Here is a 230,686-nt window from a genome sequence, read left to right on the forward strand (position 1 = left end):
GAGAGGGACCACCCACCTGCAGTTGGCAACCCAACCACGTTCACTTTGCCTTCCCGGTCGGGGACAACATAGAAGCCAAATTCAAAATTCGGATCCGCTTCGGCGATTTGTGTGAACATCCATGGTCCGGAATATAACTGAGCCGCTTTTCCGGTTACCAGGAAGGAAGCCGTTTGATTATCGCCGGTGCTCAGCCAGCCCTTATCGACATAGTTTTGGAACAATTCTTTGTAATCAGTTACAGCCTGAACCACATTAGGATCGGTGAAGCTCACTTCTTTTGCCGTGCGCTTGGAGTTCCAATCCGGGTCCTTCACGTAAACCTGATCGATGAGGAACTTGTTGACCCAGAAACCCATATGAAAAATATCTTTGCCTCCGACTACGAGCGGCGAAATTCCGTTGCCTTTCAACTTTTCCTGAATTCCGATAAATTCGTCCCAGCTTTTAGGAAGCTCGGCAACTCCTGCCTCTTCGTATGCTTTTTTGCTATAAATAATTCCCCAAGGAGAAGTCATCGTGAGGGGCGCGTTATAGACCTTGCCATCCACTTCGGGAAGCGTGCTAAACAAGTCCTGCAAATCGGTTGGCAGTTCTACGATTTTTCCCGCATTGGCAAATAATTCAGTATCCCGCATTTCTACCAGATCCGGAAATTCGCCTACCGCATCCTTTGTTTTCAACCAATCCAGGTACGCGGAAGAAGTCGTTTCGCTCAAATCCTTGATTTTTATATTCGGATTTTCTTCCATAAATTTCGTAATGACGTCGGAAATTGCTTTTTTTCCGGCAGGGTCGCCCGAGGCGTAGCCGATCGAAAAGCTGACCTCTTTTTTCGTTTCCTCTTGAACCGCACCACCGTTTTTGCCCGATCCCGATTTATCCGCAGTATTTCCGCCGGAATTGCCTCCGCCACAAGCGGTAAGCGTTATAGACACCGCCAATGCCAGTACAGATAGTTTCATCCATGTTTTTCTAATCATCTTTCAGGTAACCTCCCTTTTTCATTTCAAACTGGAAACAAATAAACGATGTGCGCATCATCGACTGAAAGCGTTTCCTGGTTTCAAGCATAGCATTTGGATCATTCGAACTGAATGAACTTTTTTAAGTTCCACATGAGACAGATTTAAGTAAAAAATAGCCGCGACAAGCGAATTAAAAAAACGAACGGAAAGTCATACTTCCGTTCGTTCCGGTGCAGACTCCTCCAAAATAGGAAAGGTGAGAACAATCGACGTGCCGATATGCTCGCGACTGTTAATCACAATACCGTATGGCTCACCAAATATTGACTTGATCCGTTCATGCACGTTTTTGAGCCCGACGTTTTTGCCGGGGGCTTCTGCATCATTCAGCACGAGATTCAAACGCGCAAGCGTGTCGGCGCTCATTCCGACGCCATCGTCATAAACCGTAACTACAAGATCAAGGCCGCGTTTTTCAACGGTAATTCCGACCGTGCCTCTACCTTTTCGCTTTAATCCATGCTGGATAGCATTCTCGACGATAGGTTGTAGCGATAGCTTTAATATTTGCCAGTTCATATCTACTTCCGGAGCAATATCAGAGACGTATTCGAAGCGCTGGTCATAACGAACCGATATGATGTAAAAGTAATCTTTGACATTGTCAAGTTCTCTGCCAATGCCTACTTTTTCCTCGCCGTAATCGATGACGTATTTGAGCTGGTTCGACAAAGAAAGAATCATATCAGCAACCTCATGATCGTCTTTATCTACGGCGTTCATCCGAATTACCTCAAGGGTGTTGTACAAAAAATGGGGGCGAATCTGACTTTTCAAAGCGTTCAATTCCGTCTGCTTCTGTTTAATTTGCGCAATGTATGCCTCGTCGATGTACTCTTTCAAGCGGTCGATCATCCGATTGAAGCTGTGGCTAAGTCTGCCAAGCTCGTCGTTGCTGCGTACCTCCACCTGCGTATCAAGGTTTCCTGATTCGACCTTGGCCATTTGCTTCATCAGCTTTAGGATCGGAGCGGACAAGCGCCTCGAGAACCATGTGCCCATTATGATGAGCGCAATGGAAGATAGACCTATAGCGATCAAAATAGTTACCCGGACCGAGAACAATTGCTGAAAAAGCGAGGCGCGATGAATCCGTGCCGTTAGCATACCATCCAAAAACGGAATCGGCTCCGAAATCATCATCATTCCTTTTTCAGATTGCCCCGCAATTTTCTCTTTATCCTGATCGGACAACTCCCTGCTGCTGAAATAAAACTGGCCCTCTCCATCCAGCAGATAGAGCTCGTCTTTATCCCCTAAATTCAGCTCCTTGAAGAACTTATTGAACAAAGAAACATCTACATCAATAAATAAAGTGCCTACGACTTTCGGATTGACAGTCACCTTACCGGAAATATCAATCAGATTGCGCCCGACGGTAAAAACGTTCCCCTTGTAGTCCCCGTAATAATCGGTAGGATGGGTGGGGAAAATGGCGACCTTGGAGGGATTAACGTTCATTTGCCTGCGCCAATCCCGATACGGCAGCAAGCTCGAATCCAACCCACGATTCCCCTTATCCTGGAAATATATCTTATCGTCGCTTTCCCGCACAAAAAAAACGCTACTGATATATGGATCGCTGTACAGCACGGTTTTCAGAAACGAGTCGATCGGAATGTTGTTGATTTGCTCCAGCTCATTGACATTGTAAGTCTGATTCAGGCTGGAACTCTCCACAAAACCCTCGTATCTGCCAGTATACATAATTTTGGACATTTCGTTATATTGGTCGAAAGCCGAATTCAGATTGTAGCTCATATACAGAACCATTTGCTGCAAATTGGCTGTCGTATACCGCTCCACGTATCCGGTAAAAGCATTGATCGAAAATAGGCTGAGGGCAAATAGGGGTATGAGCCCCACCAAAATGAATGAAGCCGCAAACTTGACGAATATGCTCGTAAATTTTTTTCCCCTGAGGTGTATCATTAGTTTAAACCTCCTATTCCACACCCGATTGCCGATACTCCTGGGGTAGCTTACCGTATATTTTTTTAAACATGTCGCTGAAATGCCGGGCGTTGTTGTACCCGACACGTTCCGCGATTTCATAAATCATCAGGTCAGTTTCCAACAGCAAACGGAGAGCATGCTTCATCCGTTCCTCCGTCAAATACTGTTTAAAATTTTTCCCGGTATGCTTTTTGAAAAAACTACTTAAATAATATGGATTCATGTAAATCATGGCAGCCATGGACTCCAGCGTGATGTTCTCGGCATAATGCTCCTCCATGTACACTTTGATCTGGCGCAGTTGGGTGATCTCTTTGTTCGCCAGCTTATGTGCAATCAGATCAAAAGCTTGATGTACGATAGACGTGAACTCGTCCACCAGACTCGCAAAGGTAGCATGGCTCGACAATCTTTCCAGCAGGGAACCTTGACCATCGCGAAAAAAACCGATATGCACTCCGATATTTTCCATTTCCTGCTCCAGTAGCAAAATCGTATTGTACAGGTTTGTAATGGCCAAATACCTGCTGCTCCCAGCTGTTTGCTTTATGACCTCCAGTAGTTGACCGGTCGTTTGTATAAGCTGCTCCTTGTTTTGAGAAGAAAGTGCCTTAACAATCTCTCCCTGTAGTTCCGAAATGCTATAAATTTCACGAACAGAGGATGCATCTTCTATACCAGCTTGAACAATCCGGTTCAATCCGGTAAAATATTTCGTTTTAAGCGCTTCCAAAGCCGAACGGTAAGATTCATCGGTCGCTTCGATGCCGGATACAGCTACGCCGATGCCTACAGATACCTTCAGCTTAAGAAACATGTTTATTTTTCCATAAAGATCTTGAGCCAGCTTTAGCGGTTCGCCAGACTGCTCATACTGAATCAGAATTCCGAATCTTCCGTCTTTATGAAACATCAGGCAATTATCCCGGTTGTCTAGCGTTTCTTTCATAACATTGTTCAGAGCAAAGTGAACCAGTTTTCGTTCCCGCTCCTCCCATCGTGAATCTCCGCCTATCTCTTCGTCCGTTTCCAGCAAAATAACGCCAGTATATGTGCTTAGCGCAATGGCCCCCATGTCAATCAGTTGGCCGGCTGCCCGTTTGTCCCCGTCCATCAGTCCGTCCAGCAGTTCCTCGATCGTAACGGTCCTGTTTTTACGTTCGTAGTGGGTTAGCATTTCCTTTACCCTTTCCCCTTCGTTCTCCTGACGGATTAACGAAGCGGCCTTGCTCACCACATCCTCCAAATGCTTTTTGCTCACCGGTTTGACCAGATAATCAAGGGCTCCGTATTGAATAGCTTGACGAGCATAGGCGAATTCCTGATAAGCGCTGATGAACACAACCTTAATCTGGCGGCCTTGTTCATGAAGCTCTCTGATTACATCGAGTCCGCTGCAGCCAGGCATACTGATATCACTAATAATCAGATCCGGGCGGCAATCATGTATAAACTGTCTCAGCTCGTTTCCATCATTAGCCTCTCCTACGATGCTAAATCCGAGCGCCTCCCAAGAAATCAACTTTTTTAAACCTCGTAATATCACCGGTTCGTCATCCGCCAACAATACTCTTATTTGCATGTTTCTCTCCCCCTAACTTACGGCCACAACCACGAGTTATACAGAATTTTTACGAGGTACTCTCATTATACTGCTCAGCCGACTTTACTGGAACATTGACCTCCACAGGTTAACGCAAGTTTTTTAAGACAAGTGTGTACTTTTTTAATTTTGGATTCCGACAGAGTAAATACACCTGGATAAAGTAGTAGGCTGCCCGTAGTCAAGCTTGACGTAAGCGGGCAGCCTTATTTCTACTTATATTACAGTAATCCCGCAGATGACAAATTACCCGAGCGCCTCCCAAGACGAGATCGTGTATTTACTCCCAGCAAAATTACCCCTCCGCGTGGCAAGGCCTTCTCCGTCTGTTCTGCTGCTGAGGCAAATCCAATTGTAATTCCCTTGCCGATGCTGTAAGCTGAAACCGTCATCTTCATAGAGCTGGAAATCCGCAGGGGAACTGCCGTATACCCTGACTGTCAGTTCAAACTCAGCGTCATCGGCAATATATTGCAATGGCTTCGCCAGGGGAAGAAGAGTATTGTCCTTGACAAAAACGGGAAGATGCTTGAGGTCTGGTGAAAACGTGTATGCACGCCCTCCCTTATACCGTTCATGCGTCCAGAAATCGCGCCAATCCCCGTGTGGAAGGTAAACCTCGCGCTCCCGTGTTCCTGTTACTAACGGCGCGACAAGTATGGAATCCCCCATCATATAAGCATCATCAATGTTATAAGTATGCTCGTCATCCGGATAATCCATCACCAGTGCCCGAAACGGAGGAACGCCTTCTTTCATATAACGTGCAAAAGCCGTATATAAGTAAGGTACGAGACTCATTCGCAGTTCGAACAACTCCCGGCATGTTTCTTGTACCCACTTATAATCCTCCATGAACTCCCCGGCCTTGTTCTTCTCACCTTCGACTTGAAGCCACGGCGGATTTGGAATCTGCCAGCAGTTAAGTAAGGCCATTGGAGAGAATACAACAGTCTGAATGCGCCGGATCAAATCCTCAATCGAACTGGCCTGCCTTACCTCAGGCGTCCACAGCAATCCTGAAAAACCGGCATTAACAACACCGCGGATAAAGTCCTTATGATCGTACAAATCGCTATAAAGCACAAATGGGTACGGACTGGCCAGCGCCCCGGAGGACCGAACCTGGGAATAGGTTCTTCTGCCCGACGCCTCGAAAGGATCAAGCAAAGTCGACTGATACAGCGTGCCGAGTTGGTTGTGCATCTGCTCTCCGTCCATGCCAGATGGAAAGACAGCCGCATCAGGAAATGACCAATTGGAATGCACATAGTCCGAGCTGTCGCACTCGTCGAGCTTAAAGCCGGATATCCCCCGGCTCACGAACGTATCCAGATGATGCTCCGCGAAAACTTTTCTTGCCTTCTCAATGGACAAATCCGGCACTAATCCCTCCCATACCTCGTAATCGCCGGAGAAATCCAAAAGTTGCTCGTACATCGGCGAGGTCGGGTGGACAAATAAATGTTCCCACAAGTTCACGCGGTAATTCATTCCGTACAATTGCTCAAGCATTGCCTGATTATTTGGGAAACGCTCCTCGTCCCATAGAAAAGAGCAACTGTACGCCCGGGTTTGCCAACCCGGCTCGAAGCCGAACACGTCTACGGGCATCCGATCCTTGCGAAAACCGTCGGCAAGACGCATGACATCCTCCTTCTGCGCTGCGCTATATGCCCTGTACCACATGCCTAGCCCCCACATCGGCGGGAGACATCCGCCGCCTGAGAACAGCACATAGCGCTGTACTGCCGAAAGAAGTTCTGGCCCCTCAAACAGATACATATCAATTCCTGCAGCGCTCGGCACATCGACGAGCACAGTCCGATTTCCCTCCGCCGTTTGGTATCCATACAGTTCAATCTCGGAGGTGCCCACGGTCTTTCGTTCATTTTTTTTGGATGCGGAATCCCCTTTCCGCAAATTTGTGCCGCAGTAGAAGGTTGCATAACGGGACGTATCCACAAATACTCCGTAACCCGAAGTAGTGACATAAAAAGGCGTCGGCGCATGGCTATCCCCCGTATCTGCAACCGGGTCGCTGTTGACGCGTATCATCTTCTTTCGTCCCGTGTGATTTACCCGGTGCAGTTGCAGGCCAAAGCCGTAAACCTGTTCACCCTCTTGTAGCGGCAGCTCAATCTGCAAGCCCCTTTTCGTTGTGGTTATGTTGATATCGTTTGGGTCGATGGGTGATTCTCCTTTACATGGCAAAAGCTCCAACGCTTCATGCAAAATATCGAATTCACGGAGCGCCGTCGGTGTATGCTTCTCCGGTTCTCCCCATCTTAATTTCCATATGCCGTTTGCTACCCTCTCCATGTTTTTACCCCATTCCTATGATAAAATTCATTATCCCAACTGTTCTGTTACAAAACCGGCAGCAACTATACTACTCCTTATATGCCGCCGTTTCTTTGTCGATCAGCGAAAAGTCGCGCTGCTAAAACACATAATGATCAAAAGCTATGATATCCCCGTTTGCTCTGGCTTCGCCCGGATTGCCAGGTTTTTTAACACTTAAGGTTAACAATTCCTTTTCTAAAAAAGAGGTATATTCCATACGATGGTCGTCGTCCACAAAAAATCGAGACTTACAGGCTGACATCTTATGCACAAAATCTTCTAGTGTGGACATTCCACGCTGTTTTGCATCCAAAGAGCCGATCGCTTCCACAACGACGCCAGTACGGTGTCCCTTGCACTCCACCAGATAATATCCGCTTCGCTGCCGAATCTCGTAAGGACTTGTCAAATAAACGGCAAAGTAAGTCTCTTCCACCCTGCCGAAAATAGCATGGTCCGAAAGAGTCCATTCCCCCTCCGGAAGCACGCCAATCACTTCATCCGATGCATCATCCGGAAGCGGATACAACGCCATGATCACATTTTTTCGATACAGTACGGCCGTCCATTCACTTTGATGCCGCGGATCGCTTCCAGTTGCATTATAGCCCTCGCCGGGATGGAAAAAGTACAGTTGATTCCCTTTACCGCCGAGACGAACCGGCAGGCTGAACAACCATCGAAGCTGCTCGTTATCAAACTCCTTTACCCTTTCCCATAAACCACCTGCGGCAAACCGATTGTTTACATAAACATAGGAATGCAGCTTCCGATTTACACCATCAACTTCCTTCATGAACGCCCTGCTGATTTCGGCCGGATGAACATGCTCCATCGCCAAGCGGCGAGCGGACTTTGGAGCTTCATAGAACAGAAAGCCGGCGTACTCTATGCGGGGCATATCTTCCGGCAACCCAAAATCACCAAACTGAACATAATCATGTAGCACATTTCCATCCTTGGGTGCATCGTGCGACCATCCCCGGGAATGTGCTCCAATCCAGGCTCCCTTCAAATAATACAGCGCCCTGACATTCCACAAATGATCCAGCATTTCGGAAAGCTCGGACTTCACAGCCGGCTCCTCCAAAAGCGTCCATGCACAGGTAAATGCCTGAATCCAATGCCAAAACCAAGGCAAGCTTCCATACTCGGCCATCCCCTCGCGACGGATATGCTCCAAGGTTTGCCTCAGACAGCTCCTTCCTTCAGCCAACAATTCATCGTCTCGAAAGCGTTGCCCGAAGATCAGCTTTGCAGCGGTAAATTTTGCTTCGTGATGCCCGTAGTGCCTCAGCGGCTGCTTATAAAACCCGCCCTGGTAAACATTTTCAAGCGCTCCGTCAAAAAGTTCCGCAAGCTCTTTACTCATATGCTGTTCATAGGTTTGAAGGAAAAAAACCATTAGACTACCCATCAGCTCCACAGGCAGCACATGAGGTTGCGCCGACTCTGTCTCTAGGCTAAGCGGCCAATGACCATACGTTATGCTGTCTATCCGGGTATCCTGAAGCCGCAGCACTCGAAACAGGATCTGCTCAGCCAATTTCTTACCTTCCTGTCTGTCAAACGTCGGATCTTCCGCGGGATCAACGGAGGCTGCGAACAAATACGAAGCATAATAAAAGTTATCGCGAATATCCCCGTGAAACCATAAGCCGCTGGACAGAACAGGCTGTTCCCAAGCCTTCCGCGCCACAATCCTTACGATCTCGTGCATTCTGTTTCGATAAGTACTCATAAAAAATTCTCCTTTCTGTTCCAAAGTTTGTTCCGGCCCAACGTTCCACTCGGAGTGGCTTTTTTAATGAACCATTGTTATGCCTCTTATCCAAATGAAGGCAAGTATTTCGACACACAGCGGGGTAAGCGCTCGGAATTATTCGTTATCCGGGATACGGCCTTGGACAAACAAAGCCTATTTTGACAAAGACGCCGTGGCGTTATTGTAACGGGAAAAACCTGATGAAAAAGTATAGTAATACATTGATCCATACTCGGCGGTACGAGATAATTATGGGGGCTGTTGAAGAACAAGGAAGCGACGGAGCAGAATTAAGCGAAAATTTACGGGTGACTAGAAAAATGATCCGGGAGGATCTCGTCCTCTTGAAAAAGCAAGGGCTGCGAGTCCGTGTGCATAGCGGAGCGGCACTGGCTAAAGGTGACCAGTTCGAAAACCCCCATTCAGATAGCCTTCGACCGAACACTACCGCTCCACATATCCTTTCCCCGCCAGTAATCGTTCGATTTCTGCCGCAACGGGAAGACCTTCCCAATCGCCAACCGATTGAATAACCTGAGAGCCGATCAGGTTGCCTAAACGAACTGATTCCTCCATACTATAGCCTCGGATCACGCCAGCCAGAAAACCAGCACAAAAACCATCTCCCGCTCCTACGGAATCAATCACTTGCTCTACTTTGAAATAGGGAATAGATGTCAGCTTACCGTTTTCCAAAATATAAGTACAGTTGTCTCCGCCCTTTATGATGCTCACGGCATCAAGTTCCAGGAGTTTTCCCTTAATAGTCTCCATCGAATCAGTTTCATACAACAGATTCAATTCATCAAGCCCTGGCAGAAAATAATTCGCTTTCATTGCTAAGGGCAAAAGTACCTTACGCGCTTCTTCCACACTCCATAGCTTTAAACGCAAATTAGGATCAAAACTGACCTTTACACCGTTTCGTTTGGCTATGTCTACCGCAGCAGTAGCAGTATCGATGCAGGATGGGCTAAGTGCCGGAGTAATGCCGGTTATATGTAATATCTTGGCTCCAGCAATATAAGCTTCATCCAGATGCTCAGGACACATGAAACTGGCTGCGGACAGCTTACGATAATAATGAACCGAACTTCTTCCGGCAACATTTTCACGAATCATTAAACCGGTAGGTGCTTCATCCGTAAGTCGGGTACGTGATGTGTCTACGCCTTCTCCTCTTATTGCTTTCAAGATGCGATGACCAAAAGGATCATCTCCAAGCCTCCCGCACCATCCGGAAGCATGCCCCAAACGGGCAAGTCCGATCGCTACATTGGACTCCGCTCCACCAAATGAGGGAGACAAATTGGAGGCATACTCTAAACCTCTCCCGCCATCGGCGATAAGCAGAGCCATGCTTTCACCAAACGTGACAATCTCTGGCGATGCCTGTAGGTTCCTAGCTGAAACACTCATTAATCATTTCTCCACCTTTTCTTAATAACTTTGCAATTTCTATTGCAATTACAAACTATCTTTAATATCTCATGTTTTACCAAAAGAAGTTTTATATTTTATAGCTAAAATTTAATAACTACACGTCAATGCTGCGTTTGTAATTGCTATTAAATCGGCTGTTACTTTTTCTACCTAAAAGGGATAATACCAACTTCTGTGATCTTAATAGTATATAGATCCATAAATCAGCGATACCGATGACAATGGAAGGATTTTTGCCTTTCGTCCGTAGTCTTACGGTCCTTGCAATGTAATCGACCTTGTCGATAGAGAACAGAGCGACGTCCAGATTTTATTTCTGGATCGTATAGGAAGCGGTTAAGCCCTACAAAAGAAAAAGCTCCTGAATCTCCGCAAAAGGAAACTCAAGAGCTCGTTCATTGTTAAATTGATGCGGTCGAGAGGACTCGAACCTCCACGGGGGGTTAGCCCACACGGACCTGAACCGTGCGCGTCTGCCAATTCCGCCACGACCGCTTGGCGTCTTCTTGCGGAAAGTTTTTCCGAAGCGACAAGATATAAAATATCACGCCGAGCAAAGAGAGTCAACCTTTTTTAAACCTAAGGCACATCCTGCATGAGATCGGATTAGACATCCGCGCATAATGTCCGAAGATGCTGCTCTACGATGACTTCAACCCTTTCCGGCGCCAGCCGGTCACGCTGCAATATCCCGTGCACAGCCAATCCGTCGATTAGCGCATACAATTTCTCCGTCTCCAGCTCCACGTCCAGACCGGGCTTGGCCAGCTTGCTCGCAGCAAGCTCGTCCAGCACGAACCGCGACGCTTTATGCAATCCGTCTTGCACGCTGGCGCTAAGCTTCCTTAATTCCGGATAGACCAGGGTCTTAGCGCTAAACGAAAACCAAACCTCCATTTCCAGTGTTCTCTCTTGATCCACGGGTAAAAACTGCAGCAGCAATTCCTTCAAATCATGCAAAAGAGGCCCTTCGCATTGAAAATTTTCCAGTCTCTCCTCAACCCGTTCCACGAACAGACTCATGCAAAACGAGAACAGTTCCTCCTGCGTAGAAAAATAATGACGCATAGAGCCGACGGACAGCCCCGCTTCCTCAGCAATCCTGCGGACAGTAGCCCGCTCCAACCCCGATTGCCGGATTACTCTCAAAGCCGCTTCGGCAACGATACGCCTTTGTTTGTCATGATCAACGATTTTTGGCATGTCTTTATTATACTTGCTTTTATTTTTTAATACAACGTGCTAAAATAATTTTTATAGTACATTGTACTAAAATAATGTGCTAAAATAAAAAAATGAATTTCAGAGAGGAACCAGACGAATGGACACGGTGAAAGTAAAACACAAAAAAACATCACATTGGAAAAAGCTGAAACGGGGGGTGCTGTTAATGGCCGCCCTTCTCCTCCTGGCGATCGGGTCCGGATTCGCCTATGAAGCCATCGCCTCGAAACAATCTCACCGGGATTATCCCCCTCCGGGCAAATTGGTGGATGCAGGCGGCTATAGTCTTCATCTTGTCAAAGCCGGCACCGGCTCCCCTACCATCTTGCTCGAAGCGGGAAGCGGCGAAACCAGCCTATCCTGGCGTCAAATTCCTGATGAGCTGGCCGAATTCGCAACGGTCGTGAGTTACGACCGCGCTGGATATGCATGGAGCGAATCGGCTAATTCGGAACGCACCGGCGAGAATATCGTTCACGAGCTTCATGCCGCGCTGGAGAAAGAAGGAATTCGCGGTCCCTATCTTTTGGTCGGCCACTCTTTGGGGGGCATGTATGCCCGGCTCTTTGCCGAAACCTACCGGGATGAAGTTGTCGGGTTGGTTCTTATTGATGCGAGACCCGAGGATGATGCGCGTGATACCGCGGAAATTTTAAAGCAAGAGAAATTTGCGGGTAACCCCTCGGCCTCAACCCTGAAGCTGATCAAGCATTCGGGGCTTTTGCGCCTTTTTAAAGACGAACTGTTGAAGGGGCAAGTAGCTGAAGAGGACCGGGAGCGGTTTGTCAATGTGATTGCCAAAGACAGCTTTTTTGAGGCAAAAGAAGAAGAAGGAAATTTGGCGGAGACGACGGAAGACGCCATCCGCGGGCAGCGCTTGGGGTCCTTGCCCGTGCGTGTTATCGCCCGGGGTATGGCGCAGGATTACGCTCAAGCCGGTATTTCGGAGGAGGGGGGCCGGAAGCTGGAGTCCATCTGGCAGGCCGGCCAGCGAAAGATGCTGGAGATTTCCACGGACAGCCGCCTTATTGTTGCGGAGAAAAGCGGCCATATGGTGATTCATGATCAGCCGGAGTTAGTGGTGGAAACGATACGCAGTTTGTTGAAATAAATCGAGGAGCAGCTTATTGGCGTTATTGGCTGTCTGCATAAAATAGCTCTTAAGAAGCGAAAGTTCGCATCTTAAGAGCTTAATCCGTTTCCATTGTGTACGACGCCGCTGAGTAGGGATAGGCAGAACTTACGGAATGAAATGAAAGAAGTGCCAATTGGCCAGCAGCAGTGTAAAGCCGGAGAACAGCACTGCCACCCCGATCCGGGTCCTTTTTATCCGTTTGAACTCGGTCTGATGTTTACCTTTAACAAAAGAGAGCACCATCAGCGTACCGGCGAGTATAGTCAGTACCCAGTTCAACGTGACGCCAAAGTTCATCTGGCCTACCGTCACGTTTTCGTTGATCAAGGCGTTTATCAGTAAATACAGGATATTGATTGTCAGAAGGGTCCCGCACACGATAGTGGCCGTCAGCAACCGATGGGTTGCAAGCGTGGGGGGACTTCCTTTTCTTTTCCGTAACAGCCATCGAATCAAGATCACAAGCGGGGCAAGCATAAAAAATATAACAGCGATTGCGGCCAATACCAGATAACACATCAGTGCCGGGATCGAGCGACTTCCCTTGACCGGCAATATGTCCGTTGCAATCCCTTTGCTTAAGCGTACGACTTGGCCATCCGAAATTTCCGCGTACAGGATCGGTGCCAATCTTTCAAATCTTGGATCATCGGACTTGTCGAATTTATAAACATTCGGACTTATCTGTTTCAAATCTCCCGATAAGCCCATCACGCTCAGAGTGAGATCGTGCTCGCCCTTGGCCTCCACCTTAATTAACCCCAGATAATTGATGAGTTCGTGGTAAGTGGTGTAGGTACCGCCCGATTGTACATAATAGCCGGCTAATCGGCCGGATGGCGACAAATCGGCCGCAGGGACCTTAATTTCAGGCGCCTTCGTCTTGTCCTGGACCAGCAGATCGATGATCCCGGAGGTAAGTTTCTGCTCGATCTCCATGTTCGTCAAAACAACAATGCCAAGCCGTTCATCGGGGACGACGGCAAAATTGCCGGAAAACCCCTTCACATTCCCGCTGTGTCCCACGACATGAGGCTCGGCCCGGTATTCCCAGAATCCGTGTGCATTGGACAGAATCTCCCCGTTCGGCGTATAGCTCCGGGAAAGCATACTCCGCAGGGTTTCCGGCCGGGTGAACAACGGACTGTCCGGGTCGTTCAGCGCCATCACGAATCGGGCCAGATCTTCCGCCGTTCCTTCCATCGCTCCCGCAGGATGCAACGGAACATAATAGCGTGCTCTCTCTTCAAAGCCGCCTTCCTGCTTCACTGCGTAACCTGTTGCCTCCGCTTCCCGCAAATCCGGGTGATCACCCAGCGTAGGGTGGCCGGAACTGCGGTTCATTCCCAGCGGACGCAGAATATGGTTCATCTCATAGTCGGCGAATGATTCCCCGCTGACCTTCTCGACCGCCAGACCGGCCAAGGCGGTGGCATAATTGGAATAAGCGATGACTTTGCCCGGTTCATAAATTTGTTCCGGCTGGGAAGACGACAACGTCTCTTCCAACGAAGTCAGGCTCTCCGCCGACGGAACAAATGTACTGAGCGGATGCTGCTCATAGCCGGCGGTATGGCTCATAATATCCAACATCGTAATCGACTTATCATAACGCAGCTTCTTCGCAAACTCCTCAGGAAAAAAAGCTCTGATATCCTGATCAAGCTCCATCTTACCCGCTTCCACCAACTGCATCACGGACGTCCAGACGAACGCTTTATTGATAGAGCCATAGGCGAACACGGTACTGGCGGGATCGACGGCCGTTTTTTTCTCGATATTGGCGTACCCGTAGCCTTTGGAGAAAATAACCTTGTCACCTTTCGTTACCACAATCGCTGCACCAGGGGTTGATTTCCCTATATGGGAGTTTACATAGCCGTCAATCTCCTGCTCCAGCCGATCGTACGGAATCCCCGAAGGTGTTTTCCCGATATTCGTTGTATCCGCCGCATAAGCGGGAACCGAAAAGACGATGAAGAGCATTATACTTATCAGAAACGCAAAGATAGGGTTTCTTATTCTTGTATTCATATTGTTCTCCTTCTTGTTTTCAGTGCAATAATTACACGAACACGAACATTCCTTGTCGACAAGCTGCATAGTTAGTATCCGGTACACTTCTACCTTAATGAATAAATCTTAATTTTTTCTTTAGCTAATCCTTAATCCTTCCTTAAGTCTGCATATAAAAAGCTCTTAAGAAGCGAGAGTTCGCATCTTAAGAGCTTTGGTCTGTTTCTTTGTTCAACTTCGGAGAATACGGATGCCGAATTATCTACTGTTTGAATTTACACACAGCTTTTCATTTTTGGCCTTCGCTATGGCTGAGTCCCGATCGCTCACTTGCAGTTTCAAATAAATCGACGAAATATAATTACGGATAGTGCCCTCGGATAAATGCAGTTTTTCGGAAATTGCTTTGTTTCTTTGTCCCTCCGTCAAACACTGAAGGATATCAAGTTCTCTTTCGGTTAATCCGTATAAATTAATCGCGCTTTCCTCGGTTTGTTGAAAAAGCTGCTGTGCGACATGCGGTGAAATCATCGTACCCCCGCTATAGACCAGCCTTATCGTAGCCGCAAGTTCCTTCGGATGAATCGATTTCAACAGGTAACCCTCCGCTCCCAGGCGCAGCGACTCGGCGGCATAATCCACTTCATCCAGCGTAGTCATCATGATTACCCGAACATTCGGCCAGGCTTCCTTCACTTTCTTCGTAGCTTTGAGGCCGTCCATTTCAGCCATATGGATATCCATAAGAATGAGATCCGGCAACTCCCGCTCGCAGGATTCCACCGCCTGCTTCCCGTCTCCGGCAACGGTCACCCGCATATCCTTTTCTTCGCCAAGCAGCAATCTCAGGCTTTCACGAACCAGCAACTGATCATCTACGATAAGAACCCTGATTTGCTCGGTCCCCTCGTTACTCCGATTGGGAATCGTGCAGGTTACGAGCGTACCCTGTTCCTCGTGCGAATGAACGTAAAGACTTCCTTGCAACGCGGACAGTCGGTCACTCATCGCAGTCAGGCCGAAACCAAATTGAATTTGCGAACTTCCAGAACCGTTATCTTGAATCTGCAGCATTAAATACGAAGCATCGTATTGAAGCGTTACCTCGATCCGGCTCGCTTGACCGTGACGACTGGCATTGGTCATGGATTCCTGAAGGCAACGATATAGGACAAGCTTCGCCTGCTTCATCACGGGATAAGGGGTTCCCATCGTCCGGAAATACCCCTGAACCCCCGTACTTGTTTTGAATTCTTCAAGCATATGCATCAAGGCTTGATCCAACGGTTGCGAATCCTCCAGCGGATCCATCCGGTGCACTTGACGACGAATATCGTCCAGTCCGCTTCTGGCCAAGCTTAACAGCCCCGCAAGCTTTTCTTCCCCCTCCCGGGAAGAAATATGGGAATGCAACGTCTCCATGCCCAAAATCATTGAAGTATAACTGTGCCCTATCGTGTCATGCAATTCCCTGGCCAAACGAAAGCGTTCTTCCAGCAGCGTCATTCTCTCGATTTGGGAAGAATACTGCTCCAAAATCGCGTATTGTTCTTTCACAATGAGAAGTTTGTTGCTGATGCGGTTAATGGCACCCGCTCCTTTTTGCAGGGCATAACCGATTCCATAAAGCACCAGCGCGTCCGCGACGCTTTGTCCCCAGAAAGGACGCTCTAACGGGAGCGGGCTGCCGGGAGCCATGGCGCTCAGCACAAAAACGCCCACGGCAAGAGGTATGACTGCTGCATGTGCTTTTCCCCGGCTGTAAAATCCCAGCAAAAGCAGAACAGGCAGGAACAAGCGAAGTAAGCCAAACTGATAGGCTAACGCAATCGAAACTCCCCCAGCTACTGCAAGTTCGGCCGCCAAATAATACGGGTACCTGAAATGCACCAAGGCAAACGGCAGCAAATGGCTTGCCAACAGTACGGGCAATATGAAGCCCAGCGGAAAGTCAGGCTGATCTTGATACATAAATAACAAAACCGCAGTAACCCACAATCCGTGAATGCACAGCATAGTCCAATCTTGCCAGGACCATTTTTTATTCAATTGAAAACTTCCAAACATATATCTATTCCCCTGTCATGGTCGAATAACCCTATCATCACGGTCCCGGAACTCCGCAGGTTGATGTCATAGCAAGTGGTGACGGTTTGTAACTGGTCAATATGACAGTCCGATCAGTAGGATATACCCATGTAATGTGCGATTAACAATCAATTATAGCCGATTACATTCTGGAAAACAAAGGGAGTGTGTCAGAGTGCCAGTATTACAAATCGATCATCTTACCAAAAAAATCGGTAAAAAAACTATTGTTGACGATGTCAGTCTGAACCTGAACAAAGGGGAAATTCTCGGCTTGCTGGGTCCGAACGGGGCCGGAAAAACAACGACCATCCGCATGATCGTCGGTCTGATGAGCAAGACGGCTGGAACAATCGTCATTAATGGAGTAGATCCGCAAAAGGATTATGAAAAAGCGATGAGCAACATCGGCGTCATTGTCGAGAATCCCGATTTATACAAGTACTTATCGGGATACGACAACCTGATTCATTTTTCAAGAATGAGCAAAGGAATCTCGGAACAACGAATCAAAGACATTATCGCTTTGGTCGGTCTGGAGCACAGCATTCACGAGAAGGTAAGTACTTACTCGCTGGGCATGCGTCAGCGCTTGGGCTTGGCTGTTGCCCTTGTGCACAGCCCCTCCCTGCTCCTGCTGGATGAACCTACAAACGGTCTTGATCCGGCAGGGATTCGCGAGCTGAGAGCGCATTTGATTCACCTGGCCCGTCATGAAGAAGTAGGCATTATGATATCCAGTCATCTCATGTCGGAAATGGAGCTTATGTGCGACAGGGTGGCCGTTCTGCAACAGGGTAAATTAATCGGCATCCGCGATTTGGCGGGAGCGAAGCAAGTAAGCGATCTTCAAGTGCAATTTGAAGTTGACCGGCCTGAGCTGGCTGTTCAAATTCTTCAAACTTTAACAGTGGGTCAAGAAATCGGGAGAGACAACAACCACGTCCTTCTGCGAATAGCTAAATCCAAGATACCGGAATTCACTCAAAAACTGATGGAGGCAGGTATTCAAGTCTATGGCGTCAATACGCTCAAACCAACTTTGGAGGATACATTTTTGGAAATGACAGAGGGGGACAACAAAAATGATTCATTTAATTCGTAATGAAAATATGAAAATATACAAACGAACGCGCACCTGGATACTAATCGGCGTCGTCATGCTGTTCGTCGTTATTCAAATCATTAATTTGAAATCGTCAGGAAGTGCCATTGTGGAGGAAGACTGGCGCAGTCAATTGGAACAGGAGATAGCTTTTCTTAAACTTGATGCTTCCGAACCCGACGCATTACCCATTGAAATCAAACAGGCAGAGAAACGCATCCTCCTGAACCAGTATCATCTGGATACGAACTCTCCGCCTTCAACAAACACCTGGAGCTTTGCCGTAGATCAGGCGGGGAATCTGATCGTCGCCATCTCCTTCATTGCCGTAATCATCGCCGGAGAGATCGTGTCCGCGGAATTCATCGGCGGTACCATCAAGTTACTGCTGACCCGATCGGCGAGCAGGACCAAAATTTACATTTCCAAATATATCGCCTCCATCCTTTTTGGACTGGCACTGTTGTTGATCGGGGCGATCATCTCCGTTATTTTCGGAGGCGTCGTGCTCGGTTTTCAAGGCTTGGGCAGTTCGTACTTCTTTGTGCAAAACGGCACCGTTGAACAAACGACAATTATTCTGGCCTTATTTCAATCTTACTTGCTGCATATCCCGTTTTTACTGCTGACCGTTACTTTAGCCTTTATGATATCCGCAGCCTTCAAAAGCTCAACTTTCTCCATCGTAATATCTTTGCTCGTCACGGTAGCGGGGTTTGTCATTGCCACCGCGATGAACGGCTGGGGATGGACGAAATACTTCGTATTTTCACATACGAATCTCTCGCAATATGTTCTTGGCGATCCCTCCGTCCCGGGCATCACGTTCGGCTTTTCGGTTGTGTTTATTTTGCTCCATCTTATTGTCATGCATTTGATCTCTTACCCTGCTTTTGTCAAGCGGGATGTAGTTTAGGTACAACCCGGTCAAAAATAATCCATCCATCTGGAGGTTGTTATGAAGTATATTAAATATTCCTTGGCTTTGATCACCGCCTTCTTGTTGCTCTCCGCGTGTCAATCTTCGACAGGGGAAGCGAAGATCGAAAGTAAAGAACTGAATTTGAACACGGCCGCGCTGGAATCGCTGATCGTCGACCATCGCAATGGCGATATTGAAATTATCGGGGATACAAATAGTGAAACAATTAAGGTCTCGGCCGAGATCAGCCATTCCGGAAATATCGACCCGGACCATCTTCAACTGCAACTGGAAGAACGTGATGGCGAAGCATATTTGAAGGCACTTTTCCAAGGACAGTTTTTAGCCAGCGGAAAAGGTACGGTGAACTTAAAAGTAGTTATGCCTGCTGCTCTCTCGGTTCAAATCCGCTCACATCGGGACGGGGCGATCGTTATTTCCGACCTTTCATCTGCCCTGAATATAGAAAATGTTAACGGCAATATCGAGGTTAAAAATATTGGCAGCGACGTCCATATTAGTAATCGTGACGGGAACATAAATATTCTCAATGCAGCAGCCGACCTGTATATCAATAATGTGAACGGAACAATCATCGCGGAACGGATCGGCGGTTCAGCGATCATTGACGTGAGCGACGGCAAACTCGAATTAGACGGTGTAGATGGCGACGTAACCATCAAACGATCCAACCCTGCCGATATCAAGGTTAGTAATATAAAAGGAAGCGTCAATCAAAAGAAATAGTTCTACGGATTTATCCCCCTGTTCACATGTGCTTAACGGCTCTGAACAGGGGGGGTTGTTATGCCAGGTGCTGCTTTATCCTCGCCGCGTATCTGCTCTCTGAAGATACGCGCCCCCGGTCAAGCGCGCATCATTTCCTCGTCCCGCCATTGTCCCCACCATTCCAGCAGTTCCTGCGGATTCACATTCCGTTTTTGTTCCCGGGCCAGACGGTGTACCCTGCGCAGCAGCTTTTCGGAGGTATGGACATCGACGACGATCCCTTCTCTCGCCAGCACATGCCGGATGGCGCTTCTGCCAGAATGAGTTCCCAGGACAATCACGTGCTCCCGTCCCAGCTCAAGCGGATCAAAGCTTTGATAACTTTCCCTGCACTTGGCCAAGCCATCGACATGGATACCCGATTCATGAGAATATACCATCGATCCCAGAATCGGCTTAGCCTCCGGCAGCCGGCGACCGGCAGCCTGAGCCACGGTGTCGCCCAGCGCTTGAAGGCCTACAGGCTTCACGTCGCACTCCCCGCCGTAGAGGTGGCGCCACGCCATCACGACTTCCTCCAGCGGGGCGTTTCCGGCGCGCTCGCCCAGTCCCGTCACTGTCGTGCTTGCCCACACCGCGCCCGCGGCAATGCCGCATAAGGTATTCGCCGTAGCCAGGCCGAAATCATTATGGCAATGAACTTCCAGCTCGATATCTTGCGGAATTGCTCCTATCAGCGATGAGATTCCGTCGCTCATGCTTGCCGGATGATGCAAGGAGACCGTGTCCGCGTACCGGAACCGGACAATCCCGAATTCCTTGTGGAGCCGGTTTATCAGCTTTACCATAAAAACCGGATCCCCCCGGGAAGCATCCTCCATCCCGACCGACATCGTCATGTTCCGGTTCATGCCGTATTCGGCAGCTTGCAGCACCCGCAGCAAGGCCTGTTCCTTGGACCAGCCCAGCTTGGACTGCAGCAGGATGGCGGAAACCGGAATGGAAATATGGCACCAGGAAACCCCGGTTTCCCGCGCCATATCGATGTCTCCGGGCAGGGCGCGGTTCCAGGTCATCAGTTGTATGGGATGCCCGGAATCCGCGATGGCGGAGATATGCCGCTGCTCCTCTATTCCCATGGCGGGAATGCCCACCTCGGCCTGATGCACACCGCATTTCGCCAATTGCGAGAGGATGCTCAATTTTTCCTGAAGCGTAAATGACACGCCGGCGGATTGTTCGCCATCGCGCAGCGTCGTATCGCAAATCGCCAGCTTTTTCACGTCTCCCTCTCCTTTCCGCAGCAAGCGCACCCGGGTCTTCGTTTCAAATTGAATCGAAAGCTCTGCATATTCAGCGTATTCATCCGGTGCATCACACCGAGGCTCGGCTTATCGATGCCGGTAATCCATTTTATCGCTTCCATGGCGGCCAGGCAGCCGGCAATTCCGGAAGTGGCCCCTAGCACGGGAAAACCGAATGGCTCCCATTCCGGGGAACCATTCGGATAAATGCAAGCCAGGCACGGCGTTTCCCCGGGCACGATCGTAGTCAGCGACAATTCAAATCCGTACATCGCCGCCTCTACCATCGGCTTGCCGCAGTCGACGCATAATCGGTTCAGTTCGTAACGCTCCGGAAAGTCATACCGGGCATCGATCACGATATCCGCCGCCTCCACCCACGGTTTGGCTGCGCCGTATTCGATCTTCATAGGATAACCTTCAATCACCACATGCGGATTGATCCGCCTAAGCTGCTCCATTGCCGTATCCATCCGCGGTTCGCCGATCCGGGCACTATCCATCAGAATTTGCCGGTTCAGATCGGGGAGCTGGATGATGCCTTCATGCGCCAAAATCAATCTCCCGACGCCGGCCGCGGCCAAGTAAACGGCTGACGTCCCTCCGAGTCCGCCGATCCCGGCGATCATTACCGTCGCCTGCCCGAGTTTGCGCTGGCCGTCTTCCCCCAATAGTCCAAGTTGCCGGGCAAACCGGTCTTTTTCGGCATGTTTTATTGTCTCTCCGATCATGACAATGCTACCCTCCTTCGGCGCTTTTTTCTTTTTAGAGGTTGTTTCAAAAAATGCCGGCTTTTTTGAACATGCCTTTTCAAGAAAAGGGAGTCCGTTGCATAAATCTTTCCCGGTTTTGCAATCCTTCGCGAATGCAGGAAACTCCGTATACCAACACCTTCTCAACTTCTGCGAACGGAAAAGGAACTCCGCCACGAAAGCTGTCGGCTACCAAAACCGTTCGCCCGGAATACACCAGTGCACGGCCGAACCCTTCTTCATTCACTTCGATCATGCTCTGGATGAGGTTGCCGCTCAACTGTTCAAGGGCAGCGGCGACGGCCTGAAAAAATAATGGAACCTGCGTTTTCACGACCGGCGACACGCGGCAATCACCGGCAATCTCTCTTTTCTGTTCCGGCGAGCAGAGATACAGTTGCTTCATTCTTTGTTCCGGGGTGCAATTCTCATACTTTCCCCATGGATCCAATAATTGAAGACAGCGGTCCAGGCTCGAGATGAAGATTTCCCCTAAGCGTTCCTCATCCCATTTTCCCGAACCGGCGTGCCCATTCCCCGCTGTATTTAAATCTTGCTCCACCGAAGCTTGCTCCAAGTTACAGGCTTGTTCCGCCATCTTGGTCCCCTCCTTGATCGCTGATTTCCTCTTCGCTCAAAATTTTGGCCAGCCATAACGGCGGCTTTCCCCGCAGCATCTCCTGCATGCGCTTAAGCTGCCCCTCAATACTGCTGCCCATTGGCACCTTGACGGGCATGATTTTTTTCCGGGTGACCCGGGCTGCCGCCGAAGCACCGATCTGCATCAGAAACACCAGCGCGCAATCTTCAACCGCTGCGATCCGGGCTTCGACCCTCCCATGCTCATCTCCTCCGGGATCGCCGGGCACCCGGCGTGTTTCCAGCAGCTCGGCCCCGCCTTCTTTACTAATCTTGTAGATCGCAAACTGCAAACTTTGACCGAAATGGGCATTCACCGTCAAGCCGTCATCACTGGCAAAGGCGATCTTCATGCCGCGCTTCCTCCCTTCGAATCAGCATATTGCCTACCCGGTTAACCAGGTCCATCGCCCCCCTGTATCCAACGCTAACGTTCACATATGACCCCAATTCGTCGCTGACAGGAAACCCGGCGGCCAGGAAAGAAGCACGAATCCGCGCCGCCCCTTTCCTTCCGTGACAGTTGCTGATCCACAGATCAGCTCCTTTGCCCAGGGTTTCGGCATCATCCAGATCGCCGATCCACACTTCCTGTTCCGCTTCCTTCAGCAGTTGAGTCTCACAGGGGGCGACCAGCCCCTTGATCATTACGCCCATCTCCTTGAGCCAGGCGGCCATGGACAGAACGTGGTCCGGTTCTAACGCCGCGACCGCTGAAGACCCCGCATAATGAAAATGAGCGTCAAGCATGCTATCGAGCAGGTTTTCACGCTGCCATCTGTACCGCAAGGGTACGGAAACCCCGCTTAATTGCTGCAAGAAAGCAAGTAGTTCATCGGTGGCGCAGAGCCCATGAATGCCGGAAAACACTTGATAAGGAATACAAGCCGCGTTCTGCAGCCTTCTTGCCGGACGCTCCATGCTCGCCCCTATGGCAATCGTATACCGGGAGCGAAGCATTTGCTTCAAATCATCCAGCGGAGCACCGCCCCGGGTCAACGGGGAAAATCCGGTCAGTAAATGTCCGGATAGCGAGGTGGACAAATCGGGAATCGTAATGACTTCAAACCCGAAGTCGCTGATGATCTCCTTCAGTTCCATCACATCCCCCGGGGTAAGGCAAGATCCCGGGAGCAGGTTGATCTGCCCCGCAGCCGGTTTGCCGGGGGCCCGGCCACCTTGACCCTGGATGACCGCATCGACAATTCCCTCCACCACCGCGCTGTATCCTAACTCTAGCGAACCGTTAAAATCGGGCAGAATGACCGGAATGATCAGGCAACCCCTGGAAGCTTGTTCGCGGGTATACTTTCTTATGAATGCCGAATAGTCCGTCCCGGATACATCCGTTAGCTCCGTGCCTATGACGACGATCAGATCGGGACGGTGCTTAGCGATGACGAGATTCAGGGCTTCTTCCAAATTGCGGTCAGCGTCAAAAATAACATCCATCTCCTGCAGCGCCGACGTCTGCACGGCGATCGTATCGCGGAAATGGCGCGTAAGCAGCGATTTCGAAAAGGCTGCGCAGCCCTGCGCCCCATGCAGTAGAGCGATCGCCCGGTAACAACCTTGCACGGCCAGCACGCCTCCCAGCGACGGACCGACGGTCAACGGGTTTACCGAGACCGGTTTAACAAATCGTTTAACGGTCATGTGTTTTGCCAGCCTCCTCCCACGGTGCCGGGCGTTCAGCCAGCTCCCAAACCGGATGCTGCAGGGTGTAGCGGATTTGCTCGGCCAGCCTTAGCAGGCCATCGTAACCCGCATAGGCCGTATGCCGCTCCTGGTTAATATCGATGAACGGAATCCGCTCTTTCATCGCAACATACATGTTCCGGCCACCCGCGATCATCAGATCCGCTTTCCGCTCCTTGACGGCTTTCAAAATTCGCTTTGCACCGCCTTCGGGGATATACTCGGCATCCTCCCCGATCCGGTCCACGATCCGGCTCACATCTTCAGCCGTGCTTTTATTCGTTCCGACGCCGACGACCCGGATGCCAAGCTCGTTTAATGCGGAAATAACGGACCAGCTTTTTACGCCGCCCGTATACAAAATTGCTCTCTTCCCTTTAAAAAGCTTGCGGTACGGCTTCAATGCCTCCGCTACTCTCGCTTCCTCCCGTTCAATCAGGCGGTCTACCTTGAACTCCGTGTCCCGGTCGTTCAGCAAGTACGCCATTTGGCGCAAGGAATAACTGGTTTCCTTTGCCCCATAGAAAGAGCCTTCAAAGTATGGAATCCGATAGGTGTGTTCCATCCGTTTCGCGAGTCCGAGCAGAGCCCGGCTGCAGACGACCATATTGACCTTGGCCCGGTGCGCCCAGCCGATTTCCCTGAACCTGCCGTCCCCGGTAATTCGTGAACTGACCGAAATTCCTGCCCGATTCATCAATCTTTCGATCTCCCACATCTCCCCGGCGATGTTATACTCGCCGAGCAGATTCACGCTTGTGCCCCTCACGGCGTCGTCCGGCTCGCTGCGGCCGATCACGTACTGCATCAACGCCTCGCCCGCAAGCCGGTTGCCGAGGTTTTTACTGCCGAGAAATCCCGGACTGGTCACGGGTATGACCGGCAATCCAAGCCGGGTCGACGCCTCCCCGCAAACGGCGTCGAGATCTTCGCCGATCAGGGCGGTAACGCACGTCGCATAAACAAAAATGGCGGGCGGAGCAAACCGCACGGCGATATAATCGATGCTGGCTTTCAGCTTTTTTTCCGCGCCGAATATAATGTCCCGCTCCCCGAGCGCCGTCCCGAAACCGTACTCCGACAGCCGGGGTCCGCTGGACAAGCTTCCCCGGCTCTCCCAGCTGTTCCCGATGCAGGCCGCCGGCCCATGGACCAAATGCGCGGCATCGGCAATCGGGAGCAAGGTGATTTGCGCTCCGTCGAACGCGCAGCCCCCGGCGGCTTCCCCCGGTTTCGGACGCGGACAAGCTTTGGATTTCGGCTCCAGGTTCAAACAATCCGTATCATGCACAGGTACTTTTGAGGTCGCCTCCATCCTTCCCACTCCCCTGTTTCCAAGTTGGCGTAGCTTGCCTAAAGGATTTATCTTACCAGATCAAAGCCGTATTCCGGCGCTTGATCATCCAATTGCTGAAGCACCGTATTTACGATCAGACTCAATACGTTAAGCGTGCCTTGATAGCCGATAATCGGGTAGCGGTGCATATGATGCCGGTCAAAGATCGGAAAACCAAGACGCACGAGCGGAATGTTCGCGTCCTTGGCCGCATATTTCAAATGCGAGCTTCCGATCGCCAGATCCACCGGATCGCTGATCAGCAGGGATCTCATATGCCATAAATCGCGGCCGATATGAACCTGCCCCTCCTCCCCGTACGGACTGGATGACAGCAAACCCTCCGCTTCCTGCTGGAATTCCTTGTCGCCGTTCGTACAGACGATGTGCACCGGCTCCATGCCCGTCTCCAGACAGAACCCGATGAGTCCGAGCAGCAGATCGGGATCTCCGGCCAGGGCCACTCGTTTTCCGTGCAGATAATTGTGCGAATCCGTCAAAGCATCGACGATCCTGCCCCGTTCCTCCGTCAGTTCCTTCGGCACATCAAGGCCGGTGATTTCGGAAATCGCCGCTAGCAACCGGTCCGTAGCGCGGATTCCGATCGGGGTCGGCATCGAGACGACCTGCTGGCTCCAGCCGCTTTGGATATATTCCAGCGTTTTCTTCACCGCATATTTTTGCAGCGATATCGTACCCAGGGCACTTGCCGCTTTCGGCACATCGGACAGTTTCGTCCCGCCATAATAGTAACTATATTCCCCCGCCGCCGGGGAATCGAAATTGCCGCTTTGATCACCAAGGAACGTATACCCGCTTCCAAAGATGCTCAGGATTCGCTTTAGCTCTGCAAAATTACCCGTATACGGCTCGAAGCCAAGGATCAGATTCAGTTTGGCGAAATCGGCTTTGGAGCTCGCCGCTACGTCTTCGCTCCGCTCGTACAAATAGCTTAGAATCGATTTGAGCATTGCATCATAACCGGTAATATGCGAGCCCACGAAACTTGGCGTATTCGCATAGGGGATGGGGACGTCTTTGCCGACCGCGCCTTCCTGCCTCGCCGTCTCAATAAAAGCGTTCAAGTCGTCGCCGATGACTTCGGCCATACAAGTCGTGGAGACGGCGACCATCTCTGGTTTATACAAGGCCACGCTGTTCTCCAGGCCTTCGATCAGATTTCTCATGCCGCCGAACACCGCGCCGTCCTCCGTCATGGAAGAGGAGACCGCCGGCACCGGCTCTTTGAAATGCCGGGATAAATGGCTGCGGAAGTAGGCTGTGCAGCCTTGGGATCCGTGCAGGAAAGGCAATGTTTTCTCAAATCCGAGCGCGGCCATCACGGAACCGAGCGGTTGGCACGCCTTGGCGGGATTCACGACCAGCGAGTTTCTGGCGAAGTTCTTCTCCTTGTACGCCTCGGATTTGGAATAAGCGCTGGCTTCTTCCACCTCCGCCGCCGTGCAAGGCGCTTCGAAGGCTTTTTTGCGTTCGAGCAGTTCCTTGTATTCATCGCTGAGGAACAGATCATTGAAATCGGCAATCTCCGGTTTTGCGCTCATACGCTCACCGCCTTTCTTTGCGGGTCTTTCAGCAGATCCCACACCGGACTGTTTACGGTCATATCCATGTCTCTCGCAAAAACTTTGAATCCGTCAAACCCGTGATACGGTCCGCTATAATCCCAGGAATGCATCTGGCGGAACGGAATCCCCATTTTGTGATAAACGTATTTCTCTTTGACCCCGGCCCCCATCAGATCGATGTCCAGCTTCTGCGCCAGCTCCTCCAATTCATAAGCGGAAGGATCATCATAAATGATCGTGCCTTCCTTCAGATCGGGAAAAGTACGCGTATAATCGTCCTTGTGGCCGAATTCATAACCTGCAGCCACGATCTCCATGCCAAGATCCTCGTAGGCGCCAATCGTATGGCGAGGGCGGAGTCCTCCGATCAGCAGCATCACTTTCTTGCCTTCCAGACGCGGACGGTATTTGCCGATGATGGCGTCCATCTGAATCCGGTATTTCTCGATCATTTTCTCGCAATTGTCCCGGATATGATCGTCGAAACGGTCCGCAATCGCCCGTAAACTCTCGATCGTTTTGGTCGGTCCGAAGAAATTGTATTCCATCCAAGGAACCCCGTACTCCCGCTCCATCGTCGTGCACATGTAGTTCATCGACCGGAAGCAGTGAATCAGATTCAGCTTGGATTTATGGGCGATCGCCAGCTCGTTGATCGAGCCGTCGCCGGACCATTGGGCAATGACCCGCAGCCCCATCTCCTCCAGCAAAATCCGGGACGCCCAGGCGTCCCCGCCGATATTGTAATCGCCGATGATGCTGACATCGTAAGGCCCGCATTCCTCAAGCTCCCGGCGGCCCATCAGGAAATCGCGGATCGCATCGTTGGCGATATGATGGCCGAGCGACTGGCTCACCCCGCGGAAGCCTTCGCAGCGGACGGGAATGATCGGAATGCCGATTTCCGCGGTCATTTTTTTGGCTACCGCTTCGATATCGTCGCCGATCAGCCCGACCGGGCATTCCGACTGGATGGAGATCCCTTTGGCCAGCGGGAACATCTCCTTGATTTCCCGGCAGATTTCCTCCAGCTTCTTATCTCCGCCGAAGACGATGTCCTTCTCCTGAAAATCGCTCGTAATCTGCATTGCCGTAAAATTGTCGACTCCAAGCGTCCCGGTGGCGTAATTCCGGCGGGTGCCCCAGCTGTATTGCCCGCAGCCGACGGGTCCATGGCTGATATGAACCATGTCTTTGATCGGCCCCCACACGACCCCTTTGGAACCTGCATAAGCGCAGCCACGGACCGTCATGACCCCCGGACGGGATTTCATGTTGGATTTAATGGAACATTTCCCGCAGTTGATCAGATTCTCATCATTGATTTCATAATGCTTGCTTCGGTCCTTCCTGGCCTTATCGGGATACACTTCCAGCATTTCGTCGATCAGGTTTTGTTTGCTGCCGAGGTCCGTACTCATGGTTTCCCCTCCTCCTTGCGATCACTATTGGTTTCGAACCAGCCCGTTGACTTTCCCCGTCAGACCGCCTTTTGCTGGCCTTGAATCGCTTTGATATGCGCCTCTTCATCCTCGATCACGCCGAAGTTAATGAGCAAATCCTCCAGTTCCTCCATGGAGATCGGCGTCGGGATCGTCAGCATATCATTATGCAAAATTTTGTTTGCCAACAGTTCGTATTCTTTTGCTTGCGCATGTTCCGGCGAGTACTGGGCCACCGTCATTCTGCGCAGCTCGGCATGCTGTACAACATTATTGCGCGGCAAGAAATGAATCATTTGCGTGTTCAGCCGCCGGGCAAGCTCGGTAATCAATTCATCCTCCCGGTCGGTGTTCCGGCTGTTGCAAATCAGGCCGCCCAACCGCACCCCGCCGCTGTTCGCATATTTCAAGATCCCGCGGGCAATGTTGTTCGCAGCATACATAGCCATCATTTCTCCGGAGCAAACAATGTAAATTTCCTGGGCCTTGTTCTCGCGGATCGGCATCGCAAACCCGCCGCAGACGACGTCGCCGAGCACGTCATAGGAAACGAAATCCAACCCGTCATACGCTCCTTGCCCTTCCAGGAAATTAATTGCCGTGATAATGCCTCTTCCCGCGCAGCCAACGCCCGGTTCCGGACCGCCGCATTCCACGCATGAAATATCTCCGAACCCTTGTTGGACAACGTCTTCCAGTTCCAAATCTTCCACGGTTCCACGTTCTGCCGCAAGATGAAGCACTGTTTGCTGAGCTTTCGTGTTCAGGATCAACCGGGTCGAATCCGCCTTCGGGTCGCACCCGACAATCATCGTCTTCTGACCGAACTTCGTGGCAAGCTGGGCTAACGTGTTTTGCGAAGTCGTCGATTTTCCGATTCCGCCCTTTCCGTAAAAAGCGATTTGTCTCATGTTACATCATCCTTTCGAATTAAAATGATTTTGAAAATAATGGCTATATCTGGAACTCTCAAGAATGAGATTTTCCGCGTCTCCTTTGCGAACAATCGGCACAATCCCGGCTCTTTGCAGTTGTTTGCGCGGGTGGTCGCCGATCCCGGAACAGAGCAAAATCTGGCAGTCCCCCAGAATGGAGCATATTTCGCGCAGTGTGGCTTCTTTATCGCCGTTACACTCCGCACGGCCGTGGCAGTAGGATTGGATTTTTCGAACTCCGAGCAACTTCACTGTAAAACCGTCACTTTCATAAATCATGAACTCCTGGGCATGACCGAAATGCAGATTCACTTTCCCCGAGCCTCTGGTCGCAACTGCTACCCTCGTTATAAACCGAGCAGCTTCGGAAGAGTCCGAGGCGATGATTTCCGGATCCGGACCCCTTCGCCTTTGCTGACGCTGCCTGATTTTTTCATCCAGGCTGGCTTGCAGCTGTTCCCTGGCTTCCAAATTCAAGGGCGGCGCCTGCTCAATACTCTCCCAGGTAAAATCAGCACTGCGGTCCTGGCCAAGGAGCCCGATGGCGTCGGCGCGACATTGACGGCAATGCCGCATGATCTTCATGCCTTCCTGGCCGCAGATTTCCTGCAAAGCATGAAGCTCCTTCGGCCGGGGCGCCCGTTGTCCCTCTTGCTCGTATGGACTGCCCGGCGCGACGATGAGCGGCGTTACATTGTGAAGGGCCGCTCCAAGCGACTTCACGGTTTTGGATACCTCCGGCAGATGAACATCGTTGACTCCCGGAATCAGTACGGAATTGACTTTGCATAATACCCCCCGCTCGCTTAAGGCTTTCAGGCCGGCCAATTGGCGCGAAATGAGCAGTTCGGCAGCCTCTTTACCTTCATACCGGACGCCGTTATCATACACCCAGGCGTAAATTCGGCTGCCGATCTCGGGATCAATCGCATTGATCGTAATCGTCACGTGCCGGATTCCCAGTTCCTCGATGACGTCCAAATGCTCCAGTAGCGTCAGTCCATTGGTGCTAAGGCAGAGGTTCACGTCAGGTACCCCGGACCTGACCTTCCGGAAGGTTTCAAAAGTCCGGTCCGGATTGGCGAGCGGATCGCCGGGTCCGGCAATCCCCACGACGGACAACTGCATGAGTTGGGCCGCGACCCCCCTCACCTTCTTGTCGGCTTGATCCGGTGTGAGCACTTCGCTAACAACCCCGGGACGGCTTTCATTGACGCAATCGAATTTGCGATTGCAGTACCGGCATTGAATGTTGCAAGCCGGGGCTACGGGAAGATGCATCCGGGCGAAATATCGGTGGGCTTCTTCGTTGTAGCAAGGGTGGCGGTTGATCTCTTCCAATAAGGCAGGACCGCTGCATCTTCCAGACTCCATTCTCCGTTTCCTCCCCTCTCCAGTTCCAGTTCCTTTCACTTTTAATGTCAGGTTTGATTTGCTGCATTCTCGATAAATTACTTTTATTTACATTCATCATATTTACATTAGAGTATTGCGTCAATTAACTTAACATTAAATTCGCCTGATTTCAGGTCAAGTTTGCTATTTCGTCAATTTACATGTTATATATGTTTACATTTATATAACATGTAAACGATTACCAATATTCTCACATCATTTTTTTGTCTTTCATAGCCCGATACTTATTTACAAAATCACATAAAAAGAGCCCGGCAACCTTGCCGGACTCCAGACATAAATACCGCTATTTAATTATGCTTACCGCGTGCAGTTCAATTCTGCCGCTAAGCACTTTAACCGTAATGATCGTCTCCTTTGCAGGGGCAAGCGAAGCTTGAATTGCCTCCGATGGTTCTTCATTCCGTGATAATGTAGTTCGCGTCATCTCCACCCCGTCCTGGATTAGACTCACAACCGCCTCCTCCCGGCAAACCAAATCCAGCGCCACCGAATTTCCTTGTTCGACCGAGCTAAAAGTGTAGCCGGCAAACTCCTCCCCGGCCAATTCCAGCGCCAGCCAGTTCCAGCCGCTGTCAAAGCCGAATCTTCTATTCTGCGGCTCACCGGTAATCGGGACAATGCTCATTCCGGTCTTGGCCCGGTACTTGTAAATATTCCCCTCCGTGCGAAGGCCGCTGAACGAACTCCCTTTTCCAGGCAGCTCGTCAAAATCGGTTCCCCGGACCCGGCACCCCGGCTGACGGAAGGCGGATGCCGTAACAAGGGGATGTGGAGTACAGTTTTCCACTTTGATATTGTCCAAATACTGGTCCAGAATCTCCTGTATCACTTCATAACCAGGTCGAGGGCCACCTTCGAGATACGCCAGCAATTCGTCCCAGCCCTCCGGCTTGTTCACGGCGAATGGGGAATTCGGCCGCTCCATCTTTTTCCACGGCCACAGGTTATAACCGATCCCGAGCGATACGGCCAGCGGATACATCGCAGCAAACCATTCCAGATCGTTCTCACCGGTTTCGCCCAGCCATAACGGCTGATCCAACCGATCGGATAGTTCCAAATATTCTTCATAGGCCTCTTTGCCGGGCATGCAGGCATAACGGTGGAAATGAATCACCATATTGGAATCGTATCTTTTGTAAAATACCGCCGTGTTCGTGGACCAGTGATGTCCCTCCACGGACAGCATGTGCCGGGAATCGATCTCGCGGATCGCGGAAATGACCTCGTCATAAAACGCCGTCAGCCGCTGCACGAGAAAAAACTCATGCTTCCCTTCCATTAAGCCCGGGCGCAGCGGCTCGTTCAGCAAATCGTAGCCGCCGACGATCCAACGGTCGCGGTAGCGGCGGGCAAGTTCCTTCCACAGTTCGATCCCCTTATTCCAGCTGTCTTCATCGGTAAACAGACGGGGAAAATCATCCACCGAATCGTCGATGTTGGCTCCCGTTTGTCCCCCGGGTGCGCCGTGCAAATCGAGAAAGGCATAAAGCCCGAACTCCTCGCACCAGTCCAGACAGCGGTCGATCAGCGCAAAGCCATCCTCTTTCCAAATTATTTTCGGCTCATCCTCCATGAGTACCCGCCAGCCGATTGGGATACGAAGAGAGTTATATCCTTGTTCGGCCATCAGGCGAATGTCTTCCCGGGTGATATAATTGGTGCGGAACCGCTTCCAAAAAGAATCGGCATAACTGCTCCCGGCCAGTTCCCGGATCACCGCCTCAATCCTCCGTGGACGATCGAACCGGGTGTTATGGGATAGCCACATATATCCTTCGCATAACAACCAGTTGCCGAGTCCCCAGCCTGTGAGGATGATTTCCTCGCCGTCTTCGTTTACGACCTTGTTTCCCTCCGCACGCAAAAAGCCTTTGACGCGCGAACGACTCGTTTTTTCAAACATTTTGCTTCCCTCCTGCTCCTGCTGCTGTCGAATTTATCGCCATCATTATAGCATCCGCCCGTGAAAGGTAGGGACGCCCCCGATATTTTGGCCCCGAATCCGAAAAAGCGGGACATTTTCGCTACGCTGATGGGAGCCGTTTTCTTTACTCTGTAGCTCTTTGCGAGCCAATTCGGTAATCGACTTGATGAATCGTTGACGATTTCCTTTTTCTGCCTTACTATATATCTAAAAGATATATCTTTTAGATCGGAGATCCCGCCATGGCTGCAAATAAAAATAAGACCTCCTATGTCATCCTGGGCCTTCTTAATGAAGAGAACTTGTCGGGCTATGAAATCAAGAAAATCGTGGATTTAAGGTTATCGTTTTTCTGGAACGAGAGCTTCGGCCAAATTTATCCGGAGATAAAGCGGCTTGCTTCCGAGGGATTGATCGCTGTTTTGGAGGAACCGAAGAACGGGAGCGGCAAGCAGAGCAAGAAATACGAAATTACGGAGCAGGGCAAGGCGGAATTGCAGGAATGGCTTAAAGCCCCGGTAGAAAAAGAACTCATCCGCTTTGAAATATTGCTGAAGCTTTATTTTTCCAACGCCTCCTCTTCCAGAATCATGTTGGAGCATATCAAACAATTTCAGCTCAATCACCAGCGGCAGCAACTGCTGTTTGATCAATTTGAAGCCCAGCTTAAGCAGGATATCGATGTGCACAGCAATCACAGGCAAATCCTCATGGTCTTGTCTTTCGGACAAAAATTGTGGAAATCGTATGCCGAGTGGTGCGAAGAAAGCATCAAGCTGCTGGAAAATGCCGTCGCCGGACAGGGGGATGACGTTCATGAATAAAGTGGTGGATTTTTACTACTTTTCGGGTACGGGAAATACGGAGGCGATCGTTAAACATGCCGTCAACATCCTGGAGCAGCACGGTCATCAAGTTTCGTTAAAGCAATTTCACAATAGAACGGAGATTTTCCATGGGACTGCATTTAAAGGGAATTCTGATTCCCCTGTTAGTGATGCTTCCGAATATTCTTTTTGTGTTCCTCGGACCTCAACACATGCCCAAGAACCTGTCTTCCACGCACATGATCTTTACCGTATTGGAACGAATCGGCCAAGCGGCTTGTTTTGCGATGCCCATCCTGTTCGGTAAAAAGATTGCGGAACAACAGGGTAATTTCATTCCGATCCTGATGGCGATATGCCTGCTTGTTTACTACCTGTGCTGGATTCGCTATTTTGCGGGTGGCCGGGAGTTTGCGTTGTTGTTTAAACCCTTAGGGTATATAGCCATTCCTATGGCTTTGTTCCCCATCCTTTTTTTCCTGCTTCTCGGCCTTTGGTTGAAATCCTATCTTTTCATAATGCCTGCGATTCTGTTTGCCGTCGGCCATTTCGTCAACAGTTGGAACGTGTATGCACAGATAAAATGAGGCTTGGAGGATGCGGTCGGTCGAGAGCACTCGAACCTCCACGGGGGGTTAGCCCACACGGACCTGAATCGCGTATGTGATTCGGAATCAAGCGGAATATAAGTCAAAGGAACGGAATTAAAAAACCGTCAAAAGCCTTGTGAAATCAGGGTTTTTGACGGTTTTTTTGTTCAAATTCAAGCGCCGCAAGGGTTCCCGGCAATTCCAGAAAATGCGGCCGATTTTGGACGTTTGAGAGAACTCGGAGAGAACAACGACCAAACCACGCAGCAACAAGACCCCAACCAACATCAATGAAAGCATTCTCGTGAATCTTTTCATTTTTGCCCCCCCAATGATGATTTTTCTTTACTGAAATTAGTATAGAACAGTATTTATTCAGATTAATAATGCTCCTGATTATGGCTTGAACAATAAATAGAAAAGTACACTTTTTACGGATTAATCCTTAAAAATTCGGGTCCAAATAGTTGAACGGCTTCGTGGTAAAGCTTGAGATGATAAAATGCCATGTTGAAATAACTAGTTATTGGTACTGAGGCAATCAAATTATGAAACTCAACAAGTGGAGCATGAAAGACAACAGCCACTCAGCTATTGCTTTACGTGTCCCAACCAAGTTCATCATAACTTTTTCCATTTAGGTAATTATTTATAGCAGTTTTAACTAAAGGCATTGTATTCGTGGGTAATTCATTTATTTCAACCCACTTGTAATATGAATGCTTCTCTGGCTCCTTATTCGTAAGTGAACCAAGCCATGACTGGGAAGCAAAGAAAAGGTCAATAAATTCACAATGTATGAGTTTTCGATGAATTGTCCCAACTAATTTGAGTTCCTCTGGATTAAGTTGAATATTTACCTCCTCCTGGGCTTCTCGAATGATTGTCTCTCTTGCAGTTTCATTTCCATCCATATGTCCCCCAACAACGCCAAAAGTGCCATCTTCAAAGCCTGTATTATTTCGAAATAATAAAAGTACCTTTTCATTGTCTAAAAGTATTAAATTAACTCCACATCTTAGCATAAACCGTTCTGTATTCAAAAAGTCACATCCCCTGATTTAGGTCATTGTTTTTACGAATCCTTGTCCTTGTTCTGACAAGTGCTTGTATCATCATTGCCAGCGCAACTAAAATTAAATTGTAGTAAAAAGGAGCATCATTATTAAACTTTTGAATTAATACTCCAGCAATCAACGGCGATACGATAGAACCCAGTTCTGAAAGTGAAACTAAATTTCCCATGAATGTACTGCGGTTCTCTATCGGTATCACATCACCAATATGTGAATAGAAAGAATCCAGATAACATGCCCCCCCAATCCCACCAATCAGCATACCTGAGTATATAATCCACTTATCAGTGAAGAAAAGAAATGAGCAAATCTCAACCATGATAAAAAACAAACCAGCGATACACAGTAATAAACGATCTCTAAGAATATCCGAAAGCTTGCCAACGAAAGGAGCTGACACAAAAGTGGATACCCCGACAACAGTAAACGCAAGGCTTATCTCCAGTGCATCCCAACCCAGCTTATATTTAGCGTAAACTGAAAAATACGTTAAAAAGATGGCATATGCACTCATCTCCAGAAAATGGACTGTGGAATACAAAAACAATTGCTTCTTTAATTTATTTTTTTTGAAACCTCCTTCTTCAAATAACTCTGTATTTTCAGAATTTACGACTATGCCGGGAAACCTCATTCTAGTGACGGCTATTAAAGATATGAAAGCAATAAATCCTACAAAGTAAAAAGGCATCGATAATGAAAAATAAGTAACAATAAGCCCACTAATGACTGGCCCCAAAATCATTCCTGCTCCTTCACTACTGCTGACATAGCCATTAAGTATTCCTCGATTTTCATTTGTACTAATATTATTTACTGTAATCCTTACAAAAACGCTTAATCCAATGGCAACAATTCCTTGAAGGATTCTAAGCATTGCTAAAATAATAAAAGCATTTGCGAAGGGAAAACTGATCATGCATACAATTTCGGCAACTAATAATATTACTCCTAACCGCTTTGCACCAATTTTGTTATAAACTCTTCCAGTTATACTCCCCCCACAAAATCTCCCTACGTAAAATAGGGAAAACAATATGCTCATTCCAAAAGCGGAGATGCCAAACTTCTCAACATAAAGAGCAAAGAGCGGAAGTATCATACTCCCACTCATGTTAGTTATCAGGCTGATAATAATCAAACAAATAATATTTCCATTTAAGAATAGTCTTGATTTCATAATTATCGAATCCTCTCCTTACTCCCAGTTCCAGAAAACTCTACGCCTTTCATAAAAGAACCAATCCAGAGCGGAATAAACTCTTTTAGTTTCTTTGGTTCACGGATTAAAGGCTTTAAATCAATCCTTAAATCGGAACGAAGTAAGCATGGTTGAGCAAAGCCTTCTGGATCAACTCGAATAGACCAAAAGCCTTCGACACAAGAAGATTTTACTGGACACATCTGACAGGTTCCCACATATGAACTTCCTAAAGAATTATCCATTAATCTAACAGAACAGTTTTCAAAATCAATCATTTTTAAGTTCACGCCAATTCCAGACTTGTTAATATATTCCCGCCCCCCTTGATGAATTAAATCCTTTGCCAAATCATACGTACTAATTCTTTTTTCAGTGTATGTTGGGCGATTATAATCGGTCCACACCAATTCCAATATTTCAATATCGATTTGCAAATCTCGAACAAACTGAATAATGTCCATATTTTCATGTTGATTTTCAGGCATAAGCAATGTATTGATTTCAATTTCAGGAAAGATTTGTTTTGCTTGAACTATGCTTGCTTTCACTTCATCTACGGAACTTATTTTTTCAATATTCCACATAGATTCATCACTGAAAGCATGAAGAGAAATTTTCAGTTTATCAATGTGCTTGGACTTTAAAGAATCTAACTTCTTTTTCAACAAAACTCCATTGGTCGCTAATATAACCTTAAACTGATCTTTACCATGTAAGGGTATGGAATCAAGTATCGGCTCCAGTTTTGGAGAAATGAGTGGCTCTCCTCCAGTAAAGTAAAGCCTGCTAATTCCTAAATCTATCAGTGTTTCCACAAGAGTAATATATTCTTCGGTTGAACAAGTATGCATTTTATGTCGCAAACCATTTTTCCCGTCAATCTGTACGGGAGGAACTGAACCTTCGTTATGGCAAAACCAACACCGAGCATTACAGGTAGTAGTAAGAGAAATTCTGAATCTTCCCTCACTAATCCTAAAGAGATCAAATTCTTTCATCAGCTCTTCTTCATGCAAAGTAATCACTCCAATTCAAAATGTAATATTGGATTAATCAATGCAAAATCATGATGAATATGGATTTTATATCCAATTAATTGATTATTATGGTTTTTATTTATACTATTCTCCATGAGGTTTCGCACAATCCATCTTTCTGTATAGTAAATGTTTAGATATATACTTATACTTTGGGTGAATACGATATGATATTTACACATCCACTTTGTATAAGACATATCATTTAGATTAGCCATTAAGAAAAAAAACAGCCGTCTCCGGCTGATTCTACCGATTGATTCGCATATCCCTCAATAGGCCTTTAATAAATCTAAACGGGAGAAGCTGTTTCCAAAATGAAATCAAACGTTTTGGTGAATCTTAAAAGAACTATGGAGAATTAAAGACTCGTTTGCTTGTCGCAGTCCTCCCTTTTTATACATACATCGCTATCAGTCACATCTGTACGAAAAAGGAGGATGAACATGAATAGCGTTTCTACTCTGATCCATTTAGCACAACAAGGTGACAAAGAAGCTGAAGCCAAGTTGATTACCCGTTATGAGCCGGCTATTAATAAATACGCCAAACGAAATGGAACCATTGATGAAGATTGCAAACAACAGTTGACAATTGCTTTTATCCTGGCAGTTCGTCGCTTTGATCTTGATCGTTACAAATAATCACGGGAAAGACCATGTGGAATTTTCTTCACATGGCCTTTCCCGTGATTTCACACACTTTCATTTTGCTATATTAAGATCAATTCCTGAAGCAAATTTGTTCGATCGTGAAAGGAGATCCAGTGGAGTGGAGAAAGACCGGGCCAAAAACAAATCAAGTTACCGTACTTTACCACTCGTTCTGAGAAAGCATAATTTACGGCGGATCCGATTTCATGATCTTCGGCACAGTTGCGCCTGCTTACTACTTGCTAACGGTATCAGCTTAAAGGAAATTCAGGCGTGGTTGGAGCATAGCCATTATTCCACGACCGCCAACATTTATGTTCATCTTGATTACAGCTCGAAGATCTCTTCGGCTCAAGTGATTAGCAACATTTTGCAAATCCCAATCATGCAAAAAGCTCCTGAATTTCCTCGGGAGGAACCTCAAGAGCTCGTTCATTGTTAGGTTGATGCGGTCGAGAGGACTCGAACCTCTACGGGGGGTTAGCCCACACGGACCTGAACCGTGCGCGTCTGCCAATTCCTTCACGACCGCGTTTTTTCGTTGTGCGATGTTTTGCAGCAACGAAAAATGTGATATCATGCATCGCCAAGTGAGTCAACAAGCAAATTAAAAAGTCAATTACACTTCAAAACTCACCGATTTGAAATTGCTATAGAATCTCCCCAACGTACCGGTAAACTTCAACACGCAGTAATCCGGGTCGGTCACTCCCAGCGGATAATATAAGGTATCCCCTTCCCGCCAGATTAATTCTTTGGATGCTTTATCTTCAAGAACCTCCATGCTGCCGCGGAACATTACGCCAAGAAAGCGGCCTTGATCGCAAAAATATAGATTGGCCTTGGGATTTTCCCGGAATTGTCGGACCCTCATCGAAGACGTGTTGGTCGTGAAGTAAAAGCATTTCATTCCCTCACGAACACGAGGGGCGAGTACCGCTTTAATCTGGGGAAATCCTTCTTCGTCTATGGAACCGAGAAATGCGGTACTTTGGCCCTCAATTAATGCGTTCACCTGGTTTAAAATCTGCTGCATTCAATCACCACTCCTTTAGACAACTCCACTATAGTAAGTGCAGTATACTTCCACCGGAAGTGATTGAACAGTACCCACTTTTTTGTAAGCATCACTGTATCGTCTGGTTAAGAAATAAGGCCTTGTTCCCTCAAAAAATATTCCATCCCGCTCTCCAACATAAGCTCAACACCGATACCTTGCATAATTACAACCACCTCAAGCAGCTTTTTGCCTCGTTCCGTCAAATTATAAATCACTTTACGAGGGTAGCCTTCGAAGGACTTCTTATCGACAATACCGTAATCCTGGAGATCTTTCAAATGCTCAAGGAGCATCTTTTGGTTGATCCCTTGAATTTCCCGTTCCAGTTCCGCCAACGAGGTGCCGGACTTGCCAAGCTGCCATAATATAATCGGCTTCCATTTGCCCCGGATAATGTCATGCGTCATTTCCAGTGGACAAGTATAGGTTTCTCTCAGCTTCATTGCTGCTCCCTCCTATGAAATGCGTCCCTTTACCCGCATTCAGTTTCCCAGATCATATCGGTAATTCGCCGCCGCTTCCACCTGACTAAACCCCTCCTGAAGATAGAGGCCCTTGGCCCGTTCATTCTCGGCGTTTACACAAAGGATCGCTTGAGCGTAACCCTGCTCGACCGCAAATGACAAAGCCGCTCTCAGCAGCATCCGTCCCAGTCCCCTCCCTTGATACTCAGGGATAAGAGCAAGCGGTCCGATATTCATAATCGGCGCTCCTTCGTATTTATCGCGCGTACCCCGCACAATTCCTACGGGCCGTCCCCCATGATACAAAACCAGCATCCCGCCTTCCAAAGCATCGTCTCTCGCAGCCATTTTCGCCACCATTTCCGGCGTTACCGGCGTTTCATTCCCTCTCAGTGTGGCGAAGCCCGCGTTGCGGACTTCCGCCCATGCCTCCTCATCTACTCCCAACCGAAAAGCCTCGAGCGTATATCCGTCAGGCACGGAGTAAGCCGGTTTTTCCAGTTGCTTATGAACCAGGATGAAAGCATACCGCTCCAGCTTAAAATCCAATTTCCCCAGCATCTCCATCATTCTCTCTTGCATGGTCGGAACAAAAACAAAGAGCTGATCCAGCCCTTCCCCATGCTGTACAATCGACCTCAATAAATGACCGTATAGTGCAAAATCGTCCACCTCGGAATAAAAAATCCGGAACCGTCCTCGACGCCCCTTGCGATGGTAAGCATCCTTAATGAGTGAGGCTGCGGCTACCATGTCCCCTGCGGGATCCAAGGCGATATAGGTCGGGTTATCTTCGCCAATCGCAAAGTCACGTAAATCCTCTTCGTACAAAAATGATTCGTCCACTTCTTGGCGATGCTTCCTGCAATAAGCAAAAAACTTCTCCAGTTTTTCCGCGCTCAACTCTTCCATTTTATATTTCGTCATTTCTCCCCATGCTTTATCAATAATAGAACGTATAAAGTCGGCTTTTCCTTGGGTATAGGCTACTCGATCATTTCGGAATTTGGCGGCCAACTCTTCCTTTAGACTCTGGTATTGTCTCAATGCCTCCGGATGCCGCTTTAGATAATCCCGGAACAGGATCTTTTCCCGCCACTCCGTACTGTTGTGCCCATATACATGCAGATGGTGGGTCCCTGCTCTCCATTCCCCCCTTCTGAAAAACCGCCGCCTGGGAAACTCCGCTTTAGGTACATACTCATACCCCAGTCGAGCCAGCGGCTCTATCCACAATTCGGCGTCATGGAGATTGGCAATCCCAATCATCATATCAATCACCGGTTTTGCTTTCAGCCCCGGCACCGCTGTGCTCCCGATGTGTTCGATGCAGATCGCTTTATCTCCAATAGCCGCCATGATCTTGCCGGCTTCCTGTTGAAACTCCAAAGCCCATTCATCGCTGTTTAGCGAAATCGCTATCGTCGGATCCATCTCGTCCCCCCATAACTCATTCATAACCAGTCAATTACCACTACCCGGGGTTTTTTATCCATAATTAAAACCCCTATCTATGATATTGAACCAGAGTTACCGTTTTTTAACAAGGAGACAATAATTTTTTCGAAATTCGGCCAACGATTTTCCTGAAAATAGCCCGATTGTTTGTTTACTTAGCGAAAATTCAGGTAATCATGTAATTGATAAAAAAGCTTCCAGCTCCACTCAAACTGTGGTTTGGAATCAATCAGATTGTAGTGGATATCCATAATGGAAATCATTTTTCTTCTATGGATGAACACGGTGTTGTTAGCCAATTGAGCAATTGAATACAAAAAGAAGACGCAAAGCAAGCCAAGATATTTTTTGACAACAAATAGACTCTAATCAGATCAAAGCTTTCTTCAGCTCAAGTAATGAGCAATACCTTGCAAATTCCCAGTATGCAAAAAGCTCCTGAATTTCCTCGGGAGGAAACTCAGGAGTTTTACAATGCCGTAGTATTGTTAGCTGTTTGCAGACATGAAGCCCTTCACTCTTCCCCTGAAACAAGAAGTTATTCAGATATTGTTATATTGGAGAATGCAGCCTCGCCGTGCTCGACAAACAATCCGAAGCTGCCGGGCTCGTAATTGTATGCCCGTGTCGCAAGCGCCGTGTTGTTCACATAGATGAGTATGATATTTCCGCTGGCGACGATTTTTATGTCGGCCCCGGAGATGCCGTCCAGTGGAAGATAGCGCTCCTCCACGAACAAATGATGGCCGTCAAATTTGTTGGAGCGGTCGAATACAAGTCTGTTGCGCTGTGGCTCCAATCGAACCTGACACCATTTCTCCAGCCCGGCTCCGCTCGTATGCAGCATAATTCCGCAGGCTTGCGTATCGTTTGACCACTGAACCGAAGTTTCAATCAGACAGTCGCCAGCCATGCGGCCGAGCTCGATCCAGCCGAATCCGTAAGGCTCCTTCCCGGTAATCGCTGCTGTGTCCGAATCCCACACGCCCAGATGGGCGGCAGGGGCTTGCGGCAGTTCCTGCCCGAAGCTGTCCTGAATCGCGGGGATCAGCTTCACGCCAAGCGTTCCATCGGGATGCTGGACCAACTCATGCACCAGTGTGCTTCCGCCCCATTGATACGGACTCATGTCATCCATATTCGATCGAATGGCTTGCCAGCCTACAAGATACCGGCTAGTCCCATTGGAAACGGTCTTGGCCGCATAGTAGCCTCTGCCGTCGAACATATCATCATATGGGGGTATGAACCATGGGCCTTCCGGTCTTTTCGCCATACGGTAACGGGTTTCCCACCAGCGCGTATAATTGGAGAACACCATATACCACCAGTTGCCCATTTGAAAAATATCGTGGCATTCATGTGTGGCATAAGAGCGCGGCGCATAGATCATCTCCCCGTGCTCCCACTGCTCCAGATCGGCAGACCTCATAATATGCGTGCAGCCGCTGCGGTTCATAGGGCCGCTCTTCTCCGTTGTGGTGACGGCCATCCAATATTCACCCGCTTGATCATTCCAGAATACTTGCGGATCTCTCCAGTGCAGATCACCGTAATGCTCCGTATAGGGCGAGATGAAGAAGGAGGGGTCCTTCCGCCATTGGATCAGATCATCGCTGATTGCGCGCATAAGCACTTGCTCATGCTTGCCTTCCGTATCCCGGTTGCTCTCATTGAACCCCGTATAGTAGAAGTGGAACACACCGTCCCGCTCTACGACGCTGCCTGTGCCGATATGCCAATCCTGCTCCTCCGGACTGCCGCAGGCGATAGCAAGGCGAGGCTCCCCGTAGCTGACAAAGTCCTTTGTTGTTACTTCATAGATACAGTATTTATGCAAATAGTACAGATGATGCACACCGTCATGATAGAACGGCATGAAATCTCCGCACGTATCCATTCCCGGCATGTTCTTGCGCTCTTCTTCATGCATATAGAATCGTTGTCTGCTGCCTTGTTTCATAGCGTTTCTCCTCTCCCGCCTTTAATTTTCAAAGGTGCTGTTATACCATTCATTCACTTCTTCCGTAATCTGATCGCCGCCGAGCTTCTTCCAGCTTGCAACAAAAGTATCATAATCGGATACCGGCGCGCTTCCCGTCAAAATTTTAATAAAAGTTTCTTCCTGCAACTTATCCAACGTGGCGCCTTTCTGGCTCATCGTCTTGGTCGGAAGCCCAAACCAGGCCGAGCGCTCAAAAAGGTTGTTCTCACGGTAATGACTAATTATTTTCCATGAGCTTTCCGGGCCGAGAAACTTGTAATAGTTCCAGCCGAGCGGATCGGCTCCCTTATCCATGCCCTTGTCTATATAATTTTTGATCGTATTGTAATAACGAACCGCCTCAGGATGAATATTGTCCAGCTGCTCTTTTCCTTCCAGCACATCATTGATTTGCTTGTAGTACATATTCGGCTTATCCTCGGACGGGTCCAGCCCTCCGAAGGCGTAGGCGGCAAAGTTGATGCCGCTTGCGGGATCAACGCCAAACTTGTTCAGCATATCCATCGTTGTCTTGGGATTGTTGATTCTGTCCTGGAACAGATTAATAATTTTAATTAGCGCCTCGGGATATTGGACGTCAGCCCGAACGGCAAAATAGCGCTCCATCGTTACATTAGTTGCAGGTTTAGCAGGTTTGCCGTCGGAAGATACGATAGGAACCGATATCCATTCCGCCTTCGGATTGTTGACGATCGCATCCTTGGCGCTCATCCATGGCAATCCTTCTCTTCCATAGAAAAGGCCGATTTTTCCCGCCGCGATATCTTCACCGACCTTCTTCCAGTCCTTAACTCCGAACTCGACGTCGATCAAGTCTTCTGCAAACATCTCCCTCAGCTTGGCCAGAGCGTCCTTCATTCCCGGTTTAATCGCTCCGTAAGTTATTTTTCCATCTTCTCCTCGAATCCAGGCTTTCCCGTAGGCGTGGTAAGCAGCGAAAAATCCTTCAAAGCTGCCGGTTGAGCTGGTCAGATCCTTTTGGAAACCGATGCCGAATGTATCCTTGACGCCGTTCTTGTCTGGATCGCCGTTTCTGAACGCTCTGGCTATTTCAATCACATCGTCCAATGTTTCCGGCACAGACAGGTTCAGGTTTTCCAGCCAGTCCTGACGAATCCAGATCATATCCGCAGTGGCGTCCGAGCCTCCGGTCTGAGGAATCCCGTATAATTTGCCGTCTACATAAGCGGTTTTCATCTGTTTGCCGCCGTCCGCATTTAATGTCGATTTCAGCGTATCCGAAGCATATTTGTCAAAATACGGAGTCAGGTCGGCCAATTTGCCGGCCTTGGCCAATGTAAAATAATCTTTGGCGGGAAGTGTCATTATATCCGGCAAATCATTGGAGGCGATAGACATCGTCACCTTCTGCTGGAAACCTTCCCCCGCAACGGCCCATTTGTAATTGACCTTGATGCCCAGCTCTTCCTCATAGGCGCGGGTCCACACGTTATTGTTTAGATCATCTCCCGGCAAATAACGCTCGTCGCCGTACAGGTTTTTCATAGCTGTAAGCTCAATCGCCGGTTCGTATTTAGCCAAAGGTCCGTCGTTTTCCGGCCTTACAGTCGCCGTGCTGTCATTGCCTGACGGCGGCTCCTTCCCGTTCGTGTCATTCCCGCAGGCAGCAATCGTTATCATCATCAGGACAAGCGACAGAATTAGAGCTGTTTGTTTACCTTTCCGTTGTACCATGCAAATTCCCCCCTCATCATTATCCATACAAAGCTGATTATGCATTATCCTTTGACGCTGCCGAGAAGCATGCCCTTGACGAAAAATCTTTGCAGAAACGGGTATGCCAGTAGAATCGGAAGTGTACAGGACAGAATCATCGCAGATCTGAGGGATCGCCCCGTTATTTCCAGCATCGACGGATTGTTGGCCAATGCCGTGGAAGAGAGCTGCGACAAATCCAGATTCAACACCATCGTCTGCAAATAAGTCATCAATGGATATTGATCCGGCAAATTCATGTAGATTAAGCCGTCAAACCATGAATTCCAATGTCTTACCAAAATAAATAAGGTGATCGTCGCCAGCGAAGGCAGACTCAAAGGCAGATAGACCCTCGTAAGCGTTACAAACCAGCCGGCACCGTCTATTAATGCGGCTTCCTCCAGTTCATTAGGAATCGCCCGGAAAAAGTTCAGCAACAGCAGTACGTTAAACATGACGATTGCTTCCGGTAGAATCAATGCCCATATGGAATTGACCAATTGAAGCTCATTGACGACCAGATAGGTAGGAATAAGTCCCCCATGAAACACCATCGTCACCATAAAAAACCAGACGTACATGCCTCTGAGCCGAAAGATTCTGTTAGTTTTGGATAGTGGATAGGCAACGAGAATCGTTAAGCTTAGCTCGACGATCAAGCCGAGAAACGTTCTCTGAACCGTAATCCACAACGATTTAAAAAATTGCGAATTGCTGAAAATGTACTCATAGGAGCTTATATTAAATCCTTTAGGCCAGAGGCCGACCTGATTCGCTTCAACGACCGAACGCGAGCTGAAGGATACCGCAACCAGATTCAAAATCGGCAGCAGACAAAGGAATGCCATGAAAGTGAGTACAGTAATGTTAAAGATCTGAAAAATCTTCCTCGAAGGATTCGTTGTTTCCATTGTTGCAACCCCTTTCATAAAAGGCGGCTAAAAGACCCGGTACCCGGCCCATCGGTGAGCCAGCCTATAACCTGTAACGATTAATAAAAAGGAAACGACCGATTTGAAAAATCCGACTGCCGCTGCAGGGCCGAACTGCACATCCACTACACCGATCCGGTAAACAAGCGTATCAATGATGTCGCCGGTGCTGTATACTTGCGGACTGTACAAATTGTAGACCTGGTCAAAACCGGCCTGAAGCACATTGCCGATTCCAAGCACGGTGAGCAGGATAATGACCGGAGCCAGCGCAGGCAGCGTCACATGCATTGTCTGTTTCCATTTACCCGCCCCATCGATGATCGCCGCCTCGTACTGCGTCGGATCGATCGTCGTGATGGCCGCCAGATAAATAATCGTCCCCCAGCCGAACTCCTTCCAAACATCTGTAATGACAAGAGTGTAAGGAAATATATCCGGGTTACCGAGGAAGAAGATCGGGTCTACTCCGAAAAAAATGAGCACATTGTTCAATATTCCCGAAGATGGCGATAGAATATCGACCAGAACGCCGGCAAGCGCAACCCAGGATAAGAAATGCGGCAAATAGAGCAGCGTTTGCACCGATTGCTTGTACCGTCTGTGCCGAACCTCATTCAGCAGCAGCGCAAACGCAACGGGCACAATCAAATTGCCGATAATCTTCATGACAGCAATGAAGAAAGTATTCCACAACACGCTATAAAACCCGGGAAGGTTAAAAATGTAGGTAAAATTGTCCCACCCTACCCATTCCTGTTCGAAAAAACTGAAAACTGTCTGATAATCCATAAAAGCAACGGACAACCCGCCTATCGGCACATAGCGGAAAATAATCGTTATAATTACGGCAGGCAACAGCATGGCATGAAACGGAAGTTCCTTGATAAACCATTTTTTCTTTGCTCTACCGGAAGCAATGATGTCGATCCCCTCCTTGATTAAAGCGTTTTCATTTGCGATCGCATCTTAATTATTGAATTTTTCCGCTTCCATTGGAATGCTAACATTTATACTTTTACTTTCATTTCTTTACTTGTTGGCCACAGCAGAGGGTTAGTCCTGGTTACGGTATTCCTGCGGCGTTTGTCCGACCAGTAGCTTGAACGTCCGGATAAAATAATTGGAGTTGTCATATCCGCTTTTTTGGGCAATTTCGTAAATCTTCATATTCGTGTTCATCAAGAGTGATTTGGCAAGATTGATTCGGCAATCGGTAATATAATCATGCAGCCCGATGCCCTCGTCCCGTTTGAACATGCGGGAGAGATAAGAGGGATTGAAGCCCGTTGCTTTGCCCAGCGCAGTCAGCGAAAGATCGGACGACAAATGATGATTAATATAATCCTTTATCCGGGCAATTGTCGATTCGGTATTGTATTTACGCACCATCTCTGCTGCATCGCATAATGCTGCCGCTGTTTTGGAGAGAAAATGGGCCCTTTCAGCCCAAGCGGTCATTGAATCAGGGTTGTACAGCAGCGACAAATCGAGCTCGGGCGATAATTTGCCGCTTAACTGATTCTCGTTAATATAGGTCAGGAGAACTCTGCAAACGGACAGATATAGCTCCATGGCATGCAAGGAACGACGGCTGAAAATGCCGGACAGCACTTGACAAAATTCGTTCATCAACTTTAGAAATGACTCCTGATGGCCGTTTTGCAAATGCGCCTCCAATATTCCAACCCGTGGCAGCATACGGACAAGATTCGAATATTCCCTTTCTTCCTCCATCGCCGCTTTGTCCTGATAGAATGCGCCCTCTACAACGATACCTTCCTGGCGGTGCAGATTGAACTGGACCATGATCCTTCTAAGCGCTTGATATTTCCGGCCAACTTCAAGCCAAGACACCTCTTCGCTTGCTACCGCGAAGGATAGCGGGCAGCCTGCCTGATTGTTCAGAATCGATTGCGTGTCCTCCAGAAGCGAGACAAGCATCGATGGCATAACCATTTGCTCCTGACCGATAATGAACCAGACAATATCCTCCGAGTAGGGAACGCTCACAATTCGGAACGTTTCGGACAACAGTTGGGCTTGCAAAATTTGCTCTACCGTTAATTGAACGATGCCCCTGGTCGCCAGCGGCAACCGGTCTGCACCGAAACGGCCCAAAATAAGGACTACTTTCCGGCCGGGCCGAAACATCTCATCGATTTCAACCATTGAAGGCGCCATTTCCGGCAAGTCGGACATTTGCTCCGCAAGTAAGGCAACGAGCAAGTTTTGCCTGAAGACGGGAAACATGCTGGAGAGCTGGATTTGGGCATGGCGAAATTCCATCTGGAGCTTCTGTTCATATTCAAGCCGGTCGAGAGCGGTCGTGACGGCGGCGATGACTTTATCGTCGCCTTCCGTTTTGAGCACATAATCGAAGGCGTCCTGCTTGATCGCTTTATAGGCATAATCGAATTGGTCATAGCCGGTGAGGAATATAATTTTGACCTCCGGATGGAAACTTTTCATCCGGCCGGCCAGCTCCAATCCGGATATTCCCGGCATTTGAATGTCGAGCAGAACGACATCCGGCCGCACCCTTTCGAATAATTCGATAGCTTCCATAGACGAACAGGTCGCCGATACATCCAGCTTTAATTGTCTCTGCTCTTCGAAGAGCATTTGGAGACCATCGGCAATAATCGGCTCATCGTCAACAATTAACAGCTTGCGGTCATTTGGATTCATTCGGCTTGCACCGTCCTTTGTCCCGGGATATGAATTTCAACGCGAAAACCGCCAAGGTCGGACTTGTCAATTGCAAGACCGGATTCAGGGCCGAAAAATATTTGCAGCCGTTTATGAATATTGGACAAAGCCGTCACTTGGCCGTCCCGGTTTCCTCTCAGAATAAGATTGCTTATTTCCCGAATGGTATGCTCATCTTCATTCCCGCTATTCTCAACACAAATGATCAGTCCTTTATCATCCTGATGAAAAGAGATGCGAAGAATATTGCCGCCGCTGGAGGATACCTTCTCAAAGACATAGTGGAATGCGTTCTCGAGCAGCGGCTGAATAATTAACCGGGGGATCGGCTCATATGCCCAGCTCTCCGGCAAATCGCCGAATTCAACACGGACCCGGTGCCCGAACCGGTAGCTTTGAATGGCAGCATAGACGCGGGCATGCTCCACTTCTTCGCGAAGCATTTTCTCATCCTCTCCGTCCCGCGTAATATATTCATAAAACTTGCCAAGATGCTCGCATAATAAAACGCTATTCTCGTAATCCCTCATCTTGATCATGCGGTAAAGAAGATAGTAGCTATTGTACATAAAATGGGGATTGATCTGGGCTTGAAGATGTTTGAGCTGGGCATGGCTGATGAGCAACTGCTGCTTCAAATCCTTCTCAATCAGGTTGTCTATACGGCTAACCATTTCATTGAAGCTGCTGTACAAAGGAGCCAGATGCGACTTCTCGTATTTTGTAATTCTATATTTGAAATTGCCCGCCCTGACCTGCTGGAAGGCATCTTCCAGCAAGATCTTCAAAGGATTGTACACACGGCGATAGGAATCGAGAAATCCGGACAAAATAATGAGCCCGATGATGACGATAAAAATGAGCAAAATCGTCAGACTAATGCCTACTACAACTTGATTTGTATTATCGACATAGAGCCAGAACAGCCTGGTTTCCAAAAAACTTGATTCGCTTTGGATCACATCATATTTCTGCCCGTTCAGCTTTATTTGCTTTTGCAATACCGGGGTATCATTAAGCAGGGAGTAACCGTCAACTGTGCTGGACACGATAATATTATGATGCCGGTCCACTAAAGCGATAATATCCTGATCCGTTAATTGAGCGTATTTCAACTGCTCCTCAATCGCCCTCTTATTCAGGTCGACGATAATGACGCAGTCGGGGAGCCCACTTCCGGGCGATTCTGTAAGCGCTTCCCAAATTATAAGCCGATCATGATATTTCTGGACGGGGGAGGAGTCTGTAAATAAATCACGCTCGAAATCGTTCCATACTGCGGGATCCAGATCATTGATTTCGCCGCTGCCAACTACTTTGTTGACAGATTTAAAGTAAATTTTGGCATCGGCGACAAGCCTGCTACTGTTCTTCAAAGCTTCCATTTGACCCATCATAGCTTCCATCATTTCATATCGCTCAAAAAACGTGCTGGATTCATAGAAATACCGGATGCTTTCAATACTGTCATCCATCATCACATTGTACTGAACCCGTTTAACAATTTCGATTTCATTCTCAATGCTTCTATTGACGAAACCTAATCGTTCTACTTGCTTGTTATAAATAACGTCCGAGTAATAGCCCTGACTGCGGAAGAAAAGCATCACTCCAAGCACGATGCTTATCGTCAGAATCGCGGCGATGATAAGAAGAAACCGTTTATAAATCATTCTGAACACCAGATTGCTGTCGTTAGGCTTCGCTTTTATCATGTTGTCTGCCCCCTGTGCTACCCTCTTCGATTTTTGCATTTTGAAGTTTCGGTCGACCTTATTAGGAATATAATCTATTCTATTGATCGCATCCTTCACTTTCTGCGTGTTTCCGGCTTAATGGCGCCCGAATGATTAATGAAGCGGACACCGTTGATACGGCCACGCCTGCCAATCCTGCCACACTTTTATGCTTGTCATCCAAATACCGTATTGTTATGCTATCAAGTTGATCATAGCACTAAATTGGAAGCGTTTAAATAATAACAAACCACTGACCAAAAAATCCAGCCTCCAGCGCCGGAGCCGGAGTCCTGGCCCGAACAGCAACATCAATATAGCAATTGAAGGCAGTCACATGTAAATGAAAAATTAAAGATCTCGACTAAAACCCGGAGATTTCTTCAGCTAAAATGATGAGCAATCCCTGAAAGCTGTGGCTCACGAATATGAATGATCTCCAGCAAACGCTCAATGCGCCCGCGTAGAGCCTGACAAATCGCATTAGAGCGAGCTTCGTCCACAAAGAGCGAACCACGGAATATATTCCGCACCTCATCTTCAATCCCGTCCAGCGCGGACAAGTCCAGCCAATCGAAGGAGGTGCTGTGGTGAATATAAATGTTAAATGGATTATCTTTAAAAAAGGAAACTCCCTAACATGGAGTGATTTTGAACAATACAACAATACAGTCATAGGAAGTGGTCTGTATAATTTACGGTATGATATAAACAGTGATTTTTATTTACTTATAAGGTGGTGGTGGCAAAGAAGAGCTTGGCTCCAACCATAATGGATAAATCTGTAGATAAAGGGCAGGAAAATCTGAATTTAATCTTAAGATTAATGAGAAAGAAAAGCAGCAAACCTGTCCGCTATTAATACGAACCGGTTTGCTGCTTGTGTCGATGATGTTGACCCATGTTTAATAGAATTTATTGCGCTCTTCTTACTTCCAATTCCGCAATAATTTCATGATGCGGTTTTTCCCACTTATATAGAAAAACCAGGATGAGAATCGACAATACGCTTAAAATAATGGGCAGCCAAATGAAGCTGATTTCTATCATTTGAAGTGCGGATGAGGTTTGAGTTTGATTAGCAACATAACCTCCTGCTGCAAGCAACCAGGCCGGGATAGCTCCGCCAAGACCAGATCCTAGTTTGATTGCAATACCGGAAGCGGTCGAAGCAAGCAATCCCTGCGCCCGGACCCCTGATTTCCATTCACCATAGTCAACGGTATCCGCAATTAATGCAAATAGCAAGCCTACTGGCAATCCAAAGCCGATTGCACCTATGACTGTACCTGTAAGCACCAATGCTGTACTTTGTCCACTAAAATGAATAATTAATTGCCCCACAATATTGATGACCATTCCTGAAATAATCAGTGTCTTTTTACTATACTTCTTGGATAGAAACGGTACAAAAATGATTCCTATCAGGGTTAACGAACCAAGCGTGTTTACTGTTGTTACAAGATCGGGCTTATCAAGATTGTAGGTAATATAATAGATGCCAGATGACAATTTAATCACGTACATGATAAAAAAAACTACCCCCAGCAAAACTCCTGCAATCCATGGCATATTGCCTTTAATTGATTTGACACTCTCTTTTAGTGGCAACGATTTGCCTCCGGATCTATCCTGAACACGTTCTTTCGTGTTAAAAAACGTAATCAAGAACATGACCATTCCCACTGCGCCAAAAAGAATCATAGTATGGAAGAAGCCTTTTTGCTAATCGCCGTTACCAAAAAATGCAACAAGCGGCAGCAAGGTCAAGTTAACAAGTAACCCACCAAATTGTCCGCCAAACATCCGAAACGTATTTGCAACCGTTCTTTCTTGAACATCACTGGACAAGCTTGGAAGCAGCGTAGTTAATGGATTATTAACTGCTGTATACAATACATTGGAAGCGATATAGAAAATGTAGGCATATACCAGCTTCCCGGAAGCACTTAACTCAGGCCCCATAAACAATAAAATGGTAACGATAGTAAATGGAAAGCATGACCACAATATCCACGGTCTCGATTTCCCCCATCTTGTATTCGTTTTATCAATCAATATTCCGAAGATGGGACTATCGAGCATATCAACAAGTCTTGCAACTAACAGCAGCGTACCGACAGCAGCAGCACCGATACCATATACATCTGTAAAGTAAAAAGTTAAATAAGTCGTAACCACCGCATAAATCAAGTTTGAGCCAGTATCTCCTAAACCGTAGCTTACCTTTTCCAATAATGACAGCTTTTGATTCGACTCTTCTTTCAGTGCCATAGTGTACCCTCCAGATGAAAACGTGTTCAATTTTCAAAAAGCAATCGGTATCATTCTTTGACTCTTACAAGCTAATAATTCCCATAATTAAATCTTTTTCTGCACTGCTGTTTCCGATAAAGACATCATAAGCTATCTCTTCGAGCTCCCAATCATTTGAAACAGGATTGAACCATTTGATTTTTTCGATCGGACAGGCGATTTCAACCTTCTCCTTTTGACCTTGCTTCAGTGTAATCCGTTTGAATCCACGTAAAGCTTTTACAGGTCTATCTATCTTGGAGTGACTAAAACCGACATACATTTGAATGACTTCATCACCTGTTGTGTCCCCGGTATTTTCAATTTCACAAGACCCGATGATTTGATCGTTCATTACTTTAAAGGCTGCATTAAAAATCGAAAAGCTTGTGTAAGATAAACCAAACCCATAAGGTAGCGAAGGCTCTATACCTTCCTTTTCCAGCTTGGCATATCCATGGTAGTAGTCATATTTTATTTCGTCTGCATCCCAATCTACTTTTGGAAGATGGCTTTCGCTTGTTGGTACAATAAATGGCAGCTTACCGCCAGGGTTGACATCACCGAATAGTGTTTTAGCTATTGCGGTACCGCCTTCCATTCCAGGGTAATACGCCATCAGGATAGAGGAGACAGCTTGCTTCCATTCTTCAATCATGATCATATTACCGCCAATTAGAACAGCAGCACAGTTTTGGTTAACTGGCCCAACCGCTTTGATCAGCTCCATGTCCCAAGTGTGCAGACCGAGACTGTTTTTACGATCTCCGCCCTCTTTAAAATCGGCATCCTCGTTTGTGACGGATTCACCTTCATCATCATGGTCATACCCTACAACAAAGACAACGGCATCAACCGATTTTGCCAGGTCCTTGGCTTTTTCAACGTCTGCTCCATTATCAAAAATAACCTCAGCATTTGGAAGCAAGCGCTTGATTCCTTCTAACGGTGTAACAACGTATGGCGGAAACACTCTGCTGGAGCCATAATCGCCAATATTCCCTTTATTGCCAAGCTCTCCAATAACCGCTATACGTTTTGTATCTGTTTTGGAAAACGGTAGAACATCATGATTATTTTTCATCAAAGTCATTGACTTTTCTGCAGCTTCCAGCGCTAAGGCAATATGTTCCTTGCACGCGATAACTTCCTTGCTGTATGTTTCATTGTCAGCCTCTGAAAATGCGAGCAATGTACGTACAATTCTTACTGCTGCCTCATCAATCTTTTCCTCGCTTACTTGACCGTTTCTTACTGCTTCAACCAGCTTATCGCCAAAAAATTTAGTATGGCACATTTCAATATCCATGCCACCATTTGCAGCTTCAACCGTATCTTTTATTCCCCATGCAAAGTCGCTTATGACAAAACCATCAAAATCCCACTCATCCTTCAAAACCTGATTTAATAAATAATCATGATGTCCGCAATGGGCCCCATGGTATAAATTGTAGGCACTCATGATACTGGCTGCGCCTGCATCAACACACTCCTTAAAGTGCGGCAAGTAAACCTCACGCTCCGTACGTTTATCAGCGATGACACTTACCTTAAAACGGGCGCATTCCATACTGTTAAAAGCATAATGCTTTACGCAGGCGATCACGTTTTCATCTTGAACCCCTTTTACTAAGGATGACCCCATGGCTCCCAAATGAAATGAGTCCTCACCGTACACCTCCTGGCTTCTTCCCCAACCCGGGTTGTATGGGAGATTGATGCAAACTCCGCCAAAAAAATTGCCGCCCTGTGCGCGAACCTCTTTGCCGATTGCATGTCCAATGCGTTGTTCAAGATCCTGATCAAAGGTAGCCCCTCTGGACATAGAAACCGGAAAACATGTGCTGTTGCCGGATACAACACCGCGAGGACCGTCAACAAATTTTAATTCCGGTACTCCCGATCGATCATTGCCACCAGCAGGATAAGGTATCCAGTTGTAGTGTCTTTCCTTGAAGTCACTTAACATCTGCTCCATGGATACTTTTCCGCTCATTAAATATATTTTCTCTTCCAAATTCATTTGACCTACGATTTCTTTGGCCTTCGAGCTGTAAGATAAGCGATACTGTTTATTCACCTTCATAATCTGTTCCTCCAATCTATTTTTCAAATATCATTAAACCGCTTTCACTTTTGAGAAGAGATTTAATAAATATTTATAGCATAAATATTAATTGAGATCGGATATTGATTCCTTCCTGTTTCTTAGATGAATGATGGGAAGATAAAAATAAATGTATAGCCTATCTTCAAGAAAACATAAAAAAACCAAAGAATCACCCCTATTTTTAATGGGGATTCCTTAGTTTAATTGTAAAACTTATTTAATATGATACATTCAACACCGTGAACCGGAACATGCAAAGTAAGATAAAAATCACCTTGTAATGTGAGCTGCTTCAATTTCAATGAAGGTCTGGCTATGTTCTTTAGATAATCCGTTTCTTCATGGTTCAGATCGACGTATTCGCCCATCCTAACCCATTCGTCATGCGCAGATCCGTTATTACGGTTGAGGCTGTATCGTTTACATTTAAAGGTTCCGTAAATATTTTTCAGGTGGATATTTAGTAATAAATCATTAGACTCCTCAAAGATATCATAAGAATTTTTATCCGTTTGCCCACCCCTCATGAACAATTGATCAGGATAAGTATGGTTGTAAACCAAAATTTGAATATTCTCTCCTTGCCTTGTCATGATATAATTTTTACCCTTGGCAAATACTGTGCTTCCTAACTTGGATAAAAATACGAACGCATAATATGCTGATTTCTTTATCCCTTCTGTATTGACCAATCCGGTTCCCCCAAAAAACGGAGTATTTTTTATATCCCACTCATAGAGAATATCGGAAGCTGATAAATAACCCATAGCATTTGCAAGTGCTGCCGACTTATCAAGCATATTATCAATAATAAAAGTAGCCATAAAAGCTGTATCATGAAGGAAATTCGTAACGTCCCAGCTAAAATTCCAGCGTGTTACGATGAATTCAATATCCTTCTTATAATGAGCTTTGAGCATGCGGTGCATTTTTTCCAGCAAATTCTTTGTATGATTTTTTTCTTCATATTGAAATGGAATTAATTTTATATCAACAGGGTTTGTTATAGACCGATCCAGCCACTCCTTAAATTTGACCCGATTATGGTAAATATTGCAGCTGTAGAAATCAATGGGTATGTCATTCTTTTCGCAATATTCAAGAAGCTTCTCGGAAATATGTTCTTCAGTATGGAAATTCTCTGCTGCAGGCCCGACTTTTAGTGATGGAGATATTCCTTTAATGAGAAACGCAGTTTGCTTGTATAATTCTAAATACTGTTCAAGCGTGCCGCTCCAATGAATATCATAGGCTGGAAACTCGGTCCAAATTTGAAAGTACCATTCAGATACGATATCACGACCGTAGCGATTGATACAATTCATCATAAAGGATTGAACAAGGGAGAGCCATTGACTCATTTCCTTTGGTGGAGAAGTATTCCCTTGATAATTAAAGAAGCTGGTGCTTTTGCTTGCAAATAAAGGCGGCATATAACTCAAACAAATAAAAGGCTTGATTTCAATATCCCTTAGATAATCAAGAATATTGTTAATAAACTTCCAATTGAATTTTAAACCGTCCCTGTCTTTTTGTACTACGTCCATTGCCTGGTTAAAAACACCTTCAAAGCGTAAATAATCAATCTGGATTTCTTCTTGCATTTCTTTTATTTGGTCACGGATATTTTGGTTTAATAAAGTATTTGCAGATCCAATATTAATGATTTTGTTCCAGACCTGCTTCAATTCATATCGGTCTGTTTGAATATCCTTGACAATAGTTGTTTGAATCGTATTTTCTTCTATCGTTTTTGGTTGGATAGGAATAGTTGCATATTCATTAATTAATTCTGCATTCAAATGGTTAGTTAAAAATCTCCCCTCATCATCCCGCTCCTGATATTTTTTACGTAATTGTAAGGGAGTTAACGAAAATTTGTTTTTTATCGCTTTTTTCATCACTAAAGCCCGAAGCTAAAGCTATATTTGAAATGGACGCTTCCTGGTGTTGCAGCAAAAATAAGGAGTACCTGATCCGGATTTCTTCCAAATATGCCTTAAAGGTAACTCCTACATTTTTTCTGAATTGGTCTGACAAATAAGATGGATTGTAATGCTGCTCCAGCGCTATTTCATTTAGCGTAAGCTTCCCTTTGAAATCCTGTTCAACTCGATTTAGCATTTGCTGGACAATGTTCGAGTCTTTATTCGAGACAGGATTTTCCGGTTCGGTCAAAGAGAGCCTCTTGCTAAAGCGGGAGGTTAAGTATCCTAATAGCCGAAGAACATCGCTATGAATTTCCGTATTATGCTTGTATTTTCGGGTAATTAATTGACTAAATAAAATGCGAATGACATCATACGGATTTTGATTGTCTTCACTATTCTTGAAGGATTTTAAATCGTATAACAAGCTATAAAAGTCATGATTGTATTTATATATAAAAAGACTATCTATATGCAGTTGAATAAAATGAGCATCCAATACCTGTGGAACTACTTGATGGGATTCAAAATGGTTAATTAATAGGAGATCGTTTTCATGTAAATAATAATCATTTTGACCGACCATTACCTTCAGTTTGCCCTGAAGTAGCCAAATGATTTCCAGACCTAAGTGTTGTTGGAACTCCTCGGAATTATAATCATTAATCATGAAATGTATCGGACATCCCGGTAAATATGGAATATGAATCAATGAATGCTTCAAATCAGTACCTCCAATGATTAATGATTGATATCCTGTCTCCAACTGATCTGAAAAATGCAGTTGATACAAAATATATAATCAAAAATTAATGTCGATATCAAGGGCATTGTTTCCTTTATAGACATTTTAGATTAAATTGTAGTTAATCCTTTTATCCACACATCATAACCACCCGTCAAACGGGTAGTTTGCTTTAAGGCTATAAGCCTTTGTTACCGCGTCTAAAGGCGCTAGCTTTCCCTACGTTCAAATTACTCAAGATTTTCCGCTCGTCCTGAAAAAGCAAGCAACTATGCAAAAACTCCTGAATCTCCACAAGGGGAAATTCAAGAGCTCGTTCATTCTTAATATGATGCGGTCGAGAGGACTCGAACCTCCACGGGGGTTAGCCCACACGGACCTGAACCGTGCGCGTCTGCCAATTCCGCCACGACCGCGTTTTCGTCGCCCAATATTCTGCAGCAACGAAATATAAGATATCATATCTTCACAAGAGAGTCAACCTAAAAAACTAACCTGCACCATGTGAACGTCAACGACAATAATTTTTCTCGCGCCCAAGGCCCCTGATTATGGGGTTCGGGGCTGTATATGATAATGTCACTTCACTTTGACCGTCATTTCCAGCTCGTTCACATATTGTTTGACGATCTCGCCCTTTTCGTCCAATTTAAAGAGTCCCCTTGTTTGCCCCCGGTTCCGCATATTCGGGTTTGAAGGCCTTCAATGTAATGGACTTTGCGTTTTTCCCCAACGGACTGAGTACGAAGTTCTTGTACAGGTCACCGGTCCTTTTTTCATCGGTAAGCCCTCCAGATTTTTTATTTTGAAACTTCATATAATTTTTCCAAAGCCTCCGGAACAGCCGGATAAACGCCTCACGATCTCCCCGCTGCGCTCGCTTGACCTCCAGTTCCATATCTTGCTGCACGAATTTCAGCTCCTTTTGAGGGCCCTCTATAGGATTAGATGGACCCGTACATCAAAATATTATAATTACGAAAAAAAATTTGTCATCTTGGAGACATTTGCTCTTTCCCCACTTCGCCCTCGTAAAAAATGTGATTGAAATCACCTGACCAACTTACCTCTGGCGGTATGCTTCTGGATGTCAAGTATTGATTCTACTATATTTTTCCATAGGAGGTTGTTTTAAGATGCCCACAACCGCATCATATGTTGGCACTCGGCAGCCATCCATGTTTTGTTATCAGTGCCAGGAGGCGGCCGGCGGAACCGGCTGCACGATTAAAGGTGTTTGCGGGAAACCGCATGATGTCGCCAATCTGCAAGATCTGCTGATTTATGTTTTGAAGGGCATTTCGTTTCTTTCCATCGGGACACGTCTCCCCGAAGCGTTCGAGCGGCAGGTGTCCGTATTTATCATGGACTCGTTGTTTGCCACGATCACGAACGCCAATTTTGACCGGGAAGTATTCATCGCCAAAATCCGGGAAGCGCTCGCTCTGCGGACCAATGTGAGGAGCCATTGGGAAGAGCAGCATGCCGAAACCGCCGCGGCGCTTCCCGATGCCGCCGTATGGCAAACTGACGACGAATCCTTGTTCGACGCCAAAGCCAATCAGGTCAGCGTGCTTGCCACGGCCGATCCGGACATCCGCTCTTTGCGCGAACTGTTGACATACGGACTTAAGGGCATGGCTGCTTATATGTATCATGCTTTTCACCTGAATCATACGGACGCGGCCGTCGATTTATTTATGCGCCAAGCCCTCGCCGCCACCTTAGACGATTCCTTAACCGCGGACGATCTTGTCGCTTTAGTCATGGAGGCGGGCAAGTTCGGCGTGGAGGCCATGTCTTTGCTCGATCGGGCTAATACCGGAACCTATGGGCATCCCGAAGTAACCCGGGTCAATATCGGCGTCCGTAACCGGCCGGGTATCCTGATACAGCGGGCATGATCTGAAAGACTTGGAGGAACTGCTGCGGCAGACTGAAGGTACCGGGGTCGATGTGTACACGCATAGCGAGATGCTGCCGGCCCATTACTACCCGGCCTTCAAGAAATACGAGCATTTCGTCGGCAATTATGGGAATGCCTGGTGGCAGCAAGCGACGGAATTCGCCGCGTTCAACGGGCCGATTCTGATGACCACTAACTGTATTGTCCCGCCGAAATCTAGCTATTTGGACCGGATCTATACGACCGGCAACACCGGATTTCCCGATGTACGGCATATTCCGGAAGGCCCGGAGGGGCAGCCTAAGGACTTCTCGGAAATCATTGCCCACGCCAAATGCTGTAACCCGCCAACCGAGTTGGAGAGCGGCGAAATCGTCGGCGGCTTTGCCCATCATACCGTGACCGGGATCGCCGATCAGGTCGTAGATGCCGTGAAGGCCGGGGCGATTAAGCGATTTTTCGTCATGGCCGGCTGCGACGGACGGATGAAATCGCGCAATTACTACACGGAGTTCGCCCGGGAGCTTCCCCGCGGTACGGTCATTTTGACCGCGGGATGCGCCAAGTACAAATACAACAAGCTCGATTTGGGCGAGATCGGCGGCATTCCCCGCGTCCTGGACGCCGGACAATGCAACGATTCCTATTCGCTCGCCGTAATCGCGCTGAAACTGAAGGAGATATTGGGCCTCGAGGATATCAACGAACTGCCGATCTCATACAATATCGCCTGGTATGAGCAAAAAGCGGTGATCGTGCTGCTTGCCCTGCTCTACCTCGGCGTCAAAAACATCCATCTGGGGCCGACGCTCCCCGCGTTCCTTTCGCCGAACGTGGCCAACATCCTAGTTGAGAAATTCGGCATCGCCGGGATTACGAACGTTGAGGACGATATGAAGCTGTTCCTGGGCGCGTAACGGGCAGATCATTCTAGTATGCAGGAAGCACGAAGAAAAGGCTGCCGAGAAATTCTTGACAGCCTTTTCTTCGTGCCGAACGCTAGTTAGATTTACTTTCCCTGTTCAGATGCTGCCACTGACGTTCAATATAAACTATTTCATCTGTATCATCAGGATAATGCAGGTCGTAGGGTCGAATTTTAACGAAGTTCACGATTCTTCGTATCGGTTGATAAAGACGAGTTGATGAAATCCACGACAGGACGATCGCGATCATCAATCCAAATACACCGATACCCATCATAAATAGAGACATGATTTTTACCTGTTTGGTCATGTTATCCAAAGAGGTTGCCGTGACATAATTCCAATTTAGTATACAAGAAGTACAACCCTCATTTTCTGAGTGATTGTACTTCTTGCATCAAAGGGGCTTTTTCAGCCTAATGTTCTTTCCACACGACGTTCTCTCCATATTTCACATGATGCTAAAAGTAGCCTAGAGCTATAGCAAGCATCCTATCAGAAAATTGTTCCTAGCGTTCCACATGACCCCGCCCTGCCAAAGAAGCTTCAACTTCCTCTCTGGCAGGCAACCCTTCCCAATCTCCCGGTGCTTGAATGACTTTCGAGCCGACCAGATTACCCAGCCTGATCGCTTCCTCATTAGAATGTCCCTCAATCAGCCCGGCCAGAAACCCCGCACAAAAACCGTCGCCCGCGCCAACGGAATCGACCACGTTTTTCACTTGGAAGTAAGGTACCTCCGTAAGCTTTCCTTGCTCCAGTAGATAGGTCACATTCGGTCCGCCTTTGATAATTTTCACGGCGGATAATTTGTTCAGCTCAGGGAAGAGTTCATCCAAGCTCTCTGATTGATAGAGCAGCCGCAGCTCATCCAGACCCGGGAGATAATAATCGGCCTGCTCCGCCAGGGCCAGCAAAACCGGCCTGGCTTCTTCCGCGCTCCACAGCTTCATACGAAGATTAGGGTCAAAGCTCACTTTGGTCCCATGCTTCTTGGCCAATTTCACCGCTCTGAACACGGTATCCCTGCATGTATTGCTTAAAGCGGCGGTAATACCGGTAATATGCAAAATTTCAGCGTTCGCGATATAGGCTTCGTTCAGATGTTCCGGACGCATGGCACTGGCGGCGGAGTACTTGCGGTAGTAATAGACCGAACTCCTGTCGCCAACCTTTTCCCGCATCATTAACCCTGTGGGGGCATCATCAGCAAACAGCACGCTGGACATGTCCACTCCCTCGCCCCGGATTGCTTTGAAAATACGGCGCCCTACGGGATCGTTGCCCAGCCTGCCGAACCAGCCTGCCGAAATCCCCAATCTGGCCAGGCCGATGGCAACATTGCTCTCGGCTCCGCCGAATGACATTTCCAGCCCCGGACTGTACTCCAACCCTTTTAAACCCGACGACATCAATAATCCCATACTTTCCCCGAACGTTATAACCTTGGGCACGCCCGATAAAGCGGCCTCCTCCGGTATATTACGAAACAATACGCAACAACTCCTCACGACCCAAAATCATCGGATTCCTGCGGAACCCCGCAACCGAACCCATGATATTTATCAACGAATTCCGGGTCTTCTCATTCCGAATCCCTGTCTCCCCGTTTCCAGAAATCACTGCCGGAAAAAATATTGTCCTTACGGAAGTCCGCTTCCCCTTCCCCCGCTTCAAAACAATCTCCCCAAGGCACCCGTTGCAAACGTAACGCGGCTGCATCGAAGACCCCAAATTCCTGATAACAAACGCTGTCTTCGTTCGCGGGGTCACCCCAATTGTCCCAGCCCAGAGGATGAATGTGTGCGCCCATTTTGCAGTCCACGAACGCGGTCTTGGCATACTCGCGCCACGGCCGTCCCAGAAATACCGAGGACACTCCGGGCTCCGCAGTCAGATAGCAGTTCTTGAACACATAACCGTACTCTTGTCCATAAGGAGTAGAAGCCGCCGTAATATAGCTTTCTCTGTTTCCGCTATGAAGCAGGCTGCGTATTTCACAATGCTCGAACAAGGCCGTCGCCCCGCCGAAAATAAAATCGACCGTACCCTCAATGCGGCAATTCCGATAGTACTGCCGATAATGCGGGCGATGATCACGCAAGGGTATTCCGCCAAAACTCGGTCTTTCTTTAGGCACGGGCGGCAACGGTCCCGTAAACAACGTGTCCTGATGGCCTTTAAAAGTACAGTTCCTAAATACAGTCTGATCACAATGGGCATATACGGCGACCGCCTGTCCAATGTTCTCGCCTTGTCCGGCCACATTCGCTATCACGAGATTGTCCAAGACGAGGTGGCTGCCGCCCAGAAATAAGGTCGGCGTCGCAAATGTCCCGATTTCCTCCCCGCTTTCATCAAATTCCTTGGCGTACCGGTTCATCTTAATTTCCACGTGCCCAATCCCGATCAGGTGAAGATGCGAACGATAGATTCGTACCGTTTCTTCATATACCCCGGATAAAATATGCAAGGTAGCCGGTTCCATGGATGACGACTTCTCCAAGACATCAACCGCTGCTTGAATACTATGAAAATCGCAGAACGATTGTTTTCCCACCAACATGATTTGCTCGTTCCTTTCGCTTTTTCTACATTACAGACTACGCTTGATTACGTTGCGTTCCCGGCTCTCCAGTTCAGGCTCAGGCACCCGTTCGATACCGTTCAAATTCAGCAAGAGGGACTCCAGACTGTACCCGTCCAGTTCCTCCTGTCTTAGCGTCTTCACCGAAATCGGCTTATCTTCCGGGAGATCGCCCAGCAATTGTTGCAATGAATCGCGATCCATCCTTTGCTTCCTCCTCTTGCAACCCGCCAAGTTTCTTTCCGGCGATCCCCGTCGCCTTTCACCCGCTTCATTCCGACGGGACCACGGTTACCTGCTCCACCAATTTTTCGGTCTTGGCCGTGTTCTTCGAACGGCAATTCATGACTTCCACATCTTCCCCGTTTTCGATGTAAAAGGCCGGGCCCTCATGGTTTTCGATCGTCACCTGCCTAAACTGCACGTCCCGCACATTTCCCAAAAAGAAGCCGCGGTTATGCATGTCTTCGATCCCCGCCATCATCGCAGGACGGCCGGGAATCGCATTTTTCGCCATCGAAATCTCAATGCCGTCGAACGTGATCTCCGATATATACTGTTCCGCGAGCCCGTAAATGAACCCGGCTGCGGCGTGCACATTGCGAGCGGTAATATTCGTGAAATGAATGCGCCGGAAATTCGGCGTCTCTCCGGTAACCGGATACGGATTTTTATCCCATACGTACTTTTCCTTGCCGCGGGGGCCGCAGAAATAATAGAGGTTCATAATAAACGGACAGATCACGTCCTCCATTACCACGTTGCTGATGCGAATGTCTTCGACGATCCCTCCCCGGCCCCGCCGGGATTTCAGGCGAATGCCGCGATCCGTCTGTTTGAAGATGCAGTTGCTGATCGTGACATTGCGAATATTACCGCTCATTTCGCTGCCCAGCACGACGCCGCCGTGCCCATGAACCATCGTACAATTCGTGATCGTAATATTTTCGCATGGAACCCGCTCTGCCGTATCTTCGGTTCCCGCCTTGATCGCGATGCAATCGTCGCCCACATCGATATTACAGTTGCTGATCCTTACATTCGTGCAGGATTCCGGATTAATGCCGTCCGTATTCGGCGAATCCGCCGGGTTATAAATGGAAAGATTGTCGATGGTTACGTCGTAGCAAAGAATCGGATTGACGGTCCAGCTCGGGGAATTTTTCAGCGTTACATCTTTCAGCGTTACCCGCCGGCAGCGGTCAAAGCTGATCAGCTTCGGCCTTGGATATTCAAGTTGTTCCGGCGTGTTCCGGTGCTTCTCCCACCAAGGCTGCCCGTTTCCGTCCAGACAGCCATCTCCGGTTACCGAAACATGTTCCAACTCGCTTCCGTAAATACAGGAAGCGTGGACCGGACGCTTCACCCCCTCCCATCTGGATTCCACCACCGGATAATCTTCCGGATTACTGCTGAACGACAGGACGGCGCCGGGGCTTAACCGGAGTTCGACATGGCTTTTCATCATAATCGCACCCGTCAAGTAAGTCCCTGCCGGTACATAAACCGTCCCGCCCCCCGCCTGGCTCGCCGCTTTAATCGCAGCCGCGATCGCTTCCGTCGCGGGCACTCCGCTGTTCTTTAGCGCACCGAAATCGGCAATGTTAAACAGTTGCATAGCCATGTTCTCCTATCTATTCAATAAAGTTTGCATTTCAACACATGCCATGACAAAGGCCCCGACCCCGTGCAAATCGTTTTTTACCTTCGGCCGGGTGACGTAGTTCTCGTAATCGCCTGCCGAGGTGCCGATGCAGATGTCCGGAAGCACAAACCGGCCCGCTTCATCCCATTCGACGACCGCGGTTAATCCCTCGAACCCTTTTCGGGCGGCGGCCAGAGCATCTTCCCCAGCCACTCCGTGTTTCACGGCTTTGGCGATCGTGTACACGAACAGGCAGGACCCGGAAGTTTCCAGCCAATTCTCCGGCCGGTCCCCCTTGTCGACCACTTGATACCAAAGCCCGCTCTCTTGGTCCTGATAACGGATGAGCGCATATACGAAATCATGCAACTCTTTAGCCAGGCCATCCCGCCCCTGCGAATGAGCCGGCAGCAAATCGAGAAACTGGGATAAGGCAAGGCCGTACCAGCCCAGTGATCTGCTCCAGAATTCCGGGGAGCACCCCGTCTGCGGGTCTGACCACGGCATCCGGCGGCTTTCGTCCCAAGCGTGATACAACAGGCCGGTATCTTCATCCTTCATGTTTTTCCGCATAAGCCTTTCCTGGTGCAGGACCGTCTCCCGTAACCCCTCGTCGCCGTAAACATTGGCATATTTCAAGGAAAATACCCCCGCCATATACAGCCCATCCAGCCACATCTGATTCGGGTACTTATCCTTGTGCCAATATCCGCCCTCGGACGTTTTATTCAAGGTTAGCAGCAGATTTCGCAGTTTTTCCGCAGCGATCCTGTACTTGGATCGGCCGCTCCGTTCATGCAGCCTGAAGAGGAGAAGTCCCGCCTGCACAGCATCCAGTTCATCCCTGGCAAAATAGAAATTTCCGTATTCATCTACCAGATCATCCACATAGGCCTGGATGTAATCCATATAACGGTCATCTTGAACGGCTTCCCAAAATAGCTCCATCCCGCATAGAAAGACCCCTTGATGATAGTGCCAGCGGTGCGCGGGAGGAAGTCCGCCCGCCGTGTAAGTGTTCATTAAAGAATCGCAAGCCTTCTGGGCCCATTTCATCGGTGTGTCCGGCCGACTAACTGTCATCTCAAAGCTCCTTCCAAATATGAGTACTCTCTCCGGTCGCTTTCATGCTTACTCTTTCGTGCTTACTCCTTCATGCCTACCCTTTCATCGATCCTAACATGGCGCCTTTGGCGAAATGCTTCTGCAAATATGGATACACCATAAGAATAGGAAGCGTAGCCACAACGATAACCGCCATCTTGATCGTCTGATCCGGCGGCGGAACGGTGCCGTCGAGCGTGCTGCTGTGATCCATTCCGCTGGCAAGGACTACGATTTGTCTCAGCAATACCTGGATCGGCCACTTGGCGCTGTCATCCAGATAAAGAATGGCGCTCATATAGGTGTTCCAATAAGTTACTGCGTAGAACAAGGAAATCGTGGCAATCGCCGGCATCGATAACGGCAGCACAATTTTGAACAAAATGCCGAAGTCGCTGCAGCCGTCGATTTTTGCCGATTCTTCCAGTCCCTCGGGAATGTTTTGAAAAAAGTTTTTGAGAATGATCATATTGAACGCACTGATCGCTGACGGAAGAATAAGCGCCGCATACGAATCGATCAGCCCTAATTCTTTCACGATCAGAAAAGTCGGAATCATCCCGCCATTAAACAACATAGTGAATACGACCAGAAAGTTGAAAATATTGCGTCCATCCAAATCTTTTCTGGAAAGGCCGTACGCCATTAATGCAGTAATAAACATACTGAACAACGTACCTATAACCGTGACGCCAATGGACACGCCCATCGCTTTAAAAATCGTGTTCGTCGAAAAAATAAACTTGTATGCATCCAGGCTCCATACCTTAGGGATCAGCACGAATTTGTTCGCCGCCAGTTCCGCGCTTGTCGTGAAAGAGCCCGCAACGACATGGACAAAAGGAAGCACCGTAATCAAAGCTATGATTGCCAGCAGCGTAAAGTTAATAGCCGCATAAATTTTGCCGCTGATAGATCTGTCTTCTACCATTCCAATTCCTCCCGCGTATCAATAAACGCCTTCTTCTCCCATTTTCTTGGATATCCGGTTTACGAGCATGACCATGATCAAGCCGATGATCGATTTAAAGAATCCGATCGCCGTACTGTAACTGAACTGGCCTTGCCTTAAACCTGCCGTAAAGACATACGTATCGATAATTTCCGCTACTTCCCGGTTCATGGAGTTAAGCAGCAGATAGACATGTTCAAAGCCCAGATCCAGCACGTGACCGATTTTCAAGATGAACAAGGTAACGATAACGCCCCGAATCGCCGGCAGCGTAATATGCCACACTTGCCGCAACCTTCCGGCTCCGTCCATTCGCGCCGCCTCATAAAGTCCCGGGTCGATTGCCGCAATGGAGGCCAGGTAAATGATCGTACCCCAGCCCGCTTCTCTCCAGATGACCTGAAAAATATACATCGGCCTGAACCAGCCGGGACTAAGGAGAAAATTGATTTTATTAAAGCCGAAATAAACAAGCAGTTCGTTGATGATGCCTCCGTCCATCGTGACCATAACGAAGGAAATGGAGACGATAATGACCCAGGACATAAAATGGGGCAAATAAACCATGGTCTGGAATATCCTCTTGAAGAAGTTACCTCGGAGTTCATTTAGCATCAGCGCCAGAATGATCGGTACCGGAAAATAAATAAACAGATTCAGCGCGAATAGGATTAGCGTATTTTTTAAAATCGTAAAAAATTCCGGCTCGGTGAACAGCCTTTTGAAATGCTCCAGCCCGACCCACTCGCTGCCGGTTATTCCCTGATAAGGCTTGTAGTCTTGAAATGAAATAATCAGTCCGTACATCGGAGCGTATTTAAAAATAAGAAAATAGAGCACTCCCGGCAATAACATGACATAGATCCATTTGTTTCTCCACAGCCGTTTTTTGAGGTCCCCGGTCTTCTTTCCCCTCTTTGGCCGGAATTTGGGAGCTGCGCTGGACGGAGCGGTGACTTCCTGCATGAGTCTCTTCCTCTCTGCTTCATAATTACAACGCACTTCAGCTAAAACCACTGTAATGGGTTGGAAAAGGCTATTGAACATTTCAATAGCCTTTTCGGTTTTAAAGTTCCGTTATCTCATTATTTTGCCGCAGCGTTGTACTCTTCGATGATTTTCGAACCGCCCCGGCTCTTCCAATCCTCTACCGCTTTATCGAAGCCAGCCTTATCGATCTGTCCGTAAATGTATTTATAAGTTGCATCCGTAATGATTTGTTGGAGTTCCACCCCTTTTTCGGTATAGGTCGCCGAATCGAGAGCCGCCGTCGGATCCGCTACGCCCACTTTAACGTTTTCCAGGATCAGCTCTTCGGCATGAATCCGGCCCGGCAACGTATTGTAAGGTTCGTACATCCCGTTCGTTTCGGATTCTCCGATTACGCTGTCCTTGTAGCCCTTCACTTCACGTTCGTTCAATTCTTTGTCATCGCCCGCTTTGGCTTTCCCTTCTACGACCGTGTAGTGCGTACCTTCAATGCCCCAGTACATCAGATTGGCAACTTCAGGGGTCATCATTTTGTCAAAGAACGCAAGAATCTTCTTAAGTTCCGCCTCGTCCTTTACGGCTGATTTCGGGAACAAAACGACGTTGTTGTAGCCCGGAATCATCCATTGCGCAAACTTGCCGTCAGGTCCGGCAACCATACTGTGGGTATCCAGCACCGCATCCGGGACATTTTTGATTAAATCCTTGTTCAAATTATCGATGTCCTGCATCGATCCTCCGATGTACAGGCCTGCCTTGCCGCTGGTAAACATATTTACGGCATCCGTTTTACTGGTTGCTGCGAAATCCTGGTTCATGTAGCCGCCGTCGCGCAGCTTTTTAAAGAAATCCATCGTGTCGTAATATTGCTGGAACGTAAATTCCGGCTGCAATTGACCGTCCTTGGTTCCCCAGGTGTTCGGGGTTCCGAACCACGAAGAGACGGTTTTGAATGCCCCGTATACCAGTTCATTCCGGTCGGCGATCCCTGTCGTATCTTTAATGCCGTTCCCATCCGGATCCTTTTCCGTAAACGCCTTCGCCATGGCGAACAGTTCATCCACGTTAGCCGGGGCGCCGAGACCCAATTTGTCAGCCCAGTCCTTGCGGTAAATGATTCCCTGGCGCGCAAGTGGTCTGCCGATATACAGCGTGTAAAGCTTGCCGTCCACCTTGGTATTGTCGAGGATTTCAGGTTTCATTTTGCTCAGATTCGGGAATTCGTTCAATAAAGGACCGACTTCCCAAAACTGTCCGTCCTTGATCGCTTCTTTCATTTGAACAAAGGTGCTCTGGTTCTTTAAATAAGTGACCTGAGGTAAAGAACCGGTTGCAAAAGACGTATTCAATTTCTCTTCATAGGAATCGGCCGGGAAAAATTGATATTTCAATTTCGTGTTCGTCAATTTCTCGACTTCATTCTTGATCGTATCCGGTGGCGCCTCCGTTGTGTTCAAAGGCAGCATGATCGTAATTTCTGTCGGTGCCTCCTTAGTCTCTGCGTTCTTCTCAGCGTTTGCATTCGCGGAAGGAGCTGGAGCAGGATCCGTCGATGATGTTTTACTGTTATTGCTTCCCGAGCAAGCGGACAACATGAAACTGAGCGTTAGCAGTGCAGTCAACAACATGGTGAAAGATTTTTTCATACCATTTTGACCTCCATTTAACTTGAATTGGTTACATGCTCACAGTACACGCTCCGATAAATTACGAATACAATCATTTACTCATATCAAGGCCGTGCCGAGAGTCATCTGGATAAATGATTATCGTGATAACGGATACCCGCCGATTCTATTCCGGTACATAAAAAGGGCCGCCCTTAGTAGAAATAACGCTTCTACATCAGGGCAGCCCGGATTTCATTTATTCATTTGCTTTTGCGCAATATCTTCGTTATATTCCTCGATAATCAACTCTCCGCCGTTTCGGCTCCATCGCTCAATCTCCTGCTTGAATCCTTCTGCGTCCAATGTTCCGAGGATGAATCTGTATGTCGCATCGGCAATGATCGCGGAGAGTTCCACGTTCTTCTCGTCGAAGGTAGGGGAGCTAAGCTGAACCGTCGGATCATCCACCAAAAACTGTTCATTGTCCTTGCTCAATTGATCCGCCAGGTCGGTTAGCTGCTCTTTTTTAGCCACATCCAGAATGTTGTTGTTGCCGATATCGGCGATCATCAGGGAATATAGCGGATTGACCTCATTCACGCGCAGCTGGGAGGTTTCTTCCGGAAGAATGACCTTTCCGTTTTCGGTCCTGTAATGCCGCCCTTCGAACCCGTACATCATCAGATTCGCCACATCTTTATCCATAGTCCGGTCAAAAAAGCCCAGCACCTGCTTTAGCTCGCTCTCCGTCGGGATCGTTTTCTTTGAGAAGAGAAACAAGCCGTTGTAATTGGGGATGGACCATACCTTATATCCGTCCGGTCCTTCGATGCGATTCACCAGCGTGAAATCGACTTTCGGATTTAAGGCACGGGCCTCGATGTATAAGCGCTGCACATCCGTCATACTTCCGATAAACACGCCGGCTTCCCCCTGAATGAACTTGTCGCGTTGAATTTCCTTGCTGGTAAGCGCGAAATCCGGATTAATCATTTTTTCATCATATAACTTCTTCATGAAATTCATCGTATTCATATACTCATCCGTCATGAAATCGGGAACCACGCGGCCGTTTTCAATTTTCCAATTGTTAGGCGTTCCAAAGTAAGAACTCAGTGTTTTGAAAACCCCATAAACGAGATCATTCCGATCAACCACGCCGATGGTATCCTGTTTTCCGTTCCCGTCAGGGTCGTTATAAGTAAATTGCTTCATGACTTCATACAGTTCATCCAACGTTCTTGGCTTACTTAGATGAAGATGATTCAGCCAATCGTTGCGAATGATGACGCCCTGCCTGGAAGAAGGGCGCTCGGTATATAGACCGTAGATTTTGCCATCCACGGCAGCCTGATTGAGAATGGAAGCATCGAGACCTTTTAAATTGTCGTATTCCTGAAGGTAAGGCCCTATTTCCCAAAAGGCTTCCGACCGGATCGCGTTCTTCACCAGATTATAGTCCGAAAATTTGACGAAGGTCACTTTTGCCAGAGAATTGGTGGTCAATCCCGTAATCATTTTATCGGTATAGACGCCCTCGGGAACCCATCTGATATCAAGCTGCACCCCGGTTAATGTTTCAATCTCCGTCATGATTTCCTTAGAGGGCTGCTGCGGGAAATGAAGCGGTGCCAGGATCGAGATAAACGGTCGGGGTTCGCCGGAGCCGGACTGAAGTGGTACTTGATTGCTGCACGCGCTAAATAAAGAGAAACAAAGTACAAATATAAAAGTGATATTTCGGCGTTCCTTGTTCCCTTTCGATTCTCCGGACATTCCTGTTTCCTCCCAAAAACTATTGTAGGCTATACGACGTATGGCCTCATTCTCATACACCTATATCATACATGTAGTTTCTTGAAGAATTAACCATTTGAAGCTATGATTTGATGAAATGATTATCGCATTACGAGATGATTATTGTTATGATCTTCCATATTGCATACACTAATATTGGATGACCACTTCTACATAGGTAAGGTGCTGAGTTCATTGAAACCATTAAGTTTTTTGAGCAAACTAACGATATTTACCTTTGCCATTAGCACGCTCCCCGTGATTTTTATCGGTTCCTTTTCCTATTTAACGTCATCAAGGGAAATTCAAAAAAACGTAAACCAAAGTAAAATGGAGCTTATTTCACAAATCAATTCCAATGTAGAGCGCAAGCTGACGACCGTCAACCAGACCTTGAACCAGGTGGTTAATTCCAGCGTACTAAAAAAAGCTCTTGATAGCCCGTTAAATGAAAACGATTTCATTTTATACAACGATCTAAGAAACGAAATCCGCAATATGCAATCCTATGATACGAAACTGGAAGATGTCATCCTGCTCAATAAACAGCAGAACTGGATGATCAAAAATTCCGGACTTTACCGTTTGGATGAATACAAAGACCATAAGCAGCTCTCAAATCTGTTGAATACTTCCGACAACACTTCGTGGGTATTAAATCCGTCTGCATGGTTTTATAGCGAGGAGAGCGTCAACGCCGCCAAGTGCAATTACAGTATTAGCCTGATCAAAAAGCTCCCGACCTCCAAGCTTCATAAATATGGGCTTGCGCTAGCCAATATTCCCGCCTGCAGTCTGCAGGACGTGATCAATTCGGATACGCAGCCCCTGGACAATATCATTGTCATCGATGAAAATAACCGGATCCTGTTGCATCCCGACCTAGCTTTGATCGGCATGCCCGTTGAAGCGAGCGGCTTTAGTGAAGTTTCCCTGATTTCGGACGACGCCAAACCCTCGGGACAGTTTAAGACGCAAATAAACAAAAAAGAAAATTCTATCACTTACCTACGTTCCCAATTAAACGGCTGGGTGTATTTGTCCGCGACCTCCATGGAAAGTTTAACGAAGGAATCCAACAAAATCGGTTTTTATACGGTGATGATCTGTATGCTTATGCTGCTGTTTTCTATTTTGTTGGCATGGGCCGGCTCCCGCCGCATGTACACTCCGATAGAACGGCTGCTCAATCTGATGGGGCAACGAAAAACCGACCTCCGATCCAAACGTACCAATGAATTTCAAATGATCGGGGAACATATGCACCATTTATTCCAATCCAAATCGCAGCTGGAAAAGGAAATCCGCCAACACATCACGCAGGTACGCACCTTCTCCCTCAGCCAGGCTTTCCACGGAAACTACAAGAAGCGGGAGTTGCTTGAAAATCTCGAGCAATTCGGCTACCGCACCCAGATCGAGGAATGGAAAACGATGGCCGTATTAACCTTGTCGATCGATTTCTCCGACGATACGGACTATGAGAAAAAGGATTTGAACTTATTGTTGTTTGCCGCACACAACATGATTGAAGAACTCGTATGTCCGGAGAACCGGCTGGCTCCGGTCATTATGGATCAGGTCATCGTGACGTTAATCGGAAGCACCGATGGTGAACCCGACTCTTTCCGCAAGAGCCTTTATTCTTTAACGGAAGAGCTGCAGCAGGAAATCAACAAATGCTTAAAGCTGGAAGTGAGTATCGGCCTGAGCCTGCCGTTTCAATCCTTCCACAAAATCCCAACTGCTTACAGGGAAGGACTTGAAGCGTTAAAATACCGGATCAAGCTGGGGAAAGGCGTCATTATCCAATATGAAAACATTAACTCCGGCAATCATTATTTGAATTTGAACTACCCGAGCCATAAAGAAAACGATCTGATGGACGCCATCAAGCTGGCCGAAACCGAAAAAGCGAAGGAACTGGTCTCCCTGCTGTTCGCGTCGATCTTCGCGCAAGAGCTTACGCCGCAGGAATATCAGATCCCGCTGACCCGCCTGCTGAACAATTTGCTGATCATGATGCAGGAATCGGGGATCTCCCTGAACCAGATTTATCACGCAAACGGCTCCTTATATGAGGAACTGCTTGATCTTCATACCGTGACGGAAATTGAGGATTGGTTCTGGAGCGTCGTCATCTATCCGATGATTAAAATTTTCAACAGCAGGCAAAATGCCCAGTACCACAACATATCCGAGAAAATCATCGACCTGGTGCAGCATGATTACGATACGGATTTGACGCTGGAAGAGTGCGCTTCCCGGCTGCATTACAACGCCAACTATATCAGCAGCATCTTCCGCAAGGAAACGGGGTATTATTTCAGCGAATTTCTCACGATGTACCGGTTCAAAATGGCCAAAAAGTGGTTGGCGGAGAGCGATATGCCCGTCAAAGATATTGCGGCGAAGCTGCGTTATAACAACTCGCAAAACTTTATCCGATCTTTCCGCAAACAGGAAGGAATGACACCGGGACAGTACCGCGAAAACAACGGGAACTCCAGGCATAAACCAAAGATGGATGAATCGGCCGAGGGCTAGAAGCGAAATTAATTTTAACGTGTGCATGACGATAAATCTATTGACTAAAAAACCTTTAAGAATTAAAATGAACACGATAACATTCCCCAGTGACGATATTGGCTCGGACTTATTGAATTGACATCCACAGTACGAAACACGGAATAATACTATATCTTGAAAAAAGAGTTCTCTCTTTTTTTAAATAAAAATGTTAACGTGTGCAAAATGCGTTAGCCGAAAAGGAGTCAGAGATCACTTATGACACACCCACTTTCCAGATCCGCTTTTCCCGATTTGCCCTCCTATCCTGAGTCCATGATCCAATTTGGGGAAGGAAACTTCATGCGTGCCTTTGTGGACTGGCAATTGCAGCAAATGAACAACCAGGGCCTGTTCCAGGGCAGTGCCGTATTGGTTCAGCCTATCGAACAAGGGCTGGGTGAGCTTTTAGCCAAACAAGATTACCTTTACACTGTGCTTCTTAACGGGATTATGCAGGGAGATCAAGTGAATTCGCGAGAAATTGTTACCAGCGTAAGCCGGGTGATTAATCCTTATACCGAGCATGAAAATTATCTGACTCTGGCTGAAGACGACCGGTTGGAATTCATCACCTCCAATACAACTGAAGCGGGCATCGCTTATCACCCTGAGGACCGTCTCACCGATACGCCGCAGAAGAGTTTTCCCGGCAAGCTCACCGCGCTATTATACAAACGCTTTCAGTTAGGCAAAAAAGGCTTCGTTATTATTCCATGTGAACTGATCGACCGCAACGGCGAGAAATTGAAACAGATCGTGCTCCAATACGCGCACGAATGGCAGTTGGGAGATGCATTCCTGGAATGGCTTGAGCAGGAAAACACGTTTTGCTGCAGCTTGGTAGACCGCATTGTTCCCGGCTATCCGCGGGACAAAGCCGCCGAGTTGGAGCGGGAACTGGGATACCAGGACAATCTTATGGTCACCGCGGAGCCGTTTCTGTTCTGGGTCATTGAAGGACCGAGCTGGATCGAAGACCGGCTGCCGCTGGCCAAGGCAGGACTGAACGTGGTGGTGACGGAGGACATGACGCCTTACCGCGAACGGAAAGTCCACTTGTTGAACGGTCCCCATACGGCCATGGTTCCGCTCGGATTGTTGGCAGGCCTCGAAACGGTAGAAGACGTAATGCTTGACGCGGAAGCTTTCTCCCCATTCATTAAAAAATTGATGGAGCAGGAAATCATTCCTATGCTGGATCTTCCGGAGGATCAATTGCTTTCCTATGCCGATGCTGTGCAGGAACGGTTCAAAAATCCGTTCATCCGTCACGAATTGACGTCGATTTCCCTGAACAGCATCTCGAAATTCAAAACCCGCCTGCTGCCGATTTTGCTTCGCTTTCAGCAGGAAACCGGGACGCTTCCGCCGCTCATTACGCTCTCCTTTGCGGCGCTGCTGCTTAGCTATCGGGGAGATCGGGTAACCCGGCAAGACGGCCCTGAAATCCTCGCTTTGTTTGATTATACCTGGGGTGATCCTGCCGGGTTTATTGCATCCATTTTGAAGGAAGATAGCTTATGGGGAACCGGTTTATCAATGGTTCCGGGGCTCAAGGAAGCCCTTGAAACTTATGTACGACAACTGGAGCAAGCGGGCAGCCGGTCCGCTCTGCAACAACTGATTTAGGAGGGGTAAGCCATGACTACATTGATGAAAATGAACGTCAGGGACACGGTAGCCGTCGCTCTGCAACCGATTAAATCAGGAGCAGAGCTGCATTTCGAAGGCATCCAACTTCGGCCGGCTGAAGATATACCTCAAGGCCATAAAATCGCTTTAAGAGATTTTGAGCAAGGGAACGTCATCACCAAATACGGTTACCCGATCGGCCATGCAACGACGGCCATCAAACAAGGAGATTGGGTGCACACGCATAACATCAAAACCAATTTGGCCGGGGAAGAAGAATACGAATACGTTCCGGACTTGCATCCGGTCACCTATCCCAAACGCAATCTTACCTTCCAAGGATACCGTCGCAGCAACGGCAAAGTAGGCATCCGCAATGATCTGTACATTATCCCTACGGTCGGCTGCGTTAACGGCATCGCCGAGCAAATGCTGCTGGAGTTTAAAGCGCAGCACCCCGATCTTGGAACCTTCGATAATATTACGGTGCTCAAGCATCCGTACGGATGCTCGCAATTGGGCGATGATCACCGCATGACCCGCAGCATCCTGCTCGATGCGGTAAAGCATCCCAATGCCGGCGGCGTGCTCGTCTTCGGCCTCGGCTGCGAGAACAATATCGTCTCCGAGTTCCGCGGCTTGTTGGGGGAATACGACGAGGAACGCGTCAAATTTCTGGTGGCACAAGAGGTCGGCAATGAGGTCGAGGCCGGTCTGGAATTATTGGAAGAGCTTTACGTTGCCGCGCAAAACGATCATCGCGAGCCCGTTCCCGTCAGCGAATTGAATGTAGGACTAAAATGCGGTGGCTCCGACGGTTTTTCCGGCATTACCGCTAATCCGCTACTGGGCGCTTTCTCCGACTTCCTGATCTCCCAAGGCGGAACCTCCGTATTGACCGAAGTTCCGGAAATGTTCGGAGCGGAGAAAATGCTCATGGCGCGCGCGGAAAACCGCGAGGTGTTCGAGGACATCGTATCCTTGATCAACAATTTCAAACAGTATTTCCTTTCCCATGGAGAATCGGTATACGAGAACCCTTCTCCCGGGAACAAGGCGGGCGGCATCAGTACACTGGAGGACAAATCGCTCGGCTGTACCCAGAAAGCCGGGACTTCGACGGTTGTCGATGTATTGCAATACGGCGAAAAACTTCGCAAAAAAGGTCTTAGTCTGCTGCAGGCACCCGGCAACGATCTCGTTGCGGCTTCCGCCTTGGCCGCCTCGGACTGCCATCTCGTTCTGTTCACGACCGGGCGCGGCACGCCGTTCGGCAGCTTCGTGCCGACGATGAAAATCGCCACCAACAACGATATTTTCAACAAAAAAGGGCACTGGATGGATTTCAATGCCGGTCCATTACTGGAGACGCCCATGCCGGAAGTGTTGGAGCAATTTATAGAATATGTGATCAACGTAGCCAGCGGCGAGAAAACGCGCAATGAACAAAACGAAGTCCGCGAGCTGGCCATCTTTAAAACCGGAGTGACATTATAAGGAGGCAATCCCGTGTTTTTAAACGACAACTTTCTATTGACAACGGATATCGCGCAAACCCTGTTCCATGATCATGCCAAATCCATGCCGATCATTGACTATCACTGTCATCTTGATCCGCAGGAGATTTACGAAAACAAACATTTTCCCAATTTAACCGCGGCCTGGCTCTATGGCGATCACTACAAATGGCGGCTGATGCGCGCGAACGGTATTCCCGAGTCCCATATTACGGGTGATGCCTCCGATTATGATAAATTTCTTGCCTGGGCACGCACCGTCCCCAAAGCGATTGGCAATCCTTTATATAGCTGGACTCACCTGGAGCTTCGCCGTTTCTTCGGCGTTACCGAATTGCTTAATGAGGAAAGCGCGCCGCGGATTTGGGAAGTGGTTAACCGGAAGCTGGCTACTTCCCCGTTTCAGCGTCGAAATCTGATCAAGAATGCCAACGTAAAAGTCATTTGCACCACGGATGACCCGGCGGATACCTTGCAATACCATCAACTATTGAGAGAAGAGGAACAAGCTTTCCAAGTGCTGCCCACCTTCCGTCCCGACAAGGCGTTAAACATTGATGCCTCCGGGTTCAAGGATTGGCTGGGACGACTGGAACAAGTCGTGCAAAAACCGCTGAATTCCTATGCGTCGCTGGTAAGTGCTTTGAAACAGCGAATCGGCTTTTTCCATGAGCAAGGATGCCGCCTGTCCGACCATGCGCTGGATGTACTGCGCTACCTTGCATGCGACGAGGCCGAGCCGGAAATGATTTTTGCCAAGCGACTGGCCGGAGAAACTTTATCCCCCGATGAAGTTACGATGTACCGGAGCGAACTTCTTACGGCACTGATCGGTTTCTACCATGAAAAAGACTGGACGATGCAGCTTCATATCCATGCCTACCGGAACAACAACACGCCGATGTTCCGGAAGTTGGGGCCGGACACCGGCTATGACGCCCTGAATGACCTTCCGCTTACCGAAGCGTTGTCGCAATTGCTGGACCGGGCCGAAAGCGGGCAATTCCTGCCGAAGACGATCCTGTATTCTTTGAATCCGAAAGATTACCCGGCGTTATTGACTTTGATGGGCTGTTACCAAAAAGAGACCGTAGGCAAAATGCAGCTCGGATCGGGCTGGTGGTATAACGACACCCGCAACGGTATGCGCGAGCAGTTGACCCTGTTTGCCGATCATAGTCTGCTGTCCAACTTTGTGGGCATGCTGACGGACTCCCGCAGTTTTCTGTCGTACACGCGGCATGAGTATTTCCGCCGCGTGCTGTGCGGACTGATCGGGGAATGGGTGGAACGCGGCGAAGCGCCGGATGATCTTGCAATGCTGGGGCAAATGGTCGAGGACATTGCCTATGGCAATGCCTCGAAATACTTTGGCTTCAGCTCCGTTGGTTAAGTTGGCGGACAAAGCCTAAGCCGATAACCTCAAATAATGCCAAACAAGGTCATCCTCGAAAGGATGGCCTTGTTTTATTTATGGATCACCGATTAAGACAATGCGTTCGATATGCCGACTACAATCCATGAGACGATCAGGATGACATTACCCGCCAGCAGCCATTTTTTAGGTCCGGCAAATCCCTTCCACTCCCCGTCCTTCAATCCCCAGCCGTTGCTGACGATGAGGGCAAGACCGTTAAAGGCAAGCCAGCCGACGCTTGATCCGATCGGTCCGAGCATGACGGTCGCTTTGGCGTAGAAGCCAAGCGCAAAAAACCACACAAATGACGTAATGATAGCTTTAACGTAAGCTTTTCCCGAGCCCGGCGCAACAAAATCACGATAGGTCCGGTTTTTGATCAGCATGATGAGGGCATAAACAAAATTGGCTATGAAACCGCCGGACAAAGTGATCACCCATGGAATCAGGCTGGCGTTGATCGCCGCAACACCATGCTCCGCCGCAATATCCAGGGTCTGGTTCGCATAAACGAACCCGATATTCATCGCAGCCGAGCCCAGCCCCGCGAACAAAGCCATAAGGAGCCCTTTCGACAGCGGCTTTCTGATATTTCCTGTACCGTTTCCTGACCCAGCCAGCTGACGGTTGAGGCTTTTTTCCTTATCCAAACCGGCCTTCGTAATGACAACCACCCCTGTCAACATGATCAGCATTCCGATCAGCAGCAAGCTGAAAGCGCGGATCGGCGGAATATTGCCGAAGATGAGCAACGGAATGAGCGAGCCTGCCGATGCGGAAATCCCCATATTCACGCCATAGGTCAAGGATACCCCGATCGAATCGACTGCCTTGCCGAACAGAATCGAACTGATTCCCCACACCAAGCCGCAAAGGGAAGCCAATCCAAGCACTTCCACGGGCGTCTCCCGAATATAATCCAGAAAATAGGGAACCTCCAGCCAGGTCCAGCCGATCGGAATCAGCAGAATCCCGATAACCGAGAAAACAATCCAGAAAGCTTCCCATGAAAACGGCTGGTACTTTTTCATCCCCAGTCCAAAGCTACCCTGGAACAAACAGCCTAGCAATAACAGCAAAAATCCATAAATCACGTTTCCCTCTCCTCATGGCCCTGATCCCAGATCTAAAGTGCCGCTACTTTGTATATTCAACAAACTAACTATAATGAGGAAATGGGAAAATGACAACGTTAAAAATATCAATGGGCAGGGTCCATTGATATCAAGATTGCACCGGACTATGTTCTAAGATCCACTTTTCATGACCAACGCAAAAAGAGCCGGAACTGATATAAGCAGGCCGGCTCTTATGCTTCATCTTTTTTGCCCCAATTCCGTCGCTCAATCTTGCTACAATTCCCGGGCTCCGGTAAGGACGGAAACGATGTGCTTACGAAGACTATCTGCATCGTCAACCATATACGGATCTGCGTCGAAAATAACGGCATCCGCAATGTATCCTTCCGCAATACGTCCCAATCGGTGACCCCAACCCAAAATTTCGGCCGCATTTCCGGTGGCTGCCTGCCAGGCTTCCGCGCGGGTTAATCCATAATCCATCAGGGTATCGAGTTCCTGTAGATTGTAACCATGAAGCGCTGGAGTCGCATAATCCGTTCCGAACCCGATTTGCACCCCGGCTCTTTTGGCATAGGCAATCGCGTTAGAATGTGCCTCGGCGGCGCGGGCGGCCCGATCGCAGATGACCGGGTTCAAAGCCAGTACGCCCTTGGGATCGGCGGCAATCCTGTATATCGACGTCGTCGGCACAAAGGCAACGCCGGATTCGGCAAGTCTTCCGGCTTGGCTCTCGGTCAGGAACATGCCATGTTCGATCGACTCCACGCCGGCATCGACGGACCAGTCCACGGTTACCCCGCCCCAGGTATGAACCAGCACCCTTTTGCCATGTTCATGCGCATGGCGCACGATGAACGAGAACTCTTCCTCCGAAAACACCGGATCCGTCACCTTTTCCGTCGGAGCCCCCAGGCCGCCCGTCGCCATAATTTTGACCCAGCCCGCACCGGTATCGTAGATCTGCTTCAGGCGCTGATCCAAATGGATAGTCCCCTTGGCGTCCGCGGCTCCAAGCATCTCGCTGCTGGTATGAACCCGTAACGGCACCTGATACGTTTGAACCAGATGTTGGGCCGTGCCGGGCAACAGTCCGCCCGCATCTCTCGCCGTGGTCACGCCGGTGCGAAGGGTAGCTTCTAAGGCTCGAGCCTGCATCTCTTCGATTTCCTGAATGTCGCGTTTCAATTGATCTGTATGATCAAAATCCGTCCAAGCCAAATGGGTATGGAGATCAATGATCCCCGGGCTAATCCACAAATCTTGGGCTGGAACAGTCCCCTCGTCAGGAACCGGTCCCGACGATTCGGCAATCGAATGGAACACTCCGTCCCGAATGGAAATATCGAAGCGTTTTCCCTGAATACCCGTAATATAAACTCGATTAAATGATTGAGCTCGGGGACCATTATTGCTCATGCTTCTCCCCCCAAACCTGCAAAATCGCTTCAATCGCTTGATCCGGCTCACGGTTTAACAACTGCGCAAGCGTCTTGATGGCCTCTTCAACGCTCTGGCGGCAAGCGTTCGCCCCGAAATGGTTGATTCGCAGCAGTTGCCCGAATAATTCACCGTCTCCAGGGGCTATGATGCCAATAGGGCGGTCGATCAGCAAGCCCTTATCCCCGGAAATCCGTACCGTCGTAGTAAGCGTTGAATAGTGTCTGCTATCCTTCTGCCAAGGCTCAATTCCCAATGCTTTAATGCCTGCTAAGGTTGATGCTGCGGCAAGTTCATGACGCTTGATCACCTGCTCCAGCCCTTCCTCTTCGACAAGCGCCAAAGCAGCGATTAAAGCCCTGGCCTCCAGGGCAGGAATGTTGGGAGGAACTCGAAGCGGTGCCGCACCGTCTTTACCAGGCTTCAAATCCAGTAAAGACAGGATGGAGTTGCGCGGCGCGTTTCTGTTGGATTCAAGAAACTCCCAACCTCGCGGGGACACGCTTACGGCGCTCACGCCATTCGGACCGGCCAACGCCTTTTGGGCGCCGATCGCTACAAAATCGGCTGCCCATTCGTCAACCGATAGGCTCTCTCCTCCAACGGCCGAAACGGAATCCATCACCGTAACGAGATTATAGTCACGGGCAAGCTTCAGGATCTCCCGGGCCGGATTGGATCCCCCCGTAACCACTTCGGCATGGACGAAAGAAATCGCGACCGGACGGGACCGGTCTATGGCGTCATGAATTACTTTTACCGTCACAACTTCATCAAAAGGGACTCTCACCTCGGCGACCGTGGCCCCGCCGCGTTCCAGCCATGTCCCGAACAAGCTTCCGTAAGGGCCCGTCACTACATTCAGAATCGTACGGCCCGGAGCCGAGATCCCGGCAGCCACCGCTTCTATGCCCAGGATCGCCTCCCCGGGGATGATCACCGGAGCATACTTTGTAGACAATAACCGGGAAAGCAAAACATTAAGTTTTTCATATTCGGATAAGGACAACGGTACATATCCCGCATATTGTTGGCTCATGTTGTTAGACCTCCTGAAGTGCTTGGTTTCGGCATTCTCGGCACTGCGGATAACAGTTCGAGACTATATGCCGTTTCAGGGTTGGCGAAAAACCGATCCTTGGGATTCAGCTCCACCAGCCGTCCCTGACGCATCACCGCAACCGTATCGCTAATTTCATGGATGACCCCCAAGTCATGGGAAATGAATAGCATGGTCAGGTTTAATTCCGCCTTAAGCTTGCTGAACAGTTCCAGCACGCTTCGTTGCACCGAGACGTCGAGGGCGCTCGTCGGTTCGTCCGCAATCAGCAGGCTCGGCTCCACGCTCAAAGCACGAGCAATCGCGATCCGTTGCCGCTGGCCGCCGGAAAACTCATGGGGAAATCGGTCCAAGCTGCTTTCTTCGATATGAACCTTGGCCAGAAGCTCTTTGCATCTTTTTTCGACTTGGGCTCGGTCCACGATTCGGTGAAACAATAACGCTTCGGACAGAATTTGCCGGACAGAATGTTTTGGATTCAGCGATGCGTCCGGGTTCTGGAAGATCATCTGAATCTGTTTGCGCTGTTCGCGGCTTCTCTTCTTTAACAAGGGCTGAGAATCCAGCGTAATCTCGCCTCCGTCGGGTGTGATTAACCCGGCAATCACCCGGGCGAGCGTGGATTTGCCCGAGCCCGACTCTCCGACTAGCCCCAGCACCTTATGCTGCTGCAAATCCAAACTGATATCATCCAGGGCTGTAAACCCGCCATAGTGCACCGATACATTTTTCACTTGGAGAGCTAATTCCATATCCGCTCGCTCCCTTCAAGCTCCGGTACGGGAAGCACCGAGTTGATCAACATTTGCGTATAGGGATCCTGCGGGTTTTGCAGAAGCTCAAGGGTCTCCCCCTGTTCCACAATCTCCCCGTTCTTCATCACGCACAGTTTGGAACACATCGCCGCGGCTACAGCAAGATTATGAGTTACAAATACCATGGCAAAGCCCAGGTCCTTCTGCAAAGCTGAAATCGTCTCTATGATTTGTTTCTGAACGGTGACGTCAAGCGCCGTCGTAGGCTCGTCGCAGAGCAGAATGCTCGGCTTGCACGCCAGTGCAATTGCGATGACCACGCGCTGGCATTGTCCGCCCGACAGCTGGCTCGGATATCGATCCTCTGTTTTTAAAGAATCCGGCAGCCCGAGCCTTTCGAGCAGCTCCAGGGCAATCCCGCGAGCCGCCTTTTTGCTTACTTGTTGCCTAAAACGCACAACTTCCGAAAGCTGTTTCACGACCGGACAAAGCGGGTCGAGCGCCCCGCGGGGATCCTGAAAGACCATAGCGGTGCGCTCATCGCTTTGGACGGTTCCTGCTACTTTCTCCACCCCGCGCGGAAGAAGTCCGAGAATCGCGCGCAGTGTCAGCGATTTCCCGGATCCCGATTCGCCCACCAAGCCTAAGGTTTCCCATTTGCCCAGCGCGAAGCTGACCCGGTTCACCAATTTTTGATGTTGCTTTGTCTCCAGCGACAGATCCTCTACTTCCAGAATGATATTGTAAGACATTATTTTTTCCTCCATAGATCCGCCAGGCCGTCACCTACAAGGGATAACGCAATTCCCGTATACACCACCGCGAAACCCGGAACCGCCGAGAGCCACCAAGCCGTGGTGATGAAAGACTGCCCGTCGGAAATCATCGTGCCCCAATCCGGTGTCGGCGGCGTAATCCCGATGCCCAGATATCCGAGCGTCACAATCGCTACCAACAGTCCGACCATATCGGTCATGAGGACCACGATCGCTTGCGGCAATACATTCGGCAGAATATGGCGCAAAATAATTCTTATGCCCGGCAATCCCAGCGTTTGAGCGGACGCTACCCATTCCTGCTGGCGAAACGAGGCGGTAAGCCCGCGGGTTACCCGGGCAAACACGATCCAGCCTACCAGTATAAAAGTGATATAAATGCCGCGCTCCCCGGCGCCGCTGGCAAAAGCCACGATGATGACGATCAAATAAAAAGGAAACGCGATAAACGTGTCCGTGATCAGCGTAATGACGGTATCGAGCCATTTCCCGTAATACCCGGCAACCATGCCCAGAAAGAGGCCGGTACAAAACGGAATGATCTCAGCCAGAACCATGATTTTCAAATCCGTGCGGGCCGCATAAATCAGTCTCGTAAACAGATCGCGTCCCAATTGGTCCGTCCCCAGCCAATGTTCGGCGGACGGAGGTTGCAAAAAAGCGCTCAGGTTTTGCTCGGAAGGCTGATAAGGACTTATAAACGGAATGAACGCGGCCAGGAGGACAAGCACCGCCAACATGAGGGTTCCCGCCAGAAGGGTCGGGGTGCTCCCTATTCGGCCGATGAGACTTGTCCTCTTCCCGTGTGCATTCAACCTGGGGTCTATTCTCATCTGTTTCATGATTTTCCTTTCGTTCTGGGATCAAGCCACCGGGAAATGATTTCAACGAGGAGGCTGATGATCACGACAGAGATCGCACAATAAAGCGCTATTCCTTGGATGACCGGGAAATCCCGCTTCGCTATAGAGGAGAACAGCAAGCTGCCGATTCCCTTAATGCCGAACACTTGTTCAACGACTAGGGTGCCGCCGATCAAGTACGATAAATTTACGCCAAACAGCATTAGCGTGGGAAGCGCCGCATTCCGCATCACATGTTTGAACATAATGATCGCTCTAGGAATTCGGGCCGCCTTCAACGTGACCACGAAATCGGATTCCAAGACATCCAGCATTTGGGCTCTTAACGAACGAACCAGGGTGGGAATTTGCGAAAAAGCTACGGTGATCGCCGGAAGCGCGAGGCTATGCAAAGTACCGCCCCATCCTTCACCGACCCCTCCGACGGGAAACCAACGCAACCTGACGCTAAACATTAAAATCAGAAGCAAACCAACCCAGAAAACGGGCATACCTAAAGTAATAGTAGGAAAAATACGGATCAAATGGTCCGGCAGCTTATCTTTGTTCGTGGCCGCCAGCGTAGCCAACAATAGGGCGATGATAATCGCAAAAACACTGGCCATTCCGATCAGAAGCAAGGTAACGGGCGCCCGGTCTGCAATCAGCTCCCTTGTGGAGGTTCCTGAAATGATGGAATTCCCCGTATCTCCTTGCGTAAATAGAATTTTAACAAACCGGAGAAACTGATCCCCTAAAGAGAGGTCGAGCCCGAGAGCATGATGCATGCTCTCGAGCGCCTCGGGTGTACTGTATTCGCCCAGGATCATCTTCGATGGGTCCCCGGGGACGATTCTGATCAAGAAAAACACCGCTGTCGTCACGCAGAGAATGACGACCAGCGCTCTTACGAGAACCATAGCAAGCCAACGGGAAGATCCCCTGGATTTGTTACCGGCCGTTGCACTTAACGTTTTGCTTGGCTTCATCATTTTTTAAATTGAACTTCTTCAAAACGTATACTGCCGTTCGGCAAAACAACGATACCATCCACGGAAGAAGACACGCCTTTCAAAATATCCGGATAGTAAAGCGGAATGTACGGCGCTTCATCCGCCAAGGTTTGCAGCAGCTTGGAATAAATTTCGGCCCGTCCCGGTCCGTCCTGCGACTTTTGTCCTTCATGCAGAAGCTTGGTCACTTCGTCATTGGTATAGTGCGTCCAATACGATTTGCTGAAGCCCTCCGGATCGGTTTGGAAAGCGATGATCGAATTCGCTTCCGGCGAATCCGCCTGGCCGCTGTTCAGCATGGCCGAGAAATCATAAGCAAAGAATCTTTCGCGGAACGTAGCCAATTCAATCGATTCGATCTCGATATTAATCCCGATCTCCTTGCCCGCTGCCTGAATGATTTGCGCCTCCTGGGCTCTTGTGCTGTTGCCGGAAGCGACCAGCAATTTGGTGCTGAAACCCTCAGGGAAGGCGGATTTGGCAAGCTCCTCCTTGGCTGCGTCGATATCGAAATCAAGCGCTTTGACCGTATCGTGAGAGTTGTACGGGATTGCCGTCGGCAACAAAGAAATTGCAGGCTTTGCATAACCGAAGGTCAGCGCATTGGTCAAACCTTCACGGTCGATGGCCAGCGCTAAAGCGCGGCGAACATGCACGTCGGAAAAATGCTTATCCAGGGTATTGAAGAACAGCTGCTCCGTCACCCAGCTTCCATTGGTAACGACAGCCGTATCCGGACCTTGCTTGATCTCATTCGCATTTTGCAGCGCAAGAGATTCAATCCCGTTCACTTCACCCGCCTTGAGCTGGTTGATCGCCTGGCTGTCATCTTCGATCAGCTTGTAAACAAGCTTGTCGATGTACGGCTTCCCTTCCTGCCAATAATGCGGATTTTTAGCAAAAGTCAGATCGCCTGCGGGATCCCACTTTTCAACCACGAACGGCCCTGTGCCCACCGGATTTTTGAAAAATTCTTCTTCGGAAACTCCGCCGAAATCTTTAGGGATAATCCCGTTGGAGAAGTTGGACAGCTCGGAAATGAAAGGCGTATACGGCTCCTGAAGCACAATTTCAAGCGTGCGGTTATCCGTAGCCTTGACGGATTCCACTTTTGCCGCAATCGCTAACGGTCCCCCCACCTTCAAATGCCGCTCCAGCGAGAATACGGCATCTTCCGCCGTAACCTCATTCCCGTTTGAAAACTTCAAACCTTCACGCAGCACGAATGTATATTTCAAGCCATCCTCGCTGATGTTGTGGGACTCGGCAAGCCAATCTACGATTTCGCCTTTACTGTCGAAGGAAACCAGAGATTCGAAAACTTTATCGATGGCAAAAGCGTTGTTTGCCGTGATCTGATTATGCAGGTCGAGCGATGTTACCGCAGCAGGCCGCCCATAAACAAAGGTGCCTCCCGCAACAGGTTTGCCCGCTTCTGCGTTCTGGTTACTGCTTTGATTCTGCGCGCCTTTATTTTCAGCAGGTTTATTATTGGATCCGGAGCAGCCGGCAACCAAAACCAAAATAAGAACAGATAGTGCGCCAATCCAAACAGACTTTTTTAACGATCCTTTCAACTTCAACATGCTTACTCCCCCTTATTCCAATAAAACGTATGAATTTAGTATGAATTGTATTATGGATCAATTCCTTAGCTCTGTCAAACAAAAAATCGTTGCTGCAACAAGGGTTAGACTAATTTTATCCAGTGCAGGAATTGTATTCGTTTTACTATTTCGGGAAGGAATTGAATCAGACAGCTTTAATGGTATAACGGTGATCATCCGGCGGTCAACAAAAAAGAGAGGAATATTAATGCTCAACAAAAGCCCGTCTCCTTGAAAGTCGGCGGTGGCTTGATCCTCCATTATCCTCAGGGACGGGCTTCTTCTATTGCTTCATGCGATTACTTCAAGTTGATTTCCCTAATCTGATCCAACGGGAATTTCGGCTTGCGGTCTTCCGTAAGCAGCCCGTTGATTTCCTGCTGGACATCGGTAAGCTGGGTGTAGCAGAAGCCGCAAATATAATCCACGCTCTTGATCGCCTGTACTAAGCCGTCAAAGCGCTCCAGGAACTCTTCATCCGTCTGTACCTGCTGCCCGTAGCCCCAGCCTTTATCCGACTGGAAGGCGATTCCACCGAATTCGGTGATCATGATCGGCTGGCCTTTATACTCGTAGCCGTCTGCGAGGGCGTACTTCCATTGATTGCAGGTCGTCTCCTTGTTGACGATCGCTTCCTTGTTGCCTGCATACCGCTTCAGGAACTTCTCTCCGGTCTCCACATAGTCGTGCAAGGTGATAATATCGGAGACCGTGTGCTCCCAACCGTCATTCGTAATGACTGGACGGTAAGGGTCATACGACTTGGTTAGATGGTAAATGCTCTCCGTAAATTTCTGCTGTCTTTGATCATGCAGAATGTACGGAATTCCCCAGGACTCATTGAACGGGACCCAGGTGATAATGCTCGGATGGTTATATTGCTGATGAACGATTTCCAGCCATTCCTTGGTGAAGTTCTCTACCGCATCATCATGAAATTCGAACGTCGCTGCCATTTCCGACCATACCAAGAGGCCCTTAACGTCGCACCAGTACAGGAAGCGGGCATCTTCAATCTTCATGTGCTTGCGCACGCCGTTATAGCCCATTTCCAGCATATAGTCGATGTCGGCAATAAGCGCTTCCTCGCTCGGCGGAGTCAAATGGCTCTCTGTCCAGTAGCCCTGGTCAAGCATCAGTCTTTGATAGACTGGCACATTGTTGAGGAGTACCTTGCCCTTTTCGATGGATACCTTTCTCATGCCGAAATAGGATAGCACGCGGTCCACAACGATATCATCCTGGTACAACACAAATTCTACATCATAGAGATTCGGCTGTTGCGGCGACCAGAAGATTCTTTTCCATGGTCCGTTCACTTCATGCACCAGGTCCACTTCCACGCTCAGGCGAGGCCGGTCGATCACCAGGCTTACCGTCTTTACATGGCGGTCCTTCATAGTCACGATGGCTTCCAGTCTTAAGGTTCCCTTTGCCGTCTCCAGGCCGTGTACCCGGTAATCGAAGGCTACTCTGGCATGATCCAGATCAGGCGTGATCTTCACCGTATCCAGCCGCTGCTCCTCCACATATTCCAGCCAGACCGTCTGCCAAATGCCGGTGGTCTGTACATAGAAGCATTCGAAATTGTCCTTCGTCCACCGCTGCTTGCCCCGTGGCTGGGTGCAGTCGTCGCTGTCCTCCGCTTTCAGCGTAATAATATTATCAGCGCCGAATGTCAGGTAAGGCGTAATATCGAAGGAAAATGCGGCATAGGCCCCTTGATGGCTGCCGGCCAGCACACCGTTTACCCATACCTTGGCGATATAATCAACAGCCTGAAAATGCAGGATTACCCGTTTGCCTTCCGCTTCCTTCGGAATCGACACGTTCTTGCTGTACCATACCTGCGAATGAAATTCCTCGATGCCGATACCGCTGGCCTGTGTTTCATACGTAAATGGAACAGTAATCTTATGACTTCCTGCCAGCTGTTCCTGCCATTTTTCGATTTCCCCGACGTTTTCGTCGTCGAAGCGGAAGTCCCATTCGCCGTTCAGGTTCATCCATTTTTCGCGCACGAATTGGAGTCTTGGATAATCTTTGATATAGCCCTTGGTTGTCATCTTGCTCCTCCAGAAAGTTATTTAGTTCTAATCTCCAGTGCATAAACCGACGCCGGACGCAATGGATAACCCGCCTTCCAGGCTTCGAACGGAATGGAAGTGGATTTGCAGGAGATGCAATCCGGGACAAAGACGGAATTAATATCCCACTCGGATTCTCCAGTGATTTCATAAAGCACGGTGTCTTCAGCAGCTCGGAGCCCTCCAAGATCCAAAGCAGCACTTACCTCTTGCAGATTCCGGTTGACGATAAACAAAGTGATCGTACTTCTGTCTTTATTCGTGCATGCAGCGACATCCAGATCCGGCAAGGCGTCCAATTCGATCGGTGCCGGTTTGTTGGATTGAACAGCGAAGGTGCCGCACTCTACCTTTGCCGGAAGCATGTGGGAAATATCGCGTCCCGCGTAGAGTTTCATCACCTCATAGGTAGGTGTTCCGTATACCTTAAGCGGGCGCCCGCTCCATCCCGGGTTTTTGCCACAGTATTGATCGGCATAATAATCGCCTACGCGGATGCAGCCCCCGAGCCAACCGTTAACCAGATCGGAGAAGCTGCCGATATGCACCAAGTCGCTTGAGCGCAGCATTTCATTTAGGTTGGCAGCGTTAGCGACCGCCGCACCCAGCGTATGCTCGTCCGGCAGGCCTTTTCTGACCGTGTTCGGATAATACATCGTGTTATATTCGGTGATGGCAAGCTTCACATGACTATGCTTCGGGTTGGTGAGTATCCGTTCTCTTGTTTCCTCGATATTATGTCGCGTCCATTCCGGGAAGGAGGCGATTGCCTTATAGCGCTCCTCTGCAGGCGTACCCCGGTCCATCGCAAAACGATTGTATCCATGATACAAATGCAGGGTCAGATAGTCGATCTTCTCTCCCGCGATATCCAGCACCGCCCTGTTCCAGTCCTGATCGGTATGTCCGCAGGCAAGAATCACAATCGAAGGGTCCGCCGCTTTCATCGCTTCGATGAAGGATAAAGTTCGCCGGGCGAATTGTTCGCCCGTGCAGGTTCCTACCTGCCAGGGTCCCCATACCTCGTTGCCGATTTCCCAATACTTGACGCCGAACGGTTCAGGGTGTCCATTCGCGGCGCGCTTCGCCCCCATCGGCGTATCGATGCCTCCGTTGCAATATTCAACCCACTGTGCAGCTTCCTCAGGAGTACCGGAGCCGTCGTTCACGCAAATCAGCGGTTCTACGTTCAACTCACGACAGAAATGGATGAACTCATCCGTCCCGAAGTATTTGCTGGTCCATCCTCCCCATGCTTCATTGAACATGACGGGGCGTTCAAGCACTGGCCCGATGCCGTGCTCAAAGTGGTAGGCGCTGATATAGTTGCCGGCCAATCTCATCATGCCGGCATTCAAATCTCTCGACATTTCAACGACTTCCCGCTTGACCCATCCGATATGATCCTCCGGGAGCAAGGACACATGATCGATCCACAGCATGCCGGTAGATACACTGTCCTGCCATCTCGGATGTTCAGCCGGCACGTATACCCGGAACTCCGCATCGGCGCAATCCCGGCTGATCGCCAGCACCGCTTCATACTCCTGCCAATTGTGGCTGTTCAGCTCGATGCGCTCCAATCCCAGCCGCTCCTGGTTGAGCCGGTCCACAGCCTCAACGATCACATAGTTAAGCTCGATCGAGGCTCTGGCCACCAGCTTGACCGTATATTTCACCTGCCCTTTTAATGCAGTCTTCTGAGCTATCCCTGCATAGGCTTCATCATCGCTCAGAATACGGATGCGTTGGGCGCGTCCCGAATGCTTCGGCGCAGATGCCTCCAGCGCGTACTTGGTATTCCGTCCGTTCGTATAGGCATACCAGCTTCCCGACACCTCCGTCTTGCTCTCCGCCTCACTCTCGAAATCCATGTCTTTCAACGAAAAGGCCAGCATAGCCTCCATATGATCGCGTATATCCTCCACGAAATGACCGAACAAGTAGGGATTGATTCTATGCTCGCTTGCCCGGCTGCAGTCGATGGTAATCGTTGCTTTATTGTTCAATTTTCACCCTCCATTGCCATTTAACCTTTAATAGAACCAATCATAACGCCCTTGACAAAGTGCCTCTGCACAAAAGGATACATAATCAGTACCGGCAGACTGGATACAATAATGACCGCATATTTAATGCTCTCGGAGAGTAGAATCTTCTCCTCCATCCCGACGTTGCCGCCGTCTACGCCCGCAGACTGGCTGATCATCAAAATTTCCCGAAGCACCAATTGAAGCGGATAAAGATCTTCCGTGCGGATATAAATCAGCGCATTAAAGAAGGAATTCCAGTGGCCGACCGCATAGAACAGAACCATTACCGCCAAAATCGGCTTCGACAGCGGCAGAATAATGCTGATCAGCAGCCGCCAGTTGGAGCAGCCGTCGATATGGGCCGCCTCCTGCAGCTCCCAAGGAATACTGGATTGGAAATAAGTCCTCATAACAATCAGATTGTACGTGGAGATCGCGCCCGGAACGATGAGCGCCCACATCGTATCGACCATCCCCAGGCTCTTGACAAGCAGGTAGCCCGGAATGAGCCCCCCGCTGAAGAACATGGTAAGCGTAATAATCAGCATGAGTCCCTTACGCCCCGGCAAGTCCGGTCTTGATAAAGGGTAAGCCGCCAACAGGGTCATAGTTATATTGATCAGCGTACCGACGACGGTGTAGAAAATCGAATTGCGGTAACCAATCCAAATCTTGTCGTTGTGCAAAATGTTGTTGTAGGCATCCAGTGTTAGGCCCTTAGGAAGCAGCCACACCTCCCCGGTCAATACCCTCGCCGGGTCGCTGAACGAAGCGCTGACTACAAATACCAAAGGATAGAGCACGATGATAATAATCACCGCTGCGACCAAATATACGAAAACATCGAACCAGCGTTCATCCGATGGGCCTTTCACAATTGCTTCTTTAGGCATGTTCGTCTCCTCCTCCATTACCAAAGGCTCGTCTCCGACGTTTTCCGTGCGAACCGGTTCACCATCAGCAGCAGCGTCAGGTTAATCAAAGAGTTGAAGAGCCCAATTGCGGCAGTATAGCTGTATTCTCCCTTCAAAATCCCGGTGGTGTACACGAAGGTGGAAATAACGTCGCTCGCTTCAAGGTTCAAGTTGTTCTGCATGAGCAAAATTTTCTCGAAGCCGATGTTCATGAATTGGCCGATGTCCAGAATGAGCAAAATGACGATGACAGGAACGATCCCTGGCAGTGAGACGTGCCAAATTCGCCGCATGCGGGAAGCGCCGTCCATCTTGGCCGCTTCGTACAGCTGCGGATTGATACCGCTAAGCCCCGCGATGTATATGATCGATTGCCAACCCATGTTCTGCCAAATGTTCGAGCCGATGAAAATCGTCTTGAACCAGCCTGCCGATTCCATGAAGCGGGTCGGCGATCCTCCCAAGGCCTGAATCAGCGTATTGATCGGGCCGGTCGGCGAGAGAAACACAGTTAAAATCCCCACGATAACTACAACCGAAATAAAGTGCGGAATGTAGGTAATGTTTTGCAATAATTTGCTGTAGGTTTTGCTGCGAATTTCGTTAATGAGTAACGCCAACATAATCGGGATCGGGAAAGCAACCAGTAAAGAAATCAGGTTGATGGACAGCGTGTTCCAGAGCAATCGCCCAAAATAGTAAGAATCGAAAAAACGCTGGAAATGCTCGAACCCCACCCAACTGCTGCCTAGGATTCCTTTGCCCGGGGCGAAATTTTTAAATGCGATCTGCAGCCCGTAAAGCGGGCCGTAATGAAACAGCAAATACCATGCGATCGGCAAAAGCAGCATGAGATACAAATCGTATCTCTTGGCGATCTGCCGGATAAGGCGGCTGCCCCGTTCCGGTCGGAACTGGGGCGCCGCGGCAGTCTCATGGATTTCTGCGTTCTTCATGAACATCCACTCCTATCCCACCTGAGAATCTGCCTTATTTAGCCATTTTGTCATAGGCGTCTTGATAAATTTGCTGGAGCTCTTCAATATTCATCTTTTTCAAAGTGGATTGGAACTCTTCCCACTTGTCGAAGCTCAGCGAACCGGCGATGAACTTCGTGCTTTGCTCCTCATAATACTTGTCGATATCGTTACGGAGCATGTTCACTTTTTGAGCCGTGGCTTCGTCAAACATCGGAGCCGCATAACGAATTTTCGGCATATACGGGTTCAGCGCCTTTTGCGCTTCCTGTACTTGCGGAGGATTGATGTACGAACCCACATATTCGCTGATCAGGTGGGGCGCGCCTCCGCCGGCATATGGCGTAAGCTTAGGCTGGGTCTCAGCCGTCGAGAATTCCGGCTTGTAGGTGGGAATTCCATCAACCAGCTCGTAGTGCTCGCCTTCCCTGCCAAATCGAAGCAGGGTCGAACCTTCGTCGCTAAAGAAATAGTCGATCCAGCGCATGGACACTTCCGGATATTTGTTGATCGAAGTGATGGCAAATGCACCTTGGTCGCGCGGAACCGGAGCGCCTTGGCTTTGCAGGCGATCGCCATGCGGTCCTTCCAGCGGCGCAATTCCGGTATATTGATCCGAAATTGGCAGGAAGTTGTTATTCGTCTGATCGAAGAACAGCCCTGTATTGCCAGAACCTTGTTTCGCCAAATATTGGGCTTCGGTTTGGGAGAATACTTCATGATCCAGCAGATTTTCCGCATACAGCTTGTTCAGGTACATGAGCATTTCTTTGTTGCGCTCGCTTCCCATCCAGAGTTCAACCTTGTCGTCCGTAATGTTAATGTTGTAGCCGAACTGAAGGTCAAGACCGAACGATCCGCTGAAAGCAGCCACGATAGGCAATCCGACAACACGGGAGGTTAAAGGAATTTCATCCTTCTGTCCGTTTCCGTTGGGATCCTGATCGCGGAAAGCAACCAGCACATCATACAACTCATCAAGAGTTTCAGGCACCTTCAGGTTCAATTTCTCCAGCCAGGCCGTATTAATCCATCTCTTGTCCGTCCGGGCCGAATCCAGCGTAACAATACCAGGAATCGTATATATGTGACCCTCCGGCGTAGTAATTGATGCGCGGATTTCCGGATACTCTTCCATCAGTTTGTTGAGATTCGGTGCATAATCCTTGATCAAATCTTCCAGTGGAATCAGTTGTCCGCCGGCTCCGTAACGCACCGCTTCCAATGGAGTAATATTCGAGCGGTACATGATGTCAGGCAACTCATTGGACGCGAACAGCAAGTTTTTCTTCTCCGGAAATCCGTCTGTCGGCGCTTCAATAAATTCCATTTGAACGTTACTCATTTTTTCGTAATCCTGAAATACCGGCATCTCCTTGAAAGGTCCGTTGACCGGAGCGATCCGGGTGAACATTTTCAGCTTCACCGGCTCCTGTACAATCGGGAACCCTTCTTTGCTCACCGTCTGATCTCCCGCTTCCGTTCCCTCGGACGGTGCAGCCGCCTTGTTGTCATTGTTGCCCGAGCTGCAACCCCCGAGCGCCAGAGCGGCAATGATCATCAAGCTCATCGCCGTTCTTCTCCATTGTCTTTGCATTACGAATACGACCTCCTTCATCTTGTTCCTTGCCTCATGATGTAAGCGTTTCCTTTGATGTGTTCCCATTATAGTTCAGCCGCTCGACCTGCAAATTCTACATATTTGACTATTTACTATACTTATTTTACGGATTTACTCACCCTTGCCGGTCCGCTCATATAAGCATGCGGCGTCATGCCGGTGGATTCCTTGAACACCTTGAAAAAGTAGTTATAAGTTGTGAAGCCTACCTGACTGCTGATTTGTTTGACCGTAAATCGGCCGCTCTCCAGCAGCTTGCAGCTTGCGTCGATGCGAACCCGATTCACATATTCGGAGAAGGTCATCTGAGTCTCTACCTTGAAAATCCGGCTCAAATAGGAAGGATTCAATCCGATCACGCTGGCGGCGAGTTCCAGCGTGATGTAGCTATGATATCGTTCCAGAATGAGCAGAATCGCTTGGGAAACATGCCTTGAATAAGGACCGGCTGCTTGACGCTCGCGAAGCAGGTCCAACAAGCTTTCGAAGTAAGCAAGGAGCCACTGTTCAATTTCTGCCATGCTTCCTATATTCTCCAATTCTTCCCGGGACGGTAATCCGGCCGCCGCTGCATCGTCCAACGGCAAGGTCTTCTCCCCGATCGAGAGAAGCTCGCTGACGACCACCTGCACGCTTGGCGAATGAAGCGGCAGCTTCCGCATGGAAGTGAAGACGGCAGCCATCGACCGGCGCACCCCCTCCTTGTCAAGTCTCTCAATCGACAAGAGAAGCTGCTTCTGCTCCTCAATGGTCAACGAGAGGCGCGGATGGCTTGAACCCCGATCCGTCTCCTTCAAGGAAGCAGACGGATCAATGGACCGCTCTGCCTCACGGTAACTGGATTCGACCTTGGACATGCTGCCGCAAATATGCCCGATCGCATAAATACATTTCAAATTCAGGAACAGCCCAAGCGAATGGCTGACATTGCTCATAAGCCTGGCTGCTTCGCTGGCGGCAGCTTGTTCGCTGCGCTCCTTGAATGCAAACACTATGCCCAATCGGCCATTCTCCACATACACCGCCATCCGCTCAGCGGGATCGCCAAGGCTCTGCTGCACAAGTTCCACGGCTTGACGGACCAGACGGTTGATCTGCATATCGCTGCGCGATTCTGTCAGAAGCCGGAACGGGACGATTTGGACCGCGGCTGCCGCAAAACGCACCGAATTGGCAAATAGTCGACTCTGCCTTACATCCTCTTCCAGCGCTTGTGCAGCACCGGGCAAGCCGATAAACAGCTGAACTACCCGTTCGCGCACAGATTCCATTCCTTTCCCCTCGTCCGCTCCTCCGCCTGCCTCCTTGGAACCAAGCTGCTTGGCTTCCTCCCGCAGCTCCTGTTCCGCCTTTTTCAGAATGGAGATCAGCGACTGCTCATCCAGGCGATGCTTAAGCAAGTAATCGACGGCTCCGTTTCTTAGACATTCGCGCACATAATCATAGTCATCGTAGCTGCTAAGCATAATCGTCTTCACGTTCGGATAATGTTCCCGGATCGTCCGCTGAAGCTCCACTCCGTTCATTCCAGGCATGTTTACGTCAATGATGGCAATATCCGGCTGCGATTGTTCCATAGCCTGAAGGGCCATAGACCCGCTATATGCTTCTCCGCATAATTCAAAACCATGGCTCTTCCAATCCGACATGGTCCACAAATGATGATGCACCAACGGCTCATCATCTACTAACAGGACTTGAAGCATCAGCTAGCTCACCTCCCTTGGAGATTGTTTGACCGAATCTATTTGCGGGAACCGGATTACAACTTTGGTGTAGAGCCCTTCTTCACTGAACAGCTGGATTCCGTAGGGCTCCCCGTACATGAGCCGGATTCGTTCATGCACGTTGCGCACACCCATGCCGCTGAAGCGAGACGGACTCTCATCCTTGCCGGTATCTCCAAGAATCGAATACATTTTCTCCTTGGCTATTCCCGGCCCGTTATCCATTATTTCAATCATTAAGTCCCCTCTCTCCCCGTACACTCGGATGAGGATGAATCCGCCCTTCGCGGCCAAGCCTATGCCGTGCTGGATGGCATTTTCCACGATCGGCTGTAGCATCAGCTTCAATACCCGGCATTCCAGTAATGCATCATCCTCAACCTCGATGTGGACCGGGATCGGTTCCATGTACTTATACTTCACAATGGAGACATAACAGTTCACATAATCAAGCTCCTCCCTGACGGTCAGGAACTCGTTGGAATTGCCGAGCACGCTTCGCATGAGTTCGATTAAGGAGCCGGATACCTCTTCGATATTCGGTACTCCGTTCAAATGGGCCAGATACTTGATCGTATTAAGCGAATTGTAGAGAAAATGGGGACGGATTTGCGCTTGCAGCGCCGTCAACTCCGCCTCGTGCTTCGCCTGCTCGCTCATCCGGATGTCCTGCATCAGCCGTTTTAAATCATCGATCATGCTGATGAACACCCGGTAGAGATCGCCGATCTCGTCCTTCGTCTTGATTTCCGTCTTCGGAAAAGACAGATTTCCGTCCTTGACCCGCATCATCATCGTTTTTAGACGCCTGATTTGCAGGGTCGTGCGCGAAGACATTTGAAGCGCCCCGAGCAGAACCACAGCGAAGACAATGACCGAGACCTCGATCATCAGGTTACGGATTCGGACGGACTCGCTCAGCAGCGAGTCAAGCGGGACAAGCGCCCGGGTAACCCAGCCGGTATGCTCGGAGCGGCGGCTGACAACAATAAAGGATTTACCGTCGATCTTTTGTTCCTTCGCTCCTTGGAACGTTCCCGCATTCCCATAAATGACCTGCTGCATTTGCGGCGTGATCGAGGACGGGGCGGAATCGGATTGGTACACCAGCTCCCCCTGTTCGTCCAGTACATAAAGGATGCTGTCGGCGGTCGGTTTTACGCCGTACGTATTGCGGATGAAGTCATACTTCAAATCCACCATCACCACGCCGATCGTCTCCCGGTTATACCGAATGACCCGGCCAACGGAAATGGCGTCCGAGGTGCCTTTTTGCTTGAAATAGGCATGGCGTTCCCCGTTATTCAACATGAATTCCATCGTCTTCGTATCCAGGAAATTGCGGTCGATCCAAGGACTGCCCGTAAAGAATACTTTGCCGTTTAATCCGATCACCGCTATTCGAGATATATAAGGCTTGTAAGAGAACAGTCCCGATAAAAACTCAGTAAGCCGCTTCTGCTCCTGAAACCATTCGTAGCTGATTTCTTCGCTAGGACTCATTACCGTATCGATCACCGTGTTCTTGTTCGTAACTGCGACGGTGTTCAAGCGATCGATCTCCTCCAGCATGAGATTGAGCGATTCATCGGCTTGGCGGATACTGTCCGCGACAGAGGTAACGGCGTTATGCTTGATCGTCTCGCGCATGTTCATATATACAATCGAGGCAATGGTCACGATGGATAGAAGGCTGAGCAGCCCGAAAGCTAGAAATATTTTCCCCTGAATGCCAAGCTTCGGCGAAATTTTGTTGAGTAGAGATATGAATTTCATGTCGGCCTCTCCTTTATCAAGTATCAGGGAAAATCACATCGAGTAAGCGCTGTCAAAAAAGTGTTTCACGCTTCATCCGCTGCTTTCCGCGCGAACGTATAATGGGGGTATCTTGTAAAAGGACTTGAACGCCCGGGTGAACGTATACAGGTTCGGATAACCGAGCGATAAGGCGATTTCCGTCACGCTCGCTTCGGTTTCGACCAGCAGACGCCTGGCCTTCTCCATGCGGATGTTCTGAATATATTTCTGCGGAGGTATGCCGACCTGATTGGTAAAAGCATGGGAAAAATAGGAACGATGCACGCCCGCGAACGCCGCGACCTGCTGAACCGATATCCCTTCGGTAGCGTGGAGCTCCATAAATTCCATGCATTCGCGAATCCAGCCGGAGGGTTCTGACGTGTGGACAACGGGGGATTCCGGCATCAGACCGGCCAACAATTCGCAGGCCAGCCCCTGAAGTTCCAGGGAGACAGCCGGATTCCACCGCTCGAAACGTGCCATTGCGCCAAGCATGCGGTCCAAAGCATCTTTTAGCGGCGGCCTCATTTTGCCGTGGGCAAACGGCCGTTCGGGAGTGATCCCGGCAAGCTTTAGCAATGACATGATCCGGCCTCCGTCCAAGACCAGCCAGCTCATTCGCAGAGGCAGTTCCGAAGAAAGCAAATAGTAATGGTAGGTCTGGCCAGGAAAAAGGCAGAACAGATCATTCTTCTGCAACTCTACCTGCTGATCCTCAAATTCGAAGCAGACTTTCCCTTCCAGCACAAAATGAAGGCTGTAGCATTCAATTCTTTTCGGCCCTACCTTGTAGTTGGGCTTAGCGAAACTGCGGCCCGCACGAACAGGCCATAGTTGTCCCTCCCGATCCAACTCTCCGGGCGTGTAATAGATGAACTCGGCATATTCGTACTCGTATTCCTGCATATTCCGCACCGTCTCAGACATAATCCCCCTCCTTATATACAACAAAATGACAATTCAGATCTAACACTAAGCTATTTATAAATCGTTTACATTCCCATATTATCATAATAGGAGGCGATTGAAATTGTCCAGTAGACCTAACATTTTACTAATCACAAGTGATCAACAGCACTGGAATACGATCGGTGCGTTCAATCCCGAAATATCCACGCCGAACTTGGATCGGCTGGCCCGGCAAGGCACGACATTCGGACGGGCCTATTGCCCGAATCCGACTTGTACCCCGAGCCGTTCCTCCATCATTACGGGGATGTATCCGAGCCAGCACGGAGCCTGGACACTAGGGACGAAGCTCCTGGAGGACCGCCATACGGTGGGAGAAGATTTCAGCGAAGCGGGGTACAAGACCTCGCTGATCGGCAAGGCCCATTTCCAGCCTTTGAAATCTACGCCGGAATATCCTTCGAAAGAAGCTTATCCGATTTTGCAGGATTTGGATTATTGGAAGGGATTCAATGAGCCGTTCTATGGCTTCGACCATGTGGAGCTTGCCCGCAATCATACGAATGAAGCCCATATTGGCCAGCATTACGCCTTATGGATGGAGGAACAAGGCTGCACCAATTGGCGGGATTACTTCCTTCCGCCAACCGGAACGATGGACCCGGCGCAGACTTACAAATGGCCGATCCCCGAGAAATACCACTACAACACCTGGATCGCCGAGCGGAGCAATGCCCGTCTTGAGGAGCATAAGAAATCCGGAGAGCCCTTCTTCCTATGGTCCAGCTTCTTCGACCCCCATCCCGAATATTTGGTGCCTGAGCCATGGGACACGATTTACGATCCGGATAAGCTGACAATTCCTGCCCTAATGCCTGGTGAACACGACCAAAATCCGCCGCATTTCGGGTTGACGCAGGAAGAGGATCCGGACTTCACGCATCTGATGGAGACAGGCTTCGGCATCCACGGCTACCGTTCCCATCATTATTACGAGTATGGAGAAAAAGCGCGATTAACCGAATATGACAAAAAGAAGCTGGTTGCCGTATATTACGGCATGATCAGCATGATGGACAAATATATCGGCAAAATCCTTGATAAGTTGGATGAGCTGGGGCTGGCCGACAATACGCTCGTCGTCTTCACGACCGATCATGGCCACTTCTTCGGCCAGCACGGTCTTCAAGCCAAGGGCGGATTCCATTATGAGGACTTGATCAAGCTGCCGTTCATCGTCCGCTATTCCGGCCAGGTTCCCGCGGGCGCACGCTCCGATGCAATCCAATCGCTCGTCGATTTGGCGCCAACCTTCTTGTCGTTTTGCAATCTGCCGGTTCCTCCGTCCATGACCGGCGTTGACCAAAAAGACGTATGGCTAGGGGTCAGAGAACAGGCGAGGGATCATGCGATCTGCGAATTCCGCCATGAACCGACGACGATTCATCAAAAGACGTACGTAGATCATCGATATAAAATTACGGTTTATTACAATCAGACTTATGGGGAAATTTTCGATCTTCAGGAAGACCCGGGAGAACTTCATAACTTGTGGAACGTAACCGGTTACGAAGCCTTGAAAAGCGAACTGCTGCTTAAATACGCATGGGCCGAGCTCGGCAAAGAGCCGCTGCCTATGCCGAGAATCCATCATGCGTAAAGTCACCGGCCGATTCGACCGAGTGGAACCCTGGAAATAACATATTTTTTTAACGCAAAAAGCGTGAGCGTAAGGGCTCAGACCCTACGTTCACGCTTTTTTTAAAAAATAACGATGCCTGCCACGGCGGCCAGCAGAATCACTCCAAAGGGATGAACCTTATATTGGGTCACCAGGGCGAGGCACCCTACACAAATCAGCAACGTCCCGGCCATGGACCAACTCAACAGAGATTCGCTCCGCCCGCTAAGACCGAAGTGGATCGCGGCGTAAATAATTAAGCCCGTCACAACCGGACGCAATCCGTAAAAAGACGATTTGACCCAATCATTGTTCTGCAGTCTTATGAAGAAAGCCGTTAAAATAATTACGATAATTAATGATGGCAAAATCATGCCGACCGTGGCTGCTACAGCCCCCAAAAACCCGCTCTGCGAGTAACCGATCAGCGTGGCGGTATTCGTCGCAATGGAGCCCGGGGCCATCCCCGCCAAAGATACAATTTCCTGAAACTCTCCGGGATCCACCCATCCTTTACCGGCCACCTCACGCTGAATTAACGTCATTACCGCATATCCGCCCCCGAAGGAAATAAGCCCCACCTTAATAAAAACCAAAAACAGCTGCCAAAGCATTTCTTGATCACCCTTCAGATGTAGTATTCCGGGAAATGTAACTCCCGTTTCGCTTCGGTCTGCTTCTTTTCCGTCCTTACGGGCAATCCCCATCTTCGCTTGAACAAGACCACCGCTATCCCGGCAATCGGTCCGCCAAGGATCAAATAGAAGGAATGAATTCCCGTAAATAGCAGAAGAGCTACCGTGGAGGCCGCAATGACCAGCGTAGCGGCATCCAGAACGGATGATTTCCACATCTTAAAGGCTGCTAGAATAATTAAGGAAATTACCGCGGCATGAATGCCTTTCAGCGCGGCTTCCACCTTTGCGTTATCTTTAAAAGCGGCGCTAAGAAAACTGAGGATAAAAACGATGAAAAAAGTAGGCAGCGTAATCGCGGTCACGGCCGCCACAGCCCCCGGCACTCCGCCGAGACGATAGCCGATAAAAGCCGCGCAATTAACGGCAACTCCTCCGGGTGCGGAGCCTGAGACGGACACCATATCCCCCATTTCCTTCTCGTTCATCCATCGCTTTTTGCAAACAATTTCCTGTTCGATCGTGGCGATCATCGCATACCCTCCTCCGAAAGTGGAAGGACCGATTTTTAGAAAAACGCCAAAAATATTAAAGATTAGTTTCATTTGCCGGGTAACCGCATGGTTCATCCCATTTCACCCTCTACTGTCTCGTTATGCTTATCTAAAAGAAGCTAATTGTATTATATCATATTAATTTCATTTTGAATTAAAGTTTTGAGGTATAATTGTAAAATATCTGATAAACCTTCATAATAACGCTTATTAACGTTCTATTAAGTATAAAAAATACCATTTTGAATTTATGTTGATTATTCTGATGATTTTAACTGGAAATACCCTATGGATCCCGCTATACTTGTGATATCCCGACTAATTAACTTGGAAATGGAGAAAAGTACAAATGATGCCTCATTCCAATTCTTCGATAAAAAAGCAGGTTTATGATCGGATTTCCTATCTCGGGACCGTCTCCAAAGCCGATTTGCTGAATGATTTTTCTTTAACCAGCAGCAGCATGACTCGCCTGCTCGATGAAATGTCCTCGCAGGGGTTGATCATCGTCTCCGGACTAGGCAGTTCCACCGGCGGGAGAAAACCGATCTTGTTCCAGACCAATCCGAAGTACCGCTACATATTCGGTTTGGAAATATCCCGTATTTACTCCACGCTCGGTCTTTATGACATGCATCTCAACGCTTTGTCCTTGACCCGCTGGAAAATGGACGTCAACATGACGCCCGAGCTTCTGGTTGACCATGTAACGAAAGGCGCCCGGGGATTTCTCTCTGAGCACGGCATTTTGTCCGGTGATGTTCTGGGCATAGGAATCGGTGCGGTAGGCCCGCTGGATCAAAAGAAGGGGATCATCCTGGAACCGGAATTGTTCCCCGCTCCATCCTGGACAAACGTTCCGATTTGCGAAATGCTTGAGGAGTCACTGGGGATTCCGGCCAAACTCGACAACGGCGCAAATACGGCGCTAATCGGTGAGCATTGGGTGCTCCGGACCGAAAATATCCAACATGCCCTCTATGTTCATGCCGGCGTGACCATTCGTTCGGCCATGATGTCCAGCGGCCAAATTCTTCGGGGCGCCGTGGATACCGAAGGAGCGGTCGGCCAAATGATCATCCAGACTGACGGGCCAAGGCTTAGAGGCAAGGGCAACTACGGGGCATTGGAAGCATTCGTGTCGATGCCGTCGCTTGAGGAGCGTGTCCGTACGCAGTTGAAAATCGGACGTAACAGCCTGCTGTCCGGCCATTCCCCGGATCAAGTTAACTTTGCCACCCTGGTTGACGCTCTTTCGCAAGGCGATCCCCTGGTCACGGAACAATTTAAGGAAACGGCCGCTTATTTGGGAATTGGACTGGCCAACTTGATTAATGCCCTGCATCCCGAATACGTGATTTTGGGAGGGCCTCTCGTCAGTGCACATCAACTAGTCTTTGATATCTCGCTGGAGATAGCCAAGAAGAACACCTACCACTACCCGGAATACAGCCCGGTATTTACGCAGGGAGTACTCACCGACGAGGCCGTTGCCACCGGAGCGGCCATTATGATGCTCCAAGAATGGGAAGGGAACTGAAGTAACAGAAACTGGATGTTGTTTTCGAATTTATTCGCAGGGATTAAATCCATAATGAAATAAAGACTGGGGAATTTTCTTTTTAATCCCCCTTTATTTGCGTTTTCATTTATAACTTTTCATTGTTTTGACATTATCTAGACAGGGTGATATCTTTGGAATAAATGTAGACGGGGGGGGATTACTTTGACGGGAGGCTGTATTACAAGCCATCATTCCGGAATCGGCGTCATGTGGAAGACCGTATCGGAAGACTGCAATCTGGCTTGCGACTACTGCTATTACAGTACCTGCGGAGGCAAGCCGGGACCTAAAATCAACCGAATCGATTCCGTCGTTTTGGATAAATTCATCAAAGATTACATGCAGCACAGTCAAGGCAGCGCTACCTTTGCCTGGCAAGGCGGAGAACCTTTGCTGGCCGGATACGAGTTTTTTGAAGAAGTCGTTCATTTTCAAGCCTTGTATGCCCCGCCGCATACGGTCATCAGCAATTCTTTGCAGACCAACGCCACGCTGATCGACGACCGCTGGGCTTCATTTTTTAATACCTATCATTTTCTGATCGGCGTCAGTCTGGATGGTCCGAAGGAAATCCATGATTCCCACCGGGTGAATTCCGCCGGCATAGGCAGTTATAATCGCGTAATGGCCGGCATCGAACATCTGCGCAGGCATCAGGTGGATTTTAATATCTTGACGGTCATCCATAAGGGCAATGTCGGCAAAGCCAAGGAATTGATGAAGTTTTACCGGGAGAACGGATTTAACTTCGTCCAGTTTATCCCCTGCATGGACTTCAGATCCCAGCAAATCGACCATCCGGGAGTATATGAAATAACCCCCCGCGAGTACGGGGATTTCCTTTGCGAAGTTTTCGACGAATGGTACAATGCCGGAAAACCGGAAATTTCGCTCCGCTTTTTCGATAATATGCTCAGCGTTTACTTGAACCGGGAAGCCGAGCACTGCGTGCATATGGCTGCTTGCCCTACCAGTCTAGTACTTGAGCAGAACGGGGATGCCTTTCCCTGCGATTTCTACATTAATGAGCAATGGAAGATCGGCAACGTCGCTAGTGATTCCATGGCAGACATGCTGGCCCATCCGAACTATGAGCGCTTCCACCGGATGAAACCTGCCTTGCCGGAAAAATGCCGGTCTTGCGAGTGGCAGCGTTTATGTTATGGCGGGTGTCCGCGGAACCGCAAGTGGAGCATCGATGGAGGCCAGTCCGATACGGATTTCTTCTGTCAAAGCTATATGCAGATTTACGCCTATGCCGACGAAAGAATGCAGGAATTGGGCGGGCGGCTGCGCAAGGAGCTTTTTGCCCACAATTTGCAGCAGTATTTTAACGGCAAGGCACCTGGACGCAATGAACCCTGCGCCTGCGGAAGCGGGAAAAAGCACAAAGCCTGCTGCGCAACGACCGCTACATCTCGGTAATACATTAATATCATCCCTATTTAGCTGTTTTGGTTCTTGATTTAAGACATTTCATTCCTGTGAATGTTCATGGTCGTTCCTTGCAGGATATGGTATATTGTGGTTAAACGGGTTTAGTTTATTGTCTTGTGAAACCGGTTTCCCTAAATTAATGCCGGGAGGAATGCTCATGAAAGTTACGATCCAAGATATCGCCAAGGCGGCCAACGTAGCGAAATCCACCGTATCCAAAGTACTTAACGATTCTCCCAAGATCTCCAAGGAGACCAAGACGAGAGTACGGGAGATCATGAAACAGATGAATTACACACCCAGCAGCATCGCGACCCGCTTGGCGAAGCGGAGTAGTCATAATATCGGGATGCTCATCGACATGTCCAAAGAAAGCGAGTACATGAACCCGTTCTTCTTTCATATCATTTCCGGAATCGAGAGCGTCATCGGTCCGATGAAATACGAATTGACGATCGCCAATGTGCAGCAGAACGATCCGGAACGCAACGTCATAAACAGGCTCGTCCGAAGCGGCCGTATCGACGGACTGATTTCGAACAATGCTATTATGTGCGATGAGATGGTCGACACTTTGAACGGCCTCGCCTTCCCGTTCGTGACGATCGGCGAATATAATTCCCGACCGGTTCCTTGGGCGGATTATGATAACGCCGAAGGGGGCAAGATGCTTACCGGCCATCTGCTTGGTGAAGGTTACCGTGACATCGCCTTCATCGGAGGGGAACCTTTGGAGAGAATCTTCACGAAACGCCACCAGGGATACAGGCAAGCCTTGCTGGAGGCGGGAATTCAGTATCGCGAAGACCGGATCATTCATGGCGTGGCCGATGAGAATCACGGTTATCAGGCGGTACTAGAATTGCTAAAAAGCGATCATCCGCCGGATGCGCTCGTATGTATGAATAATTACACCGCCTTTGGAGCGCTTAAGGCAACTCAACAAGCGGGGGTTGCCATACCCGGCATGATCGGCATCGCAACGTTTGACGATTATCCGTTCTCGCCGCATACGAATCCTCCGCTTACAAGCCTATTCATCGACACGTTCGAATTAGGCGCCACGGCGGGGAAGATGCTGATCGAGCGAATGAACCGACCCGACCTTCCCTTTCCTTCCTTGCTTCTTCAACCAAAGCTTAACGTACGGAAATCTACCCTCAAAAACAAAGCCGGACTGGAGTGAGACTCCAGTCCGGCTTTTTCTTCTATGCTATATATCCTTCCAACGAGCAACGGTAACCGGGGTGGTCTGCGCTCCGCCGGCCGGGCTCAGCGTCCGATTGGAAACGTCAGCCCCGCCAGATGCAACCTCCACGGTCGTCCATGAGCCTCTCGTGAATTTGTATTGAACCGAAGTCCCCGCCGGCCAATTCACCGTAATGCTATAAATCCCGTCGCTGCCCCTCGTCAACTGGTATGCAGGATCGGCCGTATTCCAGCTGTTAAAGCTGCCCGAGATATACACCGGACTATCAGCCGGCGTGTTCGACGGCACCGATACCAGGAACGTCACGCTGTCCTCTTGCGGTTCACCCGAATTCAGATTGCCGTTCACAAGGCTTGACGGTCCGCTGCCGAAGTGATAGTTATTGCCCCCATTGTTGTCCCACGAGTCGGCTCCGTTATTGAACGCTGCCGTCAATCCCGTAGCTGAGCCAAGTTCGATCGTGGCAACGCTGTAGCCCGCGAACGACGAAGAACTCATTTGCACGCCAGGAGCCGTCGTCCAGGTCGAAGATCCGTCCAATTTGTAATGAATGTACTTCGAGGAGAATAGATCGTTCTTGTAATAGATTGTCGCCGAATTGCCCGCTTGAGTCGTGACGGAAACCGCCGCGCTCTCAGGAGATACATTGCCCGCCGCATCGTAGGCCTTCACCGTGTAATTATAAGTCGTGTTCGCGGCCAAGCCCGTATCATTGTAGGTCGTCGTAGCCGTTGTACCCGCCTTCGTGCCGTCGCGGTACACTTCGTACCCGCTCACCGCCACGTCGTCACTCGACGCCGTCCACGTCACGGTCGCCGAAGTCCCGGAAGCCGTCGCGCTCACGTTTTGCGGTACGCTCGGAGCGTTCCCATCGACAATTGGCGCTCCTGCCGCGATATGGCCGGTCGGGGTGTACGTCCATGTACCGACGCCGAAGAGATAGTTTTGCGAATTGTTGCTGTCCCACGTTCCGCTGCCATTATTGAAGCAGGCTTCCAACTGCGTAGCCGTACCGATGTTGATCGTGATCTTGTTAAAGCCGGCATATTCAGAGGCCGGGATCGGCACGCCCGGAGCCGTCGTCCATGTTCCTCCTGCTGGACGATAATGAATATACGGTGTCGTAAAGCCTTGCTTATAATAGATCGTCACATTATTGCCGGCTGCCGTCGTGACGAGAGCTGCGGCACTGAACGCCGACAGGTTGCCGGCCGCGTCATAGGCCTTCACGGTATAGGAGTAGGACGTATTTGCTGCGAGACCCGTATCCGTGTACGAAGTAGTAGCCGTGGTTCCCACCTTGACCCCATCCCTGTATACTTCATAGCCCGTGACGGCGACGTTGTCACTCGACGCGCTCCACGTGATACTTGCCGAAGAAGACGAAGATGCAGTAGCGCTAACGTTCTGCGGTACACTCGGCGCTTCCGTATCCGGAGCTCCCGTCGTTGCCGTTGCCGGTGGCGAGCTCGCCGCGGACTTGTTGCCTGCCGCATCGTAAGCCTTCACCGTGTAGGAATAAGTCGTATTTACCGACAGGCCGCTATCGGTATACGAAGTGCCGTTCGCCGTGCCGACCTTGACGCCGCCCCGGTACACTTCGTAGCCGGTGACCGCAACATTATCACTCGATGCCGTCCAGGTTATCTTCAAGCTAGTGGAACTTTGAACGGTTGCCGTAACGTTGCTCGGCACTGTCGGAGCAGTCGTGTCCGTCCGTGCCTTTGCGTAGATTTTCGCCGAGTTGGCTCCTATGCTGACCGTGATCTGTTTGCCGGTTATGCCTCCGGAGGCCACGGTTATCTTGTCCGAAGTATTCAGTTGGTTCTCCAATACGGTTCCGACCGCTAGCGTGCTTTCGGTGCGAAGCGGGATTGTGACCGTCTGCGTACCGCCGGAAGCATTACTGAAGACGGAAATAACCTCTTGGCCCAAGTTGGCGCCATTATCCATACGGCGCGAGAACGCATACAGGTTCTGAGCCGACCACATCTCACGCTGGGTACCTTTACGCAATGCCTCGTAATTTTTGCGAATCTGGTTCAGCTTCGCCACATATTGATATGTGCTCGTATTTTCGTTGAAATAGTTCTGAACAACATTGCCGTTACCGTCGCGCTTCACCATCGACCAGCGGTTCCAAGTATCGGCGATGCCTCCGGTAATAATGGAACCGTTGCCGTTACCCTTGTTCTGCTCGGTGCCCTGGAAGACGACGGGCACGCCGCGCACCGTAAAGATAAAGGTCAGCGCGTTCTGCAACTTCTCGACGCTTCCTCCCGCTTCGGTCAAGAACCGGTTGCGGTCGTGATTGTCGATGAACGTTACCATGTGATTGGCGTTGCCGTTATAGTATGAGTCCTGGGCCAGTGTGCTCTTGATGTTGGAGTCGAAAGACTGGCCGTAAGCGAAGCTGTTCAGAACCGAGAAGAACAGCGGGAAGTCGAGCATCCCCCATTCTTTGTTCTGGCCGACCCAGCGAGAGACGAATTCCGCGTTGCCGTCGAAATTCTCCCCGAACGTGTTTACGCCGAGCAGGTTCTGCAGTTCGCCGATGTCCGTCGGCTTGATCAGCTTCGCCGCATCAACGCGGGCCCCGTCTGCTCCCGTGTAATCGAACCAACCCTTTATTGAATTAAAGATCGCGGATTTGGCGGCGGGCACGTCGAAGTCGATATCATCGAGCCCGGCCAAGTCATGATTCTCGATGTAATCCTGTGCCCATTGCGTATAATTTCCGTCAACGAGCGACCAGTTGATATCCCCGTTGTGATGGTACCAGGAAGGATTATTGAATGGAGCCGCCGGTTGCAGGCTCGGAATGTCGTAGTAGGCTTGCGTCCCGAGCATGTAGTCGCCGACATGGTTCGGCACGACATCGATGATGACCTTGATTCCGAGTGCGTGGGCGCTGTCCACGAGTTCCTTCAGCTTTTCCTTCGTGCCAAAGTACGGATTTGCGGCATTGGGATCCTTCACATTGTACCCGTGATAAGCCGTGTTGCGGCCGGTTCCGTTGTTTTCCCGATTCGTCATCTGCGGCTCCGCGACGGGAGAAATCCAGATTGCCGTGTAACCCATATTGTGGATATAAGGAAGCTTATCAATAATTCCCTGCCAATCCCCGCCCTTCATGTAACGGAAATCTTCTTCGCCGTTCTCTGCATACCGGATGGCGGATCCCGTAGCATTGTTGGATTGATCCCCGTCGTGGAACCTGTCCACCATAATTTGGTAGATCGTGTCGTTCTCATCCACAGTGCCGATACTTGCCGCGTGCGCCTGCTGCGGTGAAACAACGAATGCGTTAGCGATGATCGACAGGAACATGATGGCGACCATAAGGATTTGCGTTAAGCGACGCTTTCTGATCATCAATTTAATCCCTCCTCTAATTTATGAAGCGCTTACAAAATGTAGTCCGGCTTTCCGTCCCTTCCCCACATCTGCCTACTTGCAACTTGTAGTTACTTCTGTCAACCAGAATTCTCCGGCTTGCTGATTGATTCATTAATTTCACTAGCCCTCTGCTTGCGTTCAACTCCTTCCTGTAAATTTAATCTCACCACAAGGGGAAACCGGTTTTCCACCATGAAAATATCATGGTTTTGTAATATTGTCAATATATGGATTTGCCAAAGTCATCAAGCAGCAGTTAAAGTCTTTTGGATATAAAATCATTCTACTGGACTTTGAAGAAATCTTTATGAATGTCCAGATGGTCGACGGGATTATAGTTAAAGCAACGATGGACACGGAAAAATTCATGGCAAAATTAATGGACCTCAACGTGCCGGTCATTACGGTAGGCCGCCATAATTTGTCCTATGGAGCGCATGTGCTACGCGTCAACGACTATCACCAGTTGCCCCAAGCCTTGTTTTGCTTAAACGACATCTCCGCCATCGGGGCTTTAAAGGCTTGCAAAGATTTAAGTATCGACGATATGCCAACCGTCTCCGAACTGCTGAGCTTGTCGACCATTCGACATCCTATCAACGAATTGGCCGAGGCCGCTTCTAAGCTGATGATCGAATCTATCGAATCCGACGGTCAGCGGCTCGATCCTGTCGAACAAGTGTTTCCGACGGAACTGATGGTGCGGCGAACCAGCTAATTTCTGAATATGCTTCAGGAAAATTGATCAAAAAATCGAGCAAGGGATTCGTTGTTCCCCTGCTCGGTTTTTCTGCATTATTATTTTGTGGCCCTCATTGAAAACTAAGTCTCAACCAGCCTCTATCATATTCTTACACTAGCTTTCCTCATTCTTTTGAAGATCCATTACCCCTTCCTTACACAGCTTTATGTCAGTTTCTCAAACAAATCATCTATTAATTGTGTCTCATCTTTAAAACATCCATTAATCTTTGTTCTACAGTATCAAGTAAATTTAGCTTTTTGGTTAGATTATATTTGACTACAAAATTCCGTAATATCAATACATCAGAAGCTAACTTCTTATAGCTTGTTAAACACCCTTCTCCACTTATCAGATATCCATGGTCGATCATGTAAGACAGCATTAATACCATACACTTCTTATGCTCATACTGAAGGTGATAGGCCCTGATGTCTAGCGCATTCCCACCGAGCTTTTTGATCCGGCTGTCTTGAATCATGTGCTGAAGAACAGTTAAACCATATATCCGGGTTTCAAATAATATAGGCCCTTTTAATGAAGGTACTCCATTTTTATAACAATACAAAGAATGGACAATATAATTAAAATTAAAAAGAGTATAGTCACTTTTCTTTTTTTTATAAAAGAAATAGCGCAGATTCAGATGTATACGTATTTTACATTCTTCAAGTTATCAGCTACATAAGCGATGTTGTTATTTAGATCGTATCCATATACCAGTGCTTCATGGATGAAGTGATGTTGTCGGTAAGAAGAAGGAGAAGCTTCTATAAAATAGTTATCAAAATTAGCCAGAACAAAATACTCATTATCGATTGATTCCTTTAAAAGCTCACGAAAACATTGGTATTTATGAATAATGTAATTCGGTAAGCTATACTTCTCCAATCACAAGCATTGATCGAATAATTGTTGATCATTTCCATTTTCGAAGAAATACCAGTTTCCTTCGTGGCAATAAACTACTTGTACAAAAAGACTATGAAACCAAGGTCAAATATTAGGATCATCAGATATCATGCTCATTAAACTGCCATAATATTTGTAAGTGTTGAGAACAGGGTTTTCATTTATTTTAAGAATTTGCTCTTCCATTAAAAATCCATCCCTTTATTGATCCGTTTACTTTATCTCCTAAACTTGCTTTGCGATGATATCCAAAAGACATACTGATCCTGAATGCTTAAGCTCCTAACATTTCTATATTGACCTGCTTAAACTCAGCTGCTCCCTGACTGACGAACAAGGCAAGCTTTCCGTGCTGAATGTCGTACATTCTTGCACTCATTGCCACATCTCCGCCGACATAAATTTCACAAATCGTACCGTCAATAAACACCTTCAGCTCGTATTCGTGTTCCGGCAACAGCTTGAACGGACGTTCCAGTTCCACATCATATGGGAAGGTTTTGCCTCCCTCCTCAGATTGCATAATCGGCCCGCGGAAGGTAATCCGGCTGCGTTGGGGCTCCAGCGTAATATAGTAGGCAAAATCAAGGCTTTCACCTGCACGAAGCATGAACCCTAGACCCTGGGTCGATCCCGAGAAACGTACGGTTGTAGAAATCTTACACTGATCGGGCAGTTCCTCCTGTGTGATACAGCCTGCAAAAGCATAAGGAGATTCACAGAGTAGCACATCGTCAGTGATCGACCAATCTCCTGCAATTCCCTCAAAATTCGTGGGTAACTGTTCGGTAAAGGCAGAGTCAACCGTTTTGGGTACGTTCACACCAAGTGTTCCATCCGGACGTTGAATAATTTCATGCACAATCATATTGCCGCCCCAATCCCAGGTGTCATAGTCTTTGCCTGAAGCTTTGGGCGGGTTCCAGCCGAACAGATCGTCATCTTTCGTCGGATTCCAGCCGAACAAATAACGTTTCTGTCCATCGGATACCGACTTGGCCGCATAATAAGCACGTCCATCAAAAGCCTCTTCCTGCGGAGTAATCCAAGGCCCGTTTAAAGATTGGCTCATCCGGTAAAATGTGCCGAAACGCCCCGTATAAGAAGAATAGATGAGGTACCACCAGTCCCCCATCCGGAACAAGTCTGGGCATTCATGCGCTCCCACATGCAGGTTCGGTGCATACAGCGGCTCACGGTACTCCCAATGCTTGAGATCCTTGGACGACAGCAGACCAGTGCAGCCTTTCCGGTTCGTCGAACCTTTTGCAAGGGCTGCGATCAGCATCCAGTATTGGCCCTCTTCTTCATTCCAGAATACAAAGGGATCACGCCAGTCCGCCAGCTCATAAATTTCGCCATCCGGACCAAAAGTGTCTTCAGGAATTGGCTCCCATGTCCGCAGATCCTTGCTGATGGCATGGCAGGCGAACTGTTTCCCTTCGGGAAAGATACAATAGAACATGTGATAGATATCGTCCACTTTGAGAATATGGCCGGTTCCGCCTTCGATCTGGCAAGCTCCATCTTCCCTGTAGTTCACAAAATCTTTCGTTCCAAGTAAATGCCAGCCGTGCTCAAGGCCTTCACGATAATTGCTTCTCCAGCCATGGAGATAAAATAGTTTAAATTCCCCGTCTTCATAGTAGGGGATTACGTCCCCTACCCAAGCGTTTTCCGGACGATAAAAAAATTCTTTCATTAGTTATTCCTCCCGTTTTTCTAAGTGGCTAAGCGTTCATTTAAAGAAACCGGCGTATAAGCATCTCTTGTACCCCGATCCTGATACCAATAGACGGTGGCGGCATACAAACACTGATTATTAAAGCCCCACTGATTTCCTTTATATTTCTCAATATAGCCTTCAAAGGAGTTCATGAAGGGAACATTGTCGCAAATTTGAAAACGATTCACTGAGGTGTGCCCATTGGCATCTAATTCAACAAAAGGCTGACTTGCAAAGGCGCTATCAAACATAGGAAAGGGTGGCTCTGCTGCCCAGGCATAACCAATGTAGTCCTCGCTACCCGTTCCGAATGTAGATGGAAAGGTTTCACCATCCACAAAAAACTTCTCGTCTCCCTCGCCCCACCACCAGTCAATGGTCTTCCTGTCTCCTATCCCATACCACCATGCCTCGGCTTCCTCGTCCAGTTTCCCCCAGGTGTTGTATACGTGAAGATGAACACCGCAGAATCTTCCCCGGCCTTTTGTCAGCAGCAGCGGCCAATCCGGCCAGCGGTCACCGCCATCCGTAAAGCGTTCAGTATCCAGATTCAGAAACTCATCCCGGTGCCATTTGGCATGGAATCGCAAGAGGTTATCCGTAGTGGATTTCAATAAAGATGTATATTGAAAATCAGCCTCTACCTCACAAGGCTCCGTACCGTCATTTACAATTTCAATCCTTGCACCTTCTGAGAACGGCATGTACCAAAAAAAATCACCTAAAGGCGCCCATACAGAAGGATGCTCTTCATTATCCCATTTCATTGAAATGGCCAATTGTCGGGCCAAACTCCGCTGTCGTTCCTCGCTCTGTCTTCCAATATCTGTTCTGATACGGATCATAGAAAGAGCGCCTGCACCTTGTTTGTCAAACAGTACAGCTTTGCCGCCTGCCGGTACATTACCGTTACAATAGCACTTTTCTAACTACTGCTTCGGCTGCAGCAGAGATACTGGGAACTGCAAGCTGAAGAACCAAAGCCCCTATAACCATTTTGGAGATCCATGCTTTACTTCTTTTGATTTCCTTCATCTAACGAGCCTCCTTCGTTATTTCCTTTTCATGCAAATATTCGTATGCAATTCTGAATTGCCCTACTTATACAAGGATGCATAGTCATGAAGTAAAAAAGGAGTGAATGAAGCGCTTCCATTTAGAGGGATCAAAATAGCTTTAATAATTGTTACATTACTCATACGATTTAATAAGGAGCGCCTAAGCGCTCACGTTACCAAACGGACTGCATCTCCCAAATCTCCATGGATTTCACTAATAGTTCCCCATTTCCCCAAATCTCAAGTCCCAGAGCATTTTTACGGCTCGGATACACCCGGGTCGTCAGACTTTTCAATCCATTGGCATAGGCTTCAACCATGGAGCGATCCAAATAGATGTGCAGCTTCAGATTTTCTCCTAGTAGTTCCAACTTACCACCCTGAATTCCGCTGCATTTTTCCCCCGGATGTTGCGTTGTTTTTGTCCGATCCACTAAGAGCATAACTTCATTTAAATCATAATACAGCAGCGTTTCTTCCTCTCCATCCGGCGACTGTCGGACTTTGATTCCAAGTTGTTTCGCAGTGCCAGGCTCCAGTTCTAATTGAATCTCAAGCATGTCGCCCAGAACATCTTGGAGCAAATCATTAGCTTCAGCCAATGATTTGTCACGAAGTGATAGTAGTTTCTCGCCCCGCAGCGATTGCAACTCCTTAATCGGCTCCATTCCCAGCCGTCCGTCCTCCCGCAAATACACGCTTAACGGTAATCCGCCGTTATGAGCCCAGCCTGATTGGTATTCCAGCTCAGACGTCCGGTCCCCTTGGGCAATTGTAAAAACGATATTTCTGCCCGTCTTCGGATCAACCATTCCGCTCGGACCGGTAAAATGGAAATCGCCGACATCAATCAATTGAGGTTCCTCTTGATCCGGTATGAATGATAACTCGTGCTTATTAAACTGGCCGATCCAATAGAAAACCTCAACATCGGCGCCAACTCCCACTGGGCTGACCAGCAAGAGATACTTGCTCACACCATGCTTGTCGCTGCCAAGAGGAAGAAATACAGGGAGCTCCCAAATGGGTCCAAGATAGGGGAACTTCTGAATATCTGCTTCAAAAAATGGTCCTTTATACGTCCAGTGCAGCATATCCTGCGAGATAAACGCCAATGCTGCCCCGCCTCCGCCCTCAATCCCTGATCCGACCAGGGCATACCAGACGTCCTCATCCTTCCACACGAACGGATCCCGGAAATCTCCAAATGCACCCATTCCCTTTTGCTGTACGATGAGCAGCTCTGGATGTTTGATCCATTTCACCAAATCAGTGTCTCCATCTTCAGAGTAAGTGCTTCTTGCAAGTGCCACGCTCTGATTCGGCGAAGCACTATCATTGCCCGCGGTAAAGAATAAGACAGGAAGTCCGTCCGCATCATAAGTTGCACTTCCTGACCAGATCCCGTCCGGTGCGAGCTGATCCTTCTCCGGTGCCAGAGCAATAGGAAGATCGCGCCAATGCACCATATCCTTGCTCGCCCAATGTCCCCAATGAATATGATGAAAGTAAGGCCCTTGCGGGTTATGCTGATAGAACAAATGATAGTGACCGTCAAAATAAATCGGTGCATGCGGTTCGTTCATCCAGTGAGCTGGCGGGCTGACATGATATTGCGGTCTATGCCGATCTGCCAGCAGTGGTGCACGATCCAACTTGATGTCATCATATTTCACTTGCGGCACGGTACCTCCGGGTGCAGAATCCAACACCTCCCGATAAGAAGCTGCTACTTCCTCATTACTCAAGGCGCGGTTATAAATCTTCAGTTCATCCATGATCCCGCCGAACATATGAAGGTTGAATACTTCTGCAAGCTTGCTGCTGTGATTGTTCCTGCCGATTAGCAAGTCTGTGTCCGCCGCCGCAGCCATGCGGGAACCACGGTCAACAGCAGTTGAAGCGATCTCACTACCGTTAAGAAACAACTTAACTTCTCCATCGTTCCCATTGAAAACAGCGTTTAGGTAAGACCATTCATTCTTTGGCAGTTCATAACCGTCCGGTGACCAGAGTTCCTTCCAGTCTCCTCCCTCAAGTCCAATTTGGAAAGACCAGGAGCCATGACGGTACATTCCCAGCAAGAATCCCTGTTTATTATTCATATTGTGTTGGTTCACGATGGCAGCGAGCTTACTTTCATATCCCCATTCATAGGTACGCGGGGCAACCCATACCCCGATACTGAGAGCTGAGAGATATTCCAGTCTTCCATCCCCCGCTTCTCCGTGAGCGGAATGGGCAATGTACGACGAGTAACCATCGAAGAGAAGCCCATGTCCAGACACTCCCTGTCGCCACGGTGGAGTACAAGATTCGGTGAACTCCGCTTGGTTAAAGACATACTGTACATCATCCTGGGTTCCGGATATACTCTCCAGAGCACTTGCTCCCGTCCCTTCATCAAAGGCCCAATACATCATTAAACCTTTATTATCGATAATTCCGCTCATACAATAACCCTCCCTGATATCTGCTCTGTGCTGCCATCGGGCTTATGAATGGAACCAAGAGTATGGATATGAAGCAAGTTTAGCACTGCACTCCCTGTCTCTACGCTTATCTGCACTTTTTCAATTGGGTTAACAGGAAAAACCTGATCAGTCAGCGCAACTATTCCATCATTTGCAAACACTTCGACCACACTGCGATCCACCCAGATTCGCAACTTGATATTACCATTTTCCGGGATCAATCTAGCACCGTGCTTACATGCAAATGACGGGCTAAAATCAGTGAGACCGGACTTAGAACGGTCGATAAACAACCACTCTCGCTCAGGATCATAACCAATAATTGTTTCATACTGTCCAGAAGATTTTAATTTGATGCAAACTTCGTCTCCGGAGTGGACATCAAGGTCCACATCAATCTCCAACAGGTCTCCGTTAGTCTCGTGAATTACCGGATTCTCGCTTGTTACTGCTAAATCACTCCATGAGTGGGTCTCTTTCCGCAGTTTTTCTATCTCCTGAACAGGCATTTGCGATAGAATTACGTTACCGTTCCGGTTGGTCAGTGATAGTAAGCGGGGGAGGGTCATGGCACCTCTCCAGGAAGCGGTTGGTACCTGATTGGCATATTTCCAGTTGTTCATCCATCCGATAATTACGCGCCGTCCGTCTTCCTCCGGAATATCCGACCAAGATACAGCGGCGTAATTATCTCTTCCCTCATCTAACCACAGCACAGTATCAGGAGCATTATCATTTATAAATTCAAAGCCATCGAAGCTTCCAATGAAATATTGGGTTTTGGAACCTTCCGGATAGTCCGGATTGTCTCCGATACTCACTAACAAAACCCATTTTTTTGAAGTCGACCCATCGATGGATAACTCAAATAAATCAGGACATTCCCACACACCGTAGTGCGCACCATCTCTCTTTCCGAATTCGCTGGCAAAATCCCAATCTTTCAAGTTAACGGAACGATAAAAGCGGATATGATCTCCACATGCAAGGACCATAATCCAGTGGCCAGTTTTCTCCATCCAGAATACCTTGGGATCCCGGAATTCGGTGATTTCAGCATCACTCAGAATCGGATTCCCAGAATAGAGTGTCCAGCTTCTGCCTTTATCCTTACTGTATGCCAGGCTTTGGCGCTGCCGCGGTCTGTCAGAATCCGGGTATATATCTGCATGGGTGAATATTGCAACCAAGCCTAGCCCGCCATCAAAAAATCCACTGGTATCGTTCCAATCAACAACTGCACTTCCAGAGAAGATAGCCCCGTTATGATCCGGCACCAAGGCTACAGGAAGTGTTTCCCATTTTACGAGATCCTTACTAACCGCATGTCCCCAATGCATAGGGCCCCACACTGTGTTTCCGGGATGATGTTGATACATCAAATGGTACTCTCCTTCAAAGTAGACCATACCATTTGGATCATTTAGCCACATAGCAGGCGGAGAATAATGGAATTGAGGCCTGTATGATTCAGCAGACAAATCGGTGCCGATAGACTGAACTAATTCCGCTGCCTGTCGATAGGTTGGAATAGCGGGAATGGCTCCTTTTTTTGTTGTAACCAAAGCCCCCACTGCATTAGCGAAGCTTATAATCGGGATCCAGTCCTGATCTCTGATCTGCTCGATACTGCATCCTTTCTCGAGCAGCTGATAGAGGAACCCGCCAAGAAAAGCATCTCCCGCTCCAGTAGTGTCAACGGTATGAACTTTGAAACCTGGCACATCAGCGAATTTGGAACCATAGCCAAACCTAACGAAGCACCCTTTTTCAGCCTTAGTCACCAGTATCACTTTCACCTTGAATTGTGACTGAATTTGACGAGTACCCTCTTCCAAATCAGTTGTCCCCGTAATAAACTCAAGTTCTTCCTCGGAGATTTTAACAATATCCGCAAGAGCAAGCCCTTCTTTTATCCTGGACTTCGCTTCTTCTAAATTCCGCCAAAGTGCAGGTCTCAAATTGGGATCAAATGATATCAAAGCTCCATTCTCTTTTGCATATGTGCATGTTGTTAGCGTTGCATTTGCAGAAGGTTCATGAGTCATTGATACAGATCCGAAATGAAAGACTTTCGAACCCTTGATACGCTCCAGATCAATATCATCCATTCCTAGAAGCATATCAGCACCTGGATTACGGATAAAACTGAATGTACGGTCGCCATCTTCTTTCAGATGAACAAAAGCCAGCGTAGTACTCGCCTTATTCTCCTTGACTAACCCCTTTGTATCAACACCATTACCCTGCAATACTTGAGTAAGATACTCTCCAAACTGGTCATCACCCACTTTACCGATAAATGCCGTGGATTTTCCAAGCTTTGATAGAACAACAACCACATTCGCAGGAGCACCACCGGGATTGCATTCAAATAGCTGCTCTCCCTTCTCGGACAAGCCTGCCGGAGTAAAATCAATCAGTACTTCACCTATTGCTGTAATGTCAACCATATGGTTCTCCACCCCTAATTCATCATTTATATATACGACTCTAATCCGAAAACATATATAGCAAGCCTGAGTGAAGGCACTTCATTCAGGCTTGCTATATGCCTTAACTATCTTAATTTATTTTTGGGCTGCAAGATAACGATCATATCCATCTTGGTAAACCTTCATCAAATCATCCAAGCCCATATTTTTAAGCGAACCCAGGTAATCGTTCCACTCGGAGTCAGAAACCCCATTCAACATAAATTTAGCGCGCATGGAATTAGTATACGTTTGAATCTCCGGTTTCAGCTTTTCGATAGTTTTCAACTCTTCTTCTGTAAAGAAGATATTCGGGTATTTCTCCTTTTGCATCTGCGGTACAAAAATATTTTTGATATCATCCAGTCTTTGCTGTGCACGCGCTTCAGGAGGCGCAATATTTTGGAAATCTTCACCAGTGAATACGCCGCCACCACCTAGTGATACGGTTTGACGGAACTCTCCCGGATTGCTGATATCCGACTTCTGCACCAGTTTACCATCAGCAGTTTTCTCAAACCATTCGCCAATCGGGCCCCAACGGACTTCCGCAGTAGTTTCCGGTTTGTAAATCAAATCCAACCACGCAGCAATCAATGCAGGATTCTTTGCTTCTTTTGTAATTACCGAACCTCCTCTAGAAATTGCGGAACCACTGTTCCATTTGACAACCATATCTTTAAAGGGAGGCACGATCGGATAATGTTTGTCACGTTCAGGACCCACTACGTCCGTACGGTCCCACCAGAGAAATGAGCCAAGGGTTTCTTGCTCTGTCTTCCCCTTCGCATAATATTGCGTATATTCTTGAGTGAAGGATTCCTTATCAACAAGCCCTTCTTCGACCCATTTCGCAATCTCCCTTATAGCGTCTTTATATCCATCTTGAATAGCTGCGTAAGAAACCTTACCATTGTCCACGTTCAAATGTTCAGCGTATGCATTGTTAGAAGGTTGATAGGTTTTGTCTGGTACACCAAAGGCTCCGAACAGATAACCGATATCGCCCGTCCAGAATGCATTGACAAAGGATAACGGAATTTCATCCGCTTTTCCGTTGCCATTCGGATCTTTGGTTTTAAATGCCACCAATACATCATGGTATTCTTGAAGAGTGGTTGGCATTGTCAACCCTAACTTTTTCAGCCAATCCTCATTTATATAGAGGAAATCCGGGTTGGCACCAATCTCTTCTTGACCGCTGCCTAACTCTTCACCCGCAGGAAGGGAATAAATATTGCCATCTGGGGCAGTAACTTCGGCTTTGATATCCGGTCTTTTGTCAAATAACGCTTTCAAGTTTGGCATGTGTTTGTCAATCAGATCATTTAGAGGTATAATAGTGCCGTCCTTACCATATTTCATCAGCTCTGTATCTGTGAACGAGGCTCCGAAGAACATTTCAGGCAAGTCGCCACTTGCTATCAGCAGATTCTTCTTCTCGTTGTAATCTGTCTCGACAATGGTATTCCACTCGATATGAACATTTGACATTTCCTCAAGTTTTTTAGCCATGGTCATTTGGTTATAATCGCTTGGCGCCAGCGGAGCTCTTCGAGCAACCACCTTTAAGGTGGTTTTTTCTTTCAAGGGAAACTGAATGGATGCACTTTCATTCGTTTGGTTTACACTATTCTCTGTAGTCGTACCTGCCTTTCCATTGTTGCTGTTGTTACTGTTACAGGCCGTAGCAAACATGGATACGGCCATCACTACTGCCAATAGACCCACTACTTTTCTGTTCATTCCTTTTAACCTCCCTATTAAATCTCTTCATACCACTTTGAGCCGGGATTAACCAGTCCCATTCTAATCCAGCTTCAAAAACACCTCCTTAACGGTTATTTAACAAGCTATCTCTCACCCCTTCACCGAACCCACCATTACTCCTTTGACAAAATATCTTTGCAAGAACGGGTATAAAACTAAGAGTGGAACCGCAGAAACGATGATGACTCCGAACTTGATTAATTCCGTCACACGCTGTTTGGCCAGCATATTATCAATATCCATAAGCATATTCCCGGACGGTTGGCTTTGGATCAAAATGTTGCGAAGAACTAGTTGCAATGGAAACTTATCGCCATCGCTCAAGTAAATGAGAGCATCGAAGAATCCATTCCATTGGCGAACGACAGCGAAGAGAACAAGAACTGCAATAATCGGTTTTGATAAAGGAATAACAATGCTCCATAAATATCTGAGATTCCTCGCCCCATCAATGGCGGCTGCCTCTCTAAGCTCATCAGGCAACTCCTCGAAGAAGGTCTTTGCGATGATAATCAGGAAAGCATCCATTGCACCCGGGAGAATCACCGCCCACATCGAGTTCATCAGATGCAGGTCTTTTACAACGAGGTAAGTAGGAATAATGCCACCATTAAAGAACATCGTAATGATGAAAAAGGTCATTATTACGTTTCTTCCATAAAAGTCTTTCCTTGATAATGGATAAGCCGCCATAATGACAAGTACTGTACTTACCAATCCATTCAATGCTGCGTAGAGAATGGAATTCTTATATCCGTTCCATATTGAAGCATCGCTAAAAATCCTTTTATATCCATCAAAAGTTATACTTTGCGGCAGCAGCCATACCTCACCGGAATAAATCTTGTTCGGATCACTTATAGAAGCGATCACTATAAAATATAAGGGATACAGAATCAATAAAGTGAAGCAGCCTAGAAACAAATAATTGATTACATCAAATCCTAGATCCGATTTCGTTCTTCTCTTTAACATGGTTTCTCTCCTTCTTCTAACAGACTTTCTTCGCCCCTAAAACAAGCCCTTGCCGCTAATTCTCTTGGTTGTTTTATTCACAATGACCAGTAGTATCAGGTTTATCACTGAATTAAACAGTCCGATCGCTGCCGAGAAGCTGTATTCAGCTCGCTGAATCCCTACTTTGTATACGTAAGTCGGAATAATCTCAGATGTAGCGACATTTAAATCAGTCTGCATAAGAAAGGCCTTTTCAAACCCCACGTTCATTAAATTGCCAACAGCCATAATGAACAGAACAATAATAGTAGGAGCAATACCCGGTAAATCAATATGTCGAATTCGATGCCACTTGGATGCACCATCCATAACCGCCGCTTCATGCAAATGGGGGTCGATCCCTGCCAGGGCGGCCAGATATATAACTGACGCAAATCCGGTCTCCTGCCATACGGATGAGAAAATGTACAGAGGCCTGAACCACTTCTCCTCTCCCATAAACATAATCGGTTCGCCGCCGAAGGCGGTTACAATATGATTAATCAAGCCGCTAGTGGGGGACAGAAAGATGAACAGCATGCCGACCAATACGACGGTTGAAATGAAATACGGCGCGTAAATCGTAGTTTGAATGAACTTTTTCATCTTCTGCTGTCTCAATTGATTCAGCATAATCGCTACAATAATGGGAAAGGGAAAAGCTATAGCTAAATTGAGCAAGCTTAGTAAAAGAGTATTTCCAACGATTTGTTTGAAATTGTATGATTCAAAAAAGCGTTGAAAGTGTTCCAGCCCTACCCACTCACTGCCCCAAACCCCTTTGGAAGCTACAAAGTCTTTAAATGCGATTTGCACCCCATACATAGGCCAATATTTAAAAATCGTAAAATAGGCTACTGGGATCAAAATCAATAAATACAATTCATAATTCTTTTTCATTTTCCCAAGCATGTATTTCCCCCCATATCCAAAGTAAACGATTACATAATAAACATGAGCTTTTTATCTAATTTTGTTGCTCCCCTGCCCCTAATTAAAGGCTGACACTTGCCCCGAGTATATAAAACACACGAGCTGATTATTAATATAAATTCACTTGTCAAAACCTTGATATTAACAACAGGTAATCGTTTGCGTAATCGTTTTTATAGATTGATTTTATTTGTTTTTGAGAGCGTTGTCAATATTTTTTCTTTATCTTGAAGTTCTTCTTTCAATTGCTCAATATTCGGTTCATACAATGGAAAACGGACAGAAAATGCATCCTGTCCGTTTTATTTATATAACCTCTAGTAATTTATCGTTGCATAGAAACTAACCCATGAGCTACTGGTCGGTTATTTTTAGGCGGTGAAGCGTCCCATTATCTGTGGAATAGAAAGTGTAACTCCCAATAGCTGTGATAGACATTTCCCCGGTCCTCAAACAGGCCGGTAGATGGATTATATCTTTGAATTGTTGCTTGAAGATTACTGCCACCCGAGAGTCCTGACAAAGAGTTCACAGTGAGTATGGCTTGGAAATCGGCACGGCTAGGAGTAAAGGTCTGACTGTAAGATGTTTCCCCTGGAAAAACATTGCTAACATTAAGATTTTCGCTTGCAGCACTGACCATAATAGGAATCAGGAACAGACAAAAAACCAACTAAAGATCATCATATTTTTGGTTTTATTAATGAAGCTTTAATTCAAAAATTATCAGTAGGCCACGCCACCTCTCAGATTGGTCTGCAGCAACCACACATATCATAAAAGCGCTTACAAATTGCTAAAAAACTATTTTCCATCATAAGTAGCAGTTGTACTACTAGAAGGCATCAAATTAAAACGTTTGCGTAATCGTTTACTTTTTCAAGAAAAAAATAGTCAGAGCGATTGTCTGACTATCAAATTGGCATCTAAGCGATATTCTGCTTTTCCTAAAGTTCCGTCCTCAATTCTCTGCAAAATTACTTCAGCAGTTTTTACGCCAAGTTGAAATGATGGCTGTTGGATGACGGTTAACGGCGGATGAGTGACCCGAGTCCACTGAAAATCATCAAAGCCCACAACGGCTAACTGGTCCGGTATTCGAATCGAATTTTCTTGCAGATATGTCATTGCGCCCATTGCCATGACATTATCCGTCACAAAAATAGCTGTTGGATTCAATGCCAGCAAATCCCCCATGCTGTTGTATCCGCTCTCAAAGCTCACATCTTCAAAACGAATTAACGAGTCATCCATTTTAAGGCCAGCGCTCATCAGCGTTTCAGAATACCCCTCATAACGTTCATTCGTTGTTGTAACCGAAAGAGGGCCTGATAAAAGAGCAATTTTCCGGTGACCTTTGTCTATAATTTTTTGTACTGCTTCCTTAGTCGCTGTTTTGTTGTCAATGAGGACGGAATCTCGTTCACAATGTTTAGGTACTCTGTCAATATATACCACCGAATAATCCCCGAACAAACGCTCGTAATCGTAATCCCTGCTAGCCGGAGCCATAATCAGTCCATCTATCATTTGTGAATCAAACATCCCAATTTCTTTATTTTCCATTTCAAAGTTGTCACTAGAGTCACTCAAAATCAAATGATAGCCTCTTTCTTTCAGTACGCTTTGAACTCCGGCTGCTACCGACATAAAGTAAAAGTTAGAAGCCTCTGAAGCAAGGATCGGTGCAAGAAACGCAATAATATACGACTTACGGCTGCGCAGTGAGCGGGCTACCGAGTTGATTCGAAAGTTTAGTTCATTCATTGCAAGATGAACCTTCTGTTTCGTCTCGTTGGATACAAACCGCGTCCCGTTAATGACATGGGAAACAGTGGCTGTAGATACATTAGCCCTTAAAGCCACATCTTTAATACTAACATTCTTTTTTTCAGTCATCTAAGTTACACCTGTTTCATTTCACATTAAGCACTCATTACCTCATTATTCGATACTTCATTGTTATTCCCAATGTATCATTGAAGTAAACGATTACTTACTATATAATATATTTTCACTAGAAGCTTTTGTCAAATATTATTGTGACTGTCAAGCACGTAAATAATGTCAGCTGACTGAATCGTCTCAATTCGGTGTGTTGAAATCAGTGTCGTTTTACCTGCCATCATCCCGTGCAGCTCGCCGAGCATTTGATCTTCCGTTGCCCGATCAAGCGCCGAAGCCGACTCATCTAGAATAAGAATATCCGGCCTCTTAAGGATGACCCGTGCGATAGCCAAGCGTTGCCTCTGTCCTCCGGACAGGACCGGATCTTGCAAGATGCTCAGACAGGCCTGAACGATTTGACTTTTGTCCAGTACGGGGTATTCCCCTTCCCAGTCACAGTCTACGAGCAGCCCGTCCTTACCGTGCAAGGTAATTTTCCCCTGTACCGCCATGAATTAATATGCAATCTTCAGCCTACTTGACCAATTTCCCCTAGAATAAGCTTCTCTCATGAAAGAGAGTATTTTAATCGCACAATACTCCACTATCAAGAGTCTAGCTCTCAAACGCAGGTTTCATTTCCCAGACCTCCATCGATTTTACCGTTAGGGTGCCATCGCCCCAGATTTGTATGCCAAGAGCATCCGGACGGCTCGGGTAAACGCGAGTCGTCAAGCTCTTAAGTTCGTTGGCATACGCCTCTACCATAGAACGGTCCAGATAAATTTGCAACATCAAATTCTCGCCGTCTAACTCCATCCTTCCGCCTTGAACACCTCGATCCCAATCTGCCAGTTCGTCCAGTGTTGATTTGTTCCTGTCCACGATCAAAACCGATTCCTTCCTGTCATAATAGAGCAACGTTTCTTCTTCGCCACCGGGAGAGCGGCGGAATTTTATTCCCAATTGTGTGCACGTTGCAGCCTCCAACTCAACCCGGATTTCCAACATATCGCCTTTGACTTCTTTCAACAATTCATTAGCTTCGTCTAGGGGTTTATCCTCGAACGATATGAGACTCTCACCACGAAGTAATTCCATTTCTTCTATGGGCCTTATTCCAAGCCGCCCTTCTTCGCGAAGGAATATGCTAAGGGGAATTCCCGCATTATGGGCATATCCGGAATAATAATTAATTTCTGACGTTCTAACCCCTTGGGAAATAGTGAATATGAGCTTACGTCCCGTCTTCGGATCAACCATACCGCTAGGACCTGTGAAATGGAAATCGCCCAGATCAATCAACTGTGGTTCTTCCTGATCTGGAGTAAATCGCATGGCCACCTTGTCGTAAGTACCAATCCAGTAAAAGACTTCAACGTCGGCTTCAGGGCCAAGAGGGCTAATGAGCAAAATATGTTTTTCAGTTCCAGCTTGGTCCTGACCGAGCGGAAGAAATACGGGCAATTCCCACATATTACCTAGTTGAGGGTATCTTTTGCAATCGCTTATATAAAAGGGACCCTTATACTTCCATTCGATCATGTTTTTTGACGTATAAGCGAGTACCGTTCCCCCTTGACCATCGGTCCCTGAACCGATCAGAAGGTACCAGGTATCCGAGTCCTTCCAAACAAAAGGATCGCGGAAATCGCCATAGAAGCCTTGTCCTTTCTCTTGGACGATGACAGGAACGGGATGTTTCTCCCATCGGACCAGATCGTTATCACCGTCTTTCAGAAAGGTACTTCGTGCCAGCCCTACCCTTTGGTTCGGAGTAGCACTATCATCGCCGGCGGTATAGAACAATGCTGGAACGCCGTTCTCGTCATAAGCGGAACTACCGGACCAAACGCCATCTGGGTCCAGACCGTTTTCCTCTGGTGCAAGCGCCCATGGCAGGTCCCGCCAATGCGCTAAGTCATTGCTAACCCAATGACCCCAATGGATCGTATGCAAATACGGTCCATGCGGATCATGCTGATAGAACAAATGATATTGCCCGTTAAAATAGATTGGCGCGTGCGGCTCGTTCATCCAATGCTGCGGTGGACTGATATGGTATTGTGGACGATGTATGTCGTTTGCAAGCAAGCGGCGGTCCAGTTTGATATCATCGTATGGAATCGTCGGAATCGAACCTCCGTAAGGAGTTACATATTCCCAATAAGCCTGTCTCACTTCTTCCGGAGAAAGAGCTCTATTGTACATTTTTAATTCATCGATCAGACCACTGTACATATTAAGTTCATATGGTGTATCGCCCAGTATAACGCCCTTATTGTTCTTGGCGATCAATAAATCCTGGTTACATCGCGTAATCGCTGCGCTTGTAACGATTGATTTGGCTGCTACCTCTTCACCGTTCAGATAGAGTTTCATTATGGCATTCCTACTGTCAAAAGTTGCAACAATATAGGACCACTGATTAACGGAAAGGGGCTGTCCATCCGCCCAAATCTCAACCCATTCGTTATTTATTCCAACTTGCAAGGACCATTGGCCGTGGCGTAGTATGCCAAATACAAAACCTTCCTTCTTCTCACGGTCATGCTGATTTAAAATGGGCGAGAGCCTTGCTTCCATGCCTCTTTCATAAGTACGGGGCGCTACCCATGCTTCAATTGTAAGTGCATCTTCCGGCATAACGGTTTTCTCTGCCGGACGAGCGATCCAATTGGAATACCCATCAAACATTAATGCATTTCCGATAATCCCTCTTCTCCTTTGGGGATCATGCGAATTGTTATATCTCGCCTCATTAAACACATATTCAATCTTGTCCTTAATTCCGGTAACCTGATCAAATGCTTCCTTCCCACTGGCTTCGTCAAAAGACCAATGGCTTATCAATCCTTGTTTATTTTCCATTTGAAAATTCCCCTCACCTGATATTTTCCAGAGGTTATCCTAAAGAGTGTTCACACTTTTGATCTCAGCCAACGGTTCCTTTCGGAACAAAGGCGCAATAATAAGAAGTCCAAAGCCAAAAAATGCACCGGCTAACAGATACATAACCGTAACAGACAACTGATCCTTCAGCCAACCCGACATGCTCATCGTTATCAGCATCGAGCCCATAAAGAGAGGTGACAGGATGCCATTCACACGACCGACATAGGATTGCTCCGTATTTTTCAAAATCAAAGTCTGAACCGCAACCTGAAAGCCTGGCGTAACCATGCCGATGAAAAATTGAGCCAAAAACGTAAGCCACATAAACGTCGATAAACCGGAGACCGCCATACACAGTGCATTGACAGCCAAACCGATAGCAAGCAGGGAGCGGGCCTGCATGACATTGCTCAGCATTACCGTCAAGGCTCCGCCGAGAATCATCCCCATACCATTCAAAGAGAGCAGCCACTGCAAATCTTCCTTTGGCAATCCGAGTCTATCTGTAATGAGAAAAATGCCCAAGGGCTGGATAAACCCGACACCAAGACCGGTAAAACAAAAGCATGTTCCCAACAATAGCAAAATTCGTTTCTCCCTGATATACTTCAGACCTTGAACCATTTCAATTCTCATGTCATTTGAATGTTCCTTCTTGACGAGCTTAGTGTCTGCAGGCAGAAATGATAAGACCGCAGCAGATAGAAAGAAACAAACCGAAACCAAACCGATAGAGATCGAAATGCCGAATTGATAGTAGCACAACGTACCCAGTATGGGTCCGAGCAACGTAAAGACAGCAATCACTGACTGAAACATAGACATACCAGTCTGAAGCTGTTCCTCCGGTACCTGCCTCTTAAACAATTTCATACTTGATGGCTGAGAGAATTGCGACAAAATTGATGATACTAGCGTTGCCAAAAAAACAGCCTTCCATGTACCAAACAGCAATGCCACCAAAACGAACGCAACCGAAACCGCACTGCCTATATCGCACCAGACCATCGTTTTTTTTGGCTTCCATCGGTCTGCCCATACGCCTCCTATAAAGGAGAAGATAAATATTGGCGCAAATTCAGCAACCGATATCAGGGATACGGCTAATGCGCTGCCGCTCGTCTTCTCCATAACAAACAACAAAACCGCAAAGTTTCTAACCCAAATTCCAAGCTGTAAAAAAGTCATGGATAACAAAATCCCAATTAAAAACCGATTCCGGAGTAACTTGCTCATTCCTGCTATTTCCACCCAATTAAACAATTTCATAACCACCTGCCTTTACGATGTACATCCTATAACTGATAAATTCCTTGCTTAATTTGTTCTATGCAGTATTCAGCAAATTTGTAGTAGTCAAAATCATGATGTTTGTCATCCTTGGTGAGGCCGCTATAAAACAATCCCCACGCCACCTCGCGAACCATCGATACATATTTCATATCTTGAAAAATGTGGAATGCCTCTTCTTCGAAATACCCGAGGTACAGCCTCAACCACTCCCGTTCTTCTGCTTCGCTGAACTGGTTGGTAAATGGAATAAGCGTCAATTCGAAGAACACGTCTCCAATTCCCGACAGCTCCCAATCGATGATCTGCAGCCGGTCGCCCGTATAGATCATGTTGACAAGGAAGGAGTCATTGTGGCAGAACTTGTTGTTATAAGCTTTGTCGTTGCTCCGTTGATGGGCGATTTTTTCTATGCGGTTCAGTAGTCGGTTTAAGCCATCCGGGCGCTTGACTTGAAATGAATCCGCCCCCTTCAAGTAGCCATGAATCAAGTCGTAAGGTGTACATATTCGACCCTGACCTTCCATACGATGGATAATTTTGAGGTGGTCCATAATCATGGTTTTGATGTTCTCGTCTACCAAGTCACCTTTTTCTAGTATCCGTCCTTCGATAAACTCCGTGACCACATAGTGTTCAGGATGATCACCGGCAATTACTTGAGGGGAGAATCCTTCGCGCTGCGCCTTCTTCATCACTTCAATTTCAGAGCGGCGCGTCAGATTTAAATATTCATTTTGCCTGCTATTGATGCGGAGGACATAGGCTTTATGCTTGGTTTGTACCTTATACGTTTCGTTGCACAGGCCGCCGCCAAGATTTTCAAATCCCACAAATTCGCGCGCTAGCTCTGGAATCTCACGGATCAAGTCTTCCACTTTTACTCTCAAAAGTACTCACCTCACAAAATTGATATGTTCCCAGCCGCCCGTTCCTTGATCGACAACCTGAATGCATAGGCGCTCGCCTTTGTATGCCGATGTACCCCAAGTAGTACGACGGTAGAGAGTTTACGGATCCTGTTTCGGAATCGCCGAGCTCGGGCGTAAATCTCCACAAATCATAACGATCAGGTTCCTTCGCAACCCAAGCCTGGCCAAAATGTCCGCCCCATCCCCAATAGTATGCCTTCACGATATTCTGATTCGCGAAGGATTGGCCTTCCACCGTTCAACCAAACAATCGCCTTTTCAAAATCTGCATTCAGCAACTCGCCAACAGGTGCGTTCTGAGCTTGAGGAGTCGGCCAGCTGGCTGGAGCTGTGTCTCTATAAGCCGCGTTCATTTCCCAAATCTGCCGGCTCTTACCTTCTCATCAGCGCGAGCAAATTGTAGTAACTGATCGAGAACATAGAACTTCAGGTTCTGTTCTCATTAGCCTGCCTCCTTCGTATCCCACCTTAAGAATCTTTTTATGATTGGGGTTTAGCTTACCACCATCTCATTTTGAATTTGAAACGTTTCCAATTTTAGTGAAGAAAAACATCAGCTCGTAAATCCCAACCACATGCTGATGTTTTTTGATCTAAATGAGATCATGTAGTTTCACCTTGCCTGAAAATAACAGGAATATGGTACACTTGTTTTTCCAAAGGTATACCTTCGATCTTATTATGCAGCAGTCTGATTGTCATGCGTGCCATCTCCTCCACTGGCTGCCTGATCGTTGACAAGATAGGATGAAAAAAAGGATTATCCTGTATTCCATCATAACCGATAACCTTCACATCTTCCGGAACACGAATACCCTGCCTTCTCGCTTTGTCCATATAGTTGGCAGCCAGCATGTCGGTGATAGCAAAAACACCATCCACATCACCATGCCTATTCAGAAACTCGTTAATATAGGCATTGTCGTCGACAATGGGATCAGGCTCTTCGTAAACTACGTATTCAACGCCCAGAGCTTGTGCCTCACGAACAAACCCTTTTCTTCGATTCATAGTTTCACTGAAAACGGAAGTGACACTCCCCATAAAAGCTGGCTTCCGGGCTCCCGCCTTCACAAGCTCCCTTAAAGCTAAACGCCCCCCCTCATAATTATCCGAAGTCACGCAGGTAATCTTTTTATTAAAGTGTCTGTCGATGCTTACTATTGGGATATCGTTACTCACATTATTCTCAATATCGTTGTAAGTTATGCCAACAATACCAGCCACTTTGTTTTGCCGCAGCATCTCCAGATAATACAGTTCCTTTTCGGGTTTCCCGCCGCTGTTACATAGCATAAGCTTGAAGCCTTCTTTGTCTAGTTCATCCTCAATGTAGTATGCCAATTCAGAAAATAAAGGATTCCAGATACTTGGAAGCAATAAAGCTACCATCTTGGATTTTTGCATCTTGAAATTTCGAGCCACTTCATTAGGGAAATAATTCAGTTCTTGTATGGCTTTTTCTACCTTCTTGCGTGTAACAGGTTTTACGGCACCAGAGTTATTAATAACTCTAGAAACGGTACCTACGGCAACACCGGCTAAGTTAGCTACATCTTTAATGCTTGCCATTTAACACCTCTAAGCTCTTTTATGTTATTATAATATCACTAGATTGGAAACGTTTCAACAAAAAGTTTGGAAACGTTTAAATTTTCAATTTTATTTTGATTGAAGGTTGCCTTTTCCTACTCTGGTCCCCATTTAATTACAGAGAGGAGATAAAAACTATGATGTTTGAGGTCTGTGCTAACGAATCAACTGAAAGAGCATTCAGCAGTTACGTTAAGGCATGTCTCCAACACGCTCAAAAAGATTATTATGAGGAGCTGAGGCGCGATTCTATTTATGTTGTTCCGTTAGATGCTGTTACTTTCGAGATAATGGACAAGCCATGTAACTCGACATGGCCTGTTCCTGTTTTCACAAGATTCTATACTTTTGTTTTTAGATAACTTAAAAAAGCAGTTGCCTTTTTCAATCCCACCCCCCATTTATATTACAGGAAACGATCAGGTAGATAGTAATTGCTACTTTGATTGAGCCTTGATCCTTAAAAACATCATATAGCTTGTTTCAAGTACGTTCCTTTCTCTGCTGTGAAAACAGAAGCGACGAAGCAGAAGCGCCATGACAGCCCAAAAGTGGGGCTTGAGCGACCATCTCTCCGGCTGAAATCATCCTGTGGTGGGATGAATCGCCATAATCAGAGAAGGGGATTATGATACTTCTGCCCAGCCAGCGTCACTGCAATGGGGGCAGCCCGCTCGGATGAGGGGGAGCTTTGGGGTACGAGGCTATGATGTAGACTAACCACCTGCAGCTCTTACTACTTGCTAACGGTGTCAGCTTATAGGAAATTCAAGCATGGTTAGGACATAGCCATTATTCCACGACCGCCAACATTTATGTTCACCTTGAATACAGCTCAAAGCTTTCTTCGGCTCAAGTGATGAGCAATACCTTGCAAATTCCGAGTATACAAAAAGCTCCTGAATCTCCGCGACAGGAAATTCAAGAGCTCGTACATTGTTAAGTTGGTGCGGTCGAGAGGACTCGAACCTCCACGGGGGTTAGCCCACACGGACCTGAACCGTGCGCGTCTGCCAATTCCGCCACGACCGCTTGGTGTCTGACTTGCAGGAAAGTGTTTTCCGCAGCGACAAGCTTTATGATACCACGCAGGTTATTACGAGTCAATAAAAATTTGATGTTCTGCCCTGAGATAATGTCACTATGGGACAGGAGACATTGACAAGAGCAGAACTGAAGAAGGTAGTTGTGGTGGAGAAAGCCCTCGGGGGACATATGACGAACTAAGGAGCGAGTGTTCCACTCGGATTTGATACCAAGTTGACAGTCGAATTACGTGAGACACTAATTGGCGAGGTACTGCTTTGGCATCAAGGCCAAGCATTCTTATTGCAAGTGGCTGAGAAACCTGAATGCAGGGCCGAGGCAACAAAAAAGACGAGTTCTGCGCAGCCGCGCAAACCCGCCCAAGACCATCCGTGGAAAACCACTTATGGCACCAACTTAACCAAAAGTACCACAAAACGAAATTCCATTCCATTCCAAGATGCTATGTATTCACAGCACAATAGCTAAGCAGAAGCCTCCTGGTAGACAGGAGGCTCAACAAAAAAAGTGACATTTTCATAGCACAGTTATGACGACATTTTCACAGACGATTGACATCCCTTTCACGAACATGCATTCCTCTATTTGCCATAACCGAGTTTGTTTAGCTGTTCCAAAGCGGAGTCCATATAGTTCTTGTAATTAAAGGTGCTTTCAAGGGTACTGAGAAATTGATCATACTGATCCAAACTGCTTTTGCCGTAAACAAATTTAATCATTTCCTCTTCAACGAAACGATTGGCATCCGCCGCGTTGTATCCAGGCGGGCTTTGGACGTAACCGTCCAGGGTCTGAATTCTTGGTAAATTTGCCTCAAATTCGATGTATTCGGCTTGGCCGGCAAACTTCGTTTTTAAGTACTCCGTTTCCTCACGTCCCGCAAATTGGTACAGCCACGTAAAGCCCGCTTCCTGTTTCCCTTTGTCCGTGATGGCGATTTGCTCGCCATTCAGCGTATAATGGACATCCTGCAGACCGAATTGCACCAGGCGTCCGCCTTCCGGTGTAGCCAGGTAATTGATCAGCTCCAGAATTTTGTTCAGCTTCTCCGGCTCCTTCTCCAACCGTTTCGGAATGGCCCATAACCCGCCTGGAGCACCGATGTTGATAGAATTCGAATTTTGCGTTCCGTCCGGACCTTTCGGCGGATTCAGCTGAATCCATTCGGCCTTCGGATTAGCCCCTTTCCATACGGCCACCTGATCATCCTTAACAATCTGCGCCCACTCCAGATTGATAATCCCTACTTTCCCTTGGAAGGCCTTATCCTTTGCCATCGTCCCTTTGTTGCTCACGACTTCGGGATCGACGACACCGGCATCCACAAATTTCTTGACGGTAGCCAGGGCTTCTTTCATTTTAGGATGATACAATGTATTCGTTACTTTGCCGTCTTCCAGAAACAGCTTGGCCCCTTCGTAAATATTCGTGATGCCGTAAGCCCCGAAAATGGGATCAAAGGTTTGAAAATTGGTGCCCGTCATGCCAAACGTGTCGTTCTTTCCGTTCTGGTCAGGGTCTTGTTCCGTGAACGCCTTGGCTACGATAAGCAATTCATCCACTGTCGTTGGCGGCTGAAGCTTCAAATTGTCGAGCCAATCCTTACGAACCCAATAGGTGTGGGAAACCGCTTGCCCCGCTTTCGGGAGCGCATACTGTTTATCCGAGACTAGCCCTTTCTTGATCACATCGCTACCGGCAAACTTGGTATAATCCGGCATTTTGTCCAGGTACGGCGTAAAATCGAGCAGACTTCCCGATTCCGCCAGTTTCTGCAAATGAGGCTTGCCGGTAACCATAAACAAGTCGGGCAAATTATTGGAGGCGGCGAGCACATTGATCTTGCTTTCATAATCAGCCTGGTCCCCCACCAAGGTCTGCTTCAGGTCGATGCCCAGCTTGGCATCCAGCTCTTTTTTTACGAAATCGTCGGCAGGCAAATTCGTCCCCCAACTGATTTGGGATACCTCGAGCTTGACGGGTCCGGAGGCATTTCCCCCTTCGGAGGTGCTTCCCTTTGCCCCCTCCTCCTTTCCCCCGCAAGCGCTAAGCAGCGATGCGGCCAAAACGAAAGCCAAAGATAACGACCAAAATCGATTTCTTGTCATTGTTCATTCCACCCTCTCCATTTTAAATGAACCAACTCATTCTCAAGGCGCATTGTCGCGCCGGATCAACCTTTAACCGCTCCCAGCAGCATCCCTTTGGTAAAGTGTTTTTGGATGAAAGGATACACCGCTATAATCGGCAGGCTCCCTGCGATTACCGCCGCCATCTGCATCGCGGCCGTAGGCACCGTAATTTCCGCCTGCAGTTCGCTGGACTGCGTAAGCAGCAGCATATTTCGGATAACAACCTGAAGCGGATTCAAATCCGTATTCGTGATGTACAGCACCGCCGAAAAAAAGGAATTCCAATGCCCCACCATATAGAACAATCCAACGGTCATCATGGAAGGCAGCGACAGCGGGATGGCCACCTGCCATAAAATTCGGAACTCCTTGGCTCCATCGATCCGGGCGGATTCGAACAGCTCTTCAGGCAAGGTCTCAAAGAAACTTTTCAAAATAAGTACGTTAAACGTAGCAATCGCACCCGGGATGATCAATGCCCACAGCGTGTTGAGCATGCCCAGCGACTGGACCACCAGATAATTTGGAATTAACCCGCCGTTGAACAGCATGGTAAAGACAATATACAGCAGAAAAAAAGTACGCCCGGGTAAATTTCGGCGACTGAGCGGATAAGCCGCCAACGTGGTAAAAAGCATGTTGATCAGCGTGCCGCAAACGGTAACGATCACTGTCACAAGCATCGAACGCCCCAGCGCCGGGTCCGCAAAGATCCGTTCATAGGCCTCAAAGGAGATTTTTCGCGGCAGCACGATAAAGCCTCCGTTTTTAACCACCTCACTGTAAGGGGTAAGCGACATGGAGATTACATAAAGCAGCGGAAAAACGGCTGCAATGGCAACGATCACCAAAACCGCATAGATGATGGCATTGAATATTTTATCCGACCGACTGCTTACCATATGCTCCCCCCCCATCTTTTGGCTAGCTTGTTAGCCCCAAGAACGAGGGCGAACCCGATCACCGACTTGAACAGTCCGACCGTTGCGCCGAGGCTAAAATTCATCTGCTCCAAGCCGGTACGATACACCCAAGTATCGATAATATCGCCGACCTCATACACCCTTGGATGATAAAAAACAAACACCTGTTCAAACCCTGCGTCCAAAATGCTCCCGATCCGAAGAATCAGCAGCAAAACAATCACGTTACGAATCCCTGGAAGCGTAATATGCCATATCATTCTCAGCCGGCTGGCTCCATCGACTTTGGCGGCTTCAAACAATGTAGGATCAATACTGCTGATCGCAGCCAGATATATGATCGCTCCCCAACCGAGATCCTTCCATATTTCCGTCGAAACCAGAATACTGCGGAACCACTCCGTCCCGTTCAGAAACGGAATGGCACTCCCTCCCATTTCCGTGATCCACCGGTTAACGAGCCCCGTAGTTTCCGACAAGAAGGCGATGGAGATGCCGTAAATTACGATCCACGACAGAAAATGCGGCATATAACTTAACGTCTGAACCCAACGTTTTAGCCAGGACACCCGGCACTCGAAGAACACAATGGCCAGGATGATCGAAGGAAATACCCCGAACAACAGCTTGTAAAGACTGATTAGCAGCGTATTGCTGAGCAGCTGTGTGAAGTAAGGGGATTCAAAGAACATTTTGAAATGCTTGTACCAGGGATCCGCCCAGGAGCTGCCGAAAATCCCCTCCGTGAAATTGTAATCCTTAAATGAAATCACGACCCCATACATTGGAAGATATTTGAAAATAAAATACCAAATCAGACAGGGCAATAACATGAGATACAGCGCTTTCATCTTCCAGATTTCCGCCGATATCCTTCGAACCTGCCCTCTGGGAACAGGCTTTGCAGGCTGGGGTGAATGTGCTTGTAAATTAACGTGCTGTTTCATTCTCACCATCTTCCTCTCCGTTATATACTCCCATCATAACGGAGAGGAAACAGGACTGTGATTGCCATTTCTCAGCACTGTCGTGCACATATTTCTGTTTTTGCGGTAAATCCGATATTGTATCGCTTTTACCGTGGGTGGGTTTCACCAAAAGGATCATCCGCGGCGAGAGAAAATTTGACGGCATCCGCAATCGTCGTTTCGTCGCCTGCCGTACGAATGGTTACCGATCCGGCGCTTCCCTCCCCAAACCGGTATTTCCCCAGCCAAACCCACTGATTATCGTTTTGCGTCTGGTTGACGGTAACTTCAGAGTTGCTTCCTTCATCATGGATGATCTCCACACCTGCTTTAGAGGTCCGGTTCGGGGAAGCGTTCCAAAGCATGTAGACATTGTACTCCCCGGCCTGCGGAAGATTAGGAGTCCAGTTGGCCCGCTTTCCTGCCTCTCTCCCGTCATGCATATAATCCTCCCCGTACCTGGAAGCCGAATACGTGCTGCTCTGCCAACCCCCCTCGACGGAAAAGCCAGGATCCCGATTGTCCACGATGATATCCAGACGTTGATCCACCGGCGTTTCAACCCGTATCTCTCGTGACGGTGGCGACTCATTTCCTACCTCGTCCACAGCGGATAATTTATAATAATAAACCGTCCCAGGCTCTAGCCCGCTTGCATCCAAATAGTTGTCACCTGGCAGCCGATAAGCGATCCGAGTCGCAGGACCGGCTATAAACTCAGGCTCGGTGGAGCGGTATAATTGATAGCCTACCGCTTCACCCTCTGCATTCGGTTTCCAGCTCAGTTGAATTTTGGCGTAGGATAAAGCCTCCGCCTGGAACTCCTCCGGCGTCTGCGGAGGCGTAACATCCGCCGATTCGGTCTTTGCGGAGATCTTGGTCGCCCGTGATAAATTACCGGCCAGATCGACAGCTTGTATCAAGAACGTATATTTTTCCCCAGGATGCAGGCCGGAAAAGCTGTATGAGGTTCCATAAGTTTCGGCCAGCATCTCCCCGGCGGTATTCGAAATCCGATAACCCCGCATGCCTGAATCCGAATCGGCGGCATGGTCCCAGCTTAAATCAATAAACGAAGTGCCCGTCGCTGTTATTTTCAACTTTTTCGGTGGCTTGGGGGCTTTATTGTCGTTGTATTTCGCGGGAGAAAGCGGCCTGCTCGGCTCGCCGTATAGAATTCCCGACCCGTTCGTACCGACATACACCCGGCCGTGAACCTGCATATCCCCGGCCATGCTATTCGGCTCATTTCCGGGGAACGGATCGGAAACACTCGCCTTTACCCAAGTTACCCCCATATCATCGGAACGATAGATGGCTTCGCCAGGAAAGCCCGTGACTTTGCCGAATACAAACACCGCCGGATTCAGCATTCCGGGAGCCTCTTTTCCGAAACTGAAGAGGAACGCGTGCTCCACATTTTTCACCCGTTCAAATTGGCTACCGCCGTTGCTTGACCGATACAATCCTTTGTCGTTCAGGCTTACCCAGACCTCTCCCATGATCCCCGGAGCTGCCTGAACATGATGCCAGGGCATTTGTTGTGAAGGCAGCCCGGAGACGGCATCAAAGGATCGTCCCCCATTATTGCTGCGGAAGAACTTCCCGGCTTTGTAATCGTAAGCATAAAACATTCCGTCCTTCACCTTGTCGGAGGCCAGCGGCTGATAATAACTGGCAAAAATATGGTCCCCGGTAATCAAATGATCCGGTAGCCCGGCGCTCTTCATCCATGAATCACCAAGGTCCATCGTATAGTAAACGGAGCCTTTCTGCGGCATCCATACCACGTTATTGGAGTAAGTGGCCGAAACCGCTGTTTTCCCGCCCTGAACCCCCTTGAAGGGGAGTGAGCCAAAAGCCGTATAACTGTCTCCCCCATCGTTTGAATACCCGCCGCCGCCGGGGTCGCTCCTGCCGTCGCCGTTCCATCCATAAGTGCCGACACGGACGACAAAATCGGACCGGGATGCGGAGACGTCGATCCCGGTTGTCGTCAACTCCTTGATTCCGCCGGTCGACGTAAAATAAGTGGATACCGGAAAACTCTCCAGCGAATGATGATCGAAGCCTCCATTATCCGCAATGCCGCTGTGCAGGATCTTGTTTCCATGCGGAGGACTCACGAGATTCGCCACATTGACTACCGTCTCCAGCCCTTTCGCGTGATTGCTCCACTTGGATGGAGCAGCGGTCACGTCATCCGTTCTCCACGCATAATACCAGTCCGTCAACCAAACTCTGCCCGGATGAAACGGATCATAAGCCAGCGCGGACGTGGCGGATGACCAATGCCAGGAAGGCATCCAAGGGACCAATACATTTCTGCTGGTCTGCAGCTTCGCCCAAGTTGCCCCGCCGTCGGTCGAGCGGTAGATTGGATTGCCGTGGGCATCTTGCCGGCGAGCCGTCATCAGGGTCTTCGAATCCGCCGGGTCCACCGCGATGGAACCGAATGGCTGGCCTAAGTCTCCGGAAGGCGTAATATCGGCCCAGACTCCTCCCTCATATTTTGCCAGCCCCTGGCCGTGAGCCACATACAAAGTTCCCTCTTTCGAGACCGCGGCTCGGTTCGGCTTTTGCGGACCACCGGGCAGCAGCGTCCAAGTCGCCCCGGCATCATGGCTTACATAGACGCCGGAGTTGTACGCACCCGCATAAATGACTGCGCTTCCCGTTTCTTTGCTTCCCGACGACGGATCAAATTGGACAAAACTGATGCCAAGGGGCTGATTGTTCAGAGACGGAAAAGATGCAACCTGAATCCAGCTTCCCTGCTCGGCGGCCTTCGTACTTCGGAACAAACCGTCATAACGAGAACCAAAATATACAATATTCCCGTTATTCGGATCCACGGCCAACCTTTCACCCGCCGCGCGATTTTGTCCGTTCGACGACATCCTGACCTCTTTGCCCCCGATAGTCAGCCCGGTCGGAGACCAGTTTTCGCCCCGGTCCGTTGATTTGTAAATATCGCTGGGCTTTAAGTAGTCGTACCTTCCCAATGCGGCATAAATGATATTGGGATCGGACGGATCCAGAGCAATGCTTTCCCCGCCATATAAATTGGCATGTTGACGGTCCGCGTCGCCAATCAGTTGTTTCCAGCTCTGATTTTCTTCATTCCAGCGAAAAATCCCGCCCACATCCGAACGGATATACACCAGATCCGGCTCCTTCGGATGAATCATGATTCCGGTGACATAGCCTCCTCCGCCAATCGGCACCTGTCCCCAGACATATGCGGCTTTGGCCGTATCTTCCCGGCCCGCGGCACTGACCTGTAACGGCCCCGACATGCCGCCCGAACACAGTGTAAAAATCAAAACGATCACCAGTATTACTTTTATTCGCTTTAACCCAAAGCTCCTCTGCATCAGAAGTTCCTCCCATTCGTAGACTGATTATAAAGCGCTTACAAAGTGCATGATATCAGACACCTCTCTGGGCCATAATCAACAAATCTGTCTTGCTGGATGAACGAATTACACTACTTACCGGCTTTACCCGATTTGAAAAAATAAGCAGAAAACCGGGCTCCTTATCGCCCGGCTTCCTCTTTCCTTGTTGTGAGGCGGTATTCGCTCGGCCGCAGCCCCGTCCACCGCTTAAAAATTCTGAAAAAATAACTGGGGTTGGCAAACCCGCATCTTTCGCCGATTTCGGCCATTGTCAGGTCCGTCTCCTCCAAATACCCCTTTGCCTCCTGAACGCGGACCTGCTGAAGATAGCCGATAAACGTTTGTCCGGTTTTTTTCTTAAATAGCCCACTCAAATAGTTCTCATCCATATTCACTTTCTGGGCCATGGCTTGCAATGAGATATCTTCGTCAAAATGCTCGAACACATAGCGGATCACCCGGTTAATTTCCTTATGATCCGTCTCCTCCAAAGCTTGTCTGCTTCTTCCTTTTGAATATCGGAACATCCGGTCCATAAGCGTTTCCAGCAAGGCTTGATGACGGGAGTGATAAGGCAAACCTTCCGCTTCCGGCAGAACCGGCTTCCGGCTAATGCGCGCAAACAGTCTGTCCAGCCGCTCGGCCGTCTCCTTTACTTGGATCATCGGCAGCCGATGGTTTTCCATGAAAGCCCACAATTCTGTGAGCTTCTCCGCGCAGTCGCTCACGGCTGCCTTGGCAAAGCTGCGCATGATCTCCTGTTCCAGTTCCCAGGGAACCGCTGGATATTCATCTTGCTGATCGATCTCATATTCATGACTTATTGCCGGAATGCGCCCATTATAAAAGAAGCGGTCAAGCTCCCGCAACTGACAGGCCCATTCCCTTGCAACATCTTCCGCATCTTTATTCTTCAGGTAAACGGTACGGCACACGCCCGTGAGTTTGTGCGGATTACCATTCAGCTTCTTGGTCAAAGCGGAGGTAACCGCAGCATCGCCGTGCCAAACAAACCAGGTTGTGACGCCCATCCCCCTGAATGTCATCAGGCGATATGCATCTTGGCTTTCATCCGTTAACAGCTCCCTAGCCTCTTCGCACGATACCCCGTTTTCCCGCTCCAGCCAAGTCAGCAACATTAGCCTGGTCCCCATCTCGTGCGGACTCAGCTCAGCCAATTTTGAAGCTTCCGCCTTAGAAAGCTCCTTGCCGCAGGCCTGCTTCCACAAATAGGGAAGGCGTTCCTCCAGGCTGTCCGACTTCAGCCTCGCCACCTCTTCACTTCTACGCTGGAGTCGGTTTTTCACCTTGTTTAACGCTTCCAGCAGCTTGTCGTCATCCATAGATAACTTCAAAATGTAGCTGGACGCCCCATACTCCAAAGCCATGCGGGCATATTCGAACTCACCGGCACAAGTTAACATGATAAACGCCGCTTCATTCCCTCGTTTTCTCGCCTCCCGGAGCAGCTCAATCCCATCCATGTAGGGCATAAGCACATCGCTGATGACGATATCCGGCGACAACGCCTCCATTTGCTCCAAAGCCTCCAAACCGTGGGCGGCCTCGGCAACTATCGTGAAGTCGTGTTCTTCCCAAGGAATCGTATTTCGTATCGTTCTTCTCACAAAGGGCTCATCTTCCACGAGCAGGATATTCCACATCTTGAATTCCCTCCTTGTCATAGGGCGAGGATATGAGCAGCGGAATTTCAAGCACCGCAAGCATTCCCGGGTTTACGGGGACCAGATTCAAACTGGCTTCTCCCTTGTACAACAGAACAAGACGCTCCATGAGATTGCTAATCCCGATCCCCCTCCGTCTTCCTGCGGAGCGCAAGGACTCGGATGCCTCGGGCCCCTGCCCGTTATCCAGAATCTCAACCTTCAATTTGCGGGAATCCTTGGTGACTCGAATGGAGATACGCCCGCCTTCGCGCATATGAATCAAACCGTGATGCAGCGAATTTTCCACCAGCGGCTGCAGACTAAGCTTGGGGATCAGTGCATAGTCTACCCCCTCTTCCATCTCGATCTCCGACTGAAAGGTATGGTCATACCGGAAGGATTGAATATAGAGATAGGACCGGACAAGCCCGATTTCCTCCTTTAGATGTACCAGATCCACCTCGGTATTCAGGCCGCATTCCAGCAGTTTGCCGAGATTCTGGCAAATCTCAAAGGTTCCCTTATCCCCTTGGCTCCGTGCATTCCATTTCAGTGTGTTTAAAGTATTCAGTAAAAAGTGAGGGTTCATTTGCGACATTAGTATCTGAAAACGTAAAGCCTCCTTTTGGCGCTCCTCCGCCCGTAAGGTAGCGATCAGCTTGCGGATGTCATCGGTCATCTGGTTGAAGGACCTGGCCAACTCCCGCGTCTCCCCTTTATATTTGTGCTCCTGAAGATGGAGATGCATATATTGATCCGCCATTTGTGTCATTTTTTGCTGTAACTTCCGAAGCGGACGAAGTATGGACGAGACAATCGCATAGGTGACCAACATAAAGACGGCAACCGTTAACAGGAATGAAAAGATAACCTGCCGTTTCATGGACCAGACATTCCCCGACAGCGCTTCCAAGGGAAAACGGTTCAGCATATACCATTTCATATTTGGCATATAAACTCCGTTATACATATATTGATCCTGATGATCCGTGAAATATCGGCTAGGATTCTTTTTGAATGCGGGAAGCATCGTTTGCATATGCTCCGCTTCCTTTTCATCCGTTTCCAATAGGATCGGCTTGCCTTCTCCGTCCAGCAAATAATAATTCTGCTTGATTAAAAATCCGCCCGTGATGGAGTTCATCCAGGACTTGATATCCAAACTGATGCGGATATAGCCGAAGGTTTCCCCCTGCGGAGTTTGCAGTTTTCCGTACAGCGAAAAGAGCTCCGAGGGCGGAAAAATATGTTCATACCTGTCTTCGGGTATATGTATCGCCCAGAAGTAAGGTTCTTCCGACGCAAGCAGCCGTTTGAAGGCAGTTCCTTCAAAAAGTGGGTCTGTTCCCCGCAGATTCCCGTCCGCATTCATTTCCACCGCTTCCGGGATCGCTTCGGCCCCATCCTCCAAGGATACATAAACATGCCCCGATTGATCGGCTAACGTAATTGTTACAGGTATGACCGCATTCATAAGTCCCTGTTTCACGCTTAATAACCTGTTCTGCACAAAAAGCCGGCGCTCCTCGGCATCCGTTTCTCCCGGAACACGAAGCATTCGGACCACCTCGGGATCGCGTTCCAGTTGAAGCATGGCCCCAAGTACACCGAGACGAAGGCTCTCCAGACTGTTCTTCAACGAATCCAACTGCTCGATATTTTGCTGGGCGATGTTGTCCTTCATCATCGTCTCCAACCGGGTAATATTATGAATTTGCACGAGTGTAGCCGGAATGAGTACGAACAGCAATATCGAAATAAAAAGGCGATGCTTCAGACTAAGACGGTTTAATGCTGCCAAGTTCAAACTTATTCCCCCTGCCTTGTCTTTAACCAGCTGCGGTTAGACCTAGTGTAACACAGGTGCGGAGAAGGAAAGAACGTACTTTTGAATTACGGCCTGTAACAGCGGATTTCATACACTCCTGCGGCCGGGTCCCCCCAGGTTGCTAGAATGTTTAACCTAAGTCCGTCGATGGTTACCGGCTCGGACAGCTTGTGGCGAACTTTACACTGATAGTTTCCTTCCACGCGAACCATCTCCCTCCAACCGCTGCCATCCCGGACTTCAATACTGTAATCCCGCGCGGTTTGGGGATCGCGATAGAAAGGAGGATAGTTATGGTATTCCCGGAACAAATGGCCCGGGAAAGTCACCTCGACGATCCCGACGGATTGGGCTTGTTCCCATTCCAGCCCGACCCACTGGGGAAACGGCTTCGCCGGATCCGAACGCCACAGATTCGTGTAATCATAAGGACGAGTGATTCCCGAAAGCACATTTTCCGGCTGGAAACAGCTTTGCGGCGGGTTCACCTTGAAGCTAAGCGTACCGCCATCCCGATAGCGGCGCATACGCCCGCTGCCCATTTCATACGCGGACGTATGCCCGGGGATCACCGTTCCTGCCATATGCCACTCCACCGCGGGGCAAGGATGCAGATCAAGGCGGACGTACCGCCCCGGCTGCAATAGTGCGGATTCCGCCGGAGCTAGATCCCATGAGATCCATTGTCTTTTCCCCTGTGGTATGACAAGCTCGGTTTGCATGATTCCGGCCGATCCCTGGCTGCGGTAATCCCATAAATGATCCACGGCAACAAGCTCGGCGGTCACGACTTGTTCCGTGTTAGAGCCATTGCTTAAGCATACCGACAGGGAGCGGATGCCTTCCGGACCGACGGCAATCCACTGGCCGCGCCGGTGGTTTAGTGGTTCCTCCGCCCGCTGCCGCTCCTCCTTGCTCCCCAGGATGAAGCCGCCGGTCGTATCCGTGCCTTCCGGCCCGGCTCCTTGCACCGGTTCCGAACTGCTGGCCGTCACACCTGCAATCCTTGCCAAATCCTCGGGGTCTCGGCCCCGGACATTCGGAAGAAAACAGCCGTCGCGAAGAAGTTGCTGCTGCACCTTTCCGATGCAACGATCCGGTACGTCCGCCACACGGATACCCTCATGCAGAGCGATGGCCGCTGCCGTTCCCGCAGCCTGCCCCATGAGCGCGGTAGTCGACATGACGCGAACCGTTCCCAAGGCGGCATGCGTGACGCTAACGTTGCGGCCCGCCATCATCAGATTGTCCACATCCTTCGCAATCAAGATGCGAAGCGGAATACCGTAAGGACCGCAGTAGCTTTTGACCGCGTATTCCGTCGTTTCGGCGTAACCTTCCGCGCTGGAAGGCTCCGCACTGCCGGCAAGAAGCCCGCCAGCCGTATGCAGATCAATAAACCACCCGCCATAAGCAATTTCATCCTGAAACACCGTCTTGCCGGCCGGATCGTGTTCGGTCATCAGATAACGCCCCATGATCCTTCTGCTTTCCCGTTTGCCCGGAATCTGGCCGATCCAGTCCAACGCCAAATGCGCGGCACGCTCCCTCAAGACCGGATCCCGGTTTTTGATGTAATCCCAAATGCCCAGCGTGTGCCGCGTCAACTCATGTCGGATCTCTTCCTGGTCGTACACCGTATTCCAGGGTACCCCGATTTCGATCCACCAATAACCCGATTCCAGTTCATAGAAATGTCTGCCCTGATCCGCGAAAAAAGCCGGATCTTCATATCTCACCGCCCATTCCGGCGCTTTAAAAGAAACCGGACGTCCCATATCCCGGGCTTTAAAATGAATGGAGCTGCCCATGGTGGCACCGCTAGCGATCCGTGGCGCGTGCGGTTCTCCGAATTCTTCCCTGCTCTCGGATCCCCATCTCCATTCGCAGCCGGCCGCATCCGCTACGACACCATCTCCCGTGCAATCCAAGAAGATTTTCCCGCAGATGATCAACTCCGTCTCCGCCCCGGCAATCCTTGCCGTCAGGCTACGAATACTCCGCGGATCATCCATCTGCACTCCGGTTACCGTAGTGTTCAGGTAAAAAGTAAGATTCGGTGTGCTTACGGCCATATCATACAAGGTCAAATCCCAAACACTGTTGGTCCATCCATTCTCGCGGATGGTCTCATGATTGGCGGCTCGTTCTTCGATCAACAGTTCGGAAATAAGGCCGGTCTCGCGCGCATACGCGTGGAAAGCCGCCGCTCCGTGCGGGGTTACGCGAATTTCCGAAGAGCTGTTCCCTCCAAACACGGGCCGATCCCCAATCAGACATACCGCGGATCCAAGTCTCGCGGCAGCCACAGCGGCGCTAAATCCGGCCAAACCTCCGCCGCAAACCACAATATCGTAACTCTCCTGCCTGGTTTGTATCAAAAGAATTCCCCCCATCCTCTTTAGCAACCATTCTTCTATGATTGTAGTTCATGAGGGAGGAAACTTCCGTCAACAAATCTATAGAATAGAGTGCACAAATTTACACTTTGTAGGTCTTACGATACTCCGAAGGCCGGATGCCTCTTTGTTTCAAAAATACCCGGCTCAAATAGAATCCGCTCTCGTACCCGCACTGTTCGGCTATCGCATCAAGTGTTTCCTCCGTCTCCTCCAACAAAAGACAGGCCTTGGAGATTCGTAAGGCGGTCACATATTCTAGCGGGGTCTGACCGGTGGCGTTACGGAAGCGCCTTATGAACTGAACCGGTGTCATTCCGAAGCGGGAAGCAACCTGTCTAATTTCAAACGGGGCGTCCGCCAAGCTTCTCAGCTCGGATAAGGCACGCTCCATTAATGTATCGGCCGAGGCCGGAACAACGGATTTTTTTAGTTCCTGATAGACGGACTGTACACATAAATCACCAAGGCAATAATTGCGCCAACGCTCCGCTTGATCCTTCGCCACTTTGTCCGCCTCCCTCATCATCCGCAGATTCGAGAAGAAACGTTCCCTGTCTGTAAACCGAATATGGCAGCGGTTGGCAAGAACCCGAAACATATCATTCTCTGCAAAAAAATCCGGAATCCGAGCGGAGCTTGGCAACCCGTTGACCCGAAAAGAGACATAATGAAAAGTAACCGGCTTAAGGACTTTGCGTTTCAGCCATACCCCTGGCGGACAGATTACCGCTTCTCCTCCTCCAGCTTCCCCTGTTTCCGAACCGACCGCAAAGGAAATGCTCCCGCTTTCCAAGGCAAACATAATCCAGTCCTCATTCTGATCCTTCGCCAAGGCAAATGTACGCTTAAGCTCCCAGTAGCGGTATCCTGTGACGGATACGCCTCCTCCCTCCACCTCGCTTCCCCCTTTTCTGAAATTATGGATATATTTATTGTAATTCAGGCTATTTTTAAAGTAAATCGAATTTATTATCATGAAATTAAAGACAAATTGCATCATGCTTCGGCAGTTATTGTGCTGTAAAAGGAAGGAGCCATTGGAATGAGAATTGAAACCGTAACAACGGATATAACCGTCATCGGCGGCGGCCTTGCGGGCTTATGTGCCGCCATTGCCGCGGCCCGGATGGGGAAAAGCGTAGCGCTGGTTCATAATCGTCCGGTCTTGGGCGGGAATTCCAGCAGCGAAGTGAGGGTTTGGGTTTGCGGCGCAACCGGGCACGGGGTAAACCGGTATGCCCGGGAAACGGGAATCATGGGAGAACTGTTCTTGGAGAACCAGATCCGTAACATGGAGGGGAACTCCTATTTATGGGACCTGACTCTCCTGGAGGCGGTGCTTGCGGAGCCGAATCTTTCGCTTTATTTGAATACGGATGTCCATGAAGTTCATGCCGAAGGCCCGGAGGATGAACGGAACATTCATAGTGTCACCGGCTGGATGATGGGCTCCGAACGGAAGATTGAATTTCGCAGCCGTCTCTTCCTCGATTGTACCGGTGACGGATTGGTTGGTGCGCTTGCGGGGGCCAAATACCGGATCGGACGCGAGTCAAGGGCCGAGTTCAATGAACCGTGGGCTCCGGAAGCGGCGGATGATATCACGCTTGGGAGCACGCTGCTGTTCTATACGAAGGACGCCGGAGAACCCGTCCGCTTTATTCCCCCTTCATTCGCTAAAGATATTACCCAAACCTCCATCCCGCTTCGGCGCATCATTCGCAGCGGGGATAACGGATGCGCCTACTGGTGGATCGAATGGGGAGGCGAACTGGATACGGTCCATGACAACGAGCGGATCAGGGATGAGCTGTGGGCGGTCATCTACGGAATTTGGGATTATATTAAAAATTCAGGTAAATTCGAAGCCGAAAACCTAACGCTGGAGTGGATCGGCAGCCTGCCCGGCAAGCGGGAATACCGCCGATTCATTGGCGATTACACCTTGACGCAGCAGGATATTTTAACCCAGCGGCCCTTCGAAGACCGGATTGCTTTCGGAGGCTGGTCGATCGATCTGCATCCCCCCGGCGGGGTCTACGCGGAGGAGCAAGGCTCCAAACATTGGTTTGCGGATGGGATTTATCATATCCCCTACCGTTCCCTTTATTCCGTCAACGTGAACAATCTCCTGTTTGCGGGGAGAAACATCAGCGCTACCCATGTTGCTTTCGGGACAACGCGCGTGATGGCCACCTGTGCCATATTGGGGGAAGCGGCCGGGACAGCCGCGGCGCTGTGCGCGGCGAACTCCGTAACGCCGCGAGAGCTGGGGCAGCGCCATTTATCCGAATTGCAGCAGACGCTGCTCCGCCAGGATGCCTCTATCATCGGATTGAGGGCCGATGATCCCGATGACCTGGCGCCTAAAGCGACCGTCTACGCCTCCTCCACGCTCACCGCTTATGCGCCGTCCGGGCCAATCGATCCGATTCCGCTGGAGGCGGACCACGGCATCCTGGTTCCGGTCGACGGCCGCCTGACGGGTTTGGAGCTTCTAACAGGCTGCTCCGAAACCACAGTATTGACTGCCGAGCTGTATCATACGGGCAGGAAAGAAAATTATGTTCCCCATGAACGGATTCAAACGGTTGAAATCCGGCTGATTCCCGGTGAGCGCACATGGGTTCCCATTCCGCTTGATTGGACTCCGGAGGAAGCTTGCAATGCCTTTATCGTAGTTAAGGCCAATCCTCATGTTACATTGTATACATCGGCCCAGCCTTTAACCGGTGTGCTGTGCTTCCGAAAAGGGGCGACGCCCATCGTATCCGCCGAATACGGGGACCAGCAGCCTCCCCAGCCTGTCCAACAGTGGAGTGCGGCTCCTTACGCCCGGCGCCCTCTCTGCTTCCGCCTGGCCACGGGCCATACCCTGGATCCCGGCAAGGTGACCGATGGGTTCAACCGTCCTTTTGGCGGACCGCACTGCTGGGTATCCGAAGCACTGGCCGAAGGAGAAACCGCTTGGATCGAGCTGCAATGGGATCAGGAGGTGCCTATTCGGGAGATTCATCTTACTTTTCAGGACGATGTCAATGAGGATCTGATCAACCTGCATCATCACCGTACACCGTTTCAAGTAATGCCGGAGCTCGTGAAAGATTACCGAATCGTGGCCAACACGGCTTCAGGAACCGTAGAAATTGCTGAGCATAGAAACAACCGGAAACGCAAAAACATCCATCGGCTTGACAGTCCGATCTCGGCGACCTCTCTCAAACTGATGATTGAAGCGACAAACGGAAGCCCGCGAGCGGAAATCGTCGAAATCCGCGTTTATCCTTCTTAGCAATAGTTTACTCCAGCGCCCCTCGAATTTGACAAACGCAAAACACCTCTCAAGCATAAGCATTTGGCTTGCATGAGAGGTGTTTTGGTTTTATTTTTAAAGAATAGAGTTGCCTTGGCTCCACTCAAAACCTTCTCCTTATGGGATAGGGTCCTTCCTTACGCCAACTGGATCTCTTTTTCCATCACAAAGTCATCCATGACGTAACCGTTCCCGATATCCGCCACCTGCGTGCGCACGGCCTTGAAGCCTTTTTTCGAATAAACCGCGATCGTGTCGTCATTGTACCGGTTGACCGTAAGCCAAATTAAGCCAAGCCCTCGCTGTTTACATAGTCCCACCAGAAATTCCATCGCCTGACTGGCATAGCCTTTCCCCCGGTGTTCTTTTTGAATATAAAATTTGCTTAAAAAAAGCCGGCCCTCCTCCTGCTTTATACTTATATATCCAACATTTTTCCCGTGCGCGTTCATGAAATAGTATTCATATCCTTGATTTTGGATTTGATCCGTCATAGCCGTCTTGGACTGAAACTTGTCGACCATATAGTCAATTTGCTCATTGGATAAAATACTGACATAATACTCATGCCATATTCCAGAGGCCAAATTCACAAGGGACGAAACTTCGTCCTCCGTATGTATTTTTGACATTGCGATCTCCATCTAATTTACCACCCTCTACAAAATTATAGAAAGGCCCCAATTTAATCTCCGAATCGCATTGATCACAAAAATACCCCTGTAATCAACCCGGACTTTATCCCGGCAGGGGTATACTTTGAACCTGCAATTGTAGAATTTCTACATCCTATTCTTGAGTACGATTTGGTATTGCCAAACCTAATGAACCGGAGGTTCGCCCAAGGCTTCCTGAACCCGGATCACGCCCTGAGACAAAGCATTTCCTGCCAGTGCTGCCGAGGCAACGGCTACCGTCTCCAGAAGCTCGGCTTCGGACGCTCCTTTGGATCTGGCCTCTGAGGCGTGATAATACGTGCACACTTCGTTGTTTGTGGACAGCGCGATTCCGAGCGCGATAAGTTGCTTGGTTTTCGCATTGAGCACTCCGTCGCCAAAGCTCTCTCCGGTAAAGGCATGATAAGCCTCGGTTGCACCTGGAACCGCTTCTCCGTAATGGCTGATCTGATCTTTATAAGCATTGATCTTGTCGCTGACTAGTGACATAAGGTAGCTTCCTTTCTGCAAGGGATTGGCTTTCTACCTTACTACGTTGTCCCGCCGGGCCAAAAATATGCTATTCCTCCGGCAAAACCCTCGGCTCCCGGGAAGGACTGTAACTATAACTTCGATCCAGCTTAACTACATTCCGGTTCGGTTTGCGGATCAGCACATGAGTATCATCCCACGCAACGACGATGCCCCTGACATCATTCTCGGGAATCGAATCACGCACTACGCGAACCTTCTCGCCGGACAGCCGAAATTCATTCAATTGCTCATCGGAAATCATCGTAATTCATCCCCTCCTGACATCTGCCTATATCTTAATCCAAAAAAAGACTCCGCAGCAAACTGACGGAGTCTTTTGATTTCCCTTAACTTTCCGGCAAAACCACTTATCGTGCAACAAAGCAATAACTGACCTGCCTCAGGCAGCCCTTTAACGCTGTGCATGCTCCTTGCTGTCGTTCTTCTCAAACCAGAAATCAAGCACTTTGGCGGACATGACCCGTTGTTGCAAGTAACTGACTTGCTGAGCACTGAACTCCTCTTCCCAGGCAACACCAAGTTCCTCGCATAGTCCTGCGATCGTCAGCAACTGTGACCAGGCCACATAGCGCTTATACCAGAAGAACTGGGGATGCTCAAGCATATAGGGATAAAGGTCGTCAAACTCCGTATGTTTGCAGTCCAGGGCACGTTCAAAAGTAACCTTGGCTTCGGACAATTTTGAAATGAAAAATTCCGGGTTTACTACAGATTCACTCCCCATTTTGTAAGCCTCCTCTCCCTAGTAATCCTCATTATAACGAAAAAAAAGAGGCCTGCAAAGAACTGTTGCAAAATTGGAACTAATTAATTTTCTGATGCGTTTTCATTCGGCGAAAATAATCTTTCCGTCCTCCAGCGAGGCGATTTTCACGAGCGACTCCAAACGAAGTCCTTGCTCACGGAGCGCATTAGCACCCGGCTGGAAGCATTTTTCGACCACGATCCCGGCTCCTATCAGTTCCGCGCCCGAACGTTCGATGATTTTCACGAGCCCTCTGGCTGCATCGCCGTTTGCAATAATATCGTCGATGAACAGGATCCGGTCCTCCGGCGAAATAAATTCACGGGAAATCAAAATATCCGTCACGATTCCTTTCGTAAAGGACGGCACCCGTTCACAGAGCATATCCGGCTCGGCGAGCAGCGTTTTTTTGCGTCGGGCAAATACGAGCGGTACCCCCAATTCATAGGCCGTGGCAAAAGCGACGGCAATCCCGGAGGATTCGACCGTGACGACCCGGGTTACTCCGTCATCCCGAAAGCGTTCGGCAAATTGTTTGCCCATTTCCATCGTGAGGCCCGGATCCACCTGATGGTTAAGCAACGCATCAAGCTTTAATACCTGATCCGATACGACGACGCCCTGCTCCACGATTCTTTGTTTTAATGTATCCATATCTATTTCCTCCCGGTCTGATCTCATTTAGGGTTTGAGTCATGTCCCGTTCCCGGACAACATACCTTGTACTATATATAGCACATCGGCCGGGGGGAAAACCATGAAAAATGCCGTAAAAGTTATGCAAATCGCTTTCACTTATATCGGTACCGTCGTCGGCGCCGGCTTTGCGACAGGCCAGGAGATCCTTCAATTCTTTACCCGTTACGGGAAATGGGGGGTTCTGACCATCCTGTTGTCCATGGTTCTGTTTATCTGGCTTGGCACCAAAATGATGCTGCTCGCCCAGGAAATCAAAGCCGAATCTTATGAGGACCTCAATCGCAAGCTTTTCGGCGACCGGATCGGACAGGGCTTGAGCCTGTTCACCCTAATCGTTCTGATCGGCGTTAACAGCGTGATGCTGGCCGGGGCCGGCTCCGTGTTTATGGAGCATTTCGGCATGCATTATCAAATCGGCCTGTGGATTACGCTCATCGGGACCTTCCTTCTGCTCGGACGAGGCATCGGCGGCGTCATGAAATTGAACTCCATCGTTGTTCCGATGATGATCACGCTATCGCTCGCCATCATCTCGAATACGGCCGGATCCCCGGGTGCGTCACGGTTTCTCACGTTAAGCAGCGACAACGGCGTGCTTGCCGCCTGGGCCTCCCCGTTTATGTATACCGCCTTTAATCTGTCCATGGCCCAGGCTGTTCTAGTCCCCATCGGCAGCCATACGGACAGCCGCAGGACCATTGTTTGGGGCGGCGTGCTCGGCGGCGCTGGCGTCGGCTTTATGCTGATGGCCGGCCATTTCGCTTTATCCGCGTCCATGCCGGGCATCCAGCAATTCGAAATACCCATGGGAAACATAGCGCAGCAGCTCGGAACCACGATCCAGCTTATTTATATCGTGCTCATTTTTATGGAAATATTCAGCACGTTCGTAGCGGATATTTATGGAGTAACCCTGCAACTGAAACAGCGGCTGAAACTCTCCCCCAAACTGATTTCCATCATCGTTTTGCTGATCTGTTATGTGACAAGCCAGTTCGGTTTCAGCGCGCTGCTGTCCGTCCTTTATCCCGTATTCGGCCTGTTCAGCCTGCTTTGGGCGGTCATGCTCGCCATGTACCGGAAAAGCAAAAGGCAATAGCAAGCAAACTAAAATCCAAGCTACGCCATAGCAATGATTTGCGCCTCCGGAAAATTGGATTTGACGCCTTCGATCACATGAGCGTGGCACGTCATCATGATCAGCTGATGCTTTTCGGAAACGTTCTTCAATACCGACAGCGCACCTGCCAGCCGTCCGGCATCGAAGTTGACGAACAGATCGTCAAGCAGGATCGGTAAGTTGGCCCGACCGGAAACAGCGCCGGAAAGGGCAAGTCGCATCGATAAATAAAGCTGTTCCGCCGTCCCGCGGCTTAAGTAGGCACTGCCGATCGGGCCGTGATCCCGATGTTCCGCCATCAATTCCTGGCTTCCCATCTTCATCAGAATCCGCCGGTAAGTTCCCCCGGTCATTTCCGCCAGATAACCGGAAGCGGCTTGAAGTACCTCGGGCTGACGCTCTTCCTCGTAAATTTTGCGGACCCGGGAAATCAGCTCATGGCAGACGGCCATCACTGCATAACGATCCAGCGCGCCTTCCAGCGCAGCCTGCTGTTCCGCAAGCTGCTGCTGCATATTTTCCTGCAGGCCGCGCGCTTCCAGGCTCTCCTGCTCCTGCAGCAGACGGCCGCGCCGCTCCTGCAGTTGTTGACGTCCATGCTCCGATTCTTCCAGCTTGCGCCTTGCCTCATCGGCGGACCGGAGCAATGACTCCTCATCCAGGCCGCGCAGCAATTCCTCGAATTCCTGTTTGCGTTCCTCATTCAACGAACCGAACAAAGCCAGCTCAGCCTGTCTGATGCCGGATCGGAGTTTTTCTTTGGTCTCGGCTTCGGCTCCGTAACGCAAATAAGCTTCTCCGTCCGTAGCGCCGCTTTCTTCAAGCAAATGATGCTCGGCGGCCAGAACGGCAGCCAATCGGTCCTGAGTCCGGCCAAGCTCCTCCTCCAGCGGGACTCGCTTGTCCAAAATCCGCTCTTGCCGGGACTTCAAACCAAGCTGGATTTCAAGTTCCGCCATGGCCGTGCGGAAAGCGCCTGCCGCAGACCGCGCATGGAAAGTAGCTTCCCTTGCATCGGCATCCCCGGTCTGTTCGCGGCATTCCCGCTCAAAATCGTCGGCTTCTTCCTGTAGGGCAGATATCCTCGCGGACAAAACATCCAGTCTGCCGAGCCAGTCTTTACCCTGCTCGGCGAGTCGGAACACATCCATCGCCGCTTCCGGTGACAAATCGCCGGGCAAGTGTCGCTCCTGCAGCCAGTTTTCCCATTCGCGCGCCATTTCATTGAAGACCGTTTCCTTCCTTGATAGCTCCCGCTCCAGCCCTTCCAGTTCCTCTGCCTTTCCGGCAGCCTTGTACCTGCATTCGCCTGCCTGCACCTCAAGTCCTTCATGGCGCTGAGCCCAAAGCTGCCAATTCTCCATCAGTCTTCTCAGAGCACGTTCTTCCTCGTCCCAGCGTTCGGATTCGAACAAGGTCCATCCTGGAGACGATAGGCCCGCCGCCGTCTCGGCATGCCCGATCAGCTGCGGCAAAAGTTCGCGGAGTCCATTCTCTTCGGACGTTGCGGTCGAAGCGGGCCATCCGGCGCCGCTGGTGACGCCGCGGCGACGGGTGTCCCGTTTTTTCCGGTTGCCCGAGAACAATTCAAGCGCCAGGTAGCCGTCGAAGCCGAGAAGAACGATGCCGGTAAGTAAGGCGCCCCAGCCGGATTTCGCCGTCAGCCACAGTACGGCGGGGAGCAGGATCGTAAGCAAGGCCGTTACGCCGAGCAGTTTTTGGTAAAGGGAGCGAACCCGCGCTTGCGCAGCTGCTTCACTTTCCGCAGCTCTCCGGCCCTCCAGCCTGGAAGCGGATGCCGCCCGCCAGCGGTCAAGCAGATCGCGGATCTCTTGCCACAGCCGCCTGATCTCCGCACGCTCCTGTGGTACAAGGGCGGCAAACTGCCGGCATCCGTCCGCAGCGCTCGCATCAATCCGTTCCTTGGCTTGAATATAAGAAGATTCAAGCGCAGCCGCCTCTCGTTCCAGCTTGAACCGTTCGTTATATAATAGATCCATGTCCTTGTCATAAGCTTGAAACCGGCTCATAAACTGACGGACGGATTCCCTTTCGCCCACGGTTCCCGCAAAGCCGCGCAACACCTCGGATGTCCAGCCGGGATGTATGCTCCGTAGGGCCTGGGCCAGCTTGCCTTGCATCTGTTCCGCTTCCGCCCGGAGCCCGGCTAGTTCCTGAAGCCCGCTCTCATAGGCGGGCAACCGTACGGCCAGGGAGCGCAGGCCTCCTTCACGCTTCAGTACGTCCTGCTTCGGAGCTGCAGACTCCAGCTCTGCCTGCAAAGCGGCAATTCGTCGCATCGACTCGGCAGCGGCAAGCCGCAGACGCTCCTTCTCCTCTTGCAGCGCTTGCCAACGGGACAGGCCCTGCTCGGGAAAGGGGCTGCGTTCCGGCAGCTGCTCCAGCTCCATCCGTAGCGCCTCCAGTTGCAGCCAATCAGGCCGGCGCTCGACCGCCTTTCGCAGCCGTGAGTTTTCTCTGCTGCGTACGGCCAACTCACTTTCGCCCACCGCAAGCCCGGCCTCCGCCTCCTCGAGCTCCTTCTGCACCTCCCGGTAGCGCGGGAGCAGCGATTTTGCTGCCTCGGCCTGGCGCTCCAATCGTTCCAGACCCTGCAAGAGCTGAGGTATCTCCTGGTTTCTGCCGCGCGGGCGGTACAGCTTGTCCATATCCTGGAGTAGTTTTTTCTCCCCGCGCAGTACAGCGGCTCCGCCGCCTATACCGGCGTGGAACAGGAAGCGGCTCATTTCCTCCGACTGAAGCGCCGACACTTCCTGCAGCTCGCTTAGGGAAACGGCGAACAACTGGCGGAACATTTCCTTGGACATGCCGCCGAGCAGTTCCCGCGCCAAATCCTCCTGCGATAGCTGATGCAGCTGCCCGTCCTCCCCCGCCCGGGTAATTCGCAACCGGTCGCCCTTTGCACCCGAAGGCGAGACTCCCTCCGGCGGCTGGGCGTAGCGTTCAATCAGCCACTTCATTCCGTCATCGCCCCGGATGGCGAGACTTCCGCCATGCGAGCCGCCCCCGACCGGTTCGTAGCGCTGTGCTCCGTAAGTCCGGGAGGGAATTCCGAACAGCATGGAACGGACAAAGCCCAACAGCGTGCTTTTCCCCGCTTCATTCGGCCCGTATAGCACGGTTACGGGACCTTCGAGTTCCACCTGAAGCCCGTGCAAATGGCCGAACCCGCTGACTTGCAATTTCTCCAATCTCATGTGCCGTTCCCTCCCCCGGGCCCCTCTTCGCTCAGCAGGGAGGAGGCCAATTCCTGAGCCCTTTGCAGCAAATCCAGCATTTCCGCCGAATCCATCGACTTCATCATCCCGCGCAAATAACGTTGCTCCATCAAGGGGGAGAGCGCCGATAATACCAGGTCTTCCCGGAGATCCGGCACGCTTGCCGCACGATCCCCCAGCCTCAGCAGTTCGCCGAGGAAACTGTCTTCCTGCGCCAGTTGTGCCCGGTTGATATCCATGCCCGTCTTTACTTTGAACCCGGCCGGCCACACTGCGGCATGGAGCGGCAGCGAAGGATCATTCTCCATGCGTGCCGTTTCCCGCCTTTGCAATTCCATCAGCAGTTCGCTGACCTCCCGTCCGTTCTGCAATATGGGATGGAGCGGTCCCCGTCCGGTAAACGTGAACCGGAGTATGCCGGTCTTTCCGGTGCTCAAGTCCCTTACTTCCTCCAGCTTCTCCTCCACCCGTTCTTTCCAGGCTTCTTCAGTCGCAAGGTCTTCGATTGGAATGTCCATTTCCGTCCAACGGACATGATCCAGTTCGCGGAAACTGAGCAATGCCTCTCCGTTTTCCGAGACGTCAACGAGATAGCAGCCCTTCGGGCCGGTTTCTTTCAAACTGCGCCCCTGAAGGTTGCCCGAATAAACCACCCACGGGGACTGGCTCAGAATCTGACGCTTATGAATATGCCCCAGCGCCCAGTAATCGTACCCGGAATTCTGCAAGTCCCTCAGCGAGCAAGGGGAATAAGGATCATGGCCTTCCTGTCCGTCTACATTGCCATGCAGGATGGCGATATGATAAAGCGGCGAATCGGGATCACGGCGAAACAACAACGATGTGTTTTCCGTGACCGAGGCCGTCGGATACGATATCCCGCTGACAACGGCGACAGGCACGCCGTCGCTTCGGCGCACCGCCGTTACGCTCTCCGGCCGGCTGCCCCCGAAGACGGTCACATTCGGCGGATAGGAAAGGCGCAGCCGGCTGCTGCTGAGCGGGTCATGATTGCCGTGAATCACGTACACGGGTATTCCGTGCTGCGCTAGCTTGTCCCAAGCCGCCTTCAGCCGGAGCTGGGCCCGGAGCGATGAATCGGACGCGTCGTAGACATCCCCGCTGATCACGAGAAAATCGGCGGACTCGGACACGGCAAGGTCCACCAAATCGCCGAGGGCGGCGAAGGTGGACTCCTGAAGGTGACGGCGAAGCCGGTCCGGCAATCCGGACATGCCCGTGAACGGGGTGTCCAGATGCAGATCGGCGGCATGGATGAAACGAAATGCAGTCATAAAATTCACTCTTTCATCGATCAAATTGCAGATACGTTTTTTTCAGTTCGTGAACAACGCGGTTCAGGGAATAATGATTTTTAGCGAAATCCGACCCCGATCTGGCCAACTCATAGCGGTAAGAGGGATCGACGATCACTTTTTCCAGCGCTTCCGCCAGCGAGACGTGATCCTCCGGCGGAACAAGCAGGCCGTTTGATCCGTCGATGATCTGTTCGGCGATTCCTCCGACTTCCGTGCCTACCAGAGCCAAACTGCAAAGCGCGGCCTCGGCAAACACCGAGCCGAACGCCTCCGCTCGGGAAGGAAGCACGAAAATATCAAAGAAAGGCATGAATTCTTCTGGATGTAATGTATAACCGTAAAATATCGTCTCCTCATAAATGCCCAGCCGCTGGGCCAACTCCTCCAGATCCTTTCGGATCGGTCCGTCACCGATGATATGCAGGACGTAGGACAAGCCGCGGGCTTTAAGCTCCGCGCAAGATTTTAGTAAAATGTCGATCCCTTTCGCCGGAACCAGCCGGCATACCGTCACCAATTGGGCTACTTCATTTTCATGCGGTACCGGTTTGAACCGTTTCTCGTCGAAACCGTTGGGGATGACGTCGATATTTTCGGGATGAATCACATGGGGACTTAAATATTCGCGAAAGGATTGCGATACCGTATACATCTTGTCGGTTTTGTGCTCCAGTTCTTTGTACAGGCAAGTAAGGAAACGGTGCTCCGGGCCGTTCTCCGCGATGCGGCCGTTCAAAATCAGTTCCCGCTCATAGCTGGAGTGAATGCTCTGAATCACCGGCGTCTCCGGGAACGCCTCCTTCATCGCGAGGCCCGCGATGGGGTGATGGGCGTGAATCAGATCGAAGGACCGCTGTAGCCGCAGCCTCGTCCACCAGAGATAATCCCGGTACGTTTGCACATATTTTTGCACGATCGGACTGTCTTCGAATTCATGCCAATCGAACGTTTGAAATTCAACGGGCCCGCTCCCCTTGGAACGAATCCGTTTGGGTAAAGAGAACAGCTCCATCTCCCAATGGGGAGGATTGAACCGGTCTTGCAAATACGGGATCATCGACGATACGCCTCCGGGCTGTTCTGGAGGGAAAAACAAGGCTTGCAGCAGCTTCATAAGGGTTCTCCTTTGCTCTTCTCTTTCTAATTTTGCGGATGAACCGCTTGCCTCTCCATTATGCCATAGGCTGGACGGAACATCCATTCCCCTTTTGAGAATAAAAAAGGATATGATAAACTGCGAAAGGGACAACCAGGCCATAGTTATCGTCCAAAAAGGAGCAACCATTCATGACCAAACCATCTTTGCCAGAACATTTTCGCGGCACGATCACCGCCATGCTGGGCGAAGCCGAAGGAGCGCAATTTCTTCGCAGCTATGAACAGCCGCGGACTTACGGATTGCGTCTCAACACGTTGAAAATCAGCCCGGATTCCACTGCATCGAGCGTTATTTCTGAGTTGTTCGGGCTCCGCTCTGTTCCGTGGTGCGGTTCGGGCTTCTATTATGACGACAAGAAACGTCCGGGCAAACATCCTTTCCATGCCGCCGGACTATATTATATTCAAGAACCCTCGGCCATGTCGGCCGTCGAGCTGCTAAATCCGCAGCCCGGAGAGACCGTGCTGGATCTGGCGGCAGCCCCGGGCGGGAAAACGACGCAGATCGCCGCTAAAATGTGCGGCGAGGGTCTGCTCATCAGCAATGAAATCCATCCGCAGCGCGCACGGATTCTTGCCGAAAATGTGGAACGCCTCGGAATTGCCAATGCCGTGGTTACCCAGGCCACTCCGCCAGAGTTATCCGCCCGGTTTCCGCTGACGTTCGACAAGATCATGCTCGATGCCCCTTGCTCAGGCGAAGGCATGTTCCGCAAAGACCATGACGCCGTTTCGGAATGGTCGCCGGAGGCGGTGGAACTGTGCGCCGCACGGCAGTGGGACATTCTTCAGGATGCAGTCGCCATGCTAAAGCCGGGCGGACGGCTAGCCTACTCCACCTGTACGTTCAACCGTCGCGAAAACGAAGATACAATCAGAAGGCTTCTTGCGGAATATCCTTGCCTGAGGCTCATAGACGAAAAACGGGTTTGGCCGCATTTGCAGGAGGGCGAAGGCCATTATGTTGCCCTGCTGGAGCGCGAACCCGCTGAAGGCGCCGCAAACGAGGCGGACGGAAAGCGGCAGCGGCCTGGACGCCAAGGCGGACGCGGGGGCAAAGACAGCTCCGCCGCGCGCGATATCGCAGCTGCCTTCGCGGCGTTCCGCGAGTTTGCGGCGGAGGCGCTGCCCGGCTTCCAAAGAGAAGGCGAGCCGATTCTGTTCGGCGAAGCGCTGTATCTTCTGCCGCGCAGCGAGGGGCTGGTCCTGACTGCGGATCACCTGTCCGGGCTAAAGATCCCCCGGGCCGGCCTTCAACTTGGCGAATACCGCAAAGGCCGGTTTGAGCCCGCCCATGCGCTGGCCATGGCTGTGAAGGCCTGGCAGGCTGCCCGCGTCTGGACCTTGAACGACGCAGACTCCCCGGCCGTCAAAGCTTATCTGCACGGGGAAGCCCTTCCCGTGCCGGACAGCCTGCGCGGCTGGTGCCTCGTCGCCTTCGTCTGCGGCGGAGAAGGCTTTCCGCTCGGCTGGGGCAAGGCCAGTGGCGGGCAGCTCAAAAATCACTTGCCCAAAGGTCTAAGGCAACCCGGATAAAGCCGGTTTTCGCCAGGACCAGGACCATCCTGCCCTGCTGTTTGTCTAGGCGGCCTAATAAAAACAGGGGCGTAAGCACACCGTCGTGCTTACGCCCCTTCCTATAACCTTACGATATTCAAACTCGCCCTGCTTTAGCGCTCCATGACTCCCGTTTCCCCGGTTTTCAGGTTGTACGAAAACAATTGGACTTCCTGTTTGCTGTCAAAGGGGCTAACGTAGCTGAATCCAAGCAGACCTGTAGCCGTATCCAAACCCAGGAACTTCAGTTCATCGCCACGATAAGGGACATCGTTACCCTGGGCATACTCCAGATCGTCACCGGTCAGCAGCTTTTCAGCCAGTTCCACCGAGGAATTGTCCTTCAGATTAATCACCGTCAGGAGTCCCGTCCCGTTCGGCCGGACGACGATATAATCTTTGCCGGCCCCCAGTACTGCATAGGTCTCGTCTTTGCCGGCCAATTCAGGCAGGTTGTAAGTCTCTACCTCGTTCCCCTCGGTATCATAAACGCTCAGCGTTTGTCCGTCCGTCAACAAGGAACGCTCGACGTACCGGTTGCTGCTTGCTTCCAGATATTGATAATAAATTGCGTTTTCCTCGTAACGCTGGGAATAGCTCGCCTTTTTCTGGGCGACGATTTTATTGTCGTGGACGAGAATCCCGTAGACTCCGTAATGGATATGCGGTTCCCCGTAATTATCCAAAATCCCCAAGATCATGCTTCCCGAACTTGTAATGAATGAATTGATCGATACATATTCCTGAAAATCTGCATTAACCTTCCCTGCTAAAACCGGAGATTGCTCGTAAGGATGGGCGATATACAATTCACCCGTCGAGCGGTTCACCCAAGCGGTGGTGTTGACCCCGCCTCCCTTGACGAAATTATCCGAATGGGTAATGCTCACCGTTTGAGTCTTGGCATTCCATTTTACTTTCGCACCGGTCGCTTCCGACAAAAAACGCAAAGGAACATAAATCCGCCCTTTGATCATCTCCGGAGTCGCCGCCAAGCTTTGGTCCTTGCCATTTATGGTCGCTTTTCCCGAGCCGTAATGGAGCGCGACCGTAAGTTCCGGATAAGTCATCGTCACTGTTTTGGAAGAGGAACTCCAGAATACGACGGTCCCGAGCAGTTCGCCAATATCCCGCAACGGCAAAAATACGGTACCGTTCTTGACGTAGGGTGCGGACTGCGGCTGGAATTCATTTCCATTCATGGTGACCTTAATTTCGCTTGATGACTGAGCCGGTTTGACGCTCCCAGCTGCTATGGCAGACGAGGACGAAAGTGATCCGGCTGTGATTGCCGTTAAAACGGCGATGGAAACGACAATACATAAACGCGATAATCGTGATTTACATATCATGACTATGACCTCCAGCATAATTATAGACATCGAATTTAAAAGCACTTTATTAAGACGTTATAAACCGTTTGAAAGTTTCATGAAACCCGGCTCCCGACAAAATTATCAAGCCTGAAGACGCAGGGCTTTTTCCTAAATCATCACGCGGAAGGGCCGGTGACCATACCGTTTTCCCCCCTGTGCATACAATACGGTATCCCGCTAACATCCGGGATCTTGATCCGTAAATGAGGGAGGAATAACCATGGGTGAAATTCATGGCGGTGGCTTCACTTCGACAGGGGCAATTCTGGTGCTTTTCATTTTGCTAGTTATCGTATCCCGTGCCTGGGTCCTGTAACAAAAGGGACGAAAAAACCGCCGGAGTTCAATCTCCGGCGGTTTTTTAAACATTTATTTTACCGACTGGCCGAGGCAATATTTTTCCAGTGCCAATTTAACGCCCTCTTCGTTGTTGGATGCCGTGATGTCATTGGAGGCCGCTTTGACTTCCACCGGCGAGTTCTCCATAGCTACCCCGAGCCCGGCAAAAGTCAACATCGTCAAATCGTTGTAATAATTGCCGATCGCCATGACTTCTTCCGCCGGAATCCCCCGCTTTTCGGCGAGCTTTTTCAGTGCGGCTCCTTTCGAAGCTTCTTTATGCATAATATCGATAAAAAAGTCGCCGCTCCGCAACACATTGAACTCCTGCGGCCAAAGATTCCAGTCCGAATGAATGGCATCCAGCTCCTTCATCTCGGCCGTGATCGTCATTTTTACGATCGGCTCGCTAAAGTCTGCCCAATTCGGGAGATCCTTCGGCTCCATCATATACAAATGGTACATATCCAACGCTTCCTTGCTGAGACCGGACGCTCCCGGCACATACAAGTCGAACGTCGTATTTATATCGTAATGCACGCCTTTCTCCACGCAATAATCGATATAACGGTCCAGTCCTTGTGGTTCCAGTGCGAATTCGTGGACGATCTCCTCGGTCTGCACATTCACCGTTGCCGCACCATTATGCGTAATGACGTATCCGTTCAAACCCATTTCCCGCATAAAAGGAATCGAATTGACGGGGGCCCGACCGGTACATAGTACGAATTCCGTCCCTTGCTCCGCAATCCTTCTAATCGTTTCAGCCGTCCCCGGCGTAAGTACATGATCGTCATTCAGCAGAGTTCCGTCGACATCCAGGGCAATCAATTTGTAGTTCATCTCATAACTCCTTTGAAAATCACTTATTATTATTTTTACAGGAACGCAACGACTCAAGTTCAGGCGGGGTCAATTCGCGAAAAGAACCCATCGGCAGCTCTTTATCCAGCAGAAGCGGCCCCATCGAAATACGCTTCAAGTAAGTTACCTTGGAGCCTACGGCTTCAAGCATCCGTTTGACCTGATGGAATTTCCCTTCCGAGATGGTCAAAGAAATGACCGTTTTCACGCTGCCATCCTCATAAGTTCCCTGCTCCAGCACCTCCATCCGGGCCGGCAGGGTGACATAACCGTCATCCAGCTCGACCCCTTGGGCGAACAAGGAAGCTTCCCGCTCTCCGATCTCGCCGACGCAATCGGCTACATATGTTTTCGGTACATGCTTCCTGGGAGAAAGCAGATCATGAGCCAGTTGCCCGTCATTCGTCAACAGCAGCAGCCCTTCCGTGTCTTTATCCAGGCGCCCGACGGGGAACGGCGAAAAAACACGAAATTCTATGGGAAGCAAATCAATCACCGTTCGCTCGCGCAGATCTTCGGTCGCCGAGATGACGCCCGGCGGCTTGTGCAGCATGATGTAGACAAACTCCCGGTAGAACACTTGCTCACCGTCAACCTCGATCATATCAGCATTCGGATTGCTTTGAACCCCGCTGTCCTTGATCGTAGATCCGTTTAGTGCAATCCTCCCCTGTTTTACCATTTTTTTTATATCCGAACGGGATCCGTATCCCAGATTGCCTAGTATTTTATCAATGCGTTGCGTCTTCTTTCCTTCACTCATCCGCTATGTCCACCTCCAACCGGCAGGATATTCATTTTTGAGCAGGCCGTCCTGCCATTTGCCCCACCCAAGGGAATAACCGTCAACCGTAATAAGCACATACCCCTTAGGCTTAGTATTCGGAGTACTGGAAATCCGCGATTCCGGAATCTCCAACGTCTCCCCCTTTAAATATCGCACGGCTTCCCCGTCCGCAAGGGACAGGTCCAGAACTTTCCTTGCCTCTGAAGGATGTATGGCTGCAGCTAGCGGATGGCCGGGCTGGAACCGTCCGTTCTTTACCGTGCCTACATACCAGCCCGGACGCACGGTTTTCAGGCCATGCAGCTGCTGCTTGTTCAGCGGAGACACATAGATATGACCGCCAAACAGGAGAGTCTCTCCTTCGGGCACAGAGCATAGCTGCTCCGCTGCAAATGTATGCCAGCCCTCCAGCATCACGCGCTCGTCCGGTTCTTTTTTGCCGGCGTTCCTTGCATTAACGGCCTTCTCCTGCTTGCGCGATTTCCCGGCCCGGCCATCTAAGCGCCGATCCCGCCGATCCCTCCGTTCCTCGGCAGTGACCGTCTGCTCAGGTTGCTCGATAGAGCCTTTATGTTGCAACACGGCGAGGAAGTGTCCTTCCCCCTCCACCTTATGCGGCCACAATCTTCCGCAGCCGGCGGTTTGCGCTATCGCCTCTTCCGATATCTCCAGCAACGGGGACCCCTGGCCGTCAAGGGTCAATCCGTTTCCCCCTTCCGCCAGCATGGCAAGCCATTCCGGACGCCCCGGAGAAAACCCGGATTGCTCCGGTAAGGGAATCACCTCGAATTCGGGATGATGTTCAAGAAATTCGGCAATGCTCGCCTCATTTTCCTCCGGGGCGAACGTACAAGTGGAATAAACGATTCTGCCTCCCGGCGATAATAGTGACGCCGCCGATTTTAAAATATCACGCTGCATCAAAGTGCATTTCGCAACCGAATGCCGTTCCCACTGCCGGGCCATATCTTCATCCTTACGGAACATGCCTTCACCGGAACATGGCGCATCGATGAGGATTTTATCAAAAAAACGGGGAAATGCCTCCGCTATTCTTTCCGGCGTTTCATTGAGCACCACGGCATTGCGTATTCCATACAACTCCATGTTTTTAGCCAGCGCCTTCGTCCGATCCGCACTGATATCATTCGTGACCAGCAGCCCCCGTCCTCTCAGCTTGGCCGCAATCTGCGTGGATTTACCGCCTGGAGCTGCGCACAGGTCAAGTACCCGATCCCCGGGTTCCACATTCAGCGCTTCGGCGGGAGCCATGGCGCTCGGCTCCTGAATATAATAAAGACCGGCATGATAATACGGGTGCTTGCCCGGTTTCAGCCCTTCATCCACATAAAAACCTGTGGCGCACCAAGGGATCGGTCTCAGTTGAAACGGTGAAATCGCCCGGAAATCATCCTCGCTGATTTTCAGCGTATTTACCCGGATGCCCGCATACCTCGGCTTGTCGTATGAAGACAAAAACTGACTATATTCATCCCTTAGCAGGGTTTTCATTCGATTCAAAAAAGCAAGTGGTAATTGTACCGCCATAATCTACCTTCCATTCTGCAGGACTGGTGCCTTTTTCCGGCAAACCTATTGTAACATAAGACTTCCGGTACCAATAATCCAATCGTCTTACAGCAAAATGCAGCCGCTCCTACCGGGGAGCAAGCTGCATCATCATATACGTGGCGGGCTTCATTCCCGTCTTTTATCGGCTTTGGCTTCCCGCGCCTCATGCTTCGCCCCGCGACGCGGCCCGCGCTGCTGGGGAATATTCGGGACGATATCCGGGGAACTTTTCTCGACGGCCGAGATAAGCTCGGGATCGATCAGTTCAATGTTTAAATCGTAATACCCAAACGGCTCCTGTTCAAAATTCTCAAGCCTGTTTGCATATGCGGAAGTCTCGTGGCGAAGACGCTCCAGATCGATTCCAAGACTGTCCGGGGGATAAGCCGCAAGTTTATCTCCGGCGGAAGCCAGCATTTTTCTTCCCCCGGTGACGTTCCCGTTACGGAAATGGTACAATCCCACGGCCACCTGCAGCAAGCCTTTATATAAGGGGGATCTGCCTTGCTTAAGCCACAATTCCTCCAGCACTTCATGACATTCGAAATAGTCCCGGTCCCGGTTAAAATAGATCAAATACGCCACATACAGCGGCTCATAACTCATCCCCTGGCTCCTCCACTTTTTTGGAGGCTTTGATCAGCCCTTTGACCCCGACCAGCAGATCTTTCATTCCTTCCATATCCCGGGCCTCCCACAGACGGTTAAACCGTTCCTGCGCATCGATCGCCTCGGAAACGAGATGATAGAAATATAACTGATGGATGGCCGCAAGCAAGAGCGACACAATGTTGGAGTCGTCTTCAAAGCTCTTTTGCGCAATCAGAATCTCTTGGCGGATACTGGACATTTCATTATCAAGCACGTTGGCCGCTTCGGCTGCTTTTTTCAACCGTTTCCGCATCTCGTCGGGCAGGCTCTCTTTATACTTATAATTCAGGGAGTGCTCGATCGTTGCCCAGAAATTCATGGCAAGCGTCCGGATCTGAATTTCGGCGAGTACGTTTTTTTGACCCAGCGCCGTTTGCACCGGGTATTCCACGATCATATGGAAGCTGCGGTAGCCGCTTTCCTTGTAGTTCGTAATGTAATCTTTCTCGAATAACACGCTCAAATCCTTGCGCATCCGGATATATTGCGCCACGCGGCGGATATCTTCCACAAACTGGCACATGATGCGAATGCCTGCAATATCCTCGATTCCCGTTTCCAGATCATCCATGGAGACGTCCAGTCTCTTGGCTTTATCGAGAATGCTGGAAATTTTCTTGACCCTGCCAGTCACGAATTCAATCGGAGCGTATTCCTCACGCTTCTTTAACTCGGACCGCATTGTTTTGAATTTAACCTTTAATTCCTCAACCGTTTGTTCATACGGAAGCAAAAAAGTACTCCAATCCCTACTGTCCATGCGTGTGCCTCCTGTCTTCTCTAGCCGCTAACGATGGTCGGCCCCGACCGCCTCGGAAATATGGGCGAAGCCATCCCGTTTCAGTAGTTCCCGCAATCCGCGATGGAGCTTGCGGTTAATTTCCGGGCCTTCGTAAATCAAGGCCGTATATATCTCGACCAGGCTGGCACCGGCGGTAATCTTCTCATAGGCGTCGGCAGCACTAAAAATGCCGCCCGAACCGATAATGGGCAGCTTTCCACCGGTTTGCCGGTAAACCCGCGAAATGATGTCCGTCGACCTTTCGCGCAGCGGCTTGCCGCTGAGGCCTCCGGTTTCTTTGGCGTTAGCGTGGGTCAGCCCGTCACGGGATATCGTTGTGTTGGTCGCGATCAGGCCGGATACGCCGCTCTTTTGAATCGTATCGACCATATATTCCAGCTCATCAAAGCTGACATCGGGTGCGATCTTAACAAGCACCGCTTTGTCCGCTCCGTGGCGCTTGGCCTGGACCGCCATCTCTTCCTTTACCGCATCCAGAAGTACTGACAACTCATTCCCATGCTGCAAATTACGCAAATCCGGAGTATTCGGTGAACTGATATTCACGACAAAAAAATCAGCGTACGGATACAGCACGGATATACATTTCTTATAATCCAAATGGGCGTCTTCATTGGAAGTTTCCTTATTTTTTCCAATATTGACCGCGACTGGAATCGGACGGGCCTTCAATGCCGCCAGCCGCTCAGCCATCTGCTCGGCACCGTGATTGTTAAACCCCATGCGGTTGATCAAAGCCTCTTCCGGCGGAAGCCGGAACAACCTCGGCAATTCGTTGCCGGGCTGGGCTTTGGGCGTAACGGTGCCCACTTCCATAAACCCGAATCCGATGGCGGAGAAACCTTCTACCGCTTCGGCATTTTTATCAAGTCCAGCCGCAAGTCCTACCGGGGAAGGAAAATGAACGCCGAATAAATCCGTGGACAATTCCTGCGCCTGTGAAGTTCCATACATGCCGCGCATCAGCGAAACCATGCCCGGAACCTTTGCCGCTGTATGTAGACCGCCGATCACAAGATGATGGGCTTTTTCCGGATCCAATTTAAAAAATACGGGTTTCCCCAAATGGCGATACAACACTGGTTACTTCACTCCGTTCGTCTCTGTGCTCACATAAAACTTCATATCCAGTTTAGCGGTTTCCGGCACAAAAGAAAAGTTTATCTGTGCAGGAAATGCGTGATCGGGGATATAGTATTTTCTTATGAAAGCCATTACAATGGAGGAGTATACTCCTGTTATGAAGGAAGGGGAATAACCGATGTCAACAAAACGAAAACCGCCAACACTACAGCAAAAAAGGGATGAAGTCAACAAAAAAGCACTTATATGGACAGGCTCGGTCGTGGCCGCTCTAATTATCATAGTTGCCGCCGTGATCGTAATTACGCAAATTTAATCCAGCCAATGATATGTACGGTGGGGATTGGTCTGATCCTGACGGTCACCCAAAGCAAAACGCTTTTCGGGAACCGATTCCAGCTTCGGAAGAATCCCCTTTCCAATCGTTACTTTTGTTCCTTTCGGAACCAAATCAAACAGTTCCTCCACATCCTGCTTGGACATCCTGACACAGCCCAGCGATTGATCCTTGCCGATACTCTCCGGTTCATTCGTCCCGTGAATCGCATAATTCGTGTCCGAGAGCTGCATGCCTCGGCTGCCGAATTCTCCATCATCCCTTCCGTTCGGATTCACAACTTTATCCGTAATCCGATACGTCCCTTCCGGAGTTTTTTCTCCGCCTAGACCGACCTTATAAATTCTTACTATGATGTTTCCGCTTACGACCGCAAGCGTATGATTCTTTGTATCCACAATTACTTCCAGCGGCTTGTCAAAAAAAGGATCCACCCCGGGAAGAAATGCAGCGTTATTGTCATCTTCCTGAGCGGCTTGCGCTTCACCCGCATTTACAGTTACGCCCTTAGGTTGCTTCAGCTTCTCCAGCATCGGTTTGAATGCTTCCTTCATGACCGGATTACTGCCCGCGATCCAATTATCGGGAAACGATCCCGTCAAATCCTTCAAAGCTGCCGGCCATTGGCCCTTCTGGAGCTTATATTGCTTCATCGCCGAAGAGAGCAGGGCCAATGACTCCTGACGCGCGGTCCACTCTCCTGCGCCCTGCTGCAGCTCCGACACATCGGGCGGAGTACAGTCGCAAGCTTTGGCGTCGTAGGATTGGAACGCCGCCGCCCCCGTTTCCGGGCTTTGTTTTACCCCGAAAACGACCGGCATATCATCCGACCAGACCGCCCACTTTCCGGAACGTTTCATCCCAAGTACGGCGGTTTCCAAAGCAACGCGATCCTTCCCTTCGTCAAAAAGGCTGCCCAGCGCCTTCTGCCTGTCCGTAGCATCGCCGAAATACGGTTTTGCCGTATAAGCCAACTTGACAACCGGCGGCTTGTCCTGTATTCCTTCAGACTGCTCCAAGGGTTTGGCGGCGTCCTGAATAACCGGATTTTCAATTCCGGATCCGGGTTCATCCTTCACATTGTCTCCGGCAGCGCTCGCAGGCATCCCGTTTCCGGGAGCATGCGCGGACGGCAACCAAATTACCAAAAGCAGCATAGCAGCGATCCCCGCCTTACGCAGGTTTCTATGCCGCTTTTCCTTGCGTCTGGATTCCAGCAGCAGGTTTTCCTGATATTCCTTCCACAGATCGGCAGGCATCTTGCTCGATTCAAAGGCCTCAAAAACGCTTCCCGCCTGAATGTAGCAATAGTGCGCTTTGCCTTCCTGCCCGTTTGCTTCATATTCTTTGCCCAGCAAATACCAGGCCATTTTATTTTTCGGATGGTTTTCCACGTATTTCTTGAGGTAAGCCGAGTTACTCATCGAAATCCTCCACATGGACAAATTAGCATTCTGCTACTAATTATATCGGTAAACAAAACCCGGTTGCTAAGAATCATGAGCCGGCGATTTAAAATCACTACTTAGGACCTAAAGAGGCAGGGAACGCTTCTATGACCGCTCCCTCTTACCACCGAAATAATTATAGAACGTAAGTTCCTATTTTTCAATAAATGATTTACTACAGAGATGAAAAAAACACCCCCCGTTATCAAACGGGAGGTGTTTTGAGCAATCATGTCTGCCGATGTCGGACTAGCCCTCTTTATTAAAAGGAGCATCCGCAATCTTGATGGAATCCGTCGGGCATCCATCACAAGCGTCCTGAAGATCATCGAACATATCTTCCGGGATTTCGGTTACGCCACGGTTGGCGTCACTGTTATAGATTACTTCGGCCAAGCCCTCATCATCGTAATCGTAAATATCCGGTGCCGTTGCGCCGCAAGCGCCGCAAGCGATGCAAGTGTCTTTTTCAACCCAAGTATATTTAGCCATCTTTTCTGCCTCCTGAATAAACGGTACAAGTCCGGTGCTAAGTTTAGTTTGTCACCAAGTTCAATATAATATAAAGTGAAGTCAATTTCAATTCAATTTCCGTATTATACCCATCGAAAATCAGGATTCATCCTCTGATTTCCGCAAGAAATCGGTCTGTAGGGAAGTCCCGCGAATTTTGTGATTCCGAATCAGCGCCGAAGGATCATCGGTCAGCATACCCGCCGTCAAAACCGCATTTTCGCCAAATTTATCCCGCAGCAAATCCATGGTTTTGGTCAAAGATTCCTTCCGGGGTTGCTGCTCATAATCAAACAGATCCAGCTGCAAAGCGGACTCCTCTTTCGTCACCAGATTTTGCAGCGTAATGCCAAGCAGACGGACCGGTTTGTCTTCGCTCCAATGCTTTCGATACAATTCGCACGCTTCCCGGTACACGTCTTCCGCCCGGTCGATGACCGTCTCCAGGCTTTGCGATCGGGTTATCGTTTTCATATCCGGCGTACGAATTGTAATTTGCACCGTTTGCGCTACCAACTTTTGACGCCGCAGCCGCCTTGTAACCTGATCGGCCAAATTCAGGAATACCCGCTGAACCTCTTCCATCCGGCTAATATCCCGCGGCAAAGTCGTAGTGTGGCCGACAGACTTGTTCTTCTCCTGATCATCGCGGACAGGTGAGTCATCCAGCCCGTGTGCGGCCTGCTTCATCCAGTGACCCGCCACGCCAAATTTCTCGGACAAAAGCAGTTCGTCCGCCGCCGCCAGTTGTCCGATCGTGTATATTCTCATCTTCTTCAGTTTATCCGCCGTTTTGTGACCGATCCCGAACAGTTCATTGCACGGCTTATCCCACAGCAGCGCGGGAACGTCCCGAATTCGCAGCACCGTAATTCCGTTCGGCTTCTTCATATCGGAAGCCATTTTCGCCAGCAGCTTGTTCGGTGCAACCCCGATGGAGCAAGGAAGCCCAAGTTCATCGGAAATCCTGGATTGAATTTCGTGAGCGATGTCCAGCGGAGTTCCGAATTGCTTCGAACCGGTGATATCGAGATAGCATTCATCGATTGAAACCGCCTGGAGCAGTGGCGTATAACCGTAAGCAATATCCATAAACGCTCTGGAATAGTTCCGGTACAAGTGGAAGTCCGGTTTGATCACGATCAGCTCGGGACATTTTTTCAGTCCCTGGCTAACGGTCATTCCGGTGGATATCCCCCGTTTCCGGGCCGCATAGGAACAAGTAACGATCACGCCCTTTCGCAGTTCAACGCTTCCCGCTACCGCCGTGGGCTGGTTCCGGTACTTCTCAGGCTCCTCCGCTTCGTGAACTGAGCAGTAAAATGCGTTCATATCGACATGCAGCACGACCCGGCCGCGGGCGGGATAGTATTCATCGATATTGCCTGACACGTTCAAGACCTTCCCCTCATTAATCATTCTTCATCCAGCATACCCCTTCTCCCGAGTACCGGTCAACATTGCGACAGGTCTTTCGGGACCGGGGTTTCATCAAGCATAGCTTGCCGTTTCCAGTGCAGATAACCAGTCCTTTTTGAACTCCACTAAAAACCGTGTTACATTTAAAAAAACAAATGTTATAATTAGAAATTATACCAAATCGGAGCTTGTTTCTGAGGACATCTATAAGGGGGAGACATCCATCATGTCAAAGGCTTTATCCATCTTCGACACTACATTAAGAGACGGCACGCAGGGTGAAGGCATTAGCCTGTCCGCAGACGATAAGTTGAAGATAGCAAAAAAGCTGGATCAGCTGGGTGTCCATTACATTGAAGGCGGCATCCCGGGAAGCAACAGCAAAGATATCGAGTTTTTCAAACGCGTGCAAGATTTTGGCCTGTCCGCCAAAATTACCGCTTTCGGCAGTACGCGGCGCAAAGATAGCATAGCGGAACATGACGCCAATTTGAAGCGCGTGATCGAATCCGGCGTTCAGGTGGCGACACTTGTCGGGAAATCATGGGATTTCCACGTTTACACCGCCCTGCAAACTACGCTGGACGAAAACCTTGCGATGATCTACGATTCCATCGCTTATTTGAAGCGTCAGGGATTGGAAGTTATTTTCGATGCCGAACATTTCTTCGACGGCTACAAGAACAACCCGGAATACGCACTCGCGGTCATGCACAAAGCGGAAGAAGCAGGCGCTGATGTGCTGACGATGTGCGACACAAACGGCGGCACCATGCCGCATGAAGTACATGATATTGTCAGCGTACTTGCCGGCCGGGTAACCACCTCTCGCCTGGGCATTCATACGCACAACGACTGCGAGCTTGCGGTAGCCAACTCCCTCAGCGCCGTTCGTGCCGGAGCGGAGCAAATTCAAGGGACGATGAACGGGTACGGCGAACGCTGCGGCAACGCCAATCTGTGCTCCATCATCCCGAATCTCCAACTCAAGCTCGGGTACGAAGTGCTGGAGCCCGAACGATTGATGCAGTTGACCAATACGGCCCGCTACGTAAGCGAGATCGCCAATGTGTATATGCCGATCAATCAGCCTTATGTCGGAACATCCGCTTTTGCGCATAAAGGCGGCATTCACGTCTCGGCCATTCTGCGCGACTCGCGCACATACGAGCACATCACACCGGAAACGGTAGGCAACCGCCAGCGGGTGCTGGTCTCCGAACTCGCCGGACAGAGCAACATCCTGTCCAAAGCGCAGGAACTGGGAATTCCGTTCGATCCGGAGAACGAAGATACACGCGAAGTCATATCGAAAATCAAAGACCTGGAGCACCAGGGCTACCAATTCGAAGGCGCGGACGCTTCGCTGGAACTGCTCCTGCGGGAAGCCAACGGCGATCTGAAAGAATTGTTCGTGTTCGAATCGTTCAAGATGCTGGTCGAGAAATCCGCCGGTAAACCGGTTATTTCCGAAGCCTTCGTCAAGCTGAATATAGACGGAACAAGCATATATACAGCCGCCGAAGGAAATGGACCGGTCAATGCGCTTGACAATGCGCTGCGCAAGGCGCTTATCACTTATTACCCCGGCCTGCAGGAAATACACTTGTCCGACTATAAAGTCCGCGTACTTGATGACAAGGATGCGACAGCTTCCAAAGTTCGGGTGCTTATCGAATCCCGGAATTATGAAAATTCCTGGAGCACTGTCGGCGTTTCCGGCAATGTCATCGAGGCGAGTTGGGAAGCGCTCGTAGACAGCCTTCGTTACGCCCTGATCGGGCAAACGAAACGCGAGGACTACACCGAAATTCCGTCGGCTGCAAGAGGTTTGGTCAATCATTAACTCATAAAAAAAACGTCAGAGGAGGGCAGTCCTTCCCTGGCGTTTTTTATTGACTCCATTTATAACCGCTACACATTCAACAGCTTTTTGATTTTGGCCTCCAACTCTTCCTTCGAAAGGGTGCCGACGATTACATCCTGGACCTTCCCGTTCTCGTCGATCAGCACATTGGTCGGAAAAGCAATGCCGTTATACATTCTGTACAGTTTCTCTTTCTCATCCAGAAGTACCGGGAAAGTGTAACCGTAATTTTCAACAAATTCCTTCGCATTGTCCAGCTTGTCGTAAAAGGTGACATTTACCGCATAGACATCAAGCTGGCTGCCGTATTTGTCCGCCAGTTTCACCAGGTCAGGAGCTTCTTCTTTGCACGGGTCGCACCAGGAAGCCCAAAAATTGAGGAGCAACGGCTTATCCCGCTTCCCTCCAACCTCGTAGGTTTTCCCGTCCAGCCCGGCAAGTGAAAATTCCGGTGCGGGCGTCCCCGGTTTCGGAGCATTTTCAGCCACCAGGGCGCTTACCGATTTTCCCGATTCCGCCTCCGTCGCGGAACTTTCTCCGCTTCCGAACCAAGATTTGATTTCTTTATCGTAATTTTCGTATAAGGCAGCAGCCAGCAATACCAGTAGACCGGCAAGAATCCATCTGTTACGTTTCATAGGACGACTTCCTTTATGTTATGTTGTATACAAAGCAAAGCTTGAATTTGCTTGTTCCCGATCTATTGTACCCCGTTTCCACGAATAGTTACAGTTTAAGATGAAAGGAGATTGCCCGATGACCGGATTCAGCAACGCCGACTCATTCCCCACCTTGCTGCAGCTACCAGTTCAAGTCCGTACCCTGTTGGAAAAAGATTACGAAGACCGTTATCCGAAGGAAGCATGCGGTGCGCTCTTTGGGCACCTGTCCAAGGAAACCGTGATCGCGGAAAATTACTTGCCGCTTTCCAATATCGCTGAGGATCCCCGGCATGCCTTCGCCTTCGATCCCGTCGAATGGGTGCGTTGCTGTTACGCCGCCGATTTGATCGGCATCTATCATTCGCATCCGACGTCACTGCCGGTCCCGTCTTCGCTGGACATCCAGGAGCTTCAGCATTTCGGCTCCCTTCTTTCCGTGTATCTCATCGGAGGTCGGACCACTAAAGAAAAACCGTCCGGAAACATCCCGGACGGCTTCTATGTTCATGCTTATTCGGTTGTCAGGCGAAACAACGAAGCCTTCTCGCTTCGTAATCTGATCATGTCTTGCTGAGAAAGCTGTAAAGATCCCCAAGCGTAATGACTCCCCGGTCTTTTAACCGTCCGATCATGATCTTCCACAATCCGGCCGTCATTTTGGCATCTTCCAACGCATGGTGACGCTGCAAAATCGGAAGGTCATAGGCATTAAGCCAGTCGTCTAGCGAGGAGATCTTTTTGTCCGGTTCCAGTTTTTGCGCGATCATCATCGTATCCAGTACGCGATGTCCCAAATGGGCCTTCGTCGTTTTCCACAGAGCCACATCCAAAAACGCTTTATCATGCGCACTCCCGTGAGCGATAAGTACCCGGTCATCGACAAATGCCATGAATTCACGCAGTGCCTGCAGCAGCGACGGAGCATCCTGAGCCATCTCCGGCGTAATGCCCGTCAGCTTCACGATGTCTTCCGGAACCGAGCAAGCCGGTTTGCACAGCGAATAATAAACCTCTCCCGTTATCTCTTCTCCATCCACCTTGACGGTGCCGAAAGATAAAATCTCATCCCCGTAATGATAGTGAAACCCCGTCGTCTCCAGATCAAACACCGCAGTCTTCAATTGGCTGAGCGGAATATGAAGCGTCTCCGGCCGGCGTTGTCCCTTGGTCAGCGAGCGCACGAAAGCGATCTGCTGGGCGCTGGGTGCTCCGAGCATAGAAGCGATCCGCGGGGAGATCCCTCCGCCCTTGAATGCATCCCAGAATCCGCCGTTTCCCTTCATCGGTTCCTTCATAGCCATTTCCTTTCTGCATATCTTTGCTGCCGCTGCAAGGTACGATACATCAGCTTAACCGTTCCAAGCGCTTCCCGCAGCTCGCGTCTGATTTCTTTCTGTTTCAATGTAGCTTGAGGCAAATATCCAGTTCCCGACACACTTCCGTTTTCTTCTATATAAGAGGTCATCGATCTGAACCTCAATGCAGTATGAAACGCCTGCAGGCAGGATTCCAGCCATCGGAAGGGCACGACTTCAAGCTCATTCAGCTGAGCCAGCCGGTCCTGAGTCGATGATGCGTTAATGCCATATTCTACGGCCAAATACCGGACCGCATTGACAATAGGAAGGTATAGCCCGTATTTTACGTCAAAATCGCCGGCATGCTCTCCGGTCTGTTCCGTAATCACCTGCCCCAAAACATTCAACGCTGCTTTGTGACGAACGGTATTGCGCAGCACGGCCGCTGCAAGGTTCTGTTCCGGAGGCGAGGTTTGTTCAAAAATTTCATGCATGGATTGGCGCAGCCTGCGGGAGAGGTTTATGTCGCCCGAAACATGGCGCAGATCCGCTGCGATCATCAGATATCTCACCTGTTCCCAGCCGAGCTGCTCTCTCCAGGTTTCAAGCTGCTTCTCCCATTCCACGGCGGTTTTTCGCCATAACGGGTTCGAAACCATCACATTCCCCGGGCATGGCGGATAGCCTGCCTCTTCAAGAATTTGCGAAAGTCTGATTCCGAATTGGTCAAAGTAGGTCTTTGCCTCAGGATCCTCGTTTGTTCCGATAATCAGGCCGTTATCCTGATCGCTCCACAGGGTTTGTTCTTCTCTGCCTGCGCTGCCGAAGGCAACGAACGCATATGAAGCAGGAGGAGAGCCGAAGCCCTCCTCGATGAACTGCTCTTCACATAGACTCACTGCTCTCGACATCACGGCGTCTTGAAGTTCTCCGGCCTCACGATTCCACGCTTCGATCTTTGTAGATGTAAACCTGTCATACAGACGTGTTTGCTCCTCTAATCGCGCCGACCTAAGCAGCCCTGGAGTGGAAGCCGACCGGATCGCTTGAAAACTGACATGGTTCATCGCCGTTTCGTATCTCATAGGCCGACTCCCTTTCTTTCATAGATGATTAGCCCTTGATGCACAGTACTTACAAAGCTGTATCGTTCTTCACGATTCGAGGTCCGTCTGCCACAGTCTTCGCGCTTGGAGCAGCTGTCCCTTGGTTCAACAAACTCATTTGTTCCGGATAACCATAGGTTCCATGTTCACTGATATCCAGACCCATCATTTCCTCTTCTTCCGTAACGCGCAGTCCCATTACCCATTTCATACCGCCGAGCAGCAGGAACGAAATCGCAAGCACGAATGCGAATGTACCGATTACCCCCAGTAACTGTACGCCCAATTGTCCGAATCCGCCACCGTAGAAGAGGCCTGCCGAACCTACCCCAGTCTTGTCGGCCAGTTCAGGCGTAGCGAACAAACCTGTAGAAATTGCACCCCAAACCCCGGCAATACCATGTACGGAGAAGGCATAGATCGGATCGTCCAGTCCGGCACGTTCAAACCATCTTGCTGTGAAGAATGTCAACACGCCGGCTACGGCACCGATTACAATGGAAGCCCAAGCTTCGACAAAGGCACAAGAGCCTGTTATTGCAACAAGTGCAGCAAGCACACCGTTCAGCATACTTGGAATATCCGACTTACCCATGACAGCCCATGAAATAAGCAATGCAGCTACGGCCCCGGCTGCTGCCGCGAGGTTTGTTGTGAGTAAGACATAACCGAAGAATCCATCATTCAGCGGAGTTAATGCACTACCTGGGTTAAAGCCGAACCATCCCACCCAGAGAATAATTACGCCGAGTACAGTCAGCACTTGGTTATGACCCGGAATACTGTTCGGTTTGCCATCTTTATTGTACTTGCCAAGACGCGGCTTTAACAGAATCGTAGCGACCAATGCGGCCGTTGCACCCGTTAGATGGACAACCGTCGATCCTGCGTAATCCTGCATCCCCAGCGCGCCGAGCCAACCGCCGCCCCATACCCAGTGAGCGACCACCGGATAAATAATCGTAAGGAAAAGTGCGCCGAAGATAATATAAACGCTAAGTTTGGCACGTTCCGCCATACCGCCGCAGGCAATCGCCAGAGATACGGCGGCAAAAGCCATTTGGAACAGGAACATCAGATTTAAAGGAACTCCGACTTCGGAGAATACGCTAAATGATCCGATAGCATCTTCCCCGCCGAACAAAAATCCCGTGGTTCCCAGGAAGCTGTTTCCATCCCCGAATGCGAATCCGAATCCGACCGCCCACCAGACGACGACGGAAATTCCGAGCGTCAGTACGGTCTTGCCGGCAACGTGCCCGGCGTTTTTCATTCGTACCGTCCCTGCTTCCAGAAGAGCAAAACCGGCTTGCATAAAGAACACCAGCATGGTTGCCAGGAAGACGAACAGAGAATTCAAACCGATTTGGAGAACCGGCGCAGTTATTTCTCCCTCTGCAGCAAACGCCGATACAGGAAATGCAAATGCAGCTAACGCTCCTAGTGAACCAAACAGCCATTTCTTTTTCATGAGACCCTCTCCTCAATGTCATATTCCCTAACACAAATTAAAATGTTAAGGTGATTATAAGACTAAATATGTTGACATGACAATAGTTTTTTTGAAAAAAACCGAAAAATGCAAATTACATTACATATAGTGTAAATTAAATTACATGACATGTCATATTTATCTGTTTTAATAGTTAAGTTACTGATAAATATAAAGTATGACGTTTGACTGTACAGTTATTGTTCGAGTATCATAAATAATGCAAAGGTATTACATTTTAGACGGAATGAGATACTTGCTTTAAAAGAGATTAATTGTTGGAGAGAGGTGATCCTATTGGAGTTATAAAACTTTATCGGATCGGGGAACTGGCGAGAGCTGCGGAAGTCAGCGAACGCACCATTGACTATTACACCAAGCTTGGTCTGATCTCAGCTGAAAAACGGACGCAAAAAAATTACCGTTTATACAGTTCTGAAACCTTGGCACGGTTGGAACGTATTAATCAGATGAAGCAGGAAAAATACTCGCTTGAGGAAATCCGTAAGAAGCTGGAGCAATGGCATAATGTCACGAACGAAGAGCACGTGACTGAGAAATTAAGCTCGCTTGAACTTCATATGCAACAGCTCGAACGTGAAGTGAAAGAACTCGAGCCGCTGATTTCGAGCCTGAAACCGGGCCAGGCACGCCGGGCATTTTCCAATCTGATGCCGCAAAGCTTGGCATGCATCGAAGCACTCCGAATCATACTGAATCACGGCCCTTTCAGCTAAGTGATTTTTTCTGACCTATTTATCTGACCTTTTATGGAGGAATAAATCATGTACTCTAATGTAATGCTTATCCCGATATTATTGGCCTTTGGATTGTCTTTATGGGCCCAGTTCCGTGTCTCGGGTACGTTCAAAACTTGGGCGAAAGTACCCAACATGTACGGATTAACGGGTCATGATGCCGCCAGACGCATGCTGGACTCCCATGGACTGTATGATGTACCGATCGAACCGGTTCGCGGCACTTTGTCAGATCACTACGATCCCATCAAGCGAGTGGTCCGTTTATCGGAGCCGGTTTATTACGAAAGATCCATCTCGGCCGTCGCGGTGGCTTGCCACGAAGTCGGGCACGCCATTCAACATAAAGAATCGTATCCGATGCTGGTAATGAGGCACAGAATGTTTCCGTTTGTGAACTTCGCCTCCGGCATTGCGCCTTTCCTGATTCTGGCCGGCTTCTTGTTCGGAGCTTTCAATTTGCTTGGACTTGGCATTATCTTCTTCTCAGCAGCCGTGCTGTTTCAACTGGTTACCCTGCCGGTCGAATTCAATGCCAGCAACCGGGCCCGCAAGGTGATGCTCCAACAAGGATTCGTCACGCATGAAGAAGAGCGCGGCGTAGCAAAAGTGCTGAACTCGGCAGCCCTGACCTATGTAGCTGCGGCCCTGATTTCCTTGCTCGAACTCATCCGTTACATTCTCATGTTCATGGGTAACCGGGAATAAACTTATCTTGCCAATACGTTAACAAGCTCCCCTGCTGTTTCTCACAGCGGAGGAGCTTGTTTTTTGTGAGACAAAAAAAAATCCGCCGGTCATTGACTCGGCGGTGTATCGATTTGAAGTCCGAAATATTCCAGCAAAAATACCTTGAATGATTGGGCGACGAGCGGCAGCTTTTCATCGGCGCGGTGAATCAGTCCGATCGTGCGGGTTACCTTGGGATCCGAAATACGAACCCGGCTCGGCTGCAGTGAGAAGCTCTGAAACAGCGCCATTTCCGGCAGCAGGCTTACTCCCATGCCAGCGGCAACCAGACCGCGAATCGTATCGGTCTCCTCCCCTTCAAAGGCTATCTTCGGGGTGAATCCGGCCTCTAGGCAAGCCTGCCATACAATCGGCCGAAGCGAATAACCTTTGCTGAATAAAATAAACTTATCGTCCTTGAGCTGATTCAATCGGATGCTTTGTTCACTTGCCAATGGATGACTGGGCGGCATGATTGCTACCAAGTCTTCCGTCAGAACCACATTCCCGACCACCTGGTCATGATTTTCCGGAAAAGGCGATATGAATGCCAGATCCACTTCACCCGAAACCACATCGCGAATCAAAGTAGGATACGTCCCCTGCCTGAAACGGAATTTGACATTGGGATAAAGCTTGCGAAACTCTGCCACTACACTGGGAATAATATGAATGCCCAGGCTGTTCGGAAAACCGAGACGAATCTCCCCTTGTTCGGGGTCCAAGAACTCATGCACCTCGTTAACGGCACGGTCCAAATCTTTCAGAATGGTCTCGACCCGGCTGCAAAACAGCTGGCCAACGGCTGTCAGTTGCAGATTCCTTCCTTTTTGCATAAACAGGTTAACGCCAAGCTCTTGCTCCAATTGGTGTATTTGCCGGCTTACCGCGGATTGAGCCACATGCAGTTCTTCCGCCGCCTGGGTGACGTGTTCTTTCCTCGCCACTTTAAGAAAGTACTGTAATTGTCTTAATTCCACGAATCTGATCGCTCCATTTCGCATCTGCTCTTTAAATCCGAATTAGGGCCGATAAGTATAAAAGGGCTTACATACGAAAAAATAACTATTATTAGATAAAGTGGTGGGTTATCTCTAATGTACCATGTACCTCTTCGAGGTTCAACGGGGTTTTAACAATCTGATGATAAGCCCATAGAGGAAGAATCCCCCAACCAGCCCGCCGAAATGAGCCATCCAGTTCACCTGGGGTACAACGACGGAAAATATGACCCCGACGATCAACAGGCTGTAAAGCGTCTTACGGGAACTCTCATCCATCAACTGCCGCTGCAGTAGAGCGATGTACAGAAATGCACCATAAACCCCGTAAACGGCACCGGAAGCTCCTACGGAAAGATGAAGTTCCGTCGACTGACGGTAGATTTCCAAACTGATCAAATTGCCTATAAGGCCGCTGCCAATGTATAGGAGCGCATAACGCCAATGACCCAGCAGCCTTTCCAGCGGCGGAGCAAACACCAGAATAGCGAAACAGTTGGAGAACAGGTGCCCGAAGTCATGATGCAAAAACATGGAAGCAAACAATCTCCATGTTTCACCTTCATAATACGGATCATTAATTAGAGCACCGAATTTGATCTGGGTATAAGGATTATCTGAACCCCCATTAAACATGACGACCAAAAACATGAGCAGGTTGGCGGCCAAAATCAAACAGGTCACCGGATAATAACGAAGATAGCTTTTCCAATTCTCATAACGGATAAAAATCATCTGAACCTTCCTTTACGGTCTTTATTTCCCAAAGTTGGACAATCGCTTTTTAAAACGACTATAATTAAGACTGGATAACCCATTATCTCATGTTTAGGAGGAGAATCAAATGACACAAGAACGCGCAAGCGTGGCAACATTCAAAGGCAATCCCATTACGTTAGTGGGGCCGGAATTAAAAGTCGGTGATACTGCACCCGATTTCCGGTTGAATAAAAACCTGCTCGAAGAAGTCACACTGCAAGACTTTGCAGGCAAAATCAAGCTGATCAGTGTCGTACCCTCCCTGGATACAGGCGTATGCGATGCGCAAACCCGCCGCTTCAATCAGGAAGCAGCCGACCTTGGCGATGACGTGGTCATTCTGACCGTCAGTGCGGACCTTCCGTTCGCGCAAGCCCGTTGGTGCGGAGCCGCTGGCGTAGACCGCGTCGTAACATTGTCCGACTATAAGGATAATGCCTTCGGCAAAACCTACGGCGTTCTCATCAAGGAATTCGCGCTTGACCAACGCGCCGTTTTTGTCGTCGATCAAGACAACAAAATCCGTTACGTCGAAGTGCTTAAAGAAATGTCCGAGCATCCCGATTACGAGAAACCGGTAGCCGCTGTAAAAGAATTGCTGTCCTGATCGCCCCGGTCTCACTGACCGCTACTTCAGCGTCTCCATATGAAATACAACGGTAAACGAAAAGCGAGCGAGGAGGGAAACCCTCCCTGCTCGCTTTTATCATGCAGCGTCATCCATAGTAAAGTACGATCAGGACGACACTTTGTAGGACGACAGCTTTTTATCCAACATGCCGAACAAATGCAGGATGTTGCGATAGTTAGCCCCCAGATCGCCGAACGATCCGCGGGTGGCCGAGTAAATATCCACCGCGCTACGCATAGGACCGGTAGACACGATGGAAACCGTAATATCCATCGTACGTCCGAAGCCGCTGCGCTTCTCCAGCGTAATCTCCCCTACGGAAGGCACTTCATGAAGCACTTTGTAGCCAGGCACTTTTTTCAGGGTCGAGGAAACTTCCTCCCAAATTTTGTCTTTGGATAATTGATAATATCTTGTTTTTAATTCGGGCACTTTCGCACGGTCACTCGTTCCTTCCTGACTGCGAAATATGCCGGTAAGCGTTCTCTTTAATGACAACCTGTTCTTCCTCCTTTATCCTACTAACACAATCAAGAATACGATTTCACTATAGATATAGTTTATCATTGTTGAGTAACAAACAAAAGTCAAGAGATCACTTCAAGCACACAAAAAAGCACTTCAAAGTTTCGGAATTCCGAATTCTTCAAAGTGCCGCATGTTTTAAAAAGGAAGACCCGCCTATGCCGTCCGGTTACATTGTCTCGAACCTGCGTTAGCAGGTGGGTGACCGCAGCGGCATTTTTGAAGTCCCCTAATCAACTTGGATAGGGCCTTTCAGCTATGACGCGATATAGGTCTCCCGAGACTTTGTCATTGGTTCAAAACAACATAGAACCGAAACGTACATCGCAGGACGTAAACTTATTATAAAACTTCATCAGATAAATGTAAACTTGGCGAGTCAGGAAATTCCATCCAATCCCCGATTATCTTTAATCTTTTTCCTTCTCTGATCCCGAAGGAAGCTCCAGCGTCGATTCATCGCCATTTTCGTCGGTATTCGCGGCTTCTTCTGCTGCGCGCAACTTTTCGACTTTTTCCTGGACTTTATTATAAGCCGCATAGAAATTAAAGAAAGCCACAAGCGCTGTCAGGCTCGCAAGTCCGAAAAAGATCAGCCACGGAAACCGGATGGTCAGAAAAACGAGAACCCCGGTGCAAATGACGGTCGACAACATCCGGAACGGCTTTAGAATCGTGAGCAAAATCGCATTTTTAATCAACTGGGTAACCTTTAAATAATAGTGGGCCACCATGGAGAAAAAATGGAACAAAGATACCAGCAGCACCACCAGGAAAACCAGGATGACAATCCCGATGAACTGCAGATTGTTGTTGAATTCCTTCATGTACATCTGGTAATCGACAATCATGATTACCGTAAGCAAAGTGTAGAATATTCCGCCGAACATGCTTTGCTTATAGTTCTCTTTGTACCCTTTGAAGTAAGTCTTGATGATACCTACATCCGCTTCCCCCATAACCCATTTGCGAGTCACCGAAAACAGGGCGGACGTGGCCGGAAAAAATGTAAACGGTGCCAAAATCGCCATTATCCACATATTGAATGCTGCAAAGCCCCATCCTCCCGGGATAAAGAACGCAGAGAAGGCAAAAAACAAAAAAGGCAGGGAACAAACCAGCCACAGCAAGTTGCTGCCCGATATTCTCATGATCCATTCCGTAATTTTATAAAAACCGCCCATTAAACCTTTAGATTCCAAGTAAAGATCTCCCTCCGCAAGTGATTAATTTGTCTATACATACTACTATAGCACGATTGCATAATCACTATCCAGCGCCTATTTTGACGGTTCTGGGTTGCCGTCTAATCTGACGCCCTACGCCTGCATACAATAATACGTAATTTCAACCATTCACAAATTCAAAGGAGGTATCTCATGTCCCAGGTAGGAGGATATGGCGGTTCCTGGACTTCCACTGGTACGATTCTGGTCTTGTTTATTCTGCTCGTTATCGTCAGCCGGACGATTCTGTATTAATTTTGAAAAACAAAGAAGACGAAGTAGGACTTCGTCTTCTTTGCCTCGCTTCTATTTCAGGCTCGGTAATTATTTGTCGAACGAGTTGTCGTCACGCTTGGCAGGTCTGCGTTCTCCGCCGTTATAGTTCGAAGAGCGCGGCTTCCGGTCCGATGAAGAACGGTAGGAATCACGGTTTCCTTCTTTGTTATATCCGCCTTTGTTTCCATAACCACCGCGGTTTCCGCCTTCGCGGTTGTCCCGACGCTGATAGCCACCGCTACCGCTGCCACCGCCGCTGCGGTTGCCGTAACCGGATGGCTTACGTCCGCTGGAACGGATATCAGGATTCCGGCGTTTCATGCGAATCGGTTCTTCCGGGGTAAGCTCGATGCTCGTTTTTTCGTTCTTCTCACCGGTAATTAACTTGAAGGCTGCTGCCAGCAAGTTCACCGAATCATATTGCTCCAGGAGTTGGATGGCGATTCCCTTATATTCGTTCAGTTCAGAGGCTTCAACCAGTTCAAGGATCCGCTCAGCCGTAATACGTTGTTTGCCTTCAATCGCTTCCGCAATGCTCGGTAACGGTTTGCGGGCGATTTTATGCCGGGTAATCCGCTCGATGAAGTGCAGATGATCGATTTCACGCGGAGTAACGAACGACCAGGCTGCGCCTTCTTTGCCTGCGCGGCCGGTTCTGCCGATCCGGTGTACATAACTCTCCGGATCCTGCGGCAGGTCGAAGTTAACGACATGCGAAACGCCGGAGACGTCGAGACCGCGTGCGGCTACGTCCGTAGCTACAAGCACATCGATGCTGCCGTCACGGAATTTGCGCATAACATTGTCGCGCTGGTTCTGCGACAAATCGCCATGCAGCCCGTCAGCGGAATAACCACGTTTCTGCAGGGCTTCCGACAATTCGTCTACCCGGCGTTTGGTCCGGCCGAAAACGATGGCCAGCTCAGGCGATTCCATATCTAACAAACGGGTCAATGCGTCAAATTTTTGCCGTTCATGCACTTCAATGTAGGCTTGATCAATCAGAGGCGCACTTATTTGTTTAGGGATAACGGAGACATGCTCGGGATTTTTCAGGAACTGCTGAGCCAGCTTCTGGATATTCGAAGGCATTGTGGCGGAAAATAACATCGTCTGACGTTCTTCGGGAACCAGCTTCAAAATGGATTGAATGTCATCCATGAAGCCCATATCGAGCATTTCGTCGGCTTCATCCAGCACTACCGTCTGAACATCATCAAGTTTGATCGTTTTCCGGTTAATATGGTCAAGCAGTCGGCCCGGGGTACCGATAATGATTTGAGGCTTCTTCTTCAATGCGCGAATTTGGCGAACGATATCTTGACCGCCGTAAATAGGAAGGGAACGCGTACCTTTGAATCGTGCCAGCTTGCCGATCTCTTCGGCTACTTGAATGGCTAGCTCACGGGTTGGAGTCATAATCAGAGCAACGATGCGCTCTTCTTCTTTAGGGATTCCGTTGATGAGCGGAAGTCCGAAGGCTGCCGTTTTCCCGGTGCCTGTCTGCGCTTGTCCGATTAGATCGCGCCCGGTGAGGGCAATGGGGATGGATTTGGATTGAATCGGCGTCGCTTCCTCAAAACCGAGCTCCGTAATTGCTTGTAAAACTTTAGGCTCTAGGCCGAAATCTGCAAATGTGTTCAAATTGTTCATACTCCTTCTATATAGTGGACATTCCACAAGCTTGACTGTATTCTTAAGTAGCATTCAAACGTTTATAGACTATCCAATCTCTCCACAAAATTTGCATAGGTGACTGGAACGCGAGAAAACTTCTGACGGTAAACACCGTTTTAAATGGAAATGGATCCCTACTCAAGAATATCTCAAACATTATAGCACAAAACAGTTTGAGAATACCAGCAAGCAGGTTGGGATACTTCCGTATCAAATGTGAGGTGGATTTAGTGTTAAAGGAAATCAGGAACTGTATCGCTATTTTGATCGGAGCCGCGTGCATCGCCTCCGGATTCAACTTGTTCCTCGTTCCGCATCATTTACTTAGTGGCGGCGTATCAGGACTTGCCATGCTAACCGGTTACTTCTCACCGCTAAGTATCAATACCATGTATTTGGCTTATAATGCGCCGGTGCTAATTGCCGGCTGGTTTTTGCTCGGCAGACGTTTTGTCGGATTAAGCATGCTTTCCGTTATCGCAGTGACTGGGCTGATGGCACTCATTCCGGAAAAGCCGCTTGCCTCCGATACGCTGCTGTCAGCGGTTTTCGGAGGCGTCCTCGTAGGCATCGGAAGCGGTCTCTCTTTTCGCGTAGGCGGATCTTCAGGCGGATTTGATATCATCGGTTCGATCGTAACGCGTTACCGGGACTTTCCGATTGGGAACATCCTCGTCGGGATGAACGGTCTGGTTATTTTGGCCATGGGCTATTTGGAAGGAAACTGGAATCTTGCGTTGGCCTCCATGGTATCCATCTATCTGGCGGGCAAAGTGCTGGATTTTATCCACATCAATCACCTCAAAGTAACCCTGTTCATCATTACCGACAAGACGGACGAACTGCTTGAACGACTTCTTTGCCGTCCCCGCGGCGTAACATTGATCAAAACGCAGGGCGCATTTTCCCATAAGGAAAAAGATATGCTTATGACAGTGACCACCCGCTATGAGCTTACGGAACTGAAGGATATCATCAAGTCTACCGATCCCTCGGCCTTCGTGAATATCGTTGAAACCGTCGGTGTCATGGGCTCGTTCCGTAGGCGTTAATCTTATTGGACGCGCGTTCGTCCGCCGTTCCATTTGTGTTGCTTTGTGGTATAATACTATCAAGCGGTTCCTTCAACAACTTTATAGTTATCAGCTTTACCTTTATTTCACAGGCTGTAATGCTTTTCCGAAGTAGGAATGATTCCGGTAACGAATGATTCTTGTAGGAAAGGGTGATGGATGTGGAAACAGAAACGGTAAAACTGGAGCAAATTGTCATGAAGTGGTTCCCGGATATGCTGCCTTTTTTGAATCAGAAGGAACTTAACTCCATGATCATCCTTCGCGATGGTCTGACAATTCTGGAACCGGAAGATGCGTTGGAAATTATCCAGCTCAGCATCTGCGAGCATCAAAATAGTCATTTCCTTCATTAAATAAGCTTTGCGTTAACGTGACCGTTTCTTCTGCAAAAGCGGAAGAAACGGTTTTTTTTCTGAAAAATGAATCAATCTCCCAATCTCTTAAAAATGAATAGGTTTAAGAAAGTGCCATTACGTTTAAAAAAACAAAAGCGTCGATCGAAATATCAATGGTGACAAAGATGTTTTTTCTGGAAACCTGACATCAGATATAATCAAAGCGAGCGCAAACAAGGGAGAGGAATATCATGAACATCCTATGGACTCTTTTACTTCTAGCCTTGGGTACAGGCAGCGGGGAAACGCCGGCCAATCACGCCGACGGCGGAAGATTACCGGCCATCGTGCAATCTACCTATCAAACTTTCACGGCAAATGTAGCACAGGGACGAAAAGAGGATCCTCTGTCTCCGGCGGAGATGGTGGTACCGGTTCAGCAGGAAGAAGCTCCTAAAGTCAAAGGAATATACGTCACGGCATACAGTGCAGGAGGATCGCGGCTTAATACGCTGATCGACTTGCTCGACAAGACCGAATTGAATTCCATGGTGATCGATATCAAGGATGACGCAGGATATATCACCTACAAAACCGATAACCCCGAACTTCAAAAATTGGGTAAGCCGCAGCCGTTCATCCGCGATATCGACGGGTTAATGGCAAGGCTGGAAAAGCATGAAATTTATCCGATCGCCCGCGTGGTGGTATTCAAGGATACGATTCTGGCCAAAAAGAATCCGGAGCTCTCCTTCCGGAACAGCGACGGGACGGTTTGGAGCAACGGGAATGGCGACAACTTCGTTAATCCGTATAGTAAAGAAGTTTGGGATTACAATATAGAGGTCGCTAAAGAAGCTGCCAAACACGGTTTTAAAGAAATTCAGTTCGACTATGTCCGCTTCCCGGAAGGCTTTGAAAAGCGGGCTGATTCTCTGAAGTATACCAAAACCGAGTTGAGCCGCATCGACGCCGTCGCAGCTTTCGTGCAATATGCTCGAGAACAGCTGGAGCCCCTCGGCATCAAAGTGTCTGTCGACATTTTCGGATATGCGGCTTCGGTACCTGCAGCCGAAGGCATAGGACAGGATTTCGTGAAGATTTCCAATCAAGTTGATATCATCTGCCCGATGATTTATCCAAGTCATTATACAACGGGCTGGTTTAACGCCAAGGACCCCGACAAAGCTCCTTATCAGACGATTAAGGGAGCCGTTGCGGATACCCACAAGAAGCTCGATCCGCTTGGAGAGAACAAACCGATTATCCGCCCCTGGATTCAGGACTTTACGGCAAGTTGGCTCGGCAAAGGCCATTATACGAAATACGGCAAGCACGAAGTGGAGGAGCAAATCCGGGCATTGAATGAAATGAAAGTTGATGAATATCTGCTCTGGAACGCATCCAATCGGTATACGACTGGCGTTGATTATTAAATAACGATTATCAATCAAACGGTATAATTTTGTTCATATTATTATATGCTGAATTTTCTCAAGACCCGGGCTTTTCGCCCGGGTCTTTGGACGGTGAAATGGAGTTTACGATAATGAAAGAAACAGAGACCCTGAAACAAAAGTACATCCAATTTTTGAAAATACTGCTTCCGATTCTGGTCACCCAGGTAACGATGTCATTGATGACCTTTTTCGATACGATGATGTCCGGTCATGCAAGCCCTGCCGATCTGGCGGGGGCGGCAATCGGTTCCAGCATCTGGATTCCGGTGCAAACCGGACTCAGCGGAATTCTTATGGGAATTACACCCATCGTCTCCCAGTTGGATGGAGGAGGGCAACAGAATAAAGTCGGATATCACGTCATGCAGGCGCTCTGGCTAGCCTTTGCCGTCAGTATCGTTGTCCTCGTCGTTGGCGGACTGGTTATATCACCTATGCTGGGAAGCATGCAACTTGAACCGAAAGTCCATCATATCGCCTTTTATTTCCTGGTGTCGATTTCCACGGGAGTACTCCCTCTTTTTGGCTATATCGTAATCCGGTCCTTTATCGATTCGCTCGGTCAGACCAGAATCTCCATGTTGATTACGCTGGTCTCCCTGCCGCTTAATATCGGAGCCGGATACCTGCTGATCTTCGGTAAACTTGGATTTCCCCGACTCGGGGGCATCGGATCGGGTATCGCAACCGCGTTTACCTATTGGTGCATATTCCTGTTGGCGCTATGGATCGCGCATAAGGCGGAACCGTTTGCCGGTTACGGCATTTTCCGCAAATTCCACCGGATTTCGTTATCGAAATGGAAGGAATTAATGAAGATCGGCGTCCCGATCGGATTCGCCATCTTTTTTGAAACCGCCGTATTCGCCGCAGTCACGCTGCTCATGAGCCGGTTCGACACCTTGACGATCGCCGCTCACCAAGCCGCGAATAATTTTGCTTCAACGCTCTACATGATTCCGCTCAGTATCTGTCTGGCGCTCACGATTCTCGTCGGATTTGAAGTCGGCGCCGGGCGGCAAAAGGATGCCAGACAATACGGCATCCTCGGGGTCAGCACCGCCGTTGCTCTATCCCTGCTTACAGCCATCATTCTGATGCTGTTCCGCCGGGGCGTGGCCGGGCTATATTCCAGTGAAGAAGATGTCATAGCGCTGATCACCCACTTCCTGGTGTATGCCATCTTTTTTCAAATATCCGATGCCATCGCCACGCCGATTCAAGGTGTGCTACGAGGATACAAGGATGTCAATCCGGGATTTTGGATTTCCCTGCTGGCATATTGGATCATCGGACTGCCGCTCGGATATGTGCTGGCCAATTTCACCGATCAAGGCCCCTACGGTTACTGGATCGGATTGATCACCGGGCTCGGTGTGGCGGCGATTCTGCTGTTGCGGCGTCTGTTGCGGCGTCTGTTTGTCATTCAGAAGCGGATGGAGCGCAGCGGGCGTGCCGTAGCTGGCAACTCACAAACATAAACGAAAAAGGGGCTGGCCTTAGTCATCTATCAACAACGTGATGACTTTAGGACCAGCCCTTACTTGTGCAATTAAAGAATTAGCTGTAAAACCTGCTGTTAATTCTAGCTTATGTGAGCCTTGGCGTGTAATTAACTGTAAAACCTACAGCTAACTGCACGCTTTTCGGCTAGAGAGACCAAATCAGTTGAAATAACTGTAGTATTTACAGCTATTCGGTCCCAAACTTGAAAAACTGAAGATTTAACTGTAGGAAATCCAGTTAAGTTCATTCAAGCTCGGTTTTCCTTCTTATTGCGACAAACGCGAAGCGAGCTCATACAAATCCATATCGAACTCTTTCTTGGTGGCTACGACCTTCTCGATGTCGGTCAGAATCATTTCTCCGCCGATCATGCCGCAAGCCTTGTTCGATTCGCCCGCGATCAGGCTGCGTACGGCAAAGTCGCCCAACCGGCTTGCCAGGTTGCGGTCAAACGGCGTCGGCGATCCGCCGCGTTGAATGTGCCCGAGCACGGTAGCGCGAGGCTCCAGCGACGGTTGACGTTTCTTGATGGCTTCCACCACTTCTTCGCCCTTGCCTACGCCCTCGGCCACGATGACGATACTGTGTCTCTTGCCGTTGTCGAAGTTTTGTCTCATCCGGTCTGCCACTTCGTTCAAATCGAACGGCACTTCCGGAACCAGAATCGTTTCCGCTCCGGCAGCAAGTCCGGCATGGAGCGCAATATCCCCGGCATGGCGGCCCATAACCTCAACCACAGACGCGCGTTCATGGGAGGACATCGTATCACGCAGTTTGTTGACCGCGTCCACCACAATGCCTACAGCCGTATCGAAGCCAATCGTATAGTCCGTAAACGAAATGTCGTTATCGATCGTTCCCGGCAGACCCATCGTTTTGATGCCCAGCTTGCTGAGCTTCTCGGCCCCTTGATAGGAACCGTCCCCGCCGATGACGACGAGTCCGTCGATGCCGCGGTCACGCAAAATTTGCGCGCCTTTTTGCTGGCCTTCCGGCGTTTTGAATTCCAAGCAGCGCGCCGATTGTAGAATCGTCCCGCCACGTTGGATGATGTCGCCTACGCTGCGGATATCCATAGAGAAAATATCGTTATTAAGCAGCCCTTGGTACCCCCGTTGGATACCGTACACTTCCAGGCCGTAAAACAAGCCGCTGCGCACAACGGCGCGTACTGCCGCGTTCATGCCTTGCGAATCTCCACCACTGGTAAGAACTGCGATTTTTTTAACTGCTGACATGATGATTCCTCCTAAATGTTATTAAAGATGTTTGCGGATCCAACGGCTATTTACAAAAAAGAACAACCGCATCAACGGGCTTCGCTTCATCAAGCGCCGTGAAACATCACGAATCTCCTGCTGCTCGCTCACCTTCGGATCCGATAAATAAAGCGCAAGCAATCCTTCGATGATCATTCTGTGGAATGAGGATGCAGGCAGCCGCTTAATATCCTCGCGAGCGCCACCCACAATAAAAGCGATACGGTTTAGCATCGTTTCCTTATTTTCGTAATAGCTGCAGAAATTCAAATCCCCACCCACTTCATCCTCCGCCTGATCGATCAGGTAATCAAGCATAATATGTAGTCCGCAAACATGCGGGAAATAGGCGTTATGGATAATCTCCGCACTGTTGTCGTCCAGTTCGGGATTGCTGGCCGCCAAGAATAGCATGAACACCCCCAGCGTGGAGCCCGTTGCCGCGGCAAATTCGTTCCAACGCAATTGCGGGGTACGTTCCTTATGCTGTTCCCACCAGGCCAGCAGCGCCTGCTCACGAAGCTTAGGATCGATATGCTTGTACACCTGCAGATCGGTATACAGCCCCACCAAATCCAGAATATACGGCTTAACTACGCGATAAGCGGGAAGCTTATCGATGTTGTCCCGGCAAGTCTGCACCAAATGATGGAGATATCCGCCATCATCGTCTTCCTCGCGCAGCGCGTAGTAATCCCGGATATCGCTGCAAGGATTGACGGCGTCCAGCATGCTCCGGTGCAACAGGCGGAAATCCTGTTCATCCATGGAGGTACTCCGGTCGCACAGGTTGTCCAAATAGTCGCTGATCGTCTGAAAAGCTACAATTAAAGGGATGAGTACATCGCGCTTTGCTAAATTGGCGGCGGCATATACCGAACCGCCCTGACAGTGGAATTCTTTTGCCTCGATACTAGCAAGCGCCTGTTTTCTAAGCTCAGGGTCAGGGATCGTTGCCGCTTCCTGTCTCCAGCCGTCCAATTCCTTACGGACATCAGGCAGAATGAACTTATAGACGCGGCTCATTAATCTGATCGGCTCTCTGGGAAACTGGTTTCGGCTTTGCTCAAGTTCAATCAATGGCCTGCCTCCGCTACGTTGTTAAAAATCGCATTATTAAAAAATCATTCTATATTATAATATGATCCCACTTTTTGCACAAATAAACAAAATCACAAGTATCTTTTGATGGGAACCGAGTCTTCGTCCTGGCTGATGCGGTACCAAATGTGCAGATCATTAATCCGGCTGGCCAAATCCGCGATTTCGCCATTCAGATTGCAACTGGCTTCGAAGTCGTCCTCTTCATTCATCTTCTGCAACTTCCGCTCGATTTCCCGTTCCAGTTTCTTTACTTTAGTAGGGATGCGGCCGCGGGCATCCTCCCAGGTTTCGATGATGGCCAGACGTTCGCTGAGATGGTAGTCCTCAAAAGGTTGTTCCAGGTGCGGAACATGAATATCCAGTCTTTCGTCGTAAATAAAGTACGAATGGTTCATTCTCAAAATGCCTCCAGCTATAAAAATTTGCCGACATAAGCTTCAGTACAACTGCATGTATTGCGCAACAACCCTCCTGCCTCACATTATACACAGAAGGCGCGCAGTTTCTAAACTCTTTTTCCAAGGACTGTGCTATACTTAACGTTATCTGCTTACCGTGAAAATCTTCTTTGGAACGGAGCCTGCGAAATCGTATGAAGTCTACTCCATCGGTCCGCCCTGAACTTCCTTGGCTGCGGGCCTTTACTTTTACCATATTCGGTACCAGCGTTCTTGTTTCTTCCTACTTTCCGCTTTTTTATGCCGGACTTGGCTTTTCCAACAGCCAGATCGGGCTTCTTTATGCGCTCGGTCCGATGATCTCCCTGGTTGCGAATCTCTTGTGGAGCGTAGCCAGCGACAAATACAGGACCATCAAAAAAATCATGCTCATCCTTCTGATCGGTCAGATGATTATGAGTGCCGTTTTGTCGGTTTCTACCAAGTTTTCGGTCATCATCCTGGTGATCACCATATTTTATTTTTTCTTTTACCCGGTATTCCCGCTATCGGACACGATAGCTATCAATGCTGCCAAGCGACATAAGAAGAACTTTATCACCGTGCGGATTTTCGGTTCCATCGGCTATGCATTTTATGCCCTGTTTATCGGCTACGTCCTCTCCCTGATCGGCTCCTCGCGGACGATGTGGGTAGCGATCGGCATTGCGGCTATCGCCCTGGCGATTACCCTGTTCATCAAAGACCAGGACAGCCCGGTCGCCAAGATGGACATGTCGGGAATCTGGGGGATATTGAAGCAAAAAGAGCTGCTCTGGTTTTTCGGTTGCGTCTTCTCCCTGGCCATCGCCGTGCGGATGAACGATGCCTTCCTTACCGTTACGCTGAATGACCTCGGCGCCACGGAAAAGATCATCGGCTGGGCTCAACTGGCTTCCTCGTTGTCGGAAATTCCGATTTTTCTCCTGCTCAGTCTGTATGGAGAAAAAATAAAGGAGCTGCCGTTGCTCGTCTTCGCCAGCCTGATGTTTGCCACCCGCTTCTTACTGGTCGGCGTCGCGGATTCAGCGTATAGCCTCATTGCCATTCAGCTCCTGCACAGTTTATCCTTTGGCGTGTTCTACGTCACCTCCATCCGGATGCTGACACGGCTCATTCCGGACCATTACCGGGCGACGGGCATGGCTTTATACACCATCGTCTGGTCGAGCGCCTCCGGCCTGCTCAGCGGCACGTTCGGCGGCGTCGTCTTCGAGCAGTTCGGACGCCACAACTTCTACCTCGTCGCCATGTCGTTCGCGCTCTTGGCCTGTCTCGGCTTTGCCAGCCGGTACTTCTACCCGGGACCGCGGCTGCGGGTACAGGCTGCAGATCGGGGAGGGGTTCAGCCGACCAAGGCCCAAACTGCTTCTTCCGCTTCAGCCGAGGAAGAGACGCTGTCGAATTAATCCGCTTCTAACAGGCACTAATGACAGCCTGTTTGTCCGTTAAGCCTCAAAATCGAATAGAAGAGAGGCTGTCCAAGTCATCATGAATGATTGAGGACAGCCTCTCCTTTTTTAACTTATTGGCTATAAGTACGTCGTCCTAGCTGTTGTCGGCCGTATCTTCTCCTTCTTCGGAGCCGTCATCTCTCTGTTCGCCGTTTTACTTAGCTGCCTCATCTTTTACCGTTTTATCCAATACCGCCTGTCCTTCCTGCTCCATCGCCTGTAGCGCCTCTTCAATAGATTTCTGCTTCTCCTCGACCAATTTCAGCTCACGCTCGACGACCGTTTGGTATTGGGAGTGGAATTCTCCGGGAATTTTACTGTTGTCCATCGAACTTGTGCCATCCAAAATCGGTTTCAATTTATAAAATACGCCCAGGTTGACGCCGTCATATTCCTTCGAATATCCCGTACGGGACAAAAGTGACAAAAGCCCGTTATTCAACGATTTCGATCTAATTTGGGCGAATTGTTCCCCGTTCACAAATTTCAGAAATTCCCATGCGGCATCCACATTCAGCGAGTTCGCCCGGATGGCAAACAGCTCATTAAAAGTAATATCCCGGGATTTATCAGGTTCGGCCGGATCGACCGGCCCCGCGACGATGCCGACTTGAAAAGGTTTGTAATCCTTGATCGTATTCTTGGCATCTTTTAAGTTGCTCAATAAATAAGATCTGCCGATTGTCATTGCCGAACGCCCCATCAAAAAAGCCTGACTTTGATAAAGATCTTCTAGCGTTCCGCTCTGGAACCCGCCATCCTTAGGATTATAAAATGTACCCGAATCGACTGCGTCCTTGGCCAGCTTATAGGCCTGCTTCCAGGAATCCGTATTCAGTGTGATTTTCATCGTATCTGTATTGATAACCTTTAAACCCTGGGTACCCGCGATGTCCGAAGCGAGATCCTCCATAGACATAGCGTTGCCGTTGCCAAATCCGTAGACTCGGGTCTTCTCGTCGCCAGCGGTCGGAAACTGTCTGGCCGTGTCGATGATTTCCTGCCACGTCATCCCGTCATGCGGCACTTTAACTCCGTATTTTGCAAAAAGATCCACATTATAGAAAAGGGCGCTTCCGTAAAATGAAGGAGCCAGGCCGTAAAGCTTGCCGTCGCCTTGCTGCTTAAGAATCTCGATTAATGCCGGATATATGCTCCGCATATCGTACTTGTCACGTTCAATCAAGGGATTGAGCTCCAGCAATTTACCCTCCGCAGCGAATTTTTCGTAATCGTCCATGCTCAACATAACAACATCCGGCTGTTTCTTCTCTATGAAGTCTGCAAACGCTTTGTTGTAATCCTGATTATCCTCTGTGTAAATACTACTCGTGCTAATCACTTCAATATCTATATTGGGGAATTGCATCGCAAACAAATCTCCGTATTGGGTGAAGAAATATGCTTCTTCGTCCACATACATGATTTTGAGACTGGAGCGCTTCTCCGCTACCTTGTCAGAAGCACTGGAGCATCCCGCAAACACGACGCCGCATAAGATAACCAGTAAAGCGCGATATACTAATTTACTTCTCATGATAACCTCCCAAATGACAATCTTAATTTTTGTTATCCAAATACATAACGTCAAAGCGGAAAAAATGGTTACCTTAATTTAGGAGAAGCAACCAACTACTACATGAAATTTCTGCTTAACTATTCACCCATAGCCAATGAAGAATCCTGGCCATTTCCTTGGAAAATTAAAATTAAGCAATCTTTATATCTAATTAGCTGTTGCGCTAAGATTCTTATATCTACATAAAAAAGATTTTCAATCACCTTAATATATCTCAGTATTCTTTGTTCATATGAAATTAAAGGATTATCTTCTAAAATAAAATGATCTATGCTTTCCTCCATCAAGTTTGACAAACCCAGATCACTCAGGTAAGCCTTTGAAATAAAATATTCCAAATACTCTTGTTTAGTTTCCTCAAAATAGAATTTCAAAAACAATGAATCCTTTTGAATATGATCAAATACCCTTTCAATCACATCGATAATTTTTTCATGCAAGTCCGAACAGTATACAATTTGTATCCTCAAGAACCGGTAACAATTCATAAAGTCGACGAAAGTTGAGGAAATAAAGGAAACCTCTAAACTGGACTCTTGTAATGCATGAACACATGCTTTTTCAATTAATATCGCTAAAATATTATTACAAACTTCGTTCTTTATATTTTTTTCACCGGATATCATACAACTAATGTACATTTCTATGTGATTTACTCCCCAGGAAGTAAATACTTTTTTAATTGCTCCTGCTTCTAAATTAAGTTGAAAGCATCTATTTATATTATTTGATTCCGCGTTACTTGGGCGAGAAAAGCTGCCAAACTCGGTTTCAATAAATTTAATAACTTCATCTGTTATGATGTCACCTGCAATATTTACAGCCATTCTATCGGGAGTGTACCATTTTTCGTGAAAAGCTTTAATTTGTTTAAAACTAAGATTTTCTATAATTTCTTCGTCACCCATAGGTATTCGTGTTTTGTAAAACGAATGTTCAAACACTATTTTGAATACTTTGCTTTTTCTGCCTTCATTATTAGTAATCACTTCTTTAAGTACATCCTGTTTAATTTCATCTAATGCCTCTATTTTTAGATAGTTTCCTAATGCGATTTGTTTCAAAATGAATAATCCGTGCCTAATGGCCTCGATACTTTTTGGACATTTTATTACATATACCGTTCGATCAAAATCCGTTAGTCCAATACTATTATATTGAACATCATCTGCATAATATCCATATTTATCGAAGACCATGCTCATATGTTCTACTACATGGGCAAGTCCATTTTCCGAATCCGGTTCATGAAGTGACCCTACTTTTAAAGCCAGACTTAACATTACTTCATCCTTTTCAATGTCGGTCTCCCGGACACAATAAGCAAGTCCATTAGGAAGAGTGCTTTCGCTAATGCGATCCTTCATTAACAAGTTCCCCCTTCATGTACATGTCTGACTGCATTTTATACAATCTTGCGTATTCACCATTGTATCTAAGTAAAGTATCATGATTTCCACTTTCAAGTACCTGTCCATCTTTTAGAACCAATATTTCGTCTACCAAACGAATGGTGGAAAGCCGATGCGTAATGAGGATGGTCGTTTTATCAAACATTAAATCCTTGAATTTGGTAAACAACTCAAACTCAGCTTCGGCATCAAGCGAAGCGGTCGGCTCATCCAAAATGAGAATACTGGAGTCGGACATAAATGCCCGGCTAATGGCAAGCCTCTGCCACTGACCAAGTGATAATTGGGTCGCTTCGGACCATTCCTTGTTCAGCATGGTTGCATACTTTAAGGGAAGTTCTTCAATAAAACGATCTGCGCCCGATTGTTCCGCCGCTTTTTTTACTTTTGAAAAATTATTTAAATCTTCAATTGCACCAAGTGCTATATTTTTTTCGATATTGAAGGGGTACTTGATAAAATCCTGGAATACAGCCCCGATATGTTTATAATATTGCTCTAGATCAATATCATTTATGTTAATATCATCCATCAAAATATTACCTGAAGTAGGTTTATACAACCTTAGAAGCAATTTAACCAGCGTTGTTTTGCCGGAGCCGTTCAAACCTACAAACGAATAGCTTTTCTTAGCTGAAAGAATAAAACTAATGTTCTTAAGCACAAACTCTTCTCTGCCCGGATATTTAAAATAAACGTTTTGAAATTCGATTTTCTCAAAATCGGCAGGGTAAGGTGTACTAGTTGCTTCTTGATTTGGAATTTCCCTCTCTAACAATGAAAAGAGATTTTGAATATAGAGAGCATCGTCGTAAAAAGAAGAGATGGAGCTTAAAACATTTTGTATCGAATTCTGAAAATTCGATAAGGTACTAATAAATAAGGTCAGGTCTCCCAAAGTTAAATTTCTGGAAACCACTTTAACGAGAATATATATTTGAAAACTATACGAAACGATATTTTCCAATAAACTGGCCATACTGTTTTGTGAGGAGAATTTCTTCCTTATTTTTTTATCTTCATTCAAAAAAGTATTAAAGTCATTGATGATCATGGTTTTAAAATAGGAATTCAACCGGTTTACTTTGACTTCTTTAATATTCTCATAAGTGATAACGACTGATTTGAGATAATTGATAAATCTTAACCTTTCAAAACGTTTCGTGAAAATGTCAAACAGTTTTGAGGACATCTTAATGTTAATGACGAGTGAAGGCAGACATGCAAAGAAGCTGATTAAGAGAATGAGCGGACCGAAATTCAAAAAAATCACGATAGCCCCGGACATTGATGAAAAATTTTGCAACGCAAGGATCAGGGTTCTAAGGAGATTCATGGAATGCTGTGTAGATTCATTATTCACTTTTTGAATGCAATCATATATTTCGGCATTGTCGAAATCGGCCATTTCCATCCGCTCAATTTGGTCAAGGGTCAATTCTGTTATATGCTTGTTCATATAGTCGACTTGGTTAGACTCAAAATACCGACATAAGTTATGCATTATGTCGTTGAATTGCGTGTACAAAAGATGAATCAATATCCACAAAATCGGTTTGGACAGATCCTTACTGGCGAAAGCCTCAACGACGCTGTCAATAAAGAACTTCCATATGATCGTGGTAATCGGAAGGGACAACCCGGCCAATAAATTGAAAAATAACAATAAAACTAAAGTATGTTTCGAACTTTTCCAAAGCAAAGCAAAAATTTTCGCCAACATTCTAATGTAGTCTTGTAGAGTAGCTAATTTTTCGTGCAGTGCTTTCATATAAAGTCTCCCATTATAGAAAGGTATGAAAACAGGGCCCTATCCAAAAATAGCGGCCCTGTTTCAATTGAGTTAAATAGTTTAACAACTAATGAATATATGCCTGTGAATGATTCGCCACTTTATTCTTGCTATCTCCAGCGCAATAGCAACCACATGGATTCGCGCTGGATTTGGCTTCTTTTTGTGCCACTTTAGCATTACCGGAACAAATACAGCCATCCATTGGATGTACGCCATAATATGCTTGTGTATCCATCTTGGTTGTTCTACCTACGGGATGAATCAGTTTCATACTAAACATCTCCTTAAGAATAGATTTATAGAAGTAACATTCCGTATGGCCCGGGATCATAAGAATGTTATAACTACCGCATACCGCAGCTCCTCATTACGAGATGATAAGTTCATTGAAATATTCTACTTTTTCAGGAGCATCCTCAATTAGTTGATGGTATCTTTGCAAGTTAAATTTAGTGATAGTCTTCTCTATGTTACAGGTTCCCATTTTCTTATATTCATCCAGCCCATCAGCTTGATAGCACTGAGCAAAACAAATTCCGCATAAGCGTACCGCCCAACAATTCGAGCAGTGCTTAATTGATTTGTCAGTATACTCTTCAACGTAACTACGATAAACCGCCTCTGTATCTATTCCATGTTCAACATCACCAATGAAAGGTGAACTAGACATTCTTTCGCATACTTTAAATTTTCCATCAGTAGTAACATATAGTCTTCTCTGGCCGGGAATACAACATCCGTTCATACGGATACCCAGTGTAGGCTCGTCCGTTATTACTCTATTGTGAATACGCAGCAACTCGGTTTGACTAATGTCTCGAGCCATCCCCTTTATTTCGTCATCTTTATCTATTGTTGTAAAAGCCCAAGCTCCTATAGGATCAGCGAGTTCTTCATTAGCGCTAAACTCTTCGAGACTCATCTCTTTTCTGACAACCCCCAGTTGTTCCCAGTCGATATCCCCTTGATCCACGTATGAACAATTGATGTTGGTGTCCGGGGGTAACCAATCCAATGATTTAAAGAAATCGTTCAGTTCATCAATTTTTTCCAAACTATAAGGAGGACAAACGACGGAATTTATACCTAAAGAGTGATTGGGTTTATCTTGAAAAGCATTCACCAATTTTCTTAGGCCTTTGATAGCCCTGTTAAAGCTCCCGCTGCCATCTACAGTCACACGGTAATAATCTTGAATATTTTCCGGACCGTCCAAACTGCATAAGACCGAACAATTATCCAAGGAAGCCAGATATTCTACGATCTCATCGTTAACAAGCGTTAAATTCGTTGTAAAAGAGACCGATATATTAACATTGCTCATGATGGCCTTGCTGTATTCAATGCACTTCCTCATTAAATCAAAATTTATTAGCGGTTCTCCACCATAGAAGGTCAAAGCCAAATTTTCACCTACATTATGAGAAATATAATCAAACGCTTTCTTGGCTGTTTCCCAATCCATATCTTTCTTTGAAAAATTTCTAAATCCAACATTTTCATCTTGGTAAATACAGTATTTGCATCTTAAATTACACTTTTCAGTCAATTCCAAAATAACTTGTTCTATTCCTGTACTAATGAAATCTAATAATTCTGATTTCTTTGGGGTAATGAATTCTTGGAAAGACGGTGCCTGGAGAATTCTCTCATGCTCAACTAGTGTCAAAATTGTATTCAAAGCGCTTTCAATCTCAGGATCAGGGAAATTCAACCGGGCAATGGCGGCGGGGTCTGAACTTGCTAATAAGCTTTCCAAGATTGCCGATTCTACGACATCACATAGAAACACTTTTCCTGTTCCCGTGTCGTAAAAATATTTATTATTTTTTGTCTCGAATACCGTCCCCAAACTCCCCCAATTTGACTTATGCAAGTTACCTAAAATTGAGATTTTCTTTTCAACAGTTGGACTCACCATGGATTAATACCCCCTTAAAAAGTCAAATTTCGAATGCTCAAATTGAAAAGCAGATGCTAATTAACTGTCTTTAAGATTGCGAATAATTTCACAAATTAGTGTAATATATTTCCTTATTTATAAATCTATGATAACTCTTATTCCTTATTTTGTAAACAATAAATAAATATATAAAATACTTCTAAATATATCTAAATTTTCAAAGAAAAATGGCCAACTTCATTCCATTGGCCTAATTAAATAAATTATTAATTTAATCTATAACACTAACGAGAACCGCCTCAGCTACTTGCTTATCTTCGTTCGATAACCACACCCTAACCGTTGGAACAACCTCTCTAGTTTCTAACAAGGAGGATATATCAGAACTTGTTACTTCTTCATACTTGCTAATGACGCTATTTTCCTCGGCGGAAATATAACTGGCAAATATTTGGGTTGAGGCATTTATTTGTATATGAACATATTCATCATCTATTTCTTTTTCCCTAGTTGTTTGCACAGATTTAGGATTCATATATACTGTTATTTTATTTGTTTCAACACTTGCCAAATCTCCAACCAAATCAGCCTTTGCTTCATCCCATCCTGCCATTACCTCATCATTTTCATAGATATATTCGACCTTAGCAGTTGAAAAAGGCAGCAAATCAGGAGCAATCATCCTAATAGCGACGCCCCCTAAGAGTCCTGTAACCAAGAAGAAACCAATCAGAGACATTAGGAATTGATTGCGCGAGGACGTTGTTTTGCTGAACCATTTATATACACAGACACCTATAGCCCCGCCAGCGAAATTCAGTAAAATATCATCGATGTCGCTGCTGCCCAAAGCAAACACATATTGAATAACTTCAAACGCAAATGAGGTCAGCAGCAGGCAAAGAAATGAACTGCGAAGAGGCTTATTGTGTGCGGCATAAGCCACAAAAATCCCCAAAGGAACAAATATCGCGATATTTCCTCCGATATTCGCCAAAGCCCTCTCCATGTCAATGTTCTCACTCGTAAAAAATTCTATAATCGTATTAAAAGGAATGATATTTATACTTCTTAATGATGGCATTATCCCTGAATGGAACAGTGCTGACAAAGGAATTGTCTTAAACAAAATAATTTTCAAAGCGATTAAAGCATAGGCGATAAATATCAAGTAAAATATGGCGAGCAATAATTTGCTGGTGCCTGCCTTTCCAGGGTTGTCCCCCCGACTTCCATCCATTTTGGAATCCATGTTGCGGTCACACCTTTCATTTTTTTCTTTTTCGTGCCTGAACATATGCTTCAACATATCGGAAACGAATCTCTCGGATAATTAGTTACATTTTCTTATTTTCTTTTGGGTCCACCTAACGGACATGGTAGACCTTAAAAGAGCTAATTTTGCAGTTTTGTCACTCTAACGGACACTGGAGACGCTAACGGACAGATTCCTGTTCGAAATGGAGTAATCGGAGGCCTTTAACGGCTCTGGTGTCCGTTAGATTTCGGAAATCCCCGTTTCGGTGAATTTAACGTCCCTCACGTCCGTTAAATTAAAAGCCCCTCTGAGAAACTAACTCTCAGAGGGGCTAATCAATTTCGAGGATCAAGATCGAAACAGATCAGTTTCTAGCTCATCGTGACAACATCGCGGAAATTCACCTACTAAATCCGCCCGTAAGCCCTCAGCGTCTTCAGGTTCTCCACGGTCAGCCAACCGCGCCATTCCTGGTGCCCGGCTACGCTGACGGCGGGGAAGGGAATGTCCCATCCGCCATCTTCCTGCTGGTTGCCGATCATCCAGTCGAGATGCAGCTCAAGTTCTTCGGATGTAATCAATCGGGAGGCATATGAATTGGGTGCCGGCGCGTAATCCAGCACCTTATGAACGTAGCCTTCGGCATGGGGATTTTTTTCGATTCCGTTCGGCCCGGCCAGCCAATCATCGAGCGCAGCCTCAAACTTTGTGCCCCGGTCGTCCGGCTCCGGAGCCGCATTGGCCAAGAAGGACATCCACTGCACCGCGTCATGATAATCTCCGGGAAGGGATTTCTCGAAACATTCCCATAAGAAAGCGACATTCTTCACGAACCAATCTTCGTTCAAAAAGTCCTGGCGCGCTTGTTGTCCCAGCAGCATCCCGATGATGCTTCCCGTAGGGTTGAGCGAGGGAACGCCGTCCTGCTCCGTAGTCCACCAAGGGGCATGAGGATAATCGTTGACCGAGGTCGCGGCTCTGGGGAATCCGCCCATGTCCAACGTGATTCCTTTCAGATAGGTAAGCATTCCGTTCATTAAGTCGCTATCCCAGCCTTCGACTTCCTTGATCACCATTAAAGCAGTTTCTGTCGTGACCGGCTGGCTCTGCGGACAGCGCATGTCCGGCTCTAGCGCGTTTCCGAAGCCGCCGTCGGTATTCTGATAAGGGCGAAGTGCGTTTAGCACCTGCTCTTTGTCGCCGTTCTCAAAATGAAAGGCAAACCGCATCCGATCCAGCAGTCTCGCACTGCCATATATAAACTTGCGGCCTTGTTCAAGTACTTCCGATTGTTTCTGAGAAATCGTCATATCACAACACCTCATTCATTATTCAAAGTGGCAATCCGTTGTATTTCAGTATCGTATGATGCTCAGGATCATAAACTTTCCTAACGGCAGAGATGGCTTGTTCGCGACGTGCCTCGGCTTCTCCTTCCGGCAATTCCAGAATGATGTCTTCGATGTCGTAATCCCGGAACCCCCAATGCCCGATCACCGCACCTTGAAATCTGCCGTCCACCAACAAGTATTGCAGAACTTCCCGGCCTTCGTACCGCTTCTTAAGCTCATCCAACTCGGCGCGGACCAGAAAATCCGACTTGTCCAGCATCCAGATCATTTCCGGAACTAGCGGGGCATCAATTGCTCCGGCAGGCATGTCCTCCAAAATGGGATCCCCTTCGCAAATAACGCCCTGGTCCCATCCATGCACCTCGGCTCTTCTGAGTTTGCCTTGCTCCGTCAGAACTTTCACCAGGCTTCCGATCTGCTTGCCGGTCCAACCGCTCCAACTTTTCATCTGTGACTCCGTGGCAAACACCATCGCTTCCGTGAACCGCAGAATGACTTCTTCCATAGCTTGTTGGCGGTTCTCCGGATCTTTCGGGATCTGAAACCATTCCTCGGCAAAATCCAGCCAGCCCGTATCCCAATCGGTGTCGGTTTGCTGTTCGTAAAGGATAAAGGCCTTTTGAAAATCCTCCAGTGCTTTGCCGATATCTCCCGGCCGATAAGGAAGCTCCTCTTTCAACTGATCTTTGGATAGACCGCCGGACTCATGAATCAGCGCCAAAATTTCTTGGTGAATGGACCCGAACCGGGTCATCTCTTTCCGAAACGCCGTCGCATACAGCTTCAGGTCCTCCTCCAGCACATAAGCGATACGTCCGCCCTGAAAACGGCCTTTCACTAATTTTCCTTGCTCGCGAATAGAAGAGGATACCCCGAAATCAGAGTAGATCGTGCGGTGGACCAGCCGCGGCGGGTCTCCCGGACGAGTAAAATGGACCGGAGACATCGGCTGCAGTTTACGGAACAATTGTAAATATGACGTTTCGTCCCCGGGGTTGAATAGCGGATCGGTAAGCCCTTGTCTTTTCAACCTTTCAGCCACGATTTCGCTTTGATTCCGTTGTTGCACACTTCTCCCTCCTTATGTATCGTATCTCTCCATCAGTCCCATTGCCCGCTTCCTTAACAAGTCCCGCAGCAACCGTGGTTCAAGCACCTCTGCATCCAAACCAAGACGAAAGAAAAAATCGATCGCCCATTTCCATTCCGAAGACGGGCAATCAAAATCGACCTCCCACCCTTCGTCCTCCGTCTGTCTGACAAGATGTCCGATATCGGGGTCCTGCTCTGCCAAAAGCGCACCGCGATAGGTAAGCTTGGCTAAAATCCGGATTGTCTGATTGGGAGATCCGTTATCGTCTTCCTCCCTTTTCGGGCGGGCTGCCGTCATCGCTTCGAAGCCGACGGCCTCCTTCGGAGCCAATTCCTCCAGTTCCTCGATCCGGTCCACCCGGAACGTCCGCGTCTCTTCATGCTGGTGAGAATAAGCCTCACAATACCAGAAGCCATGAGCTGCATAGATACGAGCGGGACGTACGTCCAAATAACGACGGTAATTTTGCGAACGATAAAGTACATGCAACCAGGCCCCGTCGGCCGCGTATTTCATCAGCGCATTTAAATACGGCGTCCGGGTGCGGCGATCCGGTACTTCCAAGCCGATATGCGCGAGCCATGGGGCAATTTCTCCCAGCGTCTGCTCCGGCAGAGCGGACCGGATTTTGTCCGCCACCGTCCAACGCGCTTGCTGGAATGGGCCGTCGCTATATTTCGTCATCCCGTCCAATGACATCAGCAAGGTCAGCGCCTCATCGGGGGTAAGCTGCAGCGGAGGAAGCCGGTAACCCTCCATAAGACGATAGCCTCCCCCCGGGCCAGGGACCGCATAAAGCGGTACGCCCATTTCCGATAAGGCTTGCATGTCTCGCAGCACCGTCCGCTTGGATACTTCCAGCTTGTCCGCCAGCGTCTGCGCGGTTTCCGCGCGCTGCTGGAGCGCCATCACAATCGCCATCATCCGGTCCATTCGCTTCATTTATGTCCAGTTCCTCCCGGTCAAATTCACCTTACCATGACATTAGTGACAACTGATTGTCACTAATTCCGCAGGCTCTCTTCATACTTTTCTCCAAATATTTGCCGACTCCTTTTGAATACCGGAGAAGACCGTTAAGTATAGACTCCATCGCCGAAACTATCATGCTCTTATTGGGGAGCCCGCATCATCAAATCATCTGCATCACCAGCAATCCCACTACTCGCAACACATACAAAAAAACACAGCCCGGAAAGAGCTGTGTTCTTCATTATCGTGCTTGGAACCAAACTTTATAAGTGATCCGAGAGATTCGGAATTGGTCTTATAATTTGATTACGTTAGCAGCTTGTGGACCACGGTTGCCGTCAGTGATTTCGAACTCAACAGCTTGGCCTTCTTCTAGAGTTTTGAAACCGTCACCTTGAATCGCGGAGAAATGAACGAATACATCCTCGCCGCCTTCAACTTGGATAAAGCCATAGCCTTTTTCTGCGTTAAACCATTTAACTGTACCTTTCAAATGAACAACCTCCTAAAAATAATCGTCATCATTGACGAATACCCATATTATACTCTATGCCCCAAGACAATGCAACGTGTCATTTTAAGTGAAATTCACCCCATTTTTATCCCCTCGAATGCCATTATTATTTGCTTTCCTTCAGGGGGTGAGTTATCATTTTACATAAAAATATTTCATTAAAAAGCCGTAATCATGACAATTTGAACACGACAAAGATCGGAGCCGTTACTATGATCAAAAAACACGAAATATACAAAAAAGACAAATGGAATATGATGACTGTAGAAGTGCAGGGAAAATACATCATCCTCCGCGAAATTTCCGACCAATGGGGTGAAGAATCCCATACATTCCTCAGCCGACCTGCCTTGATGCAGTGGGCGCAGAACCGTTTTCCCAAAGAGGAATATGCGGGCAAGGAAGAAGAATGGCGCGAACTCATGAGCGCCTTCAAACAGGTCTGAACCCGGTTCTGCGGAACCGGCTCAGACCCACAATACGATAGGGAAACGGAGCCACGTGCATGGACAGTTCCAACCTGCTTATTTTTATTATTTGTGCCTTTGCTCTTGGGATCATACTTATTCTTAGCCGAAACAATATCCCTCCCAAGCTGAGACGCAGCTTTGCAATCACCGCCCTCGTTATGGTAGTAATCGCGTTTGGTTTATTGGTATACAGCTTTTTCAGTATGGGCCAGTGAAATTAATAACGGGTGACGACCAAGGGCATAATAGGACAATGTCTCTATACAAGTGAAAGTTCAATAAATCTATCCGATTGGTTGAGCTTCCTCTTTATTTAAAGGGAGGTTTCCTATTAAATATGCACAAGCCTCGTCTGCTTCCCCTTATGCTGACCTTATCACTCATGACTGCCGCCTTGCCGGGTGCAGCGGCCGGTCATCAAGCTGAAGACCATTCGATTTACCCAAATCAAAGGAGGATTCCGATGAGCACATTACCGAAACGTTCCGAAGTAGAAGTAAATAACACCTGGAAACTGGATGATATGTTCCGTGACCAGAAAGCCTGGGACGAAGCCCTCGACAGTCTGAAGCAGCTTAAGAAGAAGGTTGCCGATTATGAAGGAAAGCTTGATAGCCCACAACATGTCAAAGCCATTTTCGCCCTGGAGGACGAAATATCGCTGAGTCTCGAGCGTCTCTATGTGTATTCCCATTTAAATCATGACCAGGACACCACAAACCCTACATATCAGGCACTTTCCCAAAAGGCAAAAAAACTGAACGTGGAAATCGGCGAAGTGCTTTCCTTCATTACGCCGGAGATCCTATCTCTGCCGGAAAGCGATCTCGATGCTTTCATCGAGAATCCGGAACTGGCTGATTACAAGTTTACGCTGCAAGAAATCAAACGGGAAAAAGCCCATATACTGAGCAAAACCGAAGAAGCACTGCTTGCCCAAGTCGGCAATCTGTCGCAAGCGCCGCAAAATATATACGGCATGATCAACAATGCCGATATCAAGTTTCCGAAAATTCAAGACGAGAACGGGAAAGAAGTGGAACTCACTCACGGCAGCTACATTCAGTTTCTGGAAAATCCGAACCGCGATGTACGCCGCCGCGCCTTCAAAGCCGTTTATGAAACGTACGGCAAGCAAAAAAATACGATTGCGGCGACGTTAAGCGCCAATGTCAACAAAAACATGTTCTACTCCAAAGTGCGCAAATACCCTTCGGTGCTGGAAATGTCCTTGTATGGCGACAATATTCCGAAGGAAGTTTACACCAACCTGATCGACACGGTTCATGAGAGCCTGCCGCTCCTGCACCGCTATATGAAACTCCGCAAAAAGCTGCTCGGCGTCGACGAGCTTCATATGTACGATTTGTTCGCCCCACTCGTGGAAGAATACAAATGGGATATTACGTACGAAGATGCCAAAAAAATGGTGGAAGATGGTTTGCAGCCGCTTGGCGAAAACTATCTCAGCGTGCTGAAGGACGGTTTCGACAACCGTTGGATCGACGTGTACGAGAACGAAGGCAAACGGACCGGCGCTTACAGCTGGGGCGCCTACGGAACACATCCGTACGTACTGCTGAACCACAAGGACAATTTGAACAGCATGTTTACGCTGGCTCATGAAATGGGCCATGCGCTGCATTCTTATTTTTCCGATGAAGCCTTGAAATATCGTGACGCTCAATATACGATCTTCCTTGCCGAAGTCGCCTCCACGACGAATGAAGCGCTGCTGATGGATTACTTACTGAAACACTCGACCGATCCGAAGCAAAAAATGTACCTGCTTACTTACTATGCCGATCAGTTCCGGACGACGTTGTTCCGCCAGACGATGTTCGCCGAGTTTGAGAAAATCATTCACGAGCGGGCCGAAGCCGGCGAATCGCTGACTCCGCAAGAGCTGTCTTCCATCTACTATGATCTCAACCTGAAATATCACGGCAAAGAGATGGCGGTGGATCAAGATATCGAAATGGAATGGGCACGGATTCCCCACTTCTACACGAGCTTTTATGTATATAAATACGCTACCGGTTTCTCGGCGGCAACGAGTTTCTCCAAGCAGATTCTCGAGGAAGGCCAACCGGCAGTCGACCGTTATCTCAGCTTCCTGAAGAGCGGCGGCAGCGACTATTCAATCAACATCCTGCGCAAAGCCGGCGTGGATATGTCAACCCCTCAACCGGTCCGCGAAGCGATGAGCGTGTTTGAAAGCATCATTGAACAAATGGAGAATTTGACAAAATAAGTGCGCGCTTTGTCAGTGAATCCCTTGCTCCTTTCGGGCAAGGGATTTTATACTGTCATAAGAAGGAGGTGTTTCCTCATGAAAATCCAATGGTCTTTAATTCTCGCCTTAATTTTTGCGCTGATCACTGCCGTATTTGCCGTAATCAACGTCGATCCCGTTCAGGTTAATCTGCTGTTCGGTTCGGTCAGCCTCCCGCTGATTTTGCTGATTCTCGGCTCCACGCTTCTCGGAGGCATTATCGTCGGCTCATTCGGCATCTACCGCGGATACCGTCTGCAAAGAGAAGTGAAAACTCTGAACGCGAAGCTCGTACATATCCAAGAGGCAACAGGCTATGTTTTTCCGGAATCCAAAGCCGACACTGCTGCGCCTGCTGAAGATGTCCTTCCCACCCAAGAATAAACACATTATCAGATCATATAGGAGGCTTACCCATGACCATTCATCCGAATGAATCTTATATTCTGGAATTGTTGAAAAAACTGCTCGATACTCCGAGCCCCAGCGGATTTACCCGGGAAATTATGAAGTTGATCCGCAACGAAGCGGAAACGCTCGGCATCGACTTTTCCAAAAATGAAAAAGGCGGAGCGCTGCTGACGCTAAAAGGCAGCGATTCCTCGCGCAAAATCGCAATCAGTGCGCATGTGGATACCCTCGGAGCCATGGTCCGCGCGATCAACGCCAACGGAACGCTGGCAATCACGTCCGTCGGCGGATTTATGATGAACAGCATCGAAAACGAATACTGCCAAATCCACACCCGCGAAGGCAAGGTTTATACGGGCACGATTCTGTCCTCCCATCCTTCCGTTCACGTTTACAGCGATGCCCGTGACTTTAAACGCGATGAAAAGAACATGGAGATCCGGATCGACGAACTCGTCGAAAACAAGGACGATGTACTGAAGCTCGGCATCTCGGTCGGGGACTTCATTTCCTTTGACGCCCGGGCGGTCATAACGCCGAGCGGGTACGTGAAGTCCCGTCACCTGGACGACAAGGCCAGCGTCGCTGCACTGTTCGGCTTGCTGGAATCCAGCAAGCGCGAAGGCTGGACGCCCCGGCATGATCTGGTCTTCCTCATTTCCAACTATGAGGAAGTCGGTCACGGCGCGTCCTGGATTCCGGACGGCGTGAACGAAATGATCGCCGTCGACATGGGCGCCATGGGCGATAACCTGAGCTGCAAAGAGACCGACGTCTCCATTTGCGCCAAAGACTCCACCGGTCCGTACGATTACGATATGACCGGTAAATTGATCGAGCTGGCGAAGCAGCTCGGAATTCCCTATGCGGTGGATATTTATCCGCATTACGGCTCGGACGCTTCCGCAGCGCTGCACGGCGGACATAACATCCGCGCCGCCCTGATCGGTCCGGGCGTGCATGCCTCGCATGCAATGGAAAGAACGCACAAGCAAGCGATTATCAACACGACCAAGCTGCTTGCCGCTTATGTTACCCGCTAGAGTATCTAAGGCGGAACGGCCCAGGCTTCACAGCCGCTGGATTATGGCGGTCGCAGCGGCGGCGCTGATCGGTCTCAGCGTGATCGGCATGCTGGCTTGGGGAAGCATTTACTTGCTCCCTCACCCCTATACGTACTCGAAGACCGTGGCCGCAAGCGGCGTTGAACTCTACACGTTGACCGTGAAGCCGGAGCATATCGAACTCCGGGCCGCGGACCGGCCGCTTCGCGATTACCGCGTATACGGCATTAACGGCGGATTCTTTTACCAGGACAGCGTATTGTCCATCGCGGTTAACGGAGATGTGCCGGTCAAAGGCCAGGCAGGGGGATATGGCTCAGGGTGGTTCAACGCCAAATATCCCCGCGGCACGTTGGTCTGGGACGAAGCTGCGGGCCGGTTTTCTGTGCAGCTCGTCTCCTCCGCTGCAGAATTAAATGTACAAGACCGCAGCCGTTACTTCGCCCAGGGCGGCATCAGCATGAACCTTAGCGACGAAGCGGGCTGGGAAGAAGCCATGCTTCTTGAGCATCTGCCTTACCCGGAAGAGAAACGTCTCCGCTCCGGCCTCGTCTATGACGACACGGGCATGCTGTGGTTAATCGTCACGCCGACCCGCTGTACGGCTGCCGAATTCCGTACCGCTATTCTGGAGAGGATTGCACCGGACTCGGCCAAAGAAGGGATTTTTCTGGACGGGGACGGTTCGTCACAATTAAAATCCGCCGAAACTTCGCTGGATGGCGATTCCCGGGATCTTCAGCAGATTATCGCAATTAACTGAACCTCATGACTTTTGAAACCGCTCGTATTTCGGGCGGTTTTTTTATTCCGCGAAATTGAGACTCTCCCTCGCTTTCCGAATTTTCTTCCCGGTAACTTGGCTACCTGTTATAAATTACACAGCGCTAGAATCGGAGCCTTTGGTAAAGTTTGTATATAAAACTTTATGATAAAACTTCTTCGGACAAGTAAAAGGCGGTGCAGGTAAATGGAGGATCTTCATGGTCAAGATGTCGTGGAAGAAATTTGCGAAACGACGTTAACCATTGCTTATCATTTGGGCAGATTGTTTTTTACCGATGGCGATTCGATTTTACCGAGCAAATTTTTTATTCTTCTGGCGGTTTCCCGGAACGGCCCCTGCATGATCTCGCAAATTGCCGAGCAGGTGGGACTCTCGTCCAGCGCCAATACGATCGCGGTCAACAAACTCGTTAAGGAAGGCTTGCTGAAACGGGTGAAGGACAAGAACGACAAACGGATCTGCTGGATTCAAATCACCCCCTCCGGCCAATCGGTCCTTGATGAAATGATCGGTAAACGAAATCGCGTATTTCAAAGCATTCTCGAAGACTTTTCCGAGGCGCATTTATCGATTTTTCTGCGTTCGCTGGAATCCATTCAGGATAAATTTGCTCTGGAATCGCATGAATCGCCCGCTGCAAATGCAATCTTTATACGGGAATAGGTGAAATCTATGCTATTGCAAATCGGACTGGATATTGGATCGACAACCGCAAAAATCATCGTCTTGCATCAGTCGGAAATTGTGCATCAACATTATGTCCGTCATTATTCGGATATCAAATCGGCGGTTCTCTCCCTCATGGAGCAGGTCATAGAGAATTTCCATGATGCGGAAGCGACCGTCTGCATGAGCGGATCTTCCGGGCTCTCCTTGTCGGAGCTCGCCGACATTCCGTTTCTGCAGGAAGTGGTCGCCTGCACGAAAGCGGTCAAACAGGTCGTTCCGGAAGCGGACACCGCCATCGAACTGGGCGGCGAGGATGCCAAGATCATCTATTTTCGCGGCGGCATCGAGCAAAGAATGAATAACGCTTGCGCCGGGGGTACGGGAGCATTTATCGATCAGATGGCGGCCTTGTTGGAAACCGATCCCGCCGGGCTGAATGAACTGGCGAGCCGTCACGAGAATATCTACCCCATCGCCTCCCGCTGCGGAGTGTTCGCCAAAACCGATGTTCAGCCCCTGCTGAACGAAGGCGCCCGGCGGGAAGACATCGCGGCCTCCATCTTCCAAAGTATCGTCAACCAGACAATCAGCGGGCTGGCCTGCGGCCGCCCGATCCGCGGCAAGGTTGCCTTTCTGGGGGGACCGCTGACGTTCCTGCCCGTCTTGCGGGAACGTTTTGCCGTCACGCTCGGCTTGAAAGAGGATGAAATCCTCTTCCCCGAGCGCAGCCAATATTTCGTCGCCCTTGGCTCTTGCCTGCACGGGTCGGGCGGCGAATCTCTGCCGCTGGCAAACTGGCGGCAAAGACTGCGCGACGTCGACTTTGCCGCGGCGGCGCAGGGTAAGGACCCGCTGCTACCTCCCTTGTTCAAGGATGAGCGGGACCTTGAGACTTTCCGGCAGCGCCATAACGCCGCTTCGGCCGCACGAATGGATCTTGCCGGATACGGTGGTCCCTGCTTCCTTGGCATCGACGCGGGTTCTACGACGACCAAGCTTGTTTTGACCGGCAGCGAGGATCAAATCCTGCATACCTTCTATGCCGGGAATAAAGGCAACCCGCTGGCTTCCGTCCGCGAGGCGCTGAAAGAGATTTACGACTTGCTCCCGGAGCGCTGCTTCATCGCCCATACTTATGTCACCGGCTACGGCGAAGGCCTGGTCAAGACCGCTTTCCGGGCTGACGGCGGCGAAGTGGAAACCGTCGCCCATTATAAAGCGGCCTCCTCCTTCTTGCCGGAGGTCGATTTCATTCTCGACATCGGCGGTCAGGATATGAAATGCATCAAAATCCGCGGCGGAGCCATCGACTCTTTAATGCTGAACGAAGCCTGCTCGGCCGGCTGTGGTTCGTTCCTGGAGAGCTTTGCCAGTACGCTCGGGCTAGGCATTACGGACTTCGCCTCCAAGGCAATGCAATCGAGAGCGCCGGTAGACCTCGGCTCCCGCTGTACGGTATTCATGAATTCCAAAGTGAAACAGGTACAGAAAGAAGGCGCAACGTTAGCCGATCTGTCCGCGGGGCTCGCCTATTCCGTCGTCAAAAACGCGCTGCAAAAAGTAATCAAAATCCGCAATCCCGAAGAAATGGGTCAAAAGATTATCGTCCAAGGCGGCACTTTCCTGAACGACGCGGTGCTACGGGCGTTCGAGCAACTGACCGGCCGGGAGGTCGTGCGCCCGGACATCGCCGGGATTATGGGCGCTTACGGCTGCGCACTGATCGCAAGGGCAAACTATACAGGCTCAGGGGTTAGCACGATCCTCCCGCGCGAGGAACTGGATGCCTTTACCTATGAGGTATCGCATGCCAGGTGTTATCTTTGCAACAATACTTGCGCCATGACCGTAAGCCGCTTTCCCGATAAAAGCTTCCATGTGACCGGCAACCGCTGCGAACGGGGTGCTACCCAGAAAAAAGAAAAAAACGGGTTGCCGAATTTAACGGCTTATAAATATGGGCGGATGTTTAACTATCCTTCATTGGAGCCGGACCAGGCCAGTCGGGGAACGGTCGGTATTCCGCGGGTACTCAATCTGTTTGAAAATTATCCGTTCTGGCACACCTTCTTTACCAAACTGGGATACCGGGTGGTTTTATCGCCCAAATCATCCAAGAAACTGTACGAGAGCGGCATGGAGACGATCCCCTCGGAATCGGTCTGCTACCCCGCCAAACTGGCGCACGGCCATATTCAAAGTCTGATTCGGAGCGGGGTGGATTTTATATTCTACCCGGCCGTCGTGTACGAAAAGAAAGAGGATGAATCCGCCGACAATCATTTCAATTGTCCGGTGGTGGCTTCCTATCCGGAAGTCATCCGCACGAATGTGGATGCTTTGAAAGAAGGCGGCGTCCCGCTCGTGAGCCCGTTCCTTAATTTTGACTCGGAGCCGGTGCTGCGGAAACGGCTGCTCGAGACGTTTCCGGACATTCCGAAAGAGGAGCTCGGGGCGGCGTTTGACGCCGCCTGGGATGAAGCGGAAATGGCCAAGGAGGATATCCGCAACAAAGGCGAGGAAACGCTCGCCTTCATGAAGAACACGGGAACCAAAGGGCTTGTTCTGTGCGGGCATCCTTATCATACCGACCCGGAAATTAACCACGGCATTTCCGAACTGATCACCGGCATGGGCCTGGCCGTGCTGACCGAGGACTCGATTTGCCATCTCGGCACGGTGAAGCATCCGCTGCCGATCGTCAACCAGTGGACTTACCACGGACGCATGTACCGGGCCGCTTACTTCGTCACGGAACGGGAAGATCTCGAGCTTGTGCAGCTTACTTCATTCGGCTGCGGCATCGATGCGATCACCGCCGATGCGATTCAAGAAATTCTCGAACGGGAGAGCAAGACATTTACGCTGATCAAGGTTGATGAGATCAGCAATCTGGGCGCCGCCCGGATTCGTCTGCGCTCCCTGCTGGCCGCGATGAAAGAGCGCGAAGCGGCGATGACGTCGCCGGGCGGCGGGCTTGCACCAGCCAAGCCGGCTTCGTTTACGAAGAAGATGAAAGCAGGTTACACGATCCTTGCGCCGCAGGTATCGCCGATCCATTTCGAGCTGTTCGAAACGGTGTTCCGTGATGCCGGATACCGGCTCAAAGTGCTGGAGGCGGCCAGCAAGGAGACAACCGAAGAAGGGCTCAAATTCGTCAACAATGACGCCTGCTATCCGGCCATCGTAACGATCGGGCAAATCGTGGCCGCGCTGAAAAGCGGCGAATACGACCCGGACCGGACCGCGGTCATTTTGACGCAGACGGGCGGAGGATGCCGGGCGACCAACTATATCGGCCTGCTGCGCAAAGCGCTGAAGGAAGCAAAGATGGAGCAAATCCCGGTCATCTCGCTAAACGTCACCGGGCTGGAGAACCAGCCGGGATTCAAACTGAACCTGAAAATCATCAACCGGCTGATCGCTGCCTCCTGTTACGGAGATTTGCTGATGCGGCTACTATACCGCTTCCGGCCTTACGAGCTCCACCCAGGCGTAACCGAGCTGTTGTTCCGCAAATGGATGAGCATCTCACGGCACTCACTGCAAAATTTCTCTTTTTCGCAGTATAAGGATAATATTCGTACGATGGTCGCCGAATTCGAGGCTCTGCCGCTAACCGGGGAAATCAAGCCGCGGGTAGGCATTGTCGGGGAGATTCTGATTAAATTCCACCCCGATGCCAACAACAAGCTTGTCGAGGTCATCGAGGCCGAGGGCGGCGAAGCGGTTGTGCCCGATTTTCTCGATTTCATGTTCTATTGTTTGTACAATCCGATTTACAAAGCCGATCAGTTGGGCAAGAGCAAAATGTTCGGATTCGTGAATCCGATGGTGATCAGCTATTTGGAAATGTACCGCAAGCCGGTGAAAAAAGCGCTGGAGCATAGCCGCTTTCTCACCGCGCCCGAAAGCATTTACAGCCTCGCCGACAAAGCGAGCCGCCTGGTGTCCGTCGGTAACCAGATGGGCGAGGGCTGGTTCCTGACCGCTGAGATGATGGAACTGCTCGATCACGGGGTGAACAACATCGTATGTATTCAGCCGTTCGCCTGCCTGCCGAATCATATTACCGGCCGGGGCATGGTCAAAGGCTTGAAGGAAATGTATCCGGACGCCAACATCGCGGCGATCGATTATGACGCCGGAGCCAGCGAGGTCAACCAGATCAACCGGATCAAGCTGATGATGTCCATTGCGAGCGGGGTACTTTGCTAGAAAATCTCTTAAAGGCAAAAATCCGTCCGGGTTATCCGGACGGATTTTTGCTTTATTGTTATAAAGTATACTTCCAAACCGTTAGGCACTACACTATAAAAACCATCGAAACAAGAAAACCAGCAAAACCAAAATCCCGGCGGCAATCAGCAGATTGACGACTTCGCGCACAAAGCCCGGGGGGCCATACCGGTGCAGTCTCTGCTCGCGTTCCTTGAATTTGCTCCTGGCTGCATCTTCATCCACAGCGTTCATGTATGGCCTTTGCGGTCCGTCAAACCACATCGTCCCCACTCCTTTTCGCATCAGGATAAAGGAAGCATACCATACATTTCCAACGATCTCCATCGTTCATGCTATAAAATCCGGTTCCTGTTTCGCTATTATCCGTTTTTCTGACTCTCGATCTTCTCCGCCAGTTCGTTCAGGTAGGCCCAACGCTCCATTAATTGCTCCAGCTCCGCCTCCGCCTCCTGCTGCTCTTGCATCAGTTCCTGAAGCTTGACGGCATCGCTTGCGGCCGACGCCATCCCTTCGGTTATCGTGGTAAGACGCAGCTCGGCGGTCTCCACTCGCTCGTCGATCGTTTCATACTCACGCTGCTCATTATAACTGAATTTGAGTTTTTCCACGCGCGCAGGATCCTTGCTTCCTCCGGCACCAGACCCGGATGCTAAACCGGCGTTTCCGCCTGTGTCTTCCGTGCCTTTGGCTCCGCGCGAACCGCCTGAAGTGCCGGTTGACAGAGCGGAGAGGGCGGGGCTTTTGCCCGCGGTTTGAAGGCGCTCCTCATAATCGCTGTAATCGCCGACATGCACAGCCACCGCGCCGCCGCCTTCAAACGCCATAATTTTGTCCACCGTACGGTCAAGAAAATAGCGGTCATGCGAGACGACGAATACGGCGCCCGGAAACTCGTCCAAATAGGACTCCAACACCGTCAGTGTCTGAATGTCCAGGTCGTTCGTTGGTTCGTCCAAGAGCAGCACGTTCGGTGCTCCCATAAGCACCCGGAGCAAATAAAGCCGACGCTTCTCCCCGCCCGACAGCTTCGCGATCGGCGTCCACTGCATCGCAGGCGGGAACAGGAAACGCTCCAGCATTTGTGCCGCCGTAATCCGCGAGCCGTCCGCGGTCTCGACGACTTCGGCTTCCTCCTTGATATATTCGATTACCCGCTGTTTGCCGTCCATCTCCTGATGCTCCTGGGTGAAATATCCCAGCTTGACCGTTTGGCCAAGCTCGATTTCACCATTTTCCGGCGCAATTCGCCCGGCAATCATGTTGAGCAGCGTAGATTTGCCGCTGCCGTTTGGGCCGACGATGCCGACGCGGTCGCCGGGCACAGCCGTATATGTTAAATCTCCGATTAGCAGCCGGTCCCCCGCGGATTTGCGCAGCCCGGATATCTCCAGAATTTTGCGCCCCAGCCGGGTCGAAGCCACGGATATATCGAGCGAATCGCTCTTGAAATCGGTTTTCATATTTTGCAGTTTTTCAAACCGTTCGATCCGGGCCTTTTGCTTGGTGGAACGCGCTTGAGCCCCGCGCCGGATCCAGGCCAGCTCATTGCGGAGCAGGTTCTGCCGCTTCTGTTCCGAGGCCGCTTCCCGCTCCTCACGCTGACTTTTCAGCTCCAGAAACCGGCTGTAATTCGCTTCATAACGGAAAAGACGACCATGATCCAGCTCCAGCATGACATTGCAGACACGGTCCAGGAAGTAGCGGTCGTGCGTAATCAACAGCAGCGCGCCGCGGCGCTTCTGCAAATACGACTCCAGCCAGGCAACGGAATCGTTGTCGATATGGTTGGTAGGCTCGTCCATGATCAGCAATTCCGATGGCACGATCAGCGCGGACGCGAGTGCAACCCGTTTACGTTGACCCCCGGACAGCTCGCCCATTTTCCGGCCGAAATCGGTAATTCCCAGTCTGGACAACACGCTCTTGGCGTCGCTCTCCAGACTCCAGGCCTGAAGCCGGTCCATGTCCTGGCTCAGCTTCGTCACTTTGGCCTGCAAAGCCGTATCGGACGGCAGTATCTCCAGTTCCTCCATAGCTTCCATGTAACAGGAGACGACCTCCAGTTCGGGCCCCCCGTTTTGAAACACGCCGCGCAGTACTGAGATCTGGGGATCGAACTCCGGATTTTGCGCCAAAAAGGTAATTCGGATATCCCGGTTCACCGACACTTTACCTTCATCCGCGGGCTCCAGCCCGGCGATGATGCGCAGAAACGTCGATTTCCCCGTCCCGTTAACCCCGATCACGCCGATCTTATCATGCTCATCCATGCCGAACGAAGCATCCTGAAATAGGATTTTTTCGCCATAGGTTTTCGTTACATGTTCCACCGTCAAAATATTCATCAAAATTTACCTACTTTCTAGAGCCATCTATGCTTCGAACAACCTCTAAATCAGCAGCATGGCAAGGCCCCAGGCTATGAATCCCGCTGCCAGGGAGCTAAGCATATTCACCGCATCGTTATTCATCCAGCGAAATCCCCGCGCCGGCAACGTACCGACCCCGCAGTGAGTTTCCACCTCCACGCTTTTGCCGCATACCGGGCAGAGATTCATCCGCTGTAACGTCGCACCGAGCAGGGAATCGGCAAACGCGCCGGCAAATCCGGACAGGCCGCCTACGACGATCCATTGCCATAATGTCAAACTTGATATAGTCTCAGATCCTGCGGCTTCGCTTTCTCCTCCCGTCCAGCCCAGCAGCATCCATGCGGCCCCACCGATCATTATTGCTCCGAGAAGCGCCGCAAAACTGCCGAGCGGCGAGACGCCGCCGGACGTACCGGCGGGAAGCGGCTTCCAGGTTAGCACGGAACGCGGAGGTTTGCGGCTGAGCCCACCCCATTCGGTCGCCCATGTATCGGCCGTCACCGCGCCCATCACGCCCACGAAAACATAAGCCCAGAGCGGATCGGGCCAGATCGCGTTTCCGATACAGGCGACCATGCCAAGCCCGCCATTCGCCAGCACTTGCCCGGCGTCCCTGCGGCCGCTTTTGGCATAGGACTTCTCCAATTCCCGTTTCCGGTTACCGCGGAATTTGGAAAACAACGTTGACGTAATAAAGAACAGCAGCAGAATGCCAAACCAAAAAGGATTTCCCGCCCCATAGTATACAGTCCCCATCACGGCCGCAGCAATCATGCCCGACAATGATAACGACCGCTTCCAATAAGCGGCCGCAGAGACCAAAAGGGCGCAGAGCGCCCCGATGATCCAATCACTCATTGTTTCGCCTTAGGACCCGACACAATTTCAAAGCTGCCCAGTTCATTGGAACCGTAAGCGATCTGCAACCGGTCGCCCTGATATACTGGCCCCACTCCTTCCGGGGTTCCCGTAAATATAAGATCCCCTTCATCCAACCCGTATCTGTCGGCAAGATAGTCTACGATCTGCTGCAATGAAAAAATCATATTGCCGATGTTCCCCCGTTGCACGATTTCTCCGTTTTTCCGCAGTGTAAACTCTTCTCTCGCAGTTTCTGCGGTTCCAGGAAAAGCGATGTAGGGCGTAATCGGTGCCGAATTTTTAAAACCTTTGGCCGCCGTCCAAGGGTGCCCCTTTTTCTTCAATTCGCTCTGGACGTCGCGCAGCGTAAAATCGATGCCGAACGCCATGACGTCGACCAGCTCGTCCACAGTCATGCCGGGTTCATAGCGTCTGCCGATGCGCAGCACCAGTTCGGTCTCGTAATGGATTTCACCACGGTTCTCCGGGAGTGTCAGTCCTTGACGATCCATCGGAACAACGGCATGGGACGGCTTCAAAAAAATCATCGGCTCGGAAGGCACCTCATTGCCCAGTTCCTCGGCGTGTAGCCGGTAATTGCGGCCCACACAATATACGTTGGAAATCAATTTGTTCATCCTTTTTGCCTCCTGGGTTCACTTGTTCAGATCAACAATACATCAGTTCGGTTCATTTATCGCCTTACGCCATATATCAGGCCGGTTCGTGCATAAGAGAATGTCACCGTGCATGGCGGCCACCCGCCGCATCCGGCGGACGTCATCCAGCGTCCAGGCCATAACTTCAATGCCGCGTCTCGCCGCTTTTCCTGCCAGTTCCGCGGATAAGTGCCTGTAATTAATCGAGAGAAAAGAGCAGTGCAGCAATTGGAGCCGGAGCAGAAGATCATTAGGCTTGCTCTCAATGATCAGCCCCGTCCGGATTCCACGGCCGATTTCCTTGATTTTGGCCAATACCCTGGGTTCGAAGGAAGTAAGCACGACATCCTGCTCCATTCGATGTTTCTTCACGGCGGAGATGATCTTTTCTTCAATGCCGGGGTATAAATTCCCCTGGGTTTTGACTTCGATATTGGCCTGTAACCGGCCCTTGATTTTATCCAGAAAATTATCCAGGTTGATCAGCCGTTCTCCGGCATAAGCCTTCGATTTCCAACCGCCGGCATCCAGACTACTAAGTTCTTCCCACGTCTTATCCTTAACGGGTCCCCGGCCGTTCGTCGTCCGGTTTAAATTAAAGTCATGAATCAGCAGGGGCACTCCGTCTTTGGAAAGCTGGACGTCAACTTCAATCCAATGAACATAGGGCTGCTCCATCGCGAGTGTGACTGCGGCCATTGTATTTTCAGGAGCGATTCCGGAAAATCCCCGATGGGCTACACATAGATTGGACATATTCCACGCTCCCTCCCTGCTGCAAAATCAAATCAGGTATTGCCCGCCATGTCAGACGATTCGGTCGACTCCACGGTCCTGCCGCTCTTCACCGCTACGGATTTGACTTTACCGGACGCTTCAATCGCAACTCCCGGCGAAAAGCCTTCTACCTCTTTCAGCAGTTTGGCTCCTTCCTCGTCGTTCATCGGAACCGGCTGACCCAGCTCCGTTCTGTAAGGAATCAGCTTCATATTGCAATCGCCTTTTCGCGTACATTCCGCGGCAAAGACGGCTGTCTCCCATGTTTTCGGATCCTTCGATTTCGTAAAAATAAAATTGCCCGTGCTATACGCGATCCATTTCCCTTTGTATTCCTCGAGCCCCTGCAGTACATGCGGATGCCCGCCTACCACCAGATCCGCGCCGGCGTCAATGAAAGCATGAGCCAGCTCCGTTTGGTGCTTTTCGAGCTTTGTTGCCCGCTCCTTGCCCCAATGAACCATGACCAGCACCAGATCGGCATTTTTCCGTGCGTTTTGTATGGACTTCAGCGCCTGTTTCGGGTCATAGGCCGCTGCTACTCCCGGATTTTTCCCCGCTGTCCAGTGAGACTCTGGAATGACCCGGGTAAACCCGCACAAAGCGATCTTGATCCCTTTCCGCTCGATATATAGAGGGGCGTAAGCATCGGTACCATTTTTTCCGGCACCGACATAGCGGAGCTTGCTCTTTTTCAAATGCTGAATCGTGTCCAGCAAACCTTCAATGCCTTGATCAAGCGTATGGTTATTCGCCAGATTTACGGCATCGATCCCTGCTTTGGCAAGTTCGGGTAATGCTTTCGGTGAAGATTTAAACACGAACGTTTTGTTCTCGGCGGCCGTGCCGCCGTCCGTTATCGGCGTTTCCAAATTCACGATACTGAGATCATCGTTCTGGAACAAATCTTTCACATACCGGTACGGATAATCATAACCTTCCTTTTCCAGCTTCTCGGCCACTTTACTCGAAAAGATCGTATCCCCCGCAAAATGAATCAGAAGCCGGTCTGCGGAGTCGGTTTCCTGCACAGGATCCTCCTCCGGTACCTGTTGATCATTTTCGCCGGTCAAATCGTCTTCCGGATCGCTCTCGGAAGAGTTGCCGGAATCCGCGGGCTTTTGAACCACAGGGTCCCCGTCAGGCTCTTGATCCCCGGAGGCCGGATCTTGCTGGTTCCCGGAACCGACAAGATCGTTTTCTTCTTCATGAATTTCTGACGAAAGATTCCCGTTTTCCGAATCGGCACTACCCTTCATCGTACGATCAGCCAAAAAAATATAAGCTCCCACGACAACGATGATTAAAATCAGGGATACGTTCAACCCAAGCCAAAAGCGGCTCTGCCGCCGCTGTTTTTCCTGCTTCTTGTTTTTGTGTTTCTCCGAACGTGGTGGATACATGTTTGACTCCTTTATCCTCATACTCGACTTACTCTTGAACATGATTGATTTTATTATATCAGGTAACCCGAAATAAATAGAACCCCTCGCCAATTTTAAGCGAAGGGTACCTTTCGTCCAAGTCGATATAGCCTGATTGAGCTGATACGGTACTGGGATAAACGTAATAGTTCTATTCTTTTTCCTCGGCCTGGAAAACCAAATCGCTGAGCGCCTCCATATAAAGCGGGTCGGTATTCAATGAATCGATCCGCTCAAGCCGCATATCCAGCTCTTTTGCGATTCCCTTGGCTTCGATATCGAGATCGTACAGCACTTCCAGGTGGTCCGACACAAATCCGACCGGAGTAACCAGCACGTCTTCCACCTGCTCCTGGCTCAAGCTGCGCAGCGTATCCAAAATGTCCGGGCCAAGCCACGGTTCGGCCGTCCGGCCCGCGCTCTGCCAGGTAAATTGCCACGAGTTGACGCCTGTTGCTTCGGCAACCGCCCGGGAGGTCTCCATCAATTGATCCTGGTAAGGATCCCCCATTTCCAAAATCTTTTGCGGCAGGCTATGCGCGCTGAACAGAACTCTCACTTTGCTCCGCTCGGCTCCCGCTTCCTCGAACAAATCCAGTTTCTTCGACACTCTTGCGGCCAATGCCTCAATCAATTTCGGATGCAAATGATAGCTGCGAATGAACTCCATGGCGATTCCGGCTTCCGCCGCCTTCGCCTCCGCCCGCTTGATGTAACCTCCGATGCTCATCACGGAATAATGCGGGGCAAGTACGATTCCGACCGCCTTCTTAATGCCGTCTCCGGCCATCGCCTCTACGCCGTCTTCTATAAACGGGCTGGCATGTTTCAATCCCTGGTAACATACGAACTCCTTATCGCCATAAGGATTCAACCGATTTAACGTGTCTTGCAATGCGACCACTTGATTATCGGTGTTGGCGCGAAGTGGAAATACGCCGCCGACGATCGCTTCATAGCGGTCTTTCAATTCTTTCAGTTGCTCCGCGGTAGGCGGATTCCCCCGGCGGATATGCGTATAATACGGTTCGATTTGATCCAAACTTTGCGGTGTGCCGTAGGACATCACCAATACGCCGATTTTCGTGTTCATCCTGTTTTCACCTCAACAAGTTCATGTCATGAGTTCAGTTGATACTGTTTCCGCTCGCGGATGGCTTTCTCCGAATATTCGTGCACGAAGGACGTCAACTCCTTCAACTTCTCAATTGAAGCTTCGGGAAACAATCCATGGCCGAGATTAAATATGTATCCGGGCTCTTGCGCTCCCTGATCCATTAAATCCTTGGCATATTGTTTAATGATGTCCATAGGAGCGGTTAAAATATACGGATCGAGGTTGCCCTGTATAGCAAACTTTCCGCCGGTCCGGCGGCGTCCCTCCGCAATGGATACGCGCCAGTCAAGGCCGATCACATCGGCTTTAAGCCCCGTAAGCGTCGGCAACAGCTCCCCCGAGCTCACGCCGGGAAAATATATTTTCGGTACATCCAAATCGTCAAGTTCGGCAAAAATACGGGTAATCGTAGGCAAAACAAAGCGCTCAAAATCTTTTGGTGCCAGCGCACCGACCCAACTGTCGAACAGTTGGAACGCTTTGCCGCCGCTGTTCACATGGGCCCGCAGATAAGTGATTACCATATCGCCGAGTTTGCCCATGAGCTTGTCCCACAATTCCGGCTCTCCGTACATCAGGCTCTTCGTGCGGATATAGCTTTTCGAAGGACGGCCTTCAATCAGGTAACTCGCTATCGTAAACGGCGCGCCGGCAAAAGTGATCAGCGGTACGTCCAGTTCCCGGTCCAGAATGGAAATCGTCTCCAGAATATGCGATAAATCCTTCTCCACGTTAATCGGCTTCAGCCGCTCGATGTCTTCTCTGGATCGAATCGGGTTTTCGATGACGGGTCCGATATTTTTTACGATATCAAAGTCGATGCCCAGCGAAGCAACGGGATTCATAATGTCCGAATATAAAATAGCCGCGTCTACGTCCAGTTTGCGCACCGGCATCATCGTAATTTCCGCAGCCAGCTCAGGCTGCCGGCAAATTTCGAGCAAACTGTATTTTTCCTTGATTTTCCGGTACTCCGGATCATATCTGCCTGCCTGGCGCATGTACCACACAGGGAGACGATCGACTTCCTGCCTGCGGCAAGCCTTGATAAAGCGGTCGTTAAATGCCACGAACCCAGCCTCCAATCATAAATCTTTAATATATATTATGCCTTTTTTAAAAGTAAGTAACAACTGTCACACCGACTTGTCCGATGACAATCGTATGACATTCCTCTGCCGGAACGCCCAGCAAATTATGCTATACTGTAAAGACTTTGTTTTCCAACCAGATGAGCTGAAAGGAAGTGAAAGCACATTGAAGACCTGGAAAGTCAATCTCATTGTGCTTTGGTTCGGACAGTTTCTGGTCAATGCCGGAATGACGATGATTACGCCGTTTTTATCGCTGTATCTGGCCAGAAATCTGCATGTGCAAGGCGAACATGCCATCGGCATTTGGGCGGGGCTGATCTTCGCCGCGAACTTTGCCACATCTTTTATTTTTCAGCCGTTGTGGGGCAAGCTTGCCGACAAATACGGCCGCAAAATCATGCTGCTGCGTTCCGGCTTCGGCATGGCCATCGTCATAACGCTGATGGGCTTTGCCACCCAGCCTTGGCATCTGCTGGCGCTGCGCCTGCTGAACGGCACGATCTCCGGCTTTAATCCGGCCGCCGTGGCCCTGGTCTCGGGCACCTCGCCGAAGGAACGGATGGGCTTTGCGATGGGCACCATCCAGTCGGGAACCGTGGCCGGCACCATCCTTGGCCCGCTGATCGGCGGCCTGATGGCGGAATATGTCGGTTTTCGCCCCATTTTTTATATCACCGGTGCCCTGCTGTTCATCGCCTCCATGCTCGCCCTGCTGTTCGTGCGCGAGAAGTTCGACCGGGAAGAAGCGGCCCATACGCCGCAAGTCTCCGTACTGCAAGGCTTCATCGAGCTTAGCAAAACTCCGCAACTGACCGCCCTGTTCGCGGTAACGTTCCTGCTTCAATTCGCCATGCTCAGCCCGATGTCCCTACTGCCTCTCTATGTCGAGAAGCTGCATGGCGTTGCGACGGACGTCCCTTTCTGGGCCGGGTTTGTCACGGCCGTCACCGGCATTTCGAACATGGTGACCTCCCCTGTACTGGGACGATTCAGCGATAAAGTCGGAGCGCACCGCATTTTGACGTTCTCATTGATTGGTGCTGCCGCTACCCTAATTCCACAAGCGTTCGTACAATCGGTGTGGCAACTCATCCTCATCCGTTTCTTAATGGGAATCTTCATGGGCGGACTCCTGCCGAGCGTAAACGCGCTGATTCGGTTCTACACCCCGGACGGCATGGAAAGCCGGGCCTTCGGTTTCAACAGTAGCACCCTCGCGCTCGGCAACATGCTCGGTTCCCTGGTCGGCGGCTTCCTGTCCGGTTTCATCGGCATCGAGGGTATCTTCATCATCTCCGGCATCCTGCTGCTCATCAATACCATCTGGGTAAGATGGAAGCTATACGCCAAGCCGAAAATGACGTCGTTCAGGTAAATAAACTTCTCAGCAAACAAACCCGTCCGGTTGATCCGGGCGGGTTTAAGTTTTGGTTAATCGTACAAAGTCCCGCTGCAAGTTGTTATCATACATGACGGAGGCCGACCACATCGGCCTTTCTAGCAAACCAAGAAATTGGGTGAACGCTAGAGATGCAGCGGTTAAATGGCGTACAAGTTACGAAGCTATTTGGTTGCTAATTTCTAAATTCGATACGAATGATGGTTGTAGGGCTTGTGGTTAAAGTTTAATATAGAGCGTGCGAGTGTGGTTTGTGACGGTACAATGTTACTCTAAGGCTATTTGCGGCATACTCGGTCCGCTATTTTCCGCTAGCGGTTTACCCGCAAATGTATCACGAAACTCTAAAGTTACTTTATAACCAGAAGGCCATGCATCTGCCATAGCGTTCCATCTCAGCCGTGCATCAAAACTAATATTCATTAACAACACTGACTCAATAATTTAAGGAGCCAAATATCGGCCAGACATCTATCTTTAGCTAGACCGCCTGCTCCGGAATGAATTAACTGGATAATATACAGTCCCAGTTAATTGGGCCATAAAGCTCTTTCGAGCGAAATTAACTGTAGGAAATCCAGTTAATTTCACTCAGGTAGCGGCAGGCGACGCCTAGGTCAGCATTAGCCGCCTGCTCTGAATCGAATTAGCTGGATAATATACAGTTAATTCCGGACTTTGGCGCGAGTTTAGAGAAATAACTGGAAACCTTACAGTTATTTTCTTCGTTTCAGCGCCTCCACATGCAAAATGGTCCAATTAGCTGGAGGTTTTCCAGTTAATTGGACCATAAAGCTCCTTCGAGCGAAATTAACTGTAGGAAATCCAGTTAATTTCTCCCGCTCGCAGCAGGCGACGCCTAGGTCAGCATTAGCCGCCTGCTCTGAATCGAATTAGCTGGATAATATACAGTTAATTCCGGACTTTGGCGCGGGTTTAGAGAAATAACTGGAAACCTTGCAGTTATTTTCTTCGTTTCAGCGCCTCCACATGCAAAATGGTCCAATTAGCTGGAGGTTTTCCAGTTAATTGGGTCATAAAGCTCCTTCGAGCGAAATTAACTGTAGGAAATCCAGTTAATTTCTCCCGCTCGCGGCAGGGGACGCGGCACCTACGTCCAGCCCCAAGATCCCCATATTTGAAGCAGCCGCTTACCCGGCTACTTCACGACCGCCAGCGCCAAGCCGTCATAGGCCGGTAGCATGGTGCTGATCAGCCGCTCATCGGTGGCGATCATATCATTGAATTTCCGCATCGCCAGGACGGAAGGGCCGTTCTTGTCCGGATTCAGCGTCCGGCCGCGAAGCAAAGTATTGTCCCCGGCGATGATCGCGCCGGGCTTGGCAAGTCGGATCGCGTATTCCAGGTATACGGGATAGTTTTCTTTGTCAGCATCGATCAAAAAAAAGTCAAACCGTTCGCCCCGGCTCTCCAACTGCTTAAGGCTATCCAGCGCCGGGCCCACCATGTATTCGGTTCCTCTGCCAAAACCGGCGAGTTCCAGATTCCGGCGGGCCAAAGCGGCATTATCCTCTTTTAGCTCCAAGGATATCAGACGGCCGCCCTCCTTCATCCCCCGCGCCAGGCAAACGCCGCTGTAGCCGCCGAGAGCCCCTATTTCGAGAATGGAGCCCGCTTTCGATACGGTAGCGAGCATCGTCAACAGCCTGCCATAACCCGGTGCGATCGACACATCGTTCAAACCGCTCTCTTTTATTGAAAGGCTTACACTACTCAGAATTTCATCTTCCATATATAAATCTTCACTATATTGCTCAGGGGTCATGATCCCGCACACTCCTCCGGTTATCGGTTCAATCAAATCGGTCAAACACTCAACGGGAAACATCAGCATGAAAAACAGGGGGAAAAGCATAATAAGGGCCGCCGCCTCCATATCCCCATTTCAATTTCCCGTTTGTATCTTATTTAACATTGGCCTATACTGAATTGTATGGTTTTTACATACGAACCACAAGTATTTCACGGAGTTGATAGAATAGCATGTCAGAACAAACAAAACAATTGGAACTCATCGCTACCGCGCCGATGGGACTCGAGGCTGTCGTAGCCCGCGAGCTTAAAGATTTGGGCTACCAGGATACCTTAGTCGAGAACGGCCGGGTTACGTTCAAAGGAGACCTGTCCGATATTTGCCGTTGCAATTTGTGGCTGCGGACCTCCGACCGGATTCTGATCAAGATGGGCGAGTTTACCGCGCTCACCTTCGATGAACTGTTTGAAGGAACGAAGGCCTTGCCTTGGCAGGACTGGATTCCCGTCCATGGCGAGTTTCCCGTTGAGGGGCGGTCGCATAAATCGCAGCTCAGCAGCGTTCCCGCCTGTCAGGGGATCGTCAAGAAAGCAGTCGTCGAGAAATTAAAGGAAAGTTACCACAACGAGTGGTTCGATGAAAACGGGCCGCGTTACGTTATCGAAATCAACCTGCTGAACGACAAGGCATTGCTGACGCTGGACACCACCGGCCCGGCGCTGCACAAGCGCGGCTATCGTAAAATCGCGACCGAAGCGCCGCTGAAGGAAACGCTGGCCGCGGCCATGATTTTGCTCAGCCGCTGGAACCAGAACCCGTCGCGTCCGTTCTACGACCCGTGCTGCGGCTCGGGCACGTTGCCGATCGAGGCGGCGATGATCGCCTGGAACATCGCGCCGGGGCTGCGGCGCACGTTCAACTCGGAAGCTTGGCCGGTACTGCCGGAATCGATGTGGCAGGAAGCCCGCGATGAGGCGATCGATGCCGTAAAGGACGATATTCCGCTGAATATCGCCGGCAGCGACATCGACGCGCGGGCGATCGAAGTCGCCGAAGCGGCGGCCAAAGCCGCGGGTCTATCCAAGGAGATTAGCTTCCGGCAGCTCCCGGCCGTCAAGATTCAGCCGGAAGGCGATTACGGCTGCATGATTACGAATCCGCCGTACGGTGAACGGATCGGCGAGGAAAAAGACGTGCGCCGCCTGATTTCCCAGCTTGGCCGCGTTACCGCCGAGCTACCTACCTGGTCGTTTTTCACGCTGACACCGACAAAGCAGTTCGAGCACGATTTTCAGCGCAAGGCGGATAAACGTCGGAAGCTGTTCAACGGCCGGATCGAATGTCAATATCTGCAGTTTCTCGGACCCCTTCCCCCGCGGCATTAATGCCCGGGAGGAGGGTTTCTCCGTTTTGGAATGGAAAGGAGGAAAGCCCCACATGGCACTTTCCGGCGATAAACCGAAAAGCTTTTTTAAGAAACTGACCCATTACCGCAATTTCGAATATATTTTGTTCACCCTGATCCTATTTTTCAAACTGCATCTTCTTCACGACAATCTCCATGCGCGGTATATCGACATGAATTGGCTGGATGACGTGATCGCCATCGGCTCCATCCTGCTGGTGTCGTTCTGGACGCTCTGGCTCCCCCGTCGGGGCAGGGCCATTGCTTTGATCATCATGAACGTACTGCTGACGGCGCTTATTTTTTCTGACCTGGTTTATTATCGCTACTTCGGTGATTTCATCACGGTTCCGGTGCTGTTGCAAGCAGGCCAGGTCGGGGAGCTTGGCGACAGCATCCTGTCTCTGATTCATGCCAAGGACCTCTGGCTTATCGCAGACTGGATTCTCTGGCTGGTGATCAAAACGTCTCTCCTCTTCTACCGGCGCAACACGAGCAAAAGGCGTTTCGCCGGAAGAAGGTACTCACCCGCGTTCTCCGGAACAACCCGCAACGGCCAAACGCAAAGCTACCGATCACGCTGGTTGTCCCGTTTGATCACGGGCCTCGCCGTCTTTGTACTCGGTTTTGTCATTACGATGGGGCCGATCCGTTTCTATGCCAAAACGTGGGCGGTCGGGCTTTTCGAGGGCGGCTGGTGGAACATTTCGCTGTACAATGTCACAGGTCTGCTTGGATTCCATTACTATGACGCCTACCGTTACGCCAAAGAGCATCTCGGCGGCAAGCCGGAGCTATCGGACCAGGAAAAGGAAACCGCTCGGCAATGGTTTGAAGACGCGGGAGACGCCCGTAACGAGAACAATGACACATTTGGCGCTTATAAAGGAAGTAACGTCCTGGTCGTCCAGGTGGAGGCGTTCATGAATTTCATGATCGGCAAAGAGATCGGCGGGGAAGAAATCACCCCGAATTTCAACAAACTGATGCAGGAAAGCCTTTATTTTTCAAACTATTATCACCAAACGGGGCAAGGACGGACTTCGGATGCGGACTTCTCCTCACAGAGCTCCTTGCATCCCCTGCCAACCGGATCGGTTTTTGTGCGGTATCCGGACCACTCGTATGATACGCTGCCACAAATTCTTGGCCAGAACGGCTATGAAACGGGCGCCTTCCACGCTTACGAGGGTAGCTTCTGGAACCGGATTAATATGTACAAAGCGATGGGTTACAACCATTTTTACAGTAAAAAAGACTTCAAGATGGATGAATCCCTCGGCTGGTCGCTCGGAGACAAATCGTTTTTCCGCCAGTCGCTTGGTTTCATGACAAAAGAACAACCGCCTTTTTATTCTTTTTTGATTACGCTGTCCAGCCATCACCCTTACTCTCTTCCAGCCTCGGTCCGCCAGCTTGATACGGGGGAATTCAAAGATACCATCTTCGGAAACTACCTGGAGTCGATCCATTATGCCGACGCCGCTTTAGGAGAGCTTGTGGAGGGAATGAAGCGGGACGGAATCTGGGATAACACCATCCTTTACGTATACGGGGATCATGACAACTCCATCACGGACAAGGCCGATTATGAAAAATTCCTCGGCAAGTCGCTGAATGAGCTCGATATGCATCAAATCATGAATCAGGTACCGCTGCTGGTTCATCTGCCCGACGGCAAAAACGGCGGAATTTACGATCAGGCGGCAGGGCAGCTCGATATGGCTCCATCGCTTCTTCATCTGTTGGGGATTCCGAGTGATTCCTATTACATGATGGGCAATAACCTTTTCGCCTCAGGCAACAAATTCGTCGTTTTGCGCTCCGGGGCTTTTACGGACGGGAAACTGTACTACATCCCTTCCCCGGACAATGTTTTTGAAAACGGGTCCTGCTACGATCTGTCTTCCAGGGAAAAGAACGATATAGAAAAATGCCGGGTTCCTCTCGAGGAAGTCAAGAAGCGCCTGCAGATTTCCGACGATCTGATCATGACCGATTTGATTCCGGAACTGCGAAACAACCAAGACATTCAAGATCGCTAGACAAAACAGGGACCTGCATTCCGTTACCCGGGAACAGGTCCTTTGTTCATTCAGTGATCAGTCTGTCACATTCTTAGAGGGCATCAGCGCCTGCTATAGGATGTGGCTTGGACAAAAAGATTGCTCTATACTGGTATAAGTAACAAAGTGAACCCGGTTATACTGGTACAAGTCAGGTACTACATTGCAAGTCAACAACATCATCACTATTTTTAGGAGGCGTAATTTATGGACAGATTCGGAATGAACGTCAAATTTACGGCGAAAGCAGGACAAAGGGACGCCTTGGTGCAAATCCTGCTGGGCGCCGCGACCGCAATGGAGGCGATCCCCGAGTGCGAGAAATATATGATCAGCGTATCGGATTCCGAGCCCGACACGATCTGGGTGAATGAGATCTGGAACGATGCCGGGGCTCATAAGGCTTCTCTGGACCAGGAGGCCACCAAGGCCTCGATTCAGCAAGCGATGCCGCTCATCGCCGGAGTCGAGGCCTTTCAGATACGGCCTGTTGGCGGCAAAGGGCTGTAACCCATGACGAAATCCATCGTAGAAAAACTCAATTTGCGCAAATATAAAAAAGTCGCAGTTTTGAATATGCCTTCCGGCGCTGATTATCTGGCCGAATTACCGTCATACGATCATGGGCTTGCCGTAAGCAAGTACGATCTTATTTTTGCCTTTGTGTTGGATATGGAATCTTTGAAGCAGCTTGTCAATCAAGTAATCGCAGAAGACCGCCTTGAGAAAGACGGGTATCTGTTCATGGCTTATCCGAAAAAGGGCAATAAAATATACTCTACCTTCATTCATCGCGATAATTTATTGGATGGGTTAGGCGCGGACAAAGACGGGTATGTGGGAACGAGCGATATCAAATTTGCCCGTATGGTAGGACTAGATGACGTCTTTACTGTCGTGGGGTTGAAAGAAGCTGCCTCAACTAAACATCAGGCCAAGACCGCAGCAAGTCAGCGCGTAGATGATTATGAAGCAATGA

At 49.2% G+C, this 230,686-nt stretch carries 182 protein-coding genes, 4 tRNA genes, 1 other RNA gene and 4 pseudogenes (2 of these 191 cut by a window edge); 48 read left to right on the forward strand and 143 right to left on the reverse strand.

Annotated features, from left to right (window positions below; translation table 11 throughout):
• From DFP94_RS08965 to DFP94_RS08985, 5 genes are all read right to left on the reverse strand, one after another.
• Positions 1 to 983: the 5' portion of an ABC transporter substrate-binding protein gene (locus DFP94_RS08965; RefSeq protein WP_114496117.1), read on the reverse strand. The gene continues 364 nt to the left of window position 1, outside the view; only the first 983 of its 1,347 coding nucleotides appear in the window; the start codon lies at positions 981 to 983; its stop codon lies off the left edge, out of view.
• 195 nt (positions 984 to 1,178) lie between these two features.
• Positions 1,179 to 2,960 carry a sensor histidine kinase gene (locus tag DFP94_RS08970; RefSeq protein WP_245954643.1) on the reverse strand — a complete coding sequence of 594 codons (1,782 nt, stop codon included), beginning with the start codon at positions 2,958 to 2,960 and terminating at the stop codon, positions 1,179 to 1,181.
• 13 nt (positions 2,961 to 2,973) lie between these two features.
• Positions 2,974 to 4,566, reverse strand: a complete 1,593-nt coding sequence (locus DFP94_RS08975; protein ID WP_114496118.1) for a response regulator — start codon at positions 4,564 to 4,566, stop codon at positions 2,974 to 2,976.
• A gap of 267 nt (positions 4,567 to 4,833) precedes the next feature.
• Positions 4,834 to 6,909: a glycoside hydrolase family 31 protein gene (locus tag DFP94_RS08980; protein ID WP_114496119.1), complete on the reverse strand. Its 2,076-nt coding sequence runs from the start codon at positions 6,907 to 6,909 to the stop codon at positions 4,834 to 4,836.
• A 121-nt stretch (positions 6,910 to 7,030) separates the two neighbouring features.
• Positions 7,031 to 8,674: a hypothetical protein gene (locus tag DFP94_RS08985; RefSeq protein WP_114496120.1), complete on the reverse strand. Its 1,644-nt coding sequence runs from the start codon at positions 8,672 to 8,674 to the stop codon at positions 7,031 to 7,033.
• A 275-nt stretch (positions 8,675 to 8,949) separates the two neighbouring features.
• Here DFP94_RS08985 and DFP94_RS26400 point away from each other — a divergent pair, with 275 nt between their 5' ends.
• Complete coding sequence (locus tag DFP94_RS26400) at positions 8,950 to 9,231, forward strand: DeoR family transcriptional regulator (RefSeq protein WP_114496370.1); 282 nt, start codon at positions 8,950 to 8,952, stop codon at positions 9,229 to 9,231.
• On the opposite strand, the gene DFP94_RS08995 is transcribed toward DFP94_RS26400, so the two are convergent.
• The 3 genes from DFP94_RS08995 to DFP94_RS09005 form a co-directional block, all read right to left on the reverse strand.
• Entirely contained in the window at positions 9,143 to 10,117 is a 975-nt protein-coding gene (locus DFP94_RS08995) for a sugar kinase (protein WP_114496121.1), read from the reverse strand. The genes DFP94_RS26400 and DFP94_RS08995 overlap by 89 nt on opposite strands.
• Positions 10,118 to 10,551: 434 nt before the next feature.
• Positions 10,552 to 10,636, reverse strand: a tRNA-Leu gene (locus tag DFP94_RS09000).
• 111 nt (positions 10,637 to 10,747) lie between these two features.
• Positions 10,748 to 11,344 carry a TetR/AcrR family transcriptional regulator gene (locus DFP94_RS09005; protein WP_114496122.1) on the reverse strand — a complete coding sequence of 199 codons (597 nt, stop codon included), beginning with the start codon at positions 11,342 to 11,344 and terminating at the stop codon, positions 10,748 to 10,750.
• A 187-nt stretch (positions 11,345 to 11,531) separates the two neighbouring features.
• Here DFP94_RS09005 and DFP94_RS09010 point away from each other — a divergent pair, with 187 nt between their 5' ends.
• Positions 11,532 to 12,476, forward strand: coding sequence for an alpha/beta fold hydrolase (locus tag DFP94_RS09010; protein ID WP_425459245.1), 945 nt, complete (start codon positions 11,532 to 11,534; stop codon positions 12,474 to 12,476).
• Positions 12,477 to 12,605: 129 nt separating this feature from the next.
• On the opposite strand, the gene DFP94_RS09015 is transcribed toward DFP94_RS09010, so the two are convergent.
• Both DFP94_RS09015 and DFP94_RS09020 read right to left on the reverse strand, forming a co-directional pair.
• Positions 12,606 to 14,534, reverse strand: a complete 1,929-nt coding sequence (locus DFP94_RS09015) for a serine hydrolase domain-containing protein (protein WP_114496124.1) — start codon at positions 14,532 to 14,534, stop codon at positions 12,606 to 12,608.
• 240 nt (positions 14,535 to 14,774) lie between these two features.
• Positions 14,775 to 16,583, reverse strand: coding sequence for a helix-turn-helix transcriptional regulator (locus DFP94_RS09020; RefSeq protein WP_114496125.1), 1,809 nt, complete (start codon positions 16,581 to 16,583; stop codon positions 14,775 to 14,777).
• A gap of 196 nt (positions 16,584 to 16,779) precedes the next feature.
• Here DFP94_RS09020 and DFP94_RS09025 point away from each other — a divergent pair, with 196 nt between their 5' ends.
• The 3 genes from DFP94_RS09025 to DFP94_RS09035 are packed head-to-tail and all read left to right on the forward strand — an operon-like array spanning position 16,780 to position 19,378.
• A complete protein-coding gene (locus DFP94_RS09025) occupies positions 16,780 to 17,709 on the forward strand; it encodes an ABC transporter ATP-binding protein (RefSeq protein WP_114496126.1) in 930 nt (309 codons plus the stop codon).
• Positions 17,690 to 18,625: an ABC transporter permease gene (locus DFP94_RS09030; RefSeq protein WP_114496127.1), complete on the forward strand. Its 936-nt coding sequence runs from the start codon at positions 17,690 to 17,692 to the stop codon at positions 18,623 to 18,625. The genes DFP94_RS09025 and DFP94_RS09030 overlap by 20 nt, the downstream gene beginning before the upstream one ends.
• A 42-nt stretch (positions 18,626 to 18,667) precedes the next feature.
• Positions 18,668 to 19,378, forward strand: a complete 711-nt coding sequence (locus tag DFP94_RS09035; protein WP_114496128.1) for a DUF4097 family beta strand repeat-containing protein — start codon at positions 18,668 to 18,670, stop codon at positions 19,376 to 19,378.
• A 119-nt stretch (positions 19,379 to 19,497) separates the two neighbouring features.
• Here the strand turns inward: DFP94_RS09035 and DFP94_RS09040 are convergent, their stop codons facing one another.
• From DFP94_RS09040 to DFP94_RS09090, 11 genes are all read right to left on the reverse strand, one after another.
• Positions 19,498 to 20,643, reverse strand: coding sequence for a homocitrate synthase/isopropylmalate synthase family protein (locus DFP94_RS09040; protein ID WP_114496129.1), 1,146 nt, complete (start codon positions 20,641 to 20,643; stop codon positions 19,498 to 19,500).
• A complete protein-coding gene (locus DFP94_RS09045) occupies positions 20,640 to 21,395 on the reverse strand; it encodes a HesA/MoeB/ThiF family protein (RefSeq protein ID WP_114496130.1) in 756 nt (251 codons plus the stop codon). The genes DFP94_RS09040 and DFP94_RS09045 overlap by 4 nt, the downstream gene beginning before the upstream one ends.
• 79 nt (positions 21,396 to 21,474) lie before the next feature.
• Positions 21,475 to 22,014 (reverse strand): DUF269 domain-containing protein, encoded by a 540-nt coding sequence (locus DFP94_RS09050; RefSeq protein WP_114496131.1) that lies wholly within the window; start codon positions 22,012 to 22,014, stop codon positions 21,475 to 21,477.
• Complete coding sequence (nifX, locus tag DFP94_RS09055; RefSeq protein WP_114496132.1) at positions 21,995 to 22,408, reverse strand: nitrogen fixation protein NifX; 414 nt, start codon at positions 22,406 to 22,408, stop codon at positions 21,995 to 21,997. The genes DFP94_RS09050 and nifX overlap by 20 nt, the downstream gene beginning before the upstream one ends.
• A complete protein-coding gene (nifN, locus tag DFP94_RS09060; RefSeq protein WP_114496134.1) occupies positions 22,386 to 23,711 on the reverse strand; it encodes a nitrogenase iron-molybdenum cofactor biosynthesis protein NifN in 1,326 nt (441 codons plus the stop codon). The genes nifX and nifN overlap by 23 nt, the downstream gene beginning before the upstream one ends.
• Positions 23,701 to 25,068 (reverse strand): nitrogenase iron-molybdenum cofactor biosynthesis protein NifE, encoded by a 1,368-nt coding sequence (nifE, locus tag DFP94_RS09065; RefSeq protein WP_114496135.1) that lies wholly within the window; start codon positions 25,066 to 25,068, stop codon positions 23,701 to 23,703. The genes nifN and nifE overlap by 11 nt, the downstream gene beginning before the upstream one ends.
• Positions 25,069 to 25,115: 47 nt before the next feature.
• Positions 25,116 to 26,651: a nitrogenase molybdenum-iron protein subunit beta gene (gene nifK, locus DFP94_RS09070; RefSeq protein ID WP_114496136.1), complete on the reverse strand. Its 1,536-nt coding sequence runs from the start codon at positions 26,649 to 26,651 to the stop codon at positions 25,116 to 25,118.
• Positions 26,648 to 28,096 carry a nitrogenase molybdenum-iron protein alpha chain gene (gene nifD, locus DFP94_RS09075; RefSeq protein ID WP_114496137.1) on the reverse strand — a complete coding sequence of 483 codons (1,449 nt, stop codon included), beginning with the start codon at positions 28,094 to 28,096 and terminating at the stop codon, positions 26,648 to 26,650. The genes nifK and nifD overlap by 4 nt, the downstream gene beginning before the upstream one ends.
• Before the next feature lie 59 nt (positions 28,097 to 28,155).
• Entirely contained in the window at positions 28,156 to 29,028 is an 873-nt protein-coding gene (gene nifH / locus DFP94_RS09080; protein ID WP_114496139.1) for a nitrogenase iron protein, read from the reverse strand.
• Positions 29,029 to 29,034: 6 nt separating this feature from the next.
• A complete protein-coding gene (gene nifB, locus DFP94_RS09085) occupies positions 29,035 to 30,426 on the reverse strand; it encodes a nitrogenase cofactor biosynthesis protein NifB (RefSeq protein WP_114496140.1) in 1,392 nt (463 codons plus the stop codon).
• Between the two features lie 328 nt (positions 30,427 to 30,754).
• Positions 30,755 to 32,377 (reverse strand): glycoside hydrolase family 5 protein, encoded by a 1,623-nt coding sequence (locus DFP94_RS09090; RefSeq protein ID WP_114496142.1) that lies wholly within the window; start codon positions 32,375 to 32,377, stop codon positions 30,755 to 30,757.
• Between the two features lie 263 nt (positions 32,378 to 32,640).
• On the opposite strand from DFP94_RS09090, the gene DFP94_RS09095 reads away from it, so the two are divergent.
• Positions 32,641 to 33,222, forward strand: coding sequence for a PadR family transcriptional regulator (locus DFP94_RS09095; RefSeq protein ID WP_114496143.1), 582 nt, complete (start codon positions 32,641 to 32,643; stop codon positions 33,220 to 33,222).
• 131 nt (positions 33,223 to 33,353) lie between these two features.
• A complete protein-coding gene (locus DFP94_RS09100) occupies positions 33,354 to 33,812 on the forward strand; it encodes a hypothetical protein (RefSeq protein WP_114496144.1) in 459 nt (152 codons plus the stop codon).
• A gap of 602 nt (positions 33,813 to 34,414) precedes the next feature.
• Here the strand turns inward: DFP94_RS09100 and DFP94_RS09110 are convergent.
• The 3 genes from DFP94_RS09110 to DFP94_RS09120 are packed head-to-tail and all read right to left on the reverse strand — an operon-like array spanning position 34,415 to position 37,111.
• On the reverse strand, positions 34,415 to 34,858 hold the full coding sequence (locus tag DFP94_RS09110; protein WP_114496146.1) for an NUDIX domain-containing protein: 444 nt from the start codon (positions 34,856 to 34,858) through the stop codon (positions 34,415 to 34,417).
• Positions 34,859 to 34,862: 4 nt separating this feature from the next.
• Complete coding sequence (locus DFP94_RS09115) at positions 34,863 to 36,071, reverse strand: MFS transporter (RefSeq protein ID WP_114496148.1); 1,209 nt, start codon at positions 36,069 to 36,071, stop codon at positions 34,863 to 34,865.
• A 2-nt stretch (positions 36,072 to 36,073) separates the two neighbouring features.
• Positions 36,074 to 37,111 (reverse strand): radical SAM protein, encoded by a 1,038-nt coding sequence (locus tag DFP94_RS09120; RefSeq protein WP_114496149.1) that lies wholly within the window; start codon positions 37,109 to 37,111, stop codon positions 36,074 to 36,076.
• Positions 37,112 to 37,578: 467 nt separating this feature from the next.
• Between DFP94_RS09120 and DFP94_RS09125 the strand changes: the two genes are divergently transcribed.
• Together DFP94_RS09125 and DFP94_RS25980 are read left to right on the forward strand one after the other, a co-directional pair.
• Positions 37,579 to 37,776: a helix-turn-helix domain-containing protein gene (locus DFP94_RS09125; protein WP_114496150.1), complete on the forward strand. Its 198-nt coding sequence runs from the start codon at positions 37,579 to 37,581 to the stop codon at positions 37,774 to 37,776.
• Positions 37,777 to 37,903: 127 nt separating this feature from the next.
• Positions 37,904 to 38,227 (forward strand): tyrosine-type recombinase/integrase, encoded by a 324-nt coding sequence (locus DFP94_RS25980; protein ID WP_245954645.1) that lies wholly within the window; start codon positions 37,904 to 37,906, stop codon positions 38,225 to 38,227.
• 5 nt (positions 38,228 to 38,232) lie between these two features.
• Here the strand turns inward: DFP94_RS25980 and DFP94_RS09135 are convergent.
• The 17 genes and pseudogenes from DFP94_RS09135 to DFP94_RS25995 form a co-directional block, all read right to left on the reverse strand.
• Positions 38,233 to 38,317, reverse strand: a tRNA-Leu gene (locus DFP94_RS09135).
• 87 nt (positions 38,318 to 38,404) lie between these two features.
• Positions 38,405 to 38,821: a pyridoxamine 5'-phosphate oxidase family protein gene (locus DFP94_RS09140; RefSeq protein ID WP_114496154.1), complete on the reverse strand. Its 417-nt coding sequence runs from the start codon at positions 38,819 to 38,821 to the stop codon at positions 38,405 to 38,407.
• A gap of 107 nt (positions 38,822 to 38,928) precedes the next feature.
• Positions 38,929 to 39,288, reverse strand: coding sequence for a winged helix-turn-helix transcriptional regulator (locus DFP94_RS09145; RefSeq protein WP_114496155.1), 360 nt, complete (start codon positions 39,286 to 39,288; stop codon positions 38,929 to 38,931).
• 39 nt (positions 39,289 to 39,327) lie between these two features.
• Positions 39,328 to 40,236, reverse strand: coding sequence for a GNAT family N-acetyltransferase (locus DFP94_RS26405; RefSeq protein WP_342768236.1), 909 nt, complete (start codon positions 40,234 to 40,236; stop codon positions 39,328 to 39,330).
• 9 nt (positions 40,237 to 40,245) lie between these two features.
• Positions 40,246 to 40,743: pseudogene (locus DFP94_RS25990) on the reverse strand (GrpB family protein); the annotation flags it as partial.
• A gap of 562 nt (positions 40,744 to 41,305) precedes the next feature.
• Positions 41,306 to 42,730: a glycoside hydrolase family protein gene (locus DFP94_RS09155; RefSeq protein ID WP_114496159.1), complete on the reverse strand. Its 1,425-nt coding sequence runs from the start codon at positions 42,728 to 42,730 to the stop codon at positions 41,306 to 41,308.
• Between the two features lie 21 nt (positions 42,731 to 42,751).
• Entirely contained in the window at positions 42,752 to 44,467 is a 1,716-nt protein-coding gene (locus DFP94_RS09160) for an extracellular solute-binding protein (RefSeq protein ID WP_181873080.1), read from the reverse strand.
• Positions 44,468 to 44,511: 44 nt separating this feature from the next.
• Entirely contained in the window at positions 44,512 to 45,402 is an 891-nt protein-coding gene (locus tag DFP94_RS09165; protein ID WP_114496162.1) for a carbohydrate ABC transporter permease, read from the reverse strand.
• Positions 45,403 to 45,429: 27 nt separating this feature from the next.
• Positions 45,430 to 46,287: an ABC transporter permease gene (locus DFP94_RS09170; protein WP_114496163.1), complete on the reverse strand. Its 858-nt coding sequence runs from the start codon at positions 46,285 to 46,287 to the stop codon at positions 45,430 to 45,432.
• Between the two features lie 192 nt (positions 46,288 to 46,479).
• Positions 46,480 to 48,114, reverse strand: coding sequence for a response regulator (locus tag DFP94_RS09175; RefSeq protein ID WP_114496164.1), 1,635 nt, complete (start codon positions 48,112 to 48,114; stop codon positions 46,480 to 46,482).
• Positions 48,111 to 49,850, reverse strand: coding sequence for a sensor histidine kinase (locus DFP94_RS09180; RefSeq protein ID WP_181873081.1), 1,740 nt, complete (start codon positions 49,848 to 49,850; stop codon positions 48,111 to 48,113). The genes DFP94_RS09175 and DFP94_RS09180 overlap by 4 nt, the downstream gene beginning before the upstream one ends.
• A gap of 936 nt (positions 49,851 to 50,786) precedes the next feature.
• Positions 50,787 to 52,145 (reverse strand): annotated as a pseudogene (locus tag DFP94_RS09195) (glycoside-pentoside-hexuronide (GPH):cation symporter).
• Between the two features lie 64 nt (positions 52,146 to 52,209).
• Positions 52,210 to 54,252, reverse strand: coding sequence for a beta-glucosidase family protein (locus DFP94_RS09200; RefSeq protein ID WP_114496168.1), 2,043 nt, complete (start codon positions 54,250 to 54,252; stop codon positions 52,210 to 52,212).
• A 224-nt stretch (positions 54,253 to 54,476) separates the two neighbouring features.
• Positions 54,477 to 56,177, reverse strand: a complete 1,701-nt coding sequence (locus tag DFP94_RS09205; RefSeq protein WP_114496170.1) for a GH39 family glycosyl hydrolase — start codon at positions 56,175 to 56,177, stop codon at positions 54,477 to 54,479.
• On the reverse strand, positions 56,125 to 56,928 hold the full coding sequence (locus DFP94_RS09210; protein WP_114496172.1) for a helix-turn-helix transcriptional regulator: 804 nt from the start codon (positions 56,926 to 56,928) through the stop codon (positions 56,125 to 56,127). The genes DFP94_RS09205 and DFP94_RS09210 overlap by 53 nt, the downstream gene beginning before the upstream one ends.
• Positions 56,929 to 57,281: 353 nt before the next feature.
• Positions 57,282 to 57,365 (reverse strand) — tRNA-Leu (locus tag DFP94_RS09215).
• Between the two features lie 233 nt (positions 57,366 to 57,598).
• Positions 57,599 to 57,859, reverse strand: a complete 261-nt coding sequence (locus DFP94_RS25995) for a hypothetical protein (protein WP_245954649.1) — start codon at positions 57,857 to 57,859, stop codon at positions 57,599 to 57,601.
• Between the two features lie 268 nt (positions 57,860 to 58,127).
• Here DFP94_RS25995 and hcp point away from each other — a divergent pair.
• Positions 58,128 to 59,772 (forward strand): annotated as a pseudogene (gene hcp, locus DFP94_RS09225) (hydroxylamine reductase).
• A 518-nt stretch (positions 59,773 to 60,290) separates the two neighbouring features.
• Here hcp and DFP94_RS09230 read toward each other — a convergent pair.
• The 9 genes from DFP94_RS09230 to DFP94_RS09270 all read right to left on the reverse strand — a co-directional run bounded on the left by DFP94_RS09230 (position 60,291) and on the right by DFP94_RS09270 (position 70,445).
• Complete coding sequence (locus tag DFP94_RS09230; protein ID WP_114496371.1) at positions 60,291 to 61,205, reverse strand: sugar kinase; 915 nt, start codon at positions 61,203 to 61,205, stop codon at positions 60,291 to 60,293.
• A 161-nt stretch (positions 61,206 to 61,366) separates the two neighbouring features.
• Positions 61,367 to 62,347, reverse strand: a complete 981-nt coding sequence (locus DFP94_RS09235; protein ID WP_114496174.1) for a pectinesterase family protein — start codon at positions 62,345 to 62,347, stop codon at positions 61,367 to 61,369.
• A 30-nt stretch (positions 62,348 to 62,377) separates the two neighbouring features.
• Positions 62,378 to 62,572: a hypothetical protein gene (locus tag DFP94_RS09240; protein ID WP_114496176.1), complete on the reverse strand. Its 195-nt coding sequence runs from the start codon at positions 62,570 to 62,572 to the stop codon at positions 62,378 to 62,380.
• A 67-nt stretch (positions 62,573 to 62,639) separates the two neighbouring features.
• Positions 62,640 to 63,986: a glycoside hydrolase family 28 protein gene (locus tag DFP94_RS09245; protein ID WP_114496178.1), complete on the reverse strand. Its 1,347-nt coding sequence runs from the start codon at positions 63,984 to 63,986 to the stop codon at positions 62,640 to 62,642.
• A 12-nt stretch (positions 63,987 to 63,998) separates the two neighbouring features.
• Complete coding sequence (locus DFP94_RS09250; RefSeq protein ID WP_114496180.1) at positions 63,999 to 65,096, reverse strand: glycoside hydrolase family 88/105 protein; 1,098 nt, start codon at positions 65,094 to 65,096, stop codon at positions 63,999 to 64,001.
• A 76-nt stretch (positions 65,097 to 65,172) separates the two neighbouring features.
• The gene (locus DFP94_RS09255; protein WP_114496182.1) at positions 65,173 to 66,048 is read right to left on the reverse strand and encodes a carbohydrate ABC transporter permease; all 876 of its coding nucleotides are present in this window, start codon (positions 66,046 to 66,048) and stop codon (positions 65,173 to 65,175) included.
• An 18-nt stretch (positions 66,049 to 66,066) separates the two neighbouring features.
• Complete coding sequence (locus tag DFP94_RS09260; RefSeq protein WP_114496184.1) at positions 66,067 to 67,035, reverse strand: ABC transporter permease; 969 nt, start codon at positions 67,033 to 67,035, stop codon at positions 66,067 to 66,069.
• Positions 67,036 to 67,154: 119 nt separating this feature from the next.
• Complete coding sequence (locus DFP94_RS09265) at positions 67,155 to 68,705, reverse strand: extracellular solute-binding protein (RefSeq protein WP_114496186.1); 1,551 nt, start codon at positions 68,703 to 68,705, stop codon at positions 67,155 to 67,157.
• Positions 68,706 to 68,921: 216 nt separating this feature from the next.
• The gene (locus DFP94_RS09270) at positions 68,922 to 70,445 is read right to left on the reverse strand and encodes an extracellular solute-binding protein (RefSeq protein ID WP_114496188.1); all 1,524 of its coding nucleotides are present in this window, start codon (positions 70,443 to 70,445) and stop codon (positions 68,922 to 68,924) included.
• A 216-nt stretch (positions 70,446 to 70,661) separates the two neighbouring features.
• Between DFP94_RS09270 and DFP94_RS09275 the strand changes: the two genes are divergently transcribed.
• The 4 genes from DFP94_RS09275 to uxaC all read left to right on the forward strand — a co-directional run bounded on the left by DFP94_RS09275 (position 70,662) and on the right by uxaC (position 77,579).
• Entirely contained in the window at positions 70,662 to 73,013 is a 2,352-nt protein-coding gene (locus DFP94_RS09275; RefSeq protein WP_114496189.1) for a helix-turn-helix domain-containing protein, read from the forward strand.
• 240 nt (positions 73,014 to 73,253) lie between these two features.
• Entirely contained in the window at positions 73,254 to 74,666 is a 1,413-nt protein-coding gene (locus DFP94_RS09280) for a tagaturonate reductase (protein ID WP_114496190.1), read from the forward strand.
• Between the two features lie 12 nt (positions 74,667 to 74,678).
• Positions 74,679 to 76,166 (forward strand): UxaA family hydrolase, encoded by a 1,488-nt coding sequence (locus tag DFP94_RS09285; protein ID WP_114496191.1) that lies wholly within the window; start codon positions 74,679 to 74,681, stop codon positions 76,164 to 76,166.
• A 12-nt stretch (positions 76,167 to 76,178) separates the two neighbouring features.
• The gene (uxaC, locus tag DFP94_RS09290; protein ID WP_114496192.1) at positions 76,179 to 77,579 is read left to right on the forward strand and encodes a glucuronate isomerase; all 1,401 of its coding nucleotides are present in this window, start codon (positions 76,179 to 76,181) and stop codon (positions 77,577 to 77,579) included.
• 92 nt (positions 77,580 to 77,671) lie between these two features.
• Here the strand turns inward: uxaC and DFP94_RS09295 are convergent, their stop codons facing one another.
• From DFP94_RS09295 to DFP94_RS09370, 16 genes are all read right to left on the reverse strand, one after another.
• Positions 77,672 to 78,697 (reverse strand): L-rhamnose/proton symporter RhaT, encoded by a 1,026-nt coding sequence (locus DFP94_RS09295; protein WP_114496193.1) that lies wholly within the window; start codon positions 78,695 to 78,697, stop codon positions 77,672 to 77,674.
• 258 nt (positions 78,698 to 78,955) lie between these two features.
• On the reverse strand, positions 78,956 to 80,101 hold the full coding sequence (locus DFP94_RS09300; RefSeq protein WP_114496194.1) for an amidohydrolase family protein: 1,146 nt from the start codon (positions 80,099 to 80,101) through the stop codon (positions 78,956 to 78,958).
• Positions 80,091 to 81,161 carry an aminotransferase class V-fold PLP-dependent enzyme gene (locus DFP94_RS09305; RefSeq protein WP_114496195.1) on the reverse strand — a complete coding sequence of 357 codons (1,071 nt, stop codon included), beginning with the start codon at positions 81,159 to 81,161 and terminating at the stop codon, positions 80,091 to 80,093. The genes DFP94_RS09300 and DFP94_RS09305 overlap by 11 nt, the downstream gene beginning before the upstream one ends.
• The gene (locus DFP94_RS09310) at positions 81,158 to 81,934 is read right to left on the reverse strand and encodes an ABC transporter ATP-binding protein (RefSeq protein WP_114496196.1); all 777 of its coding nucleotides are present in this window, start codon (positions 81,932 to 81,934) and stop codon (positions 81,158 to 81,160) included. The genes DFP94_RS09305 and DFP94_RS09310 overlap by 4 nt, the downstream gene beginning before the upstream one ends.
• Positions 81,925 to 82,689: an ABC transporter ATP-binding protein gene (locus tag DFP94_RS09315; RefSeq protein WP_114496197.1), complete on the reverse strand. Its 765-nt coding sequence runs from the start codon at positions 82,687 to 82,689 to the stop codon at positions 81,925 to 81,927. Before DFP94_RS09315 ends, DFP94_RS09310 begins: the two co-directional genes overlap by 10 nt.
• Positions 82,689 to 83,555: an ABC transporter permease gene (locus tag DFP94_RS09320; RefSeq protein ID WP_245954651.1), complete on the reverse strand. Its 867-nt coding sequence runs from the start codon at positions 83,553 to 83,555 to the stop codon at positions 82,689 to 82,691. Before DFP94_RS09320 ends, DFP94_RS09315 begins: the two co-directional genes overlap by 1 nt.
• Entirely contained in the window at positions 83,552 to 84,547 is a 996-nt protein-coding gene (locus DFP94_RS09325) for an ABC transporter permease (RefSeq protein ID WP_220270902.1), read from the reverse strand. Before DFP94_RS09325 ends, DFP94_RS09320 begins: the two co-directional genes overlap by 4 nt.
• Complete coding sequence (locus tag DFP94_RS09330; RefSeq protein ID WP_114496198.1) at positions 84,544 to 86,154, reverse strand: ABC transporter substrate-binding protein; 1,611 nt, start codon at positions 86,152 to 86,154, stop codon at positions 84,544 to 84,546. Before DFP94_RS09330 ends, DFP94_RS09325 begins: the two co-directional genes overlap by 4 nt.
• 320 nt (positions 86,155 to 86,474) lie before the next feature.
• Positions 86,475 to 88,241, reverse strand: a complete 1,767-nt coding sequence (locus DFP94_RS09335) for a glycoside hydrolase family 2 protein (protein ID WP_114496199.1) — start codon at positions 88,239 to 88,241, stop codon at positions 86,475 to 86,477.
• Between the two features lie 17 nt (positions 88,242 to 88,258).
• Positions 88,259 to 90,271: an alpha-L-arabinofuranosidase C-terminal domain-containing protein gene (locus DFP94_RS09340; protein ID WP_114496200.1), complete on the reverse strand. Its 2,013-nt coding sequence runs from the start codon at positions 90,269 to 90,271 to the stop codon at positions 88,259 to 88,261.
• 20 nt (positions 90,272 to 90,291) lie between these two features.
• Positions 90,292 to 91,188 (reverse strand): carbohydrate ABC transporter permease, encoded by an 897-nt coding sequence (locus DFP94_RS09345; protein ID WP_114496201.1) that lies wholly within the window; start codon positions 91,186 to 91,188, stop codon positions 90,292 to 90,294.
• 17 nt (positions 91,189 to 91,205) lie between these two features.
• Entirely contained in the window at positions 91,206 to 92,165 is a 960-nt protein-coding gene (locus DFP94_RS09350; RefSeq protein ID WP_114496202.1) for an ABC transporter permease, read from the reverse strand.
• A gap of 34 nt (positions 92,166 to 92,199) precedes the next feature.
• Positions 92,200 to 93,783 carry an extracellular solute-binding protein gene (locus tag DFP94_RS09355; RefSeq protein ID WP_114496203.1) on the reverse strand — a complete coding sequence of 528 codons (1,584 nt, stop codon included), beginning with the start codon at positions 93,781 to 93,783 and terminating at the stop codon, positions 92,200 to 92,202.
• A gap of 122 nt (positions 93,784 to 93,905) precedes the next feature.
• Positions 93,906 to 95,513, reverse strand: a complete 1,608-nt coding sequence (locus DFP94_RS09360) for a response regulator transcription factor (RefSeq protein ID WP_114496204.1) — start codon at positions 95,511 to 95,513, stop codon at positions 93,906 to 93,908.
• Positions 95,514 to 95,516: 3 nt separating this feature from the next.
• Positions 95,517 to 97,310: a sensor histidine kinase gene (locus tag DFP94_RS09365; protein WP_114496205.1), complete on the reverse strand. Its 1,794-nt coding sequence runs from the start codon at positions 97,308 to 97,310 to the stop codon at positions 95,517 to 95,519.
• Positions 97,311 to 97,382: 72 nt separating this feature from the next.
• Entirely contained in the window at positions 97,383 to 98,261 is an 879-nt protein-coding gene (locus DFP94_RS09370) for an AraC family transcriptional regulator (RefSeq protein ID WP_342768232.1), read from the reverse strand.
• A gap of 103 nt (positions 98,262 to 98,364) precedes the next feature.
• On the opposite strand from DFP94_RS09370, the gene DFP94_RS09375 reads away from it, so the two are divergent.
• Complete coding sequence (locus tag DFP94_RS09375) at positions 98,365 to 99,903, forward strand: sulfatase family protein (protein WP_114496206.1); 1,539 nt, start codon at positions 98,365 to 98,367, stop codon at positions 99,901 to 99,903.
• A 101-nt stretch (positions 99,904 to 100,004) separates the two neighbouring features.
• Here the strand turns inward: DFP94_RS09375 and DFP94_RS09380 are convergent, their stop codons facing one another.
• Both DFP94_RS09380 and DFP94_RS09385 read right to left on the reverse strand, forming a co-directional pair.
• Positions 100,005 to 100,538, reverse strand: coding sequence for a chromate transporter (locus tag DFP94_RS09380; RefSeq protein WP_114496207.1), 534 nt, complete (start codon positions 100,536 to 100,538; stop codon positions 100,005 to 100,007).
• A 14-nt stretch (positions 100,539 to 100,552) separates the two neighbouring features.
• Complete coding sequence (locus DFP94_RS09385; RefSeq protein WP_114496208.1) at positions 100,553 to 101,188, reverse strand: chromate transporter; 636 nt, start codon at positions 101,186 to 101,188, stop codon at positions 100,553 to 100,555.
• A gap of 274 nt (positions 101,189 to 101,462) precedes the next feature.
• Here DFP94_RS09385 and DFP94_RS09390 point away from each other — a divergent pair, with 274 nt between their 5' ends.
• The 3 genes from DFP94_RS09390 (at position 101,463) to DFP94_RS09400 (ending at position 105,300) form a co-directional block, all read left to right on the forward strand.
• Complete coding sequence (locus tag DFP94_RS09390; protein ID WP_114496209.1) at positions 101,463 to 102,653, forward strand: ROK family protein; 1,191 nt, start codon at positions 101,463 to 101,465, stop codon at positions 102,651 to 102,653.
• A gap of 186 nt (positions 102,654 to 102,839) precedes the next feature.
• Complete coding sequence (locus tag DFP94_RS09395; RefSeq protein ID WP_245954653.1) at positions 102,840 to 104,102, forward strand: anaerobic sulfatase maturase; 1,263 nt, start codon at positions 102,840 to 102,842, stop codon at positions 104,100 to 104,102.
• A 169-nt stretch (positions 104,103 to 104,271) separates the two neighbouring features.
• A complete protein-coding gene (locus DFP94_RS09400; protein ID WP_114496210.1) occupies positions 104,272 to 105,300 on the forward strand; it encodes a LacI family DNA-binding transcriptional regulator in 1,029 nt (342 codons plus the stop codon).
• A 27-nt stretch (positions 105,301 to 105,327) separates the two neighbouring features.
• On the opposite strand, the gene DFP94_RS09405 is transcribed toward DFP94_RS09400, so the two are convergent.
• Positions 105,328 to 108,699 carry an alpha-amylase family glycosyl hydrolase gene (locus DFP94_RS09405; RefSeq protein ID WP_245954657.1) on the reverse strand — a complete coding sequence of 1,124 codons (3,372 nt, stop codon included), beginning with the start codon at positions 108,697 to 108,699 and terminating at the stop codon, positions 105,328 to 105,330.
• Positions 108,700 to 108,940: 241 nt separating this feature from the next.
• Here DFP94_RS09405 and DFP94_RS09410 point away from each other — a divergent pair, with 241 nt between their 5' ends.
• The gene (locus DFP94_RS09410) at positions 108,941 to 109,441 is read left to right on the forward strand and encodes a substrate-binding domain-containing protein (RefSeq protein ID WP_245954659.1); all 501 of its coding nucleotides are present in this window, start codon (positions 108,941 to 108,943) and stop codon (positions 109,439 to 109,441) included.
• 666 nt (positions 109,442 to 110,107) lie between these two features.
• Here DFP94_RS09410 and DFP94_RS26560 read toward each other — a convergent pair.
• From DFP94_RS26560 to DFP94_RS09495, 16 genes are all read right to left on the reverse strand, one after another.
• Positions 110,108 to 110,356, reverse strand: a complete 249-nt coding sequence (locus DFP94_RS26560; RefSeq protein WP_484102788.1) for a BtrH N-terminal domain-containing protein — start codon at positions 110,354 to 110,356, stop codon at positions 110,108 to 110,110.
• Positions 110,357 to 110,651: 295 nt separating this feature from the next.
• Complete coding sequence (locus tag DFP94_RS09420) at positions 110,652 to 112,079, reverse strand: glycoside hydrolase family 32 protein (protein WP_114496213.1); 1,428 nt, start codon at positions 112,077 to 112,079, stop codon at positions 110,652 to 110,654.
• 20 nt (positions 112,080 to 112,099) lie between these two features.
• Positions 112,100 to 112,948, reverse strand: coding sequence for a glycoside hydrolase family 172 protein (locus DFP94_RS09425; RefSeq protein WP_114496214.1), 849 nt, complete (start codon positions 112,946 to 112,948; stop codon positions 112,100 to 112,102).
• 64 nt (positions 112,949 to 113,012) lie between these two features.
• Positions 113,013 to 113,138, reverse strand: coding sequence for a hypothetical protein (locus DFP94_RS26275; protein ID WP_281269475.1), 126 nt, complete (start codon positions 113,136 to 113,138; stop codon positions 113,013 to 113,015).
• A 196-nt stretch (positions 113,139 to 113,334) separates the two neighbouring features.
• Positions 113,335 to 115,614 carry a GH32 C-terminal domain-containing protein gene (locus DFP94_RS09430; protein ID WP_114496215.1) on the reverse strand — a complete coding sequence of 760 codons (2,280 nt, stop codon included), beginning with the start codon at positions 115,612 to 115,614 and terminating at the stop codon, positions 113,335 to 113,337.
• Positions 115,611 to 118,088 carry a PfkB family carbohydrate kinase gene (locus DFP94_RS09435; protein WP_114496216.1) on the reverse strand — a complete coding sequence of 826 codons (2,478 nt, stop codon included), beginning with the start codon at positions 118,086 to 118,088 and terminating at the stop codon, positions 115,611 to 115,613. Before DFP94_RS09435 ends, DFP94_RS09430 begins: the two co-directional genes overlap by 4 nt.
• 117 nt (positions 118,089 to 118,205) lie before the next feature.
• Positions 118,206 to 119,855 carry an ABC transporter substrate-binding protein gene (locus tag DFP94_RS09440; RefSeq protein ID WP_114496217.1) on the reverse strand — a complete coding sequence of 550 codons (1,650 nt, stop codon included), beginning with the start codon at positions 119,853 to 119,855 and terminating at the stop codon, positions 118,206 to 118,208.
• 114 nt (positions 119,856 to 119,969) lie between these two features.
• Positions 119,970 to 120,854, reverse strand: a complete 885-nt coding sequence (locus tag DFP94_RS09445) for a carbohydrate ABC transporter permease (protein ID WP_114496218.1) — start codon at positions 120,852 to 120,854, stop codon at positions 119,970 to 119,972.
• 36 nt (positions 120,855 to 120,890) lie between these two features.
• The gene (locus DFP94_RS09450; RefSeq protein ID WP_114496219.1) at positions 120,891 to 121,787 is read right to left on the reverse strand and encodes an ABC transporter permease; all 897 of its coding nucleotides are present in this window, start codon (positions 121,785 to 121,787) and stop codon (positions 120,891 to 120,893) included.
• A gap of 915 nt (positions 121,788 to 122,702) precedes the next feature.
• Positions 122,703 to 123,707, reverse strand: coding sequence for a LacI family DNA-binding transcriptional regulator (locus tag DFP94_RS09455; protein ID WP_114496220.1), 1,005 nt, complete (start codon positions 123,705 to 123,707; stop codon positions 122,703 to 122,705).
• 131 nt (positions 123,708 to 123,838) lie between these two features.
• A complete protein-coding gene (locus DFP94_RS09460; RefSeq protein WP_220270903.1) occupies positions 123,839 to 124,183 on the reverse strand; it encodes an ATP-binding cassette domain-containing protein in 345 nt (114 codons plus the stop codon).
• 127 nt (positions 124,184 to 124,310) lie between these two features.
• Positions 124,311 to 126,566, reverse strand: coding sequence for a GH32 C-terminal domain-containing protein (locus tag DFP94_RS09465; RefSeq protein ID WP_114496222.1), 2,256 nt, complete (start codon positions 126,564 to 126,566; stop codon positions 124,311 to 124,313).
• A gap of 39 nt (positions 126,567 to 126,605) precedes the next feature.
• Positions 126,606 to 127,826, reverse strand: a complete 1,221-nt coding sequence (locus DFP94_RS09470) for an MFS transporter (protein ID WP_245954692.1) — start codon at positions 127,824 to 127,826, stop codon at positions 126,606 to 126,608.
• A 59-nt stretch (positions 127,827 to 127,885) separates the two neighbouring features.
• A complete protein-coding gene (locus DFP94_RS09475) occupies positions 127,886 to 128,770 on the reverse strand; it encodes a phosphotransferase (protein ID WP_114496224.1) in 885 nt (294 codons plus the stop codon).
• A 645-nt stretch (positions 128,771 to 129,415) separates the two neighbouring features.
• Entirely contained in the window at positions 129,416 to 130,384 is a 969-nt protein-coding gene (locus tag DFP94_RS09480; protein ID WP_114496225.1) for a LacI family DNA-binding transcriptional regulator, read from the reverse strand.
• Positions 130,385 to 131,350: 966 nt separating this feature from the next.
• Positions 131,351 to 131,437: transfer RNA gene (locus DFP94_RS09495), tRNA-Leu, on the reverse strand.
• Between the two features lie 207 nt (positions 131,438 to 131,644).
• Here DFP94_RS09495 and DFP94_RS26505 point away from each other — a divergent pair.
• Positions 131,645 to 131,920 (forward strand): annotated as a pseudogene (locus tag DFP94_RS26505) (ISNCY family transposase); the annotation flags it as partial.
• A 113-nt stretch (positions 131,921 to 132,033) separates the two neighbouring features.
• Here DFP94_RS26505 and DFP94_RS09500 read toward each other — a convergent pair.
• From DFP94_RS09500 to DFP94_RS09535, 8 genes are all read right to left on the reverse strand, one after another.
• Positions 132,034 to 133,560, reverse strand: a complete 1,527-nt coding sequence (locus DFP94_RS09500) for a type 2 periplasmic-binding domain-containing protein (RefSeq protein ID WP_114496226.1) — start codon at positions 133,558 to 133,560, stop codon at positions 132,034 to 132,036.
• Between the two features lie 65 nt (positions 133,561 to 133,625).
• Complete coding sequence (locus tag DFP94_RS09505; protein ID WP_114496227.1) at positions 133,626 to 134,486, reverse strand: carbohydrate ABC transporter permease; 861 nt, start codon at positions 134,484 to 134,486, stop codon at positions 133,626 to 133,628.
• Entirely contained in the window at positions 134,480 to 135,454 is a 975-nt protein-coding gene (locus DFP94_RS09510; protein WP_114496228.1) for an ABC transporter permease, read from the reverse strand. Before DFP94_RS09510 ends, DFP94_RS09505 begins: the two co-directional genes overlap by 7 nt.
• Before the next feature lie 128 nt (positions 135,455 to 135,582).
• Positions 135,583 to 138,852 (reverse strand): golvesin C-terminal-like domain-containing protein, encoded by a 3,270-nt coding sequence (locus tag DFP94_RS09515; RefSeq protein ID WP_114496229.1) that lies wholly within the window; start codon positions 138,850 to 138,852, stop codon positions 135,583 to 135,585.
• A 164-nt stretch (positions 138,853 to 139,016) separates the two neighbouring features.
• Positions 139,017 to 140,540, reverse strand: coding sequence for a response regulator transcription factor (locus DFP94_RS09520; protein WP_181873082.1), 1,524 nt, complete (start codon positions 140,538 to 140,540; stop codon positions 139,017 to 139,019).
• Complete coding sequence (locus DFP94_RS09525) at positions 140,512 to 142,350, reverse strand: sensor histidine kinase (protein ID WP_114496231.1); 1,839 nt, start codon at positions 142,348 to 142,350, stop codon at positions 140,512 to 140,514. Before DFP94_RS09525 ends, DFP94_RS09520 begins: the two co-directional genes overlap by 29 nt.
• Before the next feature lie 86 nt (positions 142,351 to 142,436).
• Positions 142,437 to 144,752, reverse strand: a complete 2,316-nt coding sequence (locus tag DFP94_RS09530; protein ID WP_245954661.1) for an FAD-dependent oxidoreductase — start codon at positions 144,750 to 144,752, stop codon at positions 142,437 to 142,439.
• A 100-nt stretch (positions 144,753 to 144,852) separates the two neighbouring features.
• Entirely contained in the window at positions 144,853 to 145,668 is an 816-nt protein-coding gene (locus DFP94_RS09535; RefSeq protein WP_181873083.1) for a helix-turn-helix domain-containing protein, read from the reverse strand.
• Between the two features lie 147 nt (positions 145,669 to 145,815).
• Here DFP94_RS09535 and DFP94_RS09540 point away from each other — a divergent pair, with 147 nt between their 5' ends.
• Positions 145,816 to 148,065: an FAD-dependent oxidoreductase gene (locus DFP94_RS09540; RefSeq protein WP_114496233.1), complete on the forward strand. Its 2,250-nt coding sequence runs from the start codon at positions 145,816 to 145,818 to the stop codon at positions 148,063 to 148,065.
• 158 nt (positions 148,066 to 148,223) lie between these two features.
• On the opposite strand, the gene DFP94_RS09545 is transcribed toward DFP94_RS09540, so the two are convergent.
• The 5 genes from DFP94_RS09545 to DFP94_RS09565 all read right to left on the reverse strand — a co-directional run bounded on the left by DFP94_RS09545 (position 148,224) and on the right by DFP94_RS09565 (position 150,696).
• Positions 148,224 to 148,730, reverse strand: coding sequence for a GNAT family N-acetyltransferase (locus DFP94_RS09545; protein WP_114496234.1), 507 nt, complete (start codon positions 148,728 to 148,730; stop codon positions 148,224 to 148,226).
• 177 nt (positions 148,731 to 148,907) lie between these two features.
• Entirely contained in the window at positions 148,908 to 149,252 is a 345-nt protein-coding gene (locus DFP94_RS09550) for a carboxymuconolactone decarboxylase family protein (RefSeq protein ID WP_114496235.1), read from the reverse strand.
• A 70-nt stretch (positions 149,253 to 149,322) separates the two neighbouring features.
• Positions 149,323 to 149,538, reverse strand: a complete 216-nt coding sequence (locus tag DFP94_RS09555) for a hypothetical protein (RefSeq protein WP_114496236.1) — start codon at positions 149,536 to 149,538, stop codon at positions 149,323 to 149,325.
• Positions 149,539 to 149,688: 150 nt separating this feature from the next.
• A complete protein-coding gene (locus tag DFP94_RS09560) occupies positions 149,689 to 150,021 on the reverse strand; it encodes a hypothetical protein (RefSeq protein WP_114496237.1) in 333 nt (110 codons plus the stop codon).
• 102 nt (positions 150,022 to 150,123) lie between these two features.
• Positions 150,124 to 150,696 (reverse strand): xanthine phosphoribosyltransferase, encoded by a 573-nt coding sequence (locus tag DFP94_RS09565; RefSeq protein WP_114496238.1) that lies wholly within the window; start codon positions 150,694 to 150,696, stop codon positions 150,124 to 150,126.
• Between the two features lie 103 nt (positions 150,697 to 150,799).
• On the opposite strand from DFP94_RS09565, the gene DFP94_RS09570 reads away from it, so the two are divergent.
• On the forward strand, positions 150,800 to 151,840 hold the full coding sequence (locus DFP94_RS09570) for a YkvI family membrane protein (RefSeq protein WP_114496239.1): 1,041 nt from the start codon (positions 150,800 to 150,802) through the stop codon (positions 151,838 to 151,840).
• A gap of 20 nt (positions 151,841 to 151,860) precedes the next feature.
• Here DFP94_RS09570 and DFP94_RS09575 read toward each other — a convergent pair whose 3' ends face one another.
• Genes DFP94_RS09575 through DFP94_RS09585 form a run of 3 tightly spaced genes read right to left on the reverse strand, consistent with a single transcriptional unit; the run spans position 151,861 to position 157,533 of the window.
• Positions 151,861 to 155,079, reverse strand: coding sequence for an AAA family ATPase (locus DFP94_RS09575; RefSeq protein WP_114496240.1), 3,219 nt, complete (start codon positions 155,077 to 155,079; stop codon positions 151,861 to 151,863).
• Positions 155,076 to 156,395, reverse strand: coding sequence for a metallophosphoesterase family protein (locus DFP94_RS09580; protein WP_114496241.1), 1,320 nt, complete (start codon positions 156,393 to 156,395; stop codon positions 155,076 to 155,078). The genes DFP94_RS09575 and DFP94_RS09580 overlap by 4 nt, the downstream gene beginning before the upstream one ends.
• 13 nt (positions 156,396 to 156,408) lie before the next feature.
• Complete coding sequence (locus tag DFP94_RS09585) at positions 156,409 to 157,533, reverse strand: glycosyltransferase family 4 protein (RefSeq protein ID WP_114496242.1); 1,125 nt, start codon at positions 157,531 to 157,533, stop codon at positions 156,409 to 156,411.
• A gap of 173 nt (positions 157,534 to 157,706) precedes the next feature.
• Between DFP94_RS09585 and DFP94_RS09590 the strand changes: the two genes are divergently transcribed.
• Positions 157,707 to 159,113: an RsmB/NOP family class I SAM-dependent RNA methyltransferase gene (locus DFP94_RS09590; RefSeq protein WP_114496243.1), complete on the forward strand. Its 1,407-nt coding sequence runs from the start codon at positions 157,707 to 157,709 to the stop codon at positions 159,111 to 159,113.
• Positions 159,114 to 159,247: 134 nt separating this feature from the next.
• On the opposite strand, the gene DFP94_RS09595 is transcribed toward DFP94_RS09590, so the two are convergent.
• Positions 159,248 to 160,486 carry a copper amine oxidase N-terminal domain-containing protein gene (locus tag DFP94_RS09595; protein WP_181873084.1) on the reverse strand — a complete coding sequence of 413 codons (1,239 nt, stop codon included), beginning with the start codon at positions 160,484 to 160,486 and terminating at the stop codon, positions 159,248 to 159,250.
• A gap of 244 nt (positions 160,487 to 160,730) precedes the next feature.
• Between DFP94_RS09595 and DFP94_RS25705 the strand changes: the two genes are divergently transcribed.
• Complete coding sequence (locus tag DFP94_RS25705; RefSeq protein WP_220270905.1) at positions 160,731 to 160,826, forward strand: YjcZ family sporulation protein; 96 nt, start codon at positions 160,731 to 160,733, stop codon at positions 160,824 to 160,826.
• 53 nt (positions 160,827 to 160,879) lie between these two features.
• Here the strand turns inward: DFP94_RS25705 and DFP94_RS09600 are convergent, their stop codons facing one another.
• The 6 genes from DFP94_RS09600 to DFP94_RS09625 all read right to left on the reverse strand — a co-directional run bounded on the left by DFP94_RS09600 (position 160,880) and on the right by DFP94_RS09625 (position 166,605).
• On the reverse strand, positions 160,880 to 161,692 hold the full coding sequence (locus tag DFP94_RS09600; RefSeq protein WP_114496245.1) for a Cof-type HAD-IIB family hydrolase: 813 nt from the start codon (positions 161,690 to 161,692) through the stop codon (positions 160,880 to 160,882).
• 19 nt (positions 161,693 to 161,711) lie between these two features.
• Positions 161,712 to 162,476: a pseudouridine synthase gene (locus DFP94_RS09605; protein WP_114496246.1), complete on the reverse strand. Its 765-nt coding sequence runs from the start codon at positions 162,474 to 162,476 to the stop codon at positions 161,712 to 161,714.
• Between the two features lie 3 nt (positions 162,477 to 162,479).
• Positions 162,480 to 164,048 (reverse strand): RsmB/NOP family class I SAM-dependent RNA methyltransferase, encoded by a 1,569-nt coding sequence (locus DFP94_RS09610; RefSeq protein WP_114496247.1) that lies wholly within the window; start codon positions 164,046 to 164,048, stop codon positions 162,480 to 162,482.
• A gap of 150 nt (positions 164,049 to 164,198) precedes the next feature.
• The gene (locus DFP94_RS09615) at positions 164,199 to 164,678 is read right to left on the reverse strand and encodes a DUF309 domain-containing protein (protein ID WP_114496248.1); all 480 of its coding nucleotides are present in this window, start codon (positions 164,676 to 164,678) and stop codon (positions 164,199 to 164,201) included.
• The gene (yjbM, locus tag DFP94_RS09620) at positions 164,668 to 165,483 is read right to left on the reverse strand and encodes a GTP diphosphokinase (RefSeq protein WP_114496249.1); all 816 of its coding nucleotides are present in this window, start codon (positions 165,481 to 165,483) and stop codon (positions 164,668 to 164,670) included. Before yjbM ends, DFP94_RS09615 begins: the two co-directional genes overlap by 11 nt.
• A 27-nt stretch (positions 165,484 to 165,510) precedes the next feature.
• Complete coding sequence (locus DFP94_RS09625) at positions 165,511 to 166,605, reverse strand: quinone-dependent dihydroorotate dehydrogenase (RefSeq protein ID WP_114496250.1); 1,095 nt, start codon at positions 166,603 to 166,605, stop codon at positions 165,511 to 165,513.
• A gap of 181 nt (positions 166,606 to 166,786) precedes the next feature.
• Here DFP94_RS09625 and DFP94_RS25470 point away from each other — a divergent pair, with 181 nt between their 5' ends.
• A complete protein-coding gene (locus DFP94_RS25470) occupies positions 166,787 to 166,924 on the forward strand; it encodes a hypothetical protein (protein ID WP_181873085.1) in 138 nt (45 codons plus the stop codon).
• On the opposite strand, the gene DFP94_RS09630 is transcribed toward DFP94_RS25470, so the two are convergent.
• From DFP94_RS09630 to DFP94_RS09640, 3 genes are all read right to left on the reverse strand, one after another.
• Entirely contained in the window at positions 166,921 to 168,369 is a 1,449-nt protein-coding gene (locus DFP94_RS09630) for a L,D-transpeptidase family protein (RefSeq protein ID WP_114496251.1), read from the reverse strand. The two genes, DFP94_RS25470 and DFP94_RS09630, sit on opposite strands and share 4 nt — an antisense overlap.
• 273 nt (positions 168,370 to 168,642) lie before the next feature.
• Positions 168,643 to 168,885, reverse strand: coding sequence for a ferredoxin (locus tag DFP94_RS09635; protein WP_114496252.1), 243 nt, complete (start codon positions 168,883 to 168,885; stop codon positions 168,643 to 168,645).
• A gap of 120 nt (positions 168,886 to 169,005) precedes the next feature.
• Positions 169,006 to 170,298, reverse strand: a complete 1,293-nt coding sequence (locus DFP94_RS09640) for a DNA polymerase IV (protein ID WP_425459250.1) — start codon at positions 170,296 to 170,298, stop codon at positions 169,006 to 169,008.
• Positions 170,299 to 170,551: 253 nt separating this feature from the next.
• On the opposite strand from DFP94_RS09640, the gene cimA reads away from it, so the two are divergent.
• A complete protein-coding gene (cimA, locus tag DFP94_RS09645; protein WP_114496254.1) occupies positions 170,552 to 172,171 on the forward strand; it encodes a citramalate synthase in 1,620 nt (539 codons plus the stop codon).
• Between the two features lie 68 nt (positions 172,172 to 172,239).
• Here the strand turns inward: cimA and DFP94_RS09650 are convergent, their stop codons facing one another.
• Complete coding sequence (locus DFP94_RS09650; protein ID WP_114496255.1) at positions 172,240 to 172,830, reverse strand: TlpA family protein disulfide reductase; 591 nt, start codon at positions 172,828 to 172,830, stop codon at positions 172,240 to 172,242.
• A gap of 118 nt (positions 172,831 to 172,948) precedes the next feature.
• Here DFP94_RS09650 and DFP94_RS09655 point away from each other — a divergent pair, with 118 nt between their 5' ends.
• Positions 172,949 to 173,428, forward strand: coding sequence for a M67 family metallopeptidase (locus DFP94_RS09655; RefSeq protein ID WP_181873086.1), 480 nt, complete (start codon positions 172,949 to 172,951; stop codon positions 173,426 to 173,428).
• Here the strand turns inward: DFP94_RS09655 and DFP94_RS09660 are convergent.
• Genes DFP94_RS09660 through DFP94_RS09670 form a run of 3 tightly spaced genes read right to left on the reverse strand, consistent with a single transcriptional unit; the run spans position 173,415 to position 176,729 of the window.
• Complete coding sequence (locus tag DFP94_RS09660; RefSeq protein ID WP_114496257.1) at positions 173,415 to 174,149, reverse strand: exonuclease domain-containing protein; 735 nt, start codon at positions 174,147 to 174,149, stop codon at positions 173,415 to 173,417. The two genes, DFP94_RS09655 and DFP94_RS09660, sit on opposite strands and share 14 nt — an antisense overlap.
• Positions 174,146 to 175,237, reverse strand: a complete 1,092-nt coding sequence (locus DFP94_RS09665) for a DUF294 nucleotidyltransferase-like domain-containing protein (protein ID WP_114496258.1) — start codon at positions 175,235 to 175,237, stop codon at positions 174,146 to 174,148. The genes DFP94_RS09660 and DFP94_RS09665 overlap by 4 nt, the downstream gene beginning before the upstream one ends.
• Positions 175,238 to 175,286: 49 nt before the next feature.
• Entirely contained in the window at positions 175,287 to 176,729 is a 1,443-nt protein-coding gene (locus DFP94_RS09670) for an ammonium transporter (RefSeq protein ID WP_114496259.1), read from the reverse strand.
• A 326-nt stretch (positions 176,730 to 177,055) separates the two neighbouring features.
• On the opposite strand from DFP94_RS09670, the gene DFP94_RS09675 reads away from it, so the two are divergent.
• Both DFP94_RS09675 and DFP94_RS09680 read left to right on the forward strand, forming a co-directional pair.
• The gene (locus DFP94_RS09675) at positions 177,056 to 177,487 is read left to right on the forward strand and encodes a MerR family transcriptional regulator (RefSeq protein WP_114496378.1); all 432 of its coding nucleotides are present in this window, start codon (positions 177,056 to 177,058) and stop codon (positions 177,485 to 177,487) included.
• A 48-nt stretch (positions 177,488 to 177,535) separates the two neighbouring features.
• Positions 177,536 to 178,216 carry a zinc metallopeptidase gene (locus DFP94_RS09680; protein WP_114496260.1) on the forward strand — a complete coding sequence of 227 codons (681 nt, stop codon included), beginning with the start codon at positions 177,536 to 177,538 and terminating at the stop codon, positions 178,214 to 178,216.
• Between the two features lie 89 nt (positions 178,217 to 178,305).
• Here DFP94_RS09680 and gltC read toward each other — a convergent pair whose 3' ends face one another.
• Both gltC and DFP94_RS09690 read right to left on the reverse strand, forming a co-directional pair.
• Positions 178,306 to 179,217 (reverse strand): glutamate biosynthesis transcriptional regulator GltC, encoded by a 912-nt coding sequence (gene gltC / locus DFP94_RS09685; RefSeq protein WP_114496261.1) that lies wholly within the window; start codon positions 179,215 to 179,217, stop codon positions 178,306 to 178,308.
• A 141-nt stretch (positions 179,218 to 179,358) separates the two neighbouring features.
• Positions 179,359 to 179,973, reverse strand: a complete 615-nt coding sequence (locus tag DFP94_RS09690) for a rhomboid family intramembrane serine protease (protein WP_114496262.1) — start codon at positions 179,971 to 179,973, stop codon at positions 179,359 to 179,361.
• 109 nt (positions 179,974 to 180,082) lie between these two features.
• Here DFP94_RS09690 and tpx point away from each other — a divergent pair, with 109 nt between their 5' ends.
• A complete protein-coding gene (gene tpx / locus DFP94_RS09695; protein ID WP_114496263.1) occupies positions 180,083 to 180,604 on the forward strand; it encodes a thiol peroxidase in 522 nt (173 codons plus the stop codon).
• Between the two features lie 129 nt (positions 180,605 to 180,733).
• Here the strand turns inward: tpx and DFP94_RS09700 are convergent, their stop codons facing one another.
• The 3 genes from DFP94_RS09700 to DFP94_RS09710 all read right to left on the reverse strand — a co-directional run bounded on the left by DFP94_RS09700 (position 180,734) and on the right by DFP94_RS09710 (position 182,355).
• Positions 180,734 to 181,126 (reverse strand): DUF1499 domain-containing protein, encoded by a 393-nt coding sequence (locus tag DFP94_RS09700; RefSeq protein ID WP_114496264.1) that lies wholly within the window; start codon positions 181,124 to 181,126, stop codon positions 180,734 to 180,736.
• A gap of 172 nt (positions 181,127 to 181,298) precedes the next feature.
• Positions 181,299 to 181,489: non-coding RNA, 6S RNA (gene ssrS / locus DFP94_RS09705), on the reverse strand.
• Positions 181,490 to 181,563: 74 nt separating this feature from the next.
• Positions 181,564 to 182,355 carry a YesL family protein gene (locus tag DFP94_RS09710; RefSeq protein ID WP_114496265.1) on the reverse strand — a complete coding sequence of 264 codons (792 nt, stop codon included), beginning with the start codon at positions 182,353 to 182,355 and terminating at the stop codon, positions 181,564 to 181,566.
• A gap of 177 nt (positions 182,356 to 182,532) precedes the next feature.
• On the opposite strand from DFP94_RS09710, the gene DFP94_RS09715 reads away from it, so the two are divergent.
• The gene (locus DFP94_RS09715; RefSeq protein WP_114496266.1) at positions 182,533 to 182,634 is read left to right on the forward strand and encodes a sporulation protein YjcZ; all 102 of its coding nucleotides are present in this window, start codon (positions 182,533 to 182,535) and stop codon (positions 182,632 to 182,634) included.
• Positions 182,635 to 182,703: 69 nt separating this feature from the next.
• On the opposite strand, the gene cshA is transcribed toward DFP94_RS09715, so the two are convergent.
• Positions 182,704 to 184,299, reverse strand: coding sequence for a degradosome RNA helicase CshA (gene cshA, locus DFP94_RS09720; protein WP_114496267.1), 1,596 nt, complete (start codon positions 184,297 to 184,299; stop codon positions 182,704 to 182,706).
• A 263-nt stretch (positions 184,300 to 184,562) separates the two neighbouring features.
• Between cshA and DFP94_RS09725 the strand changes: the two genes are divergently transcribed.
• The 4 genes from DFP94_RS09725 to DFP94_RS09740 all read left to right on the forward strand — a co-directional run bounded on the left by DFP94_RS09725 (position 184,563) and on the right by DFP94_RS09740 (position 188,684).
• Positions 184,563 to 185,384 (forward strand): YitT family protein, encoded by an 822-nt coding sequence (locus tag DFP94_RS09725; protein WP_114496268.1) that lies wholly within the window; start codon positions 184,563 to 184,565, stop codon positions 185,382 to 185,384.
• A gap of 176 nt (positions 185,385 to 185,560) precedes the next feature.
• Positions 185,561 to 185,761 (forward strand): hypothetical protein, encoded by a 201-nt coding sequence (locus DFP94_RS09730; protein WP_181873087.1) that lies wholly within the window; start codon positions 185,561 to 185,563, stop codon positions 185,759 to 185,761.
• A gap of 233 nt (positions 185,762 to 185,994) precedes the next feature.
• Positions 185,995 to 187,179, forward strand: a complete 1,185-nt coding sequence (locus tag DFP94_RS09735) for a putative glycoside hydrolase (RefSeq protein WP_114496269.1) — start codon at positions 185,995 to 185,997, stop codon at positions 187,177 to 187,179.
• A gap of 113 nt (positions 187,180 to 187,292) precedes the next feature.
• The gene (locus tag DFP94_RS09740) at positions 187,293 to 188,684 is read left to right on the forward strand and encodes an MATE family efflux transporter (protein ID WP_114496270.1); all 1,392 of its coding nucleotides are present in this window, start codon (positions 187,293 to 187,295) and stop codon (positions 188,682 to 188,684) included.
• Positions 188,685 to 188,975: 291 nt separating this feature from the next.
• On the opposite strand, the gene pfkA is transcribed toward DFP94_RS09740, so the two are convergent.
• The 3 genes from pfkA to DFP94_RS09755 form a co-directional block, all read right to left on the reverse strand.
• Entirely contained in the window at positions 188,976 to 189,947 is a 972-nt protein-coding gene (gene pfkA, locus DFP94_RS09745; RefSeq protein ID WP_114496271.1) for a 6-phosphofructokinase, read from the reverse strand.
• Between the two features lie 21 nt (positions 189,948 to 189,968).
• A complete protein-coding gene (locus DFP94_RS09750; protein WP_425459251.1) occupies positions 189,969 to 190,994 on the reverse strand; it encodes a tetraprenyl-beta-curcumene synthase family protein in 1,026 nt (341 codons plus the stop codon).
• Positions 190,995 to 191,140: 146 nt separating this feature from the next.
• Positions 191,141 to 191,467: a hypothetical protein gene (locus tag DFP94_RS09755; RefSeq protein WP_114496273.1), complete on the reverse strand. Its 327-nt coding sequence runs from the start codon at positions 191,465 to 191,467 to the stop codon at positions 191,141 to 191,143.
• Between the two features lie 197 nt (positions 191,468 to 191,664).
• Here DFP94_RS09755 and DFP94_RS09760 point away from each other — a divergent pair, with 197 nt between their 5' ends.
• Positions 191,665 to 192,918, forward strand: a complete 1,254-nt coding sequence (locus tag DFP94_RS09760; RefSeq protein ID WP_114496274.1) for an MFS transporter — start codon at positions 191,665 to 191,667, stop codon at positions 192,916 to 192,918.
• A 199-nt stretch (positions 192,919 to 193,117) separates the two neighbouring features.
• On the opposite strand, the gene DFP94_RS09765 is transcribed toward DFP94_RS09760, so the two are convergent.
• From DFP94_RS09765 to DFP94_RS09810, 10 genes are all read right to left on the reverse strand, one after another.
• A complete protein-coding gene (locus DFP94_RS09765; protein ID WP_114496275.1) occupies positions 193,118 to 194,500 on the reverse strand; it encodes an ABC transporter substrate-binding protein in 1,383 nt (460 codons plus the stop codon).
• A gap of 119 nt (positions 194,501 to 194,619) precedes the next feature.
• Complete coding sequence (locus tag DFP94_RS09770) at positions 194,620 to 195,909, reverse strand: insulinase family protein (protein WP_114496276.1); 1,290 nt, start codon at positions 195,907 to 195,909, stop codon at positions 194,620 to 194,622.
• Positions 195,893 to 197,725, reverse strand: a complete 1,833-nt coding sequence (locus DFP94_RS09775) for an ABC transporter ATP-binding protein (protein ID WP_114496277.1) — start codon at positions 197,723 to 197,725, stop codon at positions 195,893 to 195,895. The genes DFP94_RS09770 and DFP94_RS09775 overlap by 17 nt, the downstream gene beginning before the upstream one ends.
• A gap of 88 nt (positions 197,726 to 197,813) precedes the next feature.
• Entirely contained in the window at positions 197,814 to 198,020 is a 207-nt protein-coding gene (locus DFP94_RS09780) for a hypothetical protein (RefSeq protein WP_114496278.1), read from the reverse strand.
• Between the two features lie 96 nt (positions 198,021 to 198,116).
• Positions 198,117 to 199,670 carry a radical SAM protein gene (locus DFP94_RS09785; protein WP_114496279.1) on the reverse strand — a complete coding sequence of 518 codons (1,554 nt, stop codon included), beginning with the start codon at positions 199,668 to 199,670 and terminating at the stop codon, positions 198,117 to 198,119.
• Between the two features lie 253 nt (positions 199,671 to 199,923).
• Entirely contained in the window at positions 199,924 to 200,904 is a 981-nt protein-coding gene (locus DFP94_RS09790) for a VanZ family protein (RefSeq protein ID WP_181873088.1), read from the reverse strand.
• Between the two features lie 413 nt (positions 200,905 to 201,317).
• A complete protein-coding gene (locus DFP94_RS09795; RefSeq protein WP_114496281.1) occupies positions 201,318 to 202,220 on the reverse strand; it encodes a hypothetical protein in 903 nt (300 codons plus the stop codon).
• A 22-nt stretch (positions 202,221 to 202,242) separates the two neighbouring features.
• Positions 202,243 to 203,331: a DNA glycosylase AlkZ-like family protein gene (locus DFP94_RS09800; protein WP_114496282.1), complete on the reverse strand. Its 1,089-nt coding sequence runs from the start codon at positions 203,329 to 203,331 to the stop codon at positions 202,243 to 202,245.
• Between the two features lie 12 nt (positions 203,332 to 203,343).
• The gene (locus DFP94_RS09805; protein WP_114496283.1) at positions 203,344 to 204,297 is read right to left on the reverse strand and encodes a helix-turn-helix transcriptional regulator; all 954 of its coding nucleotides are present in this window, start codon (positions 204,295 to 204,297) and stop codon (positions 203,344 to 203,346) included.
• Positions 204,298 to 204,622: 325 nt separating this feature from the next.
• Positions 204,623 to 204,820: a cold shock domain-containing protein gene (locus DFP94_RS09810; protein WP_018750471.1), complete on the reverse strand. Its 198-nt coding sequence runs from the start codon at positions 204,818 to 204,820 to the stop codon at positions 204,623 to 204,625.
• Positions 204,821 to 205,053: 233 nt separating this feature from the next.
• Here DFP94_RS09810 and DFP94_RS09815 point away from each other — a divergent pair, with 233 nt between their 5' ends.
• The 7 genes from DFP94_RS09815 (at position 205,054) to DFP94_RS09850 (ending at position 214,735) form a co-directional block, all read left to right on the forward strand.
• Positions 205,054 to 205,287, forward strand: a complete 234-nt coding sequence (locus DFP94_RS09815; RefSeq protein ID WP_114496284.1) for a hypothetical protein — start codon at positions 205,054 to 205,056, stop codon at positions 205,285 to 205,287.
• Between the two features lie 487 nt (positions 205,288 to 205,774).
• Positions 205,775 to 207,565 (forward strand): oligoendopeptidase F, encoded by a 1,791-nt coding sequence (gene pepF, locus DFP94_RS09825; protein ID WP_114496286.1) that lies wholly within the window; start codon positions 205,775 to 205,777, stop codon positions 207,563 to 207,565.
• A 78-nt stretch (positions 207,566 to 207,643) separates the two neighbouring features.
• Entirely contained in the window at positions 207,644 to 207,970 is a 327-nt protein-coding gene (locus DFP94_RS09830) for a LapA family protein (protein ID WP_114496287.1), read from the forward strand.
• A 32-nt stretch (positions 207,971 to 208,002) separates the two neighbouring features.
• A complete protein-coding gene (locus DFP94_RS09835) occupies positions 208,003 to 209,040 on the forward strand; it encodes a M42 family metallopeptidase (RefSeq protein ID WP_114496288.1) in 1,038 nt (345 codons plus the stop codon).
• The gene (locus tag DFP94_RS09840) at positions 209,027 to 209,824 is read left to right on the forward strand and encodes a hypothetical protein (protein WP_114496289.1); all 798 of its coding nucleotides are present in this window, start codon (positions 209,027 to 209,029) and stop codon (positions 209,822 to 209,824) included. The genes DFP94_RS09835 and DFP94_RS09840 overlap by 14 nt, the downstream gene beginning before the upstream one ends.
• 207 nt (positions 209,825 to 210,031) lie before the next feature.
• Positions 210,032 to 210,511 carry a MarR family winged helix-turn-helix transcriptional regulator gene (locus DFP94_RS09845; protein WP_114496290.1) on the forward strand — a complete coding sequence of 160 codons (480 nt, stop codon included), beginning with the start codon at positions 210,032 to 210,034 and terminating at the stop codon, positions 210,509 to 210,511.
• A gap of 9 nt (positions 210,512 to 210,520) precedes the next feature.
• Positions 210,521 to 214,735: a 2-hydroxyacyl-CoA dehydratase gene (locus DFP94_RS09850; RefSeq protein WP_114496291.1), complete on the forward strand. Its 4,215-nt coding sequence runs from the start codon at positions 210,521 to 210,523 to the stop codon at positions 214,733 to 214,735.
• A gap of 93 nt (positions 214,736 to 214,828) precedes the next feature.
• On the opposite strand, the gene DFP94_RS09855 is transcribed toward DFP94_RS09850, so the two are convergent.
• From DFP94_RS09855 to hemE, 8 genes are all read right to left on the reverse strand, one after another.
• Positions 214,829 to 215,020 (reverse strand): hypothetical protein, encoded by a 192-nt coding sequence (locus DFP94_RS09855; protein ID WP_114496292.1) that lies wholly within the window; start codon positions 215,018 to 215,020, stop codon positions 214,829 to 214,831.
• A gap of 98 nt (positions 215,021 to 215,118) precedes the next feature.
• A complete protein-coding gene (locus DFP94_RS09860; protein WP_114496293.1) occupies positions 215,119 to 217,104 on the reverse strand; it encodes an ABC-F family ATP-binding cassette domain-containing protein in 1,986 nt (661 codons plus the stop codon).
• A gap of 45 nt (positions 217,105 to 217,149) precedes the next feature.
• The gene (locus DFP94_RS09865; protein WP_114496294.1) at positions 217,150 to 217,989 is read right to left on the reverse strand and encodes a DUF92 domain-containing protein; all 840 of its coding nucleotides are present in this window, start codon (positions 217,987 to 217,989) and stop codon (positions 217,150 to 217,152) included.
• A complete protein-coding gene (locus DFP94_RS09870; RefSeq protein ID WP_114496295.1) occupies positions 217,986 to 218,630 on the reverse strand; it encodes a fumarylacetoacetate hydrolase family protein in 645 nt (214 codons plus the stop codon). Before DFP94_RS09870 ends, DFP94_RS09865 begins: the two co-directional genes overlap by 4 nt.
• 42 nt (positions 218,631 to 218,672) lie before the next feature.
• Positions 218,673 to 219,407, reverse strand: a complete 735-nt coding sequence (locus DFP94_RS09875) for a glycerophosphodiester phosphodiesterase (protein ID WP_114496296.1) — start codon at positions 219,405 to 219,407, stop codon at positions 218,673 to 218,675.
• Between the two features lie 32 nt (positions 219,408 to 219,439).
• A complete protein-coding gene (locus tag DFP94_RS09880; RefSeq protein WP_114496297.1) occupies positions 219,440 to 220,831 on the reverse strand; it encodes a CapA family protein in 1,392 nt (463 codons plus the stop codon).
• A 172-nt stretch (positions 220,832 to 221,003) separates the two neighbouring features.
• On the reverse strand, positions 221,004 to 221,945 hold the full coding sequence (gene hemH / locus DFP94_RS09885; RefSeq protein ID WP_114496298.1) for a ferrochelatase: 942 nt from the start codon (positions 221,943 to 221,945) through the stop codon (positions 221,004 to 221,006).
• 26 nt (positions 221,946 to 221,971) lie between these two features.
• Positions 221,972 to 223,039, reverse strand: a complete 1,068-nt coding sequence (gene hemE / locus DFP94_RS09890) for a uroporphyrinogen decarboxylase (RefSeq protein ID WP_114496299.1) — start codon at positions 223,037 to 223,039, stop codon at positions 221,972 to 221,974.
• Positions 223,040 to 223,166: 127 nt separating this feature from the next.
• Between hemE and DFP94_RS09895 the strand changes: the two genes are divergently transcribed.
• Positions 223,167 to 224,438 carry an MFS transporter gene (locus DFP94_RS09895; protein WP_181873089.1) on the forward strand — a complete coding sequence of 424 codons (1,272 nt, stop codon included), beginning with the start codon at positions 223,167 to 223,169 and terminating at the stop codon, positions 224,436 to 224,438.
• Between the two features lie 1,183 nt (positions 224,439 to 225,621).
• On the opposite strand, the gene DFP94_RS09900 is transcribed toward DFP94_RS09895, so the two are convergent.
• Complete coding sequence (locus tag DFP94_RS09900) at positions 225,622 to 226,248, reverse strand: O-methyltransferase (protein ID WP_181873090.1); 627 nt, start codon at positions 226,246 to 226,248, stop codon at positions 225,622 to 225,624.
• A gap of 218 nt (positions 226,249 to 226,466) precedes the next feature.
• Between DFP94_RS09900 and DFP94_RS09905 the strand changes: the two genes are divergently transcribed.
• The 4 genes from DFP94_RS09905 to DFP94_RS09920 all read left to right on the forward strand — a co-directional run.
• The gene (locus DFP94_RS09905) at positions 226,467 to 227,621 is read left to right on the forward strand and encodes a THUMP domain-containing class I SAM-dependent RNA methyltransferase (RefSeq protein WP_114496301.1); all 1,155 of its coding nucleotides are present in this window, start codon (positions 226,467 to 226,469) and stop codon (positions 227,619 to 227,621) included.
• Between the two features lie 52 nt (positions 227,622 to 227,673).
• Positions 227,674 to 229,686 carry an LTA synthase family protein gene (locus DFP94_RS09910; RefSeq protein WP_114496302.1) on the forward strand — a complete coding sequence of 671 codons (2,013 nt, stop codon included), beginning with the start codon at positions 227,674 to 227,676 and terminating at the stop codon, positions 229,684 to 229,686.
• Positions 229,687 to 229,914: 228 nt separating this feature from the next.
• Positions 229,915 to 230,217, forward strand: coding sequence for a putative quinol monooxygenase (locus DFP94_RS09915; RefSeq protein WP_114496303.1), 303 nt, complete (start codon positions 229,915 to 229,917; stop codon positions 230,215 to 230,217).
• 3 nt (positions 230,218 to 230,220) lie between these two features.
• A protein-coding gene (locus tag DFP94_RS09920) for a YdeI/OmpD-associated family protein (protein ID WP_114496304.1) crosses the window boundary here: on the forward strand, positions 230,221 to 230,686 show its 5' portion. Its footprint extends 203 nt past the window's final position; the window shows 466 of its 669 coding nt (coding positions 1-466); the start codon lies at positions 230,221 to 230,223; its stop codon lies beyond the right edge, outside the window.

It is taken from the genome of Fontibacillus phaseoli, from assembly GCF_003337355.1.
Taxonomy (GTDB): domain Bacteria; phylum Bacillota; class Bacilli; order Paenibacillales; family Paenibacillaceae; genus Fontibacillus; species Fontibacillus phaseoli.

Coding starts and splice junctions, on each gene's coding strand:
- DFP94_RS08970 (WP_245954643.1), bottom strand. CDS start 2,960: ATGATACACCTCAGGGGAAAAAAATTTACGAGCATATTCGTCAAGTTT.
- DFP94_RS08975 (WP_114496118.1), bottom strand. CDS start 4,566: ATGCAAATAAGAGTATTGTTGGCGGATGACGAACCGGTGATATTACGA.
- DFP94_RS08980 (WP_114496119.1), bottom strand. CDS start 6,909: ATGGAGAGGGTAGCAAACGGCATATGGAAATTAAGATGGGGAGAACCG.
- DFP94_RS08985 (WP_114496120.1), bottom strand. CDS start 8,674: ATGAGTACTTATCGAAACAGAATGCACGAGATCGTAAGGATTGTGGCG.
- DFP94_RS26400 (WP_114496370.1), top strand. CDS start 8,950: ATGGGGGCTGTTGAAGAACAAGGAAGCGACGGAGCAGAATTAAGCGAA.
- DFP94_RS08995 (WP_114496121.1), bottom strand. CDS start 10,117: ATGAGTGTTTCAGCTAGGAACCTACAGGCATCGCCAGAGATTGTCACG.
- DFP94_RS09005 (WP_114496122.1), bottom strand. CDS start 11,344: ATGCCAAAAATCGTTGATCATGACAAACAAAGGCGTATCGTTGCCGAA.
- DFP94_RS09010 (WP_425459245.1), top strand. CDS start 11,532: ATGGCCGCCCTTCTCCTCCTGGCGATCGGGTCCGGATTCGCCTATGAA.
- DFP94_RS09015 (WP_114496124.1), bottom strand. CDS start 14,534: ATGAATACAAGAATAAGAAACCCTATCTTTGCGTTTCTGATAAGTATA.
- DFP94_RS09020 (WP_114496125.1), bottom strand. CDS start 16,583: ATGTTTGGAAGTTTTCAATTGAATAAAAAATGGTCCTGGCAAGATTGG.
- DFP94_RS09030 (WP_114496127.1), top strand. CDS start 17,690: ATGATTCATTTAATTCGTAATGAAAATATGAAAATATACAAACGAACG.
- DFP94_RS09035 (WP_114496128.1), top strand. CDS start 18,668: ATGAAGTATATTAAATATTCCTTGGCTTTGATCACCGCCTTCTTGTTG.
- DFP94_RS09045 (WP_114496130.1), bottom strand. CDS start 21,395: ATGATCGGAGAGACAATAAAACATGCCGAAAAAGACCGGTTTGCCCGG.
- DFP94_RS09050 (WP_114496131.1), bottom strand. CDS start 22,014: ATGGCGGAACAAGCCTGTAACTTGGAGCAAGCTTCGGTGGAGCAAGAT.
- nifX (WP_114496132.1), bottom strand. CDS start 22,408: ATGAAGATCGCCTTTGCCAGTGATGACGGCTTGACGGTGAATGCCCAT.
- nifN (WP_114496134.1), bottom strand. CDS start 23,711: ATGACCGTTAAACGATTTGTTAAACCGGTCTCGGTAAACCCGTTGACC.
- nifE (WP_114496135.1), bottom strand. CDS start 25,068: ATGGAGGCGACCTCAAAAGTACCTGTGCATGATACGGATTGTTTGAAC.
- nifK (WP_114496136.1), bottom strand. CDS start 26,651: ATGAGCGCAAAACCGGAGATTGCCGATTTCAATGATCTGTTCCTCAGC.
- nifD (WP_114496137.1), bottom strand. CDS start 28,096: ATGAGTACGGACCTCGGCAGCAAACAAAACCTGATCGACGAAATGCTG.
- nifH (WP_114496139.1), bottom strand. CDS start 29,028: ATGAGACAAATCGCTTTTTACGGAAAGGGCGGAATCGGAAAATCGACG.
- nifB (WP_114496140.1), bottom strand. CDS start 30,426: ATGGAGTCTGGAAGATGCAGCGGTCCTGCCTTATTGGAAGAGATCAAC.
- DFP94_RS09090 (WP_114496142.1), bottom strand. CDS start 32,377: ATGTTTGAAAAAACGAGTCGTTCGCGCGTCAAAGGCTTTTTGCGTGCG.
- DFP94_RS09095 (WP_114496143.1), top strand. CDS start 32,641: ATGGCTGCAAATAAAAATAAGACCTCCTATGTCATCCTGGGCCTTCTT.
- DFP94_RS09100 (WP_114496144.1), top strand. CDS start 33,354: ATGGGACTGCATTTAAAGGGAATTCTGATTCCCCTGTTAGTGATGCTT.
- DFP94_RS09115 (WP_114496148.1), bottom strand. CDS start 36,071: ATGAAATCAAGACTATTCTTAAATGGAAATATTATTTGTTTGATTATT.
- DFP94_RS09125 (WP_114496150.1), top strand. CDS start 37,579: ATGAATAGCGTTTCTACTCTGATCCATTTAGCACAACAAGGTGACAAA.
- DFP94_RS09140 (WP_114496154.1), bottom strand. CDS start 38,821: ATGCAGCAGATTTTAAACCAGGTGAACGCATTAATTGAGGGCCAAAGT.
- DFP94_RS09145 (WP_114496155.1), bottom strand. CDS start 39,288: ATGAAGCTGAGAGAAACCTATACTTGTCCACTGGAAATGACGCATGAC.
- DFP94_RS26405 (WP_342768236.1), bottom strand. CDS start 40,236: ATGACGAAATATAAAATGGAAGAGTTGAGCGCGGAAAAACTGGAGAAG.
- DFP94_RS09155 (WP_114496159.1), bottom strand. CDS start 42,730: ATGAAACAAGGCAGCAGACAACGATTCTATATGCATGAAGAAGAGCGC.
- DFP94_RS09160 (WP_181873080.1), bottom strand. CDS start 44,467: ATGGTACAACGGAAAGGTAAACAAACAGCTCTAATTCTGTCGCTTGTC.
- DFP94_RS09165 (WP_114496162.1), bottom strand. CDS start 45,402: ATGGAAACAACGAATCCTTCGAGGAAGATTTTTCAGATCTTTAACATT.
- DFP94_RS09170 (WP_114496163.1), bottom strand. CDS start 46,287: ATGCTGTTGCCTGCCGTAATTATAACGATTATTTTCCGCTATGTGCCG.
- DFP94_RS09175 (WP_114496164.1), bottom strand. CDS start 48,114: ATGAATCCAAATGACCGCAAGCTGTTAATTGTTGACGATGAGCCGATT.
- DFP94_RS09180 (WP_181873081.1), bottom strand. CDS start 49,850: ATGATAAAAGCGAAGCCTAACGACAGCAATCTGGTGTTCAGAATGATT.
- DFP94_RS09200 (WP_114496168.1), bottom strand. CDS start 54,252: ATGAAGGTGAATAAACAGTATCGCTTATCTTACAGCTCGAAGGCCAAA.
- DFP94_RS09205 (WP_114496170.1), bottom strand. CDS start 56,177: ATGAAAAAAGCGATAAAAAACAAATTTTCGTTAACTCCCTTACAATTA.
- DFP94_RS09230 (WP_114496371.1), bottom strand. CDS start 61,205: ATGGGATTATTGATGTCGTCGGGTTTAAAAGGGTTGGAGTACAGTCCG.
- DFP94_RS09235 (WP_114496174.1), bottom strand. CDS start 62,347: ATGTTGGTGGGAAAACAATCGTTCTGCGATTTTCATAGTATTCAAGCA.
- DFP94_RS09240 (WP_114496176.1), bottom strand. CDS start 62,572: ATGGATCGCGATTCATTGCAACAATTGCTGGGCGATCTCCCGGAAGAT.
- DFP94_RS09245 (WP_114496178.1), bottom strand. CDS start 63,986: ATGCAACTGTTTAACATTGCCGATTTCGGTGCGCTAAAGAACAGCGGA.
- DFP94_RS09250 (WP_114496180.1), bottom strand. CDS start 65,096: ATGACAGTTAGTCGGCCGGACACACCGATGAAATGGGCCCAGAAGGCT.
- DFP94_RS09255 (WP_114496182.1), bottom strand. CDS start 66,048: ATGGTAGAAGACAGATCTATCAGCGGCAAAATTTATGCGGCTATTAAC.
- DFP94_RS09260 (WP_114496184.1), bottom strand. CDS start 67,035: ATGCAGGAAGTCACCGCTCCGTCCAGCGCAGCTCCCAAATTCCGGCCA.
- DFP94_RS09265 (WP_114496186.1), bottom strand. CDS start 68,705: ATGAAAAAATCTTTCACCATGTTGTTGACTGCACTGCTAACGCTCAGT.
- DFP94_RS09270 (WP_114496188.1), bottom strand. CDS start 70,445: ATGTCCGGAGAATCGAAAGGGAACAAGGAACGCCGAAATATCACTTTT.
- DFP94_RS09280 (WP_114496190.1), top strand. CDS start 73,254: ATGACACACCCACTTTCCAGATCCGCTTTTCCCGATTTGCCCTCCTAT.
- DFP94_RS09285 (WP_114496191.1), top strand. CDS start 74,679: ATGACTACATTGATGAAAATGAACGTCAGGGACACGGTAGCCGTCGCT.
- DFP94_RS09300 (WP_114496194.1), bottom strand. CDS start 80,101: ATGAGCAATAATGGTCCCCGAGCTCAATCATTTAATCGAGTTTATATT.
- DFP94_RS09305 (WP_114496195.1), bottom strand. CDS start 81,161: ATGAGCCAACAATATGCGGGATATGTACCGTTGTCCTTATCCGAATAT.
- DFP94_RS09310 (WP_114496196.1), bottom strand. CDS start 81,934: ATGGAATTAGCTCTCCAAGTGAAAAATGTATCGGTGCACTATGGCGGG.
- DFP94_RS09315 (WP_114496197.1), bottom strand. CDS start 82,689: ATGTCTTACAATATCATTCTGGAAGTAGAGGATCTGTCGCTGGAGACA.
- DFP94_RS09320 (WP_245954651.1), bottom strand. CDS start 83,555: ATGAAACAGATGAGAATAGACCCCAGGTTGAATGCACACGGGAAGAGG.
- DFP94_RS09325 (WP_220270902.1), bottom strand. CDS start 84,547: ATGATGAAGCCAAGCAAAACGTTAAGTGCAACGGCCGGTAACAAATCC.
- DFP94_RS09330 (WP_114496198.1), bottom strand. CDS start 86,154: ATGTTGAAGTTGAAAGGATCGTTAAAAAAGTCTGTTTGGATTGGCGCA.
- DFP94_RS09335 (WP_114496199.1), bottom strand. CDS start 88,241: ATGACAACCAAGGGCTATATCAAAGATTATCCAAGACTCCAATTCGTG.
- DFP94_RS09345 (WP_114496201.1), bottom strand. CDS start 91,188: ATGCCTAAAGAAGCAATTGTGAAAGGCCCATCGGATGAACGCTGGTTC.
- DFP94_RS09350 (WP_114496202.1), bottom strand. CDS start 92,165: ATGAAGAACGCAGAAATCCATGAGACTGCCGCGGCGCCCCAGTTCCGA.
- DFP94_RS09355 (WP_114496203.1), bottom strand. CDS start 93,783: ATGCAAAGACAATGGAGAAGAACGGCGATGAGCTTGATGATCATTGCC.
- DFP94_RS09360 (WP_114496204.1), bottom strand. CDS start 95,513: ATGCTTCAAGTCCTGTTAGTAGATGATGAGCCGTTGGTGCATCATCAT.
- DFP94_RS09365 (WP_114496205.1), bottom strand. CDS start 97,310: ATGAAATTCATATCTCTACTCAACAAAATTTCGCCGAAGCTTGGCATT.
- DFP94_RS09370 (WP_342768232.1), bottom strand. CDS start 98,261: ATGTCTGAGACGGTGCGGAATATGCAGGAATACGAGTACGAATATGCC.
- DFP94_RS09380 (WP_114496207.1), bottom strand. CDS start 100,538: ATGCTTTGGCAGCTGTTTTTGGTTTTTATTAAGGTGGGGCTTATTTCC.
- DFP94_RS09385 (WP_114496208.1), bottom strand. CDS start 101,188: ATGAACCATGCGGTTACCCGGCAAATGAAACTAATCTTTAATATTTTT.
- DFP94_RS09390 (WP_114496209.1), top strand. CDS start 101,463: ATGATGCCTCATTCCAATTCTTCGATAAAAAAGCAGGTTTATGATCGG.
- DFP94_RS09400 (WP_114496210.1), top strand. CDS start 104,272: ATGAAAGTTACGATCCAAGATATCGCCAAGGCGGCCAACGTAGCGAAA.
- DFP94_RS09405 (WP_245954657.1), bottom strand. CDS start 108,699: ATGATCAGAAAGCGTCGCTTAACGCAAATCCTTATGGTCGCCATCATG.
- DFP94_RS09420 (WP_114496213.1), bottom strand. CDS start 112,079: ATGAAAGAATTTTTTTATCGTCCGGAAAACGCTTGGGTAGGGGACGTA.
- DFP94_RS09425 (WP_114496214.1), bottom strand. CDS start 112,948: ATGATCCGTATCAGAACAGATATTGGAAGACAGAGCGAGGAACGACAG.
- DFP94_RS26275 (WP_281269475.1), bottom strand. CDS start 113,138: ATGAAGGAAATCAAAAGAAGTAAAGCATGGATCTCCAAAATGGTTATA.
- DFP94_RS09430 (WP_114496215.1), bottom strand. CDS start 115,614: ATGAGCGGAATTATCGATAATAAAGGTTTAATGATGTATTGGGCCTTT.
- DFP94_RS09435 (WP_114496216.1), bottom strand. CDS start 118,088: ATGGTTGACATTACAGCAATAGGTGAAGTACTGATTGATTTTACTCCG.
- DFP94_RS09440 (WP_114496217.1), bottom strand. CDS start 119,855: ATGAACAGAAAAGTAGTGGGTCTATTGGCAGTAGTGATGGCCGTATCC.
- DFP94_RS09445 (WP_114496218.1), bottom strand. CDS start 120,854: ATGTTAAAGAGAAGAACGAAATCGGATCTAGGATTTGATGTAATCAAT.
- DFP94_RS09450 (WP_114496219.1), bottom strand. CDS start 121,787: ATGCTTGGGAAAATGAAAAAGAATTATGAATTGTATTTATTGATTTTG.
- DFP94_RS09455 (WP_114496220.1), bottom strand. CDS start 123,707: ATGACTGAAAAAAAGAATGTTAGTATTAAAGATGTGGCTTTAAGGGCT.
- DFP94_RS09465 (WP_114496222.1), bottom strand. CDS start 126,566: ATGGAAAATAAACAAGGATTGATAAGCCATTGGTCTTTTGACGAAGCC.
- DFP94_RS09470 (WP_245954692.1), bottom strand. CDS start 127,826: ATGAGCAAGTTACTCCGGAATCGGTTTTTAATTGGGATTTTGTTATCC.
- DFP94_RS09480 (WP_114496225.1), bottom strand. CDS start 130,384: ATGGCAAGCATTAAAGATGTAGCTAACTTAGCCGGTGTTGCCGTAGGT.
- DFP94_RS09500 (WP_114496226.1), bottom strand. CDS start 133,560: ATGACAAGAAATCGATTTTGGTCGTTATCTTTGGCTTTCGTTTTGGCC.
- DFP94_RS09505 (WP_114496227.1), bottom strand. CDS start 134,486: ATGGTAAGCAGTCGGTCGGATAAAATATTCAATGCCATCATCTATGCG.
- DFP94_RS09510 (WP_114496228.1), bottom strand. CDS start 135,454: ATGAAACAGCACGTTAATTTACAAGCACATTCACCCCAGCCTGCAAAG.
- DFP94_RS09515 (WP_114496229.1), bottom strand. CDS start 138,852: ATGCAGAGGAGCTTTGGGTTAAAGCGAATAAAAGTAATACTGGTGATC.
- DFP94_RS09520 (WP_181873082.1), bottom strand. CDS start 140,540: ATGTGGAATATCCTGCTCGTGGAAGATGAGCCCTTTGTGAGAAGAACG.
- DFP94_RS09540 (WP_114496233.1), top strand. CDS start 145,816: ATGAGAATTGAAACCGTAACAACGGATATAACCGTCATCGGCGGCGGC.
- DFP94_RS09545 (WP_114496234.1), bottom strand. CDS start 148,730: ATGGAGATCGCAATGTCAAAAATACATACGGAGGACGAAGTTTCGTCC.
- DFP94_RS09550 (WP_114496235.1), bottom strand. CDS start 149,252: ATGTCACTAGTCAGCGACAAGATCAATGCTTATAAAGATCAGATCAGC.
- DFP94_RS09555 (WP_114496236.1), bottom strand. CDS start 149,538: ATGATTTCCGATGAGCAATTGAATGAATTTCGGCTGTCCGGCGAGAAG.
- DFP94_RS09560 (WP_114496237.1), bottom strand. CDS start 150,021: ATGGGGAGTGAATCTGTAGTAAACCCGGAATTTTTCATTTCAAAATTG.
- DFP94_RS09565 (WP_114496238.1), bottom strand. CDS start 150,696: ATGGATACATTAAAACAAAGAATCGTGGAGCAGGGCGTCGTCGTATCG.
- DFP94_RS09570 (WP_114496239.1), top strand. CDS start 150,800: ATGAAAAATGCCGTAAAAGTTATGCAAATCGCTTTCACTTATATCGGT.
- DFP94_RS09575 (WP_114496240.1), bottom strand. CDS start 155,079: ATGAGATTGGAGAAATTGCAAGTCAGCGGGTTCGGCCATTTGCACGGG.
- DFP94_RS09580 (WP_114496241.1), bottom strand. CDS start 156,395: ATGACTGCATTTCGTTTCATCCATGCCGCCGATCTGCATCTGGACACC.
- DFP94_RS09585 (WP_114496242.1), bottom strand. CDS start 157,533: ATGAAGCTGCTGCAAGCCTTGTTTTTCCCTCCAGAACAGCCCGGAGGC.
- DFP94_RS09590 (WP_114496243.1), top strand. CDS start 157,707: ATGACCAAACCATCTTTGCCAGAACATTTTCGCGGCACGATCACCGCC.
- DFP94_RS09595 (WP_181873084.1), bottom strand. CDS start 160,486: ATGATATGTAAATCACGATTATCGCGTTTATGTATTGTCGTTTCCATC.
- DFP94_RS25705 (WP_220270905.1), top strand. CDS start 160,731: ATGGGTGAAATTCATGGCGGTGGCTTCACTTCGACAGGGGCAATTCTG.
- DFP94_RS09600 (WP_114496245.1), bottom strand. CDS start 161,692: ATGAACTACAAATTGATTGCCCTGGATGTCGACGGAACTCTGCTGAAT.
- DFP94_RS09605 (WP_114496246.1), bottom strand. CDS start 162,476: ATGAGTGAAGGAAAGAAGACGCAACGCATTGATAAAATACTAGGCAAT.
- DFP94_RS09610 (WP_114496247.1), bottom strand. CDS start 164,048: ATGGCGGTACAATTACCACTTGCTTTTTTGAATCGAATGAAAACCCTG.
- DFP94_RS09615 (WP_114496248.1), bottom strand. CDS start 164,678: ATGAGTTATGAGCCGCTGTATGTGGCGTATTTGATCTATTTTAACCGG.
- yjbM (WP_114496249.1), bottom strand. CDS start 165,483: ATGGACAGTAGGGATTGGAGTACTTTTTTGCTTCCGTATGAACAAACG.
- DFP94_RS25470 (WP_181873085.1), top strand. CDS start 166,787: ATGTCAACAAAACGAAAACCGCCAACACTACAGCAAAAAAGGGATGAA.
- DFP94_RS09630 (WP_114496251.1), bottom strand. CDS start 168,369: ATGAGTAACTCGGCTTACCTCAAGAAATACGTGGAAAACCATCCGAAA.
- DFP94_RS09635 (WP_114496252.1), bottom strand. CDS start 168,885: ATGGCTAAATATACTTGGGTTGAAAAAGACACTTGCATCGCTTGCGGC.
- cimA (WP_114496254.1), top strand. CDS start 170,552: ATGTCAAAGGCTTTATCCATCTTCGACACTACATTAAGAGACGGCACG.
- DFP94_RS09650 (WP_114496255.1), bottom strand. CDS start 172,830: ATGAAACGTAACAGATGGATTCTTGCCGGTCTACTGGTATTGCTGGCT.
- DFP94_RS09655 (WP_181873086.1), top strand. CDS start 172,949: ATGACCGGATTCAGCAACGCCGACTCATTCCCCACCTTGCTGCAGCTA.
- DFP94_RS09660 (WP_114496257.1), bottom strand. CDS start 174,149: ATGAAGGAACCGATGAAGGGAAACGGCGGATTCTGGGATGCATTCAAG.
- DFP94_RS09665 (WP_114496258.1), bottom strand. CDS start 175,237: ATGAGATACGAAACGGCGATGAACCATGTCAGTTTTCAAGCGATCCGG.
- DFP94_RS09670 (WP_114496259.1), bottom strand. CDS start 176,729: ATGAAAAAGAAATGGCTGTTTGGTTCACTAGGAGCGTTAGCTGCATTT.
- DFP94_RS09680 (WP_114496260.1), top strand. CDS start 177,536: ATGTACTCTAATGTAATGCTTATCCCGATATTATTGGCCTTTGGATTG.
- DFP94_RS09690 (WP_114496262.1), bottom strand. CDS start 179,973: ATGATTTTTATCCGTTATGAGAATTGGAAAAGCTATCTTCGTTATTAT.
- tpx (WP_114496263.1), top strand. CDS start 180,083: ATGACACAAGAACGCGCAAGCGTGGCAACATTCAAAGGCAATCCCATT.
- DFP94_RS09715 (WP_114496266.1), top strand. CDS start 182,533: ATGTCCCAGGTAGGAGGATATGGCGGTTCCTGGACTTCCACTGGTACG.
- DFP94_RS09730 (WP_181873087.1), top strand. CDS start 185,561: ATGGATGTGGAAACAGAAACGGTAAAACTGGAGCAAATTGTCATGAAG.
- DFP94_RS09735 (WP_114496269.1), top strand. CDS start 185,995: ATGAACATCCTATGGACTCTTTTACTTCTAGCCTTGGGTACAGGCAGC.
- DFP94_RS09740 (WP_114496270.1), top strand. CDS start 187,293: ATGAAAGAAACAGAGACCCTGAAACAAAAGTACATCCAATTTTTGAAA.
- pfkA (WP_114496271.1), bottom strand. CDS start 189,947: ATGTCAGCAGTTAAAAAAATCGCAGTTCTTACCAGTGGTGGAGATTCG.
- DFP94_RS09750 (WP_425459251.1), bottom strand. CDS start 190,994: ATGAGCCGCGTCTATAAGTTCATTCTGCCTGATGTCCGTAAGGAATTG.
- DFP94_RS09755 (WP_114496273.1), bottom strand. CDS start 191,467: ATGAACCATTCGTACTTTATTTACGACGAAAGACTGGATATTCATGTT.
- DFP94_RS09760 (WP_114496274.1), top strand. CDS start 191,665: ATGAAGTCTACTCCATCGGTCCGCCCTGAACTTCCTTGGCTGCGGGCC.
- DFP94_RS09765 (WP_114496275.1), bottom strand. CDS start 194,500: ATGAGAAGTAAATTAGTATATCGCGCTTTACTGGTTATCTTATGCGGC.
- DFP94_RS09770 (WP_114496276.1), bottom strand. CDS start 195,909: ATGAAGGATCGCATTAGCGAAAGCACTCTTCCTAATGGACTTGCTTAT.
- DFP94_RS09775 (WP_114496277.1), bottom strand. CDS start 197,725: ATGAAAGCACTGCACGAAAAATTAGCTACTCTACAAGACTACATTAGA.
- DFP94_RS09780 (WP_114496278.1), bottom strand. CDS start 198,020: ATGAAACTGATTCATCCCGTAGGTAGAACAACCAAGATGGATACACAA.
- DFP94_RS09785 (WP_114496279.1), bottom strand. CDS start 199,670: ATGGTGAGTCCAACTGTTGAAAAGAAAATCTCAATTTTAGGTAACTTG.
- DFP94_RS09790 (WP_181873088.1), bottom strand. CDS start 200,904: ATGGATTCCAAAATGGATGGAAGTCGGGGGGACAACCCTGGAAAGGCA.
- DFP94_RS09795 (WP_114496281.1), bottom strand. CDS start 202,220: ATGACGATTTCTCAGAAACAATCGGAAGTACTTGAACAAGGCCGCAAG.
- DFP94_RS09805 (WP_114496283.1), bottom strand. CDS start 204,297: ATGAAGCGAATGGACCGGATGATGGCGATTGTGATGGCGCTCCAGCAG.
- DFP94_RS09815 (WP_114496284.1), top strand. CDS start 205,054: ATGATCAAAAAACACGAAATATACAAAAAAGACAAATGGAATATGATG.
- pepF (WP_114496286.1), top strand. CDS start 205,775: ATGAGCACATTACCGAAACGTTCCGAAGTAGAAGTAAATAACACCTGG.
- DFP94_RS09830 (WP_114496287.1), top strand. CDS start 207,644: ATGAAAATCCAATGGTCTTTAATTCTCGCCTTAATTTTTGCGCTGATC.
- DFP94_RS09835 (WP_114496288.1), top strand. CDS start 208,003: ATGACCATTCATCCGAATGAATCTTATATTCTGGAATTGTTGAAAAAA.
- DFP94_RS09840 (WP_114496289.1), top strand. CDS start 209,027: ATGTTACCCGCTAGAGTATCTAAGGCGGAACGGCCCAGGCTTCACAGC.
- DFP94_RS09845 (WP_114496290.1), top strand. CDS start 210,032: ATGGAGGATCTTCATGGTCAAGATGTCGTGGAAGAAATTTGCGAAACG.
- DFP94_RS09850 (WP_114496291.1), top strand. CDS start 210,521: ATGCTATTGCAAATCGGACTGGATATTGGATCGACAACCGCAAAAATC.
- DFP94_RS09855 (WP_114496292.1), bottom strand. CDS start 215,020: ATGTGGTTTGACGGACCGCAAAGGCCATACATGAACGCTGTGGATGAA.
- DFP94_RS09860 (WP_114496293.1), bottom strand. CDS start 217,104: ATGAATATTTTGACGGTGGAACATGTAACGAAAACCTATGGCGAAAAA.
- DFP94_RS09865 (WP_114496294.1), bottom strand. CDS start 217,989: ATGAGTGATTGGATCATCGGGGCGCTCTGCGCCCTTTTGGTCTCTGCG.
- DFP94_RS09870 (WP_114496295.1), bottom strand. CDS start 218,630: ATGAACAAATTGATTTCCAACGTATATTGTGTGGGCCGCAATTACCGG.
- DFP94_RS09875 (WP_114496296.1), bottom strand. CDS start 219,407: ATGTCCAATCTATGTGTAGCCCATCGGGGATTTTCCGGAATCGCTCCT.
- DFP94_RS09880 (WP_114496297.1), bottom strand. CDS start 220,831: ATGTATCCACCACGTTCGGAGAAACACAAAAACAAGAAGCAGGAAAAA.
- hemH (WP_114496298.1), bottom strand. CDS start 221,945: ATGAACACGAAAATCGGCGTATTGGTGATGTCCTACGGCACACCGCAA.
- DFP94_RS09895 (WP_181873089.1), top strand. CDS start 223,167: ATGCTATACTGTAAAGACTTTGTTTTCCAACCAGATGAGCTGAAAGGA.
- DFP94_RS09900 (WP_181873090.1), bottom strand. CDS start 226,248: ATGACCCCTGAGCAATATAGTGAAGATTTATATATGGAAGATGAAATT.
- DFP94_RS09905 (WP_114496301.1), top strand. CDS start 226,467: ATGTCAGAACAAACAAAACAATTGGAACTCATCGCTACCGCGCCGATG.
- DFP94_RS09910 (WP_114496302.1), top strand. CDS start 227,674: ATGGCACTTTCCGGCGATAAACCGAAAAGCTTTTTTAAGAAACTGACC.
- DFP94_RS09915 (WP_114496303.1), top strand. CDS start 229,915: ATGGACAGATTCGGAATGAACGTCAAATTTACGGCGAAAGCAGGACAA.